Source organism: Clostridium sp. LS3 (assembly GCF_055330225.1).
The window spans coordinates 2367028-2597713 of the sequence record NZ_CM143921.1 but is presented as its reverse complement, the minus strand read 5'-3'; the positions used below and the strand labels follow the sequence as shown (position 1 = coordinate 2597713).

Genomic DNA, 230686 nt, shown 5'->3' with positions numbered 1-230686 from the left:
AAATGGATGGAGATGAAATGACAAGAGTTCTATGGGGCATGATTAAGAAGGAACTTTTAACTCCATTTATAGATTTAAAATCAGAATATTACGACTTGGGATTAGAATATAGAAATAACACTAATGATAGTGTTACAGTAGAGGCTGCAGAAGCAATAAAAAAATATGGTGTTGGAGTAAAGTGTGCAACTATTACAGCAAATTCAGCAAGAGTTAAAGAATATAACTTAAAGGAAATGTGGAAAAGTCCAAATGGAACTATAAGAGCTATATTAGATGGGACAGTATTTAGAGCACCGATAATAGTAGACTCTATTAAACCCTATGTAACCACATGGAAAGAGCCTATTACAATTGCAAGACATGCTTATGGAGATGTTTATAAAGATGTTGAAATGAAAATAGAAGGCAAAGGAAAAGTTGAGTTAGTTTATACTAATGAAAATGGAGAGGAAAAAAGAGAACTTGTTCATAATTTTAATGGAGATGGAGTAGTTCTTGGAATGCATAACTTAAATAAATCTATAGAAAGCTTTGCAAGAAGTTGCTTTAACTTTGCAATAGATACAAAGCAAGATTTATGGTTCTCTTCAAAAGATACTATTTCTAAAAAGTATGATCACACCTTTAAGGATATTTTTGAAGAAGTATTTAATAAGGAATATAAAGATAGATTTAAAGAGTTAAATATAGAGTATTTTTATACATTAATTGATGATGCAGTAGCGAGAGTCATTAAATCAAATGGTGGGTATATATGGGCATGTAAGAATTATGATGGTGATGTAATGAGTGATATGATTGCTACAGCCTTTGGATCTCTTGCAATGATGACATCAGTATTAGTTTCACCAGAGGGTTATTATGAATATGAAGCAGCACATGGAACTGTGCAAAGACATTATTATAATCACCTAGAAGGCAAAGAAACTTCTACTAATTCCATAGCAACTATATTTGCTTGGTCAGGTGCTTTAAGGAAAAGGGGAGAACTTGATAATATAGATGAATTAGTTCAATTTGCAAATAATTTAGAAAAAGCTTCGCTGCAAACTATTAATGAGGGATATATGACAAAGGACTTAGCTATTCTTTCAAACATAGAGAATATAACAGTTACAAATTCTTATGATTTTATAAAAGAAATAAGAAAAAGATTAGAAAAATTTTATAAAAATAATTAAATTGTAATAATAAAATATACTAGTATTATTAACTTGAATTTTAAAATATTGCTTAGAATAAAAACAGCTAATTGGCTTAAAATATATTTAAGACAAGGAGGTGTTTTTATATGGCACATAAGAATAATAAAAATTCAAAGAAAAATAAGAAGTCAGGGCAAAAAACTAGGACAGAATTAAAGAAAATGCAAGTAGAAGTAGCTGATGAAGTTGGGTACTCTAAGGAATCGAGAAAGCTTGGAAAAAATAAGCCAAGATCTGAAGATAAACATTAAAATTTCTATAGAAAAATAAAAGGAGAATATCCTTTTATTTTTTTATAATTAGGAAAGTATAAAAATTTAAAGTTTTGAAAATGTGACTATATAAGGATTTTAGTAATTCAATGTGAAAAAGTAGATTTGTTTTATGATTTCCTTTCTTCTCTTCAGTTTTCAAGTGGAAATATATAAGTTTACGTTGACTTGGAGCGAAGAGACGGAATAAGTAAACTTATATATTTCCACTTTCTTATAGAAATTTATTAGAAAAAATGTAATAATATTATTAATACAAGGTATAAAGAGGGGGATTCAAATGAGTGATTACACTAGAAGTATTGTAGTTAATAAACCTATAGAAAGGGTATTCAAAGTATTTATAGATTTAAATAAAAAGCAAATGCCTAAATTTAATGATAAAAATCCTACAGAAGTTAGTTATAAGAAAGTTATAAAAAATGTAGGAAAACAAAAGATAGAAATGGTAACTAGCATAACTGGGTATGAGAAAAATAAATTATATGAAGTAACAAATACAATAAATAATGATAAGTATGTTTCAAAGTATATATTTAATGAAATAGACTTAGATTCTACAGAGATAGTTTTAAATGAAAAGCAAGAAATTTACGCATTTTCATCTGCTGTAGCTTTGTTCTTTCAAAAAATTACTGCAAGAAAGAAGATAAAAGCTAAGATGGAAGGTATAAAAGAGGCATTAGAAGAGGAAATTGAAAGAAGAAACAGAAGAAATAATATTTCCAAAGGTGAAGAAGAATAAAAAAAGCTTCGGTCAAAATTTTGACTGAAGCTTTTTTGTTAAAGAGTTAAAATATTAGTAAAATTAAAATGCCCAATTTCCAGAAGTAAATATTTTAATTTCAGTATTATCAGAAGTATATCCTAATATATCTAAATCATCTGTACCAATCATAAAGTCTACATGGATTATAGAATCGTTAGCTCCTTTTTTAGATAAATCCTCTGTACTTAAATCTTCTCCATTAACTATACAAGTTGGATAAGCTTTACCAAAGGCTAAATGACAAGCAGCATTTTCATCAAATAAGGTATTATAAAAAATTAAGTTAGAGTTTGAAATAGGAGAATCGAATGGAACCAAAGCAACTTCACCTAAGTAACTTGCGCCATCATCGCTAGCTAATAATTCTTTTAAAGATTCAAATCCTTCTTCAGCAGTAAAGTCAACAACTTTACCATCTTTAAAAGTAAGAGAGAAGTTATTTATTAGATTTCCCCCATAGCTCAAAGGTTTTGATGACACTACAGTACCATTAACTCCATCTTTTTTAGGTAATGTATAAACTTCTTCAGTTGGCATATTAGCATTAAAATCTATTCCAGAAGAACATTTTTCTGAACCACCAAGCCAAATGTGTTCTTTAGGAAGTTCTATAGTTAAATCGGTACCCTTAGAGTTTCTAAAGTGAAGCTTTTCAAACTTGTTAGAATTTAAAAATTCTAAGTTTTTGTCTATATTGCTATTATGTTCATCCCAAGCTTTAATTGGATCATCTTTATCTAATCTAACAACATTAAATATAACATCCCAAAGCTTAGCTATAGCTTCTTCAGAGTTAGAATCATTAAATACTTTTAATGCCCACGCTTCAGTAGGAGCAGATACTACAGTCCAACGTATTTTATTTGCCATAGAATAATCATAGTACTCTCTTAACGCTAGTTGACGATTTTTTTGGAATATAGATATTTTTTCCATTGGTATTCCTTTATAGGCATCAGGATCAAAAGCTGAAATAGATATAACAGCACATCCTTCTCTAGCATAAGAATTATAGGATTCAGATATCCAGTTTGGTACTTCTTTTAAAGTATCAACAGAAGCATACTCAAGCTTAAGTCTTTGTAGCTTTTGATCAGCATAATGAACTATAACCTCTTTTGCACCTTCTTTGTATGCAACTTCAGCAATGGCTCTTGCAAAGTCTGAGCATTCAACTAGTGAGTTGACAAGTAAAACTTGATCTTTTTGCAAGTTAACACCTTTTTTTACAGCTAACATTGCATATTTTTGTAACATATTTTTCATATCCATAAAATCACCTCAGTTTTTTAATTTTATACTATTTATTCTTACATAATATAGTAAAATAGTCTAGTTAAAAATATAGAGGTATAAATTACCTTGTGTATAATAATAATTATTAATATAATAGAAATACTTAGTGATAAAGGTAGGATAATCTAAAGATAGTAAGAGGTGATATTAGTGTTTAATTTATTAAATACATTAGTTGATAAAAATAGAAAATACGGTAAAGATGGAAAACTTGCATCATACATTCCAGCTTTATTAGAAGCAAATCCTAATGATTTAGGAATATGTATAGTTGATTTAAATGGAAAAGAATATTATGCAGGAGAATGTGATACAAAGTTTACAATTCAAAGTATATCAAAGGTTGTTACTTTGATTTTAGCTCTTAAAGATAATGGAAGACATAATGTTTTTAAAAAGGTAAATGTAGAACCTACTGGTATGGGGTTCAATTCAATAGTTAACTTAGAAGTTAGAGATACAGTAAGACCATATAATCCAATGATAAATGCAGGTGCAATTGTAACAACTTCTTTAATAGACGGAAAAACAGTTGATGAAAAGCTAGAAAAGATTTTAGAATTTATAAGAACTGTAACTAACAATAAAGATATATATGTAAATGAAAGAGTTTATTTATCAGAAAAAGAAACTGGAAATAGAAATAGGTCTTTAGCATATTTTATGAAAAGCACAGGTATATTAGATGGAGATGTAGAAGAAATATTAGATTTATATTTTAAACAATGTTCAATAGAAGTATCTGCAAGGGATTTAGCTAGATTTGCTTCAGTTCTTGCAAATGATGGGGTTATACCTTGGACTAATGAAAGAATTATGTCTAGAGAAGTGTGTAGAATCGTAAAAACTATTATGGTGACATGTGGAATGTATGATGCATCAGGAGAATTTGCAGTTCATGTTGGTATACCAGCAAAGTCAGGAGTTGGTGGAGGAATTCTTGCTGCTGCTCCAAGAAAATATGGAATAGGGATATATGGGCCATCTCTAGATGAAAAGGGAAATAGTATATCAGGACTACATGCAATTAAAGATTTATCTGAAGAATTAGATTTAAGTATTTTTTAATATTTATATATGAATTAATATATTGAAATGTGGAGATTTTTATAAGGAAAACAAATTTATTTATTAATTAAAATGTAATGATTTGTTATTGTAAAAATAGTATAATTTATATTAAACAAAGCTTTAAGGATTTAATTCCTTAATTGGAGGAAGATATGGAAAGATTATTAATTTTAGACTCTAACTCACTTTTAAATAGGGCATTTTATGCAGTTCCAGAATTAACAACTACAGATGGAATTCATACAAACGCAGTCTATGGGTTTACAAATATGCTATTTAAAATGAAGGAAGAGTTAAAGCCAGATTATATAGTTGCTGCTTTTGATAAAAAAGGACCAACTTTTAGACATAAAGAATATGAAGATTATAAAGCTGGAAGAAAGAAAATGCCGCAAGAGTTAGCTGAACAATTTCCTATTGTAAAGGAACTTTTAGGTTTATTGGCTATAAGTAAATATGAAATTGATGGATTTGAAGCTGATGATATAATAGGTTCTCTTGCAAAATATGCGGAGAAAAACGAAATTGAAGTTTACATAGTTACAGGAGATAAAGATGCACTTCAATTAGCTTCAGAAAATATACACGTTGTAATAACTAAAAAAGGTGTTACTGAGACAGCTATATATGATTATAAAAAATTTGTTGAGGACTTTGGAGTTACACCAACTCAATTTATAGATGTTAAGGGTCTTATGGGTGATAAGTCAGACAATATACCTGGAGTTCCAGGAGTTGGAGAAAAAACTGCCTATAAATTAATTCAAACTTATGGTTCTGTAGAAGAAGTATTAAAGAATATAGATAATATTAGTGGGAAAAAATTAAAAGAAAATCTAGAGAATTTTAGAGAGCAAGCTATATTTAGCAAAAAGTTAGCTACCATAATTACAGAAGTGCCTATAGAGTTTGACTTAGAAGAGATAAAAAGTCAAGAATCTTACGATAAAGATGGATTAAGAAAATTATTTTTCAAACTTCAAATGAAGTCAATGTTAGATAAACTTCCTGAAAGTAATGAAGAATTAAACATAGAAGAAGAAGAGTTAGATTTAATTACAATTAAAGATTCTAAAGAGTTAATGGGTTTATCAAAAGTCTTAAAAGATATATGCTATATTACTTATGAATCAATAAATAGTGGGAAATATTCAGAAATAGAATTAAAGAACTTTTATTTATCAAACGATGGTAAAGTATATTTAGTTGATTTTAAAGAAGTTCAAAGCTCTGATTCTAATGAAGCTTGTTTAGCTTTAAAAGAAATTATGGAAAATGAATCCCTAAAAAAAGTAATTCATGATGGAAAGTCTTTAGTTACCATATTAAATAAAATGGGTATTGCTATAAAGAGTTTTGAATTTGACACTGCAATAGCTGCTTATTTAATAGACTCAGCAAGGTCATCATATGATTTATTAACATTAATAAATGAATATTTAGGTCAAGATATAAGTGGTGATAAAGAGTTATTAGAAGGAAAGATAAACTTTAAGCTAAAAGATATTTATGAGTTATTAAAGAAAAAGATTCAAGAAGAAAAAATGGATGAACTTTATTATGAAGTTGAACACCCATTAATATTTGTTCTTTCTTCAATGGAATCTTTAGGATTTAATATAAATAAAAATATGCTGGATGATTTAGCAGTTAAATTTAAAGAGGAGATTACTAGAACAGAAAAAGAAATTTTCGCTTTATCAGAAGAGGAGTTTAATATAAATTCTCCAAAGCAATTAGGAAAAATACTTTTTGAAAAGTTAGATTTACCTGTAATTAAGAAAACAAAAACAGGATACTCAACTAATGCAGAGGTTTTAGAAAAACTTCAAGATAAGCATGAAATAATACCAAAAATAACTTATTATAGACAAATAACAAAACTTAATTCTACTTATGTGGAAGGCCTTAAGAATGTTATAGATAATGATGGACATATACATTCAAGTTTTAATCAAACTGTAACTACTACAGGAAGATTATCAAGCACAGAGCCTAACCTTCAAAATATTCCTATAAAATATGAAATGGGAAGAGAAATAAGAAAGGTATTTATACCTAATGAGAAAAATGATATTTTATTATCTTGTGACTATTCACAAATAGAGTTAAGGGTTCTTGCTGATATGTCAAAGGATGAAAATATGATAGATGCGTTTAATCATCATAGTGATATACACACAAAAACGGCCTCAGAAGTATTTAAAGTACCATTAAATGAGGTAACATCATTAATGAGAAGTAGAGCTAAGGCTGTAAACTTTGGAATAGTTTACGGAATAAGTGATTTTAGCCTTTCTCAAGATTTACACATAACTAAAAAAGAAGCTTCAGAATATATGGAGATTTACTTTGATAGATACCCTAAAATTAAAGGATATTTAGATAGTGCAATTGAAGAAGCAAAAGAAAAAGGATATGTGTTAACAATTTTAAATAGAAGAAGATTTATACCAGAAATTAAGTCTTCAAATAGAATTGTTAAGGCTTTAGGAGAAAGATTGGCAATGAATGCACCTATTCAAGGAAGTGCAGCTGATATAATAAAATTAGCTATGGTTAAGGTTTATAATAAGCTAAGAGAAAAAGGATTAGAAAGTAAAATAATATTACAAGTTCATGATGAACTTATATTAAATGTTAAAGAAAAAGAGTTTGAAGAGGTAAAACAAATAGTAAAAGAAGAAATGGAAAGTGTTTTGGAGATGAAAGTGCCTCTTGAAGTAGATATTAATATAGGTAAAACATGGTATGAAGCTAAGTAAGGGGGCTTAACTGAAAATGATTAAGATAGGGTTAACAGGAGGAATTGGTTCAGGTAAGAGTACTGTTTCAAAGATGCTTATTGATAAGGGCTTTAAAATAATTGATGCAGATACAATATCTAGAGATGTCCTTATTAAGTACCCTGAAATTCTAGATAAAATAAATATAGAATTTGGATCAGGTTTTTTCGATTGGAGAGGGGAATTTAGAAGGAGGGAATTTGGAAATCATATTTTTAGGTTTCCAAAGCAAAGAAAAAAATTCGAGGATATAATAATTCCATATATAAAAGAAGAAATTTTTAAAAGCTTAGAGGAATATGAGAAAAATGGAGAGTCTATGGTGATACTTGATGCACCAACTTTAATAGAAAATAATCTTCACCAATATATGGATTATATAATCGTAGTTTGGGTTGATAACAATACACAAATAATTAGGTTAAAAAATAGGGATAGGCTATCTAAGGATGAAGCTATAAATAGATTAAATGCACAAATATCATTAGATAGAAAAAAAGAATATGCTCATATTGTTATTGATAATAATGGAGATTTAATAAAGACTAAAAATCAGGTAGATAAAATTATTGATTTTTTAAAGGTAATTAATAAGTAAGGAGAAAATAATGAAGTTTAAGCGTATAGTAACTATTTTAATTGTAATATTAATTACTTACTTAGGAATAACATTAGTAATGAAAAAATATATATATCCTTACAAATATACTGAGTATGTAAATAAGTATAGTGAGGAATATGAAATAGATCCATATCTTGTATTGGCAGTTATTAAAACAGAGAGTGATTTTAATAAAGAAGCAGTTTCTAAAAGAGAGGCTAAAGGGTTAATGCAAATAATGGATACTACAGGACAGTGGGCGGCAAAGGAAATAGGAATTAATTATTTTATGCCATCTATGCTTTTTGATCCAGAATTAAATATAAGAATGGGATGTTGGTATTTAAAAGCATTAGAAAAGGAATTTGATAATTTAGATTTAATTCTTGCAGCATATAATGGTGGGAGTGGGAATGTTAATAAGTGGCTAAGTGATGAAGAGTATTCTTCAGATGGAGAAAGTTTAAATTATATACCATTTCCAGAAACTAAAAAATATGTTGATAAAGTAAAAGCAAATTATAACATATATAAATACTTATATAATAAATAAGAGATGCACCTATTTTGGTGCATCTTTTATTTAAATGTAGCAGTTATCCACTCATTGGTTTGATATTTTTTTTCTAATTCAAATCCGTAGCTTTCTACAATGCTTTTAACTTTGTCAAAACTCCACTCAACTAATCCAGATACAAGAAGATTACCATTAATATTTAAATGGTCTTTTATAAAATTCATAAATAATTCAGTTTCTTCTCCACCTATATTTATATAAATCCAATCATATTTATCTTTTATCTGAACTTCTTCAGTCAAAGCATTACCAACTAAAACTTCAACATTATATAATCCATTTAATGAAGCATTTAACTCAACTTCTTCTTTTACATCTCTTATATCTAGTGCAGTAACTTTAGCTGCTCCTATAATTGCAGATGCAATTGATAAAATTCCTGAGCCAGTTCCTATATCTAATACTGTTTTATTACATAGATCAATTTTAGTTAAGATTATATTTAGTAAATCCTTTGTTGTTTCATGTAAGCCAGTACCAAATGCACCTTGAGAAATAAAAGTGATTTTATGTTTATTCTTATCATTTATAACTTCATCAGGAGAAGCTAAAACCCAGTTATCATTTATATGAACTGCAGGGAAATCATAATTCTCATAATCATAATTTACCTCTTCCACAGTTATACAATCTGTTTCTAAAAGTGATGAAACATTTTCTTTAAATAAAGTTAAATTAGCATCATCTAATTCATAGGCAACTTTAATATCGATAGTGTCTACAGGTTTCTCTAAATAACCATAACCATATTCATCTGTGGTTATTTCCAAAGGACTTTCATAAAATATATTGAAGATATCATTTATTTGTAATATTTCAATTTTTTCATCTAGTTCTTCAAATTTAATTTTATAGGTTAGTATAAACATAGTTTAATCCCCCAATTTAATTAATTGTAACATTATAGAGTATAGATAGATTTTTAATTTATGTCAAGGAAAGCATTTAATTTTTACTTTCTTCTAGTAGGTGTTAAAGTTTTTTTCTTGGAGCTTTTTTTATTTGAATAAGTTTTCTTATTATTTTCTTTAGGCTTTTTAGCTACAGAAAATCCAAAGGAGCCTATAGCATTTTGAGGAAGTTTAAAGTATTCCCCATGACAATAGGAAATTAAATCACCTTTTTCAAAATGGATTTTGCCTTTATCATCTATTAAATTGTTATTTATATGTGAACCAACAACTTCAGCTATAAACATATCATGTGAACCAAGTTTGATTATATCCTTTACTTTACACTCTATAGCAACTGGACATTCATCTATGTAAGGAACGTTAACATTAGTACCTTCTTTCATGGTAAAGCCCATATCTTTTATTTTATCAAACTTTCTACCAGGCTTTACTCCACAATAATCAACAGCTTTAACCATTTTAGAGGAAGGCATATTAACGATAAATTCTTTTGTCTCTGATATATATTCATAAGATAATCTTTCAGGTCTAATTGATATAGAAAGCATTGGAGGTTTGGTACATATAGTTCCAGTCCAACCAACTGTAAATACATTATCTTTACCAGCTTTATTTCTTGAAGTAATTAGTACAACTGGAACAGGATTTAAAACAACACTACCTTTAAAATCAGTTTTATTCAATAGTATCTCCCCTTTAAAATATTTTCTTTAGGATTATAGCATATATTTATAATTATTTATATAAACAAGAGTTTAAATAAAAAAGTGGACATATGTAAGTTTACTTATTCCGTCGCTCCGCTCCAAGTCAACATAAACTTACATATGTCCACTTATAAACTGAAGGAAGGAAATTATAAAAAGTTATTCACAGGGGAATCTTTTTATAATTTCCTAAAGAATAAATAATAAAAGGCAGATTTAATCTACCTTTTATTTTAATAATAGTATCTTCTTCTTTTTCTCTTTTTCATATTTACAATTTTAACTATAAATATTATTAAAACCAATATAACAATAATTATTAATAATGATAATAAATATATAGGTAAATTTGTTTTAATAAGTTCTAAAGCAGAAACCTTTATAATCCCAGATATCTCTTCAGTATGACCTGGAGTAGAGAAAGTTAATTTAACTTCCTTATCACCACTTAACTTCCAAGCATCTTTTACATCACCATTATAAGAAATTAGAGCGTTTTTATCGTTAAAATCATTTTTGTAATATTCTACATTTTCTTTTACAACTATAGGAGCCTTAATTTGTTTTTCAGGACCAAAAAATTTAAATGCTTTATAAGATAAATCTATACTACCAACTTCATCTCCAGCATTTTTATATACTTCTTTTTGTGCTAAAAATCCATAGTTAGCTATTTTTTCAGTATCTTCAAATACATTAAGTCCAGTTGCACCATATTCAGATTTTAAAACTACAGTAACTAAGTCTCTTCCATCTTTTTCATAGAAACCAACAAAGCAATGTCCTGCTAAATCTTCTGTACCAGTTTTACCACCTATATTACCATTTTTACCAAGAACTTTGTTCCTAGATTCAATTATTACTGGAGACCCTGCAAGATTTACAGTAATTTGACCAGTTTTAGGTGCCATAGTTTCTCTAACCCAATCATTTTTAAAAGCAGCAATACCTATTTGAGCTAAATCGTATGCTGTAGTTTGATTTATATCTTTATTGTTTGGGTTTAGAGGATCAATTTCTAATCCAGAAGGATTGACAAAATGAGTATCTTTAAGACCTAACTCCTTAGCTTTTTCATTCATCATAGTGACAAAGTTATCTACTGTTCCACCTACTGATTCAGCCATTAAATAAGCAGTATCATTTGCAGAGAATATCATTACAGCTTTCATTGTATCTTCTGCAGAAATTTTATCACCAGGATTCAGTTTTTTATAATAGTTAATTGATGTTTCAGTAACTTTTAAAACTGTATCACTAAAAGTTAAATAATCAGATTTTGACTTGTTTTCTGCAAAAAGTAGAGAAGTCATAAGCTTAGTTGTACTTGCTGGTGATAACTTTAAATCAGCGTTCTTTGAATAAATTACTTCACCTGTATTAATATCCATAGTTACAGCAGCTTCTCCAATAATTTCTGGAGCTTGAATATTTGTCTCTTGTGCACTAACTTTATTAGCAAAAGGAGCTAATAATGAAATAGAAAGAGCAACCGCCAGTGATTTTAATAAATTTTTTCTTTTCAATTTCATCTCCCCATTTCTAAAGATTTTAATATATGTATTCATTTAATTTAGCACATTATTAAGTATATGCTTTATACACATACTTTAAAGTATAACATCTACTTTATATAATCACAACATAAAGAAGGTTTATTAAGTGGTTTAATTTACATATAATATAAATTTAGTAATTGAACAAAATAGGAATATAAGTAGGAGGTGGTTAATATCAAAAAGTTTAACAAATATTTTAATTTTTTCATAATGCTTATATTCTTTAATAATATGAATTATATCCCAGTTTCTGCATTGTATGCAGAGAATAATAGAAAAACTGTATATTTAACTTTTGATGATGGGCCATCAGCAAATATAACTAAGGGATTAATTAGTGTATTAAATAATAACGAAGTAAAAGGTACTTTTTTTATAGTAGGTGATTATGCAGGTATATATCCATATGTTTTAAAGTCTTTAGATGAAAATGGTATGTGTATAATGCCGCATTGTAATATACATGATTATGCTACATTATATAAAAGTGAAGAAAAATATTTTAAAGATTTAAATAAGTGCAAATCTATTATAGAAGATACAGTAGGTAAGAAAAATTTAAATTTTATAAGATTACCGGGTGGTTCTGATAATACTGTTTCTAATGATAATATATTAACTAATATAAAGAATACTATAATAAACAATGGTGATTATTATATAGATTGGACAATAGCATCTGGTGATGCTGAGTTATCAGAAACTTCAGCAGATTTTATAAAGTCACGAATACGAGATGAAGGTGGGCTATATAATGTAGAAGTAGTTTTAATGCATGATTTAGGAGGCAAATTTACTACTGTAGAAGCACTTCAAGACATAATAAGTTTTTATAAAAATAAAGGATATACTTTTAAAACCTTAAATGAAATTGAAGAATGGGAAATTGAGTATCTAAAAGATATAAAGGTTTTGAATAAATAGAAATAAAAAAATAAGACAAATCATTATTCTTCCAAATAATAATTTGTCTTATTTTTATTTTTTATTATCTAACTTTTTTATAATTACTTCTTTAGCTTTTAGTTCTAGGTCATCATTAATCGGTTCTAGAGTTATATATCCATATTTTTTAGATAAAGCTAAAGTTAAGAATCTATCAGCTAAATCAGGATTCTTAGATAGTAGGGATCCATGGAAATAGCTACAAAATGTATTTTTGTATATGCAACCTTCATTTCCATCTTCACCATTGTTACCATATCCATGGATGCATTTACCTAGAGGCTTTAAACCATTAGTGTAAGTTCTGCCAGAGTGATTTTCAAAACCTACATATGTTTCATTAAACTCTTCGTTATATATAACTGTATTTCCTATAAAACGAGTATCTCCACCCTCAGTATATATATCTAGTATACCAAGACCTTCTATTTTTTCTCCATTTGGAGCTATATAGTATTTTCCAAGTAATTGATATCCACCACAAATGGCGATTACCACTTTTTCATCCTCTATATATTTTTGTAAGCTTGGTTTTTTTATAGTTTTTAAATCATTAGAAACTATTGATTGTTCAAAATCTTGTCCTCCGCCGAAAAATAAAATATCTGTATTTTCAGCATCAAAATTATCATTTAGCGATGTATTAATTATATTAACTTTTATCCCTCTTTGTTCTGCTCTATGTTTAAGTATCAAAATGTTACCAACATCACCATAAACATTAAGTAAATCAGGATAAAGATGACAAATATTTAATTCCATTTATAAGCCTCCCTCTTTACCAAAGTTTTTTAATGTAACCTTTTGAATGAAGATATTTTCTAAAGTTAATCATAGCAGTATATGTAGCAAGAACGTAAATCTTATCATTTTTACTATTTTTAATCTTTTCTGTTAAGTCTTCAAAGGTTTCTTCAATTATAAACTTATCTTTATTTAAACCAGCAACTTTTAGTCTAACAGCCATGTCATAACATCTTAAACCAGATATAAATATTTCTTCAATACTAAGATTATGTAGCTTTTCAAAATCAACATCCCATATCCAAGAAACATCAGTACCATCAGCATAATTATCATTTAAAAGGAATGCTGCTGCAAAGGAATCTTTGTTTAAACAAAGTGTATCTAAAGCTTGATTATATCCAGCAGGATTTTTAACTAAAATAATCTTTACATCTTTACCATCTATGTTTAAAGCTTCTTGTCTTCCAAAGCTTGAATCTTGATTTTGTAGAGATTTCTTTATTGCGTCATCATTTATACCAATTTCTTTAGTTACAGAATAAGCACAAAGGCCATTATAAATGTTATAAACACCAGACTGACTTATAGTAATATCTAGATCATTAAATTTTACTGTTGAGCTATCAGGAGTTAGTTCTAATACATCATCTACAGCATATTTTAAAGAAGCTCTTTTAAATCCACAGCCTGTACAGTAGAAGTCACCTAAATGGTTGTAAGTAATATGGTTATATTCATAAGGAGACTTGCAGAACTTACAAAACTTTGCATCTGCATTTATTTCTATATCTTTATTATCTCCTATATTAGCATTAAAACCATAAAATACAGTTTTATTTGGAAGATCTAATTTGCCTAAAAGAGATTCATCTCCATTTAAGACTAAAGTAGCTTTCGGAGAAAGTTGAATTCCTTCCAATATCTTAGATAAGGTAGTATAAACTTCACCATATCTATCTAGTTGATCTCTAAAAAGGTTTGTTACAGTTATTATTTCCGGAGAAATATATTCAGTTACATATTTTAAATTAGCCTCATCAACTTCAATAACTGCATAAGAATTTTCAACTTTACTGAAGAATTTATGGTTGTCAATAAAAGTTGTGACTATTCCAGAAAAAAGATTTGCTCCAGTATTATTAGTAATAACCTTGTTACCAGATTCTTTTATTATGTTATAAATCATACTAGTTGTAGTAGTTTTACCGTTGGTTCCTGTAATTAAAACTACTTTATAGCCTTTTGATACTTTAGAAAGTATGTTTTTATCTATTTTTAAGGCCACTTTTCCAGGGAAGGTTGTTCCCCCTTTTAGTATTGTTTTTGTTAGAAAAATTGTAATTTTTGAAGCTATAATGCTTGCTATTGATTTAATACTAATCTTCTTCACCACCCTATAATACTTATCAAATATTATATACAATAATATTAACAGATAATCAATAATTAAAAATAAATTTGATTTTAACTATGAATAGTATATCACAACTTTATATACATATAAAACAAGGTTATTATAAGATTTTATTAATTTCTTGATGTTTGACACTTATAAATATAAAGAAGATAATATAATAAAGTAAAAAATGGGAGGAATTAGTATGGATAATTTTATTTTTAAGAATAAAGCTGGAGCAAAGATTAATTGCTATAAGTGGATAAATAATTCTCAAAAACCAAAAGCTATAATTCAAATAGTCCATGGTATGTCAGAATTGGCTGAGAGATATGATTATTTCGCTAAAAAGCTAGTCGACGAAGAGTATATAGTTTATGCTCATGATCATGATGGACATGGTCATAGTGTAGAAAGCACTGATAAATTAGGATTTATAAATGGAGAAAATAAATTTTATTCAATGCTTGAAGATATAAAACAACTTAATGATATTATCAGAAATGAAAATAAAGAGTTACCATTAATACTGTTTGGACACAGTATGGGATCCTTTTTGAGCCAAAGATATATACAAATATATGGAGATTCTATAGATGCTCTTATACTATCTGGAAGTAATGGAAAACCAAAATTATTTACTAAAGCAGGGTTAATAGTATCTAAGCTACAAATACTTTTTAATGGAGAAAATAAAAGAAGTACTTTAATGGATAAATTATCTTTTGGTGGATTTAATAAAAGTGTTAAAAATTCAAGAACTAATTTTGATTGGTTATGTTCAAATGATAGTGAAGTAGACAAGTATATAGAGGATGATTATTGTGGTTTTATATATCCATCTCATTTTTATTATGACTTAATAAATGGTTTATGGGATATTCATAAAGTGGAAAATATGGAGAGGGTTAAAGAATTAAATATACCAATATACATTTTTTCAGGAGATAGAGATCCGGTTGGATATTTTGGAGAAGGAGTAAAAAATCTTTATGAGGGATATAAAAAGATAGGTGTAAAAGATTTAACCTATAAGATATATAAAGATGGAAGACATGAAATGCTAAATGAAACTAACAAAGATAAAGTTATAAGTGACATTATAAAGTGGTTAGAAGAACATAACAAATAGTATAGATAAGTATATATGTTTCTTATAGAGATATATATACTTATTTTATTTGTAAAAATTTTTAAACTTATTCACATATAAAAGGAAATGATGTAAAATTATGTAGTAATAATATAAAGATGAGGGAAAATATAGTGGATTATAATAGTTTTAGAGAAAAAATTTATTGTATTGAAAAAAGAAGGTTAGCTATATATATATTGCTAAGCTTAATTATATTTAGTTTACTTCAAATAGCTATAGTAAACGATAGTAAAATTGTTAACGACTTTATTAGCGCAGCTGAGTTAATTATAATTATGATATTACTTATGTTTGCTATACATTTAAAAAGTATTAGTAAAAGAGAGATATACGGAGTAATTCAAATATTTCTATTTACAATTTGTATAATTTCTATTATTTTTTTAACTCCAAAATACCAATTTCAAGAAATAAAGATATTTTTAAGCAGAATTGGATATGGCCAGAGCAGTGAATTTTATTTGCTAAATATAATAATGATGTATTATATGATAGCTAAATACAGAAATATTGAAAATAATAGTGATGTTTATTTTGAATATTTGATTTTATTTGGAGTAGTTTTATCTGTTACCTTTATAAACAATGTAGTAGATGCTACTTGGATATACTATCTATATATTACAATTACGGGAATATTTTTAATAAATATATATAGATACTTAGATACATTCAACTTTTTTTCTGAAAGTAAAATAGACTTATTTAAATTAAATGTAAATATGGCAGCTGTAAGTTTTATTGCTAGGGTACTTGGGAATTATATGAAATTATATATAATAACTGACTCAATAAGTATTGTAAGGTTAATTATTTTCGTAAGCTCAATATTTGCCATTATAGTGAATATAACAAAAGAAAATTATAATTTTATATTTAAAGAAACTATTAATACAAATAAAAAGTTAGAGGAACTAAATAAAGAAATAATATATAACAACTATGAGTTAGAGAATGCTTATAGGAAGTTAAGTAATAGACAAAATTTATATAAAGAATTTTTAATGTGTTTACCTAATCCAATAGTAATTATAAATAATAATCTAAGAATATCCTATTGTAATGAGAAGTTTTTAAGCATAATAGGAAAAGATAATTTAAGAGAGGTTGTAAACAGAAGAATAGATTACTATATAAATTTTAATTGTGATATAAGGAAAATTGTTCGGGATATAAATAAAAAACCTTATTCAACGACAATAGATAAGGATGATAAAAAGATAGAGGCAAGATTCTTTTCTTTGAATGAAGAAGAAGCAGAATGTATATTACTACTGAAGGATTTGACTGAGGAAATAAAGATAGCTTCTATGAAAGAAGAGTTGAAAAGTATAAAAATGAAAGAAGAAATAAAGAAAAACTTTTTATCTAATATTTCACATGATTTAAAAGTTCCTATAAATGTTATATATTCTGCTATACAGCTTGAAAAGATATTAATAGAGAATAATGACACTGAAAAGTTAAGTTCATATAATGAAATAAGTAAGCAAAACTGTTTTACACTTACCAAGCTTACCAATAATCTTATAGATATTAGTAAAATAGATTCAGAAAACTTAGAAGCAAATCTAGTTTTAGATAATATAGTAGAATTTGTTGAAGATTATTTATTTTCACTTTCACCTTATATTAAAAATAATGGACTTAATGTACTTTTTGATACAGATGAAGAAGAAATTTTTATATGCTTTGATAAAGAAATGATGCAAAGAGTTATATTGAATTTAGTAGCAAACTCGTTAAAATTCACTGATGAAGGAGGAACTTTCTTTATAAATATTAAAAACACTAAAGATGGAGTTTTAATTGAAGTTGGGGATACTGGTATAGGAATGAGCAAAAGTTTCACTAAAAGAGCTTTTAATAAGTATGAAAAGGAATCAAGATCTAAAGATAGCAATAGTAGTGGATTTGGAGTAGGACTTTTTGTTGTTTATAATTTAATAAAAGCTCAAAATGGTAATATAGAAATAATGAGTGATTTAGGAAAAGGAACTATTTTTACTATCAAGTTCAATAAATGAAGGGTGATTGAATAATAAATGTTAAGTAAGAAAACAGATTATAGGCATAAAGGTGTAATGTCTAATATATTTATACCTGTACTTTTGGTATTAACTATTATTAACTTATATTTTGAAATGGTGGATGAATATGCTTTTGTAACAAGAATACTATGTTTTTCAATATCTGTCCTAATATTTATAATAAGCATTATTAAAATTAATAATAAAGATTTAGGAATAATAAGATATATGGGAATTGGGTATTTTTATATAGCTATTGTAAGATTTATAGAATTAGAGCAGATGTTTAATAATCACAAAATTAGTATGACTTTAAGTTTTATTCAACTAATAACATATTTGGAGATTATAAATATAATATCAAGTATTATATTATTTAAGAAAAAATACTCTCCAAAAGTTCAAAATATAGTATTTATTCTAGTTATACCTATAATCTTTGCTATTATAGAAAGTTCATGTAATTTTTTAAATATTAGAGAAAGTATTTATATATTTGATAAGCCAATTATTATTAATGGGATAATAATGATTATATTATTATTTTTAATAATATATATATATAATAAGATGAATATAGATATAAAATATAAGTGGGTTATACATGCTAGTTTATTCACAGTATTAAGTAATTGTTTTATCCTATTAACAGCCATTTTAGACAAAGACCTTTGGTTTTTTGTATGGATAATTAAATTATCATCATATTTTTTTGTTTATGATAAAGTAGAAGAAGCTCTTTTGTATAATTCATATGAAGGTGCATATGAAAATTTAAATAGAGCAAAAAAAATAAAAATTAATTTAAATAAAAGTTTAAAGCGAAGAGAAAAGGAATTGAAAGAATTAAACCTACTTTTAGAAAAGAGTGAAAAGAAATACTATGATGTAGTTAAAGCCTTTTCAGATGGAGTATTAGTTTTTGAAGATGATATTCTTATGTATTCTAATTACAGTGGAGAGTTATACTATAACACACCAGGTGGAATAACATATGATAAAGATAAATTAAGATTAAATAATATACTAAGTAAAATTACTGAAGAGGAGTATTCAGTTGATGATGAAGTAAACGAATTTACTGCGCAAATTAGTGTTGCTAATGAGAATGGAGAGATAAAAGAACTAGAAATTGATTTAGTAAAGATTTATAATAACAAAAAAATCTTAATGTTTAATGATGTAACAGAAATAATAAAACAAAGAGAAGAAATAGTTAAACTTGAAAAGACAATAAATGATGAAAATATCAAAGAAGAGTTTTATTCAAATATTTCTCATGAGCTTAGAACACCTATAAATGTTATATACTCTGCACTTCAGTTAAACGATATATATTTAAAAAAATGTGAGATAGAAAAAATAAATAGAAATAATAATGTTATAAAACAAAATTGTTTAAGATTAATTAGAACGATAAATAACTTTATGGATAGTAATAAACTTTCAGAAGGATATTTAGATGTAAATAAAAAGGTTTATAATATTGTAGATATAATAGAAAATGTTGTTTTATCATGCAATTTTTATATGGAGTTTAAAGAAACTAAATTAACCTTTGATCCACAATATGAAGAAATATATTTTTACTGTGATAAAAACTGTGTTGAAAGAATAATGTTAAATATATTATCCAACTCTCTAAAATATGGGAAGTACAAAGGTAATATATATGTAATTTTAAGAATAGATGATAAAAAGAATATAGTAATAGAAGTTATGAATGATGCAGAAGCAATTCCAGAAGATAAAAGAAAGGTTATTTTTGATAAATTTACAAAAGTAAATACATCATTAAACAGACCTTCGGAAGGTAGTGGTCTTGGATTGTTTTTAACAAAGGGATTAGTTGAATTGCATGAGGGTGAAATTACGATAGCTGCGGGTAAAAAATATGGAAACATATTTAAAATAACCTTTCCATATAAAGATAATATTAGGAGAAAGAGTAATTATATTAATAATAATGTTGAAATAAATGAGTTACAAGAAAAGGTCAATATAGAATTTTCGGACATATATTTTTAACTACATAAATATTAATATTAATGCATATATAATAATAAATATTTTATAGAGGTGCATTACATGAAAAATAAAGAAAATTCTAATAATAAAAAACTTGTAAATAATCCTAAGAAAGTAAAAAAGAAAAAAGATGTAAGAGAAAGAAAAAGCTTTAATATATTTAAAGTTAATGGAGAGTTTAAATTAATTCCACTTATAATTAATATATTAATTCCATTGGGCGGAGGATTTATAGTTGCTTATATAAATAGAAATTCTATTGCTACATATGAAACACTAAATAAATCTATATTTTCTCCACCAGCAATATTGTTTCCAATAGTATGGGCTATATTGTATATACTAATGGGAATAGCTGCATATAGAATATACATGAGAAATAAGCAAGGTGTTGATGATAAAGGTGCATACTTTTTTTATTTAGTTCAGCTTATAGTTAATTTTATGTGGTCTTTTATATTTTTTACTTTTAGATTATATGGAATTTCATTCTTATGGATACTACTATTATTTGTACTAGTAGTAGTAACTTTTATTAAATTTATAAGAGTTGATAAAGTTGCTGCAATATTATTAATTCCATACATTATATGGCTCGTTTTTGCAGGGATTTTAAATTATTTTATCTGGTTACTTAATGAAATGTAAATTAATATGTAGTATAATAAAAATAAGCCTTCTTTCGAAGGTTTATTTTATTTAGAAAGGAAGTTTCTATGGGGAAAGCTTTATTTATAGCAGAAAAACCATCAGTAGCTATGGATTTTGTAAAGCTACTTAATGTTAATGGGAAAAGAAATAATGGATATATAGAGGGAGAAAAAAGTATTTTTACATGGTGTGTTGGACATATGGTTACCATGAGTTATCCAGAAGTTTATGATGAGAAGCTAAAATTTTGGAACTTAAGAGATTTGCCTTTTTTGCCCAGAGAATATAAGTACGAGGTTATATCTTCAGCTTCAAATCAATTTAATATTGTTAGTAATTTAATGAATAGAGAAGATGTAGATAGCATATATGTATGTACAGACTCAGGGAGAGAAGGAGAATACATATATAGGTTAGTAGATGATATGGCTGGAAACCCAAATAAAATAAAAAAAAGAGTTTGGATTGACTCTCAAACAGAAGAAGAGGTTAAAAGAGGAATAAAAGAAGCAAAACCCTTATCAGAGTACGATTCATTAGCACACTCAGCATATTTAAGAGCAAAAGAAGATTATATATTTGGTATTAATTTTTCAAGGTTATTAACTCTTATGTACGGGAAAACATTAGCTAATGCTTTAAAAAAAGATAAAAATGTAGTTGTTGCAGTTGGAAGAGTTATGACATGCGTTCTAGGAATGGTAGTAGATAAAGAAAGAGAAATAAGAAATTTTAAAAAAACATCCTTTTATAAAGTTTCAGGAGAGTTTTTAAAAGAAAATGATGAGGCAATAATAAAGGGGGATTGGAAAGCTATTGAAGGATCGAACTATTTTGAATCACCTAAGCTTTATAATGAGGTTGGCTTCAAAAAGAAAGATGATGCAGAAGTTTTAATTAAGGAGTTAAGAGATATAGGTTTTGGAGTAGTTAAAGAAGTAAAGAAAACAAAAGAGAAAAAGAATGCACCGCTTTTATATAATTTAGCGGAACTTCAAAATGAGTGCACAAAAAGGTTTAAAATAAGTCCAGATGAAACATTAAAAATAGTTCAAGGGCTTTATGAAAAAAAGATGGTTACATATCCAAGAACTGATGCTAGAGTATTATCTACTGCAGTGGCAAAGGGAATAAAGAGTAACATAATAAAACTTAAAAATATGCCTATTACAGAAGAATTAACTAGCATTGCAGAAAAAATATTAGAAAAAGATTATTCAAAATCTATAATGAAAAGTAAGTACGTTGATGATAGCAAGATTACCGATCACTATGCTATTATACCAACAGGAGAAGGAAAAGATACTCTATCTAAATTAGGAAATTTAGATAAACAGGTGTACTATCTTATACTTAGAAGATTTCTAGCGATTTTTTATCCACCAGCACAATACAATAAAATGTCTGTAACAATTCGAGTTGGAAATGAAAATTTTATTTTAAATAAAAAAATATGTATAGATAAAGGATATTTAATTGTAGTTGGAAATGAAAAGGAAGAGGATCAAGAAGCTTTTCCAGAAAACATAAGAAAAGGAATAAAGTTAAATATTAAGGATTTAGAAATAAAAGAAGGTGAAACTTCGCCTCCAAAGAGATATACAACAGGTTCTATGATAATAGCTATGGAAAATGCAGGTAAATTAATAGAGGATGAAGAGTTAAGAGAGCATATAAAGGGAGCTGGAATAGGTACATCAGCTACAAGAGCAGAAATACTTAAAAAGTTAATAAATATAGAGTATATTCAATCAAATAAGAAAACACAAATTATAACACCAACAGAGCTTGGAGAAATGATTTATGAAGCTATAAATGCATCAATACCGTCACTTTTAAATCCATCATTAACAGCTTCTTGGGAAAAGGGACTAAAGATGGTTAATGATAAAGAAATAAATCCTGATGAGTTTATGTTTAAATTAGAAGCATATACTAGAAAGAATACAGCAAGAGTGCTAAATAATTCTAATATAACACTTTTAAATACAAAGCTATTAAAAATAAAAAATCAATAATAATTCAATAATTTGGGCAATAAATTTAACATATGTGGTAACTTACGTATTTAGAATGTTTTTTACTATTTAGGAAATTATATTTTTATATTTATTATGTATTGCCATTTTAAGATAAATAAAAATTCAAAAATTAGTAAAGTTAGATTGTATAACTGTACTAATTTTTGAATTTTATTTTTTAAATCTTTATTTTATAAACATTAAAAATAAACTATAAAAGGCAGGAGCCAGAAATACTGTCATTATACCAGCAATTCCAATTGAAAGAGAGCTCATTGCTCCTTCAGTTTCACCAAATTCTAAAGCTTTTGTTGTTCCAATGGCATGAGAGGCTGTCCCTAATGCAATTCCAATAGCTACTTTGTCTTTAATTTTAAAGAATTTGCATAATATAGGACCTATAATAGCACCTATTATTCCTGATAAAATTATAGATAAAACTGTTACAGGAGCTAAGCCGCCAAGTTGGTTTGTTATTTCTATACCTATAGGTGTTGTTACTGATTTTGAAAGTAATGATATAGTAATAACATTCTCTACACCGAATACAGAACATAATATCAGTACTGATATTATGCCTATACTGCTTCCTATTAGAACCCCAGTAAAAATTGGAACCAGATGCTTCTTTAATAGTTGCAATTGCTTGTATAAAGGAACTGCAAGTACCACTGTAGCAGGGCCTAAGAACATATTTATAAACTGTCCGCCTTTATTGTATGATTCAAAATCTATGTTAAATACTATTAAAAATCCTATAACTATAGCAATAGCTATTAAAAGTGGATTAAATAGTGGAAATTTAGTTTTCTTGTAAATAAATAGACCAATTTCAAATGCTATTAGCGAAATTACTACTCCGAATAATATATTTTCAGTTAAAATATTCATTATTTTGATTCAGATCCTTTCTTAATATTTTTCCTTTGTAAATTCATAATAAATTGAACAATTAATCCTGTAGTTACTATTACAATAGCTGTAGTAACTACACAAAGTAATATTATTAAAAGTAAACTATCCTTAATAGATGTGAATGAGTTTAATAATCCTACACCTGCTGGAATAAAGAAAAATGCCAAATGATCCAAAAAGAAATCAGATATATTTTCAACTTTTTCAACCTTTATTACTTTAGTACATAATAAAACTAACAATATTAACATTCCTAAAATATTACCTGGTATAGGCAAAGAGAACCATCGACAAATTATCTCTCCAAGCAAATAAATGCCAAGTATTATTATAGCTTCTCTAAATATTTTCATTTTAAGACCTCCTTAGTAATCCAATTAATAATTTATCACTATTGATTAAATAAGTAAATGATGTGGTAAGCTTTACTTTAAAATTTATTTATTAAAGACATAAATAGGGTATAAAGTAAATTAAAAATTAAAAAGTCTTATTTTTTAACAAAATTAGAGTCAATTTCATACTATAAAGCATAGTAATGATTAGAATTAGAATATAGATTTTAGGAGGGGAAATGAAAAATAAGTTAATTAAAATTGCATCATTAGTAGCGTTAATAGGAATAACCACATTTAATTTTATTTCATGTGCGAAAGATAAGGAACCTATAGGAAAAGAATTAACAAAGGTTAGATTAAATGAAGTTGTTCGTTCTGTTTTTTATGCACCAATGTATGTTGCCATAAATGAAGGATTTTTTGAAGAAGAGGGGTTAGTGATAGACTTATCAACAGGTCAAGGTGCAGATAAGACAATGCAACAAGTTTTAAGTAAAAATGCAGATATAGGATTTTGTGGACCAGAACAAACAATCTATATTAATAACCAAGGAAGAGAAGACTATCCAGTGCTTTTTGCTCAATTAACACAAACAGATGGAGCCTTTTTAGTTGGTAGAGAAGCAGAAGAAAATTTTGATTGGAAAAACTTAAAGGGAGCAGAAATTATAGGAGGTAGACCGGGTGGAGTACCTCAGATGGCTTTTGAATATGTATTAAGACAAAATGGTATAGACCCTAAAACAGATGTTAATTTAGTAACTAATATAGACTTTACAGCTACAGCGGGGGCATTTAAAGCTGGGACAGGTAAATATGTAACGCTATTTGAACCAACAGCTTCAATGATTGAAAAAGAAGGTAGTGGAAAGGTAATAGCATCAATAGGAAAAGCAGTGGGAGATTTACCTTATACTTGCTTCTTCTCAACTAAATCATATATGGATAAAAATCCAGAGATAATACAAAAGTTTACTAATGCAATTTATAAAGGTCAGAAATGGGTAGAAACACATAGTAATGAAGAAGTAGCTGAATCAATAGCTTCATTCTTCCCAGGAACAGATAAGGATATAATAATTTTAGTTGTTAAAAATTATAAGGAAATAAATGCCATAGCAATCAAGCCGTCAATAGAGGAAGAAGATTTAACTAGATTAATGGATGTTATAGAAAGTTATGATAAAACTTTATTACCAGATAGACCATCATTTGAAAAAATAGTTAATAATGATTTTGCAGAAAAAGCTATGAAATCTAAATAAATTTTCAAATGCTAGCTCTAGAAAACTAGAGCTAGCTAACAAACTTCTTTCTATAAATATTTACATAAACTAGAAAGGAGGTATAAATTTGAGTTTAATAGATATATCAAATATTAGTTTAGCTTATCATTCTTTAAAGGGAGAAACCAATGCTATAGAAAATTTAAATTTCTCAATAGAAAAGGGAGATTTTGTTAGTATAATAGGACCCTCAGGTTGTGGAAAATCAACATTATTAAATATACTAAGTGGTCTTTTAAAACCTTCAGGGGGAGAAATTGTTTATAATGACAAAAATGTAGATAATAGATTAGATAAAATGGGTTACATGTTTCAAAAGGACTATTTGTTTGAATGGCTTTCAGTTTGGAGTAATGTCTTATTAGGTTTAAAAATTAAAGGATTAGATAATGAGGAAAATAGAAAAAGAGCAGATGAGCTTTTAAGAAACTATCAATTAGCAAAATTTAAAGAGCATAAACCAAGTGAACTTTCAGGAGGTATGAGACAAAGAGTAGCATTAATAAGAACTCTTGCTTTAAATCCAGATGTGCTGCTTTTAGATGAACCTTTTTCAGCCTTAGATTATCAAACAAGACTTAAAGTTTGCGATGATGTGAAAGGAATAATAAAAAAAGAAGGAAAAACAGCAATAATGGTTACTCACGATTTAGGTGAAGCAATTGCAACTTCTGATAGAATAATAATGCTTACTAAAAGACCAGCAAAGTTAAAGTTAGATATAAAGATAGATTTCAAAAATACTGAAGCAACTCCATTTCAAAGAAGAAAAGAACCAGAATTTAATGAGTACTTTAATTTATTATGGAAGGAGATTGACAAGGTAAATGAGTAAGGAACATGAAAAATATATAAAAAAAGTAAAAAGAGATAGAATAAAAATAGCTGTCTTTAGAATAGCTATTTTAGTTATATTTATTGCTCTTTGGGAAATTGCAGCAAGACTTAAATGGATAGATCCATTTTTAACATCAAGTCCGTCTAGGATAGTCGATTCCTTTATGTCTTTTGCAAAACAAGGAACTTTAGTAACTCATATACTGGTAACTTGCTATGAGACTATATTAGGATTTACGTTAGGAACGGTGATTGGAACAATAATAGCTATAATATTATGGGCATCGCCTTTCACTTCAAAAGTATTAGATCCATACTTAGTAGTTTTAAACGCATTACCAAAGGTTGCTCTCGCACCAATAGTAATATTTTGGGTTGGAAATGGAACTACAGCTATAATAGTTATAGCACTCCTTATTTCCATAGTAACAACTATAATTACAGTTTTAACAGGTTTTAATGAAGTTGATAAAGGTAAATTAAAGCTTATGCAGACACTTCAGGCAACAAAGTTTCAAACACTAAAATATCTTATATTCCCAGCTAATATTCAAGTGTTAATTTCAGCACTTAAAATAAATGTTGGATTATCATGGGTAGGCGTTATTATGGGAGAGTTCTTAGTTGCAAGAGAGGGTTTAGGGTTCTTGATAGTATATGGTGGACAAATATCACAATTAGATATGGTTATGATGAGTATAGTAATTCTTTCAGTAATAGCATTTATAATGTATAAGGCTGTATCAAAATTAGAAGAAAAATTAAAAAGTATAAATTAAATCTAGTATTTGAATAGAAAAGCTAATAACGATAAATGTTATTAGCTTTTTAAAATTGACTTAAATATAAATTTAAATATATTTAAAAATTTTTGTTTGTTTTAAATATATTTAAAATGAAACTTAACTATAGGGGAAAATTTGTAAATATTTCAATTGTAAATATTAAAAATATCTGATAAAATGTATATTATGTTATTAATATGTAGATAAAATAAAAAGGTGGAGGAAGTTATGAAAAGAATAGAAAAGCTTTTTTCTACTATAAGAAAGACTTTGAAATCGTTTTTTGGAAAGCTAGGAAAGATATTTAAACCAGTTATAAATGGAGTTAATAGGACAAGTGATAAAGTGAAAACTATTTATAAAAAAGCAAACGATAAAAATCCTTATGTAGAGCCTATTGTTGTAATAGGAGTTTCTTGTTTTTTTGTTCTTGTTATGATATTAGGAATAAAGAGTCTTACAACTGTAGAAGAAGTTAACATAACTAAAAATAATGCAGAATATTTATATTATGAAGGCAAGTACGATGAAGCAATAGAAGAATATAATAAAATGCAAAATGATGAAAAGTGGCCAATATGGAAAGCGAAAGTAGCAGATTTATACTCATTAAAAGGAGACTTTAAAAAGTCAAATACTCTTTTAAAAGAAGTAATGATAAAAAGAGATAAACTTATAAAAGAAGAAGGTTTTGATAAATATAAAGACAGAGATGCAGAACTTATAAATTCTATGCTATTTACATTTATAATGAATAAACAATATGATGAAGCTATTTCATTAGGAGAAAGCTATATAAGTAGCCATGGACAAAATAAAGAAATTCTAAAAACTTTATTTGCAGCTTACATTTCAAACAATTATATATATAAAGCAGAAGAATTAACTGAAACATATCCATTAGATAAAAATTCTCCTTATGATATATCTGTTTTAGCTAATATGAATATGCTTATTAATAGATGGGATAATGGGTTAGAATTATTAAAAGATGCATGGAATTTAAATAGAAATGAGATGAAAATTTACGACGTAATAAGTGATATGTATTTATTTAATAAAGAAGAGTTAATTAGATCATTAGAAGATATTGTAGATAAAAATCCAAGTGAAGATTCTTATAAGATGTTATTAGCAAAGGCGTATTCAATGTCTACTAAAACAGCTAATAAGGGAGAGGATCTAATTAACAATTTAGAAGATAAAAACATAAATAGTTCAGCTAGTGATATTATAAAGTTTGAGATTTATAATATTACAAATAGAAAAGATGAAGCTAAAGAATATTTAGATGATGCTTCTAGAAAAGCTAAAAAAGAAGGTAAAGAATCATATATATCATACTACATCTCGTCATTAAAGGCTTTTAATGATAAGAAATATGATGAAGCTCTTATTTTAGCTAAAAAAAGCATATTATCCAAAAAGGATTATCCTAATAGTTATGGAGTATTAGTTCCAAAGATATTATTAGAAAAAGGAAATGTGAAACCGACTGAGTCTTACTTAAGGGCTGCAATACAAAAAGAGCCTTTTAACTACGGAATGGTACTTAGAGTAGCTGATTATTATTCCAATTTACAATCAAATAATGAGAAGGCAAAAGAATATTATGGATGGGCACTAAATATTAAAAAAGATGACAGCAATTTATTATATAAATTAGCTAATTTAGATATAGTAGATGGAAAATGGGATGAGGCAATAAACAAATTAAACGAAGCAATGAAGTTAGATGAAAATAATTCTAAATACTATAGAGCATTAGGAGCTGTATATTTAAATAAAAAAATGAATGATGAAGGAATAGAATTTACTAGGAAATCTTATTCTATGAATGAAAATGATATGCTAGCATTAAGTAATGCAGGTTGGTATTATATAAATGTTGAAAAAGATATAGCTAGAGGATATGAAAATATTAAAGCAGCTTATGAGGGAATGCCAACAAGTATGGATGAAACAACTAAAAACTCTATTATAGATAATTATAATAAATCTAAGAAGTTATATGAAGAATTTTTAAAGGATGATTCAAAAGAATTAAAAATTCCAACATTAACATTATTTTACTAAAAAGTGCCAATAGGCACTTTTTTAATTTATAAGGAAATTTACATATATCCACTTTTTTATAGAAAAATAATAGATTTTCTAGTATTATTATAATTGTATTATATATATAATTATATTTTGGGAGGGGATTTAATTGAAAAAGTTAAAAAAGGTAATAAGGTCAGTAATAATTATTTCTATAATAATCTTAGGTGTAATATTAATTGTTAAATTTAATAATGGTAATAATGTAACAGTTAAGAAATGGGACAACGTATATAATGAAAACAATATAATGTTTTTTTATGGAAACAAAGATGATGAAAAAATAAAAGTTTTAAAAGATATGTATAATATAGAAAGTGAAATTTCAAAAGAAGGAGATAATTTAAAAAAGGCAATAAAGGTATCAGAAGTATTGAATAGTATAATAACATTTGATGATGTAGCAAATTCTAAGGCAATAAATGGATATGATATATTAAAAGAAAAAAATGGTGCAAAAAAAGCATCTGCTAGAGACCTTGGTATAATTTATAGAGATTTTTTACAAAGTGTTGGATTTACAGCAAGGCTTGGCGAGTTTAAAAGAACTAATGTTAAAGATAGCAAGCAAACTTCATACTATGTTGTAGAATATTGGAGTAAAAAAGATAATAAATGGATAATGATTGATTTTATTGATAGAGGATATTTTGACAAAGAAGGTTTCCCTTGTAGTGCAATGGAACTATTAGATGTAGATATTAGAAATTTAAATTACACAGGAATAAGCAATAGAAGTGATTATATTCCAATGCTAAAAAAATCATTATATACTTATACAATAAATATAGATAATACAACAGATATGAAAAAAAGTAATAGCTATATAACTTATGTAAAGGATATAAATGATATTATTTTTAGGTTTAAAGGAAACTATATTCCTCCTACTATATTTACTCAAAATAAAGAATTAATGAATAAGAACCCTATAGATAATAGTATAGGTGTTGATGAGAAAGCATATATAATTTTAATGAAAAAGCAAGATGAGTCTGAAAATAAAGATGAAAAAGAAGAAAGCTTTGTAGTTGGTGCTTTCAAAAATGGAAGAATAATGGATGAATATTATATTAGAGAAAAAGATAGTGAATTTAGAAAAGTAAAAAACTATTCAGATATATTATTAACTAAGGGAAATAATATAATAGAGCTTTCTTTAGATGGAGAAAATGTAATAAGTAGTATAGAAATAGATTATAAAAAATAAATAGTTATGAAATTCTTTATTAAAATTTATAAATTCTTTAATATAATCTTAATATTTAATGGAATATAAATAATAGACAGTATAGAGTTATAAGGGTATAATAAGATTTGTTATAAATTAGAACATGTCTTAAAAGGAGGAAAAAGAATGGGGTTAGATTTTATCTATATATTAAAGGCTATAGTGATAGCCATAGTAGAAGGTCTTACTGAGTTTGTACCGGTTTCATCAACAGGACATATGATTTTGGTTGGAAGTTTAATAGGATTTTCATCAGGTGCTGCTGGCGCAGAAGAGTTTGCTAAGATGTTTGAAGTAGTTATTCAGCTAGGTGCTATATTAGCAGTAGTAGTATTATATTGGAATAAGCTTTGGGGAGCTGTAGTAGACTTCTTTACTTATATATTTACATTAGGTAAAAAAGGACAAGTGGGTTTTAGATTTGGTATAAATGTTATTATAGCATCAATTCCAGCCTTAATAGTAGGACTGACTTTATATGATAAAATAAAGTCATTATTTAAACCATCAGCAGTAGTAGTTGGGTTTATAGTTGGAGGTATTTTGCTATTAATTATAGAAAATAGATTTAGAAATAAAACATCAAGAAGAGGAAAAACTCCAACAGTAGATGTTTTTGATTTAACACCAATGCAGTCATTAAAAGTTGGCTGTTTCCAAGTTTTATCTATGTGGCCAGGAATGTCGAGAAGTGCATCCACAATCATGGGAGGCTGGATTGCTGGACTTGCGACTCCAGTAGCAGCAGAATTTTCTTTCTTTCTTGCAATTCCAGCTATGATAGGATCATCTGCTATGGACCTATTCAAGTTTGATTATTCTATAATGAATTCTACATATATAGTAGCATTAATTATTGGTTTTATAGTAGCTTTTATTGTATCAATAATAGTTATGGATATGTTTGTAAGTTACTTAAAGAAGAGACCAATGAGAATATTTGCTATCTATAGAATTGTAGCTGGTATAGTTTTATTTGCATTATCAGTTGCTGGAATAGTAACTTTAACTATATAAAATAAGAGTGCCTTTGCACTCTTATTTTATTTTTTTAATTCAATCTCTAATTCTTTTTTTAGATTATCTATTTCTTTAAGGTAATTTTGAAATTTATTTGCTAAGTTAGATTGAATTATATTTATTTTAGATTTTAAAGCTTTAGTAGAATCTAATGCTGAATTTATTTTTCCTTGGATAAAGTAATCTGTAAAGAAATTATCAAATACATAATCCATTACACTAGACATACTATCAAGATTTAAAGAAACATTAATTTCATTACTTAAATCTTTTAACTCTGAGTTATACCTATTAAGTAAAATTTTAATTGTATTAATTGATTTTGCGGCATCATCCATCTTTGATCTTTTAGCCATTGTAGCAATAAGATCTCCACCCATCATATCGTATATCCCCCAATTCTGAGCACTATTCAAATTAGAGATTGCTTTTTCTATGTAGGGAAGAAGTTTATCCCCCTCAGATAATGCTTCTCTTATTTCCTTTAATTCCATAGAAAGATTTTTAATTTTTTCTAAAATTAATGATATTTTTTTACTTTCTTCATTATTTAAGGTTAAAACATATTGAGCTGAATTATTTAAAAGATCATCATATTTTAAATCAATGCTACCAATGTCATTTATATCATTTAAGATTGATTTTTTATTAGATATTAATCTATTTAGGTAATCTTCTGTTTCTATAAATTTAGCTTGAATCTCTAGAAACTCAATTTTTTCCTTAGATAGTTTTTCATCTATGGAACCTTTAATTTTATGGAATAAGTAAGTTAAAGTAAAAGATTCTAAATTATCTACATCCTTTTTTTCTTTAGATAAGGTTTCTTTTAATGATTCTAAGGATTTACTTACTTTGTTTATTTCAGAATCGATAATAGTAAGTTTTGAATTAAGTTTTCTTAAAGAGATTCTTTCTTCTTCAAGTTTTAAAAAATCTTCATTAAAGCTATACATAAATTTTACCCCTTCTCCATGAAAATAATAAATATAAGTATATTATAAGTTATATTATACCGTATATTAATGTGTTTTTAGTTTATTTTATATAAATATAAAAAGGTATTTATGTGAAAATTACTAAAATGAAAAATTTATTGCAAATATAAATAATTTTACTTTTCAGTATAAAATCTTTATGATATCATTAAGATAGAAAATTAACAATAGTACTTTGAAAACAATTGCATAAATTGAGTTAAAGACTATTAAATTTTTTTTATTTTAAATTAACAGAAAATTTAAAATGTATAATCAATTTAAAAGTAACTGAATCGGGTAGGGGGAGTTTGAAATGTCACAACAAATTAAAAAAATAGCATTACTAACAGGTGGTGGAGATTGTCCAGGATTAAATGCAGTTATAAGAGCCGTAACAAGAACAGCTATAATAAATTATGGAATGGAAGTAATAGGTTACAAGTTTGGATATAGAGGATTATACAATAATGATTTCGTACCTCTAACTCTAGATAGTGTGTCAGGTATTCTTCATAGAGGAGGAACTATACTATATAGCTCAAACAAAGACAACTTATTTAATTATTCAGTAGAAGAAAATGGAGTTATTGTTAAAAGGGATGTATCTGATGTAGCGGTAGAAAACCTTAAGAGAGAAGGTGTAGATGTATTAGTTGTTATAGGCGGAGATGGAACTTTAACATCAGCAAGAGATTTTGCAAGAAAAGGAGTTAAAGTTATTGGAGTACCAAAAACAATTGATAATGATTTAGCATCAACAGATGTTACATTTGGTTTTAATACGGCTATAGATGTAGCTACAGAAGCTTTAGATAGATTACATACAACAGCTGAGTCACATCATAGAGTAATGATTTGTGAAGTTATGGGAAGAGGTGCAGGATGGATAGCATTAGAATCTGGTATTGCAGGTTCAGCAGATGTAATTCTTTTACCTGAAATGCCTTATGATATAAATAAAATTGCTGAAAAGGTAAAAGAAAGAGAAGCAGAAGGAAAGAGATTTAGCATAGTGGTAGTAGCAGAAGGAGCAAAACCGAAGGATGGGGAAGTAGTAGTAGCTAAGATAGTTGCTGATAGTCCAGATCCAATTAGGCTTGGTGGAATAGGGAATAAATTAGCTGGTGATCTTGAAAAATTATTACCAGATAAAGAAATAAGATGTACAGTACTTGGACATATTCAAAGGGGTGGTATAACTTCAACATATGATAGAATATTATCAACTAGATATGGAGTTGGAGCTGTGGAGCTAATTAATGAAGGTAAATTTGGTGATATGGTTTGTCTTAAAGATGGAAAGATGTCAAGTGATAGTCTAGAAAATGTTATAGGACAAAAATCAAAATTAGTTGATCCAAACGGAGAATTAGTTAAAATGGCCAAAAAAATAGGAATTTCATTTGCAGATTAGAGGTAAAATAAGTGGTAGGGAGTTAACTCTACCACTATTTTTTTGAATAGATGTAAAATATCTAATAAAAGTTATATAAAATTTTATTAGATACTTCAAAATTTTCTGAAAATATGCTATAATTTTCTTAGGCAGAGATTACAGTAAAGAAAGCTGGAGGGTATTATGAAAGAAATAAAGAAATATTTAGAATCAAGAATTGGAACATATGGATTTTTCTTTGAGGATTTAAAGAGTGGTTATATTTATGGGTATAATGAAAACGTTCAAATGGTAGCAGCAGGATGTATGAAGTTGCCTATATCAGTATCATTAATTAAGGCTGTAGAAAATAAAAAAATAGATTTTCTAGATAAAATTAAAATAGATGGAAAAGATAAGGTTTATGGTACTGGAATAATTCATGAATTTAATGAGAGAGAATATACTGTTTTCGAATTATTAGTTGCAATGTTAATTCAAAGTGATAATACAGCAGCGAACAAGATAATAGATATAGTTGGAATAGATGAGATTAATAGAGATATAAAAGAAATGGGATTAAAAAACACAGTATTAAATAGAAAAACTACTGATGAAAGAAAAGGGAAAAATGAAGTTGAAAATATAACATCAGCGCTAGATCTTGCTAGAATTTGGAGACATTTATATAACTCAACTTATCTAAGCCCAGAAAATAGTCAAATGTTAATTGATATTCTAACAAGACAACAAATAAAAAATAAGTTAGCATTATATATTCCAGATGATTTAAAGTATGAAATTTCAAGCAAAACTGGTGATAAAAATGGTGTGGAAAACGATACACAATTAATTAGATTATCAAAAGGAAACTTTACATTTACAGTTTTATCTATGGGGATACCAAATAGTGTTTATGGGACTGTAACATTAGCGAAGTGTGGTAAAATGATGTGGGATAATGTAATGAATAACTGGCATTAATAAAAGAAATGAGATAACTCCTAGGTTTCTGGGGGTTATTTTTTCTTTGTAAATAGATTCGTCAAAAAATCGTCAAAAATTATATTTAAAAAATTTTTCTTATTAAATTAGCAGATTCTTTCATCATATCATTAGTTACATGAGAATATGTTTTCATTATTTGCTCTATATCATGGCGAAGTACAGTATCAGCATTTTTAAAACCTATCCTATTTCTAAATGTAAAGTAGGATTAATCCATTAATAGAATGTGACCTTGAAAATTGAATAATACGGTATTAAGAAAGTATGTTATAATGAATTCATAATAGTAAGAAAGTATGAATAAGTTTTTTATTTAACCAATATATACACTTAAATTTGAAAAGGAGAATTAATTATGATTGAATACAAGTTTGATACCCAGTTACTAATTGATGGCAATGATCTTTCGGAAGATGAAATTAATGAATATATAACTAAGAATATTGAAGGGGATTGTCTGCTTGCAGTTGGTGATGAAGATTTGATAAAGATTCACTTCCACACTAATACTCCATGGAAAGTGCTTGAGTATTGTGCTTCGTTGGGCGATATTTACGATGTGGTTATAGAGAACATGGAACGCCAAGAGAATGGGTTACAGGGTTAGAAGGTGCAGGAATTTCTAGTTTATCCAATTAGAAATATATAAATAATCTTAACACATTACAAAAATAAATTAAAAATTAATTGTTATGAAAATACCGTATTATTCAATAGAATATACGGTATTTTTTATGTCACAATAATATATAGTTAAGAATGGACTACATAATTAATTCACTCTATATAAAAAATATTTCTAAGTAATTAGTAAAATTTATTCCTTCAAAATCGAACAATGCGGTATTAAAAGTAATTATAACTACATCAATACAGTAGAAATATTAATATAATTTCATATTTAAGAACAATTATTTAATGTTATGAATATATTAAAGTATACAAAAGAGGAAGGTGATAAATATGTGTTTCGGCTGTGGATTTGGTGGCTTTGGTGGATTTGGTGGCTTTGGCGGCTTTGGATTTAATAGATTTAATAGGTGCTGCTGTTGTTGCAGATGTCGTAGAAGACGTAGAAGACGTAGAAGAAGTAGTTAGATTTTAATATGATATAAAGTAATTTGTTATAGTTAAATTAAGATACCGTATTATTCAGAAATGAATATGCGGTATTTTTTATTATTAAGGAGGGATAGGATGGATAAAGAACTATTTAGAAAGACAGAAGGTTTTATTTTAAATTAAAAAACCTTACTGGAATCAAAAACTCCAGTAAGATCTAATGAAAACATCCTAATTAATAAAAATTATTTACAATGTTTTAATAACCAAAATCTATTCTTTTATTAAAATGAATTTATATAGATAGTTAACACTAAAGTATATCCTCAGTACTAGTATTAGTGTTAGTATTAGGGTTAGTGTTAGTATTAGTATCAGTTTCACTCTCAGTAGAAGTAAGTCCATTAGTTCCATTAATGGTAACATTTAATGTTATAGTATTTCCATTAGAGGTAGTGTCTGTATTAGAAGTTGCTTGAGCTTGCTCTTGAGTTTGAGCTTGAGTTTGAGCTTGAATTTGAGCTTGAAGCTGAGCTTGAACTTGGGCTTGAGCTTGAAGTTGAGCTTGAAGCTGAGCTTGAACTTGGGCTTGAGCTTGAAGTTGATTTTGTAATTTATACAATAAACTTAAATAATTATTAGAATTAGTATTTGTATTTCCTGATTCACTTGAACATTCAAAATCATAGTTTCCTGATTCACTTGAACATTCAAAATCATAGTTTTCTGATTCACTTGAACATTCAAAATCATAGTTTTCTGATTCACTTGAATATTCATCATCATAATATCTACTCATAAAAATATCTCCTTATCTTTAGTTTTAACCATCATAAATACATGAGGGTTTTACTTTATAATATGATGATCATGCAAATATAGTCACACATTTAATTTAAAATAAAGAAATTATTATTAGGTTTTTATAATAAAATATAAAATATTTAAGAAATATAAAATCTTAGGTATTAGTATTTTTATTGACAATATTTTAGAATAGTGTTATTCTATGAAAAAAAGATAACCTTTAATTTAATCCAGAGAGATTAACAAGGAAGAGATTGTAATAGCAAAAGAATGTTATTTAGGCCTTATCATACCTTCCTTGAAAAAGGGAAGGTTTTTTATTTTTTAGGAAATTATAAAAACTTATAAAATACCTTTAAATTTAACACAGAGATGTTAACAAGGAGTGAAGTAAATGAATATGAAAAACAAACATTTAATTGATCCAATGGATTTTTCTAAAGAAGAACTACAAGAAATTTTTAAATTAGCACACCAAATAATAGCAAATCCAAGAGAGTATTCTCATATCTGCGATGGAAAAGTTTTAGCTACTTTATTTTACGAACCAAGCACAAGAACAAGGTTTAGCTTTGAAGCTGCAATGATGAAACTTGGTGGTAAAATTCTAGGGTTTTCGGAACCAAATTCAAGTTCAACTGCAAAAGGAGAGACTTTAGCAGATACAATAACTATGGTATCAATATATTCAGACATAATTGCAATGAGACATCCAATGGAAGGCTCAGCTAAGCTTGCAAGTATGTATTCAAATGTATCAGTAATAAATGCAGGAGATGGAGGACATCAGCATCCAACTCAAACATTAACAGATCTTTTAACTATAGAATCCTTAAAAAATGGATTAACAAATCATACTATAGGAATATGTGGAGACTTGAAAAATGGTAGAACAGTTCACTCACTTATAAAAGCCATGTCAAGATACGAAAAAACTAAATTTATCTTAATTTCACCAAAGGAATTATCTATACCAGTTTATATAAGAGAAGAAATACTAATAAAAAATAATATAGAATTTAAAGAGGTTGAAAAATTAGAAGATGTAATAGATGAACTAGATATACTGTATATGACAAGAATTCAAAAAGAGAGATTTTTCAATGAAGAGGAATATATAAGACTTAAAGATAGCTACATTTTAGACGTTGAAAAAATGAATTTAGCTAAAAAAGATATGATAGTTATGCATCCATTACCAAGAGTAAATGAAATTTCCGTAAAAGTAGATAAAGATGAGAGAGCTTGCTACTTTAAACAAGCTGAGTATGGAATGTATGTAAGAATGGCTTTAATAGCAAAACTTTTGGGGGTGGCGTAAATGCTAGAAATAACAAGTATTAAAAATGGATTAGTAATAGACCACATAAAGGCGGGAATGGGAATAAAAATATTTAATTATTTAAATCTTGATAAGGTTAATAGTCAAGTTGCTTTAATTATGAATGCAGAAAGTGATAAGGTTGGTAAAAAGGATATAATTAAGATAGAAAATTCTTCAGAAATAAATTATACAGTTTTAGGTTTATTATCACCAAATCTTACTATAAATGAAGTTAGAGAGGGAGAAATAGTTAGAAAAATTAAACCAGAACTTCCTAAAAAAGTAGTAGATATATTAATATGTAATAATCCAAGATGTATAACAGAAGAAGAAAAATATGTGCCACATACATTTAACTTAATAGACGAAAATAAAGGAACTTACAAGTGCGACTATTGTGATCATATAACAAAGCTATCTGATTTATAGATTTAAATATAAGCTATGAGGTGAAATTATGAATTTACTAATAAAAAATGCTAGAGTAGTTGATTGCTCACAAGATTTTATTGGAGATGTTTATATAGAAAATGGAAAGATAAAGAAAATAGGATTAAATATAGAAAAAGATAATGTAGAATGTATAGATGCTAAAGGACTTACTTTAATGCCAGCATTTGTTGATACTCATGCGCATTTTAGAGAGCCAGGACTAACTTATAAAGAGGATATAGAAACAGGATCTAAAGCTGCTTTAAGAGGGGGATATACTGGAGTATGCTTAATGGCAAATACACAACCGATATGTTCAACTAAAGAAGTCCTAGAAAAAGTTAGAGGTAGAGAAAAAGAGTTAAACTTAATAGATTTACATCAATGTGTTTCGGTTACCAAAGGATTCGATGGAAAAGATATAACTCATTTAGACGAATTTAGTACTGATACTAAACTTAAAGCAATATCAGATGATGGTGTTGGTGTTATGGATTCAGAAATAATGTATAAGGCAATGCTTAAAGCAAAAGAAAATGGATGGGTAATAATGTCTCATGCAGAGGATCATAGTTTCTCAGATATAGATATGAGAATAGCTGAAAATATAATGACATTAAGAGATATATACTTAGCAAAGGAAACAGGAGCAAGATTGCATATGTCTCATGTTAGTACAAAGGAAGCTATAAAATATCTTAAAGAAGCAAAAGAAAAGTATAATAATATAACATGTGAAATTACTCCACATCATATATGTTTAACAAAAGATGTAAATAATTATAGAGTAAATCCTCCTATAAGGGAAAAAGAAGATGTAAAAGAAGTTATAAAAGCAATAAAAGATGGGACTGTTGATTGTATAGGTACAGATCATGCCCCTCATACAAAGGAAGATAAAGAAAAAGGCTCACCAGGAATGGTAGGTTTAGAAACAGCCTTTCCAATTTGTTATACAAGCTTAGTTAAGTCTGATGAAATAAACTTAAATAAATTAAGTGAAATTATGTCCAAGAATGGAGCTAAGATTCTAGGAATGAATAAAGGAATAGTTAGTCCAGGAATAGATGGAGATTTAGTAATACTAGACTTAGGTAAGAAAATAACAGTAAATTCAAAAGAATTCCATTCAAAAGCTCAAAACACACCATTTGAAGGAATGGAGTTTTATGGAGAAGTTCAAATGACTATAAAGGGTGGAAAAATACTTTATAGAAAATAGGAGGATAAAATGAAAAGTTTAATAATGGATAAGTTATATAATAGAGTAAATGAAAGAGGAGTAGTATGTGTTGGTTTAGATACAGCCATTGAATACATACCTAAGCATCTTTTTGAAGGAAGAAACGAAGCTCAGGCTTTAGTTGAATTTAATAAGCAAATAATAGATGCAGCAATAGATGTGGCAGCTTGTTTTAAAGTACAGATTGCTTACTATGAAGCTTTAGGATTAAAAGGTATGTTAGCTTATAAAGAAACATTAGACTATTTAAGAGAAAAAGATGCGATAATAATTGCTGATATAAAAAGAGGAGATATAGCTGCCACAGCAAAACAATATGCAAAAGCACATTTTGAAGGAGATTTTGAATCTGATTTTATAACTCTAAGTCCATATATGGGAATGGATAGTATTGAGCCATATATACCTTATATGGAGAAAGGAAACAAAGGAGTTTTTTCTCTAGTCAGAACATCTAATAAAGGGGCAGAGGACATAGAAATGCTTAAAACTACAGATGAGAGATATGTCTATAAAGTAGTTGGTGATAAACTTACTGAGCTTGGTAAGGAAATAGTAGGTGAGTGTGGATACTCAAGCATAGGTGGAGTAATAGGATGTACTCATGTAGAAGAGGGTGTAGAAATAAGAAAAAGATTTAAAAATATGTTCTTCTTAATACCAGGTTATGGTGCTCAAGGTGGAAAGGCTGAAGATGTAGCTTTATATTTAAATAATGGAAATGGAGGAGTTGTAAACTCTTCAAGAGCTATACTTCTAGCATATAAAAAGCAAGAAGGTAGAGAAAAAGAATTTGCTTTATGCGCAAGAGAAGAAGTAATAAGAATGAGAGATGAAATAAGAGTTGCTGTAGAAAGTAGATAGGGGGAAAACTAATGAAGACGACTTACACTAAATCAAAGGTTATATCAAATGAAAAAATAGTTGATGGAATATATAAAATGGTCGTTGAAGATAACAATGAAGTAAGAGCTGGACAGTTTTACATGTTAAAGCTAAATGGACAAACTTTACTTCCTAGACCAATAAGTGTATGTGAAAAAAATGAAGGAACTATCACTTTCTTATATGCAGTAGTTGGGAATGGTACTAGAGAATATATCAGCTTAGAAAAAGGAGATTATATAAATCTTATAGGCCCTTTAGGAAATGGATTTAATATTGAAGAATCTTTAGGGAAAGTAGCTTTAGTATCTGGAGGAATTGGAACTGCACCAATGCTTGAACTTGCTAAAAAGCTAAGAGAAAAGAATAAAGATTCTAAAATAAATTTATATGCAGGTTTTAGAGATGATATATACTTAATAGATGAAATAAAAGAATATGTTAATGAAGCATATGTAAGTACAAATACAGGAAAATATGGGCACAAGGGTTTTGTAACAGATATTTTAAAAGCAGAGGAATATGACACAGTTCTTTGTTGCGGACCCGAAATAATGATGAAAAAGGTAGTAGATATGTGCAAAGAGAAAGGCGTTAAGGTGTATGTATCTATGGAAAAACAGATGGCTTGTGGTGTAGGAGCATGCCTTGTATGTACATGTAAAACTAAAGAGGGGCATAAAAGGACTTGTAAGGATGGTCCAGTATTTGATGGATATTATGTTGAACTTTAAAATCAAAGGAGGAATTTTATAAATGTTGAAAGTAAATATAAATGGAGTAGAATTTAAAAATCCAGTAATAGCAGCATCAGGAACCTTTGGTTTTGGACAAGAATATAATGATTTCTATGATGTGGGGATTTTAGGTGGAATATCATCAAAAGGTTTAACTTTAAATCCTAAAGATGGGAATGAAGGAATTAGAGTATATGAAACTCCATCAGGAATGATGAACTCAGTTGGACTTCAAAATCCAGGAGTAGATAGATTTATAAAAGAAGAACTTCCAAGGATGAAGAAGCTTGGCACTAACATAATTGCAAATGTTGGTGGAGGATGTATGGAAGATTATGAAGAAGCTATTGAAAGGCTAAAAGGAACTGACATAGATATGATTGAACTTAATATATCATGTCCAAATGTAAAGTCAGGAGGAATGGCTTTTGGAATAAAATCAAATGTAGCTTATGAAGTAGTTTCTAAGATAAAGAAAATTACAGATAAGCCTCTTATGGTTAAGCTTTCTCCAAATGCTGAAGATATAGTTAATATGGCAATAAGTTGTGAAGAAGCAGGCGCTGATTCAATATCTTTAATAAACACCTTAAAAGGTTTTGCAGTAGATCCATGTAAAAGAAAGCCTATATTTAATAATGTATATGCAGGACTATCAGGACCAGCTGTAAAGCCAATAGCATTAAGAATGGTGCATGAAGTATCAAAAGCTGTAAATATACCTGTAGTAGGACTTGGTGGAATTTCTAATGGACTAGACGCAATAGAATTTATGATGGCAGGAGCATCAGCAATTCAAATAGGAACAATAAATTTTGTGAATCCTATGGCGGGTAAAGAAATAATAGATGAAATGGAAAGATTCTGTATTCAGCAAGGAATAAAGGATATAAATGAAATTATAGGATGTATAAAGTAATAAAAAAATACAGGTAGATTAATATAATTATCTACCTGTATTTTAAAATCAATTAAGACAGTAAATAAATTTGTGTAAAATGAAACCTATGTACTGTATTTTAAAAAAATATATTATATATTATTTTTTTAAGAATACTCCAGTTATTATATTTATAATATCCTTTATTGTATCTAATTGATTAACAATTCCATCTTTCATAACTATAGCTTCAGCAGTAGTTTCAATTGCTACATCACTTATATCTTTAACATTTTCAGATATACCATTTAAGTTCTTAATTGTATTATCTAAATTAGATTTATTATCTTTAAGAGCAGTATCTATGGTACTTATAAGAGATATAAGCTTTCTTAGTGCTAATATAAGATAAACTAATGCCACAACGGCAACAATAACGATAATAGTTAATAAAAGAGTATTAACATCAATAGTAATAGTCATTTGTGTAACCTCACTTAATATTTATTAAAATAAGTATAATTAATTAACTATTTAGATAGTTGAATCCTCTTTTATTTCATTAACAACTTCCTCTGATACTTCTTTATTTAATACTTCTTCATTAGATTCATCTAGAACTTCTTCAGCAACTGCTTTCTTTGATTCAAGATATTTTGAAATCTTATCTTTAGCTTCAGAAAAGTTTGATTTTGCATCTTCAGCAACATTTGAAGCTTTATTTTTTATTGTATTATTTAAATCACTAGCAGTTTCCTTTATAGATTTTCTAGTGTCTTTACCTGCTTTAGGAGCGAATAATAATCCACTAGCTAGTCCAGCGGCAACTCCAAGTGTTGCACCTAAGGCAAGATTTTTAGCAGCTTTAGTTTTTTCTTTTTTAGCCTTTTCTTTTCTTTTTTGTTCGATTAAATTTGTCAAATTCATATCAAAATCCTCCTTTTATGGTAAATTATTTATAGTGTATATAAATGATTATAAATCAAACAAGGTATAAATACAAGTTATATGCAGAATAAGCTAATCTTATTAAAAGATGTACAAGTTTCCAATAAAAAACTTTATATTATAGCTTAAATAATGTAATATATATATGAGTAAGAATTAAGATTTTATTAAAATCATTGTATTAATAAGTATCTAGTTATAAATAATATTATATAAAGTTAAGGAGGATACAATGAAAGTTAAAAAAGGAAGTATAGTTTTTAGTATAGTAATTGTAATTTTATTATTATCTATAGCATTAATAGTAAAAAATATATTAAATAAAGAATCAAAAGAAGTTGTAGTAGCTAAAAAATTTATAGAAAAGTTATGTGAAAACAATATAATAGAGGAATATAATAATTCTAAAAGTATAGTTGAAGAGGGGCATTTAAATAAATTAGCCAATAAAAATTCTCAAATACAGTATTCTGTAATAGTAGGAAAGTATGGTGTTGATATAGATAAAAATTATAATGTATTAGGATTTTCAAATAAAAATACAAGTATAGAAAAGAATAAAAACATTATAGCTGAAAATGAGGCTGTTAGTTTAGCCACTAGATATGTTAGTGAAATTACAGATGATGATTTTAGATTTAAAGAAGTAAGGGTACGAGAAGGCGAGGAAAGTCCTTGTCACAATGTAGTATTCTATAAATATAGAGATGGATATCCTTATTATAAACAAGAAATAAATGCAATGATCGATAAAAGAACTGGTAAATTAGAAGGGTATTCAAATTATCCACTGGATCACATAAAGCATATAGATAAAATTAATATTAATGAAGAAGATGCAAGAAATAGTATAAAGAAATATTTTGTTAATCTTAATTTAAAAGCTGAAATTTTAGGTGATCCTACGCTTTATTATATTTCAATAAAAGATGATAAGATGGCACTAGCATATGTGTACAATGTAAAAGTTATTAATTCCGATAATAAAGAAGAAAAGGTTATTATATTTTTGGAAGCAGATTCAGGAGAGATAATAAATTCTAATTTGGAAGCAATGGCAAAAAGTTAATAAAAAGGGATATTTGAATTGAATTTAACTCAAATATCCCTTTTTTCTTATATTTAAAATATTTTTATTACCATTCTGTTACTTCATCTCCAAGCTCAGGAATTGATGAAGCTGTAAATACTGGATCCTTTATACCAGATTTTTTTTGTTTTTTATAATCATCTAATGCTCTAAATGCAATCTTACTTAATAATACAATTGCTACTAGATTTATTATAGCCATGAATCCCATAAATACATCCGCTAGGTTCCAAACTATATCCATGTTAACAAGAGAGCCAAAGAATACCATTGCTCCAACAGCTATTCTATAGACTTGTAAATAAATTTTTTTGTTAGTAATAAATTGAATATTTGCTTCTCCATAATAGTAATTTCCAACTATAGAACTAAATGCAAATAATAAAATGCATATTGAAATAAATATTCCACCCCAAGAACCTACTTGAGAAGTTAGAGCCATTTGTGTAAGCTCTATACCTTTAACACTTCCATCAAGAGGAGCATCAGATAGTAGTATTATAAAGGCAGTACAACTACAAATTATAAGTGTATCTGTAAAAACTCCAAGTGTTTGAATAAATCCTTGTTTAACAGGATGTGACACAGTAGCAGTAGCAGCAGCATTAGGAGCAGATCCCATACCAGCTTCATTAGAAAATAGTCCTCTTTTTATACCTTGCATTAATGCAGCCCCGATTCCACCACCAACAACTTGATGTACACCAAAAGCATTCTCAAAAATCATTTCTAATACTGCAGGAAGATGTCCAATATTTTTAATAACTATAAACAATGCTACAACTATATAGGCAATAGCCATAATAGGAACTAAAACACTTGAAACTTTTGCAATTCTATTTACTCCTCCAAAAATTATTACTATAGTAAGTAATGTTATAAGAGCGCCAACAATAGCTCTATTAAATCCAAAAGAAGTATTTAAGGAAAGGGTTATAGTATTTGCTTGAACTGAGTTAAATACTAATCCAAAGGCGATAGTTATAAGAATTGCAAAAGTAACACCCATCCATTTCTTTTTAAGTCCTCGAGCCATATAGTAGGCAGGACCACCTCTAAAGGTGTTACCATCTTTAACTTTATAAATTTGTGCTAAAGTAGATTCTATAAAGCTTGAAGCAGCTCCGATAAGTGCTATAAGCCACATCCAAAATATTGCACCAGGACCTCCAATAGCAATGGCAGTTGCTATACCAGCTAAATTACCAGTACCAACTCTAGAGGCTGTGCTTATACAAAAGGCTTCAAATGACGATACAGAATGATGGTCTTTTTCACCAGTAGCACCATCTCCTAGTAATCTAAACATTTCTTTAAGATTTCTAAATTGAACAAATTTTGTTTTAAAAGTAAAATAAAGACCAATTATAATAAGCATAGCAATTAAAATATAAGTCCATAAAAAATCATTAAATTTTAAAATTATATTATTAAAAAATTCCATATAATGAAAATCCCCCTTTTCTTTTGTTACAAATTAAATTTTATCTTAGAATATAATATATATTATTTATAATCAAATTGCAAGAAAAAAGTTTTGGTATTTCATAAAATGGGTAAAAATGTGACGATTTTTATTATAAATAGCATATAATGAATTAATAACTGACAACTTATTCATAATGATGATTTTGTTTAAAATTTTATAATAAAAAAGAGAACCAATGTTGGTTCTCTTTAAAATAATTAATCTTCATTAGGATTAGGAGCTGGTTCAGATCCACCAGCCTCTTGAGATTCCTTTAATTCTATAACAATTGTATCACCTTTTTTAGCTTTATCAGATGATAAACTTTTAATTATTCTAGTTTTTGCATTGTTATTAGAAATCTTAACATTTACTCCTTTAGATTTTAATAAACTTATTGCATCATCTGCATTTCCACCTACAGCAATTCCTAAGTCAGATAGTTTAAACGCTTCATCCTTTGGAGGATTTGGAGCAGGTTTACTATCATCCTTTTCTGTTGGAACAATATATTTATAATCAGCTGCACCTGAATATGGGTTATCTTTTCTTATAAATACTCTTTCCTCAATTAAACCTTTAGGAGTATTTTCTGTTGCTAATTTATTATTATTTTTATTAACTTTAGCAGTTACATGGACATCACAAACTCCTGTAGGTTCAGTTCCAGCTATAAATAATTCATTACGTACTCTTGAGCCTCTTGGATCTCTAGCACATAAATCTGTAGGTCTTTTTCCAGAATCCCTACATACAGCTACACTTGTAACACCACCAGGATTTTCATCGAATTCTTTATATTCTAATCCTTGGTGAACTGGAGCCATAATTGCTCCCCATAAAGCAGCAGCAGAGGAACTATAACTTCTTCCTCCCATTGCATCATGATTATCGTATCCAATCCATACAGAAGCTGAATAGTATGGAGTTAAACCTGCAAATAAGAAGTCCGTAACCCTATCTGTTGTACCAGTCTTACCTATAACAGGCATATTAGGTATTTTAGCTTTATCTCCATCAAAAGTTAAAGGACCTTTAAGTAAATCTCTCATAATATAAGCTGTTTGAGGAGAAAATACTTGATCTTGCTTAAGTTTAGGTTCTAATATAACTTTTCCATTAGCATCAACTACTTTAGTATATAAAATTGGATTTGTGTACAATCCATTATTACCAAAGCTTCCAAAAGCAGATGCAAGCTTAAAAGTATTACCACCGTCAGGGTTTCCATTTTCATCTGCCCCATTAAATTCACCTAGAGCTAAAGTAGCTAAAACTTTAGACTTTTCACCATAAACTAAACCTAATTTTTCACCGTAAGATAAGCCATTTTCAACTCCAAGTTTATCTTCAACTATTATAGTAGGTATATTCTTAGATAAAGCAATAGCTTCTCTTGATGTAATTAAACCATCAGAAACATGGTTCCAGTTTGCTGGGGTCCAGCCAGGATACTTACTTTGAATAGAAGCTGGAAGCAATGCATCATCTATAGCAGTTGCAGCAGTTATAGTTTTAGTATCTATTGCAGGACCATAAACAGTTATAGGTTTTGTAGTTGATCCTATAGATCTTAAAGCGTCATAAGCTCTATTTGTAGATCTAGCTGGCTGTTGACCTCTACCACCAACAAGAGCTTTAACTTGACCAGTTCTATAATCCGTTATTACAGCAGAAGCTTGTAATGCAGGAGTTCCATTTCCATCAAGAGTTTCTGGATTAGCGTATATATCTATTTGAAGATTGTCTCTATTATCAAGAACAGCTTGAGTAGAGTCTTGCATTTTTCTATCCATAGTAGTATAAATTTTAAGACCACCAGTAGCAAATAATTTATCTACTTCTTCATCAGTATACTTATAAACTTCTTTTAAATCATTTTTTACTTGATCTAAAGCAGGATAAACAAACCATTCATAGTTTATTTTATAATCAACAACTGTTTGAGAAAAAGCAAATTTATTTTCATTTGTGAATGCATAAGCTTCATCATATTCTGCTTGAGTTATATATCCTAAATCCCTCATTTTCATAAGAACAGTTTTAGTTCTATCTAAGTAAAGTGTAGGATCTTCTTTATTAGCAGGATTATATGGGCTATAAGCACTAGGTGCCTGAGTTAATCCTGCAATAAATGCCGATTCAGGTAAATTTAAATCCTTAGCATCTTTATCAAAGAAATAATTTGCAGCGGCTTCAACGCCATAAATTCTTCCACTTAAAGGAATTGTATTTAAATAAGCTTCTAAAATTTGATCTTTTGAAAGTTTGCTTTCTAATTTTAAAGAAAGATACATTTCTCTTATTTTTCTTTCAACTTTAACATCATTTGTTAAAAGAGTATTTTTTATTAATTGTTGAGTAAGTGTAGATCCACCTTGTACACTCCCTTTTCCCGTAAGATAAAACATTGCAGATCTATAAGTTGAACCTAAAGTTCTTTTTACATCTACACCTTTATGTGTATAGAAACGCTCATCTTCAATTGAAACATAAGCATCTTTTAAATATTTTGACATTTCATCCAATTTTATTTTATATCTTTCTTCTTCTGTTGGAATGTTATCAATATATTTACCTTCACTATCATATAGCATAGAAGGTTCATTTAAGTTTAAAACTGCATTTACATCAAGAGGTGGTGTACTTTTAATTATTGCAAACACATAACCAAGACCAACTACAAAGCATAGAAGTCCTGCAATTAATATTGTAAGAAAAGTTCTCTTTATTATTTTTTTATATCTAGGTTGATTTTTTTTCTTTTTAGAGCTTTTGCCATTGTTCTTATTGTTATTAGCATTGGCTTGGCTTTTTTCTGTTCTAGAAGTGTCTTTATTAGCCATTTCTTCCTCCCTTAAAATTAAAATTATTTAATATTATAAAATAAATAATATAGAATATTATAGCATATTTATATAAAGAATAAAATAATAACTCTAGAAGGTGCTTATGAAGTATTATACAAAAAAACCCAAAATGCGATTTCAAATTAAACATCCTAAACTTATAATGGTTATTATTGCCTTTTGCATCTTATTTAATTCTATATTGTATTTTTTTAATAAAAGTATTTTACCAGCAGTTATGAAGATAGCAGAAGAGAAGTTGAAAAGAGAAGCTACAGATATAATTCATGAAACAGCTTTAGATATTTATTCTAATGAATTTGATTATTCTGATATGATAATTATTGAAAAAGATAATGATGGTAATATAACTATGTTAAGAGCAGACACAGTAAAATTAAATTACTTATCATCTAAATTAGTTTTAGCGTCAAATGATAAAATAGAAGAATTACAAGAAGTAGGGCTAGATGTTCCATTAGGATACATGAGTGAAAATTTAGTAATTCATAATTTAGGCCCGAAAATAAATATAAAAATGAATCAAATAGGAAATATAACTAGTAGTTATGAATCAGTATTTGAAAGTGCAGGAATAAACCAAACAAGGCATAAAATATATTTAAATGTAAATATGAGGATGAAAGTAGTTATACCGCTAAACAGTAAAGATGTAGAAATAGCATGTCAAATACCAATATCAGAAACTATAATTGTAGGAAAGATTCCTAATACAGCAATTGAATTAAATAGACCGTAACTAAAAAAGCATAATGAATAGTGGAAAATTAAGAGAAAACTCCCTTATGGGAGTTTTTAATTTTAAATATTTTTGCAATTATTAAATCTTAATTAATTTCTAAAGTATCCGTTATGTATTTGTGGGTTTATAATTATTTTTCTTCCCAATTAAATACGTAAGGTACATTTCTATAGAAACTTTCATAGTCAAGACCGTATCCAACTACAAATAAATCTTCTATTTCAAAGCAACAGTAATCTGGCTTTAAATCAACTTTTCTTCTAGAAGGCTTATCTAATAATACACAAGTTTTTACTGATTTAGCTCCACGTTTCTTTACATAATTTATAACAAATTCCATTGTATATCCAGTATCTATTATGTCGTCAACTATTAATACATCCCATCCTTCTATATTATCTGGGATATCATTTACAACCTTAACTTCACCAGTACTTTCTTCTCCATGTCCGTAGCTTGAAGTAGTCATAAAACCAACGTTGGCTTTGCAATCAATAGCTCTAAATATATCTGCCCCAAATACAAAGCTTCCTCTTAGAAGTGGAAGTACATAAAGGTTTTTATCTTTATATTCCTCAGTAATTACTTTTCCAAGTTCTGTTATTCTAGTTTTAATTTGATCTTCTGTAAAAAGTATGTTTCTTTTCTTGTCATCCATTAGTATAATCCTCCTAAAAATGAATATTTTTAAAAGCTTAAAGCCGTATTTACAATAAATTTTAACGTTATTATTAATATTACATATTTTTTATAATTCTTGCAACTTATTTTTTAAATACTATAGTATAAGAATTTTTACATATGTCCACTTTTTTATTTGAAAATATTTGAGAATATTTGTTAGAATCATGACTAAAAATTAATAATTATGTATTCTTAGTGTAATAATTTTGTAACTTTTTTTAGAATATAAAAACTATAATTAATATTGAGTAATAATTAAGGCATAATTGGTGGGATTAAATATGAAAAGACTAATATTATTTATTGTAAGTACAGCAGTAACATTTTCAACAATAGGAGGTATTTTTTCTGGAGATTTTATGATAAAAAAAGACAATAATATAGAAGAAGCAAAAAAAGTTCTAACAGAAATAGAAAATAGAGATTTAAGTAAAATAGAAGATACTTTAGAAAAGGAAAGAGTAAATTTTGAAAAGCAACTAAATCCTGAAAAAGATGAAGAAGTTAATTTTTTTAACTTCTATGGAAATACTGTGTTTTTAGGAGATTCCATTACTGAAGGGTTAGCGGAATTGGAAATTATAGATGAATATAATGTTGTATCAGAAAAAGGTGATACTGTAGTAAAGGCCATGAACCAGTTAGATAAAGTTAAACAAATGAATCCTAAAAATATTGTTTTGTTATATGGAATGAATGATGTTATTGAGTTTGATGATTCAAGTGAAACACGAACTCCAGAATATTTTAAAGAAAAATATGTGGATTTAATTAACGAATTAAAGAGAAGACTACCACGATCTAATATATATGTGACGTCACCTACATCTGTTATGGCAAAGGCACAAAACATAAATAGTAGATTAACTAATGAAAATATAAATAGTTTTAGAGAAATGACAAAAATGGCATGTGAAGAAACAAAAGTTAAGTATGTAGATATTTCTAGCTTTATAGATGGAAAAGATATGTTACATGAACAAGATGGAATTCATTTTAAATATGATTTTTATAATATATGGCTTACATACTTAAAAGATATTATTGAGGCAGGTTAATAGATGAAATTATGAAGAAAGACAGATATTTTAAGTATTATATTATTGAACTAGTAGTAGTAATTGTAATTTTTATTTCAGCTTATCCAATGTTAAGAGTTAGGGATTTGGATATGAATGGAGTTAGAAATTCCTTGGAAAGTTTTAAAAATAATGAAACTATGGAGGAAGGCGATATTAAATCATTAAGAAAATTATATTATATAAATAAAAACCAAGTTGAGGATTTTGTGTCATTTGTGCCTAAAAGTAATATGAATGCAAATGAAATCTTGGTTTTAAAGGTAAAAGATGAAAAAGATATACCTACAATTAAAAGTGGTATTGAGGAAAGAATAAAAAAGCAAGGTGAAAGTTTTAAAAATTATAGACCTGAAGAGTATAATTTAATAGAAAATGCAATATTAGAAGTGGAAGGTAATAACATAATATTTATAATTTCTAAAGATTCATCTCAGATAAAAAAGGCTATAGACAGTAACTTTAAGTGATTTTGACGTAATTGGAGTGATAAATTTTGGTATTTAGTAGCTTAATATTTATATTTATGTTTTTACCAAGTGTATTAATTATATATTATTTGGTGCCTAATAGGTTTAAAAACTTAGTATTATTTATTTCAAGCATAGTTTTCTATGCATGGGGAGAGCCAATTTATATAGTTTTAATGATATTTTCAATATTAATAAATTATTTAGCAGGTTTGTTAATAAAAAATAATGCTAAAGATAAGAGTAAAAGAAAATTTATATTTTTTACAGTAGTATTAATTGATATAAGTGTACTTTTGTTCTTCAAGTATTATGGTTTTTTAATATCTAATATTAATTGGGTTTTTGGATCAAATTTAGAAATAAGAGAACTTCCATTGCCTTTAGGAATATCATTTTATACTTTTCAGCTAATATCTTATATTGTAGATGTTTATATGGATAAGGTTAAAGCTCAAAAAAATATAATAGACTTTGGCGCATATATTTCAATGTTTCCACAGTTAGTAGCAGGACCAATAGTTAAATACAGTGATATTGAAAGTCAGCTTAAAAAAAAGGAATTATCTATTGATAAATTTGGACAAGGTGTAGAGAGGTTTATACTTGGACTCGGAAAAAAAGTTTTAATAGCAAACAATCTAGGCGCTATATGGCAACAAGTAAAAATTATACCTATAGATTCTCTTACTGTTCTTACTGGATGGATAGGGATAATTTCATTTACTTTACAGATATATTATGATTTTAGTGGATACTCTGATATGGCAATAGGGTTAGGGAAGATGCTTGGATTTGAATTTTTAGAGAATTTTAATTATCCATATATGTCAAAGAGTATAACAGAATTTTGGAGAAGGTGGCATATTTCTCTTGGATCTTGGTTTAAGGAATACATATATATTCCCTTAGGGGGAAATAGAAGAGGGAATGTAATTCAATTTAGAAATTTAATGATTGTTTGGTTCACAACAGGATTATGGCATGGAGCAAGCTGGAACTTTATAATTTGGGGATTATATTTTGGATTAATAATATATTCAGAAAAAATATTTTTAAAGTCAATTTTGAAAAATGTTCCAAATATTATTGCTCATATTTATACAATGACTTTAGTGGCTATAGGATGGATATTTTTTGATTTAAGTAGCTTAAATGATGCAATTGAATATATAAAAGTGATTTTGGGGTTAAATGGCAATAAGTTATGTAATAATTTCTCATTATATCTAATTTCAACAAACTTAATAATACTTATTATAGCAATAATACTATCTACTGATATGATTAATAAAACCATTAAAGATATTAAAAAACGATTAAGAGAAAGAGATATATTTTTATTTGTGTTTATAGAGTTGATAATTTTGATAATAAGTACTGCATATTTGATAAGTCAAAGTTATAATCCATTTTTATACTTTAGGTTTTAAACGAGAAAGCTGGTGAGTGTGTGAGAGACAAAAGAAAAATTGATGGGTCTTTAATTGCAGAAAAAAGAGTTAAAAAGTTTGATAAGACTTATCGTATAATTATATCAATAATGTTTGTAGGATTCCTTACTATATGTATCCTAATAAACTATTTAAAAAAAGATGACATTTATTCAGAAGTGGAAAATAGAAATTTAAATGCAAAACCATCTTTCTCATTAAAAGAGTTCTTTTTAGGAAGTTATACTAGTGATTTCGATAGCTATATTTCTGATCAATTTTTTGGAAGAAAAGAGTTTATATCATTAAAAACAAAAATACAACAGCTAGGAGGAAATAACAAGATTAACGATGTATATATAGGTAAAGATGGACAACTATTTGAAGACTTTAAAATTGAATCAGATGAAAAAATAAATGATAAGATTCAAGTAATGAATGATTTTAAAGAAATGAATCCAAATACTAATATAGAATTTATGCTTATACCAACAGCTACTAGTGTATTAAAAGATAATCTTCCTAAATATGCTCCAATAGATAATGAATTAGATTATATTAATAAAGTAGGAGAGGGGTTAGATAATTCTATAAAATTTATAAATCCATATAAAAATCTTAATGAGAATAGTAATGAATATATATATTATAAGACAGATCATCATTGGACTTCTGATGGAGCTTATATTGGATATAAGAGCTTTTGTGAAGCAAATGGAATAGAAGCAAAAGAAAAAAGTGACTTTGATGAGTTAGTTGTGTCAGAAGCTTTTTATGGTAGTTTATCTTCAAAAGTTGGAGTATATGGAAGTAATGCTGATAAAGTAAAAGTTTATGTTCCAAAAGAAGATAATATAGTTGTTAATTATGTTTCTGAACAAAAAAAAGTGCCAAGCCTATTTGACAGCGAAAGTTTAAATAAAAAAGATAAATATCAAGTTTTTACAGGAGGAAATCATCCATTAATTAATATTAAAACAGCAAATAATCTAGATAAAAAATTACTTATAGTAAAGGATTCATATGCAAATAGTATGATTCCATTTTTAACAGAAAATTATGGTGAAATTGACGTTATAGACCTTAGATATTATACAGATTCTTTGCAAGATTTTATTAATACAAAAAATATTACAGATATATTATTTATGTATAATGTAAATACATTTAATAGTGATGATTCTATATTTAATATAAATGAATAGAGAAATATAAAATATTTCTTATAAAAGCTTAAAAATATCTAATATATTAGGTGTTTTTAAGCTTTTAATTTATATTTTAGACTCTGTTAGACACTTTTGTTGATATAATAGAAAATCTTAACGTAGTGAATTAGTGATGAAGTGACTCTCATACCAACATTTTCATCTAACACAGCCTTATTTTAAATTTCAAGAAGTTCAACAAATTTTTCTGTAGCTGTAGACATAGAAACACCTTTTTTAGTTGCGAAGCCTATGACTCTTTTGGGGATGGGTTCCTGAAGTTTAATTTCATATAGTTTCTTTTCTTTTAATTCTTTTTCAATATAATTTTTAACTACACAAGCAGCACCTAGGCCTACTTGTGCAAATTCAACTAGAAGTTCTACTGTACCCAATTCTATTTCAGGAGATACAGATAGTCCATTAGAGTTAAAATATTTATCTAAAAAATCCCTAGAGTTGCCTCCCTTTTCTAATAAAAGAATAGGAGTATTATTAACTATTTCTGATAAAGATATAGTTTTTTCTGAAAGATATTTGTACTTTTCATTTACCACAAAACAATCTTGTAAATCTATTGTTTTAATAATATTAAGAGAGTCCTTTTTATTAACATCCATATTTAATATTCCTAAGTCTATTTTCCCACATTCTAATAATTCAAGAATTCTATAGGAAGATTCATTGGTAACTTTAATTTTTATATTTGGGAACAACTTATTATATTTTTCTAAATATTTAAGAAGAAGGTGTTTGCATACCGCATCACAAGCAGCTATTCTTACTTCTCCAAAATTAAGATTTTTAAGTTCATGAAATTTTCTCTCACCATTTTGAATAATACCATAACCTTGTTCGATATATTCAAATAATATTTTACCTTCTAAAGTAAGTGAAACACCCTTTGGAGTTCTATAAAATAACTGTCCATCTAGTTTTTTTTCTAATAATTTTATTGAATGACTAACAGCTGGCTGTGAAGTGAAAAGTTCCTTAGCTGCTTTAGATATACTTCCTAATTTTGCAGTTATATAAAATGTTCTATAAAGCTCAAGATTAATATACATATAAAATTTTAATATACCTCCTATATTAGATATTAATTTTACTTATGTTATTGCATTAATTATAATTACTTCAAGAAGCGTAGTCAATAAATAAAAGAATTGGAGGAGGCAGTGTGATATTTACATATTATTTACTATCATTAATAGCAGGATTTGCTTTAACGTTGCAAGTAGGGATAAATGGAGGGCTCCGTTTAAAATTAGAAAATCCCATACTTTCAGCTCTTATTAGTTTTAGTGTAGGAGCTCTAGGGCTTTTAGTAGTTTTTATATTTTCATTATTAAATGGTTCTACTACATGTATTAACATTAACAATATTAAAAACATAAAATGGTGGATGCTTATGGGAGGATTACTTGGAGCATTTTATATACTTATGACTATATTAGTTCCTCCTAAAATTGGATTTGCTAATATGTTAAGTATCGTTATATGTGGACAAATAGTTCTGGCAGTTATTTTTGACCATTTTGGAATATTAGGCAATGAAATTCACTTAATAACTCCAATAAGAATAATAGGAGTTATGGTATTAGTTTTAGGTGTTTATATAATTCAGGCTAACTAATAGCTAGAATTATTAAATAGCAGCTTTATGAACTGTTTTATAGAAATATAACAAAAAGATAAATGGAGGTAATATTAATGAAAAGATTATGTGTATATTCAGGATCTAATTTAGGAGTGAAACCAGAATATAAAGAGGTAGCTAAATTACTTGGTAAAGAATTAGCTAAAAATAATATTGAATTAGTTTATGGTGGTTCTCAAATAGGTCTTATGGGAGAAGTAGCAAATGAGGTTTTAAAAAATAATGGAAAGGTAATAGGAGTTATGCCAAAAGGCCTCTTTTCAGGAGAAATAGTTCATAGAGGTTTAACAAAACTCATTGAAGTCAAGGATATGCATGAAAGAAAACATACTATGTTTGAACTTTCTGATGGATTTATAGCTCTTCCAGGAGGATTAGGAACTTTTGAGGAGTTATTTGAGGTGCTTAGCTGGGCTCAAATTGGGATTCATAAGAAACCTATTGGAATATTAAATATATCAAATTTCTTTGATAATATTTTAAAAGCACTTGAAAGTGCCTGTCAAGAAGGCTTTATGAAGGAGTCAAATATGAAGCTTCTATCAATATCTAAAGATCCATCAATATTAATAGAAAAAATGGAAAACTATGTTCCACCTATTATGGAAAAGAAATGGAATCAAATAATATAAGATATAGCTCTTAGTAATAATTACTAAGAGCTATATCTTATATTTAAGGTTTTTTGTAGAGTAGTTAATATATGCTTTGCCTTCAATTTTAGTATTATTTAATTAGGTTTACAAGAAACTACTAATGGTATAAAATTATATGAAAGTTGTTAATAGTATAAGATGAGGTGGTATTTAATGATATTTGGAAATATAGATGGTATTAAAAAGTCTTATTTAGATGAACTTGAAAGACTTTATAAAGTAAAGGTTTTAAAAGATGAAGTTTGTAGCAGGGAAATAATAGAGATAATATCAAGATTGACATCTATTTTAGAAAGAGAAATTAGCGTTGCAGTAGATAGAAGAGGAAAGGTTGTTTCCATTGCTATTGGTGATTCAACTTCAGTAGAAGTTGCTATGATAGATATAAGAGAAAAAAGATTATCTGGAGTTAGAATTATACATACTCATCCTAATGGTTTTTCAAATTTATCAGCCCTTGATTTATCAGCTCTTTTAAAGTTAAAGCTAGATGCAATAATGGCAATAGGAGTCCATGAGGGCAATATAATAGACTGTTCATTAGGAATGATTACAATAACTAATGATTTATTAGATTATGAAGAAAAATTAAATCTTTCAGTAGACCAAGTACTTTCAATTCATATATTAGATAAAATCCAACATATAGAAAGTATTATAAAAGAAAAAGAAATAGCAGAGGATGAAGGTGAAAAAGCTATCTTAGTGGGATCAGACACTAAGGAAAGCTTAGAGGAACTTAGAGAACTTACAAAAGCCTGTGATATACCTGTATTAGATATGATGTATCAAAGTAGGAGTAAAATTGATCCAGCTTTTTATATAGGTAAAGGAAAAGTTTTAGAAATAGCAAGCTTAAGGCAAAGTAAGCGTGCAAATCTTATAATTTTTGATGATGAGCTTTCAGGGTCTCAAGTTAGAAATCTAGAATCTGCAATAGGAGCGAAAGTAATAGATAGAACAACTTTGATACTAGAAATATTTGCAAGAAGGGCAAGAAGCAAAGAGTCTAAAATTCAAGTTGAGCTTGCACAATTAAAGTACAGATTAGGTAGATTACAAGGTCTTGGAACTGTTTTATCAAGAACAGGTGGTGGAATAGGTACAAGAGGACCAGGAGAAAAGAAATTAGAAACAGATAGAAGACATATAAAAGAAACAATATATGATTTAAATGATGAGCTTAAAAAAATAAAGAAGATAAGAGAAGTTCAAAGGGAAAAAAGAAATAAAGAAAGTATTCCAAAGGTTTCTTTAGTTGGATATACAAATGCGGGAAAATCAACTCTTAGAAATAAGCTTTGTGATGTAGCTGCTCAAAAAGAAATTCAAGGGAAAGAAAAAGTTTTTGAAGCAGATATGTTGTTTGCAACATTAGACATAACTACAAGATCTATAGTATTAAAAAACAAGGGCATAGTTACTATAACAGATACAGTAGGTTTTGTAAGAAAACTTCCGCATGATTTAGTTGAGGCTTTTAAATCAACTTTAGAAGAAGTTATTTATTCTGATTTATTATGTCATGTTGTAGATACAGCTTCAGATTATGCAATTGAACAAATAAAAGCTGTAGAAGAAGTACTAGAAGAGCTTGGAGCAAAAGAAAAAGAAACTATTATTGTTTTAAACAAAATAGATAAGGCTTCAGAAGAACAAATAGAGCAGGTTAAAGAGTCTTTATCTAACTATAAAATAATAGAAATATCTGCTAAAGAAGGGATAGGGTTAGATAATCTTTTAGATTTAATAGAAGAAAATTTACCATATAAAATGAAAAAATGTGAATATCTAATTCCTTACGATAGAAGTGATATAAATTCATATCTTCATAGAAATGGAAGAGTTTTAGAAGAAGATTATAAGGATAATGGAACCTTTATGATAGTTGAGGTAGATGATGAAGTTTACAATAAATCAAATGCTTTTATAATAAAGGTACTTTCTTAAGAATATACTGTAACAAGCAAGTTATGGAGATGATTAAGTGAAGGGCATATTAGATGAAATTTCTATAGATTCTTCAAATAATGAGAAAGATGTAGTTATTCAGACTAGCGAAGTAGCAAATGCGGAAAATAATGCAAATAATACACCGAACAATGTAAATGCCACTCCACAAACACCAAATGATGAACAAATTAATCCTTTAGATGAGAGAGTAGCAAGGATAACAGCATTATCAGCTGCAGTAAATAATATTCAAACAAATGTAGCATCACTACTCATAGGTGGAGAAGAAGAAAGGTTTTTTTATGATAGAAAAGTTAGACCTTTATTAGATGAAGTATATTTTTTATCCTTATCAGCACAAGGTATATCTATAGCAGCTCAAAATTTACAGTCTAACGCTTATGCAAAAAAAAGACAGATGAAATTATCAGTAGACTTAACTTATGAAATAATAAAGGAAACTTATTGCATGTTAGATACTTTAAAGAAAAGAAATGCTATATATAGAAGAGTAGTTGAAGATGATATAGAAAGATGTGGAGGATTACCTAGCAACTATAAGTCATGTTTTGATGATTTAGATGAATATGATAAATACTATACTAATAATGAAAAAGATGAAGACTGTGATAAAGATTAGACTTTATTACAGTTTTTTTATATAATTAATTGTAATAATACAATAATATATAAATAGGGGGATAAGGTGTGGCAAAAGCAATAATAGATTACCAAAATGCTTATAAAGAAATTACAGAAATTCTTATAAAAAATAAAAATATTTTAGCTATATTTGTATTTGGTAGCATGGTTACTGGTGACCTATGGGAAGAATCAGATATAGATTTATTTGCAATATACAAGGATAATTTTCAAGAAGTTAGAGATGTATATTCAGAAATTATGGGAATACCCATACATATAAAATTTCTAAGTAAAGAAGCTTTTAAAAAAGACTATTATGAATCAGGAAAAAGAGGTGTAGTAAGAAATTCATTATTATCATCAAAACTTATATATTCAATAGATCATGAAATATCTGAATTATACCAAAAAGCTTTATATACTATAGATTCGGATAAAGGAAGATGGAATTTAGTTTATTTAGGCAATCTTTTAAAGGAAATAGGAGTATGTAAGAAGTATTTAAGTACAGGAGGAAGCTATACGTCATATGAACTTCTTATAAGGGCTTTAGACAATTTTTCAAAGCTTTACTTAAGTATTAACGGATATTCTGTTAGCAAAGATTCATTAAATATGGCATGTAACTTAAATGATGAGTTAAATGAAAAAGTTAGAAATTTATTTTATATGGAAATGAATGATGAGAATATAAAAAGTGTACTAACCTATATAGAAACGTATCTAGATTACAATATAGAAAAAGCTTCAAAAGAAATACTAGAATTTTTAAGAGAGAAAGATCATCCTTTAAGTGCTTATGAGATTAAGAATGATAAGTATTTTGTGAATTTTGATGTTAAAGCAGAAGATATTTTAAAAGTACTATGTAAAAATAGTATGGTAATTAAGAGTAAAAGAGAGTTTAGAGATTCTTATGGGAGTTTACTAGCAATGGAAAATGTTTATAGCTATAAAGATTAAATAAAGCTTTGGGGGAAATATGAAAGACATTTTTAATATATCGTTTGAAGAGGATATTCCTAAATATATACAAATAGCTAATTATATAAAAAAGTTAATAGATAACAAAGATATAAATGATGGAGAAAAATTACCTACTATAAGAGACTTGGCTAATAATTTACGGGTGAACAATGTAACCATAGTAAATGCATATAAAAAGTTAAAAGGAGATGGATATGCATATCAAAAGGTTGGTTCGGGGACATATGCTAAAAGAAAAGAAATAATATCAATGTTTAGTAGAGAATATTCTAGGATATTTAAAAGCTTATTACCTAATGATTTAGAAAATATTATAGACTTTTCTGGAGAAACAAATACAGAAGTTTATTTTCCTATAAAAGAGTTTAAAAATGTAATAAATGAAGTATTAGATAGAGACGGAGCTAATGCCTTAATAATGAAAGAACCACTTGGCTATGAAAAGCTCAGAAGAACTATAAATAAGTCATTTTGGAATAGTGAGTTAGATTTAAATAATATATTAATTGTTTCTGGTGCACAACAAGGAATAGATATAGCCTCTAAAGCAATAGTTAATATAAATGATAATGTTATAGTAGAAAGACCAACTTATGGCGGAGCTATTTCTGTATTTAAATGGAGAAGAGCTAATATATTTGAAGTAGAAATAAAAGAAGATGGAATAGACTTAGTAGCATTTGAAGAGATATTAAAGAAAAATAAAATTAGTTGTTTTTATACAATGAGTTATTTTCATAATCCTACAGGTATAAGCTATAGTCTTGAAAAAAAGTTAAGATTACTAGAATTAGCTAAAAAATATGACTTTTATATTATAGAAGATGATTACTTATCAGAACTTATATATGATAATAATATAATTCATGAACCTTTGAAAAAATTAGATAAATATGAAAGAGTAGTTTATATAAAGAGCTTCTCAAAAATATTTTTACCTGGGATAAGGCTTGGATACATGGTTATACCAGATTCATTTACAGAAAGTATGCAAACATCTAAGATTAATACAGATATTGCAACATCTAGTCTTATGCAAAGAGCATTAGAGCTATATATAAGAGAAGGGTATTGGAAAGAGCACATAGCTTATCAATGTAAAGAATATAAGTCAAAATATGAAATTATGAAAAATATAATTGAAAATGAATTATTAGATAAAGTAACATATATGGATCCTAAAGGGGGACTTTATTTTTATATAAAGTTGAAAGATAAAAATTTAACATCAAAGGAGCTTTTTTATAAGCTAAAGAAAAAGAATGTTTATATTACACCAGGAGTAATATTTTTCAAAGATTCAAATAGGGGAGATTATTTTTTTAGAATTAGTTTCTCACAAGTAAGCAAAGAAAAAATAGTAAAAGGGATAAAAATAATAAAGGAGGAGCTTAAATGAGTTACATTACTATAAGAGATTTTGGAGAAGATGAATTTATAGAAAAAAAGTCAGAGTTTATAGGTTATGCAAAGAGATGTGAAAGTGAAGAAGAAGCAAAAGCTTTTATAGCAGAAATTAAGAATAAACACAAGCAGGCTACTCATAATTGTTGGGCATATGTTATAGGGGAAAATATGGGGATTCAGAGATATAGTGATGATGGAGAGCCACAAGGAACAGCTGGAATACCAATATTAGAAGTAATGAAAAAAAGTAATGTAACAGACTGTGCAATTGTAGTAACAAGATATTACGGTGGCATTTTATTAGGGGCAGGTGGACTTACAAGAGCATATACAAAAGGTGCTTCTATTGCGCTTAAAGCAGGTGGAGTAGTAGAAAAAGTACAAGGAATAAGATTATTGTTTAATATGGACTACGATATGTTAGGAAAGGTTCAATATATATGTAATGAAAATAATTGGTATATAGAGGATACTGAATATACAGATAAAGTTGTAGTTCATATATTAGCTGAAGTAGAATCATCTAAAAATATAGAAAATGAAATGATTGAGTTAACTAATGGTAAGATATCAGTAAATAAAAGAGATGAAGGAATTTATTTTAAGGAAGAAAATAGATTATATAAAATAATTTAAATTCTTTTATATAAGAGCCAGTTCTCTATTTGAAGACTAGTTTTATTAACAATGAATATTTGTCATGATAATATAATTGTGTTATAATTCCAATATGTTTACAAAAATTTTTCGATAGATGTTGGGAGGAATAAAAATGTCAGGACATTCAAAATGGCATAATATACAAAACAAAAAAGGAAAAGCAGATGCTAAAAGAGGAAAGGTCTTTACAAAGTTAGGTAAAGAAATAGTTATTGCAGTTAAAAATGGTGGTCCTGTGCCCGACACTAACCCAAAATTAAGAGATGTAATTGCAAAAGCAAAGGCAGCAAACATGCCTAATGATACAATAACAAGATCTATAAAAAAAGCTTCAGGAGAACTTGCATCAGTAAATTATGAAAAAATAGTTTATGAAGGTTATGGTCCATCAGGAGTAGCTGTAATAGTTGAAACTTTAACAGATAATAAAAATAGATCAGCAGGAAATGTAAGAAGTGCCTTTACAAAAGGTGGTGGTAACATGGGAGCAACAGGATGTGTTAGCTTTATGTTCCAAGAAAAAGGTGAAATTGTTATTGAAAGAGAAGATAAAGATGAAGATGAGGTAATGATGTTAGCTTTAGATGCTGGTGCAGAAGATTTCGCAGCAGAAGAGGAAGTGTTTATCGTTACTACTACACCAGAAGATTTTAGTACAGTGATGGAAGCATTAGAAGCAGAAGGATTAGAATTCTTAGAAGCAGAAGTTAAAATGATACCAGATACATATACTGCTATAAATGAAGATGATGCTAAGAAGTTCCAAAAGATGTTAAACCTTCTTGATGATGACGATGATGTTACAGATGTTTATCATAATGCAGAATTCCCTGAAGGATGGGAAGAATAGAAGAATATTAAGGCTTTAGGTAAGTACATGTAGTTTACTAAAGTATGATGTGCGTATTTTTAAGTAAAGTTTTATGATATATGAATACTTTCTTATCAATTTAAATATTGGTAAGAAGGTATTTTTTTACTCTATAGGAAATTATATTTTTAAAATTTGTAGATAAATTATTTATATAATATAAGTTATTAAAGTTAGTACTATAGAGTAGAAAATAGAATAAAGTGCGCGTGCAAGAGTTTACCTCAGGCAAGCTTCTGGCACTAAGTAGTTTAACTTCAACTAACCAAATATAAAATTTGGAGTGTCATTTAAATGCACATGCGCGAAAAAAGTCGACGGCTTGGCAAGCTTGCCTTGGCGACTTTTTTATTATAAAACATTATTTACCAGAACACTTATTAATTAATATATGCATATATTTGAAGTATTTTATAAATATAAGCTAACTAGAGCGTGATATTTGATTATAGATGACTTTTTAATGGAATATGTATATAAATAACTGAATTGACAGTATATATTGATTTATATATAATTAATCATAAAAATCTTGGTTACTAATTGTAATTAAGGGATATATTGTATCCAAGAGGGAGTGGACTTTAATGAAATTAATGAAAAAAATTAAACCAGGAAGAATTATTGTATTGGGATTTTTAACTGTAATTTTACTAGGAGCTATATTATTAAAGCTTCCAATATCAATAAATGATGGAGTTGAAGTTTCTTTTGTAGATGCTTTATTTACATCAACTAGTGCAGTTTGTGTAACTGGATTAATAGCTGTGGATACAGCTGATACATTTACTGTATTTGGACGAACTGTTGTAGCTTTATTAATACAAATAGGAGGTCTTGGGGTTACATCTGTTGGCGTTGGATTTATTTTACTAATGGGGAAAAAGGTTAGTATAAAAGAAAGAACTCTTATAAAGGAGGCTATGAATTTAGATTCAATGAAAGGACTTGTAAAATTAGTCAAGTCAGTTTTAATGATGACGTTGATATTTGAAACTATTGGAGCAATATTAAGTTATATAGTATTTTCAAAGGATTATTCACCAATGGATGCCTTAGGTATTAGTGTATTTCACTCAATCGCGGCATTTAATAATTCAGGGTTTGATATACTAGGAGGGTTAAGAAACTTAATACCTTATCAAAATAATGTACTGTTAAATTTAACTACTTGCGGATTAATTATATTTGGTGGATTAGGATTTTTAGTAATTAAAGAGATAATTCTAAAGAAGTCTTTTAAGAAGTTTAGTTTACATACAAAAGTAGTTCTTACTATGACAGGAATATTATTATTAGGGGGAACTATACTTTTAAAACTTACAGAAGATATATCATGGCTTGGAGCATTCTTCTTTAGTACATCTGCTAGAACAGCTGGATTTAGCACTTATTCATTAGGAAACTTTACAAATGCAGCATTATTTGTATTAGTTGTTTTAATGTTTATAGGAGCATCCCCAGGATCAACTGGAGGAGGAATAAAGACAACTACTTTTTTTACGTTATGTAGAAGTATTTATAGTACATCTACCAATAAACATTGCACTGCATTTAAAAGAAAAATTTCTACTAATATAGTGTTTAAAGCTTTTAATATTACTTTGCTAGCTATGTTTGTTGTATGTATGGGAACATTTATATTAAGTATATTAGAGCCTAATTATACTTTTATGCAATTGTTATTTGAGGTAACCAGTGCTTTTGGCACTGTAGGGTTGTCAACAGGAATAACTCCTGATCTTACTGATTTAAGTAAGATTATTATTTCATTAATTATGTTTATAGGAAGATTAGGGCCAATGACAATAGCAACTATTTGGTCTTTTAGGGAAGCATCAAATGCTTATTTTTCAGAAGAAGCAGTTATAATAGGATAGGAGAGAGAAATATATGTTTAATCATAGGTTTGTAGTAGAGTTTGGGATAATTGGTATAGGAAGATTTGGATTTGCACTTGCAAGAACATTAATAGAAGCTGGAAAGGAAGTCATAGTTTTAGATAGTGATGAAAATAAGATAAAACAAATTAGATCACTTACAGAAAATGCATTTGTAGTTAATAATCTAGATAAAGAAACTTTAGAAGAGACTGGTATTCAAAATTGCGAAACTGTATTTGTATGTATAGGTGAAAAGATAGATGTAAGTATATTAACTACGTTAAATGTTATTAATATGGGTGTAAATAGAGTTATTTCTAAAGCAACAACTTATGAGCAAGGTTGTGTTTTAAGGAAAATAGGTGCTGAAGTTGTATATCCAGAAAATGATATGGCTATAAGAATTGCAAATAGATTGTTAAATGAGGAAGCTTTGGAGTTTATTGAATTAAATAATGATATTCATATAGAGGAATTAAAAGTAACCTCTAAGATAGATGGAAAGACAATACTAAAATCTAAAATACGTAATGATTTTAACTTGAATATTATAGCTTTAGAAAGAGGAGAAGAAACTATAATAGAAGTTGATCCAAATTATATTTTAAGAGAAAATGATTTAATTGTAGTTATAGGAAAGAAAAATAATATAAGAAATTTTGAAGAATATTTAAATAGTAAATAATCAAAATAATAAGGTCTATTTTTATGGACCTTATTATTTAAAAAATATAATAAAAAAGAGTGACTTGCCCAAATCACTCTCCACAACTATATTGTGTGTTGTTTTTTCACTCCTCTTGGAAGATACTAAAACGTATTTTTATAATATCAATATATTATGTATCTTTCAATAGGATTTTAATTTTAAATTATGAAAAAAGTATATATATTATAATTTATAGTATATTAAGTTATATTTTGGAACATTACAAAAATATTAAGTATTCCAAATCCCCACTGGGGGTTTGGATATATGTCTCCAGGCCTTGGACTCACCCCTCTAGCTAAATAAGCTTTTATAGTTTGTGCATACATATTTGGGTTATTACCTTGAACATCACCCCATTCAAATAGCATTGAACATGCTCCAGCAACTATTGCAGCAGCTACACTAGTACCATTTACAATAGCTGTTTTATTGTTAGGAGCAACTGTAAGGGCATTTACTCCACCAGCAGCAACATCTATAACACCTGCATAATTAGTATTAAAGGCCATACCAGAATAATTTAATATATTATTATTATTTTGATTGTATGCAGCAACAGTTACTAGAACTGTAGAGTTCCCAGGACTAGTAATAGTACCATAAGGATCTGCAGGAATAAAATGAGTACCACCAACAGATATACCTTCTTGAGGGATCCATGCATTAAAGACTCCATCTAAAATAAGATCTCCAATTACTCTAAATATCCATATACCAGGTTGTAGCTTAGTAAAACGAACTCTTATTAATTGATAACCTGAGCTTTCTTCAGGAATATAGTAATTAACCTTTACTTCTGTTTTTTCAAATAGGAAGGTATAAGTTGTAGTTGTATTTATTAAATGATTTATTACACCAGTGTTTTCTCCAGAAGGAGATATAATGTCAAGGGATATTATATTAGGAGGTTCAGTCCAAATTTCAACTATTATATTTTCTTGTTCTGGAGATACATCTAATTCTATTGTTTTAGTGGGTTCACTAGTGGAAAGTATCCCAGAAGCATGGCCGCCAGAAGCACGTTCATTACCAGTTCCAGTAACAACAACTATGCCATTAATCAAACAAATGCTATCTATATATCTTGATAATAAATCATTACCTTTATGAGTTCCTAAGCTGGTCCCAAGAGGGAAATATATGACCATAGGAAAATTAGACATTAATTCATACTTATATAAAAAATTTAATGCAAAAAAAGCTGATGTTACATTATAAGTAGGTACCTTTACATTAAATTGCTTTTGAAATCCGTAGTCTTCAATGAGTTTAACTACAACGAATTTACAATTAGGTACAACTCCTTTTAATTGAGGGTTTTTACCAGTAGATCCGATTATTCCAGTCATTTCAGTTCCATGGCCAATTTCATCTTTACTAGGAACTATGCTATAAGGATCTCCACCTGATCTAGATAAATTTATTGCTTCTTGTATATCTTCTTTAGAATAAGTTACTCCAAATGGAACCTTAATACGATTAGGTCTATCAATAAAATCAAGAGTTTGATCCCAAATATATTCGATTCTAGTATTTCCTTCATAATCCATAAATTCTTCATTTAAATAGTCTATTCCAGTATCTATAATTGCCACAAGGGTGTTTCTGCCAGTTAAGTTCAAAGGAAGATTTAGTTGTAAAAAGCTTGCTTGGGATGCTTCAAGTGGAGATATTTCTTGGAGTGTATACATGTCATAAGGTTTAATAGCTACAATAGTGCTAAAATAAGGAAGCTCTGATATCTCTTGAACCTCTTCAGGCAAAGAAATTATAGCATATCTATCATTAATAATGTTTACATAATAAGTAGGATAATTTGAAAATTCCTTTTCAATATCACCCTGATATTGAACAACATAATGAGAATAAGTTGGATCTTTAAAAATATTTTCTTTAATTGGTGGATTTCTATTCATCTAAAACCTCCAGCATATTTCTAGGAATTCTTACAACTAATTTATTAATATTAAACTCTAAAAATTCATTTTTGAAGTCAGTACTTCTATTTGAATTATTTAAAGAATTTCTTAAATTACTATATATTCCTCCTATAACATTAAATGTACCAAGTAAGTTAAATTCACCAAAACCTGTTTCTCTATTTGGAAATTTATAAATTTCGTTCCTAGTTGCACCATAGAGCAAATAACTTCGAATTTTTGTAGAATACATAGTTGGATCATTTTTTTTAACAACTCCCCATTCTAAGAGAAGAGCACAAGCACCAGCAACTATAGAAGCAGCAGCAGAACTACCAGATAGTGTAGTAACTTTTCCAGAAGTATCTATAGTTAAAACATTAATTCCTATTGTAGCTATATCAGGATTTATTAAACCATTAGTATTAAATCCTTTGCTAGAAGAAGCAACAATAGAATTGTTAGGTCCTAAATATGCTACAGTAACAACACCTCTAGCTGTAGCTGGAACGGTAACAGTACTAAAGGGATTGGGATTTAAAAATACTAAACCTTCTGGTAGTGTATTATGTGCAGGTAACCATATATGGTAGCTTCCATCTATAATATAAAATCCTATTAATTCTATTCTCCATATTCCTGAACGTATATTTCGAAATGCTACGTTTATAACTTCATGGCCAGTAAAATTTTCTGGAGTAAAGTATCTAATGGTAACTTCTGTATTTGTAAATACAAATTTATATGTTTCGACTTTATTAGTTTTTGGCTTTATTATTTTAGTAGATTCACCACTAGGAGATACTATATTTATAGATGCACTATTAGGAATTCGAATCCATATATTAAAAGTAAGACGCGTTAAATCTCTTGGCACATTTAGTTCTTGAACAGAAACATCTCCTACATGTTTCATGTTTCCAGAAACATGACCTTGTGCAGCACCTTCGTTACCTCCTCCAGCAACTAAGCATATACCTCTTAAACCACCAAATTGAGATAAATATCTAGATGTTAAGCTACTACCGTCATGAGCACCTTCTGTAGAAGAAACTCCAAGATACATAACCATAGGTCTATTTAATCTAAAAAATTCACTTTTTAAGAACTCTAATGCAGATACAAGTTCGGAAATATTATAAACAGGAGGAGGAACTAAACCATTTTCACGTATTATTTTTTTAAAGTTTGTAGATTCAAAAAGTTTTACCACAATAAAATCACAGTCATGTGCAACTCCTTGAATTTCACTAGTATAGCCTCTAGCACCAATTATTCCAGCAACTTTTGTTCCATGGCCAACTTCATCTTTTGAAGGAACAATGGCATAGGGGTCTTGGTTATTTTTAGAAGCCAGTATTGCAGAATTAATTTCTTCGTTAGAGTACTTTTGACCTATATATAAATCATTATTTGGCTTAGAAAATTCAGGGTGTTCATATTCGTTTATACTTTGATCCCAAATACTAAGAATTCTAGAGGTGCCATCTTCTCTAATAAACTCAGGATTTAAATAATCTATTCCCGTGTCAACAATTCCAACTACAACACCTTTACCTGTTAAGTCTAAATAAGGATTTATCTTTATATTATTTATGTTATCAGCATAGGAAGGTGAAATATCCTGCAAAACTGCCCCAGAACGGAAATCAACATAAACTATAGATGGTACATCTTTTCTTAATCTACTTAAATCATCTTCACGAACTGCAATTACTCCGATTGTATTTGTAATGATAGCCCCACAAGCGTAAGATACCTTATCTATTTGTTCTTTAAAATTTCCACGATATTGGATTAAGTAATTTCCTGCATTAGGATCATAAAATAAACTACATTGTTTTCTACTATTCATATATAGACTCCTAAAATATAATTATTGACCTTATATAATATGTATATTATATAAGGTCAATAATTATAATCCATTAATGATTTTAAATAATAAAAATTAAAAATAGTATTAAATAGATATATATGATCTATACTATATTTAAAGATTTAGATTACTTTGAAGAAAAATTATTATAAGATGACATAGATTTAATATGGAGGAAAAATGAAAAAGTTATTTATATTTAATATTATTATTTTAATAATTTTAATAACAGGTACTAATAAAATTAGAGCTATAGAGATAGAGAAAGCTCCTATAAAAATAGGAGTATTATTATACAGAGAGGATGATTACTATATTTCTTCATTAAAAAATGACTTATTAAAAATAGAAAATGAAAATAAGGATAAGGTAGACTTTATATTTTATGATGGAAAAGGAAATCAAGAATTACAAAATCAACAAATAGATGAAGTTATAAACGAGAAGTTAGACCTTATATTATTAGATCTGGTAGATGTAAAAAAATCATGTTTACCAGTAAATAAAGCAAAAGAAAATAATATACCTATAATATTTTTTCATAGGGAACCTTCTTCAATGGATTGTATTAAGTCCTATGGAAAATCTTTATATATAGGAACAGATGCTTGTGACTCAGGAAATATACAAGGACAAATGATAATTGATGAATGGAAAAATAAAAACATAATAGATAAAAATTCTGATAATATTATAGACTATGTTTTATTAAAGGGAGAAAAAGATAATTTAGATGCACAAGCTAGAAGTCGTTGCGTTATAAAAACTATTAAAGACAGTGGAATAAGAACTAATGAAATTGCATCAGAATATTGCAATTGGGAAAAAGAATGTGCAAAAATTAAAGTGCAAGAATTAGTTACAAGATATGGAGATACCATAGAACTGATAATTTCTAATAACGATGAAATGGCAATAGGAGCTATTATGGCTCTTCAAGAAATGGGATATAATAAGGAAGGTTCTAAAAAGCATATTGCAGTGGTAGGTATAGATGGAACAGAAGAAGCAAAAAAATTAATAAAAGATGGCTTTATGACAGGTACAGTTATACAAGATTCTGAAGGAATGGCAAAAGCACTTTATACAATAGGAATGAATTTAGTTCAAGGAAAAGAACCATTAAAGGATACAGAATATAAATTTGATGAAACAGGAGTAAGAGTTATGATACCTTATGGTAATTACATAACAAAAAATTCACTAAAATCATAAATGAAAAATAGTAATATTAATAATTTTTAATTATAAATTAACTTATGATTAAAGTAAATTTATATGTGATATATAGGGAGGAGAAAATGAAGAAGATAGTATTATTAAGTAGCATTATTATACTTATGATTATTGGAATATATAGTATTAATATAAATGCTACTATTAGTAATAAAGCCCCTATAAAAGTAGGCGTATTACTATATAAAGAAGAGGACTATTTTATTTCTTTAGTAAGAGATGCTTTGCTAAAAATAGAAAATGATAATAAAGATATAGTAGATTTTATATTTTATGATGGAGAAGTAAATCAAGAATTACAAAATAAGCAAATTGATGAGGTTATAAATAATAAAGTAGATCTTATGCTAGTAAATATTGTAGATGTAAACCAATCAGATACTGTAATAAATAAAGCAAAAGAAAATAACATACCCATAATATTTTTTAATAGGGAACCATTATCCTTAGATGGTATTAAATCTTATGGTAAATCTTTATATATAGGAACGAAAGCTTGTGAATCAGGGAATTTACAAGGAGAAATAATAGTAAAAGAATGGAATAATAAAAATATAATAGATAGAAATGGAGATAACAAAATACAATATGTATTATTACAGGGAGATAAGAATAATTTAGAAGCACAATATAGGAGTGAATGTGTTATAAGCACAATAAATCAAAAAGGAATTAAATCTAGTAAACTAGCATCAGAGTTTTGTAATTGGGATAAAGATTGTGCAAGAATTAGAGTAGAATCATTACTTTTAGGATATGGAGATACCGTAGAATTAATAATTTCTAACAATGATGAAATGGCAATAGGAGCTATTATGGCACTTCAAGAAAGAGGATATAATATGGGAGATCCTAATAAATATATTCCAGTTGTAGGTGTAGATGGTATAGATGAGGCAAAAAGATTAATAGAAAATGGGCTTATGACAGGAACTGTAATACAAGATGCAGAGGGAATGGCTAAAGCTCTTTATAGAATAGGAATGAATTTAGCGCAAAACAAGAAAGCACTAAGTGATACAGAGTATGAATTTGATTCAACAGGTGTAGGAGTTAGAATACCATATAAGGGTTACATAATAAGAAATTCACCAAATCTATAAATTTTATCTTTAATAAGTAAAATTTTTATGATATAATCGTGGAGTATTTTGGAAGAATGGGGGAGTATAATCATGAAACATATCAAGACAATCAATAAGACTAATATTAAAAACAGCCTAGTAAAACCTGGTTGTAAAGAATGTGCTAACTCATGTCAATCAGCTTGCAAAACTTCATGTACAGTTGCAAACTTAGAGTGTGAAAACTAATTAACAAGAAGCGGCAACAATTAAGTTGCTGCTTACTTTTTAGTTGAAGCAAAGCTTTTGGAGGGATGGAAAATGTCTTTAATACACAAATTTAAACAAGGCGACAATTATTTTGTATTAGATGTAAATACAGGAGCAGTTCATATAGTAGACGAGCTAGTATATGATTTAGTACATGATGATGGAATGAAAGATAAAGAAGAAACATTAAAGCTTTTATGTAATAAATATGAAAGAGATACGATTATAGAAGCCTATGATGAAATAATGGAGCTTGTAAAAGATGGGTTATTATATTCAGAAGATAAATATGAAGATATAGCTCATGGATCAATGGATGATAGAGATTATATAAAGGCAGTATGTCTAAATATAATTCATGGATGTAATTTAAGATGCAAGTATTGCTTTGCAGATGAAGGGGAATATAATGGACATAAAGGAGTTATGTCTGTAGAAACTGCTAAAAAAGCAATAGAATATGTAGTTAAAAGAAGTGGTCCAAGAAGGAATATAGAAATAGATTTATTTGGTGGAGAACCAACTATGATTATGGATACTGTAAAAGAAATAATACAGTATGCTAGAGAAAATGAAAAAGAGTGGAAGAAAAATATAAGATTTACAATGACTACTAATGCTACTCTTTTAAATGATGAAATGATGGATTTCATGGATAAAGAAATGGGAAATATCATACTTTCATTAGATGGTAGAAAATGTGTTAATGATAATGTAAGAATAAAAGTTGATGGAAGTGGATCTTATGATGATATACTTCCAAATATAAAGAAAATGATTAAAAAGAGAACGCCTGGTAAAATGTATTATGTTAGAGGAACATTTACAAGAGCAAATACTGATTTCTTTGAAGATGTGATGGCTATGGTAAATGAAGGCTTTGATGAGGTTTCTATTGAACCAGTTGTTTTAGAAAAGGGACATCCTCTTGCATTAAGAGAAGAAGATTTACCAGAAATAATGAAGAATTATGATAAGCTATATGAAGATATGGCAAGAAGAAAAAGAGAAAAAAATGGAGAATATAATTTCTATCATTTTAACGTAGATCTTAATGGAGGTCCTTGTGTTTACAAGAGAATTTCAGGTTGTGGAGCAGGTTTTGAGTATGTAGCAATAACACCACAAGGAGATGTATATCCATGTCATCAATTTGTAGGAAAAGAAGAATTTAAGCTTGGAAGTATATATGATGATACATACAACAAAGATCTTGGCAAAGAATTTAAAAAAGCTCATATATATAATAAGCCTAAATGTAGAGATTGCTGGGCAAGATTCTATTGTAGTGGAGGATGCCAAGCAAATAATTTTAGCTTCAATGGAGATATGAAAATACCTTATGAAGTTGGTTGTAAAATGCAAAAGAAGAGAATTGAATGTGCAATTGCTTTAAAGGCAGAATAATTTTAAATAGAAAAGTTGGTATTTGAGTATGTTCAAATACCAACTTTTTATATTATTATATAATTAATAAAATTATAGGGGGACCTTATGAAATATAAATTAATAAATAATTTAGAAGTTATATATAAAAGAACAACATCAATGTTAACATCTATCTGTATATCAATAGATGCAGGAGCTTGTAAGGAAAAAGAGTTACTTGGTTTAGCTCACGCAACAGAACATATGATTTATAAGGGAACAAATAAAAGAAGTGAAGAGGAAATAAATAAAGCCTTAAGTCAAACTTTTGGATTCCAAAATGCAATGACCAATTATCCATATGTTATTTATTATGGAACTATGTTAAAGGAAGACTTTGAAAAAGGAGTAGAAATATTTTCAGATATAATTTTAAGACCAAAATTCTCTACAAAAGGCTTTAAGGAAGAAATGGATGTAATAAAAGAAGAGTTAAAAGAATGGGATGAAGATCTTGAGCAATATTGTGAAGATAAATTATTTTTTAATAGTTTTAATGATAGAAGAATAAAGTATCCAATAATAGGAACAGAAGAAAGTTTGAAAAATATAACCTTAAAGGATTTAAAAGATTTTTATCAAAGCAATTACTTGCCAAGTAAAACTTCTATAGCTGTAGTATCTTCTTTAGATTTTAATGAAGTTACAGAGATAATAGAAAAGTATTTTCAAGATTGGAAAAGAAAGAATAATGACACAGATAAAGAGATTATTTATGAGAAACCCAATGCAACTACTTATAAAGACTTAAAAGAAGGAACAAATACCTGTAAAGTTGAGATTATATTTCCAATAGATGAGCTAAGCAATAAGGAAATTAAGGCATTAAGAATATTTAATGAGTATTTTGGAGAAGGAGTAGATTCGTTGCTATATGATAGGTTAAGGACAAAGAATGGACTTGTTTATGATGTTTTAACTAAAATAGCTTTTGAAAAATATATAAAACTTTATAAAATTAATTTTAGTACTTCTAAGGAAAACTTAGAGAAATCATTAGATTTAATAGATGAGTGTATAAAAGATATAGATAGATTTAAAGAAGAAATAACAAAAGAAGACTTAGCTATATTTATAAAGACAATGAAACTTAAAAGGCTGTTTAGGGAAGAACAAAATATAATACTAGCAAAGGAATTATCTACTTACAATACTATGTTTAGAGATGAAAATATTTACCTAGAAGAATTTAATGAAATAGATAATATAGATAAAAGTTTTATATATGAAGTTGTAAAAAAGGTATTTAACTCAAAGACTATAGAGATAGTATGTAGCTGAATTAAAGGTATTAGTGAGGAGAAATAGATGAGAAAAGCACCTTTATTAGAAGAATTATTAAAATATCATAAAGAAAATAATTTAATTTTATCTATGCCAGGAAATAAAAGTGGAAAAGCATTTTTAAGAGACGATTTAGGAAAAGAATTTATGTATAATCTTGGGAAGTTAGATATAACTGAAGTAGATCCATTGGATAACTTGCATTGTCCAGAGGGTGTTATAAGAGAATCAGAAAATCTTTTAGCAGAAACTTATAAGGTTAAAAAAGCATATTTCGTTGTAAACGGAAGTTCAGCTGGGAATTTAGCTTCGATATTTTCAGCTTTTAAAGAAGGTGATGAAATATTAGTAGAGAGGAATTGTCACAAATCAATTTATAATGGAATTATTTTAAGAAAGCTTAAAGTGATTTATATTGATGCTGTAGTTGATGATAATTTAGGAATATTTTTACCTCCAACAGAAGATGAAATAAATGAGGCTTTAAAAAAATCAACTAAACCAAAGGGAATAATACTTACAAGTCCAAATTATTTTGGAATATCTTATAATATAGAAAAAACTATAAAATCCTTAAAGGAAAAAGGTTTAAAAGTAATAATTGATAGTGCACATGGAGCCCATTTTGGAGTAAATAAAAGTTTACCTAAGTCCTTAGCTAAACTTGGAGACTATGTTGTATTAAGTGCACATAAAACTTTGCCAAGCTTAACACAAGGAGCTTATTTATTAGTAAATAATGATGAAGGTAATATAGAATTTTACTTAAGAGCCTTTATGACAACCTCTCCTTCCTACTTAATAATGGCATCTTTAGACTATGGAAGATATTATTTAGATAATTATGGGGATAAGGATTATGGTACTCTTATAGAGGTAGCAGAAAATTGGAAAGATAAAATAAGTTTCTTAAACAAAGTAGAAATAATAAGTGATTATAACTTGAAAAAAGGTTATACAATTGATAAAAGTAGATATTTAATGATTTTAAAAGATGGATATAGTGGACATAAGCTTTTGGATTATTTAAGATACAATAAAATACAAGCTGAGATGAGTTTCTCTAGAGGGGTAGTTTTAATTCTTTCTCCATCAAACACAGTAGAAGATTTAGAAAGAATATACTTGGCTATAGAAAAGCTAGACTTAAACCTTTTAAAGGTAGGTAAAGAAAATACAAATTATACAAGTATATCACCAATTAAAAAACTAGAACCATATGAAGTATTTACTTTAAAAGACATAATTATTAATATTGAAGAGTCTGTAGGAAAAGTTGCTAAGGAAGCCATAATACCATACCCACCAGGAATTCCTTTAATTTGTCCTGGAGAAATAATTACAAAAAAAGCTATAAATATAGTAAATGAATATATAAGCAACAATTTAACCGTAATTGGAGTAATAGATAGTAAGGTGAAAATAGTAGATATAAATGAGAATTAAGACTAAATTTGAAGAAATTTATAAAATATGGTTGTTAAGTTAAATATATTTATATAATATTATTTATATATACGTAAAGAATAGAATTTTAAAATATTATAAATGAGAGGTGTACTATGGGAAATTCTAAGCAAACTATACTACAAAGTACTTTTGGTTCTGTTTTTACAACCTTAGGTGAAGAAGAACTAAAAAGAACTACAGAAAATAAGAAAAACATAATAGCTATTTCAGGAAAAATAAAAAATCCAGGACTAATAGAAGTAGAAGAAGGGATGAGCCTTGAAGAAATAATATCCTTAGCAGGTGGTATGATCAATAATAAGCCTTTTAAATGTGCTCAAATAGGCTTTCCTTTTAGCAATTTTATAAATATAAATCAATTAAGTTTGCCAATCGATTTAAATTCATTTAAGGATAGTGTATATAGAAATATAATAATACTTTCTGAAGAAGATTGTATAATACAATTTTCAAAGTTTTACATAGAATATCTTTTAGGTAAGATAGAAGATCCACTTTTTACTGAATATAATGAGTGTAAAAATGAGATTTTAAGAATTTGGAGAATATTAGATAGAATAAGCAAAGGAAAAGCTAATAGTAGAGATATATACTTATTAAGACAACTAGCTAGTGGAATAAAAAGTACTATAAATCAAAATAGAAATATAATTTTAGAATTAATAGAAAATTTTTATGAGGAAATAGAAGAGCATATAGAAGAGCACAAGTGCTACGCTGGAGAATGTCCACAGCTTACAAAGCTTAGAATAACTGATAAATGTATAGGATGCCATGCATGTACAAGAGTTTGTCCTGTAGATTGTATTTCAGGTGGAATAAAAGAACAACACGAAATTAACAATAATAGATGCACACATTGTGGTCAATGTATAGTGGCATGTCCTGTTAGTGCTATAACTGAAGGAGACAATACATTTAAATTCTTAAGAGATTTAGCAACTCCAAAAAGAATAGTTATAACTCAAATAGCACCAGCAGTTAGAGTTACAATAGGAGAAGCTTTTGGCTTTGAACCAGGAGAAAATTTAGAGAAAAAACTTGTAGAAGCTCTTAAAAGATTAGGAGTAGATTATGTATTTGACACAACATGGGCAGCTGATTTAACTATAATGGAAGAAGCAGCAGAACTTAAAAATCGTTTAGAAAGACACTTTAATGGCGATGATTCTGTTAAGCTACCTTTATTAACTTCTTGTTGTCCAGCTTGGGTAAAGTTTATAGAACAAAATTATCCAGATATGCTAGATGTACCTTCTACAGCTAAATCACCTATGCAGATGTTTGCAACTATAGCAAAAGATATTTGGGCAAAAGAAAAAGGGTTCAAGAGAGACATGATTACTTCTGTAGCTATAATGCCTTGCGTTGCTAAAAAGTATGAAGCATCTAGAGAGGAGTTCTCACGTGGTGATAACTATGATACTGATTATGTAATAACTACAAGGGAACTTATAAAAATATTAAAGGAATCTAATATAGATTTAAGTGATCTTCAAGGTGAAGAATTTGATAACCCTCTATCAGAGTATAGTGGTGCTGGAGTTATTTTTGGAAGAACTGGTGGAGTAATAGAGGCAGCTACAAGAACAGCTTTAGAAAGTATAACAGGCAAGAGAATAGATAACATAGAATTCACTTCCTTAAGAGGATGGGAAGGATTTAGGTCCTGTGAATTAAATGTAGGAGATATAAATCTTAAAATAGGTGTAGCTCATGGACTTAAAGAAGCAGGAAAAATGCTTGATAAAATAAGAGAGGGAGAAGAGTTTTACCATGCAATTGAAATAATGGCTTGCAATGGTGGATGTATAGGTGGAGGTGGTCAACCAAAACCTAAAAAAAGACAAGAGACTATAATTAAAAGAGGAGAAGGATTAAACAAGATAGATAGTTCTCTTAAAATAAGAAGGTCTCATGAAAATGAATCTGTCCTTATGATTTATGAGAAATACTTAGATCATCCTTTAAGTGCAAAAGCTCATGAGTTAATACATACTAAATATTTTCCTAAATTAAAAAGGTAAAAATTAAATATAGTAATAAGAACTAAATATAATAATAAAAACTAAAGGTAGATATATTAAATAACTATATAGCTACCTTTTACGAATTTTAGCTTTACATTAAAATGCTAGTGAATAATGAAATTACTCCAGCTAAAGAAATTGATATTATGTTAGTTTTTACTTTTCTTGAAATAGTAATTTTTCTAGATTCTTTAATATTTTTAAAATTATTATTTTGTATAATTGCTTTAATAAATACTAAGAGTCCTAATGTTATAAGAAATATACTTAATGTAAATACATAGATGAATAAAGGGAATTTCATTTTTTCATTTAGATATAAAGATAATAAAGATACAACTAGAAGCCAAGATACAGTATTTAGGATAAGATTTTTCACAATAATCCCTTCTTTACAAATTAATAAATAAATTATTATATAAATATTATATGAGTTTTAAGAATTATTTCACAATATACTTATAAAATATTGTAAGTCTTTTTGTAATTGATTACAAGGCATGAAAAATACAAATAATGTAGAAAATTAAAGCAATATAAAGTTAAATTTAATAATATAAAAGCTTATTAAGAAAATTATTATAGAAAATGATTTTAGGAGGAAAATGAACTTTAGTAAATATTGACATAAAAATTTATTTTAAATAAAATATTTAGGAAAGAGGAGGGATAATTTATGAATAAGAACAGAGGTAATATTTCAATACACACTGAAAATATTTTTCCAATAATTAAAAAATGGTTATATTCAGACAAAGATATTTTTATAAGAGAGCTTATAAGTAATGGATGCGATGCTATAAGCAAACATAAGAGGTTAGTTTCTTTAGGAGAAGCAAAAGAAGATGAAAATGCAAAATATAAAGTTTTAGTTTCTGTAGATAAAGAAAATAAAACCCTTAAATTCATTGATAATGGAATTGGTATGACTGAAGAGGAAGTTGAAAAGTACATAAATCAAGTTGCCTTTTCAGGAGCAGAAGATTTTATTGAAAAATATAAAGATAAAATGGATGAAGGAAAAGATATAATAGGCCATTTTGGACTTGGATTTTATTCTGCTTTTATGGTTTCAAAAAAAGTTCAAATAGATACTTTATCCTATGTTGAAGGAGCAGAAGCTGTAGCCTGGGTTTGTGATGGAGGAACTGAATATGAAATTTTTCCATCAGAAAATAGAAAAGAAAGAGGTACTACAATAACATTATTTATAGATGATGATAGTACTGAATTCTTAGAAATTAGTAATGTTAGAGAGATAATCAATAAATATTGTTCATTCTTACCAACTGAGATTTATTTAGAAGAAGAAGGCAAAGAAGAGAAAGAAGAAAAGAAACCATTAAATGATACAAATCCATTATGGATGAAATCTCCAAAGGATTGTACTGATGAAGAATATAAGGATTTTTATAAAAAAGTATTCTTAGACTTTAATGATCCTTTATTTTGGATTCATTTAAATGTAGATTATCCATTTAATTTAAAAGGTATACTGTATTTCCCTAAGTTAAAGCATGAGCTAGAAGCAACAGAAGGTCAAGTAAAACTTTACAACAATCAAGTTTTTGTCGCTGATAATATAAAAGAGGTTATTCCAGATTTCTTATTATTATTAAAGGGAGCAATTGATTGTCCAGATTTACCTTTAAACGTATCAAGAAGTTTTCTTCAAAAGGATAAGGATGTTATAAAGATATCTAAGCATATAGTTAAAAAGGTAGCAGACAAATTAGTTGGACTATATAAAAATGAAAGAGAAAGCTTTAATAACTTTTGGAAGGATATTCAAATATTTATTAAGTATGGTTGCTTAAGAGATGAAAGCTTCTATGAAAAAATTAAAGATATAATTATTTTTAGAAGTCTAAATGGAGAGTATATAACATTAAAAGAATACTTAGAAAATAATAAAGATAAGCATGAAAATAAAGTTTTCTATGTAACAGATGAAAAGCAACAATCTCAATATATAAAAATGTTTAAAGAAGCAGATTTAGATGCATTGATTTTAGATTGTTCAATAGATAATCATTTTATAAGCTTCTTAGAAACAAAAGAAATTGGAGTAACTTTTACAAGAATAGACTCTGATATATCAGAAACATTAAAAAATAAAGAAGATGAAGAAAACCTAAAAGAAATAAATTCTAAAATAGAAGAATTATTTAAAGAAGCTGTTTCAAATAAAGTAAATACTATTAAAGTTGAAAACTTAAAAAATTCTGGAACTCCTGCCATGATATTAGTATCAGAACAATCAAGAAGAATGGCTGAAATGAGCAAGATGTTTGGTGGAATGGAAATGCCAAATATGTTTATGGAAGAAAAAACTTTAATAGTAAATAATAATAATTCAATAATTAAAAAATTAGCTTCAGCGGATTATGAATCTAAAAAGGATGATATGCTTTTAATATGTAAGTATGTTTTAGATTTAGCATTGATATCAAATAAAGAACTAAGTGCTGAAGAAATGGATGAGTTTATTAATAGAAGCAATGAATTATTAAGTAAATTAATGAATCTTTAGTTTAAAAAGTAGTTAAGCTTTTAAAAAGTTTAACTACTTTTTATTATATTAAATATAAAAACTAAGTTTTATGCTTTTATTATAAATTGTATATTGTTAATTAGCATTGTATCCATACAATAGACAAAATAAATTTGTTGGATTATTATAAAATAAATAGTTAAAACAAAAGTAGGTGCACTTATGAAGGAAATAAAAAAAGTAGCAACAATAAATGATTTATCAGGAATAGGAAGATGTTCTTTAACAGCAGCAATACCTATATTATCGGCACTAGGGGTACAGTGTTGCCCTTTTCCAACAGCCATTCTTTCTTCTCAAACAGAGTTTGATAATTTTACTTTTTTAGATATAACGAGTGAAATGGAAAGCTATAAAAAGGCTTGGAATCTTTTGAATTTAAACTTTGATTGTATATATAGTGGTTTTTTAGGTTCAGAAGAGCAAATAAATATAGTTTTAGATTTTGCAAGAGAGCATAAAGAATCACTAATTGTTATAGATCCTGTTATGGGTGATAATGGAATAATATACGATACGTATACAGAAAATATGTGTAACAAAATGAAGGAGTTAATATCTATAGCAGATATTGCTACACCTAATCTTACCGAAGCTTGTATATTAACTGGAAATCAATATAATAAGTACAACATGAGTGATGAGAGTATATTAAATATTGCTAAGGATATAAGTAAACTAGGTCCAAGCAAAGTAATTATTACAGGAATTATAAAAGAGAATAGTATTTATAATTTTGCATATAACAAATCAAATAATGAATTTTTTATAGTTAAATCAGAGTTTAATAATGAATCTTATAGTGGTACAGGAGATATTTTTACTTCAGTAGTTATTGGATTATTATTAAATAATCATGACTTTAAGTTTTCTATAGAAAAGGCTACTGAATTTATATATAATGCAATTCAATATACTACTAAATTTAAGACTAACCCTAAAGAAGGAATTATATTTGAACTATTTTTAAAGGAGTTGATTTTAATAAATGAAAACAAATATTAAAACTAAAAATCTAGTATTAACAGCTTTATTTGCAGCATTTATCTGTGTAACAACAGCGTTATTTCATATTCCTACAGGCTTTAATGGGGGATATATTCATCTTGGAGATGCACTTATATATCTAGCAGCAGTTATGTTACCAACTCCATATGCTATGTTAGCGGCTGGATTAGGAGGAGGACTTGCAGATATATTATCTGGAGGAATGGTTTGGGTAATACCAACAATAATAATTAAGCCATTAATGGTTATATTTTTTACTTCTAAAACAGAGAATATATTAGATAAGAGAAATGTATCAGCAGTTTTTATTGCAGGAATAGTAGGATGGTTTGGATACTATTTAGCAGGAGCAGTTATGTCAGGAAATTTTATAGCTCCGCTTACAACTTTCTTTATAGATATAATACAACCAATAGGAAGTGGTATAATATTCTTAGTTGCGAGTTACTCTTTAGATAAAATAAAAATTAGAGAAAGATTAACTATAGAAGCAAAGTAACTTAATTAAAATACGTGAGGTAGAAGTATGAAGGTTATGACCTTTAACTTAAGAACAGATTTTTTATTAGATATAAATAATAGATGGAATGAAAGAAAAGAAGTTGTATATGATATTCTTAATAATAATGAATGGGATATAATAGGTGTACAAGAATTAAATAATAGAATGTTTAAGGATATATCTAAGGAAATAAAAGGATATAATATAGTTGGAAGCCCTAGAAGTGCAAAATACTTTATTGAGAGGAATGATATATTAGTATCTAAGAAACATGAGATATTAGAGCATAATACTTTTTGGCTTTCTGAAAACCCAGATAAAATAGGAAGCTCTATTTGGTATTCTGTTTATCCAAGAATATGCACTACAGCGTTAATAAAACTAGATAATGGCAATATAATTAGAGTGTACAATACTCATTTAGATTTTTTTCTTTCAAAAGCTAGAGAGTATGGATTGAAAAAAATAGGTGAGTATATGGAAAAGCAGTATGAAAGAGATAATTATCCAGCAATTTTAATGGGGGACTTCAATGCAAGCCCTAATAGCAGAGCTATAAAGAATTTTTCAGAAGGGAAATATAATAAAAGAAAGTTTATTGCAGTTCAAGAACATAAAAAAGAAATCTATAATATGACAACCATGAGTAAATTTAAGGGGAATAAAAATGGTGTTCATATAGACTATATATTTGTAACAGAGGAATTTAATATAATTGATACAGAAATTTTAGATTATAATAATAAAGGAAAATATCCTTCAGATCATTATCCTATGGTAGCAACATTAGATATAGTTCATGATAAATATAAAATGGATAATACTTAAAGTTAAGTATTATCCATTTTATATTTTAACTAAGCGTTATCAATAATTTTGAAGAATAGGTTTTCTATATTACCTTCTTCTTCATATTTTTCTTTTAAGTATTCTTTAGTTCCAGAATCCACTATTTTTCCATCTTTCATTAAAATCATAGTATCACTTATTTCTTCCATTGAAGCTAGTATATGAGTACTTACTAATATTGTTTTACCTAATTCTTTTATTTTAGCAAGCATTTCTCTAAATTCTTTTATACCATTAGGATCTAGTCCAACAAAAGGTTCATCTATTAATAGTATATTGGGATTATGAATTAATGCCATTATAATAGAAACCTTCTGTTTCATACCCTTTGATAAATCTTTTGCTAGAGCATCTTTCTTATTTGATAAGTTGAAAACAGACATTAAATCTTCAGCTTTACTTGTCCAATCTTTTATATTATAGGCTAAAGCTATAAATTTAAAATGCTCCCATACTGTTAGTAGGTTATAAAGGTCAGGTGTTTCAGGAATATAAGCTAAGGTCTCACGAATATTTCTGTCTTTAGTAGACTTTCCATCTATTAATACTTCTCCTGAATCCTTTCTTAATAAGGAAAGAATACATTTAAGGGTTGTAGTTTTTCCTGCTCCATTTGGGCCACATAAAATAGCGATTTCTCCAGTATCTAATGAAAAAGATACATTATCTATTGCTTTATTTTTTTTAAAGGATTTAGATAAATTTTTAATTTCTAACATAAGTATCCTCCTAAATTAGTATTCTATATAATCAAAAATCTTATTACATAAAATCATAAGTAATGAGATATAAATTCCTATAACAACTGATAAAACACCAAAGGTTATATATGGATTATTAGTTATACCATAAGTTGCAATGGCTGCAGCAAATGGTATCATTATAAGTATCATTAATACAATAGTTGCAATCATACCAGGACCAGATTCATTATCTTTTGGCATAAGAAGTATAGTTATTAAATTGAACAATTTTACAACTAGGCATAGAGCTAAGGTAATAATATAAATTCCAATACCTAGAATCAAAAATTTAGTATCTAATATAATAGCTGGTATAATCATTAAGCTAACTCTTATAAGTAAAACCAAAAGTTCATCTAAAATTGTTGAAAGAATTTTAAGTATTGGCTTACCAGGAATAAGGTATATATATACATTCTTTAACTCTCTTGAAAGTTCAGAAAAACTAGAAAAAATTAATACAATATAAGAAGTACCTATTGATATAGCTGTAAGTGCAAGAAGTTGTTTTCCATTTAATGTAAAGTATCCACCGGCAATACCAATAGCTATATTTAAAATAAATAATAAGTATCTTTTTACAGGCCTTTGCTTTCTTTTTCTAATTACAGAGGCTTTCCAGTAAAGTGATAATACACCCCATCTTTCTTTGGAATTTCCTTTTAAATTAACATGTTTAATCTCTTTTTCTATTTGAGAATGAACATCTTTTTTGTTGCTTTTTAATTGTTTAATTTTTTCATTTTGTGTAGAAACTTTTTCGGCAATTTCTTCATAATAGTCTACATTAAGAAAAGTAAATAAAGAGCAATTAAATACTATTAAAACAAATAAATAAAATATATCTAAAAAAGGTGGTTTCATTGTTTCTGTAAGAAGTAATGAAATAAAGTTTACAACAGAATATACTATAGGTATTTTATTTAATAAGCTATTAGAAATATATAATAATAAGGCTTTAATATCAAAATCCATTTTCCATAATTTATATAAAAAATATAAAATAATAATACCTGCAATACCTTGTATTATATAAGATATTATTTTTAGTTTTTTAACGGAGCCTGTCTTAACTTTTATTGCAAAAAGTAAATATGATAAGGAAATAAAAAATAAAAATATAAAAAAGAAACCTAAGGCTATAGGTAACAATCCTATTAATGATAAGTTAGTACTAGCTAAAAGCATTAAAATAATAAATAGAATAGTTAAAAAGAAACTAGCTACGCCTTTTATAGCACTTCTAACCATTGAGTAAAATAATATTAATCTATTATTTATCGGTGAAGGAAAAAGATAGCTTATATCTGAAACAGAAAAATTACTTGGAGAGTAATCATTGAGATAATAAGCTATAACAAATAACATTGTTATAAGAGTTATTAGTGCTACTGCACCTAGAGAGATTTGTTGCATTTCAGCACTTATAGATATTTTAGAATTGTTTTTAAAGGCTGAAATTATAAGAGATGAAAAACAAATTCCAAAGAAAATGATTATTGAAAAAAGCTTTTTCAAAAATAACAATGGGTTATAAAAAATTTGTAAAAAGAAATTTTTTATTTTTAAAAAGTCTAAATAAATTAAAACTCCTAAGTCTTTCATTTAAAATACCTCCAATATTAGTCTGCTATATTATACCAAAAAGCATAGATTAATACAATTAATCTATGTATATACAAATTATAAAAAATTAATAATAAGGATTTTAATCTCTGCTGTTTGACATAAATTGCACCAGAATATATTATAAAATAAAGAATACATAAGATAGAAAGCTAAGGTGGTGAAATTTAATGGAACTTTCAAAGGTTCAAAATAGATTTATAAAGCAAAAAACTTCAGGATATCAGCTTTTAAAAGGTAAAGAAGGAACAGGAAAAAGCACAGCTTCAATATATAAAGCAATAAACTTAGAGAATAATTACTGTATTTATGAAGAGGATAAAATATTATTTATAACTTCAGATTATAATAAAACATCAAAAGCTATAAATCTTTATAAAAAAGAAAGTAATGAAAATTATTTTTACTCACTATTTTCTTTAGAAAAGGAAAGAGTAAGTATTTTAACTATAGAAGAACTTATAAATACATATTCTAAAGCTTATAGAAGAGAAAAAGGACTAGCGTTAAAAGTAATAAATAAAGATAAATCAATGGAGTTATTAAGAACATTAAAAAATAGTATTGATATATTTTCTAAAAAATCTAAATTTATTTCTAAAGCTTCAAATAACTTTATAATGGATGAAATACTTTGGATTAAAGCATCTAATTTTTCTAGAGAATATTATAATGATGTAGATAGAAAAGGTAGAGCAGGTAGGATAAAGAAAAATTCATATACAAGAAATGCTTTATATTCAATTAAAGATTTATATAATGAAAAATTAATAAATGAAGGTATTATGGACGAGTATGATCATACTTTATTTGCTGTCTCTTATATTAAGCTTCATGGAGGGGTATACAGTCATATAATTTTAGATGATAGTGAAGTTCTAACAAAAGGAGAAATAGACTTTGTAAGAAGTATTTATAAAAATAAAGCACATTCATCATTTATATTTATAGTAAATAGTGAATTACATAATAAAGAAAATTCTTGGATTATAAAAGGAAGAAAATTAAATACATTAGGAATAGATTTCAAGGGGAGAAGCTTTAATTTTAAAACAAGGTATGAAGATAAAAAGAAAATAGAGCTTAATACAATAGAAAATTATAAATATATTAACCTTAAAAATAAATCTATAGTAAATTTTAATATAGATACAGCAGCTCCGCAAAAAGAAATTTTTATAGATGAGAAAAGCTTTTATGATGAAGATGAATTACAAGATATTCCTATGTTTAATAATATAGCAGCTGGAACACCTATTGAAATGAATGATAATATTGAGGGAAGTTTCTATATACCAAGGCAATGGCTTGAAAGAGGTAAGGATACCTTTATATTAAGAGTAAAAGGTGATTCAATGGTAGAAAAAAATATATGTGATGGTGATTTAGTGGTAGTTAAAAAGCAAGAAACTGCAAATCATAATGATATAGTTGCAGCCAGTTTAGACGGAGAAGCTACGCTAAAAACTTTAAATTTAAATAAAGAAATACCTATGTTAATGCCTGCAAACTCTATGTATGCACCTATTGAAATAGAGGGGAAAGATATTAGTATTTTAGGGGTTGCAATAGGAGTTATAAAACAGGAGATAAGCCTTTAGCTTATCTCCTGTTTTGTAATATGCAAAATCTATATTATATTCTTTTAGTGTTTCTTTAAGTTTTAAATAATCATTAAAGCTTTTACCAAATTTCCTCTAAGTAAGTTATGAGGATTTTTTTATATTATACTTATTTTTTATTTTTATAACTTCATCTATTTAATTGATAGTTTATGTCTTCAGGAGTATCTATAAGCATATTTAAATCATATAAATAAAGTGAACAACCTGTTCTTTTATAAGTATCCCTTTTTATAAAATTATACATGTAGTAATGGTTTGTATAAATATTTCCTATAAAATAAAAATAATTAACATAATAATAAATTATGATGAATAAATATTATATTAGTAAAATCAATTAAATAATATTTAAAAATAGGAGTATTTAAGATGAATTTAGAAATAATGAATAATCAAAAAAGAAAGATATTAGATAATATTAATTATGCAAAGGAATCTAATATAAATAAGGTATCGGCTATACTTATGTGTAGTGATGAAGAAATACAAAAAGAGTTATTATCTTGGTTAGTTATTGAAGGATATAAAGTTTCATTAATTAAGGATGAAGTAAATGTTTTGACAATAGAATGGTAAAATATATCCAATAACAACATTGACAATATGATTAAAAATGTTATAATTAACCATATAAAGTAAAAGTTATAACTTTTATAGTCATATCTAATATAGAGGTGCTATATGGGACCAGTAATAATGATTTCAGTTATATGCATAATTTTTATAATAATTGGATTAGCAATTAGTAAGTATAAATGTTATTGGCTAATATCTGGTTATAATATGGAATCTAAAGAGAAAAAGGCAAAAATAGACATTGAACAAGGTGCAAAGCATATGGCAAGAATGTTGTATCTTATAGCAATAGTATTATTTTTAGGAGTTATAAGTTCAGAATATTTCAAGATTTCCATGATACCATTTATTTTTATTTATTGTATTTGGATATTTAATATATATTCAAAAGTTTGATCATAATAAAAAAAGTAAAGCAGAAATAATTGTAATGGTAGTTATAGGTTTTATAGTATTTTCAATTTTAATTATTACATTTTCATTTGGAAATGAACCAAATGATATTATAGTTAAAGAAGAAGTTATAATTATAGATGGAAGTTATGGAACTACTATAAAAAGAGAAGACATAGAATCAATAGAGCTTGTAGAAGATATACCTAAAATTCATATAAAAAATAATGGATATAGCTCTGGTGGTGCCGTAAAGAAAGGAGATTTTACCTTGGAAAATGGTGAAAGGGTAAAGCTCTATCTTCAAAGTAGGAATGGTCCTTATATAAAAGTATCTACAATAAATTATGACATATATATAAATTATAAAAATATAAATTTAACTAAAGATTCATTTAATAATTTAAAATAGCAAGGACAAAAGAGCTTTTATGGGCTCTTTTGTCTTTTTTAGGGTAAAATTATAAAAATAAAAATTAAGGGTTCTTAGAATAAATATAATGATATAATAGATAATAATCTTATAGAGTTTTAATATGGAGATAAGTAGATGATTATAGAAAAAGAATTTTATAATAAGGGAGCTATTGAAGTAGCGAAAAATCTTTTAGGAGAATATTTAATTAGGGAAGTAAATGGAATAAAGATAAAGTCTAAAATAGTAGAAACTGAAGCTTACATAGGTGCTATAGATAAGGCTTGTCATGCATATAATTATAAAAGAACAGAGAGAACAAAACCGCTTTATGAAGAAGGTGGAACATCTTATGTTTATTTTATTTATGGATTATATCATTGTTTTAATATTGTAACTAACATACAAGAAGAGCCAGAAGCTGTACTAATAAGAGCTGTAGAGCCAATTGATAATTTAGATTATATATCAAAGATTAGGTTTAATAAAAATTATGAAGAATTAACAAGAGCTCAAAAAAGAAATTTAACTAATGGACCATCTAAATTATGTATAGCTTTAAATATTAATAAAGATGATAATTGTAAAAAATTATACTTGAAGAAAGATTTATATTTAGAATATAATAATTATAAAAATTTTGATATAGTAGAAACAAAAAGGGTTGGAATAGATTATTCAGAAGAAGCACGAGATTTTCTTTGGCGATTTTATATTAAAGATAACCCATATGTTTCTATAAAATAATTCTAAAGTTTGGATATGAATATTTATAAGAAATAGGACAAAACTATTAGTGATTATAATGTAAGGAGGAAACTTTCATGAAGTTAAAAAAATTTTTACTAGTAGTTTGTTCAATAATAATATTTACAGGAGTTTTAGTTGGTGCTAATCCAGAAAAAGGTATGACACCTAAAAGTCCAGTTGTTATAGGTGAAGTATTAGAGGTTCAAAAGGATACAGCTGGAAAGTCTATAAGAATTACTGTAGAAGGATATATTAAGAGTAAAGAAGTAAATAAAATAACAGTTGTTGGAATAATTAATGAGGATACAAAAGTTATGAACTCTTCTAATGATAAAAAAGAAGATATAGTTATTGAAAAAGGAGATTTAGTTTATATGAGAGTAAGTGAAGCAATGACTAAGTCTATGCCACCTCAAACAGTTGTTAAAAGAATATTTATTACTAAGAATAAATAGAAATTTTTATTAAATGCCTTTATAATATAAATGGAGGATGAAATATGAATAAAGTAGATAAAGAGGAATTAAAGAATAGATTAACAGAAATGCAATACAAAGTTACACAAGAAAATGGTACCGAACCACCTTTTTTTAATGAGTACAACAATCATTTTGAAGAAGGGATTTATGTAGATATAGTTTCATTAAAACCTTTATTTATTTCAACTGATAAGTTTAATTCAGGTTGTGGATGGCCTGCTTTTTCAAAACCAATAGACAGAAATTTAATTAAAGAAAAAATAGATAAAAGTCATGAAATGATTAGAACTGAAGTAAGAAGCACAGGCTCAGATTCACATTTAGGACATGTATTTTGTGATGGTCCAGAAGAATTAGGTGGACTTAGGTACTGTATTAATTCGGCAGCATTAAAGTTTATACCTAAAAATGAGATGAAAGAAAATGGCTATGAAGAATATTTAGATTTATTCAAAAGTAAATAAGTAAAGGTGGAAATCCACTTTTACTTTTTATTTAGTTAAATATAGAGGAAATAATTTACATAATAAAAGCGTTTTTGATATAATTAATAGGACAACCTATCATTAGCAAATTCTAAAATAGTACCACGGGGGAGAAGAATGAACAGGAAAAATAAAAGTACTAAGGTAAGAAGTGATAAGTTTAAAAAAAGTCATTCTAGAGAAAGAGCTTTTTTTAGTAGTATAAGTATTTGTATAGTATTGTTACTTTTAATAATAAGACTAACATATATAATGATATATAAAAATAAAGAGTATAAACATATGGCACAAGGACAGTGGAATTCACAAGTAACAGTAGAAGCTGATAGAGGTGATATAAAAGATAGAAATGGATCAATACTTGCAACTTCAATAGATGTATATAGAGTTGACTTAGATTTAGAAGCTATAGGCATACATATAGAAGATGAAAAGACAACAGTTGATGAAGTGGCTAAAAGTTTATCTGATGCATCAGGAGTTCCTATTGAAGAAGTTAAGAAAAAGTTAAATCCTGTTAATGAAAATGGAGTACAAGTAAGAACTAGTACATTAGTAACGGGAATTGAAAAAGAAGTAGCAGATAGAATTAAGGCTTTAAATATATATGGAGTAGTAATATCTATTAATCCAAAGAGGTATTATCCTAACAATAATTTTTTATCTCATGTTTTAGGTGGTGTTAATTCTGATAATACTGGACTAAATGGAGTAGAATTGCAATACAATACTGAATTAAGAGGAATTGCAGGGTATAAAATTGCAGAGATAGATGGAACTTTAAAAGAACTTCCATATCAAACTGTAAAGTATACAAGTCCAATTAACGGTAAGGATGTTATGTTAACTATAGATGACTCTATTCAGTTAATAGCAGAAAAGGTAGCTCAAAAAGGGTTTCAAGATAATAAGGCAAAGGAAGTTTCTATTATTGTTATGAATCCTAATAATGGTGAAATATTAGCAATGGTAAATAAACCTGATTTTAATCCAAATAATCCATATGAGGAATATGAAAAATTCAGTGGAGAAAATGATTCTGAAAAACTTGAAAATATGTTTAGAAATAGTGCTATAAGTAATACCTTTGAGCCAGGATCAACATTTAAGAATATAACTATGGCTGCAGCTATAGAAGAAGGTGTAGTTAATGAAAGTGATACATTTTATTGTAGTGGAGGATTAAAATTTGGCTCAACAACTATAAAGTGCTGGAACACATCAGGACATGGAGCTCAAACTCTTCCACAAATATTACAAAACTCTTGTAATGTAGGCTTTATGGAAGTTGGAGCAAGATTAGGGAGTGCAAAATTAAAAGAATATATAGATAAGTTTGGCTTTGGAAAATTAACTAAAATTGACTTGCCAGGTGAATCAGAAGGGATTATTAAATCTGTAAGTGATATGAGTGAAATGGATTTAGCTACTATTTCATTTGGGCAAACAAACACTGTAAGTAGTATCCAACTTATGAAGGCATTTAATGCTATAGCAAATGGTGGAAAACTAATTCAACCTCATATTATGAAAGAAATTACACATTATGCTGAGAATGGAACTACGGTAATAGATGAACAATTTAAGCCAACTATAGAAGAAGGTATAGTATCTGAACAAACAACAGCGGTATTAAGAGATTATCTAGAAAGAACTATAAACCAAGGACAACCAATAGGAGCCTTTATGGGAAAAGAAAGAAGAGTTGGGGGAAAAACTGGAACAGCTCAGAAAGTTGATCCTGTATTAGGAGGATATTCTTCAGATAAATATATAGCATCTGTAGTTGCATTATATCCAGTTGAAAATCCTCAAGTTACAATATTTATAAAGGTTGAAGATCCAAGTGCAGGGCAATATTATGGAGGACCAGTAACAACTCCACTTCTAAAATCTTTATTGGGAGAAATGTTTACTTATATGGACTCACAAGTATATGCTGAAAGATATTTAGAAAAGTCTAAAGTGGTTGTTCCTGAAATAAGAGGTAAATCTATTGATGAAGCGAAAAGGATACTAGAAGATAGTAGTTTAAATATAAAAATAGAAGGAAATGGTTCAAAGGTAGTAAATATGGATCCTTATCCAGGATCATTAGTTGAAGAAAGATCAACTATAAGTATAAATCTACAGAATTCAAAAAGTGACGCTAATAAGCTTATAATGCCAGATTTAAAAGGGAAAACATTAGAAGAGGCGGTTTCTATTTTAAATAAGCTTGGAATAGCTTATAAATCTAATGGTGATGGAGTTATAGCTAGTCAAGATATCATTCCAGGAAAGCTAATTGAAAAGGGAACTAAAGTAAAGTTAGATTTGAAATAAATTAGATAGTAGGAGATAAAATGGATAAAGTTAGAGAATTAAATATAAAGGGGAGAAAGAAAAGCTATAATAATATAAGAAAAAAAAGAAAGGTAAGAATGGAAAGTATAGATTATAGTATGCTATGTGCAATTCTTATACTATTATTTATAGGAGTTGTAATGGTGTATTCTTCAAGTTCTTATTATGCTTTATATGAAACTGAAAGCAAAAGCACAGAGTTTTTCTTTAAGAAAGAGGTTTTATGGACAATTGTTGGTATAGCAGGAATGATTTTTACCATGTCTATAGATTATCATTTTTATAAAAAGATAACACCTTGGTTAGTTATAGGAACTATAGTTTGTCTAGTAGTTGTTTTATTTATTGGAGCAGAAATAAATGGAGCACGTAGATGGATAAAACTTGGACCATTATCTTTTCAACCTTCGGAGCTTGCTAAGTATGTTTTAGTATTATATTTAGCCCTTCTTATTGATAAGAGAAGGGGAAAAATTAAAGAATTTAAGGCTGGAACTTTATATTATTTAGCTATAGCAGCTGTATTTGCAGGTTTAATAATATTAGAGAAAAATTTAAGTATTACCGCAATTGTAATGATGGTTGCTTTTATAATGATATTAGTTGGTGGAGCAAAAATTAGCCATTTATTATCTCTAATTCCAGTTGGACTAGTAGCAGGGATAAGTCTAATTCTTGTAGAAAGTTATAGATTAGATAGACTTACAAGTTTTTTAAATCCATGGGCTGATCCATCAGGAAATAGTTATCAGCTTATACAATCTCTTTACGCACTAGGTTCGGGAGGGCTTTTTGGAGTAGGGCTGGGAAATTCAAGACAGAAAGCACTTTTTATGCCAGAGCCCCACAATGACTTTATATTTGCTATAATAGGAGAAGAACTAGGGCTTATAGGATGTATATTTATAATTTCTATATTTATGTTTATAGTGATTAAGGGTACTGCAATTGCAATTAAAGCAAGAGATAACTATGGGTATTTATTAGCTATTGGAATAATTTCTGTAATTGCAATACAAGCTATAATAAATATTGCAGTTGTAACAGGATCAATGCCTGTAACAGGAGTTCCAATGCCCCTGATAAGTTATGGAGGTACTTCATTAGTATTTAATTTAGGAGCTCTCGGTATTTTATTAAATATTTCAAGGCAAAGTAAAGAGGAAGATATTTGAAAAAGCACTTAAATAGTGCTTTTTCTTTTATAAAATATATTTAAATAGAGATTATTGTGTTAAAATAATAAAAGAATAAAGTAAATTATTTACAAAGATATTGTAAGGATAACTTTAATAACTATAGTAAATTATTAGAGAAAGAAATCAAAACTATTAATTAAGGAGAAAATTTATGATTAAGCATGTAGTAATGTGGAGATTAAAAGAAAAAGTAGAAGGAAATACTAAAGAATATAATGCCTTGGAAATAAAAAAGCAAATAGAAGCATTAAAAGATAAAATTGATGTAGTAATAGATTTAGAGGTAGGTATAAATTTTGAGGAGTCTAGTCAAGCTTATGATGTAGTTTTATATTCAACTTTTAAATCTAAGAAAGATTTAGATAGTTACCAAAGTAATGAAGAACATCTTAAGGTTGTAAAGTTTATAAAAGAAGTAGTGGAAAAGAGAGTTGTAGTAGATTATAGAGTGTAATATTAAAATTAGTTTATAAACTTCATAGAAAAACTATAAATATAGATGTATAATTAAAAACATATTAGAAATTTATAAAAATGTATTTTGGGAGGAGCTGACTATGAAGATAGTTATTTTAACAGATTCTTGTTGTGATTTGCCTATAGATTTCGTCAAAGAAAATAATATAGAAGTTATGCCTATTAGAGTCAATCTAAAAGGAGAGGATATACCAGATGATTTAGGGCAAAGCATTAATTATAACGTATTTTATGATATGATTAGAGCTGGTGAAATGCCTTCAACATCACAAGTTAATGCATATACTTTTACAGAAGCCTTTAAAAAATATTCAAGTGAAGGCTATTCAATTATATATATAGGTTTTTCATCAGCATTAAGTGGATGTGTAAATAGTGCAAGAATTGCTAAGGAAGCTGTAGAAGATGAAATACCATCAGCGGATATAACAGTTATTGATACAAAAAGTGCATCTATGGGGTTAGGACTTATTGTTTATTATGCTGTTAATATGCTTAAAGGTGGATCTAGTAAAGATGAAATAATAAGCTGGATAGAAGATAACAAATTAAAAGTCAATCATTGGTTTACAGTAGATGATTTAAATCATTTAAAACGAGGTGGTAGAATATCAAGTACAGTTGCCATAGTAGGAACTATGCTTAATATAAAGCCTATTATGCATGTTGATGATGAGGGAAGGCTAATTCCTGTTTCTAAAGTAAAGGGAAGAAAAAAGTCAATAAAAGAACTTGAAGAAAAATTAAAAGAAAGAATTGTTAATTCAGAAGAACAAACAATTTTTATTAGTCATGGTGATTGTTTAAGCGAAGCAGAGCAGCTTAAAGATCTAATTTTAAAAGAAACAAAGGTTAAAGATGTTATTATAAATAATATAGGACCGGCTGTAGGTACACACTCAGGTCCAGGAACGTTGGCATTATTTTTTATTGGTAATAATAGATAAATATTGGAATAATTATTTTGTTTTAAGAGGTAAGAATTAATTTAATCTTACCTCTTTACTAATTTGTAGAGTTGTTTCTGCCTTGAATTATTTTATTTATAATGATAAAGTATAGTATAGATTAGAATCTAAATATTAAGTATAGTGACACTTTATTGGCATTTGAGGGGGTTAGTTGTATGTATGAATACATAAAAGGGAACTATAAAGGAATAAATAGGGATTATATTATTGTTGAAAATAATGGAATAGGATATAAGATATTTACATCAGGAGCAACTATGTCATCTATGCCTAAAATTAATGAAGAGGTTAAGCTTTACCTTGAACAAATAGTAAGAGAAGATTTTATAGGACTTTATGGCTTTGACTCGAGAGAAGAGCTTGAGATGTTTAAGCTACTTATTTCAATTAATGGAGTTGGTGCAAAAGCTGCTTTATCTTTATTATCAATTAGTAGAATAAATAACTTACGATATGCAATAATGATGGGAGACGAAAAGCATTTGTGTAAGGCACCTGGAATAGGTAAAAAGACTGCAGGAAGAATTATACTAGAGCTTAAAGATAAAATAAAGAAAGAAGACATAGCTGAAGGAGTAGAAGGCTTAGGAGAGTTTGAAGATTTAATACCAAATAATGCAAGTAATATAGCAGAGGCATTAGGTGCTCTTTTAGCACTTGGATATTCAGAAAAGGAAGCAGAACAATCACTTAAAAAAGTAGATAAAACAGATACATTAGAAAATATAATAAAAAATTGTTTGAAGGTTCTTATGGGATAGAGGTGAATTATGGAAAGAATAATAACACCACAAGAAATATTTGAAGATGGAAGTACTTTAAGTTTAAGACCTCAGAGTTTAGAAGAGTATATAGGTCAAGATAAAGTAAAAGAGCGTTTAAATATATTTATAAAGGCAGCTCAAAATAGAGATGAAGCATTAGACCATGTATTGTTATATGGCCCACCAGGGCTAGGTAAAACAACCTTAGCTAATATTATAGCAAGAGAGATGAAGGGTGAACTTAAAATAACTTCAGGTCCAGCTATAGAAAGAGCTGGTGATTTAGCTGCAATACTTACAACACTTAAGGATAATGATGTTTTATTTATAGATGAAATACATAGATTAAATAGAAATGTAGAGGAAATATTATATCCAGCAATGGAAGACTATGTTTTAGACATTGTTATTGGAAAAGGAGCAGCTGCAAAGTCTATAAGATTAGACTTGCCTAAGTTTACCTTAATAGGAGCAACTACTAGAATAGGAATGTTAACTTCTCCATTAAGAGATAGATTTGGGGTTCTTTGCGATATGCAATACTATACAGAAAAGCAACTTAAAGAAATAATAATAAGATCAGCCTTTGTATTAGATTGTAATATAACAGAAGAAGGAGCATATGAACTTGCGAGAAGGTCAAGAGGTACTCCAAGAATAGCAAATAGACTATTAAAAAGAGTTAGAGATTATGCCCAAGTTTACTCTGATTCTCTTATAAGCTATAAAGAAGCAAAAGCAGCACTTGAACTTTTAGAGGTAGATGACAAAGGTTTTGATAGAGTTGATAATAAAATATTAGAAGCAATAATAGATAACTTTAATGGTGGTCCTGTTGGAATAGAAACACTTTCGTATTTTATAGGAGAGGAACTTAGAACTGTAGAGGATGTATATGAACCTTATTTATTACAAACAGGATTTATAGTAAGGACTTCACGAGGAAGAATTGCAACTGATAAAGCATACGAGCATTTAGGAAGAAATAAAAGAAAAAGAAAAATAACTGGAGAACAGCAAAAGCTGTTTTAAAGATAGCTTAAATTAATAACGAGAAAGATTAGGAGATTAAAAAATGAAGGTAAATGATTTTGATTTTTATCTGCCAGAAGAATTAATTGCACAGCATCCACTAGAAAAGAGAGATTCTTCTAGACTTATGGTTTTAGATAAAAAAACTGGAGAGCTAGAGCATAAATCTTTTCATGATGTAATAGATTATTTAAATAAAGGAGATACTTTAGTTTTAAATAACACAAGAGTTATGCCTGCAAGATTGATTGGAGAAAAAGAAGAAACTGGTGGAAAGATTGAATTTTTATTACTAAAAAGAATAGAAGGAGATAAATGGGAGTGCCTAGCAAAACCAGGTAAAAGAGCTAAGATTGGGCAAAGTTTTACTTTTGGTAATGGAAAGCTAAAGTGTACTGTAGTTGATATAGTTGAAGAAGGAAATAGAATAATAGAATTTTCATATGATGGAATTTTCGAGCAGGTTCTTGATGAGCTTGGAGAAATGCCATTACCACCATATATTACAGAAAAGCTTGAAGATAAAGAAAGATATCAAACTGTATATTCAAAAGAGAAAGGATCAGCAGCTGCACCGACAGCAGGATTACACTTTACAGAAGAATTATTAAAAGAAATTAAAGCGAAAGGTATTAATATTGCCTATTTAACTCTTCATGTAGGTCTTGGAACTTTTAGACCGGTTAAAGTTGAAGACATAAATGAACATATAATGCATTCAGAATATTACTTCTTAGATAAAGAAAATGCAGAGTTAATTAATGAAACTAAAAAAAGAGGAAATAAAGTAATAGCAGTAGGGACTACATCTACAAGAACTTTGGAAACTATAGGTGATGAAGATGGATTTGTTAGGGAGCAAAGTGGATGGACAGATATATTTATATATCCAGGATATAAATATAAGGTTATAGATGAACTTATAACCAACTTTCATCTACCGGAATCTACATTAATAATGTTAGTTTCAGCTTTAGCAGGAAAAGAAAATGTTATGAAGGCTTATAATGAAGCTGTTAAAGAAAGATACAGATTTTTCTCCTTTGGAGATTCCATGATAATAAAAGAATAAACAAAAAGAGGAAGTGAAATTTTGAGTAAGAAAAGATATACTTTACTAAAAAAGGATGGTAACGCAAGAAGAGGTAGATTTGAAACTCCTCATGGAACTATAGAAACTCCAGTATTTATGAATGTTGGTACTTGTGCTGTTATAAAGGGTGCTGTATCAACTATGGATTTAAAAGAAATAGGATGTCAAGTAGAGCTATCTAATACATATCATTTGCATTTAAGACCATCTGATAAAGTTGTAGCAAAACTTGGTGGATTACATGAATTTATGAATTGGGATAGACCTATACTAACAGATTCAGGTGGGTTCCAAGTATTCTCATTATCAGGAATGAGAAAGATAAAAGAAGAGGGTGTATATTTTTCATCACATATAGATGGTAAAAAAATATTTATGGGCCCAGAAGAATCAATGCAAATTCAAAGCAATTTAGCTTCAACTATAGCTATGGCTTTTGATGAGTGTATTCCAAATCCATCTACAAGAGAATATGTAGAAAAATCAGTAGCAAGAACTACAAGATGGCTTGAGAGATGTAAGGTGGAAATGGATAGGTTAAACTCTCATCCTGAAACTATAAATAAAGAGCAGATGTTGTTTGGTATAAATCAAGGTGGTTGCTATGAAGATATAAGAATAGAACATGCTAAAACAATAACTCAAATGGATTTAGATGGATATGCAATAGGCGGCTTAGCGGTAGGAGAAACTCATGAAGAAATGTATAGAATAATAGATGCTGTTGTTCCATACTTACCAGAAGATAAGCCTATTTATTTAATGGGAGTAGGAACTCCAAGTAATATATTAGAAGCTGTTGATAGAGGCGTGGACTTTTTCGACTGTGTACTTCCAGCTAGAAATGGAAGACATGGGCATGTATTTACAAAAGAAGGAAAAATAAACTTAATGAATGCAAAATTTGAATTAGACACAAGACCTATAGATGAAGGCTGTCAATGTCCAGCTTGTAAAAGCTATACAAGAGCCTATATAAGACATTTATTTAAAGCTAAAGAAATGCTTGCAATGAGACTTTGTGTATTACATAATCTTTATTTCTATAATAAATTAATGGAAGATATTAGAGCGGCTATAGATGGTGGATACTTTAAAGAATTTAAAGAACAAAAATTAAAGGAATGGAATGTCAAGGCTTAAAGTATTAAATATCTGTTAATGTAATTGACATCACTATATAAATAATATATAGTTTTTATTATGAAATTTAATAACTTATATTTATGAAGGGAATGAACTTATATGCCACAAATATTATCAATTGTATTACCATTTGTATTAATGTTTGGTCTTATGTATTTATTATTAATACTACCTGAAAAAAAGAGAACTAAAAAATATAATGAAATGGTATCAGCATTAGAAAAGAATGATGAAATTATAACTAGAGGCGGAATAATGGGAAAGATAATAATCGTAGAAGAAGACTATGTTGTTATTGAAACAAGTGCTGAGAGAACTAAAATAAGAATATCTAAAAATGGAATAGCTTCAAAAATAAATAAAGTATCAGAATAAGAATAATACCCCCTAATACCTCATAAAATGAGTACTAGGGGGTGAAATTTTTATGGATTGGACAAATTATTTTAAAAGTGTCTTAAAAGGATTAGTTTGGGCGCTTATGACTACATTTTTAGTAACTGCAGTACTTTCGATTGTTATGCATAAGCTTACATTAGGTGAAGGAGTATTTAATATTATTTATGTAGTTATTTCATGCCTAGCTTTAATTGTTGGCTCTTTAATAGCAGTAAAATCATATGGTAGTAAGGGGTGGGTTGTAGGTTTAGCAGTAGGGTGTATTTTTTACATATCCTTATATATAATAGGCATTATCTTTGGTGCAGAACCTACATTAACCATGTATGATTTTGTGAAATTTGCATTATGTATATTTATAGGATTACTTTCTGGAATGCTGGGAGTAAACCTATAATTTCATTAGAAATTAGATTAGTATATTAGTCATAGTAGTAATTAATCTAATTTTTATAAACTAGCGAGATAATAAAAAAAATAAGATAAGAGAATTTAAAGGGTTCTCTTATCTTATTTTAAATTTTAAGTTATAGGTGGATATTATAACTACATATTAGAAATTAATATAATTTATTTTTTATAAAAGTTTACAAAGTAATAGTTAGGTTAATAATATAATAAATAAGATAAGATGATAATTAATATAAAATATGGAACATATTTACTGGGATAATATAGAAACTATCGAAAAAGTAGTTGATATTACTTAACATAAGTAATATAATTTAAGTGAAAACGTACCAGAGGGGGAAGAACATGAAAGCGAGAAGCAAAAGTAAGAGTAAAAGTTCAATATTATTTGTACTCTGTGTCATTGCTATTTTCTCATTAGCATTTGCAGGTTTTAAAGGGTTTAAAATAGCAGGATGGGAGTTTAAGTCTTTTGATAAAGCTATAACTAAGGGCCTTGATCTTCAGGGCGGAGTTTCAGTTTTAATGGAAATCCAAGAAGATAATGTACCATCAGATGTACGCCAAAGAACTAAGCAATTATTAGAACTTAGAGTTAATAAAATAGGGGTAGCAGAAACTGTTGTTACAGAAGAAGGAGAAAAAAGAATAAGGGTTGATATACCAGGAGCATTTAATTCAAGTGAAATAGTTGACAGCTTAAGCAAAACTGGTAATTTGGAGTTTAAGGATTCAGAAGGAAATATTGTTTTAACAGGAAAAGATGTTAAAGAAGCAACAGCTGTTATTGACCAGACTTCAAGACCTGTAGTTTCATTAGAGTTGAATAGTGAAGGTCAAAAGAAATTTGCTGAAGTTACAGCTAATAATATAGGTAAGAATATTAGCATATCTATGGATGGTGAAGTAGTTTCAAATCCAGTAGTTCAAACAGCAATTACAGATGGAAAAGCTGTTATTAATGGAATGGCTTCAATGGATGAGGCTACAAAACTTTCAGGGATAATAAGCTCAGGTGCTCTTCCTGTAACTGTTAAAGCAGTATCAGTTAAGAACGTAGGAGCTCAATTAGGATCAGAAGCTCTTCCAAACGCTATGAAAGCTGGCGTTATAGGAATATCATTAATATTTATATTTATGATAGTTTATTATAGATTACCAGGATTACTTGCTTCTATAGCATTGACATTATATATAGTTTTACTTCTTTTAGTATTTGTTGAAGTTGGAGCAGCTCTAACTTTACCAGGAATTGCAGCTTTCTTATTGACTATAGGGATGGCTGTAGATGCAAATATATTAATTTTTGAAAGAATAAGAGAAGAGCTTTCAATAGGTATATCTGTTAAAAGTGCAGTTAAAAGTGGATTTGAAAATGCAATGTCATCAATTGTAGATTCAAATGCAACAACATTTATTGCAGCACTAATATTATATTTTATGGGATCTGGAGCGGTAAAGGGATTTGCTGTAACACTTATGTTAGGAATAGTTTTAAGTTTATTTACTGCTTTAATAGTAACAAAGATGTTAATAAATTTAGCAGTAGATATGGGACTTTTAAAGAGTTTAGGACAATTTAGAGTTAAGAGGGGGGCTAAAAATGCTTAAAATTATAGAAAAAACTAAGCTTTGGTTCACCTTGTCAGCGATAGTTATAATAATCGGTTTAGGATTTACTATTACAAGAGGTCTTAATTTCGGTATAGACTTTAGAGGAGGAACTAAGGTTGTAATTGAGCTAGGGGAAGGGTTTAATAAACCAGAAGTAGATGAAATAGTTAAAAAAATAGTTCCTGATGCAGTTACAAATGAGGCTGATAATACTCAATATGAAATAAAGGCAAAGGAGTTAGACAGCGCTAAAGTTTCAGAGGTTTTTAAAGCCTTACAAGAAAAGTATAACTTAGAGGATAGTGCTTTAATATCACAAGATGAAATTGGAGCATCTGTAGGAAAAGAACTTACAAGAAATTCTATACTAGCATTATTAGTTGCTTGTGTAGCTATGCTTATATACATTGCAATAAGGTTTGAGATGAGTTTTGGAGTAGCAGCAGTAATTGCACTTGTACATGATTTATTAATTACTATAAGTATATTTGCTATATTTAATATTCCAGTTAATACTCCATTCATAGCAGCTGTATTGACAATTGTAGGTTATTCTATAAATGATACTATAGTAATATTTGATAGGATAAGAGAAAATTTTAAAAATATGAGAAGAGCATCTTCTACTGAAATAGCTAATAAAAGTTTAACTCAAACTATGTCAAGATCTATAAATACAACTCTAACTACTTTAATTACAATAATAGCTGTAAACATATTTGTTCCAACAGTTAGAGAGTTTTCATTCCCTTTAATTATAGGGATTGCAGCTGGAGCATATTCTTCAATATTTATAGCTTCACCAATATGGGTTATATTAAGAGATAAAAGAGGTAAAAAAAGTAAAGCAGAAACAGCTTAATTTTTTATAAAGATAACCCAAAAGTTAAACCTCCGAAATATTTTGGAGGTTTATTATTTTTTTCTTAGAAAACATTTGTAATATTATAGATTTTCAATTATAATATATGTGTTTTCTTAAGTTTTGTGGAGGAGTTTATAATGCGTAAGTTTTGGGAGAGTATTTATAGTCCAAATTATATTACTGGATATAATCCCTTTATACTTAAAAATATGAATAAAGCTATGGAGCAGATGGTAGAAGCTATAAATAATAGGAAGAAAATAGTTGTTTATGGTGTACCTAATGTAGATGGATTGTGTGCTATAGCGTCTTTAAGTTTAGTACTTAAATACTTAAATGCAGATATAGAATATGTAATTCATGATGAAGAATTAAATTCAGGAATCACCTCTGAAAATATAATAAATAATGTTAGTTTTCTTGGAGGACAGCTTTTAATTACATTAGGAATAGATTTAAGCTCAGATAAAGAAGAAAAGCTTTGTAGGGATCTTGGGATAGACTTGATAGTTTTGGAAAATAAAGAAGTAAATTTTGAAAGAGATTACATATACATAAATCCAAATCAAAAGGGTTGCCAGTATAGATATAAAAATTTATCTATTAGTGGTTTAACCTTTAAGTTAATGCAAGCAATTGCTATATATTATAACATAAAGAGCATTAATAAGTATTTGGATTTAATACTTATAGGTGAGCAATGGGCAGAGGTTCCTTTAAAAGGAGAAAATGGCGTTATTTTAAAGGAAGGAAGAAAGTTTTTAATAAATACTAATAATTATGGACTAAGAGCAATAATGAATTACTATAGTATAGTTGAAATGGATGATGTGTGCATATTAAAAATCATAGATGTTATTACACCTACTATAAATGCTGTAAGAATGATGGATAATGCACGCATAATTATAGAGCTCTTAACAACTAATAAAAAAGATAGAGCAGAGCAAATAACTAAATATTTAAATAAATCAAAGATAACTATATAATTAATTTAATAATTACTGTAAAATAATATTGAAATATTTTATTTAAAGTAAGATAAATAATTATATAGTTTATAATTTTTAGTAATGGAGGATTTATCATGAATCTAAAAGAAAAAATAAGAGTAATTGAAAATTTCCCGAAAGATGGAATAAGCTTTAAGGACATAACGACAGTTATAGGAGATGGAGAAGCATTAAGATACTCAATTGATAAGATGGTAGAGCATTTAAAGGATAAAAATATTGATTTAATAGTTGGACCAGAAGCAAGAGGCTTTATTTATGGAGTACCTGTTGCATATGCTATGGGAATAGGATTTGTACCAGTAAGAAAGCCAGGAAAGTTACCTGGAGAAACAGTCTCAATAACTTATGATTTAGAATATGGTAGTGATGCATTACAAATACACAAAGATTCTATTAAAAAAGGACAAAGAGTTGCTATAGTTGATGATTTATTAGCAACAGGTGGTACTATAGAGGCAGTAGCTAAACTTGTGGAATTAGCAGGTGGAGAAGTAGTTTGTTTAGATTTTGCCATTGAATTAACTGGATTACATGGAAGAGATAAATTAGAGAAGTATGAAGTCATGTCATTAGTTGATTACGAATTCTAATATTATTGAAATATAAAAGTAATTATTATATAATATAAGAAAATGGCTGGTTTTTGAAACCAGCCAATTATTTTAGATTTAATCAAATCAAAGGAGATTACCCATATGTATGAAAGTCTGTTACGAAAAATAAATGAAAACTGTAATAATGTAGATACACATATCGTAAAAAAAGCATATGATTTAGCAAACGATGCTCATAAGGATCAAAAAAGAGAATCAGGTGAACCTTATGTAACACATCCAATAGATGTGGCTGAAATACTAGCTGAGATGGGTATGGATACAAGTACTATAGTAGCTGGACTTTTACATGATGTTATAGAAGATACTCATTATACCTATGATGATATAAAGAGTATGTTTAATGAAGAAGTTGCAAACTTAGTTCAAGGAGTGACTAAGCTTGGAAAAATAGAGTATAAGACAAAAGAAGAGCAACAAGCTGATAATGTTAGAAAGATGCTTTTAGCAATGGCTAAAGATATAAGAGTTATAATTATAAAATTAGCTGATAGATTACATAACCTTAGAACATTAAAATTTATGCCTAAGGAAAAGCAAAAGCAAAAAGCAAAGGAAACTCTAGACATATATGCTCCACTTGCTCATAGACTCGGTATATCTAAAATTAAATGGGAGCTTGAAGATTTAGCTTTTAGATACTTGCATGAAGAAGAGTACTATGATTTAGTTAAGCAGATTGCGGAAAAAAGAGTTGAAAGAGAAGTTTATATTGCTGAAATAATAGAAGATTTACATAATAAATTAGAAGATTCTGAGATAGACTCAGATATAGATGGAAGACCAAAGCATTTTTATAGTATATATAAAAAGATGGTTAACAAAAATAAAAGTATAGAGCAAATATTTGATTTAACAGCAATAAGAATTTTAGTAAATACAGTTAAGGATTGTTATGGTGTATTAGGAATTGTTCATACAATATATAAACCTATTCCAGGAAGGTTTAAAGATTACATAGCAATGCCTAAGCCTAATATGTATCAATCTCTTCATACTACTGTTATAGGGCCACAAGGAAAAACTTTTGAAATACAAATTAGAACATTTGAAATGCATAAGACTGCGGAATATGGTATAGCAGCCCATTGGAAGTATAAAGAGGGAGATACACAAGAAGAGAAAGAAAAATCCTTTGAGAATAAACTTGCATGGCTTAGAGATATGCTTGAATGGCAAAAGGAAACATCTGATGCAGAGGAATTTATTGAAGGGTTTAAAATAGATTTATTTACTGATGAAATATTTGTATTTACCCCGAAAGGTGTTGTAATAAACTTACCAAGCAAAGCAACTCCAATAGATTTTGCTTATAGAATACATACAGATATAGGAAATAGATGCGTTGGAGCAAAAGTTAATGGTAAAATAGTCCCACTTGATTATAAATTAAAAACAGGTGAAATAGTAGAAGTATTAACTTCAAAAAGTGCCAAAGGCCCTAATATGGATTGGCTAAATATGGCTAAAAGTAATCAGGCTAAAAGTAAAATAAGACAATGGTTTAAGAAAATTAAGAAAGAAGAAAACATAGATAAGGGAAAAGAGTCTTTTGAAAAAGAATTAAAGAAACAAGGTGTAATTTATTCAGAAATATCAAAAGGTGATGCTTATGATAAATTAGTTAAAAGATACAATATCCATAATGTGGAAGATTTATATGCTGCCATAGGGGTTGGGCAAATATCTGCATCATCTTATATATCAAAATTAAAAGAAGAAAATATGCCTGAAAAGCAAAATTTAGAAAGTGTTAATAAGTCAATTGATGATCATATTTCTAAATCAGATAAATTATCTATAAATAAGCCAGCATCTTCAAGTAATTATGGAGTAACTGTAAAAGGTGTAAATAATCTTATGGTTAGATTTGCTAGATGTTGCAATCCAGTTCCGGGAGATGAGATACTTGGATATATAACAAAGGGTAGAGGTATTTCAGTTCATAGAACAGATTGTAGCAATTTAAAAGCATTAATAGATTATGATAAAGATAAAGTTGTTGAGGTTTCCTGGGGAACTTCAAAGGGAGCAGCTTACGTAGCTGAAATACAAGTAAGAGCTGAAGATAGAATAGGTATTTTATCTGATATTATGATAATAATAACAGAAGCAAGGCTACCACTTAATGCTTTAAATGCAAAGTCATCAAAGGGTAACATTGCATTAATAAATATAAAAGTAAAAATAGATTCCATTGAGCAACTAAAAGAACTTATGAGAAAAATAAGAAGATTAAAAGGCGTAATGGATGTATATAGAATGAATAGCTAGAGAGGTAATTATATGAGGGCTGTAGTTCAGAGAGTATCATCCTCTAAGGTAGAAGTAAATGGTGAAATAGTAGGTTCAATTAATAAAGGAATTAATATACTTATAGGTATATCTAAGGATGATAGTGAAGAAGATTTATTATATATTAAAGATAAGGTTATAAACCTTAGAATATTTGAAGATGAGAATGATAAAATGAATTTATCAGTATTAGATATAAAGGGAGAAATTTTAGCTATTTCTCAATTTACTCTTTATGGAGATTGTAGAAAGGGTAGAAGACCTAATTTTATGGAAGCTGAAGGTGGAGAAAGAGCAAAAATATTATATAATAAATTTGTAGAATTTTTAAAAGAAACTTCTTTAAAAGTTGAAACTGGAGAATTTGGGGCTCATATGAAAGTTGATATTCAAAATGATGGGCCAGTAACCTTAATACTAGATAGTAAAAAGAAATTTTAATTAAGGAGGGTATATATGATAGTAAAGACGTTTCCATTAGGCTCATTACAAACTAATTGTTATATAGTTATAGATGAGAAAAGTAATAAAGCAGCTATAATAGATCCAGGTGCAGAGGTAAGTTATTTAAATAGTCAAATAGAAGCCTTAGGTGTTGAAATAGAAGTTATACTTTTAACTCACTGTCATTTTGACCATAATGGTGCGGTGGCTGAATTAAAAGATAAGTACAAAGTAAATGTATATCTTAACAAAGCTGAAGAAGAATATATGGAGAATGATCCTTCAGGTGTATTTGGTAAGTTACCTCATATATATGAATATATAAATGAAGGCGAAGTAATTAAAGTTGGAGAATTAAGTTTTAAGGCTATATTTACACCAGGACATACTAAAGGTGGAACTTGCTATTTAGTGGAAGATAAAGTTTTCACTGGAGATACTTTATTCCAAGGATCAATAGGAAGAACCGATTTTATAGGTGGAAACTTTGATGAACTTATAGAAAGTATAGAAAGCAAACTTATGGTACTTGGAAATGATGTAGAAGTTTATCCAGGACATGGACCAAAATCTACTATCATATTTGAAAAGACGAGAAATCCTTTTTTAGCATAAGGAGAATAAATGAAATTAAAAATAAGATTAAATGATTTAAAATATAGATATGATGTGTATCAAATGTTTAATATATATTTTCCATTAGATGAATTAAAATTCGTAGAAGATGGAGATTATATAGTAAATATTGAAGAACAAAAGGTATCTTTAACTTATAAAGAGTTTTATAAGGAAAGTACTTTAGGAGAAAGTCTAAAAGAAGATATTAAAAGGTTGATTTTTTCTTCATTACGTGAAATTACAGGGGATTATTATCCTTGGGGAATACTTGTAGGTATAAGACCTTCTAAAATAGCTTTAAATTATTTAGAAGAAGGAAGAAGCGAAGAAGAAATAATAGAAATATTTAAAAATAGGCATTTAGCCTCAGAAGAAAAAGCAAAGCTTTGTATAGAGGTAGCTAAAAAAGAGAAGAGATTTGTAAATAAAAATGAAAAAAATATTGCTATATATATAGGAATGGCATTTTGCCCAACGAGATGTTTTTATTGTTCTTTTACAGCAAATCCTATTGGAGGAAATAAAAAACTTGTTAATCCATATTTAGAAGCTCTTACTTATGAAATAAGAGAAATGAAAAAATATGTTGATGAAAGAGATTTAAATATAGAAAGTGTTTATTTTGGTGGTGGAACTCCTACAGCTGTAAATAATGAAGAGTTTGAATCTATTATGAAGGAGATTTATAATGCCTTTGTTTTAGATAAAGACATATTTGAGTTTACTGTAGAATGTGGAAGGCCAGATAGCATAACTTTAGAAAAACTTCAAACAATGAAAAAGTATAACACTACTAGAATAAGTATTAATCCTCAAACTATGAATGATAACACTTTAAAAATGATTGGTAGAGGTCATACATCTAAAGACGTTATAGATAAGTTTAAATTAGCAAGAGACTTAGGTTTTAACGATATAAATATGGATATGATAATAGGGCTTCCTGGAGAAGGAATAGAAGAGGTTAAGTTTACAGCACAGGAAATATTAAAACTACATCCAGATAGTTTAACAGTTCATGGATTATCTTTAAAGAGGGCATCTATTCTTTATGAGAACTTCATATTGAAGAAGGGAATTCAAATAAAAAAGCAAAACGAACTTTCACAAATGTATGAAGAAAGCAGATATATTTCAGAGAAATTAAATATAGAACCTTATTATATGTATAGACAAAAAAATATGGTTGGCAATATGGAGAATTTAGGCTATTCTAAAGAAGGAAAAGAATGTTTATATAATATTCAAATGATAGAAGATAAACAAACTATAATAGCATTAGGAGCAGATGCTGTATCTAAAGTTGTCTTTTTAAGGGAAAATAGAATTGAAAGATTTGGAAATGTTAAAGATATTAGAGAGTACACAAGTAGAATTAAGGAAATGGTAGAGGAAAAGAAAAAACTTTTAGATACACTTTACCTTAAATAGGAGGAGATATTTTATGGAAATCCAAGCACCTAAGGGTACTAAGGATATGCTACCTCAAGATGCATATAAGTGGCATTATGTAGAGGGAGTTTTAAGAGAAGTATCAAAGGCATATGGTGTAAGAGAAATTAGAACACCTATGTTTGAACATACAGAACTATTTTTAAGAGGAGTTGGGGAAACTACTGATATAGTTCAAAAGGAAATGTACACTTTTAATGATAAAGGTAATAGAAGTATTACTTTAAAACCAGAGGGTACGGCTCCAACCGTAAGAGCTTTTATTGAAAATAGGCTATTTAATGAGGCTCAACCAACTAAGCTTTATTATATGATACCTTGTTTTAGATATGAAAATGTTCAAAAGGGAAGATTAAGACAATTCCATCAGTATGGAGTTGAAGTTTTTGGTTCGAAAGAAGCTTCAATTGATGCTGAAGTAATTTCATTAGCTATGGAAGCCTTAAAAAAGTTAGGACTTAAAAGCTTAAGTTTAAATATAAATAACTTAGGATGTCCTAAGTGTAGACCTAAATACAATGAAGCTTTAAAAAAATATCTTGAAGAAAATTATGATAATCTTTGTGGAATTTGTAAAACTAGATTTGAAAAAAATCCTATGAGAATTCTTGATTGTAAAGAAAAAAGTTGTAATGAAATAACTAAGAATGCTCCAATTATATTAGATTATATATGCGAAGAATGTGATTCTCACTTTACTGAAGTGAAGAAGTATTTAGATGCTTTAAATATAAAGTATAAAATTGATCCAGGTATAGTTAGAGGATTAGATTATTATACAAAGACAATTTTTGAAATATTAAATGATGATTTTACAGTTTGTGGTGGAGGAAGATACGATAAGCTTATAGAAGAAATCGGTGGGCCAGAAATGCCAGCTGTAGGATTTGGATTAGGGTTAGAAAGACTTATAATGACTTTAGAAAAAGAAGGAATAGAAATTCCAAATGAAGGACTAGTAGATATTTATATAGGAGCAAGAGGTGAAAATGCTAAGATAGAAGGTTTTGTATTAGCTAATAAATTAAGAGCTCTTGGTGTAAAGACAGAAATAAATCATATGGGTAGAAGTATAAAAGCAGAAATGAAATATGCTAACAAGATAGGTGCAGCTTTTACCACAATTTTAGGTGATGACGAACTTGAAAATAAGACATTGAAGCTTAAAAGAATGAGCGATGGTGAACATTTTGAAGTAAGTTTAGACAATATAGAAGAAATAGCAAAGCTTATAAAATAGTTAGGAGGAAGAAAAAATGGGTGAAGCTTTAGGTGGCTTAAAAAGAACCCTAATGTGTGGAGAAGTTAGAGAAAATAACGTATCACAAAAAATCACATTAATGGGTTGGGTGCAAAGAAATAGAAAATTGGGAGGTCTACAATTTATTGACCTTAGAGATAGAACAGGAATAATGCAAATAGTATTTGGTGAAGAAATAAATGCTGAAGCTTTTGAAAAAGCTAAAGATGTTAGACCTGAATATTGTATAGCAGTAACTGGAGAAGTAGTTTTAAGAGAAGCTCCTAATCATAATATGCCAACAGGGTTAGTAGAGTTAAAGTGTGAAAGTTTAAAAATTCTTTCAGAATCAGATACACCTCCGATATATATAAAAGAAGGATTAGATGCTGCTGAAAGTATAAGATTAAAATATAGATATTTAGATCTTAGAAGACCAGATATGCAAAGAATATTTATGATTAGAAATAGAATTTCTAAATCAGTTCGTGATTATTTAGATAATAATAATTTCTTAGAAGTTGAGACTCCAATGCTTACAAAGAGTACTCCAGAAGGAGCTAGAGATTATCTTGTACCTTCTAGAAATTATCCAGGAATGTTCTATGCACTTCCACAATCACCGCAAATATTTAAACAACTATTAATGGTTTCAGGATTTGATAGATATTATCAAATTGTTAAATGTTTTAGAGATGAAGATTTAAGAGCAAATAGACAACCAGAATTTACTCAAATAGACTTGGAAATGAGTTTTGTTGAGCAAGAAGATGTTATAAAAATGAATGAAGGGTTAATAGAACATGTATTTAAAGAAGTAGCAGGAGTAGATGTTAAACTACCAATAAAGAGAATGACATTTAAAGATGCTATGGAAAAGTACGGTTCTGATAAACCAGATTTAAGATTTGGAATGGAAATAACTAATATTACAGAAAACGTAAAAGATATGGATTTTGTAGTATTTAAATCAGCTATTGAAGCTGGTGGTTCTGTTAGAGCACTTTGCTTAAAGGGTGGAGCAGATCTTGGAAGAAAGCCAATAGATAAATTAGGCGAATTTGTTAAGACATATAAAGCTAAAGGTCTTGCTTGGGTACAAATAAAGGAAGATGGTGTTAAATCTTCTGTTGCTAAATTTTTAACTGATGATGTTACAAATTCAATAGTTAAAACTATGAATGCTGAAGTAGGAGATGCTATTTTTATAGTTGCTGATAAAAATTCAGTAGTATTCCAAAGCTTAGGAGCATTAAGATTAGAGCTTGCTAAACAATTTGACTTAATAAAAGATAAAAATGAATTTAATTTTACATGGATTACAGAATTCCCTCTATTTGAATATGATGAGGAAGAAGGAAGATACCATGCAGCACATCATCCATTTACATCACCAATGGATGAAGATTTAGATATGTTAGAAACTAATCCAGGAGAAGTAAGATCAAAGGCATATGACTTAGTTTTAAATGGTGAAGAATTAGGTGGAGGATCTATAAGAATTCACGATTCAAAGCTTCAACAAAGAATGTTTAAAGCATTAGGTTTTACAGAAGAGTCTGCTCAAGGAAGATTTGGTTTCTTAATAGATGCATTTAAGTTTGGACCACCACCTCATGGAGGTTTAGCATTTGGATTAGATAGAATGGTGATGTTCTTAGCTGGAACAGAAAATATAAAAGATGTTATAGCATTCCCTAAAAATCAAAATGCTTATTGCTATTTAAGTGAAGCTCCTAATATTGCAGATGAAAAGCAATTAGAAGAATTAGGAATTTCAATAAACGTAAAAGAAAATTAATATGATATTAAATAGATATTGTTATTTATTATAGCAATATCTATTTTTTTTACTCTATAGAAAATTATATTTTTAAAATATGTGTATAAATTATTTATAGAATATAAGTTATTAAAGTTAGCTTTATAGAGTAAAAAAGAGAATAAAGTGTGTGAGCAAGATTTTCCTCAGGCAAGCTTCGGAAATGCACATGCGCGAAGAAAAGTCGACGGCTCGGCAAACTCGCCTTGGAGACTTTTTTATTGATATTTTTTATAAATTATTGACAAAAGTGTATATATGAGTTAATATGTGTATATATAATATATACACACTTTATGAACATTTGGAGGTGAGAGCTTGAATATAATAATTAGTAATTCTTCACAAGTACCTTTATATGAACAAATAGAAACTCAAATTAAAACTCAAATTATAAATTTAACTTTGAGGCCTGGCGAAGCATTACCATCTATTAGAACTTTAGCTAAGGAGCTAAAGGTAAGTATAATTACAACTAAGAGAGCTTATGAGGAGCTTGAAAAGGAAGGCTTTATAAAAACCGTTGTTGGAAAAGGAACTTTTGTAGCAGAGTCTAATAATGAAAGGCTTAGAGAAGTTGCCATGTTTGAAATTGAAAATAAGTTAGAAGAAGCAATAATTTCTGCAAAAGCTATTGGATTAACTTTAGAGGAAGCAATTGAGATATTTAGAAATTTATATGAGGAGGTATAATGGTGGAAGCAATTGAGATTAAGAATTTAATAAAGGCATATAAGAATTTCAGATTAAATATAGAAGAATTAAAAGTAAAAGAGGGCTTCATAACAGGTTTTATTGGACCAAATGGTTCTGGGAAAACTACTACTATTAAAGCCATAATGAATATGATTAAATGTGATTCAGGAGAAATACTGATATTTGGAGAAGATGTTTTAAAAAATTTAAAAATTAAAGAATATGTAGGATTTGTGGGGGATATATCTGGATTCTTAGAAGAAAGTAAGATAAAAAATATAAAAAATAATATATGCAAATTTTATGATAGATGGGATGAAGGATTATATAACGAATTAATTAAAAAGTTTAATATAAACGAAAGTATGATTTATGGAAAGCTATCTAAGGGTCAAAAGAAGCAATTTGAATTAACTATGGCATTGTCTATAAAACCTAAAGTTTTGATTATGGATGAACCAACTGCTAATTTAGATCCTGTTGTAAGAAATGAGTTTTTAGAAATACTACAAGAGCAAATAGAAAGTGAAGATCTTACAATATTTTATTCTACTCATGTAACTAGTGATTTAGATAAATGCGCAGATTATATTATATTTATATATAAAGGTGAAATTGTTTTATATGGTGAAAAAGACGAGATATTAGAAAAACATTCTTTAATTAAAGGAAAGAAGGAACTTTTAGATAAGGAAACAAAAAAATATCTTATTTCAATTAAAATAAATGGATTTGGATTTGAAGGACTTACATCAAATAAAGTAGAGGCATACGAAATATTCGGAAATGAAGTGATTTATGAAAAACCTACTTTAGAGGATATTATGCTTTATTATACTAGGAGGGATTAAAATGAGAAAAATATTTAATTTATTACTTTTGCAATTTGAAACCATATTTGCTTTAAAAAAATATATGTTATTGATAATCGCTATGGGGATATTTTTTGGAGTAATGAATCCTCAAATGATAACTTTTAGTGGAGCACTATTTATAATGGCAACATGTTATAGCACTGCTTACTATGAAGAAAAAAGTAAAATAGGTTATTTAATATATTCATTACCAATAAAACCTAGTGATTATATATTGTCAAGATATATATATGTAGCAATAAATACATTTATAGCTATTATAATATCATCAGTATTATATGAAGCATTAATTTATTTAAATATAGTAAATAAAGGTGAACTATTTCCATTATTGTCTTTAGTTTATATAATGATTGGAATAGGGATTTTTATGCTGACTATATTAATACCACTGGAATTACTTTTAGGTTTTGAAAAGGGTAGAATAATAATGGTATTTCTAACAATACTTCCAGTGATTTTCTCAAGTAACTTAATAAAATATTTACCTAAAATTAATTTTGATATGTTTATTATAAAGATATTTATAATTCTTTGTATATTTACGATAGTGTTAACTTCATATTTTGTTACATCTAATCTCTATTCAAAAAAGGATATATAATATCAAATAGGTATAATGTAATATAATAAAATGGAAATGAATAATTTAAAATAAATTATCCATTTCTATTTTATTATAAATATGCAAGCTAGCACTTGTGCTAATATTATTATAGGAACACCTAAAGTGAACTTTAAATGCTTTGTTTTATGTCTAAAAGTGTACATTCCAATATATGTTCCTATGCTACCACCCATTAGTGATAAAAATATAATAGTTGACTCCTTTATTCTCCATTTTTTTCTTATAGCCTTTTGCTTATCAGTATAAATTACTATAAAAGCTATAAGATTAACAAGAAAAATATAATAAATTAAATTATTTTTCATAAAGACCTCCTATAAAAATTTTTAATATATATAAGTATAAACTATAAAAGTTATTATGCAAATAAAGTATACTGATAAATAAATTTTATTGCCATTTATTTAATTATATACTTTAAAAAAACTGAAAGAATATAAAAATATTTTAGTATAATGATAACAACTTAATAATTAATAAAATGAATAAAATTTTGAAAAATTATTTGAAAATAATTAAATTTATATTCTTATTTTTATTTTTCTGTGATATATTGTACATAGTATTTGTCATTATTAATAGGAGATTATAAAAAGGGGTGGAAAAATGAAGAAAAATGAATATGGTTTATTTACTGCCATAGGAATGATAGTAGGAATAGTAATAGGATCTGGTATATTTTTTAAAAGTGATAATATATTAGTAGCAACTAATGGAAGTATAAGTTTAGGTGTACTTGTTTTTTGTATAGCTGCTATGGGAATAATATTTGGAAGTCTAACTATATCTGAGTTAGCATCAAGAAAGTCAAAAGCAGGTGGCATTATAACTTATGCTGAATATTCTTATAACAAATCTATAGCGTGCGCTTTTGGATGGTTTCATACTTTTTTATATTACCCAACTCTTACTGCAGTGGTATCTTGGGTATCAGGAATATATATATGTATGTTATTTGGAATAAATGGGGGATTACTTACTGAGACTATAATAGCCTTAATTGTTATGACTACATTCTATATTATTAATGTATTATCTGCTAAATTAGGTGGATATTTTCAAAATGCGTCAACAATAATTAAAATTATTCCTTTAATACTTATAGCATTAGCAGGAGTTTTCTTTGGAAATCCTAGTGAAATAGCAATAAGTGATATTACTCATATGAAATCTGCTAGCTGGATAACTGCAATAGCTCCTATTGCATTTTCTTTTGACGGATGGATAATTGCAACCTCAATTGGACATGAAATAAAGGATTCTAAAAGAAATTTACCAAAGGCATTGATAATTGCACCTATTTTTATTCTAATTATTTATGTATTATATTTTGTTGGAATAAGTATATATGTTGGACCTGAAACAATTATGAATATAGGTGATGCACATGTAGATTTAGCAGCTAATAGATTATTTGGAGCTTGGGGAGCTAAAATAATACTAACATTTGTAGTTGTATCTATATTAGGAACTGTTAATGGCCTGATAATGGGGCATATTAGAATGCCTTATTCACTAGCTATTAGAGGTATGTTTCCAAATTCAAATAAGATAAAAAAGGTTAACGAGAATTTAGGAATGCCTATTAACTCAGCAATAATATCTTTTATAATATCAGTAGTTTGTTTATTCATACATTATATAACACAAAAATATAATTATTTACCAAATAGTGATATATCAGAGGTATCTATTACTGTAAACTATTTATTATATATATTACTATACTTTAAAGTCTTTAAAATGGGATTAGCAGGTGAAATTAAAGGCTTACTAAGAGGAAAAGTAAATCCTATTCTTGCTACTGTAGGATCATTAATAATTTTATTTGGAAGTCTTAATAATCCTTTATTCTTGGTATATGCAATAATTTGTGGAATTATTTTAATATCTGCAATGTTATTTTGGAAATATAAAAAAGAAAATTGTTAAATATAATTATATAGAAAAGATAGGAAAATATCCTATCTTTTTATATTTTGTAGAAAATATAAGAATAAGATAAAAAAATGAAAATATAAAAATATTCCCAATATTTTACAAGTGATATATAATTATTTACATAAGATTAATATGTTAATTTTATGTATATTAAAGTGTTTAATATATTAGAGAAGGGGAGATTTATATTGAAGGGATTAATTTTATATTTTAGTGGTACAGGAAATACAAAATTTATAGCAAATAAGTTATGTGAGGAATTTATAAAAAATAAATGTAATATAGATATGCATTCTATTGAGGAAAATATTAATATTAAAAAATATTCATATGATTATTTAATAATAGGATTTCCTAAATATTTTGAATATATCCCTGAAATTTTTATGGAGTATATAAAGGATAATATAAATTATTCAGAAAAAGAAATAAAAACCATGATATTTTCTACAGGAAGAGATGTAATAAAATCATCTTTTAAGGAGTTAGAGGATTTATTATTGGAAAAGAACTATAAGGTTGTAATTACCAAGAATTTTAAAATGCCTAATAGCTATATATTAAGTAAGAAGTATAAAAATGTAGAGGTTAGAGATTTAGAAGAAATTTATAAAATTTCAGCTGATGAAGTAAAGAATTCAGTAGAAAATTTTCTTATTGAAAATTATAGTAAAGAAAACATTAGTAATTTTAAAGGAAATATTATTAAAAGACTATCAAAATTTAGAACAAGAGAATTATATAAGAATTCCTATAAGTTTTCAATAAATTCAAACTGTGATAAATGCAATTTATGTGTTAGAAATTGTCCAACTAAAAATATAGAGAATATCACTAATGAAATTAAATTTAGAGATAATTGTATAATGTGCTGTAGATGTATAAGTATTTGCCCACAAAATGCAATATTATATAAAGAAAAAAAATACTCTCAATATAAAGCCAATATTAATTTAATAGTAGGTTAGTTTATTTAGAAGTTTAAAATTAAGTTATAATATCATCTATGAAAAAGGTAGGCTTAAAGAAAGATGTAAATAATTTAAATTATATTATTAAAAGAAAGTATACCTTCTTTTTTTATATTTAAGTGAATTAATGATATAATATTATATATTTAATAAATAGAAGTTATTTAATTTATAGGAAGAGGTATAGAATGAAGAGGTTACTAAGTATATTATTTAAGTCAATACAAGGATTAATGGTGGCTTTATTTACTATTGGATTAAGTGTAATAGTATCATTAAATTTAAGGATTATTTATACTTATTCAATAAGTAAGTATAATTTAACTGAATTGGGGAGCATATCAAAAGAAAATTTAATAAGCGATTATAATATTTTACTTAATTACTTACAGAATCCTTTTATTAAAAAATTAAAGTTTAATAATTTTATAATGAGTAACAATGGAGAATTTCATTTTTATGAGGTTAAAAAAATATTTTTAAGTATATATTTAATAGTTATAATACTAACAATATTTTTTGTAGTTTTATATTTTATTAATAAGTATAAAAATAAAGAATTTAACTTATTTAAAATGCTTAATTATGGAGCAAATACACTTATAAGCATAATAACATTTTTGCTATTATCAATATCTATAGATTTTTCAAAGTCTTTTGTAGTTTTCCATAAGATATTTTTCAATAATGATTATTGGATTTTTGATTCAGTTACAGATCCTATTATAAATGTTTTGCCAGAGGAAGTTTTTAAATTATATGCTATAATAATATTGTTATTTATTTGTATTTCAATAATTATTTACAAAATTCTTTATTATAAAATTGGAAGTAAAAATAATTTAGTTAATTATAAAAAATTATAAACAATTTAGAAGAGTGAGGGGGTTCCTTCACTTTTATTTAAGTGCTAAATGTTTTTTCATCAGAATTAAAAAATATTTATTTGTACTATTTAAAAATTTATTTTATGTATTAAGAACGTATGTTTTGTCTATGATTATAATATATTTAAAGAAGTAGCTTTACTTTAGTAAGGAGTGTTTAATTTGACTGATAGAAGTTTAGAAATATTAGAAAAATATTATGGCTATAAGAGTTTTAGAAAAGGACAAGAAAGTATAATAAAAAGTATTTTAAATAAAAGTGATGTATTAGCAATTATGCCAACAGGTGGAGGAAAGTCTATTTGTTATCAAATACCAGCTTTATTACTTGAAGGAATCACTATAGTAATATCGCCACTTATATCTTTAATGAAAGATCAAGTGGATACAATAAAACAAATGGGAATAGAATCTACATATCTAAATAGTTCATTAAGCTCAAAGGAATTTAATGAAATAATAAGTAACATAAAAGAGAATAAATATAAAATAATATATGTTGCTCCAGAAAGATTAGAGTCTTATGAATTTATTATGGCAATAACAGAATGTAAAATAAGTCAAATTGCAATAGATGAAGCACATTGTGTATCTCAATGGGGACATGACTTTAGATCAAGCTATAGAAGAGTAAAAAAGTTTATTGATATGCTTAGTATAAGACCTATAATAACAGCTTTTACTGCAACGGCAACAGAAGAAGTAAAAAAAGATATAATTAGTTTACTTGGACTTAGAAATCCCAATTTATTTATAACAGGATTTGATAGAGAAAATTTATTTATTAATATAGAAAAAGGAAATGATAAAAAAAGCTATATACTGAAATATATAGATAATAACAAAGATAATTCAGGGATAATATATGCAGCAACAAGAAAAGATGTAGATTATATTTATGATCTTTTAACCTCCAAGGGTTATAATGCTGGAAAATATCATGCGGGATTAAATGATGATGTAAGAAAAGAATATCAAGAGGATTTTATAAAGGATAAACTTACTATAATGGTTGCAACTAATGCATTTGGAATGGGAATAGATAAACCAAATATAAGATTTGTAATTCACTATAATATGCCACAAAATATTGAAGGATATTATCAAGAAATAGGTAGAGCAGGAAGAGATGGAGAGAAAAGTGAATGTGTTTTACTATTTTCTCCTGGAGATATACATACACAAAAATATCTTATTGAAGCTAGTGTAGAAAACGAACCTAGAAAGATAAACAAATATAAGAAATTACAACAGATGGTTGATTTGATTTATAGTAATAGTTGTTATAGAAAGTATATTTTAAATTATTTCGGAGATGAAATTGAAGAGGATTGTAATAATTGTGGTAACTGTTTAAGTGAAGGTGAGGTTGTAGATAAAACTATAGATGCTCAAAAGGTTTTATCTTGTATATATAGAATGAAAAGAGGATTTGGAACAACAATGTTAATTGATGTTCTAAGAGGATCCAAGAATAATAAGGTAGTATCAGCAGGCTTTGATAAACTATCTACTTATGGAATTATGAAAGAATATAAAAATGAGAAACTAAAGGAATTTATTAACACTTTAATATCACATGGCTTTTTAGAATCTGTTGAAGGAACATATCCTATTTTAAGGCTTAATAATAGATCAGTTAAAGTATTAAAGGGAGAGGAGCAGGTATTATTAAAGGAAGTTAAGATTGTAAGAAAGTTAGAAGCAAATAATGAATTATTCGAATTATTAAGAGAGTTAAGGCTAAATATTTCTAGAGAAGAAAATGTGCCACCATATGTAATATTTGGTGATGGTACATTGAAAGAAATGACTGTGAAATATCCATTAGATAAAGATTCTATGTTAGATATTTCAGGTGTTGGAGAAACTAAGTTTAATAAATATGGAGAAAGATTTATTGAAGTTATTAAGAATTATGTTGAAGTAAATAATATTAAGATTAGCAATCAGAAGGATAAAAACGATAATTATATAGAGGATGAAGAATTTTTTGAAGTAAAAAGCGATAAAGAGTTACTAGATAGACTATATTTACTAAGAAGTGAGTTTGCAAAAAAAGAAAGAACTATACCTAGTATGATAATTAGTAAAAATTCTTTAAAAGAAATTAGTGGTAGATACCCATGTAATGACGAAGAGCTAAAGGACATCGCAGGGGTAGGACCTAAAAAAATAATATCTTATGGAGAAGAAATACTTAAAGAAGTTAAGAGATATTTAATAGAAAAGGATATAGATAGAGTCTGGAAGGAAAAAAAGAAAAAAAGGTTAATATTAGATGGTGAAAGCAGAAGTAATAATGAAATTGCGTTAGATTATATAAAAAGTGAAATGAGTTTAGAAGAAGTATCATTGGATTTAGAGATTTCAATTTCTACAATTTTAGGATATATAACTGATTATATACAAGAATCAGGAGATACTGTATTTAATTTAAATTTAGATAAGTATTATAATACTTATGAAGAAGAAATTATATTAGAAGCTTGCAAGAATTATGGTTATGATAAGGTGGGAGTATTAAAAAAAGCACTACCAGATAATATTAAATATGAAGGAATAAGAGCTGTTATTTTAAAAGAGTATTTTAATGTTAAATAGTAGAACAATAACTTTGTTTTAATTATGGAAGTTATGAATAAATAATTTCCATAATTAAAATAATCAATAAATTTTAAAAAATTATTGACAAATGAATTTAAAATGATATTATATAAATATAAAGTAAAAGTTTACATTTTAAATTAAATATTTGATTGTTACTGATTTTATCAGGCGAGACCTTATTCAATGCAAAGAATTGTTAATAGCATCTTTGTATTTAATAGGGTCTTATTTTTTAAAAACAATTAAATATATAAATAATAAGATGTAAGTTAGTAAAACTAATAGTATTAGGTATAATTTTTAATTATACATGTTAAAAGACAATTAAATATGGATTGTTACTGGTAAAGCAGGCGAGACCAAATTAGATAGAATAAATCAATATTCTATTTGTTTTGGGCTCGCCTTTTTTATAAATATATTTTAAGGAGGATTTTTTATGAAATATGAACAATTAGCTAAAGATATTGTGGCAAATGTAGGTGGAAAAGAAAATATTAATTCTTTGACTCACTGTATTACACGTTTACGTTTCAAATTAAAAGATGAAAATAAGGCAAATACAGATGTATTAAAAAACATGGAGGGAGTAGTTACAGTTATTAAAAGTGGTGGACAATATCAAGTTGTTATTGGTAACCATGTAACAGATGTTTTTAACGCTGTAAATGAAGTTGCTGGATTACAAAATTTATCTGAGTCTACTTCTGATACAAAAGAAGAAAAAATGAATCCATTTAATAAATTTATTGATATTATTTCAGGTATTTTTGCACCAACACTTGGTGTTTTAGCAGCAACTGGTATGCTAAAAGGATTTAATGCATTATTTTTAGCATTAGGATGGTTAACACCAGAATCAGGAACTTATCAAATTATACAAGCTATAGGGGACTCATTATTTTATTTCTTCCCAATATTCTTAGGATATAATGCATCTAAGAAATTTAAAACAAGCACTTATTTAGGTATGTTAATTGGAGCTGCATTAGTATATCCAAGTATATTAGGTTTAATGAATGGAACACCTTTATATACTTTATTCCAAGGAACTATGTTTGAATCACCAGTTTATATTACTTTCTTAGGTATTCCAGTAATATTAATGAATTATACATCAAGCGTAATTCCAATTATAGTTGCAACATACTTTGGTGGAAAAATAGAAAACGGATTCAAAAAGATAATTCCAGATGTTGTAAAAACATTCTTAGTACCATTATTCACTTTATTAGTAATAGTACCATTAACATTTATTGTAATTGGACCAATAACAACATGGTTAAGTAAAATGGTAGGAACAGGATCACTTTCTCTTTATAACTTCTCACCAATAATAGCAGGTTTATTATTAGGTGCATTCTGGCAAGTGTTTGTAATCTTTGGATTACATTGGGGCCTAATTCCAATAATGTTATTAAATATGTCAACTATGGGATATGATTCAGTATTAGCACCAATGTTTGCAGCATCATTTGCACAAACAGCAGTAGTAATAGCTATATTCATTAAGACAAAAGATAAGAAGATGAAATCATTATCAATACCTGCAATTATATCAGGGTTCTTTGGAGTAACAGAACCAGCTATTTATGGTATTACACTGCCAAGAATCAAGACATTTGTAATAAGCTGTATTGGAGGAGCAGTTGGAGGAGCAATCATTGGATTTATGGGAGTTAAACAATATACAATGGGTGGACTTGGATCTTTCGGATTCTTTAACTATATAAATCCAGCAAATGGAGATACTAGTGGAGCAATTAACGCATTAATTGCAGTTGGTGTAGCTATGTTAGTTAGCTTTGTATTAACATTTGTTATGTATAAAGATGAAGAAGTAAAATAAAGAAATATAAAAGTTTATAAACTTCTTTAATGTATAAGCAAGATTTGGAATAAAATAAATTTGAAAATTAGAAATTTTAAGGGGAAAAATTATGAAAAAAAGATTATTATCATTATGCTTAGTTGGAGTACTATCTGTATTATCAGTAGGATGTGCTTCAAATACAGATAAAAAGGTAGAGGCTCCAAAAGAGACTAAGCCAGTTGAAATATATTTGACAAGACACGGGAAAACTATGTTAAATACAACTGAAAGAATGCAAGGATGGAGTGATGCTCCTCTTACACAACCAGGTATAGATGTGGCTGAACAATTAGGAAAAGGACTTGCTGCAGAGGAAATTAAATTTGATGCTGCTTATTCTAGTGATAGTGGACGTGCTATAGAAACTGCTAATATCGTTTTAGATAAAAGTGGACAATCAGATTTAAAAGTAACTCAAAGCAAAAATTTAAGGGAAGTATCATTTGGAATTTATGAAGGAGAGAAAACAGAAGTTACATGGACAGAAGTAGCAAAAGCTAACAATATGACTTTTGAAGAATTTATGAAAACTTTCGATATGCCAAGAAACCTTGATATGAATGCAAAAATGCCAGGAAATGATATGGCTGAAAGCAATGAAGAACTTTCTCAAAGAGTTAAACCTGAAATGGATAAAATTGCAAAGGAAACAGAAGCTAATGGTGGTGGAAAGGTATTAATTGTATCACATGGTATTACAATAATGAATTTCTTAGAACAAATATCACCTGGAAGCACAAAGGAGCTTACTTCAGGGTTAAAAAATGCTAGTGTATGTAAAGTAGTTTATCAAGATGGAAAATACACTGTTGAATCAGTAAATGATATGAGCTACGTAGAAAAAGGAAAAAATAAATAATTCTTATAATAAAAAAATGGCACCTCTTGAAGAGATGCCATTTTTTTATAGAGCTAATTTAAAAATTTCTTTAGCTTCTTTATATCTAATTTCAACAAAATTACCTACATGATCACAATGAGCTACTAGCTTCTTAGACATCTCATCTATATACTTTTCATCTATGTTTACGTGACTTAATCTAGTTGGTAATTCAATTTTAGTAAAGAAGTTTTCAAGGGATTCAATACCACGCAAAGCAGTTTCCTCAAGGTCATTGATATTTATATCAATATCAAAAACTCTATTTGCAAACTGAGCAAATCTATTTACATCATGTTTATAAACGTACTTCATCCAAGCAGGGAAAATAATTGCAAGTCCAGTACCATGAGCTATATCATAAATCCCGCTTAATTCATGTTCTATATCATGAGTTGCCCAATCACCGATTCTTCCCATACTTAACCAATCATTATGAGCAACCATTCCAGATAACATTATTTCTGCTCTTGCATTATAATCATTAGGGTTTATATTTAATCTTAACGCATTGTCTATTATAGCCTTTAATGTGCTTTCACATAATCTATCAGTTAAATCAACATGTTTTTCATTTGTAAAGTATCTTTCTAATATATGAGCGAACATATCAGCAATACCACAAGAAGTTTGATATTTTGGAAGAGTAAAAGTAAGCTCTGGATTTAATATAGAAAATACAGGTCTTAATGTAGGATGTCCAGTACTTCTTTTAAATAAACCATCTTCATTTGTTATAACACAGCCAGAACTTGTTTCACTTCCAGCAGCTGGTATAGTTAATATTGTTGCAAGTTGAAGACATTTATGATCTATAGGAGTTCCTAAAAATAAATCCCACACATCACCATTATAATTAACTCCAGCAGCAATAGCCTTAGCAGAATCTATAACACTACCACCACCTACTGCTAATATAAAATCTATATTATGCTTTCTACAAATATCTATACCTTCTCTCACAAGAGAAACTCTAGGATTAGGTTTAACTCCAGAAAGTTCTATTACTTCTATATTTTCATTTTTTAATGAGTTTAAAACTTTATCATATAAGCCAGTAGATTTTATACTACCACCACCATAGTGAAGTAAAACTTTACTAGAATATTTTTTTATTTCTGAACCAATACTATTTTCAGTGTCTTTTCCAAAGATAATTTGAGTTCCATTTTTATAATTAAAATTTCTCATAAAGGCCTCCTTATATTTAAATATTAGAATATAGATATATAATACTCCAATAAAGAAAAGGTTTCAATAAATATAAAAATATTATACATAATTAATATGAAGTGGATTTAAGCATCTATTTCATAACTTTTTTTAATAAATTAATTTTATTGTTATAAGGTGCGAATTTAATAGGAAACTCTATAAAGGTTCCTCTTTTAATTACAGATTTTTTATGGGTAAAGATATCAAAACTAGCTTTTCCATGATAAGCTCCCATACCACTAGGACCAACTCCACCAAAAGGTAAATATGAAGAAGCAACATGAATAATTGTATCGTTTATTGTGACTCCTCCAGAAGTGGTGGAGTTTAACATCTTTTCTACTGAAGAAGAATCTTCTGAAAAATAATATAGAGCAAGAGGTTTATCATTATTTGTTACATAATTAATAGCTTCATCAATAGTTGAATACTCTAAAATAGGAAGTATAGGACCAAAAATCTCTTCTTCCATAATGGAGCTATTATTTTTAATATTTGTAAGAATGGTTGGAGCTAAATATAAGTCTTTTTCATCAGACTTTCCACCAAAATAAATATCCCCATCTTTTAAATAACTTTTAAGTCTTAATAATGATTGTTCATTTACTATTCTAGGAAAGTCAGGACTTAATTTTATGTCATTTCCAAATTGAGATACTAATTCTCCTTTAAGCTCACTTAGTAGTTTTTCTTTGACATCCTTTTGGACTAGTATATAATCTGGAGCCACACAAGTTTGTCCTGCATTTAAAAATTTACCCCAAACAATTCTTTTAGCAGCTAAGCCTAACTTAGCTGTATTATCTATAATACAAGGACTTTTTCCACCAAGCTCCAAGGTAATTGGAATAAGGTTTTTTGAGGCTTTTTCCATAACTATTTTTCCTACTCGAACGCTTCCAGTAAAAAATATATAGTCAAACTTTAAATCTAATAAATAAGATACTGTATCTTTACCGTCTAAAGGATTAACAACTCTTATATAGTTTGACTCAAAATTATTATTAATTATTTTTTCTAGTAATAAAGAGATGTTTTTAGTGTTTTCAGAAGGCTTAATAATAGCACAGTTTCCTGCAGATATAGCACCTATTAAAGGAGCTATAACTAGTTGGAAAGGATAATTAAATGGGCCAATTATTAAAGTAACACCATAAGGATCTTTATATATATAGCTTCTAGCTGGAAAATGAACTAATGGACTTCTTCTTTTTTCTTTCTTAGACCACTTTTTTAAGTTTTTTATATGAAGATTTAATTCATCATATACTATTCCTATTTCAGTAGCATAGCTTTCAAAATTAGATTTTCTTAAATCTTTATAAAGAGCATCCATTATATCTTTTTCATTTTCTTTAATTAATATTTTTAATTTTTTTAAATTATTTATTCTATAATCAATATCTTTTGTTTTAGAAGAATTAAAAAAGTCTTTTTGACTATTAAATATATTTAAAATTTTCTCCATAAAAACCTCCATAAAATTTATCAAATAAAAATAACTATAGTATATATAACTTTATTATATCACTATAATTATAAATAAATATAATTTAAGGATATATTAAGTTGAATAGTTATATACATAAATGTTAAAATATAAATACCCTATAGAGGTATAGTAACATGGAGGTTTAAATTATGGAAGAAGAAAATGAAAAGCTAAGAAAAGATATAGTAAATAGATTAAAAAGAATAGAAGGTCAAGTAAAGGGAATTCAAGGAATGATGGAGAAAAATGTTTGCTGCTCAGATATTTTAGTTCAAATTTCGGCTATTAGATCGGCAATAAACAGAGTTGGAGGATTAACTATTGAATACTATGCTAATAACTGTTTAGGTATTGAAGAAGGGTCCTCTGAACAAGAAACTTTAAAGCAACTTATAAAAACCATAAATACTTTTGTAAAATAATAACTTTAAAAATTTAAAATTTACTATTTACAATTTGTTTATAAAATGATATTATTCATATAAATAATTGAATTACAGGCTATGATGAGAAGAAGTAAAATTAATGTATCTTTTCAGAGAGTTCTACATTAGCTGTGAGTAGAATAAGAAAATTAATTTGAATAACATCTCTGAGCCGTGCCCCGAAAGATTACAACTAGTAGGCGGTAACCGGGTTGCACCCGTTATAGTGCTAGAGTATCTAAGTAAATTTTACTTACGTACTTGAAGAGGCTATTGCTGTGAGGTAATAGTGAATTAAGGTGGTAACATGGAGTATAACTTTCATCCTTTTATATATTTTTATAAAAGGATGAAAGTTTTTTTATTGCAATAAAATCGTTAAGCTATGATATATCTTTAAAATATGGGAATTTGGTTATTTAAACTTATTTAGAGGAGGAAATTTAAAATGAAAGTAGAAGGAATAATAATACCAGAAGGCTACAAAAGTAGCACAACATTAATTGAAACAGAGGTTCATATTAAAAAAATTAAGGATTTTTTTGAAAGAGCATTAGCAGAAAACCTAAGTTTAACAAGAGTTTCAGCACCTCTTTTTGTTGAATCTGGAAATGGTTTAAATGATACTTTAAATGGAGTAGAAAGACCTGTTAAATTTGATATATTAGCTACAGGAGAAGATGTAGAAATAGTTCATTCATTATCAAAGTGGAAAAGACTAAGTCTTCACAGATATGGTTTTAAAGTATCAGAAGGATTATACACTGATATGAATGCAATAAGAAGAGATGAAGAGTTAGATAATATTCATTCAGTTTATGTAGATCAATGGGATTGGGAATTAGTTATAGATAAAAAAGATAGAACTGAAGATAAATTAAAGGAAATAGTAAGAAAAATTTATACTGCTTTTAAAGATACTGAAAAATATGTTCATAAGGATTTAATAGAGGGAGAGGAAAGGCTTCCAGAAGAAATATTCTTTATTACCACTCAAGAACTAGAAGATGAATATCCAAATCTTACTCCTAAGGAAAGAGAAGATGTAATATGTAAAGAACATAAGGCAGTATTTTTAATGAAGGTTGGTGGAGTTTTAAAATCAGGGGAAAAGCATGATGGAAGAAGTCCAGACTATGATGATTGGAACTTAAATGGAGATATACTGTTCTGGTATCCTCTTTTAGACAGAGCTATAGAATTGTCTTCTATGGGGATACGAGTTGATGAAGAGGCTTTAGATTATCAACTTAAAGTTTCAGGAAATGATGATAGAAGAAAGTTAAACTTTCATAAGATGCTATTAAATGGAGAATTACCATATACAATAGGTGGCGGAATAGGCCAATCTAGAATTTGTATGTATTTTTTAAACAAAGCTCATATAGGAGAAGTACAAGCAAGTACATGGGACGAAAAAAATTTAAAAATATGTGAAGAAAATGATATAAAATTATTATAAAATGTTTCTAAATAATAATTAATATCAATTAAAACTTCTAATTAAACAATATTCTTGACAAATTAAAATAAATATTTATAATTAGGTTATATTAATTATTTATAAAAATAAAGTAATTTTTAAATATTAAAAATTAAATAAATTGAGGAGGGGAATTACATGAAGGCATTTGTTGACGAAAATACATGTATATCTTGTGGACTTTGTGAAGGAGTTTGCCCAGAGGTATTTTCATTAGAATCAGGAGTTTCAGTTGCTATAGAAGGTACTGTAGCACCAGAATTAGAAGAAGCAACAAGAGAAGCTTGTGAAGGTTGTCCAGTAACAGCTATTTCAATAGAAGAATAGTTTGAAAAGCCATACACTAATATGATAGTGTATGGCTTTATTTAAATATTTTTCTTCTTGCACGTCTTTCCAACTCTTTAAATTCCCTATTTTTCTTAGCGGACATTAAAAGTCTAGTAAGGGTTGACACCAAAATAACCCCAAGAGCAAGTGACCCTGCATTAGCAAGAGTAGTTAGCCCGGTTTCAAGAGATTTCATTATGTTACCAGTTACCGCTTCATACATAGTGTAATACATTCCTCCACCAGGAACTAATGGTATTAAGGCACAAATTATTAAAGTAGTTACAGGAGTTTTTAATATTCTTGCTAATATTTCTGAATATATACTAAATATAATTGCAGATATAAAAAATGAAGAGGTTACATTAAAGCCTAAACTTTGGCAATAGAGACTTATAAACCAGCTTATCCCACCGCCTAAAGCAGCATAAAATAATTTCTGTCCTTTTATATTAAAAAGTATTCCAAAACCAAGGGTAGAAAAGAAGGCAAATAGTGATTGTATAAACATATTAAAGTCCTCCAAAAGTAGAAATCCAAAAACTAAGAACAGCCCCTGTACCAACAGCTATAGATATAGCTACTAGAAAAGCTTCAGCAGCTCTTGTAAGTCCAGCTAGTAAATCACCAGAAATAGTGTCTCTAATTGCATTAGTTATTGCAAGCCCAGGAACTAAAAGCATTATAGATCCTATTATAGTTTTATCTATATCATTTATAAATCCTAGTTTTAAGAATATAATAGCCATTATAGCTGCTATTCCAGCAGAAATACTGTTTATAAAAAATTGATTTATTTCAAGGCTAGAAAATTTTATGGATATTGATTTTATAACAAGACCAACAAAAAATGCAGCAATAGCCTCTCTTAATTTACCTCCAAATAAAAATACAAAACAAAAAGCACCTAAAGCAGAAATTAAAATGGCTATTTTATTATTGTATCTATCACCATTATTTATAATTTGAAGTTGAGTTTTTAATTCAGACACAGACAAATCTCTAGCAATAATATTCCTAGATAAATCATTTACTTTATCCACCCTATCTAGATCTATGGTTCGTGTTGATACTCTTCTTATTAAAGAATATGTTTTACCATCGTTGCATACAGAAACCATAATACCAGTTGGTGTTACAAAGCTTTCAGCCTCTTCTACACCGTAAATTTTACAAATTCTCCATATTATCTCTTCAGCTCTATAGGTTTCTCCACCAGATTCAAGCATTATTTTACCAGCAAAAGTTGCAACGTGAAGTATTTCATTCATATCCATAATTCTTAGCTCCTTATAATTCATAAAATTTCTTAAGTATTATAACATAAAGGCATTAAGTATAGTATATACTACTTTGTAGAATTAATAATATATATATTATTAATAAATTATTTTTGAAATTTATAGAAAATAAGAATAAAATACAAATATTAATTGATTATTAGATAAATTATATTTATAATTTATTAAAAAAGGATTTGGGGTGACAATATGAATTTTGAAAAAATTTCAAAAGAAGATAAAGTAATTTACCAACTAATAGAAAAAGAACTTAATAGGCAAAAAGAAGGAATAGAATTAATTGCATCAGAAAATTTTGCATCAGAGGCAGTTATGGAAGCTATGGGCTCATATCTTACAAATAAGTACGCAGAAGGATATCCTAACAAGAGGTATTATGGTGGATGTCATGTAGTTGATGAAGTTGAAGATATAGCAAGAGAAAGAGCCAAGGAATTATTTGGGGCTGATCATGCAAATGTTCAACCACATTCAGGTTCACAAGCCAATATGGCTGTTTATCTATCAACACTTGAGCCAGGAGATACTGTTTTAGGAATGGATTTAAGTCATGGTGGACACTTAACTCACGGATCACCAGTGAATTTTTCAGGAAAATTATTTAACTTTATTTCATATGGAGTTGATAAAGTAACTGAAACTATTGATTATGATTTAGTTAGAGAAATTGCTATTAAACATAAACCAAAGCTTATAGTAGCAGGAGCAAGTGCATATGCAAGAGTTATAGATTTTAAAAAATTTAGAGAAATTTGTGATGAAGTTGGAGCTTACTTTATGGTAGATATGGCTCATATAGCAGGTCTTATTGCAGCTGGAATACATCCATCACCAGTGCCATATGCTGATTTTGTAACTTCAACAACACATAAAACTTTAAGAGGTCCTAGGGGTGGTTTAATTCTTTGTAGAGAAAAATATGCAAAGCAAATAGATAAGACTATATTCCCAGGAATTCAAGGAGGACCTCTTATACATACAATAGCAGCGAAGGCAGTATGTTTTAAAGAAGCTTTAGATCCTAGCTATAAGGAATATATGCAAAATGTAGTTAATAACTGCAAAATTCTATCTGATGAGTTGATTAAATATGACTTTAAAATTGTTTCTGGTGGAACAGATAATCATTTAATACTTCTAGATTTAACCAATAAAGATGTTACAGGAAAAGATGCAGAAATACTTTTAGATAGCATAGGTATAACAGTAAATAAAAATACAGTTCCAAATGAAACTAAGAGTCCATTTATAACATCTGGTATAAGGATAGGAACACCAGCTGTTACAACAAGAGGATTTAATGAAGAAGATATGAAGGAAATAGCATCTATAATTAATGATGCAATTTCTATAGAAAATCCTAAATTAGAATTATTAAAAAATAGAGTTAAAGATTTATGTGAAAAACATCCTTTATATAATAAATAATTTTAGGTTAGTTATCTGATATTAAAAAAGTAGTAATATGTAAATAGTATTCATGTAATATTATTTGTTACATATTGCTACTATTTCTTTGTTTATTAATTTTAAAATTGTAAAGGTTAAAATAAAAAATACGATATTTATAAAAAAAGGAATTTAGGGGGAAACGACGTGGGAAAGAGAGTTACAGAGGTTACCAATAAGTATTTTGTTATAGCAACAACTATACTTGCAGCAACATATTCTTTAGGGTTATTAGTAATGATGCAAAAAGGAAGTATGGTTAAGGAATTTGTATACTTAGCTTTAGCAGTTATATCATTATTTACTATTTTAATGATTATATTTTATTTAAAGAACAAAAGCAATGTGAAGATAAGGCATATAGTGGTTACACCATATGCGGTTGTATATGCTATTACCTTATTTGCATCTAATTTAGTGGTAGCACCAATAGCTATTATACCTCTTATAGTTATTTGTATGGTCTATCTAGACGAAAAATTTATGGTTAGACCAATTGTAGGAGCTGCAATTTTTAATATTATTTGGGCTGTTTTAAATTTTAGCAAAGAAGGAATGAAAGCTGCAATACCAGTAGAAATGGTTTGTATCTTTATGTTTTATGTTATGGCCTATTTGATTACTAGAATATCTAATAAGATAAGATTAGAAGCAGATAAAGAAAGAGAAAAAAGTAGTAATATGGTTAAGGAGCAAGAAAAAATCTTATCAGAGATAAGAGGAGCAATTGAATTACTAGATAAAAATACAGTATCAATCTCGGGTACATTCAATACTATAGAAGAGTCATCAAGTGATATAAGCAGAGCTATTTTAGAAATTCTAAATGGTTGCGAAAGTACTACTTCTAATATTGAAGAGCAAAATAAGGCATCAAATAATATAAAGTTAGATATTGAAAGTGCGGTTGAAAATTCTAAGAATATGGAAGTTAATTTTAAAGAAAGCAGAGCAATATTTGAAAATATATTTAAGATGATTGAAGCGGTAGCTGTAAATTCTAACCATGTTAAGAATAAAAATTTAGAGGTTTATAAAACGGCTAATGAATTAAAAGAAAAAACGTCAAAGGTATTAATGATAATAGATATAATAAGAGATATTTCAGAAAAAACTAATCTTTTAGCTTTAAATGCAGCAATAGAATCAGCAAGAGCAGGAGAATATGGTAGAGGATTTTCAGTTGTTGCAGATGAAATAAGGAAGCTTGCTGAACAAAGCAAAGATTCTTCAAATGAAATAAATAATATAATAAGAGAATTAGAAAAAGAGGTATTAAATGTTTCTAATTCTATTAGTGAAGTTACGGAAATAATAAATGAAGAAGAAGTTACTGTAAAAAACACCTCTAAAGAACTTTATGAATTAACAAGTGAGTTGAATAATATGGAAGAACTTGTTAATAAAGTATCTAAAAAGATTATAGCAATAGATAGTGATAATTTAAAAATAACAGATGGAATAACTAATGTTGCTTCAATATCTGAGCAAACTTTGGCAAATTCACAAAATACAACAGCGATTGTAGAAATATTATTTAAGGAAGTCACAGATGCAAAAAGTTCATTAGATGAATTAGTAGAACTATCTAAAAGAATGAACACATATGCATAGAAGAATTTAAAAAAGGTGTTATAATATAGTTAAAATATTATAGCAAAGGAGAAGTATATAAAATGAAACTTATATCATGGAATGTTAATGGGATAAGGGCCTGTGTAACAAAAGGCTTTTTAGAATATTTTAAAGAAATGGATGCAGATATTTTTTGTATACAAGAAAGCAAGTTACAAGAAGGACAAATAAATTTAGAATTAGAAGGATATAGTCAATATTGGAATTATGCTGAGAAAAAGGGTTATTCAGGAACAGCTATTTTTACAAAGGAAAAGCCTTTAAATGTAAAATATGGGTTAGGGGTAGAGGATCATGATAAAGAAGGTAGAGTTATAACATTAGAATTTGAAAAGTTTTATATGATAACTGTATATACTCCAAATTCACAAAATGAACTTGCAAGATTAGATTATAGAATGGTTTGGGAAGATGTATTTAGAAACTACATAAAATCCTTAAATGAAATAAAACCTGTTATAGTGTGTGGGGATTTAAATGTAGCACATAAAGAAATAGATTTAAAAAATCCTAAAACTAATTTAAGAAATGCAGGTTTTACAGAAGAGGAAAGAGGAAAGTTTACTGAGTTATTAAAAGCTGGTTTTTTAGATACATTTAGATATTTTTATCCTGATAAAGAAGGAGCTTATTCTTGGTGGTCTTATAGATTTAATGCAAGAGCAAAGAATGCAGGTTGGAGAATAGATTATTTCTTAGCATCTGAGGATTTAAAAGACAAATTACAAGGAGCTGAAATTCATTCAGAAGTTTTAGGTTCTGATCATTGTCCTGTAGAGTTAACAATAAATATTTAAGCATATAAAATTATTTAAATACAATTAAAATAGATTCTATTTTATTCTTTAGGAAATTATAAAAAGATTATCATTTGAATAATTTTTTATAATTTCCTTCATTCAGTTTGTAAGTGGACATATGTAAGTTTATATTGACTTGGAGCGGAGCGACGGAAAAAGTAAACTTACATATGTCTACTTTTTTATAGCAAATAATATCTATAAGTTTAAGTTAAAAAGCAACCTAATTACATCATAATTTAGTTTATTTAAAAGTAATATATAATATAAGTAAACTATAGGGGTGATGTAGTGTCAATTAAAGAAGTTAAGAATAGCTTACCAAAGGAACTTATAGATATTTTAGAAAATATATTTACAGATGGTCAATTAGATCTAATTTATAAAAGTTTTTATAGAGGAAGAAATACTACTTTTAGAGTTAACACCTTAAATGGGAACACAAAAGAAGTAATGGATGAATTAAATATGAATAAGATAAAAGCTGTAAATCATCCATTAATCAAAAATGCATTTATAGTAAAAGGAGTAAGGGAGAGTAACTTAAGAAAATTAGAGGTTTATAAATATGGTAAAATATATTTACAAAATCTATCTTCAATGTTACCTCCTTTATTTTTAGATTTAAAAGAAGATTTAGTTATATTAGATATGTGTGCAGCACCTGGAGGAAAAAGCCTTTATATGGCGGATTTAACCCAAAATAAGGCTACTATTTTAGCTAATGATGTAAATGAAATAAGAAGAGAAAGGCTAAATTATAATATAGAAAAACAGGGAGCAAATTCTATTATTGTTTTAGGAGCTGATGGTTGTAGCATAGGTAAAAGATTGAATAGATATTTTGATAGAATTCTTTTAGATGCACCTTGTTCAGGCGAAGGTACAATGATAATAAAAAATTCTAAAGCCTATAAAGGGTGGAGTGAGAAAAAAGTAGCACTTTATGCAAAATTACAAAAAAAGCTATTCGATAGTGCTTATCATGCATTAAAGCCAGGTGGAGTTATTGTGTACTCAACTTGTACTTTAAATCCTTTTGAAAATGAAGAAATTATTGATTATGCATTAAATAAATATAGTGACTTAAAATTAGAAAATATAAATTTAGAACTTTCTAATGTTATTAGGGGTATAAGCGAATATAAGTGTAAAGCATATAATAAAGAAGTGAAAAAAACTATAAGAATAATACCAAGTGAAACTATGGAGGGTTTTTTTATAGCTAAGTTAGTTAAGAGTAAAAAATAACTTATATGATGTTTAGAAACTATATATTAAAATTTTATTTAAATATAATAAAAATAATTAAATAAGAAGAATAGAAAACTAGTTTTATATACTTTCTATTCTTCTTTTAATTTTTAGTAATGTACGTGAATTAAGTGGAATTTTATGTTATCATTACTCCATCCTAAGTCATAAGGAACAAGAAGTCTATCAGTATTATGACATGTAACTAATGGATAACCCTTAGAATCAAAGCCGGTAACTGTAGATATATGAGTAATTCTACCTTTTTTTTCATAAGCAACAAAATCTCCAGGTCTCATATTAAAAGCGGCTTTATAAGTCTGTTGATAAGATCCCTTAGCTATATAAGAGGCTCTACCACTACCAACCATATAATTTTTAAAGCCTTGTGCATTTAGCCAAGCTTTAGTACCTTCTTTTCCGGAGTAATTCCAAGCTCCATTTTTCTTAAAACCTCCGCCATCATGTAATATTTGAGAAGCAAAATTTGCACAATCTCCTCCATCAGGATTATGATTTTTATACTTTGAGTTATATTTGAAGGTGAAATTTTCATCTTCAGAAACCCCACAATATTTATGAGCATATTCTACTGCTTTTGTTAACCTCTCATTTGGAATGAATTCTGGTTGTTTTTGGGATAGTATGTATTGTCTTATTTCCTCTGATTTTATATTATTCATATCCAATGAGTCAGCAAAAGGATCAGTGTACCATTCTTTAGTAATTATATATCTATCTCCTTCTTTTTTTAAGTTAAGATAATGATTAGTACCAAGTCTAAAATGATTAATAATATCTGGTGAATCTATATAATAATAATTAAAGTCAGTTGCTACGTCACAAATTACACCATATAATCCAGGTTCTTTTTCGGCAACTTTTCTTATTTTGACTATAGATTGTAAGTCTTTAAATTTTACAGCTTGTTTTTCTGACCAATTAATTAAATATTGAGTTTTTTTTGCCTCACTTTCATATGCCCATAAACTTACTTTAATATTTAAATCATAAAATCCTTTTAAAACTTCACAGTCTCCTAAAACTATAGCCTCATTTCTTTGAGCAAATAGATTTTCCAATAAGTCTTTAAATTCTTTTTTCATTTCCTCAGAGGATAGACCATTATTTAAAAAATTAATAGCTTCTTCATCTTCATAAAATTCATCTGCAAAAGATGTAGAAAAGGGTAGTATATTAAAAGTTAATAATAGTATTAATATTAAGCTTATAGATTTATATTTAAACCTCACAAATTTCGCCTCTCTTTCGCTAAATAATACATATATGTAGTTTGTACAAAAGGCTTGAAATTTATATCTATGTTAAGCAGTATTTTTAATGGATGTTTTTAGCAAAGAAGCAATACAAATCATATAATAAAATAATATAAATTTTATAAGGGGAAATTTATGAGAAGATTAAACTATCTTTATGATAATTCAATGGAAGTGAAATTTGATAATGGAGATAATATAGTATTTATATCAGATGTTCACAGAGGAGATGGAACCTTTTACGACTCATTACTAGCAAATAGAAATATATATAAAACTGCACTATCTTATTATTATAGAAAGGGGTTTACTTATGTTGAAGTAGGAGATGGAGATGAACTTTGGAAAAATAGAAATTTTAATGATATTGCTTATTGTTATAATGATATATTTAAGTTATTTAATAAATTTAAAGAAGAAAATAGAATTTATATGATTTATGGAAATCATGATATAATTAAAAATAGAGAGACCTTTTATATTACTCAATATAAAGCTTTAAAAAGAATTGGAGCAGACTATGGGAAAAATTTCTTGAAGTTTATTAAGGATATAAAATTTTATGAAGGTATAAATTTTAAATTTAAACCAATTAATGAAAAATTTTTAGTTACTCATGGACATCAAGCAGATCCTATTAATTCAGATTATTGGTTAATATCAAGATTTTTAGTAAGGTATGTATGGAAATTTTTAAATGGCTTAGCAGGTTTTAATGATCCAACTAGTCCGGCTAAAAATAATAAAAAAGGAAGCAAGGTAGATAGGAAGCTTGAAAAGTGGGCAAAAGAAAATTCAAAAATGTTAATTTGTGGACATACCCACAATAGTAGAATGCCAGGAAAGCTTGAACCACCTTATTTTAATGATGGATGTTGTATTTTACCTTATGCTATGACTGCTATAGAAATAGAAAGTGGTAATATTTCTCTTATAAAATGGAGCGTTGAATCTCAAGAATCAGGGATTCTTTGGGTAAGAAGAAAAGTTATAACTGGTCCTCAAAGTTTAGAGGGATATTTATTATGGGCAAGAGATGAAAGGATAAGGATGATAGAAGAATCTAAAGACATAAATAAAAATTTAAATAAAAAAACAAAATGTTAAAGGAGATTTAAAGGATGAATTCAATTGATTTACATTGTGACACAGCTAGTAGGCTACTATATGAAAATTTAAAATTAAATGAAAGTATTTGCAAGGTTGATATTAAGAAGTTAAAAAAAGGTAAGGCTTTAGCACAAGTTTTTGCACATTTTATAGAACTAAATATAGTAGATAGTCCATATTTAGAATTTAAGAAAATGAATGAAGTTTTAACTAAAGAGTTAAAAGAAAACTACAATGATATTGAAATAGTAAGAAATTTGAGAGAATTGGAAGAAGTAAATAATAAAGGTAAGATAGGAGCATTTTTATCAATAGAAGAAGGTGAGGTTTTAGAAGGAAGAGTTGAAAGGGTAAAAGAGATTTATGATTTAGGAATTAGATTTGTAACTTTAACATGGAATTTTGCTAATAGTATAGGATATCCAAATGCAGGATATAAATATAAAAATGAAGGTCTAACAGATAAAGGAAAAGAGATTGTTTTTGAAATGGAAAAGTTGGGGATAGTACCAGATTGTTCTCATTTATCAGATGGTGGATTTTATGATTTAGTCCATATATGTAAAAAACCTTTTATAGCAACTCATTCAAATTCAAGAGAAATAACTAATCACTCACGAAATTTAACAGATGATATGATAGTTAAGCTTTCTAATAAAGGTGGAGTTATGGGGTTAAATTTTTGTGCACCATTTTTAGGAAAAGAAAAAGTTCCTACTATTAAATCTATGATAGAACATATAAAACATATAAGAAATATTGGAGGAATAGATGTCCTTGCCTTAGGAACAGATTTTGATGGAATTGAAAATGAAGTAGAAATAAAAAATATAGGAGAAATAGGTAATCTTAGAGAAGCATTACTTAAAGAGAAGTTTACAAATTCAGAAATAGATAAGATATTCTACAAAAATGTAAAAAGAGTAATTAAAGAATGTCTATAATATATAATAAATTCTTAGGAGAATAAAATGAAAAACTTACAAGGAAAAATAGCGCTAATAACAGGAGCGTCAAGGGGAATAGGAAAAGCTATAGCAATAGAGTTAGCTAAAGAAGGGGCAACTGTAGTTATAAATTATTCAAAGGATGATGATGGTGCAGAAACTACTTTAGCAGAGATAATTGCATTAGGTGGTTATGGGAAATTATATAAAGGAAATATATCAGATTATAATATCTGTAAAAATATGATAGACTATATAATAGAAATTTTTGGGAGAATAGATATATTAGTAAATAATGCGGGAGTATCAAATATAGGCTTATTTATGGATTCTTCAAAAGAAGATATAGATAATATTATGGGAGTAAATATTTTAGGAGTTATGTATTTAACTAAACATGCTATTCCATATATGATTTCCAAAGGAAAAGGTAATATAATTAATATATCATCTATTTGGGGGGATGTTGGAGCTTCTTGTGAAGTAATATATTCTAGTTCTAAAGGGGCTATAAATTTATTTACTAAATCCCTAGCAAAGGAAGTTGCACCAATGGGAATAAGAGTGAATGCAATTGCACCAGGTGTGATAAACACAGAAATGAATTCATTTTTATCAGAAGAAGAAAAGAATGAGCTAGAAGAAGAGATACCTATGGGGAGATTTGGTGAAGCAGCTGAAGTTGGCAAATTAGTAACTTTTATATGCAATGATTCATGTAAGTATTTAACAGGTCAAGTTATAAAGGTAGATGGAGGAATTATTTAGAGCATGAACTATACTTATATGATTTGTATTTGAACTTTTGCTTAAAATAAATAATTAATATTAGATTTTATTAAAAAGGAAGGTTTTAGTTGCTTATAAAACCTTCCTTTTTGTATAATCATTTAGTTAAGTCCGAAGGATAATATCCTTCTATTTTATAAAATTGCTTTGTAAAATGGCGAGGAGAATAGTATCCAACTTTCTTTGATACATCTTTAATAGTAAGTGATTTGTCTTCTAAAATTAACTTTTTACTTTCTTGAATTCTAATAGCAGTTATATAATTTGAAAATTTCATACCAGATTTTTCATGAAATATTTTACTTAAATAATTAGGTGTAATCCCATAAAGATTGGCAATAGTATTGACACCGATATCTTTCATATAATTTTCTTTAACATAATCCATAATTTCATCTATAATATCTTTACTTTGTGATTTATTAGAGTATAAAATATTATTACTATTTGATATTAATATATTTAATAACTCATCAAATGTTTTAAATTCTAAATTTAAATTCATATTTAAATTTAGAAACCTATTTAAAACTTCAATATTTATTTCTTTAAATATACCTTTGTATATATTATTTAAAGAAATAGAATTTAAAGATTCTATAAATTTTAGTTCATTTTTATCTAAATAATATTTATATATAGAAAATATATCATTTGTTAAATTTAATATTAAATCTATATTAGGTAAAGAAATTAGCTTTTCTATATACAATATCCTACCCGATTTATAAGTAGCTCTGAGTGTAGAATATTTCTTAATAAGTTTTATTTCATCATATACTTTAAGTAAATTTGAAACATTTTTTGTAGCTATAGGAGTAATTAATAAATTATCATATTCAAACTTTTTTATAATATCTTCAAAACTAATATGTCTTAAATTAGGTGAATTAATAATCAAACATAGATCACCTGAGAGTAGATTAAATAGAGCATAATTATAGCCTTCACTTATTTTAGCTTCTAATGTCTTTTCAATTTCATTATATAATGTATTAATAAATTTATTTTTACTTTCTTGATTAATGTAGGTATCTACAAAGAAAACAATAGCTGTATAATTGCCTTCTTTTAAAGTAATATAGTTTTTTGTAATATTATTGCTAATTAAAGTAGAAGTAAATAAAGAAAGTGTATTTAGTTTAAACACTTCATTTTCTAAATGGTTCTTGTTTAAGATATTTTTTTCGGCTAAATCTAGGTTTGTTTTTAGATCATTAATACTAACAGGTTTTAACAAATAATCTCTAACTCCTATATTTATAGCTTCTTTGGCAAAGTTAAATTCAGCTTCACCAGTTAATATAAACCATTCAGTATTAGGGCAGTTATCTTTACAGGATTTTAATGCTGTTAAGCCATCAAGTAAAGGCATATTAATATCTACATAGCAAATATCAGGTTGATATTTTTTAGATAAATCTATTAATTCTTGTCCATTTTTTGCTTCAATAAAAGTATATTTACTAGGATATATATCTTCTAACATACTTCTAAGTGCTATTCTAACTAATCTTTCATCATCAGCTATTAGTATTTTCATTTAAGCCACCTCCAATAGGGATTTCTATATAGCAGTCTGTACCTTCATTTTCAATTCCAATTATAGTAAAGTTGGCACCTGTTTTAAAGAATTCAACTCTTTCTTTAACATTATTTAGGCCTGTACTATTTTTAGAACTATATTTTTCTTTAATAAAGCCAGCACCATTATCTGAAATAATTATTTTTAATGTCTCGATGTCACCAGATGTTGTATCTAATAAGGCTATTAAGGTTATAAAAATAGGTTCATTATAATTTTTTATACCATGTTTAATTGAATTTTCTACAAGTGGTTGTAAAATTAATTTTGGAATATCTATATTAGCAACACGTTCATCTAGAGATATTTTAAAATCTATCATATCATCAAAACGTAGTTTTTGAAGGGTTAAATATCTCTCAATAAAATCAAATTCATCTTTTAATGTAGCTACATTTGTGTTGCTACAAGTATATCTATATAAGCTAGAAAGTTGGATTATAGAGTCTTCTAATAGTTGTTTTTCTCCAATCCTATTTAGTGCTACGAATCCATTCAATATATTACATAAAAAGTGAGGGTTGATTTGAGATTGCAATGCTAAATATTCAGCATTTTTAACAGCGATTAGTGATGAATATTCATTTTTTATATGGTTATCTAAGTTAACAATCATTTTGTTTAATGCGTCAGATATAAATTTAAGTTCATCATTTTCTAAGGTAATGCATCTGACTGATAAATCACCATCTCTAACTTTTTTCATTGTTGATGTAATATTTGTTATAGATTTTATCATTTTATTTGAATTAATTCTGAAAAATATAATTGCAACTATAATACAAAGTAATGATATTATTAATGTGACTTTAAATACAAAATCTACTTCACTATATAAATCTTTTTTAGAGCCTAGATACAATAAAATCCAGTTACTAGATTCAATAGGTGTTGATACTATATTATAGTCTTTAGACAGATTTTTATTAGAAAAAACAATATCAGAAACATCTTTATTTGAAGGAAAATTCACAGAGTGAATAATTTGACTATTTTGATCCATTAAAATAAATATAGAATTATCACTTATATTTACAGAAGATATAATATTTTTAATAGTAATGGCTTTTACATCTATTTTAATAGTTCCTATTACTTTATTAGTATCCAAATTTTTAATCACTCTCATTACTGAAAAAATTTGATACTCACTACCACTTTTAGTGTACTTATATGAATGAACAGGAGTAAAATAAGTATCACCATCTAGATGTAATGCATTACTTAACCAAGGACTATATGAATAAGGAATATCCACTTGGTTTAAAGTATCGTAATATTTACTTACTAAAAATCCCTTAGATTGATTAGAATAAGGTATAAAGGTAATTCCTAATATATCTTCTCTTGATTGATTAATTATCTTATTAAGAGTAGAACTATAATTTTTACTTTTTATAAATCTATCAATTTCAGTAATGTTTCTTTCATAACTGCCATTATTTATGGATTCCATAAATAAAGATATTTCTTTATACATATAAGGAGTTAATGTTAACCTTTTCAAATCATCTATATATGTATTAATATTACTTGAAACAGAGCTAAGTGTATTTTTAAACTGAATTACATTTTGATTTGATAGTATATTAGTAAAGTAAACACATAGTATCAATATCATTATAGTTATAGGTAAAATTATACTTAAGCTAAATAATAACATAAGCTTTGAACTAAAAGACTGTATTTTTTTCATAGCACACCTCTAAATATAATATATTACTATTTTATAATATAAAATATAAAATTAAAATGATTTTTGAATGAATGTAAGAATTAGTATAGAATTAAACTCTATAAGTATAGAATTGATACATATGAGATATATGAAAAGGATTATATAATAAATTTGTAAAACAAATTAAGGGGGAAAGGTTTATGAAGAAAAGATTAATAAGTGCTTTATTATGTGGCGTGTTAACGTTTACTGGGTTGGTGGGTTGTTCATCATCAAATAATGGAGGAAAAACAGGAGATACAGCTAAGGAAGATGTAACGCTTTCATTTATGACTAACTTAGTTGGAGTTCCAAGTGAGGAATTAGAAAAAGTATGTAAAGACTTTACTGATGAAACTGGAATAAAAATTGAATATTCAGCACCAGGAAGCAATTATGAAGAGCTTATGAAAACTAAAATGGCTGCAAATGACTTACCAGATTTATGGACAACTCATGGATGGTCTGTTGCAAGATATAGTGAATATTTAAAACCTCTTACGGATCAGTCTTGGGTAAAAGATATTAAACCGGCAATTAAACCAATGATTACTAACGAGAAAAATGACATATTTGTATTACCAATTAATATGGATATCGCAGGTATTGTTTATAACGTTGAAGTTTTAGAGAAATCTGGAGTAAAAGTTGATGATATTAAGACTTGGGCTGATTTTGAAGTAGCATTAGGAAAGATAAAGGCTGCTGGATTTACACCTATTCATATGGGGGGAAAGGATAACTGGACAATAGGTCAATTCTTTGATTGGGTAGCACCGTCATTCTATGTTACAAACGATGCTAAGAACTATAAGAAGCAATTATTAGATGGAACATTTGATTGGAATTTATGGGGAGATGTTGCAGGTTTATTTGATAAATGGAATAAAGCTGGATACTTCAATTTAGATAGTTTAACATCAGATTATTTAACTGATATTAAAAGCTTTGCAGATGGCAAGGTTGCTTTTGAGTTCTATGGTAACTATGCAATTACAGAAGCATTAAAAGTTAATCCTAATGCTAAGCTTGGAATGATGCCTATTCCTTCAAATAGCAAAGATGATGAACCTTCACTTATAGCTGGTGAAAGAATAGCTGTTGGTATGAATAAGAATACTAAAAATGAAGAAGCTGCACTTAAGTTTATAAACTACTTAGCTAAACCAGAAGTTGCTGGTAAATTGGCTTCAGTTGATGGAATGCCATCAGGTTTAACAAATGTAACTGCTGATACAGGTGCTGTTCAACAATACTATGATAAGTATGCTAATGTTGAAACATTCCCATACTTTGATAGAGTATATCTACCAAGTGGAATGTGGGATGATATGTGCATAACTGGAGCTGATATATTAGCTGGAAAACCAACAGCTGTACAAGATTCAATTAAACACATGGAACAAAGCTTTAAAGATAAATTTAGTCAAAAGAGATAATCAATATAAAATAAAACTATTAAGGGTATTTTATGCCCTTAATAGTTGATAATAGAAATTATTGGGAGGGGAATATATGAATAATGAAGTTAAAATGTTGGTTACAGAAAATGATGCTGTTGTAGTTAAAAAAGCCCCAAAAAGTAAAAATAGAAAAAATTTAATGAACATATTATATTTACCAGCAATTCTATTATTCTTATTTATTGTTGTATATCCTTTTATAGATGGTATTAGAATTTCTTTTACAAATTGGAATGGATTTTCACAAAATTATAAATATGTAGGAGTAGATAATTATATTAGATTACTACAAGATAAAAATATTTGGGGAGCACTTTTTAATACAATTATATACGGATTTGGAAGTACATTATTACAAAATGTTATAGGAATAGCTTATGCTATTTTTTTAAATTCAAAGTTTAGAGGAAGATCTTTAGCTAGGACAATAATTTATATTCCAGTTATGATTGCACCATTAATAATGGGTTATGTTGTTTATTTCTTATTCCAATTTGATAAGGGAGCATTTAATGACGTGCTAATTTGGTTAGGAAGAGCACCAATAGATTGGTTAGGAGATGGACAAAGAGCTGTAATAATTATGACAATAATAAATACATTACAATTTTGTGGTATTTCAATGATTATTTATTTAGCAGGACTTCAAAATATTCCTGATATGTATTATGAAGCTGCTGAAATTGATGGTGTAGGATCTTGGGATAAATTTAAATATATTACATTACCATTATTAATGCCAGCTATAGTATCATCTGTAGTTATTAATTTAATTGGTGGTCTTAAGTTATTTGACATAATTATGGCATTAACTGGAGGAGGACCAGGGTTCTCATCACACTCCTTATCAACTTTAGTAACGCAGACATATTTTAGAGGACAAAATGCTGGCTATTCAGCAACAATAGGTATATTTACATTTATATTTATAATGATTGTTTCAAACTTAATTATGAAATACTTTGATAGTAAAGAGGTGAATGAATAATGACAAATAGTGGATTTAAAAGAAATAACTTATGGAGAACTCCATTAGCAATATTAATTTGTTTATTACACATAATACCTTTTTACATTTTGGTAGGGGTTGCATTTAAATCACCTAAGGATTTAAGCTCTAGATGGGTATTTCCTACTTATATTAATTGGGAAAATTTTAGTGTAGCTATAGAAAAAGGAAAAATTGGACAAAGCTTGATGTCAAGTTTAGTAATTACAAGTGTATCTATTGTGTTTATTACAATAATAGGAGCTTTAGCAGCTTATCCATTAGCAAGAAATAGGACTAAATTTAATATGGGAGTTAAGGCCTTTGTTTTAGGGATAATGATGGTACCACCTTTAAGTATTCTTGTACCATTATATTCGATGATTGCAAAGTTAAATGGAACTAGTACTTATTGGTCTATAATAATAGTTCTAATTACATTCCAACTTCCAATGAGTATATTCTTATATACTAATTTTATTTCATCAATACCAGATGCATTAGACGAAGCAGCAGCGATAGATGGATGTGGGCCAATTAGAACATTCTTTAGTATAATACTGCCACAATTAAAACCAGTAACAGCTACAGTAGTAATACTTACAGGAGTTTCATGTTGGAATGATTATCAATTTTCCTTATATTTATTACAATCACCTAAGATTAAGACTGTTACACAGGCTATAGCAGGATTCTTTTCACAAAGTTCATCGAATATAAATGCAGCGGCTGCAGCATCTTTATTAGGAATATTACCAATAGTTATTATTTTCTTATGCCTACAAAAATACTTTATTAAGGGTATGGTTGATAGTGCTATAAAGTAGAAGTTAAATAAAATAAGCTAATATTTAGGAGGAACATATGAATAACGAAAATTTTCATCCAGAATTAATTGAACCACCAATAGCACATGCTCTTCATAAGTGGAATGAAGAAACGAGAACGTTAACATATGAGTATAATGGTAAAAATATTATTACAATGAAGATAGATGGAGAAGATGAAGTTGGTTTCAGACATGGATCAGATGGAAATCTTCAAAACATTCCTTTTATACAACAAATATATGTAATGCTAGATAAGCCAGCAAAGGCTAAGGTTACATTTTTATTAAGTGAAGATGCTATTAATATGAGACCAAATCGTGCTAATAAAAATGAAGCTATATTAGGACAAGTTGGTCATCCGACTATGAAGGGGGTAAATGGGGTTTATGATATTAAACAAGATTTACTAATAGATTGGAATGGATGCCAGTGGAAATGGATTTCAGAAAGGTTTGAAAAAACAGAATCAAACAATCTTAAAGTAGAATTAGAAATTGAGTTAGGACCAAAACCTTTATTTGTAAACTTAAGAATGCAATATTATAGAAAACATTTAGGATATTCTTACCATAAACCATGGGAGTGGAGACCTAATACAAAATCAGTTACGGGTTGGTGCTCTTGGGAGGCATTTAGAAGAGATGTAACTCAAGAAAATATAGAAGAAGTATCAAAGTTCTTTTCAGAAAAATTAGGTGGATATGGATTAGAATATATACAAATAGATGATGGATATCAAAATATGCCATTACCAGTTGATCCAAATGGCTCATTAGCAGAAGGATGGCTAAATACAAATAGTCAATTTAAAAAAGGTCATAAAGGAGCAGTTGAAGCAATAGAAAAAGAAGGATTTAAAGCTGGTATATGGACAAATGCTAATATTACAAATTCTGAATTTGCTAAAAATCAAGGAAAGTACCTGCTAAAGGGCAATGATGATAAGCCAATGCTAGGTGAATGGATAGATTATTTAATAGATTGTAGAAAAGAATCATTAGATAAGCATGTATTACCTTTTTATAAAGGATTAAAGGAATATGGTTATGATTATTTTAAAACTGATGCAATAAGGCATCTATTATTAGATGGATTACATGAAGCTGTAAGACAAGGATTAATAACTAATGATGATGCGGAGAAACGTTTTAGATCTTATATGGAATGTGCAAGAGATGGAATTGGAGATAAGGCATATTTCTTAGCATCATGGGGAGTATTATCAGAAGTTATAGGGGTTGTTGATGCATGTCGTGTAGCAATGGATGCTAATCCAACTTGGGCTGGAATAAGAATGCAAATAGTTGAGTCAGCAAGATGGTTTAATGCTCAACGTATATTATTCTTAATAGACCCAGACCACATCTGCGCAAGAACTAACCTTGAATGGGCAAGAAGTATATGTTCACTTGTTTCACTGTCAGGTGGATTATATATGTTAAGTGATCCAATGAAGGATTATGATGATAAGAGAATTGAAGTAATAAGAAAAACATTACCTACTATTGAAACTTTTGCTGGGGAAACAGGTACTATTGACTTAAGCTATCCAGCATTTACCTGGACAAAACTTCATGGATTTGCAGTTCCAAGAGAAAATCCAGTTAAAGCAGAAGATATTACATTAGAAGAAGCAATGAATATGGCTGGCGAATATCCATCTATGAATGATGAGCATCCTTTTTCAACTCTTTGGACAATTCATATCGATAAAGAGTGGAGAAAATGGAGTGTACTCGGAAGATTTGCTTCAATTCCATTAGAAGAAAGTAATATAGAACTTGAAAATGTTGGTTTAGAAAGGAATAAAGAATATCTTACTTTTGATTTCTGGGGCAAAAAATATTTAGGAAAAGTAAGTGGAAAATTTACTGTTAAGAAATTAGATTTAGGTACATGTCAAATAATATCATTAACAGAAGTTAAGAGTGAGCCACAAGTAATAGCATCAACAAGACACGTAACAATGGATGCAATAAGTATTAAAAATCAAAAGTTTGAGGACAGTACATTAAATTTACATTTAGATACTATAAAAGGATCAGAAGAAAGTTATTGGTTCCATATACCAAATGGATTTGTTATTAATAGTGTCAAATGTGATAATGCAGAAGTTGATTATTTTATAGAAGAAGAGCTTCTTCAAGTTAATTTAGTATTTAAGGGAGAAAAATCTAATTTAAGAATTAGCCTTAAATAACTAAGAACAGGAGTTGAAAATATGAAAAATCCTATATTAACTATTTCTAAAGAAAGTTTTGAAAAGTTTGGTGAAGTAATTGAGTTTAGCGAAGCTTGTACTGAAAAATTCGAAGTAGTAATATCAGAACCTAATGAACCATGGAGATTAGCTGTATATAGATATGTAGAAAAAGGTGTTAAATATATGGAAAACCACCCTACATCTATGGAGAGTTTTGAACCGCTAACAGGAACAACGTTAATTATGGTAGCAGAAAATAAAACACCTAGTGATTTTAAAGTGTTTTTATTAGACAAGCCAGTATGCCTTTATAAGGGAGTATGGCATCAAGTAATATCATTGTCAGATATTGCTAGCGTTAAGATAACAGAAAATTTAGATGTGACATCGGAGTTCTATCATTTCGAAAAAGAAATAATACCAATGATGGTATAAAAGAGCTCTAAATTGTAACTAAGCTCTTTATATTAAGGGGCTTAGTTATTTTTATATTATAAATAATGAGAGGGGATTTAATAATGAAAAAAGGTTTTAGAAAATCAATGAGTAAAACTTTAGTATTGTTAGTAGCCTTGACGTGTATTACTAGTAATGTAGTGACGCTTGCTGAATCTATTAAAGAAAATGTAAATACAAATTACTCAATTACTTATGATACTAAAGAGGTTAAGACTAAGAATCTTATTAATAATCCAGGTTTTGAACAAGGGAAAGTTGGTTGGGAATTCAATGGAAGAGCAAGTGTTGGTAGTAATAATCCAAACAGTGGAAGTAATCAAGGTTGGGCCTATGGAGGAGCCTATGTAAGTCAAAAGCTTACTATACCTTATAGTGGCATGTATAATGCTTCAGCATGGATAAAATCAGCAGGAGGAGATGCGAAATTTATTATAAAAGATGCAATAACTAATAAAGAAATAACAAGTAAGACAATGCCAGATAGTTGGGATTATGAGAAATATGAATTGGCTCCAGTATATATTGCCCAAGGAACTGAAGTAATAATAGAACTGTGGGGATCAAATTCCTGGGGAGATTTTGATGATGTTGAGTTAGTTTACGATAGAGTAAATCAAGGAAATATAATAGTTAACAGTGATTTTTTAGTTAATAATGGATGGAATTTACAAAATTCGGAAATTCAAATTGGTAAGGCTATACTGAAAGATGTAGCTTCTAAAATAGATCAAGAGGTTACTATTCCTAGCACAGGAAATTATGATTTGGAAATGAAAATTAATTCCTATGATACTGAAGTAAAGGTGGGGATTGGAAATAATACTTATACTGTTAAACCAGAAGGAGATACTATAAAGATAGAGGACATATTATTAAGAAAGGATGATTATGTAAAGGTTTATATGGAGGGTAAGGCTGAAGTTTATTCTGTTAAGCTACTTTTGGATATTAAAAATACGAATTTTATAGGACCAGAGATAGTTGATATTGATGTTATAGGCAATAGCAGAATTGGAGCTACTTTAAGTGTAAAGTATAATTTTACTGATGCTGATGATTACTTTGAAGGTATTTCTAAATATAGATGGTTAGTTGCAGATAAAATAGATGGAGAGTATAAGGTTATTGAAAATGAAATTAGCAATACTTTTAATATAACTGAAGATCAAAGAGGCAAGTATATAAAGTGTGAAGTTATTCCAGTTAATGAGTTAGGAATAGAAGGAAAAGGCAAATTAAGTGATCCAATAGGTCCAATACAAATAAATTATATAAATAATCCTGGTTTTGAAGATAAAGGATTAGGTTGGAGATATTATGGAGCTAATATTAGATATGACAATAGTTACGATGGAGTAATTAGAGCACGTATAGCAAAAGGAACATTTAATTATATAACTCAAGAATTAATAGTACCTGAAACTGGATTATATGATTTGTCTGCTTATGCTAATGCGCAGTCAGATGGTGGTAAAATGGGTATTATGACATTAAGCAATGAGCTTAAGGGTTCCGAAATAATAGTTAGTACCAGTATTAAAAATACTACGAAATATGAAAAAGTTGATATAACAAATATTCCGTTAGAAAAGGGTGAAAGAATTAAAGTATTTTTTTCTGGTGCTGAAGGTTCACTAGTAAGCGTAGATAATGTTGACTTGATAAAAAGTGGGACATTAGGTAATTTAAGTTTAAATAATGTTATTTTATTTAACTTGGATGGACAAGAAGGAAATAGCATAATAAATAAAAAAGATAAAACTATAAAGGTTGTAGTACCATATGGAACTGATACTAGTAAGGTAGTTTTAAATAGTATACAATTATCTGAAGGATCAGTATCAAATTTAAAAAATGGACAAACTTTAGATTTATCAGCTCCATTAAAGGTTAATGTAACTAATGGAAATGGGAGTACAGATGTATGGTCTGTAGTATGTGAAGTGGAAAGAAAAGAGGCAGTTGTAAAGTCTTCTAATAAATTCTTAGAAGATAGTTTTAATTGGTCAGTTGATAAAACAGAACAATTTGTTATGACTGGAAAAACAGGTTTGGTAAATAGAGATGAAAATAATAATGATGGTAGTGGAACTGCTAAATATATACCATCATATTGGGCTGGTTATTATGATAGAACAGCATTTTATGGAAGAGATTTTGTTCATCAAGCAACAGGTGGACAAATTTCAGGGTTAAAGGATGAAAACTTCTCAATGTTTAAAACCTTTGCAAAGAATGCAACAGAATCAAGAAAATGGTATACATTTTGGGCAATAAATTTTGATGGAACACCGCATACAATTGATTACAAAAATGATGATTTATTTGTGAGGGAAGTACCTGCTCAATTTGAACTAGTTGAGAAGGCTTATGAGCAGTATCTTTGGACTGGTGATGAAAGATATATTTATGATGATGATTTATGGAATTTCTATACAAAGGTATTAACAGACTATATAAGCCTTCATGATGATCAAAACACAAATGGCATTGCAGAAGGTTATGGAGGAATATTCCAAGGGTCATGTACTTATAATGAAAGAGGAAAATTTCCAATTGAGGCTGCTGATGCTATTGGGTCACAATATCAAGCAACATTAGCTTATGCTGGTATGCTTAGTGCAAGAGGAGAAGATAAAGAAGCTAAGGAATGGTACGATAAAGCAGAAGCATTGAAAAAATATTTTAATGAAGATTGGAGTGTAATAGACCCAAGTAATCCAAATGAAAATTATGCTACTGTATTACAAAAGGATGGGAAAAAGCTAAATGATTTTGGTAAAGAAAATAGTTGGTTTATTCCAATGAAATTATTATCAGAACCGGGAGAAAGAAATGATAAATATTTAGATTTTATATCTGAAAAGTTAGGTAATGGAATAGGAAGTACTGAGGATTCGCCTTTGAATATAGAAGCATATACCTATATACCTGAAGCTTATTTCCCATATAATAGAAATGAAGAAGCTTGGAAATGGATGAAATATATAATGAGTGTTAAAGATCAGGCACATGAACGTGCAACACAAGGTACCAATGGTGATTATCCAGAAATTTCATTTACATTTATTTCTCATACAGTAGAGGGATTAATGGGAGTAGAGCCAGATGCAGGAGCTCATAAAATTGTAACAGCACCACATTTACCTGGAGAAGTTGAATGGGTTAATTTAGATAATTTACAGATGGGAGATCATGAATTAAGTATTGCTCATAACGGATTAACTATGACTACATTAACAAATAAAGCATCAGAGAGTTTAAATTGGGAAGCTAGGTTCTATGGTGATTATAAGTATATAAATGTTAATGGAGAGCAAGTTAAAGCAGAGCAAAAGGAAGTAAACGGTGAATTAATAAGCTATGCAAATGTTGAAGTAGGAGCTAATGACACAGTTTCAGTTGAAGCCTCAAATACTGTTCAACAAATAGTTAACAAGGAAGAGTTGAACAAATTAATTACAGATGCAGAAGCCTTAAAAAGTGAAGATTACACTAAGGAGTCTTGGAATAACTTCAGTGAAGCTTTGGCTAGCGCTAAAGATATAGTGGCTAATAAGAAGGCTACACAAATAGAAGTTGATGAAGCAGCAAAAAATCTAGATAAGGCTATGAAGGATTTAAAGTTAAAGGATAATACTGTAGTTAATATTGATAAGAGTAATTTAAAAGAAATTATTAAAAAAGCAGAAGAGTTAAAAGCAAGTAATTATACTGAAGAAAGTTGGAAAGTATTTAATGAAGCTTTGGCTTATGCGAAAGATGTATTTGCTAAAGTGGATGTAACACAAGAAGAAGTAGATAAAGCAGTAAATAATTTAAAAGATGCAATGAATAAACTTGAAAATAATGAAAGCAAAGATGAAGAAAATAAAGGTGACGATAATAAAGATGAAGATAAGCTACCTAACACAGGTGATGCTATAGGAACAACAGCTTTATTAATTTTAGCATCATCATTAATGGCAGCAGGATATGCTTTAAAAAGAAAGCAAGACTAGAGTTAAAAAATAAATGATTTAACAAAAAAAGTGGATATCTTTATAGGTACCACTTTTTATTGCTATTTTAAATATTTGTTACTGACTTTTTTTATTAAATTTATAATAAGTTTTATTAACAAGTATATAAGAAATACATAAACAAATCCATAAAGTCCATAAGCTATATCAGCAAATTCCATATTACCTCTATGTGTTAACTTTTGCTGTATTTCTATAGCAAAAACTATAACTATCATAACTGTTAATGTATATATAAATGATATAGCAGTAATGCTATATTTTGCAAGTTTTTTAAATACAACTTGAGTTATTACAAATATTACTATGCCAATTAAGGCCATAAATATAAAATGAAGTTGTTTATCATTTAATGGATATCCAGCTATACTAACAATATCTAAGACTTTATCATGTAAATCATTAATAAGACTAGCTATTAATTTCAATATTTCTACCATAGATATTCCCCCCAAGTTGTTTTGTCATTTATTATATCATTAAATATGATGTTTTACTAATTCTGTATATTAAAATACTTTAAATATAGAATGTTTATTTAAAGTAGGTTTACAGAATATCATAAATTGGATATAGTTTAATTAGTTAAAAGAAAATAATAAATAAATATAGAGTTTAAGATGCAAGAAGTATATTTACTCTTAAAAGAGAAAGGACTAAGATATGGGAAAAGTATTAGTACTAGCAGAGAAACCTTCTGTTGGTAGAGATATAGCAAAGGTTTTAAAATGTAATCAAAATAAAGGAGCATATATAGAAGGAAATAAGTATGTTATAACTTGGGCACTTGGACATTTAGTTGGGCTTCAAGACCCAGAAGGTTATGATGAAAAATATAAAACTTGGAGTATGGAAACTCTTCCAATGTTACCTAAGTATATGAAGCTTACTGTTTTAAAAAAGACATCTAAACAATTTTATGAAGTTAAAAAACTTTTAAATAGAAATGATATTGAGGAAATAGTAATAGCAACTGATGCAGGTAGAGAAGGAGAGCTTGTTGCAAGATGGACTATAGAAAAAGCAGGAGTTAAGAAGCCTATAAAAAGACTTTGGATTTCATCTCAAACTGATAAAGCAATTTTAGATGGGTTTAAAAATTTAAAGCCTGGAAGTCAGTATGAAAACTTATATAAGGCAGCTCAATGCAGGGCAGAAGCTGATTGGGTAGTTGGACTTAATGCAACAAGAGCTTTGACATGTAAATATAACGCACAACTTTCAGCCGGAAGAGTACAATCACCAACTTTAGCTATGATAGTTAATAGAGAAGATGAAATAAAGGATTTTAAGCCAAAGGATTTTTATACTATATCAGCAAAATCAAATAGAATATCTCTTCAATGGGTTAATAATGAAAATAATTTAAGAATCTTTAATGAAGAAATGGCTAATAAAATATTAAATAATGCAAAAGGACATGATGCTAAAATTACATCAATAACAGAAACTCCTAAAAAGAAATTTGCACCAGCTTTATATGATTTAACTGAACTTCAAAGAGACGCAAATAAAATATGGGGTTATTCTGCAAAGCAAACTTTGTCTATAATGCAAAGACTTTATGAAAATCATAAGATATTAACTTATCCAAGAACTGATTCTAGATATATATCTACAGATATTGTTGGAACTATTCCAGAAAGATTAAAGGCAATATCTATTGGTGAATATAGAATGGCAGCTTCTGAAATATTAAAGGGAAAGATAAACTCTAATAAAAGTTTTGTTGATAATAGTAAGGTAAGCGATCACCATGCAATTATACCTACTGAACAAAAGCCTAATCTAAGTAATTTAAGTTCAGAAGAAAGACATATATATGATCTTGTAGTTAAAAGATTTTTAAGCGTGTTAATGCCAGCCTTTGAATATATTCAAACTAATATAAATGCTGATATTAATGGAGAAAGCTTTATTGCTAAGGGCCAAGTTATAAAGTCAAAGGGATGGAAGTCTTTATATGATAAAGAAAGTTTTGATGAATCATCAAATGAAGATGATTTAAAAGATCAAGTTCTTCCAAGGCTTAATAAAGGTGATACTTTAAATATAAATTCAATAGATTTAAATAAAGGTCAAACTAAACCACCAGCAAGATTTAATGAAGGAACTCTTTTATCAGCTATGGAAAATCCTCAGAAGTATGTTAGTGTAGATAAAGAATCTGCTAAAACATTAAATGAAACAGGTGGACTTGGAACTGTTGCAACTCGTGCAGATATAATAGAAAAATTATTTAATTCATTTGTAATAGAAAAGAGAGGTAAAGAGATAATTCCTACATCTAAAGGAAGACAGCTTATAGAATTAGTTCCAAAAGAACTTAAATCACCACTTTTAACTGCAAGATGGGAAAAAAGGTTAGATGGAATAAGTAAGGGAAAAGAAGATTCTAATATATTTATAAAAGAAATGAAAAATTATGCTGTAGCATTAATTGAATCCATAAAGGGTACAGATAGTAAATTTATTCATGATAATAAAACAGGTAAAAAGTGCCCTAATTGTGGTAAATACCTTTTAGAAGTAAAAGGTAAAAATGGTATTATGAATGTTTGCCAAGATAGAGAGTGTGGATATAGAGAAAGTGTAAGTAGAAATACTAATGCAAGATGTCCAGAATGTAAAAAGAAATTAGAACTTAGAGGCCATGGAGAAGGGCAAATATATGTATGTCCTAATACTAATTGTACATTTAGGGAAAAAGCATCAGTATTTAATAAAAGATTTGACTCTAAATCTGATAAAGTAAATAAAAAAGAAGTAAATAATATAATGAAGAAGATGAAAAAGGAATCAGAACAAGATATTAATAATCCATTTGCTGATCTTTTGAAGAATTTTAATAACTGATACATTAAATTATAAATAAATTTTAATTTAAAATATTACTAGAGACTTAGGTTTTTAGTAATATTTTTTTATATTTTTAGTTTATATAATAATTTTGTAATTATTATATAAACTAAATGTATAATATATAGTATTTAAAATTTAATCTTAATTTAAGAAATTTTAACATATGAATGTATAAATAGACATATGTCAAAAATTAGGTTGTAGGGAGGTCAAAAAATGGAAATGAATGAAACATCATGTATATGTAATAAGTGTGGATACAATTTTGAGGAGTTAAAGGAAGAGTCTTTAATTTTATGCCCTCAGTGTAAAGAAATAAAAAAAATGCAAGATTTTAATTTAATAGAAGAATAAATTTTAAAAGTAGTAGAAATTTTTAATTTCTGCTACTTTTTTATAATAATAAGTAATATATAAGCATATTATTATATAAGACATAACATAACTATTGAAGGGTAATGATTAAAAGGGGGCGTAACACTTATGATTGAAAAATCATTAAATAAGATTTGTAAAAGAAATCAAGACCTCATATACAAGGGAATAAAGTTATTTTTAAAAGATTTTAAAAATCAACATACAGAGTATAAAGTTGAAGGGAACTTAAATGATAGAATAATTATAAAAAGATTTGTAGAATCTCAAAAAGATACAATTAGGTTTATAAGTAAAAAAAGAAATAAATTTAAAAGAGATATATTAAGTATAGAAAATAATATAAATTACTTGCAAAAGAGTTACATAGAATTAGAAAAGGAAAGAGAAGATAAAGTAAGAAGATTGGGTTTGATAGAATTAAGTAATACTGAAGATAATGAAATAGAGTTTGAAAAGTTAAATGATATTATAGAAGCAGTTAATGAAATTAAAAGAATAGAAAAACAAGAAATTAGTAAGGTTAAAAATTTAAGAAAGAATTATGATGAATTTAATAAAACTTCTTATGAAGAAGAAAAATTAGTAGGCGTATTTTTAGATTACATAAAAAAAGAGTTTTTAAAAGAAAAAGGAACTGTAGTTACATCTATAAATTCAGGATATCTAACAGATTTTGATTTGATTTTAAACTATGAGTACATTTCTATTTTAATAAGTGACATGTTAAGTTTTGAGGAGGAGATAATGGGTGGGTAATTATTTAAAAGAAGAAGTTATAAAAGATAACGTAAAAGAAAGACTTAAAGATTTATATAAAGATATAATAATTGATGATATAAGAGGAGAAGTTGAGAAAAGTAAAAATGAAGTTCTAAGCAATATAAAAGAAATAGGAGAAAATAGAAAAATAAATAAGGAGATACTAAATAAATTAGAGCAAATATTAATAATGGTAGATATGTTAGAAAGCAAAGAGGAAAAAGAATTAAGAGGAATTTCACTAAATAGTAAAATAGTTTTAATATTAAATGCTATTCTGTCACTACTAATAATAATTAGCTTTTTTGTATAAAAAGGGATGAAGCTCATCCCTTTATATTATTTCTAAATCATCAGCTCTTTTTAAGGTAAATTGAAATTTTACTCCATCTATTGTGTTAGATAAAGAAAAAGAGCTTTCATGTAATGTTAAAATCCTTTTTACTATTGAAAGTCCTAAGCCATTACTGTTTTTAAAACTACTTCTTGATTTGTCAATTTTGTAGAATTTAGTATAAAGATTTTCAATTTCTTCTTCAGGAATATGAGAGCCTTTATTTTCTACAGAAATATTAATAAAATCATTTTCTCCTAGCACTTCTACTATTACTTTCTCTCCATTAGGAGTATATTTAATTGCATTACTAATGAGATTAGTAAGAACTTGTTCTAATTGAAATACATCTCCAATTACATAGCAATATTCAAACTTAGTTTTGAATTCTATATTTATATTTTTAGATGCAAGTTCTAAAGAAAAACTTTTTATAAGTTTTTGAATAAGTCTAAGTATGTTAAACTTTTCTATAACTAAATCTATATTCCCAGATTCCAGTTTGGATAATTCCAACATGTTTGTTACTAATTTATTCATTTTATTTGCTTCATCTATAATTGTATCTAAATAAACTAAAGCATCTTCACCAGTAGCTATACCATCTTTTAAACCTTCAGCGTAACCTTCTATTATTCCTATAGGTGTTTTTAAATCATGGGAAACACTTGCAACGAAATCCTTTCTCATTTCTTCTAATTTACGTTCTTTTTCTATATCCTCCTGAAGAGTTTTATTTTTTTGCTTTAAATCTTCTAAGGCATTTTTTAAGGTAGATGATAGAAAGTTTAAGGTAACAGCAAGACTTCCAATTTCATCATCTGAGTTTTCTTGGCACCTAGCTGTAAAATCCATTGCAGACATTCTTTTGGCTACTTTATTTATATTGACTAATGGTTTAGAAATCAAATTTGCATATACAGATGATAAGAAAATAGCAATTACACTAAAACCTAAAAATAAATATCCATAAAACTCTTTAGTTACACCAGCAGCTTCGCTAATAGGTTGCATTGATGAAACAGATACAATAATTGAATCATTTTTAGAATTTAATGACATGGGAGATACTATTCCGATTTTCTTTGTATTGCTTAATTTATTTTCAAAAACTCTAGCTTGTGGCTTACCAGAAGTTAAAACTTCATTAATAAGATATTTATCATTAATAAGTTCAGCACAAAATGCAGTTAAAACTTGAAAGTCATCTGTATTTTTACCGTAATTATCTAGAAACTTAATTTTACCATCTAATGAAAGAATAACAACTCTAGAATCTGTCTCTTGTTCAAATCTAAATAATGCATCAGTCAAAAAGTTTTCATCAGCATAAGAATTTAAAGTACTAAATTTACTTGCTTCCTTAATCATGTCTTTTACTTTTCGATTTAAATAGAAATCTTCAAAAAATAAAATTTGGAATAACATACTAAATATTAATACAATAAATATTAATCCAAAAGTTATTAAAAATAATTTTTTTGATATGCTAAATTTATTTTTGTGCTTCAAATCTATATCCACTTCCTCTAACTGTAACTATATAAGATGCCTTGTCTCCAAGCTTTTCTCTAAGTCTCTTTATATTTGTATCAACAGTTCTTAAATCGCCATAGTAATCTAAGCCCCACACATTATCTAGTATAGTATCTCTTGATAAAGCTATACCTTCATTGTCAGATAAATAAGTTAAAAGTTCAAATTCTTTTGGAGATAAATTTATTATTTCATCATTTATTTTAACTTCATGAGATAATTTATTTATAGTCAAACCATTATAGTCATTTGTACTAGAAAATGTGTCTTCAGAGGTTCTCTTAAGTAAAGCCTTAACCTTAGCAATTAATACTTTAGGGGAAAATGGTTTAGTCATATAATCATCTGCACCCATTTCATAACCAAATAATTTATCTTCTTCTTGCCCCTTAGCAGTAAGTAATATAACTGGTACTGTAGAAACCTTTCTTATCATTTCTAAAACTGTAATCCCATCAACCTTTGGCATCATAATATCTAATATAACTAAATCTACTTTATTGCTTATAAAATAGTTAAGACCTTCATCACCATCGGAAGCTTCTATAATATTGAATCCTTCTTTAAAAAAATAATCTTTAAGTAAAAATCTAATACGAGTTTCATCTTCAATTAATAGTATATTTTTTTTCATAAAACCCTCCCTATTATGAAATCTTTAATATAATTATAAATGTCAATACTTATATGGTAAAGATTAATTATGTAAATAAATAAAAAAAGTAATATTTATTTAATTTATGTTACATTTATATAACAAGTAATTATTTGATTTAAAAAGACTAATAATGTAGATTCTTAGTTGAAACATATATATAATTATAGTATTGTATTTAAAATGTAGTCATATTATATTTTTAATAAGCAAAATAATATGAGGAAATAGGTGGATTAATATGTTTAAATTAAATTTTGATGTTGAGAGAAATTTTTTAGATAATGGATTAGAGGTTATAACTATAAAAAAGGATACAAAAATATCATCTATAAATGTAGGAATAAAAGTTGGATCACTTTATGAAGGTATGAATGAAAAAGGAATATCTCATTTTATAGAACATATGCTATTCAAAGGGACAAAAAAAAGGAATTATGAAGAATTAAATGATGAGCTAGAGTTTTTAGGTGGAGAATATAATGCTTATACAGATTATACATCTACAGTGTATACTATAAGCTGTTTAGAAGACGAGCTTAAAAATGCTATTGAAATTTTAGGTGATATGATAATCTGTCCTGAATTTAATGAGAGTGAAATGGAAAAGGAAAGAGGAGTAATACTTGCAGAAATAAGAACAAGTAAAGATGATATAGAAGATTTAAGTTTTAAAAGAACTAATGAAGTAGCTTTTAATAAAAGTCCTCTAAAATATGATGTTGCAGGTATAGAAGGAAATATAAAAAAATATACTAAAGAAGATTTAATTAAATTCTATAAAAAATACTATATAGCAAATAATGCTTTAGTTACAGTTGTGTCTTCTTATGACCATAGTGAAGCACTAAATGAAGTGAAAAAAATATTTTCAAATTGGGAAAGAGGAGTAGAGATAGAAAAAAGTATCCTAGAAGAAGAAAATATTTCTAAGTCAATTACAACAACTAAAGCTAATATAGAACAAAATACTATAGTGTATTTATACACTTTTTATAATTTAAATAGGGAACTAGAGCTTCCGCTTAGAATTTTAAATCATAGGTTAGGGGAAAGTTCTAACTCACTTCTATTTAGAGAAGTAAGAGAAAAAAGAGGATTAGCCTATGATATTTATACTAGTATAGATATGACAAATAGTGTTAAGACTATATATATATATACAGCAGTTGCAGAAGATGATTTAGATGCTGCTATAAATGCAATAAATGAAACAATAGATGGAGTTAAAAATGGAAATTTATCAATTGGAGAGAAAGATTTAGAACTTATGAAGAAAGTTCATAAAACAGCTGTTATCTCAACTTTAGAGGATCCAGCAGAGTTATGTAATTATATGCTTCATCAAGGCTTAGATAGTGAAGATTTATATGAGTTTGTTGGAGATATGGAAAAATTACATACATTAGATATGAATAAAATCCAAGAGGTAGCTAGAAAGGTTTTGAGTAATCCAACAATTCATATACTAAAATCTTAAAGGATTGGAGATAATTATGAGTGTTATTACAAAAATAGAAATACAAAAGAGAAATAAAGAAAGAGTAAATATATATATTGATGAGGATTATTCATTTTCAATAAGTACAGAATTAGTTTATAAAGAAGGACTAAAATTAAATGAGAAAATAGACCTAGAGAAAATTAAAGTAATTGCAAAAGAAGATAATTATTTAAGATGCAAAAATACTGCCATTAGAATAATAGAAAAAACATATAAAAGTGAAAAAGAGCTGAAAGATAAGCTTTTATTAAAAGGATATGATGAAGCAAGTATTAATAAAACATTAAATTTTTTAAAAGAGTATAATTTCTTAAATGATGTAAATTATGTAAAAATGTACGTAAAAGATAAAACTAGGTTGCAAGGAAAAAAGAAAATAAAATATGATTTAATAAAAAAAGGAATAAATGATACTCTTATAGAAGAGGAAATTTCTAATATAAATGAAGATGAAGAAAAAAATATAGCATATAATATGGCTTTGAAAAAATATAATATTTTATTAAAGAGAGAAAATGATAAATACAAATTATCTCAAAAGTTATATAGGTTTTTGTTATCCAAGGGATATAATTATGATATAGTTTCTCAAGCAGTAAAAAGGATAATAGAAATTGATGATATGTAGATTGTTTTAAAAGGAGAGACATTAATGATTACATATTTACCTTATATTTTATGTGCTTTATTAATGGGTTTTTCAATAAAGAGTAGTGTACAAGGATCCTTAGAAGAAGGAAGTGCTAAGTATTCTTTAAATAGATTAATTTATTATTTTTCTATTTTTATGACATTTTTGATCATGCTTACTAATTTAGAAAAAATATATTTAGAAATATTAAAGTTTGTAAGTAATTATTCTAATATTAATTTTGTAAATAACAATTTATTTAAAGCTTTAGTACTAGGAATAGTATTTTTATTTATTCAAACTATAATTTATTGGATTTTAAAGTGTTTAAATAATCCATTAACAAAAGCATATAATATTTTATTAAGTAGAGGAAATTTAGGAATTGTTTTATTTTCAACGCTATTTGGGCTTTTAAAAGGTTTAGTTATAGTATTAATAATGTTTATGAGTATTATAACTTACAATACAACCTTTGGAAGAAGTATGAAAGTTAATTTATTTGATCGTATAAATGGATATAGTACATTAGAAAATATAATGTCTATTAATAAGCCTGTACTATCTTATAATGATTTTAAAGAGTATATTCCATCAAATTCTAATGTAATAGTATATTATAATGGAGTTACATTAGAAGAAGGAATAAAATCATCAGAAGAAATAAACAAAAAGGCTATTGAAATAGTTGGAAATGCTAAAAATGATAGAGAAAAAGCAAAAAGATTATATTCATGGATTGGATCAAATATTAAATATGACTTCTTAAAAGCTGAAAAAGCTTTAGGACCTGAAGGTGTAAGTAATAGTGGAGCAATTGAGGCTTGGAATACAAGAAGTGGAATTTGTTTTGATTATGCTTGTCTTTATGTAGCTATGGCAAAGTCTGTAGGCTTAGGAACAAGGATAGTAACTGGAGAGGCATTTGATGGGCAAAACTATGGACCACATGCTTGGAATCAAGTTTATCTTTCAGATGAAGGAGTTTGGATTAATATAGATCCAACCTTTTATTTAGCAGGAGATTACTTTGACAATAAAGATTTCAATTCAGATCATTTAAATGCTCAAATAGCAGGAGAATGGCTTTAAATTTAGTAAAATTAAAAAGGCTTTTATAACCTATTTAAGATTATAAAGCCTTTTTATTTTTAGACATTATTAAATTTATAGCTTTTTCGCAATCATAGTCAGAATCATCTAGTGACCAGGCTATGTTAAAATAAATAAGGGCTTTTTTGAGTTCTTCTTTCATTGTATAACAATAGGCTAAGTTAAAGAAGTATTTACTTTCTTGCTGCACAGAAAGAGCTTTTTTTATCATTATTATTGCTGAATCAAAATCCTTAAGCTTTATATAACAAACTCCTGCATTATAATAGGAACAAGTTGTACTTTCATCATTTTCAATTGCCCTATTGTAAAATTCAATTGCTTTTTTAAATTCTTTAAGATTATAGTATTTATTACCTTCGTTAAAGTAATTCATTTTTACCTCCAAGGAATATAATTATATGTATTTAAATTATTGACATATAGATAAGCTAATATTCAGTATATGAATATCCAAGGAAAATGTAGCAAGTTTTAGAGAGTTTTAAATAAATAATATAATTAAAGAAGCATAAATAAAAAATAAAATTCGACAAAGTTTGTAAAATTAACTTTATTTTTTTAGCTTTCTCTAATATAATATATTTATGTTTTTTAGTAACGGATTTTAAAGAGCAGGAGAGATGGTATGTATAATAATAATCCTTATATATTAGTATTAGGGGCGTCAATAGTAGATATAATAGGCTTTAGCAGAAAAAAATATAATGGAAGAGATTCTATACCAGGACATATAAAGATATCATTAGGTGGAGTTTGTAGAAACATTGCTGAAAATTTAGCAAGGGTTAATGTTAATACAGAATTTATTTCTATTTTAGGTGGGGATGATCAAGGAAGAAATATTTTAGAAAACTCAGAGCTTATAGGATATAATATGGAACATTCATTAATTTTAGAAAATGAATATACACCTACATATATGGCGATTTTAAATGAAAATGGAGAAATGGAATCTGCAATAGTAGATATGGAAAGTCTTAATAAAATGGAATCTAGCTTTATAAATTCTAGAGCTAATATAATCGAAAATGCAGAATATACTATATTAGATTCAGATAATCCAGAACTTTTAGAGTATATTTTAACTACTTTTAAAGGAAAAACTAAATTTATATTAGATCCTGTATCATCAACAAAGGCAGAAAAAATAAAACATTTAGTAAAATATTTTCATACAATTAAACCAAATAGATTAGAGACAGAGGTTTTATGTGGGTTTAAAATTGAAAGTGACGAAGATTTAAAAAGAGCAGCAGATTACTTCTTATCACTAGGTGTTAAAAATGTATTTATAAGTCTTGATGCAGAGGGTATTTACTATAAGACTTCTAATGAAGAAGGGAAAATAGCTACAAAGGCTGTGGAAGTTAAAAATGTTACAGGTGCAGGAGATTCTTTTGTTGCAGGCGTTGGATATGGATATATGAATAATTTTTCAATTAAGGATACTGTTAAATATGCTATCGCTATGTCAGTAGTTACTATAATCCATGAAGAAACTATTAATCCAAGTATGAGTGAAGAATTTGTTAATGACTTTATAAAAACAATGGAATGGATAGATGGATAAATAATAATTACAAAATTTCACTTTCTTTCTTAGCTTTATATAAAATAAATTAAATTATTTTACATAAGCTAATTATATAAATTTGGAGGTGAAATAAATGAGTAAGAAATCAAAAAATAGTCATAAAAAAAATATAAATCATAATCCTCAAGTGGAAAGTGTCAAGGCAACTTTTGGAGAACCAAAAGCAAAGGAACATAATCCAAAGGATTTTATAATTTAATAAATAGAAGATTTTTTAGGTGCTAAATTTTTATTTAGCACCTCTTTAAATTACTATAATTATTTATTTTTATGAGAATATTGACAAAAATAATAATATGGTATAATATAGCCTTACAAAATCATATAATAAAAGCAATGATAAAGAGGAGTAAGGAATACAAAGTATTAAAAGAGAAAGAAGGTCACCGGCTGAAAGCCTTCTATATAGAGTATCCTGAAGGTAGCTTTTGAGCATCTTTACTGAAATTAAGTAAGTAAAGGCGGCTGTCTTAGTCGTTAATAAATAAAGAGCTTAATATAGAATAATATTTTATATTAAGAAAAAAGGTGGTACCGCGAGTCTTCGTCCTTTTGTGATGAAGGCTTTTTTTATTGCTTAAAATTAAACATTCAAGATTATATTATACTATTTTATTTTGTTTCTAAATTACAAAAGTCAATTTATAGATTAATTATGTGAATCTTAAAGTATGAACCTTCAACTTATACTTAATTGCTATTTACCATTTAGTACATATAATAAAATTTTATTAATTATCTTGAATATATAAAATAAAAGGAGGCAAAAGGATGTCTGAAAAGAAAAACTTAGCAACCACATATAATCCAAAAGAATTCGAAGAAAGAATTTATAAAAATTGGGAAGAAAAAAAATATTTTACATCAATAATTGATAAAAATAAGAAGCCTTTTTCTATAGTTATGCCACCACCAAATATAACAGGAAAGCTTCATTTAGGTCATGCACTTGATAATACACTTCAAGATATGCTTATAAGATTTAAAAGAATGCAAGGATACTGTACTTTATGGTTACCAGGTCAAGACCATGCTTCTATTGCAACTGAAGTTAAAGTTGAAAACGAACTTTTAAAAGAAGGTTTAGTTAAAAAGGAAATGGGAAGAGAAGCTTTCTTAGAGAAGGTTTGGGAATGGTCTGATGAATATAGAGAAACTATAAGAAAACAACTTAAAAAAGTTGGAGTTTCTTGTGATTTCTCTAGAGAAGCTTTTACTATGGATGAAAATTTAAATAAAGCAGTTAGAACTGTTTTTGTTAATCTTTATAAAGAAGGATTAATATATCAAGGAAATAGAATAACTAACTGGTGTCCAAAGTGTACAACAGCTCTTTCAGATGCTGAAATAGAGTATGAAGAAAAAGAAGGAAGTTTTTGGCATATAAATTATCCATTAGCCGATGGTTCAGGAGCTTTAGAGATAGCAACTACAAGACCAGAAACTTTATTAGGAGATACAGCAGTAGCTGTAAATCCAAATGATGATAGATTTAAACATCTTATAGGAAAAACATTAAAATTACCTCTAACAGAGAGGGAGATTCCTATAGTTCCAGATGACTATGTTGATATTGAATTTGGAACTGGTGCTGTTAAAATAACTCCAGCACATGATCCTAACGACTTCCAAGTAGGTCTTAGACATAACTTACCTCAAATAAGAGTTATGGATGATCATGGTGTTATTAATGAGTTAGGTGGAAAGTACCAAGGCTTAGATAGATATGAAGCTAGAAAGCAAATGGTTAGCGATTTAGAAGAACAAGGATTATTAGTTAAGGTTAAACCACATACTCATAATGTAGGAGTACATGATAGATGCAGAACAGTAGTTGAACCTATAATATCAAAGCAATGGTATGTTAAAATGGAATCTTTAGCAAAACCAGCTATAGATGTAGTTAAAAATAATGAAACTAAATTTGTACCAGAAAGATTTGATAAGATATACTTTAACTGGATGGAAAATATTCAAGATTGGTGTATATCAAGACAATTATGGTGGGGACATAGAATTCCAGTTTGGCACTGCACAGATTGTAGAGAAATCATAGTTGAAGTAGATACTCCTACAGTATGTCCTAAGTGTGGATCTAAGCACTTACATCAAGAGGAAGATGTACTAGATACTTGGTTCTCTTCAGCTTTATGGCCTTTCTCAACATTAGGATGGCCTAATAAAACAGATGATTTAGAATATTTTTATCCAACAAACGTATTAGTTACAGGATATGATATTATATTCTTCTGGGTTGCAAGAATGATATTCTCAGGAATAAAAAATATGGATAAAACTCCATTTGATACAGTTTTAATGCATGGTATCATAAGAGATTCTGAGGGTAAAAAGATGAGTAAATCTTTAGGTAATGGGGTTGATCCGTTAGAAGTTATAGATGAATATGGAGCAGATGCTTTAAGATTTATGCTTGTAACAGGTAACTCACCAGGAAATGACATAAGATATATTCCTGAAAGAGTTGAATCTGCTAGAAACTTTGCAAATAAGATGTGGAATGCTTCAAGATTTGTTATGATGAATCTTGATAAAGATATAATGAATAAATATGCTGATTGCAAGGAATATAGTTTAGCAGATAAATGGATACTTTCAAGAATGAATACATTAGTTAAAGAAGTAACTGAAAATATGGAAAAATATGAGCTTGGAATTGCTCTTCAAAAGGTATATGATTTCATGTGGACAGAGTTCTGTGATTGGTATATAGAACTAGTTAAGGGAGTTTTATATGGTGAAGATGAAAAGCAAAAAGGCATAGTTTACAATGTTTTAAATGATGTTCTGCAAACTGGACTTAAGCTATTACATCCTGTAATGCCATTTATAACTGAAGAAATATACACTACTTTAACTGATGGCGAGTCAATAGTAATTTCAAATTGGCCAGAATACAATGAAAGCTTAAATGATGAAAAAGCAGAAAAAGATATGGACTTTATAATTGAAGCTATTAAAGGATTAAGAAATGTAAGAGCTGAAATGAATGTTCCACCATCAAGAAAAGCTAAAGTAATTAGTTATACTACAGATGAATCAAAAGATGCATTCTTATCTGGAGTTCACTATATAGAAAAGCTAGCATCGGCATCTGAAGTATCATTTATAGAAGATAAGTCTATGGTTCCAGAAAATGCAGTATCACTAGTTGTTAAGGGTGGAGAATTATTTATGCCGCTTTTAGATTTAGTAGATAAAGAAAAGGAACTTGAAAGACTAAATAAAGAAAAGAAAAAGCTAGAAGGAGAAGTAGAAAGAATAGATAAGAAATTATCTAACCAAGGCTTCGTAGCTAAAGCACCTCAAGCAGTAATTGATGGTGAAAAAGAAAAGAGAGAAAAATATCAAGAAATGCTAAAAGCAGTTTTAGTTAGAATAGATACTTTAAAATAGGAGATATAATTTTACAATAATAAAATAAAATTCATTGCTATACAACATTAATAGAATTTATTTATTATAAAAAAAGTTGTTTCCAATTTATAGTATTTAGTTTATAATATTTAAGATAAAAGATTTAATAAGATAAAAGGCACTAAAGGCTCTAGCTTAAGCTAGAGCCTTTAGTGTTTAAATGCCTAGGAAAGTATAAAAATTTAAAGTTTTCAAAATGTGATTATAGAAGACTTTTAGTAATTAAATGTGGGAAAGTAGATTTATTTTATACTTTCCTTACCTTCAGTTTGTATGTGGACATATGTAAGTTTACGGTGACTTGGAGTGGAACGACGGAATAAGTAAACTTACATATGTCCACTTTTTTATTAAAACATCTGTAATATAGTATTTGCTAAAGTACTGCTTGGATCTTTTTCAATAACTTCTTCAGCAATTTTTATTGCATCATAAGTTTTTATAAAGTTATTAGGAAGTGTTGAAAAAATAAGAAACCATTCTTTATACTTAAGTTCATCTTTATATTTTAAGGCTTTATTTATATGATTAAATGCTAGGTCTTCATATGACAAAGGTGTCAAAATAATAAAAATAAAATAAGACATTAAATAATGCGAATATGCTAGTTCCTCATAATGTTTTTTGTTTTCAAAAAAATTTATTTTATTAACCAACCAAAAGTAAAAGTTTGTTTGCATATAGTAGTCATAAGATTTAAGTTCAATTAATTTTTCTTCATCTATTTCAAAAATAGAAATTTTATCTAAATTTAATTTTAATGCTTCATTTAAATTATTCATAATAAGCTCCTTCTAGATTATCTATTTATTATTTTAAATTATCTTAATATAAAATACAATTAATATAAAATAATAACATAAGCTTTAATATTGACAAAAAAAATTAAAAGTGATAAAAGTAGGTTAATTAATAAAGAGTAGAAAGAGTGGATATGTCTATGACGGGATGGATAATTTACAATGGAACATTAAATATTTCCAAAATAAATAAGCTTGTAAAATCCTTAGTAATTGAAGCAGAAAAATTAGATATAAAATTAGAGGCAGTTAAAAATACAGAAATAATATCTATGTATAATAATGAAGGTAAAGCTGAACTTTTATATTTAAAGGAGCTGCCTAATCCAAGATTTATCATATTTTGGGATAAAGATGTATTATTAGCAAAACACTTAGAAAAGATGGGATTAAAGGTCTTTAATTCAAGTAAATCAATAGAATATTGTGATCATAAGGGATTAATGCATTTAAAACTTTCTAATAATAAAATCCAAATGCCGCGAACTATATTATCCTCAATGGTTTTTAATTATTCATTAAACAATGAAGATTATTTATTGAAATGTTATGAAGAACTCGGAGAAGATATAATAATAAAAGAATCAAATGGTTCTTTTGGAATGCAGGTATATTTAATAAATAGCAAGGAAGATTTTATTAGAAAAGTTAGTGAGCTAAATAAGAGAAATGTAGACTTTATTATGCAAGAAAATATTAAAAGTAGTTATGGTAGAGATATAAGAGTAAATATAATAGGAAATAAAGTAATAGGGGCTATGCTTAGAAAGTCAGACAAAGACTTTAGAGCAAATATATCTCAAGGCGGAAAGGGAAAGTTGATAGACTTAACTAAGGAACAAGAAGAGCTTGCATTAAAAGCACACAAGGCATTAGGTTTAGATTTTTCAGGAGTAGATTTATTATTTGGAGATAATGATAAGCCTTTATTATGTGAAGTAAATTCAAATCTAAATTTCTTAAGTTTTGAAGAACTTTGGGGAAAAAGCTTTGGAAGAGAAATATTAAAATATATATTAGAGGAATGCTTATGATAAATGGTTTAGTTATATATGATGAGAGAGATGTAGAAAAAAATAAAGGTTATATTAATTGGTTAATAGAAGATGGAAGAAAGTATGATTTAGATTTAAAACTTATTTTAACAAAAGATATTGATTATAAAAAGATAGAAGGAAAATATAAATTTGCTATAAATAGATCTAGAAATTACAATGTAACATATAATTTAGAGTTATTAAGTATTAAAGTTTTTAATAAATATAAGTTTTGTAAATTGGGAAATGACAAATTAGAAGCATATAATTTTATAGAATCTTTAAATATAAGATATCCAAGAATCTATAGATGTTTAGAAGATATTGATAAGAGCAAAAATATAATAGAAAAACCTAAAAATGGACATGGTGGAATAGGTATTAATATACTAAATGAATTTGATAATTTAGATTTTAATAGAAATGTATATCAAGAATTTATTGAAGATTACATAGGAGATATAAGATTTTACATAATAGATAATAAAATAGTTAACTGTGTAATAAGAAAACCACAAAAAAATAATTTTTTATCTAATTTTTCTAAAGGGGGAAATGTAAAGTTATATAATTATTCATCTAAAGAAGAAAAAGTATTAGATAAAATATTAAACAATATAGAAATAGATTTTGGTGGAATTGACTTTTTACTTTTAGAAAATGGTGAAATACTATTTAATGAATTTGAAGATGCAGTTGGTAGTAGGATGTTAAGCTATTTAGGAGTAAATAATACAATAGAATTATTTTTAAATCATATATCAAAAGATCTAAAAGGAATGAGACAGGTATGAAGAATTTAAAGGCATTAAAATATTTAGAAGAATTAAGAAAATTAGGCTCAAGTTATGGATTAGAACGTACAGAAAGATTATTAGAGTTACTTGGAAAACCACATAAAAAACTAAAGCTTATACATATAGCTGGAACAAATGGAAAAGGTTCAACTTCAGCAATAATAGGGAAGGTTCTTATTGAACATGGATACAAAGTAGGTTTTTTCAATTCACCACATTTAGAAGAAATAGAGGAAATCATAAGAGTAAATGAGGACAATATACCAGAAGAGGATTTAGTAAGCTTATTAGAAGAAGTAAAACCATATGTTAATAAAGTGGTAGAAGAAGGATATAAACATCCAACAGAATTTGAAGTTTTAACTTGTATAATGTTCTTATACTTATATAGAAAAGAAGTTGATTTTGGAATAATAGAAGTAGGGCTTGGAGGTAGATTAGATTCAACAAATGTTATTATACCAATATTATCAATAATAACTTCTATAAGCTTAGATCATACAAATATTTTAGGGAATACAATAGAAGAAATAACTAATGAAAAAGCAGGTATAATAAAAGAAAATATTCCAGTTATAACTTGTAATCAAATAAATGAAGCTATTGAAATTATTAAAAAAAGGGCTTTATTAACTAAATCTAATTTAATTGTTGTAGATTCAAAAAATTACACACTATTAGAAATAGTAAATGATGATATTCAATATCAAAAGGTTTCAATAGATAATAATAATAAGTATATTTTAGATTTACCTTTACTTGGTAAGCATCAAATTATTAATTTAGCCTTAGCAATTAAAGGGTTGGAAGAACTTCATAATTTAAATTATATAAAATTAAATTATGATAAGTTATATTCTGGTGTGAAAAGTGTTAGATGGAAGGGCAGACTTGAAGTATTAAGAAAAAATCCATATGTAGTAATTGATGGAGCTCATAATATTTCAGGAATTGAATTTCTTAAAAGTAATATAAAAGAGTATTTTAAATATAAAAATATATATTTAATACTTGGAATTTTAGCAGATAAAAATGTTGAGGAAATGGTAAAAATAATAGCACCATTAGCTACTGAGGTTTATACTGTTACAGCAAATTCAATAAGAGCGAAGAATGCAAATGAATTAAAAGATGTAGTATTAAAATATAATGAAAATTGCATTGCTTTTAATGAGTATAATAAGGCAATAGAATTAGCATTAAGTAAAGCAAAAAAAGATGATTTAATAATTGCTTCAGGATCACTTTATATGATAGGAGAGATTAGAAGAATATTAAATAATATATAAGTATTACAAATAATCCAATATATTAGATAAATTCTAGTGTAATTAGTAAAATAAAATTTTACTAATTACACTTATTTAATATTTAGTAAGATAATATTATTAATACTATTTAATGATATTAAATAGAATATACAATAACATTCTATTTTTTTGAGAATAAATATAACAATAATGATATTTTAGAATGAAAAGGTTTATTTGTTTTTATAAATATGATAGTATTTTATTAATTATAGATTAAGGAGGCTTTTAACATGGCAAAACATTTACACATAATGGCTAATGAAGGAGCTATAGCAGAAACAGTATTATTGCCAGGAGATCCACTAAGAGCTAAATTCATAGCTGAAAATTACTTGGAAAATCCTGTTTGTTATAACGAAGTTAGGGGAATGTATGGTTATACTGGTACATATAAAGGTAAAAGAATCTCAGTACAAGGCACAGGAATGGGGTTACCATCACACTCTATTTATGTAAACGAATTAATTCAGTTTTATGGTGCAAAAAGACTTATTAGAATTGGCTCAGCAGGTTCAATGAATGAAGATGTTAATGTAAGAGATATAGTTTTGGCTCAAAGTGCATCAACGAACTCAGGAATAAACAAAAGAAGATTCAAAGGAATGGATTATGCTCCAACAGCAAATTTTGAGCTTTTATTAGAAGCATATAATAAAGGAAAAGAAAAAGGTTTAAATATTAAAGTAGGAAACGTATTGTCTTCGGATTTATTCTATGATGACACTAATGTAGGAATAAAGTTATGGGCTGATTATGGTTGTTTAGCTGTAGAAATGGAATCAGCTGAATTATATACACTTGCAGCAAAATATGGAGTTGAAGCTTTATCTATACTTACAATTTCTGATCATATATTTAAAGGAATAGAAACTACTCCTGAAGAAAGACAAAAAAGCTTCACTGATATGATGGAAATAGCATTAGAGTTAGCAAAATAAATATATAAGTAAGATTAGTTTTAGGCAGTAGGAAGTTTATCCTACTGTCTTTATTTAATAATTAAATTAATTATCTATATATAATAGAGATAAATATATTTAAAATATACTTTTTAAATATATTAATTAGATATAAAGATATTTAATGCTATATAGATAGTAAAATATAAATTATATATATTAAATTTGTAAATAATATATTTTAGAAAGAAGGTGAGAAAATGATAGATATTGCGCTATTAGGTTGTGGTGGAGGAATGCCTATGCCAAATAGAAACTTATCAGCACTATTTATAAATTATAGAGGAAGAAAAATATTAATAGATTGTGGAGAAGGTACTCAAGTTACTATACGAAAAATGGGGCTTGGATTTAAAGCTATAGACATAATTATTATAACTCACTTCCATGGAGATCATATAGTGGGATTGCCAGGATTATTATCTACTATAGGGAATAGTGGAAGGGAAAAGCCATTAACAATAGTTGGTCCCATAGGAATAAATAATGTGATAAATAATCTTAGAGTTATTTGTCCATATTTACCTTATGATATAAATATTTTAGAAAATCCTGATGAGTTGTATTTTAATATTACAAAGGATATGCTACAGCTATCTGAAGTTGAAAAATGTGATTTTATATTAAGATCATTAGAATTAGATCACTCTTCACCTTGTTTAGGATATAGTCTTTACTTTAAAAGAAGAAGAAAATTTGATTTAGAAAAAGCTACTTTAATGAATGTACCTAAAGTTCTATGGAGTAAATTACAAAAGGAAGAAGAAGTAATTTATAACGGAGTGAAATATGATTACACCATGGTTTTAGGAGAGGAAAGAAAAGGTGTTAAATTAAGTTTTATAACAGATACAAGACCTATCTCGAGTATTCCTATGCTAATAAAGAATAGTGATTTGTTCATTTGTGAAGGCACTTATGGAAGTGATGAGGATATAGAAAAAGCTATAAAAAATAAACATATGACTTTTAAAGAAGCTGCTATTTTAGCAAATAAGGGTGAAGTAAAGGAGTTGTTACTAACTCATTTCAGTCCTGCAATGGTAGAGCCTAAAGAGTTTAGTGAAAATGCCCGTGAAATATTTGAAAGTTTAATAATTGGAGAAGATGAAATGGTAAAAACCTTAAAGTTTACTGAGTAAACTTTAAGGTTTTATTTTATATAATTAATAAGACTTTTTATTACTAATTGCTTGCAGCGGAAGCAGCAGCCGCAGCCGCAGCTGAGGCCGCTGCTATTTGCATTATAATAACTATATTTAGAGATATGTTATTAGTTGTTTCAATTAATTTTTCCTTTATTAAAGAATCACTATTTTCAATAGACTCTAAAGAGAGTAATGAAGCTATAATCATATGCCTTACAGTTGAACCTAAAGTAAATGTTCCGAAACCAGATTGTTTTTTTAGAAATTTATCAGTTGAAATTAAATTTTGAGCAAATTCTTCATAATCATTAATTGTTAAAGCCGCAACACCTAGTATAGGAAGAGAATAACCTTTTAAAGGAATAGAATGTTTTCTTAAGGTTTTATCTAATAAAATAACTTTATTGCATTTTTCTTGTGAGAATCCATCAAAAAGAGATAGTATGTGAGAAAGAGCTTGAAGATTATTACCAGAATAAAAACCATTATTTTTTAAAATATTATAGCACTCTTCCATATCAATAAATGTTTGATCTAAATTATAAGAAGTTGTAGCAATAAGAGCAGCAGCGCAAATATCATCTTGCCCAGTTAAAAATAGATGGTTTTTTTTCATAATATCATAAGCTTTTCTAGTATTTTCAACTAATAAGTCAACATCTATTGTATTTTTATAATTATAAATTATTTGTGATGCTAAAACTAAAAATTGATTATTAAAAAAATGATTTTTTAATTTGTTATATATAATGGTTATATCTTTAAAACTTTCTTCTGGATTATCTTGTATAGATAAATTAATTGCAGTAGTTAGAAGGTTATTTCCTCTAAAATTAGAGAAAAAAGAAGAATTATTTTTTATTAAATCTATGCAGTTATTTATTTTTTCTACATCAACATCTATATTTCTTAAGGTTAGGTTTAAGGCATTACATCTTTTAAATATACCCATTCCAAAGGTAGATTTTACATTTTCTAAGTTATTACTATTTTTAATAAGTAAATCTAATTTATTGTCTATCATAAATATTCATTCCCTTCAAAAATTTACTAATTATATAATAAAGGAAAAATAAAATAAATTCAACATAAAAGCTGCTTTATATAATAAACTATAACTTATAATAAGATATTTGATTTTATATTAGTGCTGTTTGTGTATCCTTTTATTAGTGATATAATGGTAAGAAGTAGTAAATTTAGAGGGAGTAGATAAAATGAGAAAGAATAATAAAGTTAAATTAGGCATTTTCCTTATAGCTACTATGTTTTTAACATTTACAAGCTGTAAATCAAATGTAGAAGAGTCTAAACAAGAAACAAAAGAAAAGAAGGAAATAAATTTAGTAGTGCCAAATGGAGTTCCATCAACATCTATATCAAAAATGATTAAAGAAAATATACAAGTAGATAATAATTATAATATTATCTATTCTATAGAAAATACTTCAGATACATTAGCAACTTCAGTAATGAAGGGAGAACCCGATATAGCAATAGTTCCGTCAAATCTAGCTGCACAAGCTTATAATAAGAATTTAGGTTATAAGTTAGTTGGTACAACAGGTTGGGGATCATTATATTTGATCTCAACTGAAGGAAAAATTAGTTTTAATGATATTAGAGGTAAAGAGATTTATAATATAGGAAAGGGCTTAACTCCAGATATAGTTTTTAAAACTCTTTTAAAGGAAAGCGGAATTAAAGAGGATGAAGTTATATTAAGTTATGTAGGTGGGCCAACTGAGTTAGCACCTACTATACTAGGGGGAAAAGCAAAGTTTGCAGTTGTTCCAGAGCCTGTGCTAACAACTATAATTAATAAGAATACTAATATAGAAGTAATAGCTAATTTAAATGATTTATGGAAAGATAAATTTGATAGCAATAAGGGATTTCCTCAAGCTAGTATAATTGTTAAAGAAGATTTAATAAATAATAGTAAAGATTTTCTTGATAAATTAATGAGCGAAATAGATTTATCTACAAAATGGGCAAATGAAAACAATGGTGAAGCAGCTAAGTATTCTGTAGAAAATGGTTCACAAGTAGATGTAAGTGTATTAGAAAAATCAATAAAAAATAGTAATATAAACTTTTCAAAAGCAAAAGATAGCAAGAAAGAATATTTAGATTACTATAAAATTCTAGAAAGTGAAAATCCAAAATCAATAGGAGAAAAAATTCCAGATGAAGACTTCTTCTATTAAAAATCAAAAAATTATATTTATATCTCTACTTGTTTTAGTAGGGATATGGGTACTATTATCAAATAAAATAAATAATTCTATTTACTTACCTAAAGTAAGTGAAATATTAAAAGAAATATTTAACATAGGGAAAGAAAAATATTTTTTGTTAAATATAGGTAATTCGTTATTGAGAGGCTTTATAAGCTTTATACTGGCATTAATAATAGCTATTATCTTAGGTATAGTATCAGGCTTTAATAAATTTATATATAATTTTTTATATCCTGTTAATTCCATATTAAAGTCAATTCCAACAATAGCTTTTATACTTATAGCTTTAATTTGGTTAAATAAAAATTATGCACCCTATTTAATTGGATTTATTATGGCTTTTCCAGTTTTGTATGAGTGTACAATTAATTCAATAATAAATGAAAATAAAGATTTAATTCAAATGGCAGAAACCTTTAAAGTTAAGTTTATTTATAAATTATTAAATATATATTTTCCAAAGATAATAATTAATATTTCATCTATAGCGACATCTACCTTTTCATTGGTGTTAAAAGTTGTAATTGCAGGAGAAGTGTATGGACAACCACTATATGGAATAGGAACTGCTATTCAAGGAGAAAAGATAAATTTTAATACAGCAGGAATATTTGCATGGATAATTATAGTTGCTATACTTTGTTATATAACTGATAAAATAATTATATATGTTTTAAATAAAAGCATTAAAGGGAGAAGGTATATACTTGATTAAATTTAATAATATTAATATTAACTTTGAAGAAAAAGTATTGTATAAAGATTTTTATATAGATTTTAATAAAGATTCTATAAATTTTATAATGGGTGAGTCTGGCATAGGAAAAAGTACTTTGCTTAATTATATAAAGGATGAATTAATATTAAGAGGATTCAATGTTAGTGCTGTTTTTCAAGAAAATAGATTAATACCATGGATAAATATTTATAAAAATCTAGAATTTGTTATAAAAGATAATTTTCATAAAGAAATTAGAAAAGAAAAAATAGATGATATATTAGAAAAAATGAATTTATCAAATTGTAAAAAGCTTTATCCACATGAATTAAGTGGAGGAATGAGACAAAGAATAAATATAGCTAGAGCAATGTTATATGATGGTGATGTATTTATTATGGATGAACCATTTAAAGGCTTAGATAAGGAGAATAAAGAAAATATTATTAAGGTAGTAAGAGAATATTTTTCTGAAAAAAGAAAAACTGCCATAATAGTAAGTCATGATTTAAATGAAGCAAGAGAAATCGGTGATAAAATAATATTATTTAAAAATAATCCAGTAGAAAAAGAAATAATTAAAAATAATTGAAAAGAGGTGTCAATCACTTCTTTTTTTATTATCTAAAACTCCATATAAATTGAAATTTTAGACAATAATATGCTTTAAAGAAGGAATATGGCAAAAGATATAGAAGTATTAAATAAACGGATAAAATTTTCCTTAAAGAGATTTTGGCATTAATTATTTAATCAATATAGGGGTGAGAATTTAATGTACAGTGTTGGAATAATAACAAGTAGTGATAAAGGATATAAGGGTGAAAGAGAGGATAAAAGTGGAGCTGTAATCAGAGATATAGTTGAGAAAGCAGGCTTTAATGTAAAAAAACAAATTATTTTACCTGATGATAAAGAAATGCTAAAAAAAGAATTTATTTGTATGAGTGATGTGTTAAAGGTTAATTTAATTTTAAGCACAGGAGGAACAGGCTTTTCTAAAAGAGACATAACTCCAGAAGCAACTAAAGAAATAATTGATAGAGAAGCACCGGGGATATGTGAAGCTATAAGATGTTATAGCCTTCAAATAACTAAGAGAGCTATGCTTTCAAGGGCAGTATCAGGAATAAGAGGAAATACATTAATAGTGAATTTACCTGGAAGCCCTAAGGCTTGTATGGAAGCATTAGATTTTATATTAGATGAATTAAAGCATGGATTAGGTATATTGATAGGTGAAGAGCAAGAATGTGCAAGAAAATAATTAGTTTTTCTGACTATGGCCTTTTACCATGTTATGGAGAACAAGAGTAATAACTATGTAAATAAATATAAGGCTTTTATTTAAAACTCAGGAGGAATAAAAATGAAAAATAAATTAACCCATTTTGATAATAATGGTAATGCAAAAATGGTAGATATATCTGAAAAAAAAGAAACTGAGAGAGTGGCCATTGCTGTATCCAAAATAAAAGTTAGTAATGAAACTTTAGAACTTATAAAGAATGGGAAAATAGGTAAGGGAGATGTTCTAGGTGTAGCTAGAGTTGCGGGGATAATGGCTAGTAAGCAAACATCTAATTTAATACCTATGTGTCATCCTTTGCTAATTTCTAGTTGTAATATAGATTTTGAAATAAATAATGAAGAAAGCTTTATTGAAATAAAATCAACAGTAAAAATAGTAGATAAAACAGGAGTTGAAATGGAAGCTTTAACTGCAGTTACAGTTGCAGCATTAACTATTTATGATATGTGTAAGGCAGTTGATAAAAGAATGGTTATAGAAAGTACTCACTTACTTAAAAAAACAGGGGGGAAGAGTGGAGAGTTTAATTTTTTTAATGACAGCTCTTCAAAATAATATGAAAGATAAATTAGGAAGAGAAATAGATTACTTAAGAGTTTCACTAACTGATAATTGTAATTTAAGATGTATCTATTGTATGGAAGAGAAAGAAAATACATTCCTTAAAAGTGAAGAAATGTTAACTGATGATGAAATTTATAAAATAGTTCTTGAAAGTTCAAAATTAGGAATAAAAAAAATTAGATTTACTGGAGGAGAGCCTTTATTAAGAAAAGGAATAGTTGAAATAATTGATAAAATAAATAAGATAGATGAGATAGAAGAAATATATTTAACCACAAATGGAATATTACTTGAAGATAAATTAGATCAATTAGTGAAAAGTGGTTTAACTGGAGTTAATATAAGTTTAGATTCTTTAAGAGAAGATAGATTTAGAACATTAACAAGAGTGGGAGAGTTAAAAAAAGTATTATCAGCAATTAATAAATGCTTATTGTTAGGGATTAATGTTAAGATAAATACTGTTATGATAGATGGAATTAATAATGATGAAATATCAGATTTTATAAAACTAACAATAGAAAAACCTATAGATGTAAGGTTTATAGAGCTTATGCCTATTGGAGTAGGAAATAGATATAAAGGTATAATTAATAAAGATATATTGAATATTATAAAATCTAAATATGATAATTTTGAAGAAATTAAGGAAAATAAAAATGGTGGACCAGCAAATTATATTAAAATTAGTAATTCAAAGGGAAAAGTTGGATTTATAAGTGCAATAAGTAATTGTTTTTGTAATCAATGTAATAGAATTAGAATAACTCCAGAAGGATTTTTAAAACAATGTCTACATTTTAATTATGGAGTTGATTTAAAAAAGATGCTTAGAAGTGGTGCTTCAGATGAAGAGTTAATTATAGCTATAAAGAGTAGTATTTATAATAAACCTGAGAAACATTTATTTATGAAAAAAAGTAATAATAAAGAACTAAAATCTATGAATCAAATTGGAGGATAATAATATGGGGAAGGTTTTAGCTATATGTACAAGTAAGAATAAAGGAACTTTGAAAAAAGAAATTACTGAAGCTAACTTTATAAAGGAGTTTGGTATTGAAGGTGATGCTCATGCAGGAAAATGGCATAGACAAGTGAGCTTACTAGCTTTTGAAAAAATTGATGAATTTCGGAAAAAAGGTGGGAACGTTGATTTTGGAGCATTTGGAGAAAATCTAGTTATAGAAGGAATAGAATTAGATAAGCTTCCAATAGGACAAATGCTAACAGTAGGGGATGTATTATTAGAAGTAACTCAAATTGGGAAAAAGTGTCATGATAAATGTGCTATATATTATCAGGTTGGAGAATGTATAATGCCAAAAAATGGAATATTTACTAGAGTGCTAGAAGGTGGAAAAGTTAGAGTTGGGGATCAGTGTATTTTATTAGAGAACGATAAAAAAATAATTAGTTTGTAAATGCTTAATATAAATTAATAATTAAAAATAGATTATATCATAATAATGATATAATCTATTTTTTAGAATTTTTTTAAAAGCTATTCACAAATCTTTAAAAATAGAGTATTATATAACTATAAACAAAACATATCGGAATAGTAGGAGAAGAAGAGAGGAGAGGTTAAAATGAAAATAGCAAAAAGTCTAGTAGAATTAATAGGAAATACACCATTGTTAGAGTTATCTAATTACAATAATGAAAATAAAGTATTAGCAAATATTATAGGAAAATTAGAATATTTTAATCCAGGTGGAAGTGTAAAAGATAGAGTTGGATATGGAATGATAATTGATGCAGAGAAAAATGGAATATTAAATAAAGAATCAGTCATAATAGAACCAACAAGTGGTAATACAGGAATTGCATTAGCTTTTGTAGCGGCAGCAAAGGGATATAGGCTTATTTTAACAATGCCAGAAACTATGAGTTTAGAAAGAAGAAATCTTTTAAAGGCTTTAGGAGCAGAATTAGTTCTTACACCTGGAGCGGAAGGGATGAAAGGTGCAATAGCTAAAGCAAATGAACTTAAAGATACTATAGAGAATTCAGTTATTCTTCAACAATTTGAAAATCCATCAAATCCAGATATTCATAGAAATACAACAGCAGAAGAAATTTGGAGAGATACTGAAGGTAAAGTTGATATATTTGTAGGTGGAGTTGGAACAGGGGGAACTATTACTGGTGTAGGAGAGGTACTAAAAGCCAAAAATCCTAATGTTAAAATAATAGCGGTTGAGCCGAAAAATTCTCCAGTTATATCTGGGGGAAAACCAGGACCTCATAAAATACAGGGTATAGGAGCAGGATTTATACCAAAAAATTTAAATGTATCAATTATAGATGAAGTTATAGCTGTTGAAAATGAAGATGCATTTAATACTTCAAAGAATATTGCTAGAACAGAAGGATTATTAGTTGGAATATCAGCAGGAGCTGCTATATTTGCAGCAACAGAACTAGCAAAAAGAGAAGAAAATAAAGGTAAAAATATAGTAGTTCTTTTACCAGATACAGGTGAAAGATATTTATCGACAGATTTGTATAAATAATTGTAATAAAGTCATTGCTATTTATAGTAGTGGCTTTTATTATTAAATATATAGAATAAAAAGAAAAAGGTGATTATGTGAAAATTTCAACCAAAGGAAGATATGGAATTAGAGCACTTGCAGATTTAGCTATTAATATGAATTGTGAAAATGTAAGTATAAAAACAATATCTGAAAGGCAAAATATTTCAGAGAGATATTTAGAACAGATATTTTCATTGTTAAGAAAAGGTGGAATTATTGTAGGAAGAAAAGGTGCTCAAGGCGGATATACACTAGGTAAAAATCCAAGTGAACTAACTATAAGTGAGATATTAAAAGTTTTAGAGGGTGAAAATATATTTATAGATATAAATGATGATGAGGAAAATGAACTAGAAGATTTTATAAATAAAAGTTTATGGAAAGATATAAATTGCATTATAAGCAAGTATTTCTCATCAATTACTTTAGAAGATTTAATTAATGATTATAAAAAATCAAAAGATACTATTATATATTATATATAGTAAATTAGTCTAATAATGAATGAAAATAGTATAATTTATTAATATAACTATTTCTTATAAAATTATATGGTTACTTAGAGCTAATTCTCAATTAAAGTTTATCATAGTGATTTTTTAGGTAAATTAATAAAAGAAAAACTGTAAGCATACTAAGCTTACAGTTTTCCTTTTATTAAAAGTATTTAGCATCTAATTCATTTGAAATTGCCATATTATAAATGTATGAGTTACAAATTTCTAAAATAAAAGCTTCCTTTTCTTCATTTGATAGCTTAAGTGAGTTTAACATATTATGATAATTCATAACATAAGCTCTCATATCTCCAAGATCCTTATATTGATAATAATTTAATCCATCTTCAGTGACATTATAAAAATCTTTCAATAAAGAATAAAATGTTCTTCCACCAAATAAATCGGCTAAGAATCTTGTATAAGCATGAGCAATTATTAAATTAGGATTTTGTGTAGAAACACTATTTATTCTATCAACATAAGAAAGTGTAGAAGACAAAGGTTTTAGGGATGATGTATCACCTAAAAGTGTTTCTAAATCTTTTTTTATTAAATGAGATCTATACAATTCTTTTGTTACAAATGGGCTTACAGCCTCTAAATCATTAAACTTATCAAGGTTATTTTCTATAACTTCATATACGTAATATAAGTTAAATAAATATTCAGCATAACTCTCTTTAGTTGCATTTTTATCAAGTAGTCTTCTTGTGAAACCAGTACTCTCAGCAGCTTTATGCAATGTATTGCTTCTATCTCTAATTTCTATCATTAAATTATTCATAATTAACACTCCTCATAAAAAATATTATATAAAAATAATTATTAATTAATTTTATGTATTAATAATAGTATTTTTACTATAATTAAGCAAATCGATTTTAAGCTTAAATTTAATAGTATTTTGCTTAAATGTATAATTAAGATAAAATATTATTAATTTTCTTGATCATAGTTCATAATAATACTGGAATGAACATTGTTCAAATAAATTATATTAAATTCAGCCCATATGTAGTATTAATTATTTAAAATATTTTTATGCTCTTATATTTAAAAGTCTATATAAAAATATTTATCTGTTAATGTTTATATATATCTTTTAAATTTAAAAAGAATATATATAATTTGATTATTATTTTAATTAAGATAATTACAAAATTTTAAAATACTGATAATTTGAAGAAACACTAGAATAAGTTATGGTTATTGTAAGAAAATAGCTATAATGATATAATGTAATTGATTTCAAAAGGATGGATGGTGGTTCTTATGAATAAAAAAAATTTATCAAAATTTTTGGTTGTTTCTTTAACTAGTCTAATAATTGCTTTAAGTTTAGGACAGTTTATTTCGATTTTTCAAGGGTACCATTTTAGAGACATAATTTTTGTAGAAGGAATAGCAGTATTAATGATGGGATTATTTTCTTCAATAGGAGGCAATCCTATGAGTTTATCTCTTCAAGATTTGGGTCAAATTAATCCTCAGTGGTTAGCTAACATAAGCTTAGAAACCAATGAAATCGATAGAAAAAGAATAGTTGATTCATGTAAAGTTACTTTAAATATTGATATAATTAATATTTCTTTAATGTTAAGCGGAATAATCACATTAATAATAAGCTTTATATTATAAAATTAATTATGTAAACTAAAAGGAGTAAATATTCTATGGAGAGAATATTTACTCCTTTTATAATAATTTAAAAGTTTTAATAATATATTAATAAATATATATTATAGAAAGGAAATAGAATTGAAGGTTAAAAAAATATATTTAATAGTAACAGTAATATTATTAATAATTATTATAGTAATACTTTCAAGAGATGCTATAAGATCTTATTTTAAAATAAGCTATAGAAAGTTTTACAATATAGATATTGATGATAATCAATTAAATATACTAGAGAAAAATTTAAATATTATAAACTTAGATTACAAATGGAAAGAAAATTTAGAACTAAGCAATATACCAGACAAGATAATATATCATCATACTGCAAGAAGTATATGGGGTCCTGAAGATATAAATGAATATCATAAGGAAAAGGGATGGAAAGGAATAGGATATAATTATTATATAAGAAAAGATGGAAGAATTTATTCTTGCAGACCAGAAAATGCAGAAGGAGCACATACAAAAGGTGAAAATAATACTTCTATAGGAATATGCTTGGAAGGGAACTTTGAAGAAGAACATCCAAATGAAGAGCAGTTAGAAAGTTTATATAAGCTTTCAGTATATATATCATTAAAATATGATATATATAAAATTTTAGGGCATAAAGATGTATATAAAACACTTTGTCCAGGGAAAGAATTTCCTATAAAAGAGATAAGAGAAAATGTAGTTAATGAAATAAAAAACTATAATAAAAAGGAGTAGAAGTACTCCTTTTTATTATGCAGATTTTTTATATTCTTCTAGTGCTTTAGAAAGTTGATCAGGGCAAGATGTATCTTTATTTCCACATGTTATCCCCTTTAACCTAGATATTGCTTCATCAATATTCATTCCATTCACTAAAGCTGATATTCCAATAAGATTGCCAGGACAACCTCTGATAAAGTCAACGTTTTTTATAGTATTATTTTCTACATTTATATGTATTTCTGTAGAACAAACCCCTTTAGTTTTATAAACAAACATATTATATCCCTCCTTTATACAATATTGTACAAAACATATTATATATCTATATTAAGTAGAAATGAAGAGGAAATGTAGAAATATGATATAAAAGATAAAAAGTTGTCTCATTTATTTTAAGTAGGAATATATTATAAATGTACATAGTATTTAAGATATTATGAGTAGCTATAAAAGTATATAATAATCAATCTTTATAAAGTTTTAATAAATAGCTTCTAATATAAAGGAGGTGCTATATTAATGAAATCTTTAATTATTTGTAATACAGGTAGTGATTCTATAAGCAAACTATCTATAGAAAATTTTTTGAGTGAAGAAATATTTTTAACTACTGGGGAAAGACCTTTAGGACCAAGTGGTATTTGCATTAATGAAAATATAGCTTATACTGCTAATAGTTATAGTAATTCGATATCAATAATAAATATGGATACATTAAAGGAAAAAAATAGCATTTATATAGGAGCTCATCCAAATGATTTAGTAAGATATAAGGATTCTTTATATATTATATGCTCTGAATCAAATACTATTATTATTTATGATTTAAAAGAAAATAAGATTGCGTTAGAAATACATGTTAATAATTGGCCACATAATATAGAGGTATCTAAGGAACTTGGTCTAATATTTGTTTCTAACTTTCAAAGCAATAATGTATCTGTTATAGATATAAATACCAATAAGGTAATTAAAGATATAACAACTTTAGAATATCCAACTAAAATTAAAATTTCTAAGGATAAAAGATTATTATATGTATGTGAAAGTTATATGGGAGATGACAAGGAAGGTTATATTGAGGTATTTAACTTATCAAGATTAGAGTCACTAGCTAGGATAAAGGTCGGAAAGGTTCCTATAGATATTGTGGAAGATGAGGAAGGTATATATGTTTGTAATTTTGTAGATGGAACCCTTAGTATAATAAATAAACGTGATTTTAGTAATTTAAGTAAAATGAATTTAGGAGGAATGCCTAAGTCAATAGTTAAATATGGTGAAACAACATTTGTATCAGATTATTTAAATGGAAGAGTTATGTGCATTAATCTAAAGAAAAATAAAATAAAAGTCATAACAGTAGGAAAAGAGCCTAATGCTATGACTTTATATTAGTCAGAATCACTGAATAAAGAGTTCATTATTTTAGTGTAGATATCAGATGGATTGCTTTTCCATCTGTTACATAATGATAATGCTTGTTTTTTTGATGGAACAGAAACTTTAAGAGATATTAAAAGATTCTCATTTTCTAAAGCTTGTAAATTTACTATAAAAGCATTATCTTTTCCTAAAGTATAATCACTATTAATAGTTAACTCCTTTTTTATGGAATCAATCATTGAAAGAAGATAGTCATCGATTATCTTCTTTTTTATTGAAGATATTCTATCAGAGAAAAATGAAAGAACATTTGATCCGTTTTCAGTTATATAAATTAAATTTTTATCATTCACTATGTCATATCTTAAAAATTCTGATGAAACAAGTTCACTAATATATTGTTGAAGAGTAAAATAGTTTATAAAATTATTTTCCAATATAATTTCAGTTAGTTGAGTATTAGTAATAGGATATTTTAATGACTCTATTACATATAAAACTAATAACTTGTTTTCTGCTAGTTCTGCTGAGTTTTCGTACATATTAAACCTCCCTTTTAGAAAGTATATATTAATTATATCATAAATTTTACTAAGTTGATATTATAGTCATTAATATTATTTATAAAGAATATAAATAAATAACATTAATTTACAGGAGTTTTTTGTGAGAAGGAGATATAGAGTATTAATAAGTTTAGCATTATTAGTGTGCACTATGATTTTTTCTGTTTTATTTAAAGAAAATTTTAAATATGTTTTATCAGAAACATTTAATGAAGGACCTATTTATAGAGTAAACAAAGAAGAAAAAGTTTTATCCTTAACATTTGACATAAATTGGGCTGAAAAAGATGAAATTTATAACATATTAGAGATACTAGATAAATATAATGTAAAGGCAACCTTTTTTATAATGGGAGGTTGGGTTAATTATAGTGAAGAAAATAGAGAAAAGCTTGTTAATATAAAGGAGGGAGGCCATGAAATAGGAAACCATAGCTATATTCATCCTATGTTTACCAAGATAGATGAAAATAGGATGAAGGAGGAACTTGATAAAACTGATAAAATAATAGAAGAAACAGCAGCAGTTAAACCTAAATTATTTAGGTTTCCTAGTGGTGATTACAATAAAAAGTCCTTTGATTTTGTAAATAAACAAGGATATAAGTGTATTCAATGGGATATAGATTCTGTTGATTGGAAGCAAAAAGGAGCTGATGAGGAGTATAATAGAGTTATGAAAAAAATTGCTCCAGGTTCAATTTTACTTTTTCATAACAATGCAAAGTACACTCCAGGAAATCTAGATAAAATAATCAAAAAACTTAAAGAAGAAGGATATTCCTTCATACCAGTGGGTGAAATGATATATGAGAAGGATTATTATGTTGATGATAAAGGAGAACAAATAAAAAAATAAATTAAAAAATATTGAAAAATGATGATATAATGTATTATAATGGAAATGTATCCAGTGGGGTTAAAAATGCAATCGATTAAAATTATTACTAAGGGAGAGAGGGTTAATGATGGACAACTTGATGTTAAATAACAAAATTTATTTAGAGGGAACAGTAATATCAGAACTAGAATTTAGCCATGAAATGTATGGGGAAGGGTTTTATACATTTTCAATGGAGGTTATGAGACTTAGTGATTCAGTTGATGTTTTAAACATAACAGTATCAGAAAGACTTATAGCTAATATGGACTTATCTATTGGTAAAGAAATAATAGTAGATGGTCAATTGAGGTCATATAATAAGTTTGTTGATGGGTCAAATAAACTTATATTAACTGTTTTTGCAAGAAATATAGAACCTTGTATTGAAAGAAGTAAGAATCCTAATGAAATTTTCTTAGATGGGTATATATGCAAGGAACCTGTTTATAGAACAACTCCTTTTGGAAGAGAAATTGCAGATGTACTATTAGCAGTTAATAGAGCATATAATAAATCAGATTATATTCCAACAATAGCATGGGGAAGAAATTCAAGATTCTGCCAATCTTTAGAGGTTGGAGATAACATTAGAGTTTGGGGAAGATTACAAAGTAGAGAGTATCAAAAGAAAGTTAGCGATACAGATGTTATAAAGAAAATAGCATATGAAGTATCTGTATCAAAGATGGAAAGAGTTCAAAATGATAATTTAGATTTAGAACATGAAGTTAGTGAAGAAGAAGTAATGTAGTATAAAATAAAGGTGAAAAGCTTGCTTTTCACCTTTAATCATTTATTCTTTAGGAAGTTATAAAAAGTTTACTCTATGAATAACTCTTTATAGTTTCATTCCTTCAGTTTTTAAGTGCACATATGTAAGTTTGTGATGACTTGGAGCGAAGTGACGGAATAAGCAAATTTACATATGTGCACTTTTTTATAAATTATTTTCTTATAATTAAGTATGCACAAGTATGAATTTTATAGTTTCCTATATAATGTATGATTATATAGGAAACTATCAGCACTGTATTATAAAATGAGAATATAGAAATAATATATTAAGGGTATATACATAGAAAAATAATAAAATAATGATAAAGTATATTATGTTTACAATACACTTATATATAATGTACAATTTATAAAAAAAAGGAGTTGATAGAATGAAATTGGATAAAGGATTAGTTCAAGTGTACACAGGAAATGGTAAAGGTAAAACTACTGCTGCCATAGGTCAAGGAATGAGAGCCTATGGAAATGGATTAAAGATATATATGCTTCAGTTTCTAAAAGGTGGTCCAACAGGAGAATTAAAAACTATAGATGAGCTTGGAGAAAACTTCGAATTATTTAGATTTGAAAAGCCAAGAGATTTTGTTTGGAATTTAAACGAAAAAGAAAAAGAGGAATTAAAGCTTGAAATTAAAGAAGGATATAAATTTATTTTAGATACAATAAGAAATAATAAATGCGATGTATTAATTATAGATGAAATAATGGGAGTCTTATATAATAAGTTCTTAACAGTTGAAGAAGTTCTATATATTATAGATAATAAACCTACTAATATGGAACTTATTTTAACAGGAAGGGATATACCAGAAGAAATTTTAAGAAAAAGTGATTTAGTTACAGAAATGAAATGCATTAAACATTATTTTGAAAAAGGCGTAGATGCCAGAAAAGGAATAGAATATTAATTTATTAATATATAGATAAGTTAGAGAATTATATAAATAAATTACACATTTAATAATAGGTAACTGATTAGCATTATAGTAAAGCTTTTATGCTAATCAGTTTTTATAAATAGTTTATAATTATGCGTAATAATTCTATGAGAATTAGAAAATATATGTTCACTATAAACGAACAAATTTATATAATTGTCCGTGTAAATTAAAATTTAATAAATATATTCTATTAAAATAAAAGTAAATTAATAATAATTAGAAAAATGAAGGATTAATATTTATACTTGCAGAAATGAGTAAAAAAGTAAGTGTAAGCGTTTACCAATGTTTCGGGGGTTCTTTTATAAATTTTAAAAAAAAGATAGGTATTATTGATATATTATTAAAATACTGAATATAAATTTAAAATGTTAATTGACAAATTTTAATAATATAATATAATTATTAATATCTACAAAATGGAATGTGTGTAGAATGATGAATGGGGGTTGAAAACAAATGGTAAAGTATATAGGAAAGAGGCTTTTAACTAGTATAGTTACTATTTGGGCAGTTGTGACTATAGTATTCTTTCTAGTAAGAATGATGCCGGGTGGTCCATTTGATGGAGAAAAAATAACACCGGACATGAAAGCCCAGCTAAACGAAAAATATGGGTTGGACAAACCTGTTGGGGAACAATATACAATTTATATGAAGAATTTATTAAAAGGTGATTTTGGTAAATCAATGAAGTATAAAGGAAGAGACGTTTTAACAACAATAAAAAAGAGTTTCCCAAACTCAGCTAAAGTTGGTGCAGTATCAATAGTATTTTCAGTTGTAGTTGGAGTTCTACTTGGAATAATAGCTGCATTAAAAGCAGATAAATGGCCAGATAGAGTTTGTATGCTGCTAGCAACACTAGGTATAACAATACCAAGCTTTGTAATGGGAACATTTCTAATATATATATTTACAGTACAGCTTAAAGGTTTCTTACCAGCTACTGGATTAAGCAAACCTAAAAATTATATAATGCCAGTTATAGCACTTTCAGGAAGTTCAATGGCATTCATAACAAGATTAACAAGAAGTAAATTAATCGATGTATTAAAATCAGATTATATAAGAACTGCAAAGGCTAAAGGGTTAAGTGGAAAAACAATAGTATTTAAACATGCATTAAGAAATTCATTAATTCCAGTAGTTACTTACTTAGGACCATTAGTAGCAGGAGTATTAACAGGCTCTTTCGTAGTTGAAAAAATATTTGCTATACCTGGGCTTGGAAATGAATTTACTTTATCAATAACTAATAGAGATTATAGTTCATTATTAGGAGTTACAACATTTTATTGTACCTTAATAGTAATATGTAACTTACTAGTAGATATAATATACGTGTTTATAGATCCAAGAATTAAACTAGAAGGGTAAGTGGGGGTAAAGGCATGGAAGATTTAAAAATGGATTTAAATATAGATAAAGAACTATTTACTCCTTTAAGCGAAGAGGAAAAGAACTTTGAACAAATAGTTAGACCGAGCGTTGGATATTGGGCTGATGCTTGGAGAAGATTAAAAAGTAATAAAGTAGCATTGTTTTCATTAATAATGATAGGAATAATAATTTTATTTGCATCTTTAGGACCAATTATAATGCAAAAAACAATGGGATATACTTATTACGATACAAACTTACAAGCAACAGATTTAAGACCAAGTGCTCAGCATTGGTTTGGAACTGATAATTTAGGAAGAGACTTATTTGTAAGAGTAATGTATGGAGCTAGATATTCTCTTATAATTGCAGTATCAGCAGCAGCTATAAATTTAGTTATTGGTGTAGTATATGGAGGCGTTGCTGGTTTCTTTGGTGGTAGAGTAGATAATATAATGATGAGAATAGTTGACGTTTTATATGCTATACCAAATCAAATTTATGTAATCATATTAATGGCTACATTTAAGAAAGAAGGATCTTCAGGATTAACTACTATTATTCTAGCAATGGCTATTTCTTATTGGGTAGGTATGGCAAGAATAGTAAGAGGAGATATTCTTCAATTAAAACAACAAGAATTTGTATTAGCAGCAAAAGCTCTTGGAGCTTCAAAGGCAAGAATACTTTTTAGACACTTAATTCCTAACACAATGGGATCTATATTAGTAACTTTAACATTATTTGTACCACAAGCAATATTTACAGAGGCTTTCTTAAGTTTTATAGGCTTAGGTATAAACGCACCACTTGCTTCACTTGGAACATTGGCAAATGATGCTAGTGGACTTTTAAGTACAGCAGCGTATCAATTATTATTCCCAGCTGGAATGATTTGTTTAATTATATTAGCATTTAACCTATTTGGTGATGGGTTAACAGAAGCTTTAGATCCTAAGAATAAGAGATAGGAGGAATGACAGATGAGTAGATTATTAGAAGTTAAAAACTTAAAAACCTCCTTTAAAACACATATAGGTGATGTACAAGCAGTAAGAGGGGTATCATTACACTTAGATAAAGGAGAAGCTTTAGGTATAGTTGGAGAATCTGGTTGTGGTAAATCAGTTACAATGATGTCAATTATGAGATTATTAGCAGATAATGCTGTTATTGATGCGGATACTATTATGTTTAATGGAACTGATATAACTAATCCAAATGAAAAGGTTATGCAGAAAATTAGAGGAAATGAAATGGCTATGATTTTCCAAGATCCTATGACATCATTAAATCCTCTATATACAGTAGGAGAGCAACTGACAGAACATCTAATAAAGCATAAGAGGATTTCTAAGAAAGAAGCGAATGAACAAGCTATTAAGATGTTAGACATGGTAGGTATACCAAGTCCTGAAAAAAGGCTTAAGCAATATCCACATGAATTTTCAGGTGGTATGAGACAAAGAGTTATGATAGCTATGAGTCTTATTTGTGAACCAAACCTTATAATAGCTGATGAGCCAACAACAGCATTAGATGTTACAATACAAGCACAAATATTAGATTTAATGAAAGATTTAAAAGAAAAGGTTAATAGCTCAATTATCTTAATCACACATGATTTAGGAGTTGTAGCAGACCTTTGTTCAAGAATAAATGTTATGTATGGTGGAATTGTTGTAGAAGAAGGATCAGATGAAGATATATTCTACAATGGAAGACATCCATATACTTGGGGATTACTAAATAGCGTTCCTAATCCTAAAAGTGAAATAAAAGAAAAATTGACACCAATTGAAGGACAGCCACCAGATTTATTAAAACCACCAGTAGGATGTCCATTTGCAGCTAGATGTAAGTATGCAATGAAGGTTTGTATAGAGAACCAACCACCTTTATTTGAAATATCAAAAGGACATAGAGCAGCTTGTTGGTTATGTCATGAAAATGCACCAAAGGTAGAGTCACCAATAAGGAGGGAAGAATAATGGAAAATAAAAACGATGTTATTTTAGAAGTTAAAAATCTTTGCAAATACTTCCCTGTAAATAAAGGATTATTTTCCAATAAAAGCTTTGTTAAAGCTGTAGACAATGTATCATTTAGCATTAAAAGAGGAGAAACTTTAGGGTTAGTAGGAGAATCAGGCTGTGGTAAAACTACTACTGGTAGAACTATTTTAAAGCTATATGAACCAACTTCAGGACAAATAATTTTTAATGGTGAAGATATAACTAATCATAGTGAAAAGAAAATGGTTTCTTTAAGAAAGAATATGCAAATGATATTTCAAGATCCATATGCTTCTTTAAATCCAAGAATGACTGTAGGAGATATTATAGGTGAGGCTATAGACATTCATGGGTTATATAAGGGAGAAGAAAGAAATAAAAGAATTAGGTATTTATTAGATAGAGTTGGCTTAAATGGAAGTCATATAAATAGATATGCTCACGAGTTTTCAGGTGGGCAAAGACAAAGAATAGGTATTGCTAGAGCTCTTGCAGTACAACCAGACTTTATAGTTTGTGATGAACCGATTTCTGCGCTTGATGTTTCAATTCAAGCACAAGTTATCAATATGTTAGAAGAGCTTCAAGAAGAGTTTGGGCTAACTTACTTATTTATAGCCCATGATTTATCAATGGTTAAGCATATATCAACTCATATAGGTGTTATGTACCTTGGTAAAATGGTTGAAAAGGGACCAGCTGATGATGTTTATTTAAAACCTAAACATCCATATACACAAGCTTTACTTTCTGCTGTGCCAATTCCAGATCCACAGGTGGCTAAAACAAATCAAAGAATAGTCTTACAAGGTGATATACCATCACCAATAGATCCACCGCCAGGATGTAGATTTAAAGGTAGATGTAAGTATGCTAAGCCAATTTGTGGAGAAGTAGATCCAGAGCTTAAAGAAGTAGAGCAAGGTCACTTTGTAGCATGCCATTTATTTAATGATTAGGTATTTATTGCATAGGCAATTAGTATAAAGTTTATATATTAAGGGGGAAAAACAATGAAAAGCAATAAGCTAAGAAAAATTTGTGCAGTTGCACTAACGCTTGCACTTGGAATGTCTGTTTTTGCGGGTTGCGGAAAAGGTGATTCAGGTGATGGTGGAAGAAAATTAATTTATAATTTAGGTTCAGATCCAGAAACGATAGATCCAACTCTAAATACTGCAGCAGAGTCAGGAACTGTTATTGATAATGCTTTTGAAGGGCTAATGAGACTGGACGAAAATGAAAAGGCAATTCCAGGAGTTGCTGAAAAGATGGATGTTTCTGACGATAAATTAGTATATACTTTTACTTTAAGAAAGGATGCTAAATGGTCAGATGGAAAAGACGTTACAGCTAAAGACTTTGAATATTCATGGGTTAGAGCTTTAACTAAAGAAACAGCAGCAGAGTATGCATACCAATTTTTCTATATTAAGAATGCAAAAAATTTCTATGATGGAAAAGCTAAAAGAGAAGATTTAGGAATAGAAGTTGTAGATGATCATACTTTAAAGGTAACATTAGAATCACCAACAGATTACTTCCCAGAACTTACTGCATTTACAAATTATGTTCCATTAAGAGAAGATATAGTTTCAGCTAATCCAGATACATGGGCAACTAATCCAGAAACTTATGTTTCAAATGGACCTTTCAAATTAGTTCAATGGGATATGAAAGATCAATTAGTTTTTGAAAAGAATGATAATTATTGGAATAAGAAAGAAATTAAACTTCCAGGAATAGTTTATAAATTAGTTACTGACCAAAACACTGCATATTCTTCATTAAAAGCAGGGGAATTTGATATGGTTGATACAGTTCCTCCAGCAGAAATTGAAGCTGGTAAAAATGAAGGTTTAGTTACAATTTATCCAAATCTTGCAACATACATGTTAGTAATTAATGTTGGTAAGCAAGATACTATATCATCACCAGAAGTTAAAAAAGCTTTAAGCAATAAAAAAGTAAGACAAGCTTTATCACTTGCAATTGATAGAAAAGGTATAGTTGAAAAAGTTACTAAAGCAGGACAAGTTCCAGCATATAGCTATGTTCCAAAGGGAATCTTAAATGATAAAGGTGAAGAGTTTGCAAGCAAAGAATACTTTAATCCAAATCAAGCTAATACAGAAGAAGCTAAGAAGCTATTAGCTGAAGCTGGATATCCAAATGGTGAAGGACTTCCAACATTTGAATTTATGTATAATACTGAAGGATCTCACAAGGATATAGCTCAAGTTATTCAACAAGATTGGGCTAAAATTGGTGTAAAAGCTGAATTAACTAACCAAGAATGGAAGGTATTCTTAAATACAAGACAACAAGGTGGATACCAAATTGCTAGACATGGTTGGAATGGAGACTATGTTGATCCAATGACATTCTTAGATTTATTTGAAACTGGCGGCGGAAATAACGATGCAGGATTCTCAAATGCAGAATACGATAAGTTACTTGCAGATGCTAGAAAAGAAACAGATTCAACTAAGAGATGGGAAATTATGAGAAAAGCTGAAGATATACTTATGGATGAAGCTCCAATGATCCCATTATACTACTACACTAAAGTTAAGGGAGCTAAGCCAGAAGTTAAAGGCGTTAGAGTTTCAACTTTAGGACATGTATTCTTTAATAATGCATATATAGAAGAGTAAAAATAATTAATTGAAAGAAGAGTCGGAAGACTCTTCTTTTTTAATTTCCAAATCTATTAAAGTGTTGACTTGAAGATCCTTCTTTTTTGATAGATTTATGCTTAGCATTTGGATTATGATTATGACCTTCTTCAGTTATTGGAGTTTGATAATTACATTTTTCCATTCTAGCTTTCTTATTGTCAGGTTGACTATCTTTTGCCATAATTAAACCTCCTTATAAATTGATGATATTATAGTTTTACACTATAGAAGATTTTTAAACTGGAAATAGATTCTTAAAATAAAAAAAGATAAGAATTAATCTTATCTCTTTTTAATACATTTAAATTCCTAATACATCATTCATATTATATAAACCAGCTTTAGTTATTTTACTCATATATTCACAAGCCTTTAAGGCTCCAACTGCAAAAACTTCTCTAGATATAGCTTTATGAGATAGTTCTATTACTTCTCCAGCTCCAGCAAATATAATTTCGTGATCTCCAACTATTGATCCACCTCTAATGGCATGAATTCCTATTTCATTTTTTTCTCTTTTATTTTCTCCACTTCTTCCATATATATATACCGTTTCTTTTGGAATAGCAGATTTTATTGTATCAGCAAGTAAAAGAGCAGTTCCACTTGGAGAGTCAACTTTTTGATTATGATGTTTTTCAACTACTTCAATATCATAATTTTCATATAAAGAAGGTACTATTTTTCTTAATATTGAGTTTAGCAAGTTAATACCTAAGGACATATTAGCAGATTTAAATATAGAAACTTCATTGCTTTTTTCATTAATTAGTAATAAATCTTCTTCTGAATAACCTGTAGAGCAAAGTATAATAGGTTTATTATTTTTTAAAGATAAATCTAAAATGTCTTTAAGAGCTTCAGGTCTAGAAAAGTCAAGTAATACATCGTAATTTATATCTAAATCACTAGCTTTATTAAATACTTTAAAATAGCAATCATTAGTAGGATATTTGTCTATTCCAGCTACTATATTAATATTAGGAAAATTTTTTGATGATTGAATAATTACTTTTCCCATTTTGCCGCAACATCCATTTAACACAACTTTTATCATAATAAACTCCTTAAATTAAGTTATATTCTTTTAATGAGTCTTTTAATAACTCAAGATTTTTATTATCCATTTCGCATAATGGCAATCTAAAAGCTCCAACATCTTTTCCCATTAAATTTAATGCTGTTTTAACTGGGATAGGATTAGTTTCTACAAAAAGCTTATTAGCTATATCTAAAATGTCTAATTGGATTTTCAAGGCCTCTTGAATGTTTCCATTTATATATGAAGTAGTCATATTATGAACTTCCTTAGGAAGTATGTTAGCTAAAACAGAAATAACTCCTAGCCCACCAAGAGACATTATAGGAATAACTTGATCATCATTCCCTGAGTATATATCAATTTTATCTTTACATAATGCTTTCATTTGAACTATTTGACTTATATTTCCACTGGCTTCTTTAATAGCAACAATATTTTTATATTTTGATAATTCGAAAAGTTCATTAGGTGTAATATTAACTCCAGTTCTACTTGGGACATTATATAAAATTATTGGAGTATTTATAGCATTGTTTATAGCTTCAAAATGCTTTATTAAGCCTTTGTGTGTAGTTTTATTATAATAAGGTGTTATTATCAAAAGAGCATCAACTCCCACACTTTCTGCAAACTTACTCATTTCAATTGAAGCAGCCGTATTGTTAGTTCCAGTCCCAGCTATTACAGGAACTCTTTTGTTTACTATATCAACAGTAAATTTTATTGTTTCTTTTCTTTCTTCACAGGTCATTGTGCTTGCTTCACCAGTTGTACCACAAATTACAATAGCATCTGTTTTTTCTTGTATATGCCACTCTATTAATTCTTTAAGTTTTTTGTGGTTAACTCCATCTTCAGTAAAGGGTGTAATTATTGCTACAGCAGAGCCTTTAAAAATTGACATTACTTATCACTCCTTATTAATAGTTCAGCTATTTGTACTGCATTTAAAGCAGCACCTTTTCTAATGTTATCAGCAACCACCCAAAGATTTAATCCATTATTTACACTAAAGTCTCTTCTAATGCGGCCTACAAATACATCATCTTTTCCTGAGACCATTAGTGCAGTAGGGTATTTAATTTCTTTAATATTATCATAGACAGTAAGGCCTTTAGTATTTTTAAATAATTCTATTACATCATCTAATTCAAAAGGCTTCTCAAGTTCAATATTGATACTTTCACTATGGCTATTAAGAACAGGCACTCTAACAGTAGTTGCTGTAATTTTTAAATTATTATTATGAAGAATCTTTTTTGTTTCTTTAATCATTTTAATTTCTTCCTTTGTGTACCCATTCTCTAGAAATACATCTATATGAGGTAAACAGTTTCCTGCAATGGGATAAGGAAATTTTTTAGGTGATAAGCCCTTTAATCCATTCTCTAAATCACTTATACCTTCCATGCCAGCACCTGAAACGGCTTGGTATGTAGAGTATACTATTCTTTTGATACCATAATTATCTATTAAAACCTTTAAAGGAACCATAGCTTGAATGGTAGAGCAATTTGGATTAGCTATTATACCATTATGCCACTCTATATCTTCAGGATTAACTTCAGGAACAACTAAAGGTACATTTATATCCATCCTAAAAGCACTAGAGTTATCTATAACAGTAGCTCCATAAGAAACAAATATTGGTGAGAATTTAGAACTAACATCACCACCAGCTGAAAAAAGTGCATAGTCTATTTTTTTATTTTTTATATTGTTAATAGAGGTTTCTTCTACTATAATCTCATTTTCTTTAAATTTAAGTTTAGCACCTGCTGACCTTTTAGATGCAAATAGATATAAATTTTTTATAGGAAAATTCCTTTCATCTAAAATTTCTAAAAATTTTCTACCTACATTACCAGTAGCCCCAACTATTGCAACATTGTACATAAATTTGCCCCCTTAACATAGTTAAATATTAAAAATTAATGTTTTATTATAATATATAAAATTTAAGGCTTTATAGTGAATAATTAATTTAATAGTATATTAGAAAAACTTTTGGAAAAAATATAAATATTATATTTTTAGGGGGTATTAAAATGAGTAAAACACCATTAAAAAAAATAATAAAATCAAAAATAAGATCAAATAAAGAATTATCAGACGCAGAAATATTAAGAGAAAAAATAAAGTATGAAATTGCTGATGAATTAGGTTTAAAGGATAAAGTAGATAAGTGTGGATGGGGAGGATTAACAGCAGAGGAAACTGGGCGTATAGGTGGAATAATGACAAAAAGGAAGAGGATGCTAAAGATACCTACAAATGATGAAATTTTAGGTAGAAAGTAAATTTACTTTAAATAGGAGTTTTTATTGATTCTATAGATTGACTAAAGGAAATTTTACATTTAATATAGTTTTAGAAAACTCTATAAAAAAGGGGGATGGATATTTTGACATATGGGGAGTTTGCTAAAATATATGATGAACTAATAAATGAAGATATTAATTATCAAGAAATGTGTGATAGAATTATTGATATATGCAAAGATGAAAATATAAGTTTCAATAATTATTTAGATATAGCTTGCGGAACAGGAAATGTAACTGTGAAATTAGCTAAAAACTTTAAGGAATCTTTTGCTGTAGACTTATCTGATGACATGTTAAGAGAAGCTTTTGATAAACTAAAAAAAGAAAAAATAAAGTGTAAATTAATTTGCCAAGATATGAGTGAGCTTAGTCTAAATAGAAAATTTGATTTAATTACATCAGTATTAGATTCATCTAATTATATTGTAGAAGAATCTAAATTTATTGATTATTTAAAAAGAGTAAAAGAACACTTAAGTGATGATGGTATATTTATATTTGATATAAATTCTTACTATAAGCTTTCAGAAATATTAGGAAATAATATATATACATATAGTGAGGATCAGGTCTTCTATACTTGGGAAAATACTTTTGAAGATGATATTTTAAGTATGTTTTTAACTTTTTTCGTTAAAAAGGGTGACTTATATGAAAGATTTGAAGAAGAACATATAGAAAGAGCCTACAAAGAAGAATTTATAGATAGTAAACTTAAAGAATTGGGATTTAAAGTTATTGGTAAATTTGATGGTTATTCTGAAAAAAATGTTGAAAATTTAACAGAAAGAATAATGTATGTAGTAAAAAAGTAATTTATTTAATGGAGGAATATTAATGGATAAAATAATTAGAGCAACAGCGAAGGATGGAATGGTAAGGATTATAGCAGGAGAAACTACAGAGTTAGTTAATAAGGGAAGAGAAATTCATGAATGTACACCAGTTGCTGCAGCAGCATTAGGAAGAATGTTAACAGCAGGATCTCTTATGGGATCTACTTTAAAATCAGAAAAAGAAGTAATAACTTTAAAGATAAATGGAGGAGGCGAAGCAAAAGGAGTTACTGTTACAGCATATGAAGGTGGTAATGTAAAAGGATTTATTGGAAATCCATATGGAGATATGCCTTTAAACTCAAAAGGTAAACTAGATGTAGGCGGATATATAGGTAGAGATGGTGAATTTACAGCTATTAAGGATTTAGGAATGAGAGATCCTTATGTAGGGAAAGTTCCAATATATACAGGAGAAATTGGAGAAGACTTAGCATACTACTTCACAGTTTCAGAACAAACACCATCAGCTGTAGCTTTAGGTGTTTTAGTTGATAGAGATTTTTCAATTAAAGTTTCAGGTGGATTTATAATTCAAATGATGCCAGATGCTGATGAACTATTATCAGATTTAATTACATATAGATTAGAAGAAATTCCTTCAATAACACAAATGTTACAAGAACATGGAAGCATAGATAAAGTTATAGAGTTTATATTTGAAGGTATGGATTTAAAGATATTAGAAGAATCAAAACCAGAATACACTTGTAACTGTTCAAGAGAAAGAGTAGAATCAGTTTTATTATCTATAGGAGAAAAAGACCTTAGAGAAATATATGAAGATGGAAAAGAAGAAGAAATTAAATGTAATTTCTGTAATACAGCATATAATTTTTCAAATGAAGAAATTGGAGAATTATTAAATAAAGCGAAATAATAAAAATCAAAAGGCTTAGATAATTAAATATCTAAGCCTTTTGATTTTGGAGGCGCCACCCAGATTTGAACTGGGGAATAAAGGTTTTGCAGACCTCTGCCTTACCACTTGGCTATAGCGCCAAATCTTATAATTATATGATATGTAATATTTAAATTTTTGATACTAAATTTAAAATAAAATTTTAATAAGTACAAATAATATTATTTAGGAGGTGGCAATATGGATATTGAAATATTTAATCAATTAGAAAAAATATTAATAAATGAAAAAGAACCATCTGTAGCTATAAGTGGTATGATGAAAACTGAAAAATTTAATAAAAGTGATTTTAGTATAATAAGGAAATTGGAAGATATCCCCCAAGAAAAAAAATATCATCCTGAAGGAAATGTGTGGAATCATACTAAAATGGTGGTAGATATGGGAGCTAAGATTAAAAACCTTTCTGATGATGCTAGAAGCTTTATGTGGGCAACATTATTACATGATATAGGAAAAATACCAACAACAAAATTTATTAAGGGAAGGTATAGATCTTATAATCATGATACAGAAGGAGCAGAGATGGTTTATAAGTTGCTTAATAAATATGGTTATACAGAATTAACAGAGGACGTAAGTGAGTTAGTAAGATATCATATGCACCATATTTATATAATTAAAAATTTACCATTTTCTAATATAGAAGGCTTATTAAGTAGTAAGAAATTTAATGATATTATATTGTTATTTATTTGTGACAAACTTGGAAGAGGAAATCAAGATATAAATGAATACAAACATAGTTTAGGTGAGGTTTTTCTTATATTAGATAAATTAGAAAAGGAATCTAATATAAAATATTATGAATTAAGAAATAAAATAAAGGAATTTGAAAAAAATATATATAAGGAATAACTTAAAGGAGATTTTAATTAATCTCCTTTAAGTATTTTAAATTAATCTCTATAAAATTAAAAGTTAAATTAAAATGTTATTAAAGTATTATTAGAAACATTTATATAAAAAAAACGTATTATATAAAAGACTATAATACAAACAAGCTTCCTCTATCGTGGAGTTTTCCATCTTTTAAATAAATAGGTTTAACTCCATATTTTTTTAAAAAGCATTTAACTTTATCACCATATATATATGAATCTAAATTTCCGAAAAAAGCTATTAGGTTTTCATTAATAAGTCCACCAGTTCCGCCAATAAAACCATAGTCTAAACCTTCTAGAATTATATCACCAGGAGGTAGTAATAATATATCAAATCCTTGGGGATTTAAGGAATTATATATGCCAATATCATTTGTTATTATTGCTTTATCTGAAATTGGTAAACAAGAGCACTTAGTATATCCTTGATTAATATTTATTAGTTTTTTATGGGATTGAGTAGAAAGTAGTATTTCATCAGTATATTTTAAATTATGTATAAAATAGTCATTTAAAATTAAAGCATTTAAAAAAATATTCTTAGGATAACTATAGTCTAAAGAATTTTTACTTTCAATAAAGTTAATGTTGAAATTTTTTAGCTTATACTTAAAGCTTTCTGACATATTTTTTTGAATTATTACTTTCTTAAGTTTTTTATCTAATATAGCTAATTGTATATCTACATGTCCATCTATAGATTTATATAGATTATTGCAAGGAGGAATTTCTATTATTGAGAAATCAAGAGATTCAAGAATTTTTTTTTCTTTATTTGTAGTTCTATAATCAACAAAGCAAACCATAAATATACTCCCTAAATTTGTATTTAATATATTTTATTATAGTTTGGTAAATTAATTTTGTCGATTAGTAAGAAATATTTTTTGAATATAGTTTAATTTTTTATACATACTATTACTAGGAAGGGAGTGGAACCCATGCTTGTACTAAAGCTTGTATATAATAAGGATCTAGATTTTGTAAGAGAAATTCAAGAACTAAGGACTGTTCTAAGAAAAAAACACATAAAAATTGGAGTAGTAGAGAGTGTGGAATTAGATAATCATATAGTTAAAGTACTATGTGATGATGAAGATTATAATGATAGAATAAGAGAAGTTATAAACTTATATATAAGTAATATTTTATATAAAATCGTTATAGAGAAATATAAAGAAAGAGAAATGTTTGATTTTTTAACTGAAAATTACTTTTTTCTTAAGCAGGATGAAGTAATAGAAGTTGAAGAAGAGGTTATGAAAGTATTACTATGTGAAGAATATTTAAAATCAGAAAATTTGATTTATTGCATGAATAAGATGAACTGTGTAATAGAAAAAATTAAAGGGTGTTTAGAAGAAAACTCAGAGATAAACATAAATGGATTTATTAGATTTAGAATGAAGGAATTAAGAGAAGATATAGAAAACATAATAGATAAGGTAATAGAAAGTTATATGGTTGAAAAAGAATATAAAGAATTTGTAAAATTATTAAAATATTTTGTTGATATACAAGAAAGCAAGATAGATGAAATAAATATATGTATAGATGAAGGTGGCAATTATTATATAAAAGATAGAGAGAAAAAAGATATTTTTAATGAATTTATGAAGGAATTAATAGAATGTAGAATAGATAGTGATGCAAAAATGGAAGATATAATAATAAGTGGACTAATAACTAATGCTCCTAAAAAAGTAATAATTCATGGAAAAGATAACTGTTTAAATAAGGAATTTATAAACACTATAGAAAATGTGTTTGAGGATAAGGTAAGTTACTGTGAAGGATGCTCCTTATGTACTGAAAAACAGGTTAAATTTTAAAATTATATTGACAAGTTTTTTAACAGATAATATAATTACTAGTGTTAAGAAGAAACAAAGCCGTTTCTCACCTTACGGCATAGCTTAGTAAGGTAATACATTCTTATTTTAATTTAGTATTATTTAGATTAAATTAATGTATATTATGAGGACGGCGTAGTGCTGTCTTTTTTATTTGTCTTTTTGAGTAATAAATACTTAGAGATAAGTAAAATTATAAAAATTCTCTTAAGGAATTATATAAAGAAGAAAGTAATAGTTATTATTACAAATAAAAAAGCACTATATAATGCTAATTAGTTCCTATAAGTGGAATTAGATTATAACTAATTAGGGGAATAGTTTAGTTAGAAAAGTAGTAAGTATTAAAAAGATATTTGTACTTAATTAATATTGAGAAATTATCACATAAGTGTAATTGAGATTTCCCTTAAAAGAAACATAATTTGAGAGGAGGATTTTATTATGCCAAAAATGAAAACGCACAGAGGTGCAGCAAAGAGATTTAAGAAAACAGGTACAGGAAAGTTAAAGAGAGCTAAAGCTTTCAAGAGTCATATCTTAACAAAGAAGAGCTCTAAGAGAAAGAGAAACTTAAGAAAAGCTGCTTATGTTTCAACTACTCAAGAAAAAGCAATGAAAAAATTATTACCATATTTATAAGATTGTAGGAGGATTGAAACATGGCAAGAGTTAAAAGAGCAGTAAATTCACGTAAAAATCACAAAAAAGTATTAAAGCTTGCAAAAGGTTATTATGGTGGAAAGAGCAGATTATTTAAAACTGCTAACGAATCAGTAATAAGAGCTTTAAGAAACGCTTATGTTGGAAGAAGATTAAAAAAGAGAGATTTTAGAAGATTATGGATAGCAAGAATTAACGCTGCTACAAGAATGAATGGTCTTTCATATTCAAAATTCATAAATGGTATCAAATTAGCTGGAATAGACATGAACAGAAAAATGTTATCAGAAATAGCTATAAATGATCCTAAGGCATTTGCAGATTTAGTAGAAGTAGCAAAAAGCCAAATAAACAAATAATCTACTGCGGCCATATGGTCGCATTTTTTACTCTTTAGGGAATTATATTTCTAAATTTATTGTGGATAACTATTCTAAGATATTTAGCTATTAAAGCTATTTCCTAAAGAGTAAAAAATATGAATATAGTGCGCGTGCAAGATTTTCCTCAGACAAGCTTAGGAAATGCATATGCACGAGAAAAAGTCGACGGCTCGGCAAGCTCGCCTTGGCGACTTTTTTTATAGATAAATATAATAATATATTAAAAATAGTGTATAATAATTAGTATAAAATTTTAGTATATCTAAGAGGTGGAGGATATGCAATTTAGTTTAAAAAGTAAAATTAAGTTAAATGGAGTTCAAATATTGGCATTAGGCTTTTTAGTAGTTATTTTTATAGGTGGAACCATACTTTCATTACCTATTTCATCTAGTAGTGGGAAGCCAACTAATTTTTTGGATGCTATTTTTACATCTACTTCAGCAGTATGCGTAACAGGTCTTATAACATTAGATACTAGTACCCACTGGAGTACTTTTGGGCAAACTGTTATTATGACTTTAATTGAAGTTGGTGGTCTAGGGTTTATGTCTTTTGCAGTATTAATATCTTTAATATTAGGTAAAAAAATAACTCTAAGGGAAAGACTTGTAATGCAAGAAGCTATGAATACATATTCTATTCAAGGACTTGTAAAAATGGTACAATATGTATTAGTATTTACGGTCTCAGTTCAATTTTTTGGAGCTCTATTATTATCAACTCAATTTGTTCCAGAGTATGGAATTGCAAAAGGCGCTTTTTATAGCGTTTTCCATTCAATATCTGCTTTTTGTAACGCTGGGTTTGATTTATTTGGAAAAAGTCTTGTTGGGTATTCAAGTAATAGTGTAGTTATTTTAGTAATAAGTGCATTAATAATAATAGGTGGTTTAGGGTTTACAGTTTTATTAGAAATATATGAGTTTAAAGGAATAAAAAAGTTATCTCTTCATTCCAAATTAGTAATAATAACAACAGCTATATTAGTATTTGGTGGTGCTATTTTAATGTTAATATTTGAATACACTAACCCAGAAACCATAGCAAATATGAATTTTAAAGATAAGCTTTTAAATTCATTTTTTGCATCAGTAAGTCCAAGAACTGCTGGATTTAATAGTGTATCAACTAGTGGAATGACATTAGCAAGTAAATTTTTAACTGTAATTTTAATGTTTATTGGAGGATCTCCAGGCTCAACTGCTGGTGGATTAAAGACAGTAACTTTTGGTATATTAGTATTAACAGTTATTTCCGTAATAAAAGGAAGAGAAGATGCAGAGGGTTTTGGAAGAAGATTTACTAAAGAAGCTGTTTATAAAGCATTTACTTTATTATTTATAGGTGTATCATTAGTAATATTTGCAACAATGATTTTATCATATACTGAGGTTGGTGCAAGCTTTATAGATTTATTATATGAAACAACATCTGCATTTGGAACCGTAGGTCTAACATTAGGACTTACTCCAAATTTAAGTTCTATTGGTAAAGTTTTAATTATGCTTATGATGTATTTTGGAAGAGTTGGCCCTCTTACTGTAATGTTGGCATTAACTAGAAAAGGTAAAAAATCTGGATATAAATATCCAGAAGGAAAAATTTTAATTGGTTAAGGAGATGGATTTAATTGTCTAATAAGCAATTTGTAATTATAGGACTTGGAAGATTTGGATCTTCAATAGCAAAAACTTTATATTCTTTAGGAAATGATGTACTAGCAATAGATAAAGATGAAGATATAGTACAAGAAATATCAGATAGTGTTACACATGCTGCACAACTAGATGCAACGGATGAAAATGCCTTAAGATCTTTAGGAATTAGGAATTTTGATGTAGCAGTGGTTACAATAGGAGATAATATACAATCAAGTATAATGGCTACATTATTAGTTAAAGAACTTGGAGTTAAATATATTATTGCTAAAGGCCATAGTGATTTACATGCAAAGGTTCTTTATAAAATTGGAGCAGATAGAGTTATACTACCTGAAAAGGATATGGGAGTAAGAGTTGCCCACAATTTAGTTTCAGCTAGTATTTTAGATTATATAGAGTTATCAGCAGATTATAGTGTTATGGAAATTCAAGTTTTATCTGAATGGGCTGGTAAAACTTTAAATGAATTAAGACTTAGAAGTAAGTATGGAATAAACGTTATGGCAATTAAAAGAGATGATGAAGTTAATTTATCACCAGCAGCTGATGATATAATAGAAAATAATGATGTAATTGTTGCTATAGGATCAGCTGAAGATTTAAATAGATTAGAAGGTATGATAGCTAAATCAAACTAACGAGGTGCAAATTTTTGATTTATATAGAAAGTAAAGAAAATAATTTATTTAAGTCTACAAAAAAGCTTAAGGAAAGAAGATTTAGACAAAAAGAGGGTAAGTTTATTTTAGAGGGACTTCGTTTAATTGAAGAAGCCGTAAAAGCCCGTATGGAAATAGAGTTTATAGTTTTATCTGAAAGAGATAAAGATATATTAGAGTCAAGTACCTTATTAAAGGAATTTATAGCAGAGGATAAAATTTTTGTTTTAGAAAAAAATTTATTTTCACAATTAGCTTCTACAGAAAATCCTCAGGGAATTCTTGCTGTAGTAAAAAATAAGCAAATTTCCGTAGATTTAGATGGTGAATTTTTCTTAGTATGTGATAAAGTTCAAGACCCCGGTAATTTAGGAACCATAATAAGAACAGCTCACGCAGCTGGAGTAGCTGGGATAATATTAACTAAAGGAACTGTTGACATATATAATGATAAGACAATAAGATCTACAATGGGCTCTATATTTTATGTTCCAATTTTTTATGATGATGAAGAATTTAATATTATAAAAAAGCTTCAAGAAAGTGGTGTTAGTTTAGTAACAACATCTCTTGAAGAATCTAAAAACTTTTTTGAAGAAGATCTAAAAGGAAAGATAATGTTAGCTGTAGGCAATGAGGGAAATGGAATAAGCAATGAACTTTTTAACTTAGCAAATAAGAAAGTTAAAATTCCAATGCCAGGAGGAGCAGAATCTTTAAATGTAGCAATAGCAACATCAATAATTTTATTTGAAAAAGTAAGACAAAATTTAATATAGAAATAATTAGAAACTTACTATTGAAATTAACTAAGTTTATTTGTATAATAGATTGTAAATTGAATATATAAAGACTGAGAATGAGAAAGTAGATATAAAGGACTTTTCAGGGAGAAGTGGTCTAAGACTGGAAACCATTTTAAAGAAGTTTATATTGAAGTTCCCTCAGGAGTCCTAGAGATGAAAGTAATAGTAGTTTCTAGCGGTTTTAACCGTTATTTAAATTTGAGTTGGGTTTTAAATTTATAAAATTTATAAACCAATTAGGGTGGTAACGCGGTACTTCGTCCCTTTTATAGGGGGCGAAGTTTTTTATTTTTATCAAAAAAGGAGGAAATATAAGATGCAAGAAAAGTTAATTTCTATTAAAGAAAATGCATTTAAAGAATTAACAAATGTAAATACTAGCTCAGAATTAGAAGAAATAAGAGTTAGATATTTAGGTAAAAAAGGAGAACTAACTACTATATTAAGAGGTATGGGAGCATTATCTCAAGAGGAGAGACCAATAGTAGGGAAACTTGTAAATGTAGTAAAAAAAGAAGTTGAAGATAAGATTGAAGAAATAGCAAAAGGTATTAAAGAAAAAGAAAAAAATGCTAAATTAGCATCTGAAGTTATAGATGTATCATTACCAGGAAAGAAAAATTTAATTGGTAAGAGACATCCTCTAGATTTAACTTTAGAAAGTATGAAAAATATCTTTATATCAATGGGCTTTACAGTAGAAGAAGGACCAGAAGTTGAGTTAGATCATTATAATTTTGAAGCTTTAAATATTCCAAAAGATCATCCAGCAAGAAGTGAGCAAGATACTTTTTATATAAATGATAATTTAGTATTAAGAACTCAAACTTCCCCAGTTCAAATTAGAGTTATGGAAAATCAAGCACCTCCTATAAAGATGATAGCACCAGGTAAGGTTTATAGATCAGATGCAGTTGATGCAACGCACTCACCAATATTCTATCAAATGGAAGGATTGGTTATTGATAAGGGAGTAACTTTTGCAGATTTAAAAGGTACTTTAGAACTTTTTGCAAAGAAGATGTTTGGAGATAAAGTTAAGACTAAATTTAGACCTCACCACTTTCCATTTACAGAACCTTCAGCAGAAATGGATGCAACTTGCTTTGTTTGTGAAGGTAAAGGATGTAGAGTTTGTAAAGGAAGCGGTTGGATAGAACTTTTAGGTTGCGGAATGGTTCATCCAGAGGTGTTAAGAAATTGTGGTATAGATCCAGAAGTTTATAGCGGATTTGCCTTCGGATTTGGAGTTGATAGAATGGTTATGCTTAAATATGGAATAGATGATATCAGACTATTATACGAAAGTGATATGAGATTTTTAAATCAATTTTAATTATAGGAGGTAAAAGAGATGAAAGTACCATTTAATTGGTTAAAAGATTATGTTGAAGTAAATATAGATGCAAAAGAACTTGGAGATAGATTAACATTATCAGGTTCAGCAGTAGAAGAAGTTATTACTCAAGGCGATACAATTAAAAATGTAGTTACTGGAAAAATTGTTGAGATAACTACACATCCAGATGCTGATAAATTAAAGGTTTGTCAAGTTGATATAGGATTAGCTGAAAATATTCAAATTGTTACAGCTGCAACAAATATGAAAGAAGAAGACGTAGTACCAGTTGCTCTTCATAAATCAATTTTAGCAGATGGAACTGAAATAAAAAAAGGTAAGCTAAGAGGAGTAGTATCTAACGGTATGTTCTGTTCAGAAGAAGAACTTGGAATAGCTGGTGATGAGCCTGTTCATGGCCTTATGATATTACCTAAAGATGCACCTCTTGGAATGGATATAAAAGAGTATTTAGGTCTTAATAAATCAATATTAGATTTTGAAATAACTTCAAATAGACCAGATTGCTTAAGTATAGTTGGAATGGCTAGAGAAACTGCAGCAACTCTTGGAAAATCATATAAGATGCCTAGTTTTAATTATGAAGCAAAGAATTCTGAAAATATTAATGATAAGCTTAAAGTTGAAGTTAATGACTCTTTATGTAGAAGATATATGGCAAGAGGCGTTAAAAATGTTAAAGTTATGCCATCGCCAGGTTGGATGCAAGAAAGATTATTAGAAGCAGGAGTTAGACCTATAAATAATATAGTTGACATAACTAATTTTGTAATGTTAGAACTTGGGGAGCCTATGCATGCTTTTGATGCAAGAGAAATAGAAAGTGGTAAAATCGTTGTAGAGAGAGCTAAAGATGGAGAAGTTTTTGTAACATTAGATGAAATTGAAAGAAATTTAGATTCTAGTTTCTTATGTATAAAAGATGGAGACAAAACTATAGCTTTAGCAGGAATAATGGGTGGATTAAACTCAGAAATTAAAGAAGATACAACTGAAGTTATCTTTGAATGTGCAAATTTTGATGGAACAAATATAAGAGTTAATTCTAAAAAACTTAATTTAAGAACTGAAAGTTCATCAAGATTTGAAAAAGATATAGATCCAAATCTTGCAAGTTTAGCAATAGATAGAGCTTGTGCTTTAATATGTGAGCTTGGATGCGGTGAAATAATTGAAGGAACTATTGATGTATATACTCAAAAGAAAGAGGAAGGAAGTATAACAGTAGATTCTAACTGGATAAATAAATTCTTAGGAACTGAAATAGCAAAAGAAGATATGAAGAGATATCTTGATTCATTAGACTTAAAAACAGAAGTTGCTAATGATAATTTAGTTATAAATATACCAACATTTAGAATAGATATAGCGATCAAAGAAGATATTGCTGAAGAAGTTGCAAGAATATATGGATATGATAAGATTCCAACTACAATATTTAAGGTATCTACTGAAAGAGAACCTAAATATAAAAATGAAATATTAGCTGAAGATGTTATAAATACTATGATATCAAGTGGATTAAACCAATCAATTAGTTATTCATTTATATCACCTAAAGTTTTTGATAAAATCAACTTACCAGAAGATAGTGAGTTAAGAAATGTAGTAAAGATTAAAAATCCTCTAGGAGAAGATTACTCTGTTATGAGAACTACTACTATTCATTCTATGATGGAGTCTTTAGGAAGAAATTACTCAAGAAATAATGAATATGCTAGATTATTTGAAGTTGGTAAGATATATATACCTAATGGAGATGAAACAGATCTTCCAAATGAAAGAAACATACTTACAATAGGTATGTATGGAGATTGTGATTATTTAGATTTAAAGGGAGTAGTAGAAAATGTAATTGAAGCTTTAGGATTAAATAAAGTAACATTTGCTAGAGAAGCAGAAAATACAAGTTATCATCCAGGAAAAACTGCAGCTTTAATGATAGGTAAATCAAAGGCTGGAGTTTTAGGTGAAGTTCATCCTGATGTTTCAGAAAACTATGGTGTTGATGTAAATTGCTATTTAGCTGAGTTAGATTTAGATATATTATTTAATAATGCTGAAACTACTAAGAAGTATAAAGCACTTCCAAAATTCCCAGCAGTTACAAGAGATATAGCTTTATTAGTAAATGATGAAGTGCTAGTACAAGAAATAGAAGATACTATTAAAAAAGCTGGCGGAAATTTAGTTGAAAAAGTGAAATTATTTGATATCTATAAAGGTGCTCAAATACCAGAAGGCAAAAAGAGTATAGCTTATGCAATTGCATATAGAGATGAAAAGAAGACACTTACAGATAATGATGTTAACAAAGTTCACGATAAGATATTAAGAAGCCTCGAATATAAATTAGGAGCAGTTTTAAGGTAATAAAATATTAATAATGGTATTTTAGAGGATAGAAAAAATTAAGGAGATATTTTAGATTTAAGATAGTTGTTTTAAATCTAAAATATCTTTTATTATTTTAACTATAATTAGATTATAATTATCTATACATTCTTTGGAATATTTATGTTAAAATTAAATTAATAATAAATATTATGTTAATGAGGTGTATTATGAGTACGGTAACTATTAAGATAAATGGGATTGAATATAATCTAAAAGGAAGAGAAAACGAAGAGTATTTATTAGAAGTAGCAAAGTATGTAGATGGAAAAGTAAAAGATATAATGACCAATAATAGAAAATTAAGTTCTACAGCAGTTGCTACGCTAGTTGCACTAAATATAGCTGATGAATTATTTAAAGCAGATATAGAAGTTGAAGGACTAATGAAAAAACATACATCATTAGAAGAAAGAAATATAACTTTAAAAGAAAGAATAAAAGAAATAAGAGAAGATACAGAAGTAATTCAATTTAATAACAATAGAGAAATAGAAGGTTTAAACAAAATCATTGAAGACTTAAATCAGAGACTTTTAGAGGGAGAAGAGTTAAAAAATAAAATTTCATCTCTTGATATAGAATTACAAGAACAGAATGATTTAAAGGAAAGAATATCAGAATTAGAAAAGGAAATTGAGGTTAAAGAAATAGAGATAAAGGAAAGCCTAAATTTAAAAAATGAGATGGAATCTTTAAAAAATGAAAACTCAACCTTAAGAGAAGAGGTAGAAAAATATTATGATGAGATGGAGAATTTAAAAGTAACTAATGATTTACTTAAAAACAATGAAGTAGACTATAAAGAAAAATTTATTAAACTTAATGAAGAGTGCAAGATAATGGAAGAAGATTTTAAAAAGACTAAAGATGAAAAGGAAGCTTTAAAGTTAAGGAATAAAGAAATAAAATTTCAGTTGCAAAATTCAAAGTATAAATTATTAGATTTAGAAAAGAAGTTAATTGACGTACAAATTAAGTTAGCTTCAGAGAAAAAGTATAAGAATGCCTTGATTAAGAATGTTTAGTTAGTAGATATAATTAATATATAAAAACAGCTTGATTTTCCTAATTAAGCTGTTTTTATATATTTAGAAAGTGACTTATTTAAAGTATATAGGTTCTATTAAAGTTTCTACATTATAATATAGTATTTAGATTTTTGTAATTTATATAGTTATAAGATGATTTTAAAGAACCTATATATGTAAAATTAAAAAATATATATGATTCTAATTCGCTATTAAACTTACATTTTGATTTTTAACTATTGATTTTAATTTAAATATAGATAATGCAGAATATTAATTAGAACATATATATAATAGAAAAAAGTTAAAATTTATGATATATATAATTAGGAAAGATTAAAAGTATAATAAACTAAAGTTTAGGAGAAGTATTTATGAAGAAAGTTGAAATTTTAGCTCCAGCAGGGAGCATGGAAAGTCTTATTGCAGCAATTAATAAAGGTGCAGATGCAGTTTATTTAGGTGGAAATAAGTTTTCAGCAAGAGCATATGCATCTAATTTTGATAATGATAATATGATAAAAGCTGTAGATTATGTACATAGCTATGGAGCTAAGGTTTATGTAACATTAAATACTATATTAAAGGAAAATGAAATTGAAGAAGCTGTTAGATATGTAGGATTTTTATATGAAATAGGAGTAGATGCAATAATACTTCAAGATTTAGGTTTATTTAAAAGAATAAAAGAAGATTATCCTGATTTTGAAATACATGCATCTACACAAATGACAATACATAATGGAGAAGGTGCATTATTTTTTACAGAAAGAGGATTCCATAGAATAGTTTTATCAAGGGAATTATCCGTAGATGAAGTTAAGCACATTTCTAAGGATTTAGGAATAGAAACTGAAATATTTGTACATGGAGCCTTATGTATATCATATTCAGGTCAATGCCTTATGAGTTCTATGATTGGTGGGAGAAGTGGAAATAGAGGTAGATGTGCACAACCTTGCAGAATGGAGTACACATTAAAAGGAAATAAGTCTGGAGAAAGAAAAGCTTATCTTTTAAGCCCTAAAGATACTTGTACAATAGAAGATATTAAGGATATTATAGATTCTGGAACATATTCTTTAAAAATTGAAGGAAGAATGAAAAGGCCTGAGTATGTTGCAGGTGTAGTTGAAAATTATAAGAAGGCTGTAGAAAAGGAATTATATAACACAGAATATAATGTTAGCAAAGGTAAAAGGGAATTATTACAACTATTCAATAGAGGTGGATTTTCTAAAGCTTATTTACATAAAAATGTTGGTATGGATATGATGAGCTTCAAACATCCAAGAAATACTGGAGTACCACTAGGTAAAATTGAAAAGAATGGAGAAATAGTTTTAAAAGAAGATATTTCCTTAGGTGATGGTTTTAGATTTAGAGAAAGTGGATTTTCAATAAATAAAATTATAAGTAATGGTAATGAAGTGAAAGAAGCTAAAAGAGGGGAAAGAGTTAAAATATTCCCAACTGCTTACAAAGCTGGAGATGACATATTTAAATCTTTAGATAAAAAGCTGTTTGATTCTCTAGAAGACTCAATTAAACCATATAACAGAAAAATATCATTAAAAGCAAATGTTAAATTTAAGGTTTCTGAACCGTTAAAAATAACAATAAATTATGATAATAAGGATTATGAGTTTTTAGGTGAAGTTGTTGAAAAAGCAGAAAAAAGGCCTTTAGAAAAAGATAGAATAGTAGATTCTCTAAGCAAATCAGGAGACTGTGCTTTTAAAATAGATGAAGTTAATTTTACAGATTTTGAGGATGGATTTATAAGAGTTAGTGATTTAAATAACTTAAGAAGAGAAGCATTAGAAGGAATACAAAAATCTATTACGAAGTCTTTTAGAAGAAAAAGACCTAATAAGATAGAGAAAACTGATGAAATAAAAAATAACCTTAGTAATTTAGATATAATATATCAATGTATTACAAAAGAGCAGCTTAATACTTTAATAGAAGAAGGTATAAAAGATATAATAGTTGATATATTTAATAGAGATAAGGATGCTATACAAATCAAAGATTTAATTGAAGTATCTCAGAATAAAGAGATTAATATATATTTAAAAGTTCCAAATATAATAAAAAGTGAATTTAAGAATGTAATAAATATAATAGAAAAAGCTAAAGAATATATTAAGGGTATTGTAACTGTTAATGTAGGGGTAATTCGTAAATACCAAAATGAAATGACTATTATAGGTGACTATAAATTAAATATAATTAACTCACAAGCTTTAAAGTTCTATCAAAATGAAATTGATATTCCTACAATTAGTTTAGAATTAAATAGAAAAGAAATTAAAAATATGCTAAAAAGAAATAAAGGGAATGTACAAGGGATAATATATGGTAAAACTGAGCTTATGATAAGTGAATATTGCCCAATAGGAAGTACTTTTGGAGAAAAATCCTCTTGTAATGATTGTAATTTAGCATGTACAAGAGATGAATTTACATTAATTGATAGGATGAATGAAAAGTTTAGAGTCATGACAGATATATTTTGTAGAAGTTATATCTTAAATCCACACCCATTAAATCTTATTGAAGAAAAAGACGATTTAAAAAGCCTTGGAATAAATTCCTTTAGAGTAGAGCTTAGGGATGAGAACTCTAATGAAGTAAAAAAAGTACTTAAAATGATAAGAGGAGAAGAAAAAGTTAATACTAATAATTATACAAAAGGGCACTATAGAAGAGGAATAGAATAGAGGGGAAAATATGAGCATTACATTAATTAAGTATTTAATTTTAGGAGTAGTATTATTAAATTTACTAGTTATATTAGGAACAAGGAAATTTAATAAAAATACTAAAATAGTAAATGTAAATGTTGAATATAGAAGAGAAGGTATTAAATTATTAAAAAGCCTTTGGAAAAAGCAAATTATGATGATTGCAATAGGAGTAACATTATTTTTATTAGCTATATTAATTAAAGAAAATGATAATAAGATTGCAATTAATACATTTGCAGTTATAGGTAATTTATATGTACTAATTTCAGCATTATTAGCTACTTATAACTATAATAATTTTAATAGAAGCATAGCTAATTTATTAAATAAAATTAAAGGTTAGGGTAACGAAGAGGAGATATTATGGAAGAAAGAACTCTTAGAGTATTAGAATTTAATAAAATAAAAGAAAAATTAAAAGAATATGCAGTAACATCTGGAGGAAAAGAACTTATAGAGAGCCTTAGACCTTATGATACTGTATTTGAAGTTAAAAACAAACTTAAGGAAAGTAATGAGGCCTTAGATTTATTAATAACAAAGGGAAATCCACCTTTTGAAGGGTTATTTGATGTAAAGGATGGAGTAGAAAGAGCTAAAAAGGGTGGAGTATTATCAGCAGGACAATTATTAAAAATTGGTGGAATGCTTAAATGCTCAAGAAGATTTAAGGAATATATATCTAGAAGAGATGATGAGGTTCCTCATATAGTTTTAGAGGATTTAGCGTACATACTAACTCCAATCAAAAATCTTGAAGATGTTATAGAAATGTCTATAATTTCTGAAGAGGAAATAAGTGATAGAGCAAGTAGCACGTTAAATGGAATAAGAAGAAGCTTAAAAGATAAAAATTCGTCTGTAAGAGATAAGATAAATGGAATTGTAAGATCAAATGCGAAGTATTTACAAGATGCTTTATATACAATGAGAGGAGATAGGTATGTTTTACCTGTAAAAGCTGAGTACAAAGGTTCAGTTCCGGGACTTGTGCATGATCAAAGTTCAACTGGAGCAACATTGTTTATAGAGCCTATGAGCCTTGTTAATTTAAATAATGAAATTAAAGAACTTAAACTTAAAGAAAAAGCTGAAATTGAAAGAATATTAATGGATTTATCTAATAGAGTTTTTGAAAATATCGAAACAGTAGAAAGTAATTATAAAATACTTACTGAATTAGACTTTATATTTGCAAAAGGAAAATATGGTTCAAGTTTAAATGGAATTTGTCCAGAAGTTAATGAAGATAAAAGTTTTGATATAATTCATGGTAGACATCCATTAATCGATACTAAAATAGTTGTACCTTCTGATGTATATTTAGGTAAGGAATTTAATACATTAATGATTACTGGTCCTAATACTGGAGGGAAAACAGTAACTTTGAAGACCGTTGGGTTACTACATTTAATGGGATTAAGTGGACTTCTAATACCAGCAAAGGATGCTTCAAGTATAAGCTTTTTTACAAAAATATTTGCTGATATAGGAGATGAGCAAAGTATAGAGCAATCATTATCAACTTTTTCATCTCATATGACTAATATAGTAAAAATAATGAAGGAAGCAGATGATAGTTCTTTAGTTTTATTTGATGAATTAGGTTCAGGGACTGATCCTGTTGAAGGGGCAGCATTAGCAATAGCGATAATAGACACATTAAGAGAGAAAAGAGCTAGATTAATTGCTACAACACATTATAGTGAGTTAAAAGGATATGCATTAAGAACACCTGGAATTGAAAATGCTTCTGTAGAATTTGACGTTGAAACATTAAGACCTACTTATAGACTTTTAATAGGAGTGCCAGGAAAATCAAATGCATTTGAAATTTCAAAAAGATTAGGACTTCAAGATGATGTAATAAATAAAGCTAAAAGTAATATTTCTTCAGAAAATCTTCAGTTTGAAGACTTAATAAGAGATTTACAAGAAAAAAGTATTTTAGCAAATAGAGATGCAAGAGAAGCTAAAAGAATAAAAACAGAGGCTGAAGAGCTTAAAAAGAAGTATGATGAAAAGTTCAAGAAGTTAGAAGGAGTAAGAGATAAAGCTTACAACGAAGCAAGAAGAGAAGCAAAGGATATCATAGCAAAGGCTAAAGATGAAGCAGATGAAATTTTAAAGGCTATGAGAGAACTTGAAAAGTTAGGAATTGCTCAAGGTGGTAGAGCAAGATTAGAGGAAGAAAGAAAGAAGCTTAAGGATAGTTTAGAAAAGAAAGAAGAATCACTTTATAAATCAAGAGAAAATACAGGAGAAGCTATTGAAAAAGTAACTTTGGGTATGGATGCATACTTACCTTCTTTAAATCAAAATGTAATTATAATTTCAATGCCTGATTCAAAGGGAGAAGTTCAAGTAGAGGCAGGTATAATGAAAATAAATGTTAAGTTAAAAGACTTAAGAAAAATTAACAATACTCCAGCTAAAAAAGAAAAGAGGAAAAGGGAGCTTAAGTTAAATTTAAAATCAATAGAAAATAGAGTTGATTTAAGAGGGATGGATTCAGAAGAAGCTTGTTACAAAGCTGATAAGTATTTAGATGAAGCATATATGGCTAATTTAGGCGAAGTAACAGTAGTTCATGGAAAAGGAACAGGGGTTTTAAGAAAAGCTATAAATGATATGTTAAAGAGACATCCACATGTAAAAAGCTATAGGTTAGGTGAATATGGTGAAGGTGGAGATGGTGTTACAATAGTAATTTTAAAATAAAATAATAATTAAAATAATATTAATATATAAAGAGACTCATTTTTTAGAGTCTCTTTTTATGTTATAATTATATAGAAAAGAGGTGTATATATGTATCTTATAAGTGGTTGTTTATGTGGTGTTAATTGTAAATATAGTGGTGGAAATAACTTAAATAGTAAGTGTGTAGATCTTTTTAGAGAAGGAAAAGCTATATTGGTATGTCCTGAACAACTAGGAGGACTTCCTACACCTAGAACTCCAGCAGAAATACAAGGAAGTTCAGAAGAGGTTTTAAATGGTAATCATAAGGTTCTAACTAAAGATAATGCAGATGTTACAGAAGAGTTTTTAAAGGGAGCATATGAAACTTTAAATATAGCTAAATTAACTAATGCAAATAAAGCCATTTTGAAAGATGGAAGTCCATCTTGTGGTGTTAATTATATTTATGATGGTAATTTTAATGGAAAAAAGATAGAAGGAATGGGAATAACAACAGCTATCCTTAAAAATAATGGAATAGAGGTTATAAGTGATATTGACTTGGAAGGAGAATAACTATGGGAATATTAGATATTTTAAAAAAAATAAAAAGAAAAAATTATGAAGATGATTATGAGTATGATTATGATTATGAGGATACTGAGGATAAAATAGAAAGTGAATATGAGTATAGGAAAAAAGAAGAAATAAATGACATGAATATTAAGGAAAAAGATGTAGATACATTAATAGAAGAAAAAAATATTATTGAAAATATAAAAGATATAGAAAATGCAAATTTAAAAGAGGAAATTGAATTGTCTAAGGAAGAAATAGAGGAGTTAATTTCCAGTGAAATTTTAAAAGTAATTGAATTATATGATGATTTCGATAAAGTTAAAATTGCTGCAAGAGAAGCAGCTGAAAATATTGGTAAGAATTATATAAAGGAACTACCTAATTATTTAAATAGGAAAATACATAAGCCAAGTAGATTCATAGATAAGTACGATGAAATAGGAGAATGGGGAGTAGTTGTAGAAAATTCTGTTTTAATGATAATTTATAGCTACAAAGAAGATGCAGTTCCAGTATTAGAACGAATTTCTCAAAGGAATTCAAACCTAAACTTAAAGGCTACAAATTTATTATGTAAATTAGCTAGTGAAGGAGTAAAAACTGAAGAAATAGTAAATTCTATAATGAATAATCTTATTGCATTCAATGATGAAAATAAAATTGTTATTTTAGGATTTATGTCTCAAATTAAAGAAAACAATCAAGTTATTGGTTTAATACAGCATTTTTATAAGGCTTTTGTAAAGAATGGAGAAATAGAAAATGCTTATAAAACTTTAAAACATCTAATTAATGCTGCAGAGAGATTTACTAAAGGTCATTTAAACTTTTTAAAAGCAATTGCAATGGGTAAAAGCTTTATTAATCTAGAAGAAATAATGGGAATTGAAGAAGAAGATCCAAAAATTGTTTCTATAGAAAAAGTTAATGATTTTTTAAGAATAGATGCAGCTATAACATATTATTCATTGGATTTTAATGATGACGATATAAATAGTAAGCTTCATTATTTAAGTGAATACTCATTAGATAAGGGATTAAGAGAAAGAATTAAAGCTATGTTAAAATCTAAATAAATATTTATCTATCATATTTTTTAATATTTAAAGATTAATTATACAAAAGAGCTACTATTTAGATTTTATAATAAAAATGTATTTTAACATAATATGCTTTTTGTTATAATTTTAAATAGTGATGGAGGAGTTAGAGATTGAATAAAAATATTAATAAAAGAAGAAAGAATGTTTTGAGAAGAAAACAGATTATAAAAAGAAGAATAGTGTCAGTAGTTGTTTTTGGTATAATTATAGGAGTATTTCTTTATGCTCCTATTGAATTAAAGCATTTTGCTTTACTAAAGAAAGAAGCAAAGGCAAATGAAAGATTTAATTTGCAAATGGAATCAATAAATGATTATAAATATATAAAAGATATTTTTAATAATATATACACTACAGAAGAAAAATCAAATGAAATAAAAAATAAGATAGATGATATAGAAAAAAAGTTATCTAATGGTATTAATGAAGAAATAGAAGATTCAATATCAAAATTAAAAGCTACTATAAATGAATTAAGTGCAGCTAATCAAATAGAGTTAGATCAAACATTCAATAATATAAACGATGAAAATCTTCAAGGATTTAGTAATGATGAAATGGATAAGGTCAATAAGCTTAAAGATGAGTATGATACCCTATATAATGAGAAAAAGTATAAACAAGCTAAAGAGACATTATATTCCTTGAATAGTTACATAACTGAAACAAAAAAGGTTGCTAATGAAAGAAAAATAAAAGAAACTTATGAAAAAAAATCAAGTGAAGATGCAAGCTTAAGAGAGCCTAAATATATAAATGGAATTTTAATTGTAAATAAAGAATTTGGACTTCCTGACATTTTTGCACAAGGAGAAAGTACAGAAGCTAGAAAGGCTTTTGAAAGTATGAAAGCTGATGCAGGAAAGGAAGGAATTTATCTTAATGCTTTTTCAACTTATAGAAGCTATTGGAGCCAAGATAGATTATATTGGAGCTATGTTTCAACTTATGGACAAGATCCTACAGATACTTTTTCTGCGAAGCCTGGATTTAGTGAGCATCAAACAGGACTTGCATTTGATATTGGAGGATTAGATCAATCTCTTTGGGCTAAAGACGATTTTAAATATACCAAAGAAGCAGAATGGCTAAAAAATAATAGTTATAAATATGGATTTATATTAAGATATCCAGAAGGAAAAGAGTGGAAAACTGGATATATGCATGAGTCATGGCACTTTAGATATATTGGAGTAGAGCATAGTAAAAATTTTAAAGATAATGATTTAACTTTAGAAGAATATCTAGGATTATAATAAAAAGGTAATTTGATTTTTAAATCAAATTACCTTTTTGTTACTTTGTAACTATTTTAATATTTTCAACAGTTAAATCCTCTGTACCTTGGACATAAAGATTAGCTCTTTTTAAATCATGAACATAGTTTACAACTTCTTGAGTTATTTCTTCTCCAGGACAAAGAACAGGAATTCCAGGAGGATAAGCAAGTAAAAATTCACCGGAAATTTTACCTATACTCTCATTTAGTGGAATCGAGATTTTATCACTGTAAAAGGCCTCTCTTGGATTAAGGACTTTTCTTGGTATTGCTGGAATATCTAAGAAGTCTTGAACAGGCTCTTTCTTACCATAATACTCATTAGATATTTCTTTAAGTGCAGATAATAATCTATCTATACCTTCTTTAGTATCTCCAAAGGAACCAACGGCTAAAACATTATAGAAGTCTGATAATTCCATTTGTATATGGTATTTATCAGCAAGTATCATATCAAGTTCAAAGCCTGTAATTCCAAGTTCTCTAGAAGAAATAGTAAGCTTTGTTGAATCAAAAGAATATGAACCTGGTTTTCTTAAAACTTCTTCTCCAAAGCAATAGAAGCCAGGAATTTTATTTATTTCATCTCTAGTGTACTTACAAAGTTCTATTGTTTTTTGAAGTAAATCTTTTCCTTCTAATGCAATTTGTCTTCTAGCACAATCTAAAGATGCCATTATTATATAAGAAGGAGAAGTTGTCTGCATTAAATTTAAAATTTGTTGAATTCTCTTAGGATCAACATATTTACTTTTAACATGTAATAAAGAGCCTTGAGTTAATGAGCCTATTATTTTATGTGTACTTTGTGCGCAAATATCAGCCCCAGCTTCTAATGCTGACATAGGTAACTTCTCTGAAAAGGCTAAATGAGGACCATGAGCTTCATCTACTATTAATGGTATATCATAGCTATGTACTGTATCAGCAATTTTTTTTATATCTGTTGCAACACCATAATAAGTAGGATTTATAATTAATACAGCTTTAGCATCTGGATTATCCTTAAGCGTTTTTTCAACAGTTTCAGGAGTTACTCCATGAGCAATTCCTAATTTTTTATCAATTTCAGGCTCCATAAAAACAGGAACGGCTCCACTTAAAATAATACCAGAAGTAACTGATTTATGTACGTTTCTAGGAACTATTATCTTATCACCATCATTTACTACTGCAAGTATCATAGCTTGTATAGCACCTGATGTGCCATGTATTGAGAAAAATGAAGCATCAGATCCATATGCATCAGCTACTAATTCTTGTGCTTTCTTTATAGGTCCAGTAGGATGATGTAAGCTATCAACTAGTTTAAAAACTGTCACATCTATTTTAAATGGATTTTCACCGATAAAATCCTTAAATTCTTTATCTATACCTACTCCTTTTTTGTGTCCAGGAACATGAAATGGTAGTGTATCTCTATTTACATACTCCTTTAGAGCATCAAAAAGAGGAGTTTCATATTGATTCATTTTATACAATTTAGAACACCTTCTCTCTTATAAATATTATTGGTTATCCCATAAGTTTTATACAAACATTAATATTATATTTTATTAGTTTAAACTATGCAATAAAATACTACACAATATTAAAAGAAATATGCAAATAAGTTAAGATTGAATAAAAAACAGTATTTATGACAAGAATATTTGAGGAGAATCTTATTAATAGGAGGAAGTACTGTGAACAATTTAAATTTAAATAAAAGAGAGGCAAATATACCTAATAATGCTAAGAAATTAAGAAGACTAGGAAAAGTACCAGGAGTACTTTATGGAAAAACTTTAAATGGATTTATGTTTGAAGTGGGAGAATTAGAATTATGTAGAGAGATTTCTAAAAAAGGCGAACATGGTATTTTAAATGTTAATTTAAATGGTGATAATCATAAAACTTTAATAAAGAGTGTTCAAAGAGATCCTGTAACACATAAAATCATTCATTTAGATTTAGAAGAGTTAGAAGAAAATCAAAAAATAATATCATCTGTTCCTATTCATTATATAGGAGAAGATACTTTAAATAAAAGAGGAATGGTATTACAAAAAGAAAAAGATCGTATAAAAATTGAATGTACAGCGGATACTTTACCAAAGTATGTAGATATAAATGTAAATAGAAGTGCAGATGGTTATGTTTATAGGATTGGAGATTTAGAGGTAGCATCTGAGTTATCAATAATTGATAATTTAGCTACTGTAATAGCATCAGTAAGTTATGAAAGAAAAACTGTAAGTGACGATATGGAAAGAGTAATAGAAGAAGATAGTAAAAAGAAATAAAAAAAAACAACTAAAAATGTAAAGAGATACAATATTTACTCTCTTTACATTTTTTTATTCCACAATTAAATTTTTTAGTGTATAATATTACCTGATTATTAAGTTTTAGGAGGGGTAGCACGATGTATAGAGAAAAATATAATGATTGGTTAGAATCAAATATTGTAGATGATATAATGAAGGAAGAATTAAGAAGTATAAAAGATGAAAAAGAAATTGAAGATAGATTTTATAAAGATCTTGAGTTTGGAACAGGTGGGTTAAGAGGTATTATTGGTGCAGGAAGCAACAGAATGAATATATATACTGTTTCTAAAGCAACTCAAGGATTTGCAAATTATTTAAATGATAAATTTGAAAAACCTTCAGTAGCAATAGCATATGACTCAAGAAATATGTCAAAGGAATTTTCTAAGGCAGCAGCATTAACACTTTGTGCTAATGATATTACTGTTTATTTATATGAGGATTTAAGACCGACTCCAATGCTTTCTTTTGCAGTAAGGCATTTAAATTGTACAGGAGGAATAGTTGTTACAGCATCACATAATCCTAAAGAATATAACGGTTATAAGGTGTATGATGAATTTGGTGGCCAAGTTACTGATGAAAAGGCCAATATAATAATAAATGAAGTTAATAAAATAAATAGTTTTGATGAAATTAATACAATAAATGAAGAGGAAGCTTTAGAAAAAGGCTTATTAGTATATATTGGAGAAGCAGTAGATAAAGCTTATATAGATGCTGTAAAAGGCTTAACAATAAGAAAAGGTTTAGTAAAAGAAAATGCGAAAGATTTAAAGGTTATATATACTCCAATTCATGGATCAGGAAATATGCCAGTTAGAAGAGTACTTAATGAACTTGGATATACAGGGGTGTCAGTGGTTAAAGAGCAAGAAGCTCCAAATGGAAACTTCCCAACTGCATCATATCCAAATCCTGAAGAGCCAGCAGTATTTAAATTAGCTTTAGAAATGGCAAAGTCTGAAAATCCAGATGTTATATTTGCGACAGATCCAGATGCAGATAGAATAGGTGTTGTTGTAAAAGATAGTGAAGGTGAATACAGAGTTTTAACTGGAAATCAAACAGGATTATTATTAACTCAATATATTCTAGATGCTTTAAAGGAAGAAGAAAAACTACCAAAGGATGGAGTTGTTATTAAAACTATAGTAACAACAGATGGAGCTAAAAAAATTGCAGAGGCTTATGGAATTGAACTTATAGAAGTTTTAACTGGATTCAAGTATATAGGTGAAAAAATAAGAGAATTTAAAGAGAATAAAGACAAAACTTATCTTTTTGGATTTGAAGAAAGCTATGGATATTTAGCAGGAGACTTTGTAAGAGATAAGGATGCTGTAATAGCAGCAATGCTAATAGCAGAAATGACATTATTCTATAAAGAACAAGGAAAGAGTTTATATGATGGTTTAATAGAGTTATATGATAAATATGGCTATTTTAAAGAAACTTTAGTATCATTTGAACTAAAAGGAAAAGAAGGCGGAGAAAAAATATCTAAGTGTATAGATTCCCTTAGAAATGAAAAGCTTGTTGAATTAAATGGTATAAAAATAGTTAATAAATATGATTATAAATTAAGCATTGAAGAAAATACGATAAGTGGAGATAAAAATGAAATCAATCTTCCAAAATCAAATGTTCTTAAGTTTGTTTTAGAAAATGGATCGTGGTTTGTAGTTAGACCATCAGGAACAGAACCTAAAATGAAAGCTTATGTAGCTATTAAAGGTACTGGATTAAAAGATTCAGAAGAAAAGTTAGAAAGCTTTAAAAATGAAGTTGTAAATTTAATTAACTCAAAATTAAATTAATACAAAATGAGTAGGGAATATGCCCTACTCATTTAATATCTAAAAGTTTAAAGCTTTGAAAATTTGATTATATAAGGTTTTTAGTAATTAAATGTGGAAAAGTAGATTTATTTTATACTTTCCGTACCTTCAGTTTTTATGTGGACATATGTAAGTTTAACTTGGAGCGGATCGAGGAAATAAGTAATCTTATATATTTCCACTTTTTTATTTAAAAGCATTAAAATAATATAGAACTCCTATAACAATAAAATGTAAACTCTGATTAAATATGCAAATATTAGAAAATATTAATGTAATTCACATTACATTAATATTTTCTGATATTTGTTTTTTTCTTTTGAAAAAAGGTATTAAGAAATTCAATATTTTATAAAAAATTATGTAATATGACTTTTTAGAAAGAAGATAAAGAAATAATGATGAAATGTAAAATTAATAAGAAAAAAAGTTTGAACTTAAAGAAATTATAAAAGCAAAAAATCCACAATTATTTTATCGTCTATGAAAGGAGATTTTTTGTAAACTAGATAAATAAAGAAATTTAAGGTTGTAATTGAAGTAAATGTAAAAATATTATAGAATTGATAATATAAGCAATTAATTTATTAAATATAAAATAAAGTATTAAGAGGTTTATATGTTTACTAATAAAAGTATGTCAAAAAGGTTTATAGTTAGTTTTATGCTATTTATAATTATTCCAGTTATAGTTATAACTCTTATTTTTAATAGATTGTATGTAAATATATTAATATATAATTATAATGAAAAGGTCCAACAAATTATGGAACAATTAGCTATTGATTTGAAGAATGAATTTAAAAGAATGTCACTTTCTGTTGCTAAGGTTTCTACAGATGAGGAATTATTAAGACTTGTAAATAATGCTTATTATGAAGAGGATGCAGGAAAGAGACTAGAATTATCAAGGCAAATAAATTCTAAACTAGACTATTTATTTGCCTATTTGGGAGAAGTAAATTCCATTACTTTTTTATCTAAGGATGGAAGAGAAGTAAAGTATAAAGAGCCCTTTTATAAAGGAAAATCTAGCATTAGAAATAATTTATTATATAAGCAGTGTATAGAGAACAAGGATAAAGTAGTTTATTTAAACGATTTTAGACCCGAAAGCATAAATACTGTAGAATTTTTATTTGGAATTAGTCCAAGCATTAACTACTCTAATACAAGTACAGATCTTATTTGTTTTGAAATGAAAAATGATGTTTTAAAGTCTATATGTTCAAAATTTTCTAGTACGCAAATAGGAGAAATGATAATTGCTGATTCAAATGGAAAAATTGTAATTGCACCATATAAGGAATTAATAGGAGAGAATGTTAAGGATATAGATTATATTAATTTAGCAATTGAAAATAAACTAGATTATTATAAGTATAGATCAAAGAATGGAATTAAATATATTACCAGATATTCAGCAAATGAATTAGATTGGAAAATTATAAATATTATTGATTATAATAACCTTACAAATGACACATCGAATGCTATGAATACATTGTTATTAATATTTTTTATTATAATTTTACTATATCTTATATATTGTAAGATATTTTTTACTGAAATAATAAATCCTATAAAAAGTTTAATGAAGAAAATGGATAATGTACAAAATGGCAAATTAGATGAGATTAATAATATTGAAAGTAATATTTACGAAATTAAAGAGCTTAATATCAATTATAATAAAATGATTAATAATATAAAGGAATTGATGATAGAAAGAGATTTAAAGGAGAAAGAAAGATCAAAGCAGGAAATGAAGGTACTTCAAGCACAGATTAATCCACATTTTATATACAATACGTTAAACGTTATCAAATTGATGGCTACCATATCTAAGGTTGACAATATAAGAAGCGTAACTGATTCATTTATGAAGCTTTTAGCATTGACATTTAAAAGTAATTCTAGCTTTATTACAATAAAAGAAGAATTACAATATATAACTAGCTATTCTGAAATTATGAGAGTTAGATTTGGAGATAATTTCAATCTTATAATGAATTTTGATGAATCACTAAAAGATTTATATATTATTAAATTAGTATTGCAGCCTATTGTAGAGAATTCAATTGTTCATGGGCTAAATGAGCTAGAGGGAAGTAAGGATATAATTATTAAGGGATACTTAAAAGAAGATAAGCTTATTATAGAAGTAATAGACAATGGTGTAGGTATGTATGAGGAGGATATTACAAAGATTTTTGAAAACCATAATAAATCTAAGACCAGTCTTAATGGAATTGGAATTAAGAATACTGAAAAGCGTATTAAATTAAATTGTGGAGATGAGTATGGTATCAAAATAGATAGTGAAAAATATAAATTTACTAGAGTAACTTTGATACTCCCAATTATTAAAGATAGAGGTAATGATTATGTATAAAATGCTTTTAGTTGAGGATGAACCTATTGTAAGGCTTGCTTTAAAAACCCAAGTTAATTGGCAAGAGTATGGATTTGATGAAATTTTGGAGGCTGCTGATGGTGCAAAAGCACTGGATATAATTAGAGAATGTAATGATATTGATATAGTAATAACGGATATTAATATGCCTGGTGTTAATGGCATTAAGTTAATAGAGGAAACAAAAAAATTTAATAATGATATTCAATTTTTGGTTTTAAGTGCTTATGACGATTATGAGTTCGTAAGAAAGGCATTTAAGCTAGGTATAAATGATTATACTTTAAAAACTGAAATGGATATGGAAAAAATATTACACACTGTCCTTAATATGACTAATACATCAAAAAAGCAAAAAACTGTTAAAGAGAAAAAGCTAGATAAGGAAAAGGTTAAAAGCAGGCTTTTAGTTGGAGATTTAAATGTTGAAGAGTTAAGGGAGAGTGGATTAAGGTTATATGGTAATAACTACGTATGTTGTTATATTATTATTGATAATTTTAATATTATTAAGCGTAGATATAGTAACAATGACTTCAAGGACCTTATATCTTCTTTCAAAAATGCTGTTATGCAAGTATTTAGTACAATAAATAATGGAGAAATTTTAGCCAGATCACCTAAGGAATATGTAATATTTTTTAGTTTTCAAGATGATAGTAGTGAAAATCTAAATAATAGATTAAGAGATATTTTAAAGAAAATTAGATATACCCTTTGTACATTTCTAAATATAGATATTACTGTAGGGGTTAGTGGTTTTATCAGTAAAGTTGAAGAAACAAATATATTATTTAATGAAGCTCAAAGAAATGCAAAGATGAGGTTTATTTTTGGTAAAGGAAAAGATATTTTTTCAGAACATGTGGAAGAATTAAATAAGATAAAAAAGAATAAAAATAATAACTTGACTCAACAAATTATTAGAGAAATGGATAAAAGTAACGGGCTTCTTAGATCTATCGACGAACTAAATGAAAAAAGATGTTTGGAAGAGATGAAGAAAATTTTAAATATACAGAAGTTATCCTTTAAAGATAAACTTGATAATGGATATATTTATTATTTAGAAATTGTATTAATGATGGTTCAATACGTAATAAAAGATGAAGATAATAATTTAGAAGATGTAATTGGAGAAGAAATAGATTTATATAATGATATAAGAAAATTCGAGACAATTAAGGAAATAGAAAATTGGGTACTAGAGATTTTAACTAAGGTTATTTCTTATTTGAAACATAATAAGCAAAGGGAAAGTAATGTAGTAAAAGAGGCCAAGGAGTATATATTAAATAATTATTCAAAAAATATAACTTTAGAGTCAGTTAGTAAACAAATAGGCTTTAGCAAGATATATTTTAGTAAAATATTCACAGAAAAATTTGGTGATAATTTTATTAAATATTTAACTAATGTTAGAATAGAAAATGCTAAAAAACTTTTAGAGGAAACAGATATGAAAATATATGAAATATGTGATAGTGTTGGATATCATAATATTGAACATTTTAGTAGAACCTTTAAGAAAATCGTGGGATTAAGTCCACTACAGTATAAAAATAAAAAAATTGAAAGTAGGTAATATATATGAAAGGAATATTTAGCTATGATGGGCCAATATATAAGATTTGTGAATTAATATATGAAACATGTATGTTAAATATATTATGGATTATTGGATGTATACCTATAGTTACTATTGGAGCATCAACTACAGCGCTTTACAGTGTTTATAACTCAAAGATTAGTGGAAAAGGTTATAAAATTTATAGTGATTTTTTTAAAGCTTATAAGAAAAATATTAGACAAGCTTCTATATTAGGAACAATTATAACCATTATGTTATGTATTGGTATTTATAATATGACTAGAATAAACAGTTTTAAGGGTAACTATGTATGGTTACAGTATGTTCATATATTTATAATTTTTCAAATTCTACTTATAAGCAATTATATATTTCCATTAATTGATAGAACTACTATGAATATTACGGATATAATAGTTAATGCTGTAGTTTTAGCATATAGAAATATAATTATAAGTATTATAAATGTAGTTGTATTAGCTCTATTAATAGTATCACTTTTATTTAAACCAGTGACAATATTGTTTTTTATGGGGATATACGGATTAATAAGTAGTTATTTAATTAAAAGGGTATTTGAAGCTGTAAAAGATTATACATATAAAGAAAAGTAATATAAATCAAAAAAAAATTAATAAATATCATTGTTCTACTATATGTAAATAATGTAATTTAAACGAAGGTAATATAAATCAAAAAACAGTTAAATAATATCATTAAAATAAACTTACTAAATGTTTAAAATATAATTGTAAGCATTTAGTAGGTTTATTTTAATGTTTACAATAGGGTATAAAGAATTAAGGGGGAGATAATATGTTAAGTAAAGGCTTAAAAAGAAAAATATGTTTTATGGTTGCAGGAGTAAGCATATTTGGTTTAGCTACAGTTGGATGTTCTAAAAATAGTCCTAATTCAAAAAAGGAAGTTACATTAAAACTTGCAACTTGGGGTGAAGGCGATTATAAGTATATGACAGAAACAAAGAAATTAGCAGAAGCTTATAAAAAGGATCATCCAAATGTTAATATTGAAGTTGAACTAATTGCTAAAACAGAATATGACAATACAATGAAAATTAGAAATACAGCAGGAGAATTGCCAGATGTATTCCCAGTAAGACAAGCAAACTTATCATTATATGCAGATACCATGGTGCCTTTAAATGATTTAAAGGCAGTTGAAAACAATATATATGCTAAGGAAACAATGATTAATGGAAATGTTATAGGTATTCCACAAGCTGTATTTAATGAATTTGTATATTACAATAAGAATATTTTCAAAGAGTACAATATAGAAATTCCTAAAACTTGGGATGAATTTATTAAAGTAGCTGAAACTATAAAAGCTGGAGGCAAATATACACCACTTTTATTAGGTCTTAAAGATTCATGGGTAGATTATCCATTTAACGAATATATGCCTATGCTAGAAGCTGGTGATGGCCAAATTTACAACAAAATGGCTACAGAAGATGCACCATTTTCAAAAGGAACACCATTTAACACATCATATAATAAAATACAAAAATTATATGATGCTAAAGTATGTGGAAATGATGCATTGGGATATGGATGGGATCAAGCAGGAGCAATGTTTGCAGCTGGAGAAGGAGCAATGATAGCATCTGGTTCTTGGTATAAAGATCAATACAACCAAGCTGGCGGGAAGGATGAAAACATAGGAGTATTCCTATTACCAACAAGAAATACTACTTCTGATCCATTCTATACAACTGCATCAACTGAATTTATGTGGGGAATTCCTAAGACTTCTAAGAATCAAGAAGCAGGAAAAGAATTCCTTGAGTGGTTCTTCGCAAGTGATTACTATGTTGATTTAATGGCTTCACAAGGGGTAAAACCTACAGTTAAAGGCTTAGAGTACAAAAATGAATTCTTTGAACAAGCTTTTAAAGGAATAGATGTAAAGCCAGTAACAGTTTTCTATGATGATGCCTATAACAATGTTATGAATGCAATGAAATTCGATGTTAAAGCTATAGGACAAAAAATGGCTGCAGGTACATCATTTGATTCAATGGTAGATGACTTAAATGCCCAATGGAAGAAAGCAAAAGCTGCTAACTAGTAGTTAAATTTAAGAAGAATAAGGTACCTTTGGATACTTTATTCTTTTTTTACAAATAAGATTGGAGGGGTATTGTGCTAGCAATTAATAGAAAAGATGCACAAAAGAATAAGTTATTATTTAGTTTTTTAGTTATACCTACAATATTAATGATAGTATTTATGTTATTTCCATTAGTAAAATTAATGGGATTGAGTTTTACAAATTGGAATGGATTAAGCGATACAAAAAATTTTGTTGGATTAGATAATTTTAGAAAAATATTTTTTGATTCTCCAGAAATCTGGTCTTCGTTAAAAAATAATGGGGTTTATTTCATTTTCCACTTATTATTCATACCAGTAGAACTTTTTATTGCATTCTTATTAGATAATAGAGTTAGAGGTTGTAAGGCTTTTAAAACCATTGTATTTTTACCATATGTAATTAATGGTGTTGCTGTTGCATGTATGTTCTCATTCTTATATAGTTCAGAGAATGGAGTGTTAAATAGTTTTCTACAATTTTTACATATGAATGAGGTTTCATGGCTAAGTGATCCTAAAATAGTTAATATGTCCCTTGCTATAGTTTCATTATGGAAATTTTCAGGGATTCATATAATATTATTTTTAGCAGCATTTCAGTCATTACCAACTGATATGGTAGAAGCTTCTCTTATTGATGGAGCAAGTAGCTTTAAACAGTTTTATCATATAGTATTACCAAATATTAAAGGCGTTGTTGAAATAATATTATTCTTAAATGTAAGAGGAGCTTTGATGATATTTGATATTCCATATGTTATGACTAGTGGAGGACCTGGAAATGCTAGTAGTACATTTACAATAGAGACTATTAAAACAGCTTTTCAATATTCAAGTTTTGGAAAGGCATCAGCTATGGCTGTAATTTTAATGATGATTATTATAGTGATTTCAGTTGTTCAGAAGAAACTACTTAAATTGAAGGGGTGATATTAATGGAAGCTAATTTGGAGAAAAAAAATAGTACTAACACTTCAATTGAAAAAAAGACTAAAAAAATAAAAAAGAAGAAGTCAATTCAAAGTGGTGATGTATTAAAATTTATGATATTTATTTTTATTGCAGTAATAGTAATTATGCCAATGCTAGTTACATTCTTTGCATCATTTAAAACTCTATCTCAAATAGGGTCAGAATCAGCTATTAAACCTCCTACAAGTTTAATGCTTGATAATTACAAGGATGTTTTTAAAAATGGTCAAGTTTTTGTTGCATTGAAAAATTCAACTATATTAGTAATAGTTACTGTAATAATAAACTCTCTTTTAAGTACTATGGTGGCATATTGTTTAACTAGGTTTGATTTTAAATTGAAAAAAGTATATTATGCTATGTTTTTGATAGGTTTAATAATACCAGGTACTGTTACTGAAATATCTAGATTTGGAATAATGACAGATTTAAAACTTTATAATACGCTACTTGCACCAATATTTATATATATAGGCGCTGATTTAATGCAAATATACATTTATA

212 protein-coding genes, 1 tRNA gene, 1 pseudogene and 3 other annotated features (2 of these 217 running past the window's edge) are annotated in these 230686 nt (G+C 27.5%); of the genes and pseudogenes, 169 read left to right on the top strand and 45 right to left on the bottom strand.

Annotated features, from left to right (window positions below; all coding sequences use genetic code 11):
• From ACZJV1_RS12180 to ACZJV1_RS12170, 3 genes are all read left to right on the top strand, one after another.
• Positions 1-1184, top strand: partial view of an NADP-dependent isocitrate dehydrogenase gene (locus tag ACZJV1_RS12180; RefSeq protein WP_463650295.1) — the 3' portion only. Its footprint begins 34 nt before the window's first position; 1184 of the gene's 1218 nt are visible here — the last part of the coding sequence; the start codon falls outside the window, past its left edge; the stop codon is at positions 1182-1184.
• 110 nt (positions 1185-1294) lie between these two features.
• Entirely contained in the window at positions 1295-1459 is a 165-nt protein-coding gene (locus ACZJV1_RS12175) for a small, acid-soluble spore protein, alpha/beta type (protein ID WP_411168172.1), read from the top strand.
• A gap of 301 nt (positions 1460-1760) precedes the next feature.
• Positions 1761-2225 (top strand): DUF3284 domain-containing protein, encoded by a 465-nt coding sequence (locus tag ACZJV1_RS12170; RefSeq protein ID WP_460287644.1) that lies wholly within the window; start codon positions 1761-1763, stop codon positions 2223-2225.
• 63 nt (positions 2226-2288) lie between these two features.
• On the opposite strand, the gene ACZJV1_RS12165 is transcribed toward ACZJV1_RS12170, so the two are convergent.
• Positions 2289-3521, bottom strand: a complete 1233-nt coding sequence (locus tag ACZJV1_RS12165) for an aminopeptidase (protein WP_463650294.1) — start codon at positions 3519-3521, stop codon at positions 2289-2291.
• Between the two features lie 174 nt (positions 3522-3695).
• Between ACZJV1_RS12165 and glsA the strand changes: the two genes are divergently transcribed.
• From glsA to ACZJV1_RS12145, 4 genes are all read left to right on the top strand, one after another.
• Positions 3696-4613 carry a glutaminase A gene (gene glsA, locus ACZJV1_RS12160; protein ID WP_463650293.1) on the top strand — a complete coding sequence of 306 codons (918 nt, stop codon included), beginning with the start codon at positions 3696-3698 and terminating at the stop codon, positions 4611-4613.
• A 155-nt stretch (positions 4614-4768) separates the two neighbouring features.
• Positions 4769-7381 (top strand): DNA polymerase I, encoded by a 2613-nt coding sequence (gene polA / locus ACZJV1_RS12155; RefSeq protein WP_463650292.1) that lies wholly within the window; start codon positions 4769-4771, stop codon positions 7379-7381.
• 16 nt (positions 7382-7397) lie between these two features.
• The gene (gene coaE / locus ACZJV1_RS12150; protein WP_460287640.1) at positions 7398-8000 is read left to right on the top strand and encodes a dephospho-CoA kinase; all 603 of its coding nucleotides are present in this window, start codon (positions 7398-7400) and stop codon (positions 7998-8000) included.
• Between the two features lie 10 nt (positions 8001-8010).
• Complete coding sequence (locus ACZJV1_RS12145; protein ID WP_460287638.1) at positions 8011-8556, top strand: lytic transglycosylase domain-containing protein; 546 nt, start codon at positions 8011-8013, stop codon at positions 8554-8556.
• Between the two features lie 26 nt (positions 8557-8582).
• Here the strand turns inward: ACZJV1_RS12145 and ACZJV1_RS12140 are convergent, their stop codons facing one another.
• The 3 genes from ACZJV1_RS12140 to ACZJV1_RS12130 form a co-directional block, all read right to left on the bottom strand.
• Positions 8583-9449 (bottom strand): 50S ribosomal protein L11 methyltransferase, encoded by an 867-nt coding sequence (locus ACZJV1_RS12140; RefSeq protein ID WP_460287636.1) that lies wholly within the window; start codon positions 9447-9449, stop codon positions 8583-8585.
• A gap of 83 nt (positions 9450-9532) precedes the next feature.
• The gene (locus tag ACZJV1_RS12135; RefSeq protein WP_460287635.1) at positions 9533-10177 is read right to left on the bottom strand and encodes a flavin reductase family protein; all 645 of its coding nucleotides are present in this window, start codon (positions 10175-10177) and stop codon (positions 9533-9535) included.
• Positions 10178-10434: 257 nt separating this feature from the next.
• Positions 10435-11727: a D-alanyl-D-alanine carboxypeptidase family protein gene (locus tag ACZJV1_RS12130; protein WP_463650291.1), complete on the bottom strand. Its 1293-nt coding sequence runs from the start codon at positions 11725-11727 to the stop codon at positions 10435-10437.
• Positions 11728-11925: 198 nt separating this feature from the next.
• On the opposite strand from ACZJV1_RS12130, the gene ACZJV1_RS12125 reads away from it, so the two are divergent.
• Positions 11926-12684, top strand: a complete 759-nt coding sequence (locus ACZJV1_RS12125; protein ID WP_463650290.1) for a polysaccharide deacetylase family protein — start codon at positions 11926-11928, stop codon at positions 12682-12684.
• Between the two features lie 54 nt (positions 12685-12738).
• Here ACZJV1_RS12125 and ACZJV1_RS12120 read toward each other — a convergent pair whose 3' ends face one another.
• Positions 12739-13467, bottom strand: coding sequence for a type 1 glutamine amidotransferase (locus tag ACZJV1_RS12120; RefSeq protein WP_463650289.1), 729 nt, complete (start codon positions 13465-13467; stop codon positions 12739-12741).
• 16 nt (positions 13468-13483) lie between these two features.
• Positions 13484-14842 (bottom strand): MurT ligase domain-containing protein, encoded by a 1359-nt coding sequence (locus tag ACZJV1_RS12115; protein WP_463650288.1) that lies wholly within the window; start codon positions 14840-14842, stop codon positions 13484-13486.
• A 211-nt stretch (positions 14843-15053) separates the two neighbouring features.
• On the opposite strand from ACZJV1_RS12115, the gene ACZJV1_RS12110 reads away from it, so the two are divergent.
• The 5 genes from ACZJV1_RS12110 to ACZJV1_RS12090 all read left to right on the top strand — a co-directional run bounded on the left by ACZJV1_RS12110 (position 15054) and on the right by ACZJV1_RS12090 (position 22731).
• Positions 15054-15980, top strand: coding sequence for an alpha/beta fold hydrolase (locus ACZJV1_RS12110; protein ID WP_463650287.1), 927 nt, complete (start codon positions 15054-15056; stop codon positions 15978-15980).
• Positions 15981-16114: 134 nt separating this feature from the next.
• A complete protein-coding gene (locus ACZJV1_RS12105) occupies positions 16115-18031 on the top strand; it encodes a sensor histidine kinase (protein ID WP_463650286.1) in 1917 nt (638 codons plus the stop codon).
• 18 nt (positions 18032-18049) lie between these two features.
• Positions 18050-20062 carry a sensor histidine kinase gene (locus ACZJV1_RS12100; RefSeq protein WP_463650285.1) on the top strand — a complete coding sequence of 671 codons (2013 nt, stop codon included), beginning with the start codon at positions 18050-18052 and terminating at the stop codon, positions 20060-20062.
• 60 nt (positions 20063-20122) lie between these two features.
• Positions 20123-20710 (top strand): TspO/MBR family protein, encoded by a 588-nt coding sequence (locus ACZJV1_RS12095; protein WP_463650284.1) that lies wholly within the window; start codon positions 20123-20125, stop codon positions 20708-20710.
• A gap of 68 nt (positions 20711-20778) precedes the next feature.
• Entirely contained in the window at positions 20779-22731 is a 1953-nt protein-coding gene (locus ACZJV1_RS12090) for a DNA topoisomerase (protein WP_463650283.1), read from the top strand.
• A 189-nt stretch (positions 22732-22920) separates the two neighbouring features.
• Here the strand turns inward: ACZJV1_RS12090 and ACZJV1_RS12085 are convergent, their stop codons facing one another.
• Positions 22921-23625 carry an LrgB family protein gene (locus ACZJV1_RS12085; protein ID WP_460287622.1) on the bottom strand — a complete coding sequence of 235 codons (705 nt, stop codon included), beginning with the start codon at positions 23623-23625 and terminating at the stop codon, positions 22921-22923.
• Positions 23625-24002: a CidA/LrgA family protein gene (locus ACZJV1_RS12080; RefSeq protein WP_460287621.1), complete on the bottom strand. Its 378-nt coding sequence runs from the start codon at positions 24000-24002 to the stop codon at positions 23625-23627. The genes ACZJV1_RS12085 and ACZJV1_RS12080 overlap by 1 nt, the downstream gene beginning before the upstream one ends.
• A 221-nt stretch (positions 24003-24223) precedes the next feature.
• Here ACZJV1_RS12080 and ACZJV1_RS12075 point away from each other — a divergent pair, with 221 nt between their 5' ends.
• From ACZJV1_RS12075 to ACZJV1_RS12050, 6 genes are all read left to right on the top strand, one after another.
• Positions 24224-25252: an ABC transporter substrate-binding protein gene (locus tag ACZJV1_RS12075; RefSeq protein ID WP_463650282.1), complete on the top strand. Its 1029-nt coding sequence runs from the start codon at positions 24224-24226 to the stop codon at positions 25250-25252.
• Between the two features lie 88 nt (positions 25253-25340).
• Positions 25341-26108 carry an ABC transporter ATP-binding protein gene (locus ACZJV1_RS12070; RefSeq protein WP_460287618.1) on the top strand — a complete coding sequence of 256 codons (768 nt, stop codon included), beginning with the start codon at positions 25341-25343 and terminating at the stop codon, positions 26106-26108.
• Complete coding sequence (locus tag ACZJV1_RS12065) at positions 26101-26889, top strand: ABC transporter permease (RefSeq protein WP_411168151.1); 789 nt, start codon at positions 26101-26103, stop codon at positions 26887-26889. The genes ACZJV1_RS12070 and ACZJV1_RS12065 overlap by 8 nt, the downstream gene beginning before the upstream one ends.
• 234 nt (positions 26890-27123) lie before the next feature.
• Complete coding sequence (locus tag ACZJV1_RS12060) at positions 27124-28971, top strand: tetratricopeptide repeat protein (RefSeq protein WP_463650281.1); 1848 nt, start codon at positions 27124-27126, stop codon at positions 28969-28971.
• Positions 28972-29104: 133 nt separating this feature from the next.
• On the top strand, positions 29105-30205 hold the full coding sequence (locus ACZJV1_RS12055) for a hypothetical protein (protein ID WP_460287613.1): 1101 nt from the start codon (positions 29105-29107) through the stop codon (positions 30203-30205).
• 147 nt (positions 30206-30352) lie between these two features.
• Positions 30353-31243 (top strand): undecaprenyl-diphosphate phosphatase, encoded by an 891-nt coding sequence (locus tag ACZJV1_RS12050; RefSeq protein WP_460287611.1) that lies wholly within the window; start codon positions 30353-30355, stop codon positions 31241-31243.
• A gap of 26 nt (positions 31244-31269) precedes the next feature.
• Here the strand turns inward: ACZJV1_RS12050 and ACZJV1_RS12045 are convergent, their stop codons facing one another.
• Positions 31270-32202, bottom strand: coding sequence for a hypothetical protein (locus ACZJV1_RS12045; RefSeq protein ID WP_463650280.1), 933 nt, complete (start codon positions 32200-32202; stop codon positions 31270-31272).
• A 337-nt stretch (positions 32203-32539) separates the two neighbouring features.
• Between ACZJV1_RS12045 and ACZJV1_RS12040 the strand changes: the two genes are divergently transcribed.
• The 3 genes from ACZJV1_RS12040 to ACZJV1_RS12030 all read left to right on the top strand — a co-directional run bounded on the left by ACZJV1_RS12040 (position 32540) and on the right by ACZJV1_RS12030 (position 35216).
• Positions 32540-33640: a 6-phosphofructokinase gene (locus ACZJV1_RS12040; RefSeq protein WP_460287607.1), complete on the top strand. Its 1101-nt coding sequence runs from the start codon at positions 32540-32542 to the stop codon at positions 33638-33640.
• 165 nt (positions 33641-33805) lie between these two features.
• Positions 33806-34585 (top strand): serine hydrolase, encoded by a 780-nt coding sequence (locus ACZJV1_RS12035; RefSeq protein ID WP_460287604.1) that lies wholly within the window; start codon positions 33806-33808, stop codon positions 34583-34585.
• A 379-nt stretch (positions 34586-34964) separates the two neighbouring features.
• Positions 34965-35216 carry a kinase to dihydroxyacetone kinase gene (locus tag ACZJV1_RS12030; RefSeq protein WP_463650279.1) on the top strand — a complete coding sequence of 84 codons (252 nt, stop codon included), beginning with the start codon at positions 34965-34967 and terminating at the stop codon, positions 35214-35216.
• 768 nt (positions 35217-35984) lie between these two features.
• Here ACZJV1_RS12030 and ACZJV1_RS12025 read toward each other — a convergent pair.
• The gene (locus tag ACZJV1_RS12025; RefSeq protein WP_463650278.1) at positions 35985-36470 is read right to left on the bottom strand and encodes a hypothetical protein; all 486 of its coding nucleotides are present in this window, start codon (positions 36468-36470) and stop codon (positions 35985-35987) included.
• A 402-nt stretch (positions 36471-36872) separates the two neighbouring features.
• Here ACZJV1_RS12025 and pyrB point away from each other — a divergent pair, with 402 nt between their 5' ends.
• The 6 genes from pyrB to ACZJV1_RS11995 are packed head-to-tail and all read left to right on the top strand — an operon-like array spanning position 36873 to position 42018.
• Positions 36873-37799, top strand: a complete 927-nt coding sequence (gene pyrB / locus ACZJV1_RS12020; RefSeq protein ID WP_463650277.1) for an aspartate carbamoyltransferase — start codon at positions 36873-36875, stop codon at positions 37797-37799.
• Positions 37800-38231 carry an aspartate carbamoyltransferase regulatory subunit gene (locus ACZJV1_RS12015; protein WP_463650276.1) on the top strand — a complete coding sequence of 144 codons (432 nt, stop codon included), beginning with the start codon at positions 37800-37802 and terminating at the stop codon, positions 38229-38231.
• Between the two features lie 28 nt (positions 38232-38259).
• Complete coding sequence (locus ACZJV1_RS12010) at positions 38260-39456, top strand: dihydroorotase (RefSeq protein ID WP_463650275.1); 1197 nt, start codon at positions 38260-38262, stop codon at positions 39454-39456.
• A gap of 9 nt (positions 39457-39465) precedes the next feature.
• Positions 39466-40341, top strand: coding sequence for an orotidine-5'-phosphate decarboxylase (gene pyrF, locus ACZJV1_RS12005; protein WP_463650274.1), 876 nt, complete (start codon positions 39466-39468; stop codon positions 40339-40341).
• 11 nt (positions 40342-40352) lie between these two features.
• A complete protein-coding gene (locus ACZJV1_RS12000) occupies positions 40353-41096 on the top strand; it encodes a dihydroorotate dehydrogenase electron transfer subunit (protein ID WP_463650273.1) in 744 nt (247 codons plus the stop codon).
• A gap of 22 nt (positions 41097-41118) precedes the next feature.
• A complete protein-coding gene (locus ACZJV1_RS11995) occupies positions 41119-42018 on the top strand; it encodes a dihydroorotate dehydrogenase (RefSeq protein ID WP_460287591.1) in 900 nt (299 codons plus the stop codon).
• Between the two features lie 120 nt (positions 42019-42138).
• On the opposite strand, the gene ACZJV1_RS11990 is transcribed toward ACZJV1_RS11995, so the two are convergent.
• Both ACZJV1_RS11990 and ACZJV1_RS11985 read right to left on the bottom strand, forming a co-directional pair.
• Positions 42139-42462, bottom strand: coding sequence for a hypothetical protein (locus tag ACZJV1_RS11990; protein WP_411168136.1), 324 nt, complete (start codon positions 42460-42462; stop codon positions 42139-42141).
• Between the two features lie 51 nt (positions 42463-42513).
• A complete protein-coding gene (locus tag ACZJV1_RS11985) occupies positions 42514-42906 on the bottom strand; it encodes a YtxH domain-containing protein (RefSeq protein ID WP_463650272.1) in 393 nt (130 codons plus the stop codon).
• A 253-nt stretch (positions 42907-43159) separates the two neighbouring features.
• Here ACZJV1_RS11985 and ACZJV1_RS11980 point away from each other — a divergent pair, with 253 nt between their 5' ends.
• Positions 43160-43996, top strand: a complete 837-nt coding sequence (locus tag ACZJV1_RS11980) for a hypothetical protein (RefSeq protein WP_463650271.1) — start codon at positions 43160-43162, stop codon at positions 43994-43996.
• Between the two features lie 67 nt (positions 43997-44063).
• Here ACZJV1_RS11980 and ACZJV1_RS11975 read toward each other — a convergent pair whose 3' ends face one another.
• Both ACZJV1_RS11975 and ACZJV1_RS11970 read right to left on the bottom strand, forming a co-directional pair.
• The gene (locus ACZJV1_RS11975; RefSeq protein ID WP_463650270.1) at positions 44064-45461 is read right to left on the bottom strand and encodes an alanine/glycine:cation symporter family protein; all 1398 of its coding nucleotides are present in this window, start codon (positions 45459-45461) and stop codon (positions 44064-44066) included.
• A gap of 242 nt (positions 45462-45703) precedes the next feature.
• Positions 45704-48331: a transglycosylase domain-containing protein gene (locus tag ACZJV1_RS11970; protein WP_463650269.1), complete on the bottom strand. Its 2628-nt coding sequence runs from the start codon at positions 48329-48331 to the stop codon at positions 45704-45706.
• Between the two features lie 106 nt (positions 48332-48437).
• Here ACZJV1_RS11970 and yunB point away from each other — a divergent pair, with 106 nt between their 5' ends.
• Positions 48438-49094, top strand: coding sequence for a sporulation protein YunB (yunB, locus tag ACZJV1_RS11965; protein WP_411168131.1), 657 nt, complete (start codon positions 48438-48440; stop codon positions 49092-49094).
• Positions 49095-49227: 133 nt separating this feature from the next.
• Here the strand turns inward: yunB and hpt are convergent, their stop codons facing one another.
• Positions 49228-49755, bottom strand: a complete 528-nt coding sequence (gene hpt, locus ACZJV1_RS11960) for a hypoxanthine phosphoribosyltransferase (protein WP_463650268.1) — start codon at positions 49753-49755, stop codon at positions 49228-49230.
• Positions 49756-50062: 307 nt separating this feature from the next.
• Between hpt and ACZJV1_RS11955 the strand changes: the two genes are divergently transcribed.
• Genes ACZJV1_RS11955 through ACZJV1_RS11940 form a run of 4 tightly spaced genes read left to right on the top strand, consistent with a single transcriptional unit; the run spans position 50063 to position 53968 of the window.
• On the top strand, positions 50063-50839 hold the full coding sequence (locus tag ACZJV1_RS11955; RefSeq protein WP_463650267.1) for a GDSL-type esterase/lipase family protein: 777 nt from the start codon (positions 50063-50065) through the stop codon (positions 50837-50839).
• Positions 50840-50850: 11 nt separating this feature from the next.
• Positions 50851-51330 (top strand): DUF4358 domain-containing protein, encoded by a 480-nt coding sequence (locus ACZJV1_RS11950; protein ID WP_463650266.1) that lies wholly within the window; start codon positions 50851-50853, stop codon positions 51328-51330.
• Between the two features lie 26 nt (positions 51331-51356).
• On the top strand, positions 51357-52763 hold the full coding sequence (locus ACZJV1_RS11945) for an MBOAT family O-acyltransferase (RefSeq protein WP_463650265.1): 1407 nt from the start codon (positions 51357-51359) through the stop codon (positions 52761-52763).
• 20 nt (positions 52764-52783) lie between these two features.
• Positions 52784-53968 carry a DHHW family protein gene (locus ACZJV1_RS11940; protein WP_463650264.1) on the top strand — a complete coding sequence of 395 codons (1185 nt, stop codon included), beginning with the start codon at positions 52784-52786 and terminating at the stop codon, positions 53966-53968.
• A 182-nt stretch (positions 53969-54150) separates the two neighbouring features.
• Here ACZJV1_RS11940 and ACZJV1_RS11935 read toward each other — a convergent pair whose 3' ends face one another.
• A complete protein-coding gene (locus ACZJV1_RS11935; RefSeq protein ID WP_463650263.1) occupies positions 54151-55038 on the bottom strand; it encodes a LysR family transcriptional regulator in 888 nt (295 codons plus the stop codon).
• A gap of 113 nt (positions 55039-55151) precedes the next feature.
• Between ACZJV1_RS11935 and ACZJV1_RS11930 the strand changes: the two genes are divergently transcribed.
• From ACZJV1_RS11930 to ACZJV1_RS11885, 10 genes are all read left to right on the top strand, one after another.
• Positions 55152-55607 (top strand): DMT family transporter, encoded by a 456-nt coding sequence (locus ACZJV1_RS11930; RefSeq protein ID WP_463650262.1) that lies wholly within the window; start codon positions 55152-55154, stop codon positions 55605-55607.
• Positions 55608-55684: 77 nt separating this feature from the next.
• On the top strand, positions 55685-56263 hold the full coding sequence (locus ACZJV1_RS11925; protein ID WP_463650261.1) for an LOG family protein: 579 nt from the start codon (positions 55685-55687) through the stop codon (positions 56261-56263).
• 177 nt (positions 56264-56440) lie between these two features.
• Positions 56441-58237: a GTPase HflX gene (hflX, locus tag ACZJV1_RS11920; RefSeq protein ID WP_463650260.1), complete on the top strand. Its 1797-nt coding sequence runs from the start codon at positions 56441-56443 to the stop codon at positions 58235-58237.
• Between the two features lie 37 nt (positions 58238-58274).
• Positions 58275-58880, top strand: coding sequence for a hypothetical protein (locus ACZJV1_RS11915; protein WP_463650259.1), 606 nt, complete (start codon positions 58275-58277; stop codon positions 58878-58880).
• Between the two features lie 68 nt (positions 58881-58948).
• On the top strand, positions 58949-59848 hold the full coding sequence (locus ACZJV1_RS11910; protein ID WP_463650258.1) for a nucleotidyltransferase domain-containing protein: 900 nt from the start codon (positions 58949-58951) through the stop codon (positions 59846-59848).
• 19 nt (positions 59849-59867) lie between these two features.
• A complete protein-coding gene (gene pdxR / locus ACZJV1_RS11905; protein ID WP_460287561.1) occupies positions 59868-61271 on the top strand; it encodes a MocR-like pyridoxine biosynthesis transcription factor PdxR in 1404 nt (467 codons plus the stop codon).
• Positions 61268-61915, top strand: a complete 648-nt coding sequence (locus ACZJV1_RS11900) for a YigZ family protein (protein WP_463650257.1) — start codon at positions 61268-61270, stop codon at positions 61913-61915. The genes pdxR and ACZJV1_RS11900 overlap by 4 nt, the downstream gene beginning before the upstream one ends.
• A gap of 136 nt (positions 61916-62051) precedes the next feature.
• Positions 62052-62789 carry a YebC/PmpR family DNA-binding transcriptional regulator gene (locus tag ACZJV1_RS11895; RefSeq protein ID WP_411168117.1) on the top strand — a complete coding sequence of 246 codons (738 nt, stop codon included), beginning with the start codon at positions 62052-62054 and terminating at the stop codon, positions 62787-62789.
• A gap of 608 nt (positions 62790-63397) precedes the next feature.
• The gene (locus ACZJV1_RS11890) at positions 63398-64690 is read left to right on the top strand and encodes a TrkH family potassium uptake protein (RefSeq protein ID WP_463650256.1); all 1293 of its coding nucleotides are present in this window, start codon (positions 63398-63400) and stop codon (positions 64688-64690) included.
• A gap of 13 nt (positions 64691-64703) precedes the next feature.
• Positions 64704-65378, top strand: a complete 675-nt coding sequence (locus ACZJV1_RS11885) for a potassium channel family protein (protein WP_411168115.1) — start codon at positions 64704-64706, stop codon at positions 65376-65378.
• Positions 65379-65602: 224 nt separating this feature from the next.
• Here ACZJV1_RS11885 and ACZJV1_RS11880 read toward each other — a convergent pair whose 3' ends face one another.
• Together ACZJV1_RS11880 and ACZJV1_RS11875 are read right to left on the bottom strand one after the other, a co-directional pair.
• Positions 65603-67321 (bottom strand): S8 family peptidase, encoded by a 1719-nt coding sequence (locus ACZJV1_RS11880; protein ID WP_463650255.1) that lies wholly within the window; start codon positions 67319-67321, stop codon positions 65603-65605.
• Positions 67314-69179: a S8 family peptidase gene (locus ACZJV1_RS11875; protein WP_463650254.1), complete on the bottom strand. Its 1866-nt coding sequence runs from the start codon at positions 69177-69179 to the stop codon at positions 67314-67316. The genes ACZJV1_RS11880 and ACZJV1_RS11875 overlap by 8 nt, the downstream gene beginning before the upstream one ends.
• Positions 69180-69383: 204 nt before the next feature.
• Here ACZJV1_RS11875 and ACZJV1_RS11870 point away from each other — a divergent pair, with 204 nt between their 5' ends.
• The 7 genes from ACZJV1_RS11870 (at position 69384) to ACZJV1_RS11840 (ending at position 77982) form a co-directional block, all read left to right on the top strand.
• On the top strand, positions 69384-70418 hold the full coding sequence (locus ACZJV1_RS11870) for a galactose ABC transporter substrate-binding protein (protein WP_463650253.1): 1035 nt from the start codon (positions 69384-69386) through the stop codon (positions 70416-70418).
• A gap of 86 nt (positions 70419-70504) precedes the next feature.
• Entirely contained in the window at positions 70505-71542 is a 1038-nt protein-coding gene (locus ACZJV1_RS11865) for a galactose ABC transporter substrate-binding protein (protein WP_463650252.1), read from the top strand.
• A 72-nt stretch (positions 71543-71614) separates the two neighbouring features.
• The gene (scfA, locus tag ACZJV1_RS11860; RefSeq protein WP_016208429.1) at positions 71615-71752 is read left to right on the top strand and encodes a six-cysteine ranthipeptide SCIFF; all 138 of its coding nucleotides are present in this window, start codon (positions 71615-71617) and stop codon (positions 71750-71752) included.
• Positions 71753-71824: 72 nt separating this feature from the next.
• Complete coding sequence (gene scfB, locus ACZJV1_RS11855) at positions 71825-73180, top strand: thioether cross-link-forming SCIFF peptide maturase (protein ID WP_463650251.1); 1356 nt, start codon at positions 71825-71827, stop codon at positions 73178-73180.
• An 87-nt stretch (positions 73181-73267) separates the two neighbouring features.
• Entirely contained in the window at positions 73268-74482 is a 1215-nt protein-coding gene (locus tag ACZJV1_RS11850) for a M16 family metallopeptidase (RefSeq protein WP_463650250.1), read from the top strand.
• 27 nt (positions 74483-74509) lie between these two features.
• Positions 74510-75931 (top strand): aminotransferase class I/II-fold pyridoxal phosphate-dependent enzyme, encoded by a 1422-nt coding sequence (locus ACZJV1_RS11845; protein WP_463650249.1) that lies wholly within the window; start codon positions 74510-74512, stop codon positions 75929-75931.
• 116 nt (positions 75932-76047) lie between these two features.
• Positions 76048-77982 carry a [FeFe] hydrogenase, group A gene (locus ACZJV1_RS11840; RefSeq protein WP_463650248.1) on the top strand — a complete coding sequence of 645 codons (1935 nt, stop codon included), beginning with the start codon at positions 76048-76050 and terminating at the stop codon, positions 77980-77982.
• 94 nt (positions 77983-78076) lie between these two features.
• On the opposite strand, the gene ACZJV1_RS11835 is transcribed toward ACZJV1_RS11840, so the two are convergent.
• Positions 78077-78364: a hypothetical protein gene (locus tag ACZJV1_RS11835; protein ID WP_411168106.1), complete on the bottom strand. Its 288-nt coding sequence runs from the start codon at positions 78362-78364 to the stop codon at positions 78077-78079.
• Positions 78365-78661: 297 nt separating this feature from the next.
• Here ACZJV1_RS11835 and htpG point away from each other — a divergent pair, with 297 nt between their 5' ends.
• The 4 genes from htpG to ACZJV1_RS11815 all read left to right on the top strand — a co-directional run bounded on the left by htpG (position 78662) and on the right by ACZJV1_RS11815 (position 82877).
• A complete protein-coding gene (htpG, locus tag ACZJV1_RS11830; RefSeq protein ID WP_463650247.1) occupies positions 78662-80518 on the top strand; it encodes a molecular chaperone HtpG in 1857 nt (618 codons plus the stop codon).
• Between the two features lie 183 nt (positions 80519-80701).
• Entirely contained in the window at positions 80702-81544 is an 843-nt protein-coding gene (locus tag ACZJV1_RS11825) for a pyridoxamine kinase (RefSeq protein ID WP_463650246.1), read from the top strand.
• On the top strand, positions 81528-82046 hold the full coding sequence (locus tag ACZJV1_RS11820; RefSeq protein WP_411168103.1) for a TIGR04002 family protein: 519 nt from the start codon (positions 81528-81530) through the stop codon (positions 82044-82046). The genes ACZJV1_RS11825 and ACZJV1_RS11820 overlap by 17 nt, the downstream gene beginning before the upstream one ends.
• Positions 82047-82073: 27 nt before the next feature.
• Positions 82074-82877 carry an endonuclease/exonuclease/phosphatase family protein gene (locus ACZJV1_RS11815; RefSeq protein ID WP_411168102.1) on the top strand — a complete coding sequence of 268 codons (804 nt, stop codon included), beginning with the start codon at positions 82074-82076 and terminating at the stop codon, positions 82875-82877.
• A gap of 29 nt (positions 82878-82906) precedes the next feature.
• Here ACZJV1_RS11815 and ACZJV1_RS11810 read toward each other — a convergent pair whose 3' ends face one another.
• Together ACZJV1_RS11810 and ACZJV1_RS11805 are read right to left on the bottom strand one after the other, a co-directional pair.
• On the bottom strand, positions 82907-83617 hold the full coding sequence (locus ACZJV1_RS11810) for an ABC transporter ATP-binding protein (RefSeq protein ID WP_463650245.1): 711 nt from the start codon (positions 83615-83617) through the stop codon (positions 82907-82909).
• A 15-nt stretch (positions 83618-83632) separates the two neighbouring features.
• On the bottom strand, positions 83633-85246 hold the full coding sequence (locus ACZJV1_RS11805) for a putative ABC exporter domain-containing protein (protein WP_463650244.1): 1614 nt from the start codon (positions 85244-85246) through the stop codon (positions 83633-83635).
• A 191-nt stretch (positions 85247-85437) separates the two neighbouring features.
• Between ACZJV1_RS11805 and lexA the strand changes: the two genes are divergently transcribed.
• The 30 genes from lexA (at position 85438) to ACZJV1_RS11655 (ending at position 113983) form a co-directional block, all read left to right on the top strand.
• Positions 85438-86868 carry a transcriptional repressor LexA gene (gene lexA / locus ACZJV1_RS11800; protein ID WP_463650243.1) on the top strand — a complete coding sequence of 477 codons (1431 nt, stop codon included), beginning with the start codon at positions 85438-85440 and terminating at the stop codon, positions 86866-86868.
• 393 nt (positions 86869-87261) lie between these two features.
• Positions 87262-87468, top strand: coding sequence for a hypothetical protein (locus ACZJV1_RS11795; protein WP_463650242.1), 207 nt, complete (start codon positions 87262-87264; stop codon positions 87466-87468).
• Between the two features lie 105 nt (positions 87469-87573).
• Positions 87574-87864 carry a DUF3784 domain-containing protein gene (locus ACZJV1_RS11790; RefSeq protein WP_463650241.1) on the top strand — a complete coding sequence of 97 codons (291 nt, stop codon included), beginning with the start codon at positions 87574-87576 and terminating at the stop codon, positions 87862-87864.
• 34 nt (positions 87865-87898) lie between these two features.
• The gene (locus ACZJV1_RS11785) at positions 87899-88273 is read left to right on the top strand and encodes a hypothetical protein (protein WP_463650240.1); all 375 of its coding nucleotides are present in this window, start codon (positions 87899-87901) and stop codon (positions 88271-88273) included.
• 138 nt (positions 88274-88411) lie between these two features.
• Positions 88412-89023 (top strand): DNA-3-methyladenine glycosylase, encoded by a 612-nt coding sequence (locus ACZJV1_RS11780; RefSeq protein WP_463650239.1) that lies wholly within the window; start codon positions 88412-88414, stop codon positions 89021-89023.
• Between the two features lie 77 nt (positions 89024-89100).
• On the top strand, positions 89101-89481 hold the full coding sequence (locus ACZJV1_RS11775; protein WP_463650238.1) for a hypothetical protein: 381 nt from the start codon (positions 89101-89103) through the stop codon (positions 89479-89481).
• A gap of 44 nt (positions 89482-89525) precedes the next feature.
• Positions 89526-89969: a peptide-methionine (R)-S-oxide reductase MsrB gene (gene msrB / locus ACZJV1_RS11770; RefSeq protein ID WP_460287529.1), complete on the top strand. Its 444-nt coding sequence runs from the start codon at positions 89526-89528 to the stop codon at positions 89967-89969.
• A gap of 138 nt (positions 89970-90107) precedes the next feature.
• A complete protein-coding gene (locus ACZJV1_RS11765; protein ID WP_460287528.1) occupies positions 90108-92315 on the top strand; it encodes a stage V sporulation protein D in 2208 nt (735 codons plus the stop codon).
• Between the two features lie 20 nt (positions 92316-92335).
• Positions 92336-93511 carry a stage V sporulation protein E gene (gene spoVE / locus ACZJV1_RS11760; RefSeq protein ID WP_460287527.1) on the top strand — a complete coding sequence of 392 codons (1176 nt, stop codon included), beginning with the start codon at positions 92336-92338 and terminating at the stop codon, positions 93509-93511.
• Positions 93512-93686: 175 nt separating this feature from the next.
• Positions 93687-93989 (top strand): Dabb family protein, encoded by a 303-nt coding sequence (locus ACZJV1_RS11755; protein WP_463650237.1) that lies wholly within the window; start codon positions 93687-93689, stop codon positions 93987-93989.
• A 103-nt stretch (positions 93990-94092) separates the two neighbouring features.
• Complete coding sequence (locus ACZJV1_RS11750; protein ID WP_463650236.1) at positions 94093-94959, top strand: DegV family protein; 867 nt, start codon at positions 94093-94095, stop codon at positions 94957-94959.
• 179 nt (positions 94960-95138) lie between these two features.
• Positions 95139-95744, top strand: coding sequence for a Holliday junction branch migration protein RuvA (ruvA, locus tag ACZJV1_RS11745; protein ID WP_411168089.1), 606 nt, complete (start codon positions 95139-95141; stop codon positions 95742-95744).
• Between the two features lie 9 nt (positions 95745-95753).
• The gene (gene ruvB / locus ACZJV1_RS11740) at positions 95754-96779 is read left to right on the top strand and encodes a Holliday junction branch migration DNA helicase RuvB (RefSeq protein ID WP_411168088.1); all 1026 of its coding nucleotides are present in this window, start codon (positions 95754-95756) and stop codon (positions 96777-96779) included.
• A gap of 43 nt (positions 96780-96822) precedes the next feature.
• Positions 96823-97851, top strand: coding sequence for a tRNA preQ1(34) S-adenosylmethionine ribosyltransferase-isomerase QueA (gene queA / locus ACZJV1_RS11735; RefSeq protein WP_463650235.1), 1029 nt, complete (start codon positions 96823-96825; stop codon positions 97849-97851).
• A gap of 21 nt (positions 97852-97872) precedes the next feature.
• On the top strand, positions 97873-99015 hold the full coding sequence (gene tgt, locus ACZJV1_RS11730) for a tRNA guanosine(34) transglycosylase Tgt (RefSeq protein ID WP_463650234.1): 1143 nt from the start codon (positions 97873-97875) through the stop codon (positions 99013-99015).
• A 102-nt stretch (positions 99016-99117) separates the two neighbouring features.
• Positions 99118-99393: a preprotein translocase subunit YajC gene (gene yajC / locus ACZJV1_RS11725; protein WP_411168085.1), complete on the top strand. Its 276-nt coding sequence runs from the start codon at positions 99118-99120 to the stop codon at positions 99391-99393.
• Positions 99394-99445: 52 nt separating this feature from the next.
• A complete protein-coding gene (locus tag ACZJV1_RS11720) occupies positions 99446-99814 on the top strand; it encodes a TIGR04086 family membrane protein (protein WP_411168084.1) in 369 nt (122 codons plus the stop codon).
• A gap of 359 nt (positions 99815-100173) precedes the next feature.
• Positions 100174-101439, top strand: coding sequence for a protein translocase subunit SecD (gene secD, locus ACZJV1_RS11715; protein ID WP_463650233.1), 1266 nt, complete (start codon positions 100174-100176; stop codon positions 101437-101439).
• Positions 101432-102304: a protein translocase subunit SecF gene (gene secF, locus ACZJV1_RS11710; RefSeq protein ID WP_411168082.1), complete on the top strand. Its 873-nt coding sequence runs from the start codon at positions 101432-101434 to the stop codon at positions 102302-102304. The genes secD and secF overlap by 8 nt, the downstream gene beginning before the upstream one ends.
• A 140-nt stretch (positions 102305-102444) precedes the next feature.
• Entirely contained in the window at positions 102445-103296 is an 852-nt protein-coding gene (locus tag ACZJV1_RS11705; RefSeq protein WP_460287519.1) for a DHH family phosphoesterase, read from the top strand.
• Between the two features lie 98 nt (positions 103297-103394).
• Positions 103395-103913 carry an adenine phosphoribosyltransferase gene (locus ACZJV1_RS11700; protein WP_411168080.1) on the top strand — a complete coding sequence of 173 codons (519 nt, stop codon included), beginning with the start codon at positions 103395-103397 and terminating at the stop codon, positions 103911-103913.
• A gap of 105 nt (positions 103914-104018) precedes the next feature.
• On the top strand, positions 104019-106211 hold the full coding sequence (locus ACZJV1_RS11695) for a RelA/SpoT family protein (protein WP_463650232.1): 2193 nt from the start codon (positions 104019-104021) through the stop codon (positions 106209-106211).
• Between the two features lie 12 nt (positions 106212-106223).
• Positions 106224-106673: a D-aminoacyl-tRNA deacylase gene (gene dtd / locus ACZJV1_RS11690; protein ID WP_463650231.1), complete on the top strand. Its 450-nt coding sequence runs from the start codon at positions 106224-106226 to the stop codon at positions 106671-106673.
• Between the two features lie 15 nt (positions 106674-106688).
• A complete protein-coding gene (locus tag ACZJV1_RS11685) occupies positions 106689-107291 on the top strand; it encodes an MBL fold metallo-hydrolase (protein WP_460287515.1) in 603 nt (200 codons plus the stop codon).
• A gap of 9 nt (positions 107292-107300) precedes the next feature.
• Complete coding sequence (locus ACZJV1_RS11680) at positions 107301-108725, top strand: coproporphyrinogen III oxidase (protein ID WP_463650230.1); 1425 nt, start codon at positions 107301-107303, stop codon at positions 108723-108725.
• A gap of 13 nt (positions 108726-108738) precedes the next feature.
• Positions 108739-109986, top strand: coding sequence for a histidine--tRNA ligase (gene hisS, locus ACZJV1_RS11675; RefSeq protein WP_463650229.1), 1248 nt, complete (start codon positions 108739-108741; stop codon positions 109984-109986).
• A gap of 16 nt (positions 109987-110002) precedes the next feature.
• On the top strand, positions 110003-111787 hold the full coding sequence (aspS, locus tag ACZJV1_RS11670) for an aspartate--tRNA ligase (RefSeq protein ID WP_463650228.1): 1785 nt from the start codon (positions 110003-110005) through the stop codon (positions 111785-111787).
• Positions 111788-112126: 339 nt separating this feature from the next.
• Positions 112127-112501, top strand: coding sequence for a GntR family transcriptional regulator (locus ACZJV1_RS11665; RefSeq protein WP_463650227.1), 375 nt, complete (start codon positions 112127-112129; stop codon positions 112499-112501).
• Between the two features lie 2 nt (positions 112502-112503).
• Positions 112504-113355, top strand: a complete 852-nt coding sequence (locus tag ACZJV1_RS11660; RefSeq protein ID WP_463652161.1) for an ABC transporter ATP-binding protein — start codon at positions 112504-112506, stop codon at positions 113353-113355.
• A gap of 1 nt (position 113356) precedes the next feature.
• Complete coding sequence (locus tag ACZJV1_RS11655) at positions 113357-113983, top strand: ABC-2 transporter permease (RefSeq protein WP_463650226.1); 627 nt, start codon at positions 113357-113359, stop codon at positions 113981-113983.
• Positions 113984-114048: 65 nt separating this feature from the next.
• Here ACZJV1_RS11655 and ACZJV1_RS11650 read toward each other — a convergent pair whose 3' ends face one another.
• Positions 114049-114312, bottom strand: coding sequence for a DUF1294 domain-containing protein (locus ACZJV1_RS11650; RefSeq protein ID WP_460287509.1), 264 nt, complete (start codon positions 114310-114312; stop codon positions 114049-114051).
• 301 nt (positions 114313-114613) lie between these two features.
• On the opposite strand from ACZJV1_RS11650, the gene ACZJV1_RS11645 reads away from it, so the two are divergent.
• From ACZJV1_RS11645 to ACZJV1_RS11620, 6 genes and pseudogenes are all read left to right on the top strand, one after another.
• Positions 114614-115939 (top strand): APC family permease, encoded by a 1326-nt coding sequence (locus ACZJV1_RS11645; RefSeq protein ID WP_463650225.1) that lies wholly within the window; start codon positions 114614-114616, stop codon positions 115937-115939.
• Between the two features lie 197 nt (positions 115940-116136).
• Complete coding sequence (locus ACZJV1_RS11640) at positions 116137-116916, top strand: EFR1 family ferrodoxin (RefSeq protein WP_460287507.1); 780 nt, start codon at positions 116137-116139, stop codon at positions 116914-116916.
• A 191-nt stretch (positions 116917-117107) separates the two neighbouring features.
• Positions 117108-117785: a TIGR01906 family membrane protein gene (locus tag ACZJV1_RS11635; protein WP_463650224.1), complete on the top strand. Its 678-nt coding sequence runs from the start codon at positions 117108-117110 to the stop codon at positions 117783-117785.
• Between the two features lie 183 nt (positions 117786-117968).
• Positions 117969-120410, top strand: coding sequence for a DNA helicase RecQ (gene recQ / locus ACZJV1_RS11630; RefSeq protein ID WP_463650223.1), 2442 nt, complete (start codon positions 117969-117971; stop codon positions 120408-120410).
• A 445-nt stretch (positions 120411-120855) separates the two neighbouring features.
• Positions 120856-122256 (top strand): annotated as a pseudogene (locus tag ACZJV1_RS11625) (PTS transporter subunit EIIC); the annotation flags it as partial.
• Positions 122257-122356: 100 nt separating this feature from the next.
• A complete protein-coding gene (locus ACZJV1_RS11620; protein WP_463650222.1) occupies positions 122357-123148 on the top strand; it encodes a histidine phosphatase family protein in 792 nt (263 codons plus the stop codon).
• Between the two features lie 45 nt (positions 123149-123193).
• Here the strand turns inward: ACZJV1_RS11620 and ACZJV1_RS11615 are convergent, their stop codons facing one another.
• Positions 123194-124360: an iron-containing alcohol dehydrogenase gene (locus tag ACZJV1_RS11615; RefSeq protein ID WP_463650221.1), complete on the bottom strand. Its 1167-nt coding sequence runs from the start codon at positions 124358-124360 to the stop codon at positions 123194-123196.
• Between the two features lie 115 nt (positions 124361-124475).
• Positions 124476-125852 carry an aldehyde dehydrogenase gene (locus ACZJV1_RS11610; protein ID WP_463650220.1) on the bottom strand — a complete coding sequence of 459 codons (1377 nt, stop codon included), beginning with the start codon at positions 125850-125852 and terminating at the stop codon, positions 124476-124478.
• A 173-nt stretch (positions 125853-126025) separates the two neighbouring features.
• Between ACZJV1_RS11610 and ACZJV1_RS11605 the strand changes: the two genes are divergently transcribed.
• From ACZJV1_RS11605 to ACZJV1_RS11595, 3 genes are all read left to right on the top strand, one after another.
• Positions 126026-126298 carry a metal-sensitive transcriptional regulator gene (locus ACZJV1_RS11605; protein WP_411168064.1) on the top strand — a complete coding sequence of 91 codons (273 nt, stop codon included), beginning with the start codon at positions 126026-126028 and terminating at the stop codon, positions 126296-126298.
• A gap of 72 nt (positions 126299-126370) precedes the next feature.
• Positions 126371-126633 (top strand) — a binding site (T-box leader).
• Between the two features lie 116 nt (positions 126634-126749).
• Positions 126750-127763, top strand: coding sequence for an aspartate--ammonia ligase (gene asnA / locus ACZJV1_RS11600; RefSeq protein ID WP_463650219.1), 1014 nt, complete (start codon positions 126750-126752; stop codon positions 127761-127763).
• 159 nt (positions 127764-127922) lie between these two features.
• Positions 127923-128111: a ferredoxin gene (locus ACZJV1_RS11595; RefSeq protein WP_322413688.1), complete on the top strand. Its 189-nt coding sequence runs from the start codon at positions 127923-127925 to the stop codon at positions 128109-128111.
• Positions 128112-128148: 37 nt separating this feature from the next.
• Here ACZJV1_RS11595 and ACZJV1_RS11590 read toward each other — a convergent pair whose 3' ends face one another.
• Both ACZJV1_RS11590 and ACZJV1_RS11585 read right to left on the bottom strand, forming a co-directional pair.
• Positions 128149-128625, bottom strand: a complete 477-nt coding sequence (locus ACZJV1_RS11590) for a threonine/serine exporter family protein (RefSeq protein ID WP_411168062.1) — start codon at positions 128623-128625, stop codon at positions 128149-128151.
• A 1-nt stretch (position 128626) separates the two neighbouring features.
• Positions 128627-129391 (bottom strand): threonine/serine exporter family protein, encoded by a 765-nt coding sequence (locus ACZJV1_RS11585; protein WP_460287499.1) that lies wholly within the window; start codon positions 129389-129391, stop codon positions 128627-128629.
• Between the two features lie 213 nt (positions 129392-129604).
• Between ACZJV1_RS11585 and ACZJV1_RS11580 the strand changes: the two genes are divergently transcribed.
• The 4 genes from ACZJV1_RS11580 to ACZJV1_RS11565 all read left to right on the top strand — a co-directional run bounded on the left by ACZJV1_RS11580 (position 129605) and on the right by ACZJV1_RS11565 (position 134550).
• Positions 129605-130843 carry a serine hydroxymethyltransferase gene (locus ACZJV1_RS11580; protein ID WP_463650218.1) on the top strand — a complete coding sequence of 413 codons (1239 nt, stop codon included), beginning with the start codon at positions 129605-129607 and terminating at the stop codon, positions 130841-130843.
• 168 nt (positions 130844-131011) lie between these two features.
• Positions 131012-132478: a methyl-accepting chemotaxis protein gene (locus ACZJV1_RS11575; RefSeq protein ID WP_463650217.1), complete on the top strand. Its 1467-nt coding sequence runs from the start codon at positions 131012-131014 to the stop codon at positions 132476-132478.
• A gap of 62 nt (positions 132479-132540) precedes the next feature.
• Entirely contained in the window at positions 132541-133296 is a 756-nt protein-coding gene (locus tag ACZJV1_RS11570) for an exodeoxyribonuclease III (protein WP_463650216.1), read from the top strand.
• Between the two features lie 294 nt (positions 133297-133590).
• Positions 133591-134550, top strand: coding sequence for an RsmB/NOP family class I SAM-dependent RNA methyltransferase (locus ACZJV1_RS11565; RefSeq protein WP_463650215.1), 960 nt, complete (start codon positions 133591-133593; stop codon positions 134548-134550).
• Positions 134551-134663: 113 nt separating this feature from the next.
• Here the strand turns inward: ACZJV1_RS11565 and ACZJV1_RS11560 are convergent, their stop codons facing one another.
• Complete coding sequence (locus tag ACZJV1_RS11560) at positions 134664-135806, bottom strand: amidase domain-containing protein (protein WP_460287495.1); 1143 nt, start codon at positions 135804-135806, stop codon at positions 134664-134666.
• A gap of 159 nt (positions 135807-135965) precedes the next feature.
• Here ACZJV1_RS11560 and ACZJV1_RS11555 point away from each other — a divergent pair, with 159 nt between their 5' ends.
• From ACZJV1_RS11555 to ymfI, 3 genes are read left to right on the top strand one after another with little or no spacing between them, the layout of a single operon-like run.
• On the top strand, positions 135966-136937 hold the full coding sequence (locus ACZJV1_RS11555) for a metallophosphoesterase (RefSeq protein ID WP_463650214.1): 972 nt from the start codon (positions 135966-135968) through the stop codon (positions 136935-136937).
• Between the two features lie 14 nt (positions 136938-136951).
• A complete protein-coding gene (locus tag ACZJV1_RS11550) occupies positions 136952-137884 on the top strand; it encodes a dipeptidase (RefSeq protein WP_463650213.1) in 933 nt (310 codons plus the stop codon).
• Between the two features lie 27 nt (positions 137885-137911).
• On the top strand, positions 137912-138655 hold the full coding sequence (gene ymfI / locus ACZJV1_RS11545) for an elongation factor P 5-aminopentanone reductase (protein ID WP_463650212.1): 744 nt from the start codon (positions 137912-137914) through the stop codon (positions 138653-138655).
• A 118-nt stretch (positions 138656-138773) separates the two neighbouring features.
• On the opposite strand, the gene ACZJV1_RS11540 is transcribed toward ymfI, so the two are convergent.
• Both ACZJV1_RS11540 and ACZJV1_RS11535 read right to left on the bottom strand, forming a co-directional pair.
• Positions 138774-140219 carry a response regulator transcription factor gene (locus ACZJV1_RS11540; RefSeq protein ID WP_463650211.1) on the bottom strand — a complete coding sequence of 482 codons (1446 nt, stop codon included), beginning with the start codon at positions 140217-140219 and terminating at the stop codon, positions 138774-138776.
• Positions 140200-141957 (bottom strand): sensor histidine kinase, encoded by a 1758-nt coding sequence (locus ACZJV1_RS11535; protein WP_463650210.1) that lies wholly within the window; start codon positions 141955-141957, stop codon positions 140200-140202. The genes ACZJV1_RS11540 and ACZJV1_RS11535 overlap by 20 nt, the downstream gene beginning before the upstream one ends.
• Positions 141958-142139: 182 nt before the next feature.
• Between ACZJV1_RS11535 and ACZJV1_RS11530 the strand changes: the two genes are divergently transcribed.
• The 6 genes from ACZJV1_RS11530 (at position 142140) to ACZJV1_RS11505 (ending at position 151922) form a co-directional block, all read left to right on the top strand.
• Positions 142140-143417, top strand: a complete 1278-nt coding sequence (locus tag ACZJV1_RS11530) for an ABC transporter substrate-binding protein (RefSeq protein ID WP_460287487.1) — start codon at positions 142140-142142, stop codon at positions 143415-143417.
• A gap of 76 nt (positions 143418-143493) precedes the next feature.
• The gene (locus ACZJV1_RS11525) at positions 143494-144429 is read left to right on the top strand and encodes a carbohydrate ABC transporter permease (protein ID WP_463650209.1); all 936 of its coding nucleotides are present in this window, start codon (positions 143494-143496) and stop codon (positions 144427-144429) included.
• A complete protein-coding gene (locus ACZJV1_RS11520) occupies positions 144429-145256 on the top strand; it encodes a carbohydrate ABC transporter permease (protein ID WP_411168048.1) in 828 nt (275 codons plus the stop codon). Before ACZJV1_RS11525 ends, ACZJV1_RS11520 begins: the two co-directional genes overlap by 1 nt.
• Before the next feature lie 37 nt (positions 145257-145293).
• Positions 145294-147459: a Sip1-related alpha-galactosidase gene (locus ACZJV1_RS11515; RefSeq protein ID WP_463650208.1), complete on the top strand. Its 2166-nt coding sequence runs from the start codon at positions 145294-145296 to the stop codon at positions 147457-147459.
• Positions 147460-147480: 21 nt separating this feature from the next.
• Complete coding sequence (locus ACZJV1_RS11510; RefSeq protein WP_463650207.1) at positions 147481-147897, top strand: ureidoglycolate lyase; 417 nt, start codon at positions 147481-147483, stop codon at positions 147895-147897.
• An 83-nt stretch (positions 147898-147980) separates the two neighbouring features.
• A complete protein-coding gene (locus ACZJV1_RS11505; RefSeq protein ID WP_463650206.1) occupies positions 147981-151922 on the top strand; it encodes an LPXTG cell wall anchor domain-containing protein in 3942 nt (1313 codons plus the stop codon).
• A gap of 62 nt (positions 151923-151984) precedes the next feature.
• Here ACZJV1_RS11505 and ACZJV1_RS11500 read toward each other — a convergent pair whose 3' ends face one another.
• On the bottom strand, positions 151985-152383 hold the full coding sequence (locus ACZJV1_RS11500) for a hypothetical protein (RefSeq protein ID WP_463650205.1): 399 nt from the start codon (positions 152381-152383) through the stop codon (positions 151985-151987).
• A 223-nt stretch (positions 152384-152606) separates the two neighbouring features.
• On the opposite strand from ACZJV1_RS11500, the gene ACZJV1_RS11495 reads away from it, so the two are divergent.
• The 4 genes from ACZJV1_RS11495 (at position 152607) to ACZJV1_RS11480 (ending at position 156255) form a co-directional block, all read left to right on the top strand.
• On the top strand, positions 152607-154799 hold the full coding sequence (locus ACZJV1_RS11495) for a DNA topoisomerase III (protein ID WP_463650204.1): 2193 nt from the start codon (positions 152607-152609) through the stop codon (positions 154797-154799).
• Between the two features lie 222 nt (positions 154800-155021).
• Positions 155022-155159 carry a hypothetical protein gene (locus tag ACZJV1_RS11490; protein WP_411168042.1) on the top strand — a complete coding sequence of 46 codons (138 nt, stop codon included), beginning with the start codon at positions 155022-155024 and terminating at the stop codon, positions 155157-155159.
• Positions 155160-155288: 129 nt separating this feature from the next.
• Positions 155289-155939 carry a hypothetical protein gene (locus ACZJV1_RS11485; RefSeq protein WP_463650203.1) on the top strand — a complete coding sequence of 217 codons (651 nt, stop codon included), beginning with the start codon at positions 155289-155291 and terminating at the stop codon, positions 155937-155939.
• Complete coding sequence (locus tag ACZJV1_RS11480; RefSeq protein WP_463650202.1) at positions 155932-156255, top strand: hypothetical protein; 324 nt, start codon at positions 155932-155934, stop codon at positions 156253-156255. The genes ACZJV1_RS11485 and ACZJV1_RS11480 overlap by 8 nt, the downstream gene beginning before the upstream one ends.
• A gap of 21 nt (positions 156256-156276) precedes the next feature.
• Here the strand turns inward: ACZJV1_RS11480 and ACZJV1_RS11475 are convergent, their stop codons facing one another.
• Both ACZJV1_RS11475 and ACZJV1_RS11470 read right to left on the bottom strand, forming a co-directional pair.
• Positions 156277-157788: a HAMP domain-containing sensor histidine kinase gene (locus ACZJV1_RS11475; RefSeq protein WP_463650201.1), complete on the bottom strand. Its 1512-nt coding sequence runs from the start codon at positions 157786-157788 to the stop codon at positions 156277-156279.
• Positions 157772-158446: a response regulator transcription factor gene (locus tag ACZJV1_RS11470; protein ID WP_411168038.1), complete on the bottom strand. Its 675-nt coding sequence runs from the start codon at positions 158444-158446 to the stop codon at positions 157772-157774. Before ACZJV1_RS11470 ends, ACZJV1_RS11475 begins: the two co-directional genes overlap by 17 nt.
• 262 nt (positions 158447-158708) lie before the next feature.
• Here ACZJV1_RS11470 and ACZJV1_RS11465 point away from each other — a divergent pair, with 262 nt between their 5' ends.
• From ACZJV1_RS11465 to ACZJV1_RS11455, 3 genes are read left to right on the top strand one after another with little or no spacing between them, the layout of a single operon-like run.
• Positions 158709-159947: a M16 family metallopeptidase gene (locus ACZJV1_RS11465; protein ID WP_463650200.1), complete on the top strand. Its 1239-nt coding sequence runs from the start codon at positions 158709-158711 to the stop codon at positions 159945-159947.
• A 16-nt stretch (positions 159948-159963) separates the two neighbouring features.
• Positions 159964-160599 carry a recombination regulator RecX gene (gene recX, locus ACZJV1_RS11460; RefSeq protein WP_463650199.1) on the top strand — a complete coding sequence of 212 codons (636 nt, stop codon included), beginning with the start codon at positions 159964-159966 and terminating at the stop codon, positions 160597-160599.
• Between the two features lie 24 nt (positions 160600-160623).
• Complete coding sequence (locus ACZJV1_RS11455) at positions 160624-161694, top strand: transglutaminase-like domain-containing protein (RefSeq protein ID WP_463650198.1); 1071 nt, start codon at positions 160624-160626, stop codon at positions 161692-161694.
• A gap of 40 nt (positions 161695-161734) precedes the next feature.
• On the opposite strand, the gene ACZJV1_RS11450 is transcribed toward ACZJV1_RS11455, so the two are convergent.
• Positions 161735-162091: a tetratricopeptide repeat protein gene (locus tag ACZJV1_RS11450; protein WP_411168034.1), complete on the bottom strand. Its 357-nt coding sequence runs from the start codon at positions 162089-162091 to the stop codon at positions 161735-161737.
• 252 nt (positions 162092-162343) lie between these two features.
• Between ACZJV1_RS11450 and ACZJV1_RS11445 the strand changes: the two genes are divergently transcribed.
• The 3 genes from ACZJV1_RS11445 (at position 162344) to ACZJV1_RS11435 (ending at position 166726) form a co-directional block, all read left to right on the top strand.
• A complete protein-coding gene (locus ACZJV1_RS11445; protein ID WP_463650197.1) occupies positions 162344-163288 on the top strand; it encodes a carbohydrate kinase family protein in 945 nt (314 codons plus the stop codon).
• A gap of 97 nt (positions 163289-163385) precedes the next feature.
• Positions 163386-163511, top strand: a complete 126-nt coding sequence (locus ACZJV1_RS11440; RefSeq protein WP_463650196.1) for a CPC_1213 family protein — start codon at positions 163386-163388, stop codon at positions 163509-163511.
• 128 nt (positions 163512-163639) lie between these two features.
• Positions 163640-163867, top strand: a binding site (T-box leader).
• 216 nt (positions 163868-164083) lie between these two features.
• Complete coding sequence (locus ACZJV1_RS11435; RefSeq protein WP_463650195.1) at positions 164084-166726, top strand: valine--tRNA ligase; 2643 nt, start codon at positions 164084-164086, stop codon at positions 166724-166726.
• Positions 166727-167097: 371 nt separating this feature from the next.
• Here ACZJV1_RS11435 and ACZJV1_RS11430 read toward each other — a convergent pair whose 3' ends face one another.
• Entirely contained in the window at positions 167098-167529 is a 432-nt protein-coding gene (locus ACZJV1_RS11430; RefSeq protein ID WP_463650194.1) for a hypothetical protein, read from the bottom strand.
• Positions 167530-167687: 158 nt separating this feature from the next.
• On the opposite strand from ACZJV1_RS11430, the gene ACZJV1_RS11425 reads away from it, so the two are divergent.
• The 5 genes from ACZJV1_RS11425 (at position 167688) to ACZJV1_RS11405 (ending at position 172795) form a co-directional block, all read left to right on the top strand.
• Complete coding sequence (locus ACZJV1_RS11425; RefSeq protein ID WP_463650193.1) at positions 167688-168581, top strand: ATP-grasp domain-containing protein; 894 nt, start codon at positions 167688-167690, stop codon at positions 168579-168581.
• Positions 168578-169378: an ATP-grasp domain-containing protein gene (locus ACZJV1_RS11420; RefSeq protein WP_463650192.1), complete on the top strand. Its 801-nt coding sequence runs from the start codon at positions 168578-168580 to the stop codon at positions 169376-169378. Before ACZJV1_RS11425 ends, ACZJV1_RS11420 begins: the two co-directional genes overlap by 4 nt.
• Positions 169375-170670, top strand: coding sequence for a bifunctional folylpolyglutamate synthase/dihydrofolate synthase (locus ACZJV1_RS11415; protein WP_463650191.1), 1296 nt, complete (start codon positions 169375-169377; stop codon positions 170668-170670). Before ACZJV1_RS11420 ends, ACZJV1_RS11415 begins: the two co-directional genes overlap by 4 nt.
• 254 nt (positions 170671-170924) lie before the next feature.
• Positions 170925-171632 (top strand): purine-nucleoside phosphorylase, encoded by a 708-nt coding sequence (gene deoD, locus ACZJV1_RS11410; protein WP_411168027.1) that lies wholly within the window; start codon positions 170925-170927, stop codon positions 171630-171632.
• Positions 171633-171853: 221 nt separating this feature from the next.
• Positions 171854-172795, top strand: a complete 942-nt coding sequence (locus tag ACZJV1_RS11405; protein WP_463650190.1) for a ribonuclease Z — start codon at positions 171854-171856, stop codon at positions 172793-172795.
• Positions 172796-172838: 43 nt separating this feature from the next.
• On the opposite strand, the gene ACZJV1_RS11400 is transcribed toward ACZJV1_RS11405, so the two are convergent.
• Complete coding sequence (locus tag ACZJV1_RS11400; protein WP_463650189.1) at positions 172839-173825, bottom strand: DUF4003 family protein; 987 nt, start codon at positions 173823-173825, stop codon at positions 172839-172841.
• Positions 173826-174018: 193 nt separating this feature from the next.
• On the opposite strand from ACZJV1_RS11400, the gene ACZJV1_RS11395 reads away from it, so the two are divergent.
• The 9 genes from ACZJV1_RS11395 to ACZJV1_RS11355 all read left to right on the top strand — a co-directional run bounded on the left by ACZJV1_RS11395 (position 174019) and on the right by ACZJV1_RS11355 (position 180666).
• Entirely contained in the window at positions 174019-175011 is a 993-nt protein-coding gene (locus tag ACZJV1_RS11395) for an ABC transporter substrate-binding protein (RefSeq protein WP_411168024.1), read from the top strand.
• Positions 174992-175759 (top strand): ABC transporter permease, encoded by a 768-nt coding sequence (locus tag ACZJV1_RS11390; RefSeq protein ID WP_411168023.1) that lies wholly within the window; start codon positions 174992-174994, stop codon positions 175757-175759. The genes ACZJV1_RS11395 and ACZJV1_RS11390 overlap by 20 nt, the downstream gene beginning before the upstream one ends.
• A complete protein-coding gene (locus ACZJV1_RS11385; RefSeq protein ID WP_411168022.1) occupies positions 175752-176354 on the top strand; it encodes an ATP-binding cassette domain-containing protein in 603 nt (200 codons plus the stop codon). Before ACZJV1_RS11390 ends, ACZJV1_RS11385 begins: the two co-directional genes overlap by 8 nt.
• A gap of 183 nt (positions 176355-176537) precedes the next feature.
• Complete coding sequence (locus tag ACZJV1_RS11380; protein WP_411168021.1) at positions 176538-177029, top strand: MogA/MoaB family molybdenum cofactor biosynthesis protein; 492 nt, start codon at positions 176538-176540, stop codon at positions 177027-177029.
• Positions 177030-177131: 102 nt separating this feature from the next.
• Positions 177132-177629, top strand: coding sequence for a cyclic pyranopterin monophosphate synthase MoaC (gene moaC / locus ACZJV1_RS11375; RefSeq protein ID WP_411168020.1), 498 nt, complete (start codon positions 177132-177134; stop codon positions 177627-177629).
• A gap of 1 nt (position 177630) precedes the next feature.
• Complete coding sequence (gene moaA / locus ACZJV1_RS11370; RefSeq protein WP_411170703.1) at positions 177631-178602, top strand: GTP 3',8-cyclase MoaA; 972 nt, start codon at positions 177631-177633, stop codon at positions 178600-178602.
• 4 nt (positions 178603-178606) lie between these two features.
• Positions 178607-179062: an MOSC domain-containing protein gene (locus ACZJV1_RS11365; RefSeq protein WP_460287465.1), complete on the top strand. Its 456-nt coding sequence runs from the start codon at positions 178607-178609 to the stop codon at positions 179060-179062.
• 168 nt (positions 179063-179230) lie between these two features.
• Entirely contained in the window at positions 179231-180157 is a 927-nt protein-coding gene (cysK, locus tag ACZJV1_RS11360) for a cysteine synthase A (RefSeq protein WP_411168018.1), read from the top strand.
• A 77-nt stretch (positions 180158-180234) separates the two neighbouring features.
• Positions 180235-180666 (top strand): RrF2 family transcriptional regulator, encoded by a 432-nt coding sequence (locus tag ACZJV1_RS11355; protein ID WP_411168017.1) that lies wholly within the window; start codon positions 180235-180237, stop codon positions 180664-180666.
• Between the two features lie 172 nt (positions 180667-180838).
• Here ACZJV1_RS11355 and ACZJV1_RS11350 read toward each other — a convergent pair whose 3' ends face one another.
• Positions 180839-181465 (bottom strand): biliverdin-producing heme oxygenase, encoded by a 627-nt coding sequence (locus tag ACZJV1_RS11350; RefSeq protein ID WP_463650188.1) that lies wholly within the window; start codon positions 181463-181465, stop codon positions 180839-180841.
• Positions 181466-181953: 488 nt separating this feature from the next.
• Between ACZJV1_RS11350 and ACZJV1_RS11345 the strand changes: the two genes are divergently transcribed.
• Both ACZJV1_RS11345 and ACZJV1_RS11340 read left to right on the top strand, forming a co-directional pair.
• Positions 181954-182319: a hypothetical protein gene (locus ACZJV1_RS11345; RefSeq protein ID WP_411168015.1), complete on the top strand. Its 366-nt coding sequence runs from the start codon at positions 181954-181956 to the stop codon at positions 182317-182319.
• Positions 182320-182439: 120 nt separating this feature from the next.
• Positions 182440-183072, top strand: a complete 633-nt coding sequence (locus ACZJV1_RS11340; protein WP_463650187.1) for a peptidoglycan recognition protein family protein — start codon at positions 182440-182442, stop codon at positions 183070-183072.
• Positions 183073-183087: 15 nt separating this feature from the next.
• Here ACZJV1_RS11340 and ACZJV1_RS11335 read toward each other — a convergent pair whose 3' ends face one another.
• A complete protein-coding gene (locus ACZJV1_RS11335) occupies positions 183088-183336 on the bottom strand; it encodes a TIGR03905 family TSCPD domain-containing protein (protein WP_411168013.1) in 249 nt (82 codons plus the stop codon).
• 243 nt (positions 183337-183579) lie between these two features.
• Between ACZJV1_RS11335 and ACZJV1_RS11330 the strand changes: the two genes are divergently transcribed.
• Positions 183580-184458, top strand: a complete 879-nt coding sequence (locus ACZJV1_RS11330) for a YncE family protein (RefSeq protein WP_463650186.1) — start codon at positions 183580-183582, stop codon at positions 184456-184458.
• On the opposite strand, the gene ACZJV1_RS11325 is transcribed toward ACZJV1_RS11330, so the two are convergent.
• Positions 184455-184988, bottom strand: coding sequence for a DUF4364 family protein (locus ACZJV1_RS11325; protein ID WP_411168011.1), 534 nt, complete (start codon positions 184986-184988; stop codon positions 184455-184457). The genes ACZJV1_RS11330 and ACZJV1_RS11325 overlap by 4 nt on opposite strands.
• Before the next feature lie 175 nt (positions 184989-185163).
• Here ACZJV1_RS11325 and ACZJV1_RS11320 point away from each other — a divergent pair, with 175 nt between their 5' ends.
• The 8 genes from ACZJV1_RS11320 (at position 185164) to ACZJV1_RS11285 (ending at position 193686) form a co-directional block, all read left to right on the top strand.
• Positions 185164-185871, top strand: coding sequence for a polysaccharide deacetylase family protein (locus ACZJV1_RS11320; protein ID WP_460287690.1), 708 nt, complete (start codon positions 185164-185166; stop codon positions 185869-185871).
• Between the two features lie 109 nt (positions 185872-185980).
• Complete coding sequence (locus tag ACZJV1_RS11315) at positions 185981-186646, top strand: single-stranded DNA-binding protein (RefSeq protein ID WP_411170701.1); 666 nt, start codon at positions 185981-185983, stop codon at positions 186644-186646.
• A 415-nt stretch (positions 186647-187061) separates the two neighbouring features.
• Positions 187062-187598, top strand: coding sequence for a cob(I)yrinic acid a,c-diamide adenosyltransferase (locus ACZJV1_RS11310; protein ID WP_411168010.1), 537 nt, complete (start codon positions 187062-187064; stop codon positions 187596-187598).
• 492 nt (positions 187599-188090) lie between these two features.
• Positions 188091-189011, top strand: a complete 921-nt coding sequence (locus tag ACZJV1_RS11305; RefSeq protein WP_463650185.1) for an ABC transporter permease — start codon at positions 188091-188093, stop codon at positions 189009-189011.
• Between the two features lie 14 nt (positions 189012-189025).
• Positions 189026-189985: an ABC transporter permease gene (locus tag ACZJV1_RS11300; protein ID WP_411168008.1), complete on the top strand. Its 960-nt coding sequence runs from the start codon at positions 189026-189028 to the stop codon at positions 189983-189985.
• A 12-nt stretch (positions 189986-189997) separates the two neighbouring features.
• Complete coding sequence (locus ACZJV1_RS11295) at positions 189998-191005, top strand: ABC transporter ATP-binding protein (RefSeq protein ID WP_411168007.1); 1008 nt, start codon at positions 189998-190000, stop codon at positions 191003-191005.
• Positions 191005-191988, top strand: a complete 984-nt coding sequence (locus ACZJV1_RS11290) for an ABC transporter ATP-binding protein (RefSeq protein ID WP_460287451.1) — start codon at positions 191005-191007, stop codon at positions 191986-191988. The genes ACZJV1_RS11295 and ACZJV1_RS11290 overlap by 1 nt, the downstream gene beginning before the upstream one ends.
• Before the next feature lie 54 nt (positions 191989-192042).
• Complete coding sequence (locus ACZJV1_RS11285) at positions 192043-193686, top strand: peptide ABC transporter substrate-binding protein (RefSeq protein ID WP_463650184.1); 1644 nt, start codon at positions 192043-192045, stop codon at positions 193684-193686.
• Between the two features lie 40 nt (positions 193687-193726).
• Here ACZJV1_RS11285 and ACZJV1_RS11280 read toward each other — a convergent pair whose 3' ends face one another.
• From ACZJV1_RS11280 to ACZJV1_RS11265, 4 genes are all read right to left on the bottom strand, one after another.
• Entirely contained in the window at positions 193727-193891 is a 165-nt protein-coding gene (locus ACZJV1_RS11280) for a hypothetical protein (RefSeq protein ID WP_411168004.1), read from the bottom strand.
• A gap of 120 nt (positions 193892-194011) precedes the next feature.
• A complete protein-coding gene (dapB, locus tag ACZJV1_RS11275) occupies positions 194012-194767 on the bottom strand; it encodes a 4-hydroxy-tetrahydrodipicolinate reductase (protein WP_463650183.1) in 756 nt (251 codons plus the stop codon).
• A 10-nt stretch (positions 194768-194777) separates the two neighbouring features.
• Positions 194778-195656: a 4-hydroxy-tetrahydrodipicolinate synthase gene (dapA, locus tag ACZJV1_RS11270; RefSeq protein ID WP_460287447.1), complete on the bottom strand. Its 879-nt coding sequence runs from the start codon at positions 195654-195656 to the stop codon at positions 194778-194780.
• Positions 195656-196648: an aspartate-semialdehyde dehydrogenase gene (locus tag ACZJV1_RS11265; RefSeq protein WP_463650182.1), complete on the bottom strand. Its 993-nt coding sequence runs from the start codon at positions 196646-196648 to the stop codon at positions 195656-195658. The genes dapA and ACZJV1_RS11265 overlap by 1 nt, the downstream gene beginning before the upstream one ends.
• Positions 196649-196800: 152 nt before the next feature.
• Between ACZJV1_RS11265 and ACZJV1_RS11260 the strand changes: the two genes are divergently transcribed.
• The 3 genes from ACZJV1_RS11260 to hslO all read left to right on the top strand — a co-directional run bounded on the left by ACZJV1_RS11260 (position 196801) and on the right by hslO (position 198792).
• Positions 196801-197052: a small, acid-soluble spore protein, alpha/beta type gene (locus ACZJV1_RS11260; protein WP_460287444.1), complete on the top strand. Its 252-nt coding sequence runs from the start codon at positions 196801-196803 to the stop codon at positions 197050-197052.
• A gap of 104 nt (positions 197053-197156) precedes the next feature.
• Positions 197157-197891, top strand: a complete 735-nt coding sequence (locus ACZJV1_RS11255; protein WP_463650181.1) for a class I SAM-dependent DNA methyltransferase — start codon at positions 197157-197159, stop codon at positions 197889-197891.
• A gap of 22 nt (positions 197892-197913) precedes the next feature.
• Entirely contained in the window at positions 197914-198792 is an 879-nt protein-coding gene (gene hslO / locus ACZJV1_RS11250; protein ID WP_463650180.1) for an Hsp33 family molecular chaperone HslO, read from the top strand.
• Between the two features lie 47 nt (positions 198793-198839).
• Here hslO and ACZJV1_RS11245 read toward each other — a convergent pair.
• Positions 198840-198914, bottom strand: a tRNA-Cys gene (locus ACZJV1_RS11245).
• Positions 198915-199014: 100 nt separating this feature from the next.
• Between ACZJV1_RS11245 and ACZJV1_RS11240 the strand changes: the two genes are divergently transcribed.
• Positions 199015-199692 (top strand): HD domain-containing protein, encoded by a 678-nt coding sequence (locus ACZJV1_RS11240; RefSeq protein WP_463650179.1) that lies wholly within the window; start codon positions 199015-199017, stop codon positions 199690-199692.
• Positions 199693-199822: 130 nt separating this feature from the next.
• Here the strand turns inward: ACZJV1_RS11240 and ACZJV1_RS11235 are convergent, their stop codons facing one another.
• Complete coding sequence (locus tag ACZJV1_RS11235; RefSeq protein ID WP_463650178.1) at positions 199823-200524, bottom strand: DUF6873 family GME fold protein; 702 nt, start codon at positions 200522-200524, stop codon at positions 199823-199825.
• Positions 200525-200659: 135 nt separating this feature from the next.
• Between ACZJV1_RS11235 and ytxC the strand changes: the two genes are divergently transcribed.
• From ytxC to ACZJV1_RS11160, 15 genes are all read left to right on the top strand, one after another.
• Entirely contained in the window at positions 200660-201550 is an 891-nt protein-coding gene (gene ytxC, locus ACZJV1_RS11230) for a putative sporulation protein YtxC (RefSeq protein ID WP_460287438.1), read from the top strand.
• 465 nt (positions 201551-202015) lie between these two features.
• The gene (gene rpmI / locus ACZJV1_RS11225) at positions 202016-202213 is read left to right on the top strand and encodes a 50S ribosomal protein L35 (protein WP_016206790.1); all 198 of its coding nucleotides are present in this window, start codon (positions 202016-202018) and stop codon (positions 202211-202213) included.
• A 20-nt stretch (positions 202214-202233) separates the two neighbouring features.
• Positions 202234-202593 (top strand): 50S ribosomal protein L20, encoded by a 360-nt coding sequence (gene rplT / locus ACZJV1_RS11220; protein WP_322413098.1) that lies wholly within the window; start codon positions 202234-202236, stop codon positions 202591-202593.
• Between the two features lie 302 nt (positions 202594-202895).
• Positions 202896-204236, top strand: coding sequence for a TrkH family potassium uptake protein (locus ACZJV1_RS11215; RefSeq protein WP_460287437.1), 1341 nt, complete (start codon positions 202896-202898; stop codon positions 204234-204236).
• Between the two features lie 14 nt (positions 204237-204250).
• Entirely contained in the window at positions 204251-204919 is a 669-nt protein-coding gene (locus tag ACZJV1_RS11210; RefSeq protein ID WP_460287435.1) for a potassium channel family protein, read from the top strand.
• A 14-nt stretch (positions 204920-204933) separates the two neighbouring features.
• Positions 204934-205719, top strand: coding sequence for a TrmH family RNA methyltransferase (locus tag ACZJV1_RS11205; RefSeq protein ID WP_463650177.1), 786 nt, complete (start codon positions 204934-204936; stop codon positions 205717-205719).
• A 67-nt stretch (positions 205720-205786) separates the two neighbouring features.
• Positions 205787-206014: a binding site (T-box leader), on the top strand.
• 48 nt (positions 206015-206062) lie between these two features.
• Positions 206063-207082 carry a phenylalanine--tRNA ligase subunit alpha gene (gene pheS, locus ACZJV1_RS11200; RefSeq protein ID WP_463650176.1) on the top strand — a complete coding sequence of 340 codons (1020 nt, stop codon included), beginning with the start codon at positions 206063-206065 and terminating at the stop codon, positions 207080-207082.
• 18 nt (positions 207083-207100) lie between these two features.
• Positions 207101-209479: a phenylalanine--tRNA ligase subunit beta gene (gene pheT / locus ACZJV1_RS11195; protein ID WP_463650175.1), complete on the top strand. Its 2379-nt coding sequence runs from the start codon at positions 207101-207103 to the stop codon at positions 209477-209479.
• Between the two features lie 191 nt (positions 209480-209670).
• Complete coding sequence (locus ACZJV1_RS11190) at positions 209671-210528, top strand: cell division protein ZapA (RefSeq protein ID WP_463650174.1); 858 nt, start codon at positions 209671-209673, stop codon at positions 210526-210528.
• Positions 210529-210905: 377 nt separating this feature from the next.
• Entirely contained in the window at positions 210906-213257 is a 2352-nt protein-coding gene (locus tag ACZJV1_RS11185; RefSeq protein ID WP_463650173.1) for a U32 family peptidase, read from the top strand.
• Between the two features lie 10 nt (positions 213258-213267).
• Complete coding sequence (locus ACZJV1_RS11180; protein ID WP_411167987.1) at positions 213268-213627, top strand: hypothetical protein; 360 nt, start codon at positions 213268-213270, stop codon at positions 213625-213627.
• Between the two features lie 20 nt (positions 213628-213647).
• Complete coding sequence (locus tag ACZJV1_RS11175) at positions 213648-216005, top strand: endonuclease MutS2 (RefSeq protein ID WP_463650172.1); 2358 nt, start codon at positions 213648-213650, stop codon at positions 216003-216005.
• A 90-nt stretch (positions 216006-216095) separates the two neighbouring features.
• Positions 216096-216545 (top strand): 2-thiouracil desulfurase family protein, encoded by a 450-nt coding sequence (locus tag ACZJV1_RS11170; protein ID WP_463650171.1) that lies wholly within the window; start codon positions 216096-216098, stop codon positions 216543-216545.
• Between the two features lie 2 nt (positions 216546-216547).
• A complete protein-coding gene (locus ACZJV1_RS11165) occupies positions 216548-217624 on the top strand; it encodes a hypothetical protein (protein ID WP_463650170.1) in 1077 nt (358 codons plus the stop codon).
• A 137-nt stretch (positions 217625-217761) separates the two neighbouring features.
• Positions 217762-218907: a M15 family metallopeptidase gene (locus ACZJV1_RS11160; RefSeq protein WP_463650169.1), complete on the top strand. Its 1146-nt coding sequence runs from the start codon at positions 217762-217764 to the stop codon at positions 218905-218907.
• A gap of 40 nt (positions 218908-218947) precedes the next feature.
• On the opposite strand, the gene ACZJV1_RS11155 is transcribed toward ACZJV1_RS11160, so the two are convergent.
• Positions 218948-220411 carry an aminotransferase class I/II-fold pyridoxal phosphate-dependent enzyme gene (locus tag ACZJV1_RS11155; protein WP_463650168.1) on the bottom strand — a complete coding sequence of 488 codons (1464 nt, stop codon included), beginning with the start codon at positions 220409-220411 and terminating at the stop codon, positions 218948-218950.
• Positions 220412-220615: 204 nt separating this feature from the next.
• Between ACZJV1_RS11155 and ACZJV1_RS11150 the strand changes: the two genes are divergently transcribed.
• From ACZJV1_RS11150 to ACZJV1_RS11115, 8 genes are all read left to right on the top strand, one after another.
• The gene (locus ACZJV1_RS11150; protein ID WP_463650167.1) at positions 220616-221215 is read left to right on the top strand and encodes a 50S ribosomal protein L25; all 600 of its coding nucleotides are present in this window, start codon (positions 220616-220618) and stop codon (positions 221213-221215) included.
• Positions 221216-221337: 122 nt separating this feature from the next.
• Complete coding sequence (locus tag ACZJV1_RS11145) at positions 221338-223062, top strand: phospho-sugar mutase (RefSeq protein ID WP_463650166.1); 1725 nt, start codon at positions 221338-221340, stop codon at positions 223060-223062.
• 640 nt (positions 223063-223702) lie between these two features.
• Entirely contained in the window at positions 223703-225478 is a 1776-nt protein-coding gene (locus ACZJV1_RS11140) for a sensor histidine kinase (RefSeq protein ID WP_463650165.1), read from the top strand.
• Positions 225471-227084, top strand: coding sequence for a response regulator transcription factor (locus ACZJV1_RS11135; RefSeq protein ID WP_463650164.1), 1614 nt, complete (start codon positions 225471-225473; stop codon positions 227082-227084). The genes ACZJV1_RS11140 and ACZJV1_RS11135 overlap by 8 nt, the downstream gene beginning before the upstream one ends.
• Positions 227085-227089: 5 nt before the next feature.
• Positions 227090-227704 carry a DUF624 domain-containing protein gene (locus ACZJV1_RS11130; protein WP_460287409.1) on the top strand — a complete coding sequence of 205 codons (615 nt, stop codon included), beginning with the start codon at positions 227090-227092 and terminating at the stop codon, positions 227702-227704.
• Between the two features lie 202 nt (positions 227705-227906).
• A complete protein-coding gene (locus ACZJV1_RS11125) occupies positions 227907-229184 on the top strand; it encodes an ABC transporter substrate-binding protein (RefSeq protein WP_460287407.1) in 1278 nt (425 codons plus the stop codon).
• 74 nt (positions 229185-229258) lie between these two features.
• The gene (locus tag ACZJV1_RS11120) at positions 229259-230140 is read left to right on the top strand and encodes a carbohydrate ABC transporter permease (RefSeq protein ID WP_460287405.1); all 882 of its coding nucleotides are present in this window, start codon (positions 229259-229261) and stop codon (positions 230138-230140) included.
• Positions 230141-230145: 5 nt separating this feature from the next.
• Positions 230146-230686: the 5' portion of a carbohydrate ABC transporter permease gene (locus tag ACZJV1_RS11115; protein ID WP_463650163.1), read on the top strand. The gene runs 362 nt beyond the window's last position; 541 of the gene's 903 nt are visible here — the first part of the coding sequence; the start codon lies at positions 230146-230148; its stop codon lies beyond the right edge, outside the window.

Excerpts from the sequence above, each read along its gene's own strand:
- ACZJV1_RS12175 (WP_411168172.1), top strand. The coding sequence starts at position 1,295 with ATGGCACATAAGAATAATAAAAATTCAAAGAAAAATAAGAAGTCAGGG.
- ACZJV1_RS12170 (WP_460287644.1), top strand. The coding sequence starts at position 1,761 with ATGAGTGATTACACTAGAAGTATTGTAGTTAATAAACCTATAGAAAGG.
- ACZJV1_RS12165 (WP_463650294.1), bottom strand. The coding sequence starts at position 3,521 with ATGGATATGAAAAATATGTTACAAAAATATGCAATGTTAGCTGTAAAA.
- polA (WP_463650292.1), top strand. The coding sequence starts at position 4,769 with ATGGAAAGATTATTAATTTTAGACTCTAACTCACTTTTAAATAGGGCA.
- coaE (WP_460287640.1), top strand. The coding sequence starts at position 7,398 with ATGATTAAGATAGGGTTAACAGGAGGAATTGGTTCAGGTAAGAGTACT.
- ACZJV1_RS12145 (WP_460287638.1), top strand. The coding sequence starts at position 8,011 with ATGAAGTTTAAGCGTATAGTAACTATTTTAATTGTAATATTAATTACT.
- ACZJV1_RS12140 (WP_460287636.1), bottom strand. The coding sequence starts at position 9,449 with ATGTTTATACTAACCTATAAAATTAAATTTGAAGAACTAGATGAAAAA.
- ACZJV1_RS12120 (WP_463650289.1), bottom strand. The coding sequence starts at position 13,467 with ATGGAATTAAATATTTGTCATCTTTATCCTGATTTACTTAATGTTTAT.
- ACZJV1_RS12110 (WP_463650287.1), top strand. The coding sequence starts at position 15,054 with ATGGATAATTTTATTTTTAAGAATAAAGCTGGAGCAAAGATTAATTGC.
- ACZJV1_RS12100 (WP_463650285.1), top strand. The coding sequence starts at position 18,050 with ATGTTAAGTAAGAAAACAGATTATAGGCATAAAGGTGTAATGTCTAAT.
- ACZJV1_RS12095 (WP_463650284.1), top strand. The coding sequence starts at position 20,123 with ATGAAAAATAAAGAAAATTCTAATAATAAAAAACTTGTAAATAATCCT.
- ACZJV1_RS12090 (WP_463650283.1), top strand. The coding sequence starts at position 20,779 with ATGGGGAAAGCTTTATTTATAGCAGAAAAACCATCAGTAGCTATGGAT.
- ACZJV1_RS12085 (WP_460287622.1), bottom strand. The coding sequence starts at position 23,625 with ATGAATATTTTAACTGAAAATATATTATTCGGAGTAGTAATTTCGCTA.
- ACZJV1_RS12080 (WP_460287621.1), bottom strand. The coding sequence starts at position 24,002 with ATGAAAATATTTAGAGAAGCTATAATAATACTTGGCATTTATTTGCTT.
- ACZJV1_RS12075 (WP_463650282.1), top strand. The coding sequence starts at position 24,224 with ATGAAAAATAAGTTAATTAAAATTGCATCATTAGTAGCGTTAATAGGA.
- ACZJV1_RS12065 (WP_411168151.1), top strand. The coding sequence starts at position 26,101 with ATGAGTAAGGAACATGAAAAATATATAAAAAAAGTAAAAAGAGATAGA.
- ACZJV1_RS12060 (WP_463650281.1), top strand. The coding sequence starts at position 27,124 with ATGAAAAGAATAGAAAAGCTTTTTTCTACTATAAGAAAGACTTTGAAA.
- ACZJV1_RS12050 (WP_460287611.1), top strand. The coding sequence starts at position 30,353 with ATGGGGTTAGATTTTATCTATATATTAAAGGCTATAGTGATAGCCATA.
- ACZJV1_RS12045 (WP_463650280.1), bottom strand. The coding sequence starts at position 32,202 with ATGTATAGCTTTAATGAAGATTTTTTAAAACTTGAAGAAGAAAGAATC.
- ACZJV1_RS12040 (WP_460287607.1), top strand. The coding sequence starts at position 32,540 with ATGTCACAACAAATTAAAAAAATAGCATTACTAACAGGTGGTGGAGAT.
- ACZJV1_RS12035 (WP_460287604.1), top strand. The coding sequence starts at position 33,806 with ATGAAAGAAATAAAGAAATATTTAGAATCAAGAATTGGAACATATGGA.
- ACZJV1_RS12030 (WP_463650279.1), top strand. The coding sequence starts at position 34,965 with ATGATTGAATACAAGTTTGATACCCAGTTACTAATTGATGGCAATGAT.
- ACZJV1_RS12025 (WP_463650278.1), bottom strand. The coding sequence starts at position 36,470 with ATGAGTAGATATTATGATGATGAATATTCAAGTGAATCAGAAAACTAT.
- pyrB (WP_463650277.1), top strand. The coding sequence starts at position 36,873 with ATGAATATGAAAAACAAACATTTAATTGATCCAATGGATTTTTCTAAA.
- ACZJV1_RS12015 (WP_463650276.1), top strand. The coding sequence starts at position 37,800 with ATGCTAGAAATAACAAGTATTAAAAATGGATTAGTAATAGACCACATA.
- ACZJV1_RS12010 (WP_463650275.1), top strand. The coding sequence starts at position 38,260 with ATGAATTTACTAATAAAAAATGCTAGAGTAGTTGATTGCTCACAAGAT.
- pyrF (WP_463650274.1), top strand. The coding sequence starts at position 39,466 with ATGAAAAGTTTAATAATGGATAAGTTATATAATAGAGTAAATGAAAGA.
- ACZJV1_RS12000 (WP_463650273.1), top strand. The coding sequence starts at position 40,353 with ATGAAGACGACTTACACTAAATCAAAGGTTATATCAAATGAAAAAATA.
- ACZJV1_RS11995 (WP_460287591.1), top strand. The coding sequence starts at position 41,119 with ATGTTGAAAGTAAATATAAATGGAGTAGAATTTAAAAATCCAGTAATA.
- ACZJV1_RS11990 (WP_411168136.1), bottom strand. The coding sequence starts at position 42,462 with ATGACTATTACTATTGATGTTAATACTCTTTTATTAACTATTATCGTT.
- ACZJV1_RS11985 (WP_463650272.1), bottom strand. The coding sequence starts at position 42,906 with ATGAATTTGACAAATTTAATCGAACAAAAAAGAAAAGAAAAGGCTAAA.
- ACZJV1_RS11980 (WP_463650271.1), top strand. The coding sequence starts at position 43,160 with ATGAAAGTTAAAAAAGGAAGTATAGTTTTTAGTATAGTAATTGTAATT.
- ACZJV1_RS11975 (WP_463650270.1), bottom strand. The coding sequence starts at position 45,461 with ATGGAATTTTTTAATAATATAATTTTAAAATTTAATGATTTTTTATGG.
- ACZJV1_RS11970 (WP_463650269.1), bottom strand. The coding sequence starts at position 48,331 with ATGGCTAATAAAGACACTTCTAGAACAGAAAAAAGCCAAGCCAATGCT.
- yunB (WP_411168131.1), top strand. The coding sequence starts at position 48,438 with ATGAAGTATTATACAAAAAAACCCAAAATGCGATTTCAAATTAAACAT.
- hpt (WP_463650268.1), bottom strand. The coding sequence starts at position 49,755 with ATGGATGACAAGAAAAGAAACATACTTTTTACAGAAGATCAAATTAAA.
- ACZJV1_RS11955 (WP_463650267.1), top strand. The coding sequence starts at position 50,063 with ATGAAAAGACTAATATTATTTATTGTAAGTACAGCAGTAACATTTTCA.
- ACZJV1_RS11950 (WP_463650266.1), top strand. The coding sequence starts at position 50,851 with ATGAAGAAAGACAGATATTTTAAGTATTATATTATTGAACTAGTAGTA.
- ACZJV1_RS11935 (WP_463650263.1), bottom strand. The coding sequence starts at position 55,038 with ATGTATATTAATCTTGAGCTTTATAGAACATTTTATATAACTGCAAAA.
- ACZJV1_RS11925 (WP_463650261.1), top strand. The coding sequence starts at position 55,685 with ATGAAAAGATTATGTGTATATTCAGGATCTAATTTAGGAGTGAAACCA.
- hflX (WP_463650260.1), top strand. The coding sequence starts at position 56,441 with ATGATATTTGGAAATATAGATGGTATTAAAAAGTCTTATTTAGATGAA.
- pdxR (WP_460287561.1), top strand. The coding sequence starts at position 59,868 with ATGAAAGACATTTTTAATATATCGTTTGAAGAGGATATTCCTAAATAT.
- ACZJV1_RS11900 (WP_463650257.1), top strand. The coding sequence starts at position 61,268 with ATGAGTTACATTACTATAAGAGATTTTGGAGAAGATGAATTTATAGAA.
- ACZJV1_RS11895 (WP_411168117.1), top strand. The coding sequence starts at position 62,052 with ATGTCAGGACATTCAAAATGGCATAATATACAAAACAAAAAAGGAAAA.
- ACZJV1_RS11890 (WP_463650256.1), top strand. The coding sequence starts at position 63,398 with ATGAAATTAATGAAAAAAATTAAACCAGGAAGAATTATTGTATTGGGA.
- ACZJV1_RS11885 (WP_411168115.1), top strand. The coding sequence starts at position 64,704 with ATGTTTAATCATAGGTTTGTAGTAGAGTTTGGGATAATTGGTATAGGA.
- ACZJV1_RS11880 (WP_463650255.1), bottom strand. The coding sequence starts at position 67,321 with ATGAATAGAAATCCACCAATTAAAGAAAATATTTTTAAAGATCCAACT.
- ACZJV1_RS11875 (WP_463650254.1), bottom strand. The coding sequence starts at position 69,179 with ATGAATAGTAGAAAACAATGTAGTTTATTTTATGATCCTAATGCAGGA.
- ACZJV1_RS11870 (WP_463650253.1), top strand. The coding sequence starts at position 69,384 with ATGAAAAAGTTATTTATATTTAATATTATTATTTTAATAATTTTAATA.
- ACZJV1_RS11865 (WP_463650252.1), top strand. The coding sequence starts at position 70,505 with ATGAAGAAGATAGTATTATTAAGTAGCATTATTATACTTATGATTATT.
- scfA (WP_016208429.1), top strand. The coding sequence starts at position 71,615 with ATGAAACATATCAAGACAATCAATAAGACTAATATTAAAAACAGCCTA.
- scfB (WP_463650251.1), top strand. The coding sequence starts at position 71,825 with ATGTCTTTAATACACAAATTTAAACAAGGCGACAATTATTTTGTATTA.
- ACZJV1_RS11850 (WP_463650250.1), top strand. The coding sequence starts at position 73,268 with ATGAAATATAAATTAATAAATAATTTAGAAGTTATATATAAAAGAACA.
- ACZJV1_RS11845 (WP_463650249.1), top strand. The coding sequence starts at position 74,510 with ATGAGAAAAGCACCTTTATTAGAAGAATTATTAAAATATCATAAAGAA.
- ACZJV1_RS11840 (WP_463650248.1), top strand. The coding sequence starts at position 76,048 with ATGGGAAATTCTAAGCAAACTATACTACAAAGTACTTTTGGTTCTGTT.
- htpG (WP_463650247.1), top strand. The coding sequence starts at position 78,662 with ATGAATAAGAACAGAGGTAATATTTCAATACACACTGAAAATATTTTT.
- ACZJV1_RS11825 (WP_463650246.1), top strand. The coding sequence starts at position 80,702 with ATGAAGGAAATAAAAAAAGTAGCAACAATAAATGATTTATCAGGAATA.
- ACZJV1_RS11820 (WP_411168103.1), top strand. The coding sequence starts at position 81,528 with ATGAAAACAAATATTAAAACTAAAAATCTAGTATTAACAGCTTTATTT.
- ACZJV1_RS11815 (WP_411168102.1), top strand. The coding sequence starts at position 82,074 with ATGAAGGTTATGACCTTTAACTTAAGAACAGATTTTTTATTAGATATA.
- ACZJV1_RS11810 (WP_463650245.1), bottom strand. The coding sequence starts at position 83,617 with ATGTTAGAAATTAAAAATTTATCTAAATCCTTTAAAAAAAATAAAGCA.
- ACZJV1_RS11805 (WP_463650244.1), bottom strand. The coding sequence starts at position 85,246 with ATGAAAGACTTAGGAGTTTTAATTTATTTAGACTTTTTAAAAATAAAA.
- lexA (WP_463650243.1), top strand. The coding sequence starts at position 85,438 with ATGGAACTTTCAAAGGTTCAAAATAGATTTATAAAGCAAAAAACTTCA.
- ACZJV1_RS11795 (WP_463650242.1), top strand. The coding sequence starts at position 87,262 with ATGAATTTAGAAATAATGAATAATCAAAAAAGAAAGATATTAGATAAT.
- ACZJV1_RS11790 (WP_463650241.1), top strand. The coding sequence starts at position 87,574 with ATGGGACCAGTAATAATGATTTCAGTTATATGCATAATTTTTATAATA.
- ACZJV1_RS11785 (WP_463650240.1), top strand. The coding sequence starts at position 87,899 with ATGGTAGTTATAGGTTTTATAGTATTTTCAATTTTAATTATTACATTT.
- ACZJV1_RS11780 (WP_463650239.1), top strand. The coding sequence starts at position 88,412 with ATGATTATAGAAAAAGAATTTTATAATAAGGGAGCTATTGAAGTAGCG.
- ACZJV1_RS11775 (WP_463650238.1), top strand. The coding sequence starts at position 89,101 with ATGAAGTTAAAAAAATTTTTACTAGTAGTTTGTTCAATAATAATATTT.
- msrB (WP_460287529.1), top strand. The coding sequence starts at position 89,526 with ATGAATAAAGTAGATAAAGAGGAATTAAAGAATAGATTAACAGAAATG.
- ACZJV1_RS11765 (WP_460287528.1), top strand. The coding sequence starts at position 90,108 with ATGAACAGGAAAAATAAAAGTACTAAGGTAAGAAGTGATAAGTTTAAA.
- spoVE (WP_460287527.1), top strand. The coding sequence starts at position 92,336 with ATGGATAAAGTTAGAGAATTAAATATAAAGGGGAGAAAGAAAAGCTAT.
- ACZJV1_RS11755 (WP_463650237.1), top strand. The coding sequence starts at position 93,687 with ATGATTAAGCATGTAGTAATGTGGAGATTAAAAGAAAAAGTAGAAGGA.
- ACZJV1_RS11750 (WP_463650236.1), top strand. The coding sequence starts at position 94,093 with ATGAAGATAGTTATTTTAACAGATTCTTGTTGTGATTTGCCTATAGAT.
- ruvA (WP_411168089.1), top strand. The coding sequence starts at position 95,139 with ATGTATGAATACATAAAAGGGAACTATAAAGGAATAAATAGGGATTAT.
- ruvB (WP_411168088.1), top strand. The coding sequence starts at position 95,754 with ATGGAAAGAATAATAACACCACAAGAAATATTTGAAGATGGAAGTACT.
- queA (WP_463650235.1), top strand. The coding sequence starts at position 96,823 with ATGAAGGTAAATGATTTTGATTTTTATCTGCCAGAAGAATTAATTGCA.
- yajC (WP_411168085.1), top strand. The coding sequence starts at position 99,118 with ATGCCACAAATATTATCAATTGTATTACCATTTGTATTAATGTTTGGT.
- ACZJV1_RS11720 (WP_411168084.1), top strand. The coding sequence starts at position 99,446 with ATGGATTGGACAAATTATTTTAAAAGTGTCTTAAAAGGATTAGTTTGG.
- secD (WP_463650233.1), top strand. The coding sequence starts at position 100,174 with ATGAAAGCGAGAAGCAAAAGTAAGAGTAAAAGTTCAATATTATTTGTA.
- secF (WP_411168082.1), top strand. The coding sequence starts at position 101,432 with ATGCTTAAAATTATAGAAAAAACTAAGCTTTGGTTCACCTTGTCAGCG.
- ACZJV1_RS11705 (WP_460287519.1), top strand. The coding sequence starts at position 102,445 with ATGCGTAAGTTTTGGGAGAGTATTTATAGTCCAAATTATATTACTGGA.
- ACZJV1_RS11700 (WP_411168080.1), top strand. The coding sequence starts at position 103,395 with ATGAATCTAAAAGAAAAAATAAGAGTAATTGAAAATTTCCCGAAAGAT.
- ACZJV1_RS11695 (WP_463650232.1), top strand. The coding sequence starts at position 104,019 with ATGTATGAAAGTCTGTTACGAAAAATAAATGAAAACTGTAATAATGTA.
- dtd (WP_463650231.1), top strand. The coding sequence starts at position 106,224 with ATGAGGGCTGTAGTTCAGAGAGTATCATCCTCTAAGGTAGAAGTAAAT.
- ACZJV1_RS11685 (WP_460287515.1), top strand. The coding sequence starts at position 106,689 with ATGATAGTAAAGACGTTTCCATTAGGCTCATTACAAACTAATTGTTAT.
- ACZJV1_RS11680 (WP_463650230.1), top strand. The coding sequence starts at position 107,301 with ATGAAATTAAAAATAAGATTAAATGATTTAAAATATAGATATGATGTG.
- hisS (WP_463650229.1), top strand. The coding sequence starts at position 108,739 with ATGGAAATCCAAGCACCTAAGGGTACTAAGGATATGCTACCTCAAGAT.
- aspS (WP_463650228.1), top strand. The coding sequence starts at position 110,003 with ATGGGTGAAGCTTTAGGTGGCTTAAAAAGAACCCTAATGTGTGGAGAA.
- ACZJV1_RS11655 (WP_463650226.1), top strand. The coding sequence starts at position 113,357 with ATGAGAAAAATATTTAATTTATTACTTTTGCAATTTGAAACCATATTT.
- ACZJV1_RS11650 (WP_460287509.1), bottom strand. The coding sequence starts at position 114,312 with ATGAAAAATAATTTAATTTATTATATTTTTCTTGTTAATCTTATAGCT.
- ACZJV1_RS11645 (WP_463650225.1), top strand. The coding sequence starts at position 114,614 with ATGAAGAAAAATGAATATGGTTTATTTACTGCCATAGGAATGATAGTA.
- ACZJV1_RS11635 (WP_463650224.1), top strand. The coding sequence starts at position 117,108 with ATGAAGAGGTTACTAAGTATATTATTTAAGTCAATACAAGGATTAATG.
- ACZJV1_RS11620 (WP_463650222.1), top strand. The coding sequence starts at position 122,357 with ATGAAAAAAAGATTATTATCATTATGCTTAGTTGGAGTACTATCTGTA.
- ACZJV1_RS11615 (WP_463650221.1), bottom strand. The coding sequence starts at position 124,360 with ATGAGAAATTTTAATTATAAAAATGGAACTCAAATTATCTTTGGAAAA.
- ACZJV1_RS11610 (WP_463650220.1), bottom strand. The coding sequence starts at position 125,852 with ATGGAGAAAATTTTAAATATATTTAATAGTCAAAAAGACTTTTTTAAT.
- ACZJV1_RS11605 (WP_411168064.1), top strand. The coding sequence starts at position 126,026 with ATGGAAGAAGAAAATGAAAAGCTAAGAAAAGATATAGTAAATAGATTA.
- asnA (WP_463650219.1), top strand. The coding sequence starts at position 126,750 with ATGAAAGTAGAAGGAATAATAATACCAGAAGGCTACAAAAGTAGCACA.
- ACZJV1_RS11595 (WP_322413688.1), top strand. The coding sequence starts at position 127,923 with ATGAAGGCATTTGTTGACGAAAATACATGTATATCTTGTGGACTTTGT.
- ACZJV1_RS11590 (WP_411168062.1), bottom strand. The coding sequence starts at position 128,625 with ATGTTTATACAATCACTATTTGCCTTCTTTTCTACCCTTGGTTTTGGA.
- ACZJV1_RS11585 (WP_460287499.1), bottom strand. The coding sequence starts at position 129,391 with ATGGATATGAATGAAATACTTCACGTTGCAACTTTTGCTGGTAAAATA.
- ACZJV1_RS11580 (WP_463650218.1), top strand. The coding sequence starts at position 129,605 with ATGAATTTTGAAAAAATTTCAAAAGAAGATAAAGTAATTTACCAACTA.
- ACZJV1_RS11570 (WP_463650216.1), top strand. The coding sequence starts at position 132,541 with ATGAAACTTATATCATGGAATGTTAATGGGATAAGGGCCTGTGTAACA.
- ACZJV1_RS11555 (WP_463650214.1), top strand. The coding sequence starts at position 135,966 with ATGAGAAGATTAAACTATCTTTATGATAATTCAATGGAAGTGAAATTT.
- ACZJV1_RS11550 (WP_463650213.1), top strand. The coding sequence starts at position 136,952 with ATGAATTCAATTGATTTACATTGTGACACAGCTAGTAGGCTACTATAT.
- ymfI (WP_463650212.1), top strand. The coding sequence starts at position 137,912 with ATGAAAAACTTACAAGGAAAAATAGCGCTAATAACAGGAGCGTCAAGG.
- ACZJV1_RS11540 (WP_463650211.1), bottom strand. The coding sequence starts at position 140,219 with ATGAAAATACTAATAGCTGATGATGAAAGATTAGTTAGAATAGCACTT.
- ACZJV1_RS11535 (WP_463650210.1), bottom strand. The coding sequence starts at position 141,957 with ATGAAAAAAATACAGTCTTTTAGTTCAAAGCTTATGTTATTATTTAGC.
- ACZJV1_RS11530 (WP_460287487.1), top strand. The coding sequence starts at position 142,140 with ATGAAGAAAAGATTAATAAGTGCTTTATTATGTGGCGTGTTAACGTTT.
- ACZJV1_RS11525 (WP_463650209.1), top strand. The coding sequence starts at position 143,494 with ATGAATAATGAAGTTAAAATGTTGGTTACAGAAAATGATGCTGTTGTA.
- ACZJV1_RS11520 (WP_411168048.1), top strand. The coding sequence starts at position 144,429 with ATGACAAATAGTGGATTTAAAAGAAATAACTTATGGAGAACTCCATTA.
- ACZJV1_RS11515 (WP_463650208.1), top strand. The coding sequence starts at position 145,294 with ATGAATAACGAAAATTTTCATCCAGAATTAATTGAACCACCAATAGCA.
- ACZJV1_RS11510 (WP_463650207.1), top strand. The coding sequence starts at position 147,481 with ATGAAAAATCCTATATTAACTATTTCTAAAGAAAGTTTTGAAAAGTTT.
- ACZJV1_RS11505 (WP_463650206.1), top strand. The coding sequence starts at position 147,981 with ATGAAAAAAGGTTTTAGAAAATCAATGAGTAAAACTTTAGTATTGTTA.
- ACZJV1_RS11500 (WP_463650205.1), bottom strand. The coding sequence starts at position 152,383 with ATGGTAGAAATATTGAAATTAATAGCTAGTCTTATTAATGATTTACAT.
- ACZJV1_RS11495 (WP_463650204.1), top strand. The coding sequence starts at position 152,607 with ATGGGAAAAGTATTAGTACTAGCAGAGAAACCTTCTGTTGGTAGAGAT.
- ACZJV1_RS11490 (WP_411168042.1), top strand. The coding sequence starts at position 155,022 with ATGGAAATGAATGAAACATCATGTATATGTAATAAGTGTGGATACAAT.
- ACZJV1_RS11485 (WP_463650203.1), top strand. The coding sequence starts at position 155,289 with ATGATTGAAAAATCATTAAATAAGATTTGTAAAAGAAATCAAGACCTC.
- ACZJV1_RS11470 (WP_411168038.1), bottom strand. The coding sequence starts at position 158,446 with ATGAAAAAAAATATACTATTAATTGAAGATGAAACTCGTATTAGATTT.
- ACZJV1_RS11465 (WP_463650200.1), top strand. The coding sequence starts at position 158,709 with ATGTTTAAATTAAATTTTGATGTTGAGAGAAATTTTTTAGATAATGGA.
- recX (WP_463650199.1), top strand. The coding sequence starts at position 159,964 with ATGAGTGTTATTACAAAAATAGAAATACAAAAGAGAAATAAAGAAAGA.
- ACZJV1_RS11455 (WP_463650198.1), top strand. The coding sequence starts at position 160,624 with ATGATTACATATTTACCTTATATTTTATGTGCTTTATTAATGGGTTTT.
- ACZJV1_RS11450 (WP_411168034.1), bottom strand. The coding sequence starts at position 162,091 with ATGAATTACTTTAACGAAGGTAATAAATACTATAATCTTAAAGAATTT.
- ACZJV1_RS11445 (WP_463650197.1), top strand. The coding sequence starts at position 162,344 with ATGTATAATAATAATCCTTATATATTAGTATTAGGGGCGTCAATAGTA.
- ACZJV1_RS11440 (WP_463650196.1), top strand. The coding sequence starts at position 163,386 with ATGAGTAAGAAATCAAAAAATAGTCATAAAAAAAATATAAATCATAAT.
- ACZJV1_RS11435 (WP_463650195.1), top strand. The coding sequence starts at position 164,084 with ATGTCTGAAAAGAAAAACTTAGCAACCACATATAATCCAAAAGAATTC.
- ACZJV1_RS11430 (WP_463650194.1), bottom strand. The coding sequence starts at position 167,529 with ATGAATAATTTAAATGAAGCATTAAAATTAAATTTAGATAAAATTTCT.
- ACZJV1_RS11425 (WP_463650193.1), top strand. The coding sequence starts at position 167,688 with ATGACGGGATGGATAATTTACAATGGAACATTAAATATTTCCAAAATA.
- ACZJV1_RS11420 (WP_463650192.1), top strand. The coding sequence starts at position 168,578 with ATGATAAATGGTTTAGTTATATATGATGAGAGAGATGTAGAAAAAAAT.
- ACZJV1_RS11415 (WP_463650191.1), top strand. The coding sequence starts at position 169,375 with ATGAAGAATTTAAAGGCATTAAAATATTTAGAAGAATTAAGAAAATTA.
- deoD (WP_411168027.1), top strand. The coding sequence starts at position 170,925 with ATGGCAAAACATTTACACATAATGGCTAATGAAGGAGCTATAGCAGAA.
- ACZJV1_RS11405 (WP_463650190.1), top strand. The coding sequence starts at position 171,854 with ATGATAGATATTGCGCTATTAGGTTGTGGTGGAGGAATGCCTATGCCA.
- ACZJV1_RS11400 (WP_463650189.1), bottom strand. The coding sequence starts at position 173,825 with ATGATAGACAATAAATTAGATTTACTTATTAAAAATAGTAATAACTTA.
- ACZJV1_RS11395 (WP_411168024.1), top strand. The coding sequence starts at position 174,019 with ATGAGAAAGAATAATAAAGTTAAATTAGGCATTTTCCTTATAGCTACT.
- ACZJV1_RS11390 (WP_411168023.1), top strand. The coding sequence starts at position 174,992 with ATGAAGACTTCTTCTATTAAAAATCAAAAAATTATATTTATATCTCTA.
- ACZJV1_RS11380 (WP_411168021.1), top strand. The coding sequence starts at position 176,538 with ATGTACAGTGTTGGAATAATAACAAGTAGTGATAAAGGATATAAGGGT.
- moaC (WP_411168020.1), top strand. The coding sequence starts at position 177,132 with ATGAAAAATAAATTAACCCATTTTGATAATAATGGTAATGCAAAAATG.
- moaA (WP_411170703.1), top strand. The coding sequence starts at position 177,631 with ATGAAAGATAAATTAGGAAGAGAAATAGATTACTTAAGAGTTTCACTA.
- ACZJV1_RS11365 (WP_460287465.1), top strand. The coding sequence starts at position 178,607 with ATGGGGAAGGTTTTAGCTATATGTACAAGTAAGAATAAAGGAACTTTG.
- cysK (WP_411168018.1), top strand. The coding sequence starts at position 179,231 with ATGAAAATAGCAAAAAGTCTAGTAGAATTAATAGGAAATACACCATTG.
- ACZJV1_RS11350 (WP_463650188.1), bottom strand. The coding sequence starts at position 181,465 with ATGAATAATTTAATGATAGAAATTAGAGATAGAAGCAATACATTGCAT.
- ACZJV1_RS11345 (WP_411168015.1), top strand. The coding sequence starts at position 181,954 with ATGAATAAAAAAAATTTATCAAAATTTTTGGTTGTTTCTTTAACTAGT.
- ACZJV1_RS11335 (WP_411168013.1), bottom strand. The coding sequence starts at position 183,336 with ATGTTTGTTTATAAAACTAAAGGGGTTTGTTCTACAGAAATACATATA.
- ACZJV1_RS11330 (WP_463650186.1), top strand. The coding sequence starts at position 183,580 with ATGAAATCTTTAATTATTTGTAATACAGGTAGTGATTCTATAAGCAAA.
- ACZJV1_RS11325 (WP_411168011.1), bottom strand. The coding sequence starts at position 184,988 with ATGTACGAAAACTCAGCAGAACTAGCAGAAAACAAGTTATTAGTTTTA.
- ACZJV1_RS11320 (WP_460287690.1), top strand. The coding sequence starts at position 185,164 with ATGATTTTTTCTGTTTTATTTAAAGAAAATTTTAAATATGTTTTATCA.
- ACZJV1_RS11315 (WP_411170701.1), top strand. The coding sequence starts at position 185,981 with ATGGACAACTTGATGTTAAATAACAAAATTTATTTAGAGGGAACAGTA.
- ACZJV1_RS11310 (WP_411168010.1), top strand. The coding sequence starts at position 187,062 with ATGAAATTGGATAAAGGATTAGTTCAAGTGTACACAGGAAATGGTAAA.
- ACZJV1_RS11305 (WP_463650185.1), top strand. The coding sequence starts at position 188,091 with ATGGTAAAGTATATAGGAAAGAGGCTTTTAACTAGTATAGTTACTATT.
- ACZJV1_RS11300 (WP_411168008.1), top strand. The coding sequence starts at position 189,026 with ATGGAAGATTTAAAAATGGATTTAAATATAGATAAAGAACTATTTACT.
- ACZJV1_RS11295 (WP_411168007.1), top strand. The coding sequence starts at position 189,998 with ATGAGTAGATTATTAGAAGTTAAAAACTTAAAAACCTCCTTTAAAACA.
- ACZJV1_RS11290 (WP_460287451.1), top strand. The coding sequence starts at position 191,005 with ATGGAAAATAAAAACGATGTTATTTTAGAAGTTAAAAATCTTTGCAAA.
- ACZJV1_RS11285 (WP_463650184.1), top strand. The coding sequence starts at position 192,043 with ATGAAAAGCAATAAGCTAAGAAAAATTTGTGCAGTTGCACTAACGCTT.
- ACZJV1_RS11280 (WP_411168004.1), bottom strand. The coding sequence starts at position 193,891 with ATGGCAAAAGATAGTCAACCTGACAATAAGAAAGCTAGAATGGAAAAA.
- dapB (WP_463650183.1), bottom strand. The coding sequence starts at position 194,767 with ATGATAAAAGTTGTGTTAAATGGATGTTGCGGCAAAATGGGAAAAGTA.
- dapA (WP_460287447.1), bottom strand. The coding sequence starts at position 195,656 with ATGTCAATTTTTAAAGGCTCTGCTGTAGCAATAATTACACCCTTTACT.
- ACZJV1_RS11265 (WP_463650182.1), bottom strand. The coding sequence starts at position 196,648 with ATGTACAATGTTGCAATAGTTGGGGCTACTGGTAATGTAGGTAGAAAA.
- ACZJV1_RS11260 (WP_460287444.1), top strand. The coding sequence starts at position 196,801 with ATGAGTAAAACACCATTAAAAAAAATAATAAAATCAAAAATAAGATCA.
- hslO (WP_463650180.1), top strand. The coding sequence starts at position 197,914 with ATGGATAAAATAATTAGAGCAACAGCGAAGGATGGAATGGTAAGGATT.
- ACZJV1_RS11240 (WP_463650179.1), top strand. The coding sequence starts at position 199,015 with ATGGATATTGAAATATTTAATCAATTAGAAAAAATATTAATAAATGAA.
- ACZJV1_RS11235 (WP_463650178.1), bottom strand. The coding sequence starts at position 200,524 with ATGGTTTGCTTTGTTGATTATAGAACTACAAATAAAGAAAAAAAAATT.
- ytxC (WP_460287438.1), top strand. The coding sequence starts at position 200,660 with ATGCTTGTACTAAAGCTTGTATATAATAAGGATCTAGATTTTGTAAGA.
- rpmI (WP_016206790.1), top strand. The coding sequence starts at position 202,016 with ATGCCAAAAATGAAAACGCACAGAGGTGCAGCAAAGAGATTTAAGAAA.
- rplT (WP_322413098.1), top strand. The coding sequence starts at position 202,234 with ATGGCAAGAGTTAAAAGAGCAGTAAATTCACGTAAAAATCACAAAAAA.
- ACZJV1_RS11215 (WP_460287437.1), top strand. The coding sequence starts at position 202,896 with ATGCAATTTAGTTTAAAAAGTAAAATTAAGTTAAATGGAGTTCAAATA.
- pheS (WP_463650176.1), top strand. The coding sequence starts at position 206,063 with ATGCAAGAAAAGTTAATTTCTATTAAAGAAAATGCATTTAAAGAATTA.
- pheT (WP_463650175.1), top strand. The coding sequence starts at position 207,101 with ATGAAAGTACCATTTAATTGGTTAAAAGATTATGTTGAAGTAAATATA.
- ACZJV1_RS11190 (WP_463650174.1), top strand. The coding sequence starts at position 209,671 with ATGAGTACGGTAACTATTAAGATAAATGGGATTGAATATAATCTAAAA.
- ACZJV1_RS11185 (WP_463650173.1), top strand. The coding sequence starts at position 210,906 with ATGAAGAAAGTTGAAATTTTAGCTCCAGCAGGGAGCATGGAAAGTCTT.
- ACZJV1_RS11180 (WP_411167987.1), top strand. The coding sequence starts at position 213,268 with ATGAGCATTACATTAATTAAGTATTTAATTTTAGGAGTAGTATTATTA.
- ACZJV1_RS11175 (WP_463650172.1), top strand. The coding sequence starts at position 213,648 with ATGGAAGAAAGAACTCTTAGAGTATTAGAATTTAATAAAATAAAAGAA.
- ACZJV1_RS11170 (WP_463650171.1), top strand. The coding sequence starts at position 216,096 with ATGTATCTTATAAGTGGTTGTTTATGTGGTGTTAATTGTAAATATAGT.
- ACZJV1_RS11165 (WP_463650170.1), top strand. The coding sequence starts at position 216,548 with ATGGGAATATTAGATATTTTAAAAAAAATAAAAAGAAAAAATTATGAA.
- ACZJV1_RS11145 (WP_463650166.1), top strand. The coding sequence starts at position 221,338 with ATGTATAGAGAAAAATATAATGATTGGTTAGAATCAAATATTGTAGAT.
- ACZJV1_RS11140 (WP_463650165.1), top strand. The coding sequence starts at position 223,703 with ATGTTTACTAATAAAAGTATGTCAAAAAGGTTTATAGTTAGTTTTATG.
- ACZJV1_RS11135 (WP_463650164.1), top strand. The coding sequence starts at position 225,471 with ATGTATAAAATGCTTTTAGTTGAGGATGAACCTATTGTAAGGCTTGCT.
- ACZJV1_RS11130 (WP_460287409.1), top strand. The coding sequence starts at position 227,090 with ATGAAAGGAATATTTAGCTATGATGGGCCAATATATAAGATTTGTGAA.
- ACZJV1_RS11125 (WP_460287407.1), top strand. The coding sequence starts at position 227,907 with ATGTTAAGTAAAGGCTTAAAAAGAAAAATATGTTTTATGGTTGCAGGA.